Source organism: Rheinheimera sp. KL1, assembly GCF_001275035.1.
GTDB classification, from domain to species: domain Bacteria; phylum Pseudomonadota; class Gammaproteobacteria; order Enterobacterales; family Alteromonadaceae; genus Pararheinheimera; species Pararheinheimera tangshanensis.
The window spans coordinates 1-172,962 of record NZ_LAMX01000027.1; the positions used below are offsets into that span (position 1 = coordinate 1).

145 protein-coding genes and 3 pseudogenes are annotated in these 172,962 nt (G+C 46.4%); 94 read left to right on the forward strand and 54 right to left on the reverse strand.

Translation table 11 applies throughout. The features are described from left to right. The first annotated feature begins 327 nt into the window (after positions 1-327). On the forward strand, positions 328-945 hold the full coding sequence (locus tag WH43_RS15895; RefSeq protein WP_053425580.1) for a restriction endonuclease: 618 nt from the start codon (positions 328-330) through the stop codon (positions 943-945). A gap of 414 nt (positions 946-1,359) precedes the next feature. On the opposite strand, the gene WH43_RS15900 is transcribed toward WH43_RS15895, so the two are convergent. From WH43_RS15900 to hutC, 4 genes are all read right to left on the reverse strand, one after another. Further along, positions 1,360-3,387, reverse strand: coding sequence for a methyl-accepting chemotaxis protein (locus WH43_RS15900; RefSeq protein WP_053425581.1), 2,028 nt, complete (start codon positions 3,385-3,387; stop codon positions 1,360-1,362). A gap of 186 nt (positions 3,388-3,573) precedes the next feature. Beyond that, positions 3,574-5,109 (reverse strand): histidine ammonia-lyase, encoded by a 1,536-nt coding sequence (hutH, locus tag WH43_RS15905; RefSeq protein ID WP_053425582.1) that lies wholly within the window; start codon positions 5,107-5,109, stop codon positions 3,574-3,576. Between the two features lie 16 nt (positions 5,110-5,125). Further along, positions 5,126-6,802, reverse strand: coding sequence for a urocanate hydratase (hutU, locus tag WH43_RS15910; RefSeq protein WP_053425583.1), 1,677 nt, complete (start codon positions 6,800-6,802; stop codon positions 5,126-5,128). Positions 6,803-6,814: 12 nt separating this feature from the next. Further along, a complete protein-coding gene (gene hutC, locus WH43_RS15915) occupies positions 6,815-7,540 on the reverse strand; it encodes a histidine utilization transcriptional repressor HutC (protein ID WP_053425584.1) in 726 nt (241 codons plus the stop codon). A 126-nt stretch (positions 7,541-7,666) separates the two neighbouring features. Between hutC and hutI the strand changes: the two genes are divergently transcribed. Further along, the gene (gene hutI, locus WH43_RS15920) at positions 7,667-8,902 is read left to right on the forward strand and encodes an imidazolonepropionase (protein ID WP_053425585.1); all 1,236 of its coding nucleotides are present in this window, start codon (positions 7,667-7,669) and stop codon (positions 8,900-8,902) included. Between the two features lie 60 nt (positions 8,903-8,962). Further along, a complete protein-coding gene (locus WH43_RS15925) occupies positions 8,963-10,510 on the forward strand; it encodes a putative bifunctional diguanylate cyclase/phosphodiesterase (RefSeq protein WP_053425687.1) in 1,548 nt (515 codons plus the stop codon). Here WH43_RS15925 and WH43_RS15930 read toward each other — a convergent pair. Continuing rightward, positions 10,507-11,541: a formimidoylglutamase gene (locus WH43_RS15930; RefSeq protein ID WP_053425586.1), complete on the reverse strand. Its 1,035-nt coding sequence runs from the start codon at positions 11,539-11,541 to the stop codon at positions 10,507-10,509. The two genes, WH43_RS15925 and WH43_RS15930, sit on opposite strands and share 4 nt — an antisense overlap. Positions 11,542-11,544: 3 nt before the next feature. Beyond that, a complete protein-coding gene (gene rraA / locus WH43_RS15935; RefSeq protein WP_053425688.1) occupies positions 11,545-12,030 on the reverse strand; it encodes a ribonuclease E activity regulator RraA in 486 nt (161 codons plus the stop codon). Between the two features lie 222 nt (positions 12,031-12,252). On the opposite strand from rraA, the gene WH43_RS15940 reads away from it, so the two are divergent. The 3 genes from WH43_RS15940 (at position 12,253) to WH43_RS15950 (ending at position 16,876) form a co-directional block, all read left to right on the forward strand. Further along, entirely contained in the window at positions 12,253-14,253 is a 2,001-nt protein-coding gene (locus WH43_RS15940) for a putative bifunctional diguanylate cyclase/phosphodiesterase (RefSeq protein ID WP_053425587.1), read from the forward strand. A gap of 77 nt (positions 14,254-14,330) precedes the next feature. After that, entirely contained in the window at positions 14,331-14,855 is a 525-nt protein-coding gene (locus WH43_RS15945) for a phosphatase PAP2 family protein (RefSeq protein ID WP_053425588.1), read from the forward strand. 140 nt (positions 14,856-14,995) lie between these two features. Then, positions 14,996-16,876, forward strand: coding sequence for a methyl-accepting chemotaxis protein (locus WH43_RS15950; RefSeq protein ID WP_053425589.1), 1,881 nt, complete (start codon positions 14,996-14,998; stop codon positions 16,874-16,876). 46 nt (positions 16,877-16,922) lie between these two features. Here the strand turns inward: WH43_RS15950 and WH43_RS15955 are convergent, their stop codons facing one another. The 5 genes from WH43_RS15955 to priA all read right to left on the reverse strand — a co-directional run bounded on the left by WH43_RS15955 (position 16,923) and on the right by priA (position 22,090). Beyond that, positions 16,923-17,300 carry a gamma-butyrobetaine hydroxylase family protein gene (locus tag WH43_RS15955; RefSeq protein ID WP_286049891.1) on the reverse strand — a complete coding sequence of 126 codons (378 nt, stop codon included), beginning with the start codon at positions 17,298-17,300 and terminating at the stop codon, positions 16,923-16,925. A gap of 44 nt (positions 17,301-17,344) precedes the next feature. After that, complete coding sequence (gene hslU / locus WH43_RS15960; protein ID WP_053425591.1) at positions 17,345-18,676, reverse strand: ATP-dependent protease ATPase subunit HslU; 1,332 nt, start codon at positions 18,674-18,676, stop codon at positions 17,345-17,347. Between the two features lie 11 nt (positions 18,677-18,687). Beyond that, positions 18,688-19,206, reverse strand: a complete 519-nt coding sequence (hslV, locus tag WH43_RS15965; protein WP_008899176.1) for an ATP-dependent protease subunit HslV — start codon at positions 19,204-19,206, stop codon at positions 18,688-18,690. A gap of 124 nt (positions 19,207-19,330) precedes the next feature. Further along, the gene (locus tag WH43_RS15970; protein ID WP_229670300.1) at positions 19,331-19,867 is read right to left on the reverse strand and encodes an SPOR domain-containing protein; all 537 of its coding nucleotides are present in this window, start codon (positions 19,865-19,867) and stop codon (positions 19,331-19,333) included. Positions 19,868-19,927: 60 nt separating this feature from the next. Then, on the reverse strand, positions 19,928-22,090 hold the full coding sequence (gene priA / locus WH43_RS15975; RefSeq protein ID WP_053425593.1) for a primosomal protein N': 2,163 nt from the start codon (positions 22,088-22,090) through the stop codon (positions 19,928-19,930). A 196-nt stretch (positions 22,091-22,286) separates the two neighbouring features. Between priA and rpmE the strand changes: the two genes are divergently transcribed. The 8 genes from rpmE (at position 22,287) to WH43_RS16010 (ending at position 30,091) form a co-directional block, all read left to right on the forward strand. Then, positions 22,287-22,499, forward strand: a complete 213-nt coding sequence (rpmE, locus tag WH43_RS19905) for a 50S ribosomal protein L31 (RefSeq protein WP_082335827.1) — start codon at positions 22,287-22,289, stop codon at positions 22,497-22,499. A 335-nt stretch (positions 22,500-22,834) separates the two neighbouring features. Continuing rightward, a complete protein-coding gene (locus WH43_RS15980; RefSeq protein ID WP_152342882.1) occupies positions 22,835-26,116 on the forward strand; it encodes an nSTAND1 domain-containing NTPase in 3,282 nt (1,093 codons plus the stop codon). A gap of 33 nt (positions 26,117-26,149) precedes the next feature. Continuing rightward, entirely contained in the window at positions 26,150-26,536 is a 387-nt protein-coding gene (locus WH43_RS15985; protein ID WP_053425595.1) for a DP-EP family protein, read from the forward strand. 225 nt (positions 26,537-26,761) lie between these two features. Next, on the forward strand, positions 26,762-26,974 hold the full coding sequence (locus WH43_RS15990; RefSeq protein ID WP_053425596.1) for a hypothetical protein: 213 nt from the start codon (positions 26,762-26,764) through the stop codon (positions 26,972-26,974). 135 nt (positions 26,975-27,109) lie between these two features. Then, the gene (locus WH43_RS15995; protein ID WP_053425597.1) at positions 27,110-27,526 is read left to right on the forward strand and encodes a DP-EP family protein; all 417 of its coding nucleotides are present in this window, start codon (positions 27,110-27,112) and stop codon (positions 27,524-27,526) included. A gap of 319 nt (positions 27,527-27,845) precedes the next feature. Further along, positions 27,846-28,883 (forward strand): sensor domain-containing diguanylate cyclase, encoded by a 1,038-nt coding sequence (locus tag WH43_RS16000; RefSeq protein WP_053425598.1) that lies wholly within the window; start codon positions 27,846-27,848, stop codon positions 28,881-28,883. A 197-nt stretch (positions 28,884-29,080) separates the two neighbouring features. After that, on the forward strand, positions 29,081-29,683 hold the full coding sequence (locus WH43_RS16005) for a HutD/Ves family protein (RefSeq protein ID WP_053425599.1): 603 nt from the start codon (positions 29,081-29,083) through the stop codon (positions 29,681-29,683). A 33-nt stretch (positions 29,684-29,716) separates the two neighbouring features. Continuing rightward, a complete protein-coding gene (locus WH43_RS16010; protein WP_053425600.1) occupies positions 29,717-30,091 on the forward strand; it encodes a rhodanese-like domain-containing protein in 375 nt (124 codons plus the stop codon). Between the two features lie 71 nt (positions 30,092-30,162). On the opposite strand, the gene suhB is transcribed toward WH43_RS16010, so the two are convergent. The 3 genes from suhB to WH43_RS16025 form a co-directional block, all read right to left on the reverse strand. Further along, entirely contained in the window at positions 30,163-30,966 is an 804-nt protein-coding gene (gene suhB, locus WH43_RS16015) for an inositol-1-monophosphatase (RefSeq protein ID WP_053425601.1), read from the reverse strand. A 79-nt stretch (positions 30,967-31,045) separates the two neighbouring features. Further along, positions 31,046-31,561 carry a response regulator transcription factor gene (locus WH43_RS16020; protein WP_053425602.1) on the reverse strand — a complete coding sequence of 172 codons (516 nt, stop codon included), beginning with the start codon at positions 31,559-31,561 and terminating at the stop codon, positions 31,046-31,048. Beyond that, positions 31,558-32,835: an ATP-binding protein gene (locus tag WH43_RS16025; RefSeq protein ID WP_053425603.1), complete on the reverse strand. Its 1,278-nt coding sequence runs from the start codon at positions 32,833-32,835 to the stop codon at positions 31,558-31,560. The genes WH43_RS16020 and WH43_RS16025 overlap by 4 nt, the downstream gene beginning before the upstream one ends. Positions 32,836-33,117: 282 nt before the next feature. Here WH43_RS16025 and sixA point away from each other — a divergent pair, with 282 nt between their 5' ends. From sixA to WH43_RS16055, 7 genes are all read left to right on the forward strand, one after another. Beyond that, positions 33,118-33,603 carry a phosphohistidine phosphatase SixA gene (sixA, locus tag WH43_RS16030; RefSeq protein WP_053425604.1) on the forward strand — a complete coding sequence of 162 codons (486 nt, stop codon included), beginning with the start codon at positions 33,118-33,120 and terminating at the stop codon, positions 33,601-33,603. 108 nt (positions 33,604-33,711) lie between these two features. Further along, on the forward strand, positions 33,712-33,969 hold the full coding sequence (locus WH43_RS20100) for a hypothetical protein (protein ID WP_152342883.1): 258 nt from the start codon (positions 33,712-33,714) through the stop codon (positions 33,967-33,969). Continuing rightward, positions 33,903-34,661, forward strand: coding sequence for a Kelch repeat-containing protein (locus WH43_RS16035; protein ID WP_053425605.1), 759 nt, complete (start codon positions 33,903-33,905; stop codon positions 34,659-34,661). Before WH43_RS20100 ends, WH43_RS16035 begins: the two co-directional genes overlap by 67 nt. A 163-nt stretch (positions 34,662-34,824) precedes the next feature. Next, positions 34,825-36,978 (forward strand): TonB-dependent siderophore receptor, encoded by a 2,154-nt coding sequence (locus WH43_RS16040; RefSeq protein ID WP_082335830.1) that lies wholly within the window; start codon positions 34,825-34,827, stop codon positions 36,976-36,978. Positions 36,979-36,985: 7 nt separating this feature from the next. Continuing rightward, positions 36,986-38,191, forward strand: coding sequence for a PepSY-associated TM helix domain-containing protein (locus tag WH43_RS16045; protein ID WP_053425606.1), 1,206 nt, complete (start codon positions 36,986-36,988; stop codon positions 38,189-38,191). A 460-nt stretch (positions 38,192-38,651) separates the two neighbouring features. Then, complete coding sequence (locus tag WH43_RS16050) at positions 38,652-39,464, forward strand: hypothetical protein (protein ID WP_053425607.1); 813 nt, start codon at positions 38,652-38,654, stop codon at positions 39,462-39,464. A 10-nt stretch (positions 39,465-39,474) separates the two neighbouring features. Continuing rightward, positions 39,475-39,693 (forward strand): hypothetical protein, encoded by a 219-nt coding sequence (locus WH43_RS16055; protein WP_053425608.1) that lies wholly within the window; start codon positions 39,475-39,477, stop codon positions 39,691-39,693. An 89-nt stretch (positions 39,694-39,782) separates the two neighbouring features. On the opposite strand, the gene purH is transcribed toward WH43_RS16055, so the two are convergent. From purH to dusB, 3 genes are all read right to left on the reverse strand, one after another. After that, positions 39,783-41,384 carry a bifunctional phosphoribosylaminoimidazolecarboxamide formyltransferase/IMP cyclohydrolase gene (purH, locus tag WH43_RS16060; protein ID WP_053425690.1) on the reverse strand — a complete coding sequence of 534 codons (1,602 nt, stop codon included), beginning with the start codon at positions 41,382-41,384 and terminating at the stop codon, positions 39,783-39,785. Between the two features lie 342 nt (positions 41,385-41,726). Beyond that, the gene (fis, locus tag WH43_RS16065; RefSeq protein WP_008897208.1) at positions 41,727-42,017 is read right to left on the reverse strand and encodes a DNA-binding transcriptional regulator Fis; all 291 of its coding nucleotides are present in this window, start codon (positions 42,015-42,017) and stop codon (positions 41,727-41,729) included. An 18-nt stretch (positions 42,018-42,035) separates the two neighbouring features. Beyond that, a complete protein-coding gene (gene dusB / locus WH43_RS16070) occupies positions 42,036-43,022 on the reverse strand; it encodes a tRNA dihydrouridine synthase DusB (RefSeq protein ID WP_502694049.1) in 987 nt (328 codons plus the stop codon). Positions 43,023-43,338: 316 nt separating this feature from the next. Here dusB and WH43_RS16075 point away from each other — a divergent pair, with 316 nt between their 5' ends. The 4 genes from WH43_RS16075 (at position 43,339) to WH43_RS16090 (ending at position 47,761) form a co-directional block, all read left to right on the forward strand. Continuing rightward, positions 43,339-43,764 carry a copper chaperone PCu(A)C gene (locus WH43_RS16075; RefSeq protein ID WP_053425610.1) on the forward strand — a complete coding sequence of 142 codons (426 nt, stop codon included), beginning with the start codon at positions 43,339-43,341 and terminating at the stop codon, positions 43,762-43,764. A 9-nt stretch (positions 43,765-43,773) separates the two neighbouring features. Beyond that, a complete protein-coding gene (locus WH43_RS16080) occupies positions 43,774-44,751 on the forward strand; it encodes a DUF2333 family protein (RefSeq protein WP_053425611.1) in 978 nt (325 codons plus the stop codon). 3 nt (positions 44,752-44,754) lie between these two features. Then, a complete protein-coding gene (locus WH43_RS16085) occupies positions 44,755-45,504 on the forward strand; it encodes a TIGR04219 family outer membrane beta-barrel protein (RefSeq protein ID WP_053425612.1) in 750 nt (249 codons plus the stop codon). A gap of 94 nt (positions 45,505-45,598) precedes the next feature. Continuing rightward, the gene (locus WH43_RS16090; protein WP_053425613.1) at positions 45,599-47,761 is read left to right on the forward strand and encodes a response regulator; all 2,163 of its coding nucleotides are present in this window, start codon (positions 45,599-45,601) and stop codon (positions 47,759-47,761) included. Here the strand turns inward: WH43_RS16090 and WH43_RS16095 are convergent. Then, the gene (locus WH43_RS16095) at positions 47,733-48,647 is read right to left on the reverse strand and encodes a TIGR03899 family protein (protein WP_053425614.1); all 915 of its coding nucleotides are present in this window, start codon (positions 48,645-48,647) and stop codon (positions 47,733-47,735) included. The two genes, WH43_RS16090 and WH43_RS16095, sit on opposite strands and share 29 nt — an antisense overlap. Positions 48,648-48,956: 309 nt before the next feature. On the opposite strand from WH43_RS16095, the gene WH43_RS16100 reads away from it, so the two are divergent. Beyond that, positions 48,957-51,173: a two-component system response regulator gene (locus WH43_RS16100; protein WP_053425615.1), complete on the forward strand. Its 2,217-nt coding sequence runs from the start codon at positions 48,957-48,959 to the stop codon at positions 51,171-51,173. 61 nt (positions 51,174-51,234) lie between these two features. On the opposite strand, the gene WH43_RS16105 is transcribed toward WH43_RS16100, so the two are convergent. The 3 genes from WH43_RS16105 to WH43_RS16115 all read right to left on the reverse strand — a co-directional run bounded on the left by WH43_RS16105 (position 51,235) and on the right by WH43_RS16115 (position 54,370). Beyond that, positions 51,235-52,335: a methyl-accepting chemotaxis protein gene (locus tag WH43_RS16105; protein WP_286049850.1), complete on the reverse strand. Its 1,101-nt coding sequence runs from the start codon at positions 52,333-52,335 to the stop codon at positions 51,235-51,237. 311 nt (positions 52,336-52,646) lie between these two features. Next, a complete protein-coding gene (ppa, locus tag WH43_RS16110) occupies positions 52,647-53,177 on the reverse strand; it encodes an inorganic diphosphatase (protein WP_053425617.1) in 531 nt (176 codons plus the stop codon). 221 nt (positions 53,178-53,398) lie between these two features. Then, the gene (locus WH43_RS16115; RefSeq protein ID WP_053425618.1) at positions 53,399-54,370 is read right to left on the reverse strand and encodes a class 1 fructose-bisphosphatase; all 972 of its coding nucleotides are present in this window, start codon (positions 54,368-54,370) and stop codon (positions 53,399-53,401) included. 201 nt (positions 54,371-54,571) lie between these two features. Between WH43_RS16115 and mpl the strand changes: the two genes are divergently transcribed. Genes mpl through WH43_RS16135 form a run of 4 tightly spaced genes read left to right on the forward strand, consistent with a single transcriptional unit; the run spans position 54,572 to position 58,270 of the window. Beyond that, positions 54,572-55,921: a UDP-N-acetylmuramate:L-alanyl-gamma-D-glutamyl-meso-diaminopimelate ligase gene (gene mpl, locus WH43_RS16120; protein ID WP_053425619.1), complete on the forward strand. Its 1,350-nt coding sequence runs from the start codon at positions 54,572-54,574 to the stop codon at positions 55,919-55,921. A gap of 44 nt (positions 55,922-55,965) precedes the next feature. Further along, positions 55,966-56,580 (forward strand): flavin prenyltransferase UbiX, encoded by a 615-nt coding sequence (locus WH43_RS16125; protein ID WP_053425620.1) that lies wholly within the window; start codon positions 55,966-55,968, stop codon positions 56,578-56,580. Next, the gene (locus tag WH43_RS16130) at positions 56,577-57,503 is read left to right on the forward strand and encodes an ABC transporter ATP-binding protein (protein ID WP_053425621.1); all 927 of its coding nucleotides are present in this window, start codon (positions 56,577-56,579) and stop codon (positions 57,501-57,503) included. The genes WH43_RS16125 and WH43_RS16130 overlap by 4 nt, the downstream gene beginning before the upstream one ends. After that, on the forward strand, positions 57,500-58,270 hold the full coding sequence (locus WH43_RS16135; RefSeq protein WP_053425622.1) for an ABC transporter permease: 771 nt from the start codon (positions 57,500-57,502) through the stop codon (positions 58,268-58,270). Before WH43_RS16130 ends, WH43_RS16135 begins: the two co-directional genes overlap by 4 nt. A gap of 50 nt (positions 58,271-58,320) precedes the next feature. On the opposite strand, the gene WH43_RS16140 is transcribed toward WH43_RS16135, so the two are convergent. After that, positions 58,321-60,171 carry an EAL domain-containing protein gene (locus tag WH43_RS16140; protein WP_286049852.1) on the reverse strand — a complete coding sequence of 617 codons (1,851 nt, stop codon included), beginning with the start codon at positions 60,169-60,171 and terminating at the stop codon, positions 58,321-58,323. Positions 60,172-60,521: 350 nt separating this feature from the next. Here WH43_RS16140 and WH43_RS20835 point away from each other — a divergent pair, with 350 nt between their 5' ends. From WH43_RS20835 to WH43_RS20845, 3 genes are read left to right on the forward strand one after another with little or no spacing between them, the layout of a single operon-like run. Beyond that, the gene (locus WH43_RS20835) at positions 60,522-60,827 is read left to right on the forward strand and encodes a hypothetical protein (RefSeq protein ID WP_286049853.1); all 306 of its coding nucleotides are present in this window, start codon (positions 60,522-60,524) and stop codon (positions 60,825-60,827) included. A 37-nt stretch (positions 60,828-60,864) separates the two neighbouring features. Continuing rightward, on the forward strand, positions 60,865-61,713 hold the full coding sequence (locus WH43_RS20840; protein WP_286049855.1) for an aminotransferase class V-fold PLP-dependent enzyme: 849 nt from the start codon (positions 60,865-60,867) through the stop codon (positions 61,711-61,713). Further along, positions 61,680-62,165, forward strand: a complete 486-nt coding sequence (locus WH43_RS20845; RefSeq protein ID WP_286049856.1) for a pyridoxal-dependent decarboxylase — start codon at positions 61,680-61,682, stop codon at positions 62,163-62,165. Before WH43_RS20840 ends, WH43_RS20845 begins: the two co-directional genes overlap by 34 nt. Positions 62,166-62,168: 3 nt before the next feature. Here the strand turns inward: WH43_RS20845 and WH43_RS16150 are convergent, their stop codons facing one another. Next, complete coding sequence (locus tag WH43_RS16150) at positions 62,169-62,885, reverse strand: sulfite exporter TauE/SafE family protein (protein WP_053425624.1); 717 nt, start codon at positions 62,883-62,885, stop codon at positions 62,169-62,171. A 121-nt stretch (positions 62,886-63,006) separates the two neighbouring features. Here WH43_RS16150 and WH43_RS16155 point away from each other — a divergent pair, with 121 nt between their 5' ends. Then, positions 63,007-63,204, forward strand: a complete 198-nt coding sequence (locus WH43_RS16155) for a PspC domain-containing protein (RefSeq protein ID WP_053425625.1) — start codon at positions 63,007-63,009, stop codon at positions 63,202-63,204. A gap of 29 nt (positions 63,205-63,233) precedes the next feature. Continuing rightward, complete coding sequence (locus WH43_RS16160; RefSeq protein ID WP_053425626.1) at positions 63,234-63,641, forward strand: GFA family protein; 408 nt, start codon at positions 63,234-63,236, stop codon at positions 63,639-63,641. A gap of 1 nt (position 63,642) precedes the next feature. Here the strand turns inward: WH43_RS16160 and WH43_RS20850 are convergent, their stop codons facing one another. The 9 genes from WH43_RS20850 to dksA form a co-directional block, all read right to left on the reverse strand. Continuing rightward, positions 63,643-67,788, reverse strand: coding sequence for a GH36-type glycosyl hydrolase domain-containing protein (locus tag WH43_RS20850; RefSeq protein WP_286049857.1), 4,146 nt, complete (start codon positions 67,786-67,788; stop codon positions 63,643-63,645). Further along, the gene (locus WH43_RS20855) at positions 67,785-68,996 is read right to left on the reverse strand and encodes a glucoamylase family protein (RefSeq protein WP_286049858.1); all 1,212 of its coding nucleotides are present in this window, start codon (positions 68,994-68,996) and stop codon (positions 67,785-67,787) included. The genes WH43_RS20850 and WH43_RS20855 overlap by 4 nt, the downstream gene beginning before the upstream one ends. After that, positions 68,950-72,333, reverse strand: coding sequence for a hypothetical protein (locus tag WH43_RS20860; protein WP_286049859.1), 3,384 nt, complete (start codon positions 72,331-72,333; stop codon positions 68,950-68,952). Before WH43_RS20860 ends, WH43_RS20855 begins: the two co-directional genes overlap by 47 nt. 120 nt (positions 72,334-72,453) lie before the next feature. After that, positions 72,454-73,296, reverse strand: a complete 843-nt coding sequence (gene panC, locus WH43_RS16170; RefSeq protein ID WP_053425627.1) for a pantoate--beta-alanine ligase — start codon at positions 73,294-73,296, stop codon at positions 72,454-72,456. 12 nt (positions 73,297-73,308) lie between these two features. Continuing rightward, a complete protein-coding gene (panB, locus tag WH43_RS16175) occupies positions 73,309-74,100 on the reverse strand; it encodes a 3-methyl-2-oxobutanoate hydroxymethyltransferase (RefSeq protein WP_053425628.1) in 792 nt (263 codons plus the stop codon). A 206-nt stretch (positions 74,101-74,306) separates the two neighbouring features. Then, positions 74,307-74,792 (reverse strand): 2-amino-4-hydroxy-6-hydroxymethyldihydropteridine diphosphokinase, encoded by a 486-nt coding sequence (folK, locus tag WH43_RS16180; RefSeq protein ID WP_053425629.1) that lies wholly within the window; start codon positions 74,790-74,792, stop codon positions 74,307-74,309. Continuing rightward, positions 74,785-76,227, reverse strand: coding sequence for a polynucleotide adenylyltransferase PcnB (gene pcnB / locus WH43_RS16185; RefSeq protein WP_053425630.1), 1,443 nt, complete (start codon positions 76,225-76,227; stop codon positions 74,785-74,787). The genes folK and pcnB overlap by 8 nt, the downstream gene beginning before the upstream one ends. A 76-nt stretch (positions 76,228-76,303) precedes the next feature. Further along, the gene (gene gluQRS, locus WH43_RS16190; RefSeq protein WP_053425631.1) at positions 76,304-77,200 is read right to left on the reverse strand and encodes a tRNA glutamyl-Q(34) synthetase GluQRS; all 897 of its coding nucleotides are present in this window, start codon (positions 77,198-77,200) and stop codon (positions 76,304-76,306) included. Beyond that, positions 77,200-77,649, reverse strand: coding sequence for an RNA polymerase-binding protein DksA (gene dksA, locus WH43_RS16195; RefSeq protein WP_046518342.1), 450 nt, complete (start codon positions 77,647-77,649; stop codon positions 77,200-77,202). The genes gluQRS and dksA overlap by 1 nt, the downstream gene beginning before the upstream one ends. Positions 77,650-77,950: 301 nt before the next feature. Between dksA and WH43_RS16200 the strand changes: the two genes are divergently transcribed. The 9 genes from WH43_RS16200 to WH43_RS16235 all read left to right on the forward strand — a co-directional run bounded on the left by WH43_RS16200 (position 77,951) and on the right by WH43_RS16235 (position 89,550). After that, complete coding sequence (locus tag WH43_RS16200) at positions 77,951-78,760, forward strand: sulfite exporter TauE/SafE family protein (protein ID WP_053425632.1); 810 nt, start codon at positions 77,951-77,953, stop codon at positions 78,758-78,760. Between the two features lie 55 nt (positions 78,761-78,815). Then, a complete protein-coding gene (locus tag WH43_RS20865; RefSeq protein WP_286049860.1) occupies positions 78,816-79,073 on the forward strand; it encodes a hypothetical protein in 258 nt (85 codons plus the stop codon). Beyond that, a complete protein-coding gene (gene pepB, locus WH43_RS16205) occupies positions 79,025-80,104 on the forward strand; it encodes an aminopeptidase PepB (RefSeq protein ID WP_286049862.1) in 1,080 nt (359 codons plus the stop codon). The genes WH43_RS20865 and pepB overlap by 49 nt, the downstream gene beginning before the upstream one ends. A gap of 96 nt (positions 80,105-80,200) precedes the next feature. Then, complete coding sequence (gene hrpB / locus WH43_RS16210) at positions 80,201-82,660, forward strand: ATP-dependent helicase HrpB (protein ID WP_286049863.1); 2,460 nt, start codon at positions 80,201-80,203, stop codon at positions 82,658-82,660. Continuing rightward, positions 82,657-84,918, forward strand: coding sequence for a penicillin-binding protein 1B (gene mrcB / locus WH43_RS16215; RefSeq protein WP_053425633.1), 2,262 nt, complete (start codon positions 82,657-82,659; stop codon positions 84,916-84,918). Before hrpB ends, mrcB begins: the two co-directional genes overlap by 4 nt. A gap of 17 nt (positions 84,919-84,935) precedes the next feature. Then, a complete protein-coding gene (locus WH43_RS16220; RefSeq protein ID WP_053425634.1) occupies positions 84,936-85,175 on the forward strand; it encodes a winged helix-turn-helix domain-containing protein in 240 nt (79 codons plus the stop codon). Positions 85,176-85,183: 8 nt separating this feature from the next. Next, positions 85,184-87,088 carry a PD40 domain-containing protein gene (locus WH43_RS16225; protein ID WP_053425635.1) on the forward strand — a complete coding sequence of 635 codons (1,905 nt, stop codon included), beginning with the start codon at positions 85,184-85,186 and terminating at the stop codon, positions 87,086-87,088. 92 nt (positions 87,089-87,180) lie between these two features. Then, positions 87,181-87,387: a hypothetical protein gene (locus WH43_RS16230; RefSeq protein WP_053425636.1), complete on the forward strand. Its 207-nt coding sequence runs from the start codon at positions 87,181-87,183 to the stop codon at positions 87,385-87,387. 66 nt (positions 87,388-87,453) lie between these two features. Next, a complete protein-coding gene (locus WH43_RS16235; RefSeq protein WP_053425637.1) occupies positions 87,454-89,550 on the forward strand; it encodes a winged helix-turn-helix domain-containing protein in 2,097 nt (698 codons plus the stop codon). A gap of 3 nt (positions 89,551-89,553) precedes the next feature. Here WH43_RS16235 and hemL read toward each other — a convergent pair whose 3' ends face one another. The 4 genes from hemL to WH43_RS16255 form a co-directional block, all read right to left on the reverse strand. Next, complete coding sequence (hemL, locus tag WH43_RS16240) at positions 89,554-90,840, reverse strand: glutamate-1-semialdehyde 2,1-aminomutase (RefSeq protein ID WP_053425638.1); 1,287 nt, start codon at positions 90,838-90,840, stop codon at positions 89,554-89,556. Between the two features lie 74 nt (positions 90,841-90,914). Further along, entirely contained in the window at positions 90,915-91,919 is a 1,005-nt protein-coding gene (locus tag WH43_RS16245) for an aspartate carbamoyltransferase (protein WP_053425639.1), read from the reverse strand. Between the two features lie 90 nt (positions 91,920-92,009). Continuing rightward, complete coding sequence (locus WH43_RS16250) at positions 92,010-92,441, reverse strand: CopD family protein (RefSeq protein ID WP_053425640.1); 432 nt, start codon at positions 92,439-92,441, stop codon at positions 92,010-92,012. Beyond that, the gene (locus tag WH43_RS16255; protein WP_053425641.1) at positions 92,441-94,144 is read right to left on the reverse strand and encodes a chloride channel protein; all 1,704 of its coding nucleotides are present in this window, start codon (positions 94,142-94,144) and stop codon (positions 92,441-92,443) included. The genes WH43_RS16250 and WH43_RS16255 overlap by 1 nt, the downstream gene beginning before the upstream one ends. 145 nt (positions 94,145-94,289) lie before the next feature. Here WH43_RS16255 and WH43_RS16260 point away from each other — a divergent pair, with 145 nt between their 5' ends. The 3 genes from WH43_RS16260 to WH43_RS16270 all read left to right on the forward strand — a co-directional run bounded on the left by WH43_RS16260 (position 94,290) and on the right by WH43_RS16270 (position 95,975). Continuing rightward, positions 94,290-94,973 carry a DUF6776 family protein gene (locus WH43_RS16260; protein WP_152342885.1) on the forward strand — a complete coding sequence of 228 codons (684 nt, stop codon included), beginning with the start codon at positions 94,290-94,292 and terminating at the stop codon, positions 94,971-94,973. A 47-nt stretch (positions 94,974-95,020) separates the two neighbouring features. Beyond that, positions 95,021-95,362, forward strand: coding sequence for an iron-sulfur cluster insertion protein ErpA (erpA, locus tag WH43_RS16265; RefSeq protein WP_046518331.1), 342 nt, complete (start codon positions 95,021-95,023; stop codon positions 95,360-95,362). Between the two features lie 367 nt (positions 95,363-95,729). Then, positions 95,730-95,975, forward strand: a complete 246-nt coding sequence (locus tag WH43_RS16270; protein WP_008897260.1) for a helix-turn-helix domain-containing protein — start codon at positions 95,730-95,732, stop codon at positions 95,973-95,975. A gap of 27 nt (positions 95,976-96,002) precedes the next feature. Here WH43_RS16270 and WH43_RS16275 read toward each other — a convergent pair whose 3' ends face one another. From WH43_RS16275 to WH43_RS16295, 5 genes are all read right to left on the reverse strand, one after another. After that, positions 96,003-97,349, reverse strand: coding sequence for an AmpG family muropeptide MFS transporter (locus tag WH43_RS16275; protein ID WP_286049866.1), 1,347 nt, complete (start codon positions 97,347-97,349; stop codon positions 96,003-96,005). A gap of 30 nt (positions 97,350-97,379) precedes the next feature. Continuing rightward, complete coding sequence (locus tag WH43_RS16280) at positions 97,380-97,700, reverse strand: hypothetical protein (protein ID WP_053425643.1); 321 nt, start codon at positions 97,698-97,700, stop codon at positions 97,380-97,382. A 67-nt stretch (positions 97,701-97,767) separates the two neighbouring features. Next, positions 97,768-98,373, reverse strand: a complete 606-nt coding sequence (locus tag WH43_RS16285) for a peptidylprolyl isomerase (RefSeq protein WP_053425644.1) — start codon at positions 98,371-98,373, stop codon at positions 97,768-97,770. Positions 98,374-98,376: 3 nt separating this feature from the next. Then, entirely contained in the window at positions 98,377-98,943 is a 567-nt protein-coding gene (locus tag WH43_RS16290; protein WP_229670242.1) for a YajG family lipoprotein, read from the reverse strand. A 2-nt stretch (positions 98,944-98,945) separates the two neighbouring features. Then, positions 98,946-100,085 (reverse strand): methyltransferase, encoded by a 1,140-nt coding sequence (locus tag WH43_RS16295; RefSeq protein WP_053425645.1) that lies wholly within the window; start codon positions 100,083-100,085, stop codon positions 98,946-98,948. 32 nt (positions 100,086-100,117) lie between these two features. Between WH43_RS16295 and WH43_RS16300 the strand changes: the two genes are divergently transcribed. The 16 genes from WH43_RS16300 (at position 100,118) to WH43_RS16375 (ending at position 117,202) form a co-directional block, all read left to right on the forward strand. Then, positions 100,118-100,741 carry an alpha-ketoglutarate-dependent dioxygenase AlkB family protein gene (locus tag WH43_RS16300; RefSeq protein WP_053425646.1) on the forward strand — a complete coding sequence of 208 codons (624 nt, stop codon included), beginning with the start codon at positions 100,118-100,120 and terminating at the stop codon, positions 100,739-100,741. Positions 100,742-100,864: 123 nt separating this feature from the next. After that, positions 100,865-101,206, forward strand: a complete 342-nt coding sequence (locus WH43_RS16305; protein ID WP_053425694.1) for a BolA family protein — start codon at positions 100,865-100,867, stop codon at positions 101,204-101,206. Between the two features lie 184 nt (positions 101,207-101,390). Continuing rightward, positions 101,391-102,584, forward strand: coding sequence for an enoyl-ACP reductase FabV (gene fabV, locus WH43_RS16310; protein ID WP_053425647.1), 1,194 nt, complete (start codon positions 101,391-101,393; stop codon positions 102,582-102,584). 321 nt (positions 102,585-102,905) lie between these two features. Further along, positions 102,906-104,240, forward strand: a complete 1,335-nt coding sequence (locus WH43_RS16315; RefSeq protein ID WP_053425648.1) for a Na(+)-translocating NADH-quinone reductase subunit A — start codon at positions 102,906-102,908, stop codon at positions 104,238-104,240. Between the two features lie 2 nt (positions 104,241-104,242). Further along, positions 104,243-105,466 (forward strand): NADH:ubiquinone reductase (Na(+)-transporting) subunit B, encoded by a 1,224-nt coding sequence (locus WH43_RS16320; RefSeq protein ID WP_053425649.1) that lies wholly within the window; start codon positions 104,243-104,245, stop codon positions 105,464-105,466. Further along, a complete protein-coding gene (locus WH43_RS16325) occupies positions 105,459-106,247 on the forward strand; it encodes a Na(+)-translocating NADH-quinone reductase subunit C (RefSeq protein ID WP_053425650.1) in 789 nt (262 codons plus the stop codon). Before WH43_RS16320 ends, WH43_RS16325 begins: the two co-directional genes overlap by 8 nt. Next, positions 106,240-106,866 carry an NADH:ubiquinone reductase (Na(+)-transporting) subunit D gene (locus WH43_RS16330; RefSeq protein WP_053425651.1) on the forward strand — a complete coding sequence of 209 codons (627 nt, stop codon included), beginning with the start codon at positions 106,240-106,242 and terminating at the stop codon, positions 106,864-106,866. Before WH43_RS16325 ends, WH43_RS16330 begins: the two co-directional genes overlap by 8 nt. Before the next feature lie 11 nt (positions 106,867-106,877). After that, positions 106,878-107,486, forward strand: coding sequence for an NADH:ubiquinone reductase (Na(+)-transporting) subunit E (gene nqrE, locus WH43_RS16335; protein WP_053425652.1), 609 nt, complete (start codon positions 106,878-106,880; stop codon positions 107,484-107,486). 24 nt (positions 107,487-107,510) lie between these two features. Beyond that, entirely contained in the window at positions 107,511-108,737 is a 1,227-nt protein-coding gene (gene nqrF, locus WH43_RS16340) for an NADH:ubiquinone reductase (Na(+)-transporting) subunit F (RefSeq protein WP_053425653.1), read from the forward strand. A 235-nt stretch (positions 108,738-108,972) separates the two neighbouring features. Further along, positions 108,973-109,185: a (Na+)-NQR maturation NqrM gene (nqrM, locus tag WH43_RS16345; RefSeq protein ID WP_053425695.1), complete on the forward strand. Its 213-nt coding sequence runs from the start codon at positions 108,973-108,975 to the stop codon at positions 109,183-109,185. 157 nt (positions 109,186-109,342) lie between these two features. Then, complete coding sequence (locus WH43_RS16350; RefSeq protein ID WP_053425654.1) at positions 109,343-110,881, forward strand: M17 family metallopeptidase; 1,539 nt, start codon at positions 109,343-109,345, stop codon at positions 110,879-110,881. Between the two features lie 84 nt (positions 110,882-110,965). Then, positions 110,966-112,261, forward strand: coding sequence for an NCS2 family permease (locus WH43_RS16355; protein ID WP_053425655.1), 1,296 nt, complete (start codon positions 110,966-110,968; stop codon positions 112,259-112,261). Between the two features lie 8 nt (positions 112,262-112,269). After that, the gene (locus tag WH43_RS16360; protein ID WP_152342886.1) at positions 112,270-113,106 is read left to right on the forward strand and encodes an MBL fold metallo-hydrolase; all 837 of its coding nucleotides are present in this window, start codon (positions 112,270-112,272) and stop codon (positions 113,104-113,106) included. 75 nt (positions 113,107-113,181) lie between these two features. Continuing rightward, a complete protein-coding gene (locus WH43_RS16365) occupies positions 113,182-115,848 on the forward strand; it encodes an ATP-binding protein (protein WP_053425657.1) in 2,667 nt (888 codons plus the stop codon). After that, positions 115,838-116,257 (forward strand): HIT domain-containing protein, encoded by a 420-nt coding sequence (locus WH43_RS16370; RefSeq protein WP_053425658.1) that lies wholly within the window; start codon positions 115,838-115,840, stop codon positions 116,255-116,257. The genes WH43_RS16365 and WH43_RS16370 overlap by 11 nt, the downstream gene beginning before the upstream one ends. Positions 116,258-116,362: 105 nt before the next feature. After that, positions 116,363-117,202, forward strand: a complete 840-nt coding sequence (locus WH43_RS16375; protein WP_053425659.1) for an HDOD domain-containing protein — start codon at positions 116,363-116,365, stop codon at positions 117,200-117,202. Between the two features lie 62 nt (positions 117,203-117,264). Here the strand turns inward: WH43_RS16375 and rdgC are convergent, their stop codons facing one another. The 3 genes from rdgC to WH43_RS20870 all read right to left on the reverse strand — a co-directional run bounded on the left by rdgC (position 117,265) and on the right by WH43_RS20870 (position 120,026). Next, the gene (rdgC, locus tag WH43_RS16380; protein ID WP_053425660.1) at positions 117,265-118,161 is read right to left on the reverse strand and encodes a recombination-associated protein RdgC; all 897 of its coding nucleotides are present in this window, start codon (positions 118,159-118,161) and stop codon (positions 117,265-117,267) included. Between the two features lie 117 nt (positions 118,162-118,278). After that, positions 118,279-119,586 carry a sensor histidine kinase gene (locus WH43_RS16385; RefSeq protein ID WP_286049868.1) on the reverse strand — a complete coding sequence of 436 codons (1,308 nt, stop codon included), beginning with the start codon at positions 119,584-119,586 and terminating at the stop codon, positions 118,279-118,281. Positions 119,587-119,597: 11 nt separating this feature from the next. Further along, the gene (locus WH43_RS20870) at positions 119,598-120,026 is read right to left on the reverse strand and encodes a hypothetical protein (protein WP_286049869.1); all 429 of its coding nucleotides are present in this window, start codon (positions 120,024-120,026) and stop codon (positions 119,598-119,600) included. A gap of 280 nt (positions 120,027-120,306) precedes the next feature. On the opposite strand from WH43_RS20870, the gene WH43_RS16390 reads away from it, so the two are divergent. The 7 genes from WH43_RS16390 to ung all read left to right on the forward strand — a co-directional run bounded on the left by WH43_RS16390 (position 120,307) and on the right by ung (position 127,821). Further along, entirely contained in the window at positions 120,307-120,672 is a 366-nt protein-coding gene (locus WH43_RS16390) for a response regulator (protein ID WP_053425661.1), read from the forward strand. After that, entirely contained in the window at positions 120,669-121,280 is a 612-nt protein-coding gene (locus tag WH43_RS16395; protein ID WP_053425662.1) for a hypothetical protein, read from the forward strand. Before WH43_RS16390 ends, WH43_RS16395 begins: the two co-directional genes overlap by 4 nt. After that, the gene (locus WH43_RS16400; RefSeq protein WP_053425663.1) at positions 121,280-122,248 is read left to right on the forward strand and encodes a sensor domain-containing diguanylate cyclase; all 969 of its coding nucleotides are present in this window, start codon (positions 121,280-121,282) and stop codon (positions 122,246-122,248) included. Before WH43_RS16395 ends, WH43_RS16400 begins: the two co-directional genes overlap by 1 nt. A gap of 214 nt (positions 122,249-122,462) precedes the next feature. Continuing rightward, positions 122,463-124,922, forward strand: a complete 2,460-nt coding sequence (thrA, locus tag WH43_RS16405) for a bifunctional aspartate kinase/homoserine dehydrogenase I (protein WP_053425664.1) — start codon at positions 122,463-122,465, stop codon at positions 124,920-124,922. A 1-nt stretch (position 124,923) separates the two neighbouring features. Continuing rightward, positions 124,924-125,856, forward strand: coding sequence for a homoserine kinase (gene thrB, locus WH43_RS16410; protein WP_053425665.1), 933 nt, complete (start codon positions 124,924-124,926; stop codon positions 125,854-125,856). 9 nt (positions 125,857-125,865) lie between these two features. Next, complete coding sequence (gene thrC, locus WH43_RS16415; RefSeq protein ID WP_053425666.1) at positions 125,866-127,155, forward strand: threonine synthase; 1,290 nt, start codon at positions 125,866-125,868, stop codon at positions 127,153-127,155. Positions 127,156-127,158: 3 nt separating this feature from the next. Next, positions 127,159-127,821: a uracil-DNA glycosylase gene (ung, locus tag WH43_RS16420; RefSeq protein ID WP_082335832.1), complete on the forward strand. Its 663-nt coding sequence runs from the start codon at positions 127,159-127,161 to the stop codon at positions 127,819-127,821. A gap of 102 nt (positions 127,822-127,923) precedes the next feature. On the opposite strand, the gene WH43_RS19910 is transcribed toward ung, so the two are convergent. The 3 genes from WH43_RS19910 to tal form a co-directional block, all read right to left on the reverse strand. After that, a complete protein-coding gene (locus WH43_RS19910; RefSeq protein ID WP_082335833.1) occupies positions 127,924-128,100 on the reverse strand; it encodes a DUF3545 family protein in 177 nt (58 codons plus the stop codon). A 120-nt stretch (positions 128,101-128,220) separates the two neighbouring features. Then, entirely contained in the window at positions 128,221-129,849 is a 1,629-nt protein-coding gene (gene pgi / locus WH43_RS16425) for a glucose-6-phosphate isomerase (RefSeq protein WP_286049872.1), read from the reverse strand. A 46-nt stretch (positions 129,850-129,895) separates the two neighbouring features. Continuing rightward, a complete protein-coding gene (gene tal / locus WH43_RS16430; RefSeq protein ID WP_053425667.1) occupies positions 129,896-130,852 on the reverse strand; it encodes a transaldolase in 957 nt (318 codons plus the stop codon). A 420-nt stretch (positions 130,853-131,272) separates the two neighbouring features. Here tal and yaaA point away from each other — a divergent pair, with 420 nt between their 5' ends. From yaaA to WH43_RS16450, 4 genes are all read left to right on the forward strand, one after another. Further along, the gene (yaaA, locus tag WH43_RS16435; RefSeq protein WP_053425668.1) at positions 131,273-132,052 is read left to right on the forward strand and encodes a peroxide stress protein YaaA; all 780 of its coding nucleotides are present in this window, start codon (positions 131,273-131,275) and stop codon (positions 132,050-132,052) included. A 120-nt stretch (positions 132,053-132,172) separates the two neighbouring features. After that, positions 132,173-133,471, forward strand: coding sequence for an inosine/guanosine kinase (locus WH43_RS16440; protein ID WP_053425669.1), 1,299 nt, complete (start codon positions 132,173-132,175; stop codon positions 133,469-133,471). Positions 133,472-133,580: 109 nt separating this feature from the next. Beyond that, positions 133,581-135,833, forward strand: coding sequence for a carbohydrate binding family 9 domain-containing protein (locus tag WH43_RS16445; protein WP_053425670.1), 2,253 nt, complete (start codon positions 133,581-133,583; stop codon positions 135,831-135,833). Positions 135,834-136,023: 190 nt separating this feature from the next. Beyond that, positions 136,024-136,794 carry a hypothetical protein gene (locus WH43_RS16450; protein WP_053425671.1) on the forward strand — a complete coding sequence of 257 codons (771 nt, stop codon included), beginning with the start codon at positions 136,024-136,026 and terminating at the stop codon, positions 136,792-136,794. Between the two features lie 95 nt (positions 136,795-136,889). Here WH43_RS16450 and srmB read toward each other — a convergent pair whose 3' ends face one another. Further along, on the reverse strand, positions 136,890-138,122 hold the full coding sequence (gene srmB / locus WH43_RS16455; protein ID WP_286049874.1) for an ATP-dependent RNA helicase SrmB: 1,233 nt from the start codon (positions 138,120-138,122) through the stop codon (positions 136,890-136,892). A gap of 113 nt (positions 138,123-138,235) precedes the next feature. Here srmB and WH43_RS16460 point away from each other — a divergent pair, with 113 nt between their 5' ends. After that, the gene (locus WH43_RS16460; RefSeq protein ID WP_286049875.1) at positions 138,236-138,964 is read left to right on the forward strand and encodes a tRNA1(Val) (adenine(37)-N6)-methyltransferase; all 729 of its coding nucleotides are present in this window, start codon (positions 138,236-138,238) and stop codon (positions 138,962-138,964) included. Between the two features lie 3 nt (positions 138,965-138,967). Beyond that, positions 138,968-140,156 (forward strand): annotated as a pseudogene (locus WH43_RS21120) (winged helix-turn-helix domain-containing protein). Between the two features lie 7 nt (positions 140,157-140,163). Here WH43_RS21120 and WH43_RS20885 read toward each other — a convergent pair. The 4 genes and pseudogenes from WH43_RS20885 to WH43_RS16480 form a co-directional block, all read right to left on the reverse strand. Beyond that, positions 140,164-141,858, reverse strand: coding sequence for a pectinesterase family protein (locus WH43_RS20885; RefSeq protein WP_286049880.1), 1,695 nt, complete (start codon positions 141,856-141,858; stop codon positions 140,164-140,166). Between the two features lie 4 nt (positions 141,859-141,862). Further along, the gene (locus WH43_RS20890; RefSeq protein WP_286049881.1) at positions 141,863-142,801 is read right to left on the reverse strand and encodes a glycoside hydrolase family 88/105 protein; all 939 of its coding nucleotides are present in this window, start codon (positions 142,799-142,801) and stop codon (positions 141,863-141,865) included. Positions 142,802-143,124: 323 nt separating this feature from the next. Beyond that, positions 143,125-144,324: pseudogene (locus WH43_RS20895) on the reverse strand (DUF4861 domain-containing protein); the annotation flags it as partial. A gap of 114 nt (positions 144,325-144,438) precedes the next feature. Beyond that, entirely contained in the window at positions 144,439-147,216 is a 2,778-nt protein-coding gene (locus tag WH43_RS16480; protein ID WP_053425673.1) for a TonB-dependent receptor, read from the reverse strand. Positions 147,217-147,719: 503 nt separating this feature from the next. Here WH43_RS16480 and WH43_RS16485 point away from each other — a divergent pair. The 16 genes and pseudogenes from WH43_RS16485 to WH43_RS16555 all read left to right on the forward strand — a co-directional run bounded on the left by WH43_RS16485 (position 147,720) and on the right by WH43_RS16555 (position 166,632). Continuing rightward, positions 147,720-148,373 carry an SDR family oxidoreductase gene (locus tag WH43_RS16485; RefSeq protein WP_286049884.1) on the forward strand — a complete coding sequence of 218 codons (654 nt, stop codon included), beginning with the start codon at positions 147,720-147,722 and terminating at the stop codon, positions 148,371-148,373. A gap of 34 nt (positions 148,374-148,407) precedes the next feature. Next, a complete protein-coding gene (kduI, locus tag WH43_RS16490; protein WP_053425674.1) occupies positions 148,408-149,250 on the forward strand; it encodes a 5-dehydro-4-deoxy-D-glucuronate isomerase in 843 nt (280 codons plus the stop codon). 240 nt (positions 149,251-149,490) lie between these two features. Next, entirely contained in the window at positions 149,491-150,507 is a 1,017-nt protein-coding gene (locus WH43_RS16495) for a TRAP transporter substrate-binding protein (RefSeq protein WP_053425675.1), read from the forward strand. Continuing rightward, positions 150,500-150,850: a TRAP transporter small permease gene (locus WH43_RS16500; RefSeq protein ID WP_286049886.1), complete on the forward strand. Its 351-nt coding sequence runs from the start codon at positions 150,500-150,502 to the stop codon at positions 150,848-150,850. Before WH43_RS16495 ends, WH43_RS16500 begins: the two co-directional genes overlap by 8 nt. A gap of 5 nt (positions 150,851-150,855) precedes the next feature. After that, positions 150,856-150,999: a hypothetical protein gene (locus tag WH43_RS20900; RefSeq protein WP_286049888.1), complete on the forward strand. Its 144-nt coding sequence runs from the start codon at positions 150,856-150,858 to the stop codon at positions 150,997-150,999. After that, the gene (locus WH43_RS16505; RefSeq protein ID WP_053425676.1) at positions 150,999-152,294 is read left to right on the forward strand and encodes a TRAP transporter large permease; all 1,296 of its coding nucleotides are present in this window, start codon (positions 150,999-151,001) and stop codon (positions 152,292-152,294) included. The genes WH43_RS20900 and WH43_RS16505 overlap by 1 nt, the downstream gene beginning before the upstream one ends. 8 nt (positions 152,295-152,302) lie before the next feature. After that, on the forward strand, positions 152,303-153,079 hold the full coding sequence (locus tag WH43_RS16510) for an IclR family transcriptional regulator (RefSeq protein WP_053425677.1): 777 nt from the start codon (positions 152,303-152,305) through the stop codon (positions 153,077-153,079). Between the two features lie 12 nt (positions 153,080-153,091). Next, positions 153,092-154,132: a LacI family DNA-binding transcriptional regulator gene (locus WH43_RS16515; RefSeq protein ID WP_082335834.1), complete on the forward strand. Its 1,041-nt coding sequence runs from the start codon at positions 153,092-153,094 to the stop codon at positions 154,130-154,132. Positions 154,133-154,234: 102 nt separating this feature from the next. Further along, on the forward strand, positions 154,235-157,201 hold the full coding sequence (locus WH43_RS16520; protein ID WP_286049889.1) for a ligand-binding sensor domain-containing diguanylate cyclase: 2,967 nt from the start codon (positions 154,235-154,237) through the stop codon (positions 157,199-157,201). Between the two features lie 195 nt (positions 157,202-157,396). Continuing rightward, complete coding sequence (locus WH43_RS16525; protein ID WP_286049890.1) at positions 157,397-158,821, forward strand: glycoside hydrolase family 28 protein; 1,425 nt, start codon at positions 157,397-157,399, stop codon at positions 158,819-158,821. A gap of 67 nt (positions 158,822-158,888) precedes the next feature. Beyond that, positions 158,889-160,436, forward strand: a complete 1,548-nt coding sequence (locus WH43_RS16530) for a UxaA family hydrolase (protein WP_053425700.1) — start codon at positions 158,889-158,891, stop codon at positions 160,434-160,436. Positions 160,437-160,445: 9 nt separating this feature from the next. Next, positions 160,446-161,870 carry a glucuronate isomerase gene (gene uxaC, locus WH43_RS16535; protein WP_053425679.1) on the forward strand — a complete coding sequence of 475 codons (1,425 nt, stop codon included), beginning with the start codon at positions 160,446-160,448 and terminating at the stop codon, positions 161,868-161,870. A 10-nt stretch (positions 161,871-161,880) separates the two neighbouring features. Next, positions 161,881-163,380 carry a mannitol dehydrogenase family protein gene (locus WH43_RS16540; RefSeq protein ID WP_053425680.1) on the forward strand — a complete coding sequence of 500 codons (1,500 nt, stop codon included), beginning with the start codon at positions 161,881-161,883 and terminating at the stop codon, positions 163,378-163,380. Then, positions 163,377-164,033 carry a bifunctional 4-hydroxy-2-oxoglutarate aldolase/2-dehydro-3-deoxy-phosphogluconate aldolase gene (gene eda / locus WH43_RS16545; RefSeq protein WP_053425681.1) on the forward strand — a complete coding sequence of 219 codons (657 nt, stop codon included), beginning with the start codon at positions 163,377-163,379 and terminating at the stop codon, positions 164,031-164,033. Before WH43_RS16540 ends, eda begins: the two co-directional genes overlap by 4 nt. 43 nt (positions 164,034-164,076) lie before the next feature. Continuing rightward, positions 164,077-164,996 (forward strand): annotated as a pseudogene (locus tag WH43_RS16550) (sugar kinase). 13 nt (positions 164,997-165,009) lie between these two features. Next, a complete protein-coding gene (locus tag WH43_RS16555; protein WP_053425682.1) occupies positions 165,010-166,632 on the forward strand; it encodes an NADP-dependent glyceraldehyde-3-phosphate dehydrogenase in 1,623 nt (540 codons plus the stop codon). A 167-nt stretch (positions 166,633-166,799) separates the two neighbouring features. Here the strand turns inward: WH43_RS16555 and WH43_RS16560 are convergent, their stop codons facing one another. Beyond that, positions 166,800-168,428, reverse strand: a complete 1,629-nt coding sequence (locus tag WH43_RS16560; RefSeq protein WP_053425683.1) for a methyl-accepting chemotaxis protein — start codon at positions 168,426-168,428, stop codon at positions 166,800-166,802. Between the two features lie 601 nt (positions 168,429-169,029). On the opposite strand from WH43_RS16560, the gene WH43_RS16565 reads away from it, so the two are divergent. Then, positions 169,030-169,983, forward strand: coding sequence for a porin (locus tag WH43_RS16565; RefSeq protein WP_053425684.1), 954 nt, complete (start codon positions 169,030-169,032; stop codon positions 169,981-169,983). Between the two features lie 72 nt (positions 169,984-170,055). Here WH43_RS16565 and WH43_RS16570 read toward each other — a convergent pair whose 3' ends face one another. After that, positions 170,056-170,565 (reverse strand): TIGR00645 family protein, encoded by a 510-nt coding sequence (locus WH43_RS16570; protein WP_053425685.1) that lies wholly within the window; start codon positions 170,563-170,565, stop codon positions 170,056-170,058. Between the two features lie 180 nt (positions 170,566-170,745). On the opposite strand from WH43_RS16570, the gene WH43_RS16575 reads away from it, so the two are divergent. Further along, complete coding sequence (locus WH43_RS16575; protein WP_053425686.1) at positions 170,746-172,908, forward strand: S46 family peptidase; 2,163 nt, start codon at positions 170,746-170,748, stop codon at positions 172,906-172,908. Positions 172,909-172,962 lie beyond the last annotated feature (54 nt).

Consider the following 172,962-nt stretch of genomic DNA (forward strand, 5'->3'; position numbering starts at 1 on the left):
CTATACCAGTGTGAGAAAATCTGTTGATAGTTCAGGGGAGTCCATATAAGGGGCGACCGTTATGGTCGCCCGTCTCAAATTCCAATTCAATGCTGAGCGAAAACACCAAGCTAACAAAGCAGCAGCTTTAACTACACAAGTCTCAGATTTAACCAAAGTAGTTGAAGTTGCGGCGAGGCGGCAAGTGGTCGAGAACATGAAGCCAACAAAGCAGCAGCTTTAACTACGCAGGTTAAACAGATATAAAGCAAATATCAGGGTTATTTCAGGTAAAAAGCTCTGACAAATTTGATACTACAACTATCAAATCTGTCAGGAGAGTCTGTGATGAATAACAAATGGTTGATCAGCTCATGTATTGCGACAGCCGCAGGAATAGTTGCAGGGGCAACCTACCTGTTGTTTTCTGAATATTCAGTTTTATCTGGCGGTCAAAGTTGGGTGTTAAGTGCCACTTGGTCCAGTGTCATGTTGTGGCTCTTTGTCTCCATGTTTCTGCTGGCGTTGTTGTTTAATATTCTGGCCTTTCTGGAACTGGAACGTCAGGAAGAAGTGCTGAACCCTATGTGGTGGCCACAAGGCACTAAGCTTGGGCGACAACAGCAACAGTTCAAAGAAAATACTCAGCATTTATTGCAGTTTTTTGGCCGTGAAATGGAATCGGTAGAAGACTGTGATTCTCACTTCTTAGTTCGCCGTCAGCAGCAGGCTTTGTTGCTTTATATCCAACCTGAATTGGATCAGGCTTTAACTGTGGCCCAGGTTCGTTCTGTATTTCAGCAAATGTTATCGCTCAATTGTCAGCGTGGCTTAATTGTCTGCTATCAGAAAATTAATAGCCAGGTGCGTCTGTTTGCAGCTGAGGCGGGGATCGAACTTTTTGACCAACAGCGACTGAAAAAATACATCAATGCTGAAAATTTCAGTCAATTAGCGCTGATATAAGGCTGATGTAAAGCTATATAAAGCTTTCGTCATGTTTTTATCGCCAAATTTGTCATGATGATCAAGCGTTTACGAATGTTAGACATGGAACGAACAAAGATAACGGATTACACACTTCCTGCCTGGCCAGACACTGTCTGGCCATTTTTTTAACCTCCACACTGAGCTGTCCTGAGTTTTATTCTGCATCCCTGAGAGAGTTTAAATACAGCTGCAAAGAGCTACTTTTACTAAGGGCTTCGCTTTATACACCTACTGGGTTTGGTGCCGCGTTACTCAAGTCTGTATTACAAAAGAAGCTGCTAAAACCCCTGCGGATTAAAAGGGAGCTGATTGTGCCTGATGGACGAGATAACTTGTGATAAAAAAGCCAAGGCAATAGCTCTGGCTGATGGCTGTGCTAAGAGGCGCGACTTAATGCAACTTGAAGCTACGCACTGCGTTTTCCAGTGTGCCTGCAGCTGTCGCGACCTGAGCGCTTTGTTCTAAAGTCGAGGTAGCGCGTTCAGTACTTTGTTCTGCTAACTCCACCATACTGTGCATACTCTGTTCTATCGCAGTACCAAGTTGCAATTGACTGGATGTTGTAGTGGCTATGTTATCGCTGATCTGATGCATGGCTTCAATAGCATGATTAATTTCAGCTAAGGCTGTCATCAACTGACCGTTTTGTGCCACACAGTTATTCGCATCCATCTGGCCTTTTTCGATAGATTTTACCGCATGTATACTTTGTTGTTGCAAACTGCCGATCATAGTGCGGATTTCATCTGTGGCTTGCTGACTGCGCACCGCTAAAGAACGGACTTCGTCTGCAACAACCGCAAAACCGCGACCTTGCTCACCTGCTCTGGCAGCTTCTATCGCTGCATTTAATGCCAGCAGGTTGGTCTGTTCGGCGATGCCACGAATGGTGGTCAGAATGCCACCTATGTTGTTTGATTCAGTATTTACCGCCTGCATGGTCGTGCTGGTATCATTCAGCTGTTGCGCCAACTCCTGGATCAGGCTGTTATTGGCTGCTGAGACCTGATCAATTTGCTGGCTTTGCGTCAGAGCTTGCTGCATTTGTTGCTGCGCCATATCTGCCTGTTCAGCAATCTGATGGGTATTGGTTGCCAATTGATGGGTAATACCGTTTACCTCTGCCACCTGATGATGTTGGGTACTTAAAGCCTGGTGAATAGCGCTGACTTCCTGACTGGATAAACGCGCACTTTGATTCAGTTCCAATACGCCTTGCTGGATTTGCTCAATCAGTTGTCGCAGGGCTTTGATCAGTGTGTTGACATTGGCGGATAATTCACCAAACTCGTCGTCTGAATTAATGCTCAGCTCTCGGCTTAAATCGCCTTTTGCGATTTGATCCAGCACTCTGTTGATACCGGCTAAAGGCGTGATCATGGCTTTAATCGTCAGATAAGCAGCACCTATGGCCAGACCTACCAACACAATCAGCATGATGACCGCTCTTATGGTGCCTGAGTTTAAGGCTGAGGATAAATTCTGCTGTAGAGAGTTAAACTGACTATCCGCCTGGCCAATCATTTGATCCAATGCAGCCACAGCCTGAGTCACTTGTTGTTCAGACAAATCCAGTTGCTGCCTTGCTGTTTGCAGCTGGCTGACCTGTAGCAACTTAATGCTGACCAGACTATTTTCACTTTCAATCCTGCTCTTTGCCTGAGCGAGCTGTGCCAGGAAATCCTGCCACAAATCATCAGCTCCCACTTGCTTCACTATATTAGCAATGTAATCCAGGTTGCTTTGCATATCACTAAAAGCAAACTCCAGATTCTCCTGGCTGCTGGCAAGTTGCGCCGGATCGGTCATGGCTGCGATTTCGCGCACAGTTTTCATCAAACCTAACAACTGACCATCCACCCGGCCTGCAGCACCTTCCAATAAAGCCATTTGTGCACTTTTGCCGGGAGCTTCTAAAAATGAAATATCAACCAGTGTGGCGCCAGCAGCATCGATCAGATTTTCTAACTCTTTCAGTTCTGCCGCCGCTTTATCTGCCAAAGCTATAGCTTCTAAACGCGATGTAAATAGCTGTTCTACAGCTTGTTGATAGGCTAAAGAGGTTTGTTGAGCTTCAGCTAAAGGTTTTTGCAGACCAGGCTCTTTTGCAACTAAAGGGGTCAGACTGGTCATTTTGCTACGGTAAACGTCTGACGTCTGGATAAATTCGTTTTGGTATGCGGTAATTTTGGTCGCATCTTCGGCGGTATAACCCAGAGCAGATAACTTCGCTAGTTTAAGGAGCTGAATTTGCGCCATATTGCTTTGTTGTTGCACCGGCACTGCGGTTTCATTCATCTGGCTGCTGGTGCTATTCACTACAGCGAAACTCCAGAGTGACGATAAACTGGCGACTAATAGCAGCAAGGCAATAAAGCCAAAGCCCAGATAAATTTTATGTGCGACACGAAGTTTCATAGACAAATTCCAACTGCTGTTATGGTTTTAGTATTGGTTAGAAAAAAGGCAAAAGATAATGGAAGGCTGAAACTAACAAAGTTTTTTTAACTGGTCTAGCCAGATTGGTGCAAATTTAGTTTTTTCTTATAAAAAAAGAGCACCGTTTTGGTGCTCTTTGTTAAAAGGCGTAATTAAACTAATGGTTTAAAAACTGCTTAATAAATTAGCCGGTAATAAAGAATTTAAACGGCCATGACGTAACAGTTCAGCTGCTTTTTCGATATCAGGTGCAAAGTAGCGGTCGACATCATAAAAGCTGACTTCTTTACGTAGCAGAGCCTTTGCCTGTTCCACGGCTGCAGCACCTTTAAGTGGCGCACGGAAGTCCATACCCTGAGCTGCTGCCAGATATTCAACGGCCAATACGCCTAAGGTATTTTCTGCCATATCTGCTAAACGACGGGCAGCAAAAGTGGCCATAGACACATGGTCTTCCTGATTAGCTGAGGTAGGTAAGCTGTCGACAGACGCCGGATGCGCCAGAGATTTATTCTCTGAAGCTAAAGCTGCAGCTGTGACCTGAGCAATCATAAAGCCGCTGTTTACGCCGCCGTTATTGACTAAAAAAGCCGGTAACTTGCTTAAATGTGAGTCGATTAACAGTGCCATACGGCGCTCTGAAATAGAACCAATTTCAGCAATAGCCAAAGCCAGATTATCGGCTGCCATAGCCACAGGTTCAGCGTGGAAGTTACCACCAGAGATAATGTCATCTTCTGCAGCAAACACCAGTGGGTTGTCAGTCACACCATTGGCTTCTACCAATAACACAGAAGCTGCAAAACGGATTTGCGCTAAACAGGCACCCATCACCTGAGGCTGACAACGCAAACTGTAAGGGTCTTGTACTTTTTCACAGTTGATGTGTGAGTCGGCAATTTCTGAGCTTTCACCTAATAAATGGCGGTAAATCAGAGCGGCATCAATCTGGCCTTGCTGACCACGCACAGCATGAATACGGGCATCAAAAGGCGAGCGGCTGCCCATAGCGGCTTCCACACTCATTGCGCCAATCACAGAACCTGCTGCATATAAGTCTTCTGCACGGAATAAACCTTCCAGAGCAAAAGCAGTGGACGCCTGAGTACCGTTTAATAAAGCCAAACCTTCTTTAGCCGCTAACGTAATAGGCTCTAAACCCGCTATAGCTAAACCTTCTTTGGCCGAGTAAATCTGACCAGCGATACAGACTTCGCCTTCACCAATTAAAGGCAACACCATATGAGATAAAGGTGCTAAGTCGCCTGAGGCGCCGACTGAACCTTTTTTCGGAATACAAGGGTAGACACCAGCATTGACCAGTTGGATCAGCGCGTTAATCACCAGCGGACGCACACCTGAATAACCACGGGCCAAAGAGTTAATTTTCAGCACCATCATTAAACGTACTGTGCTGTCGTCCATCAGATCGCCAAAACCAGCAGCGTGCGATAAAACGATAGAACGTTGCAGCGTTTCCAGTTTGTCTTTTTCAATTTTGGTATTGGCCAATAAACCAAAACCAGTATTGATGCCGTAGACAGTGCGGTTTTCTGCGACAATTTTTGCCACAGTAGCAGCGGATGCTTCAATAGCTGGTAAAGCGGCCGGGTCTAACGTCAGAGTCACAGCATGTTGTTGTACCTGACGCAGTTGCGCCAGAGTCAGTTCACCAGGGGTGATGGTTAAAGCGTAAGTCATGTTGTTATCCTTCAAATTAGTTCTGGTTAACCATTGGCAGATCAAGGCCTTGTTCGCGGGCGCAATTTTTCGCTATGTCATAACCTGCATCGGCATGACGCATCACGCCAGTGCCTGGGTCATTCCACAATACGCGGCCTAAACGACGTGCTGCGGCCTCTGTACCATCGGCTAAAATCACCACACCAGAATGCTGGCTGTAGCCCATACCTACGCCACCGCCGTGGTGCAAAGACACCCAGGTCGCGCCGCCTGCTGTGTTAAGCAGAGCATTTAATAATGGCCAGTCAGATACAGCGTCTGAGCCATCCAGCATGGCTTCGGTTTCGCGGTTTGGACTGGCGACAGAGCCTGAATCCAAATGGTCACGACCAATGATAATAGGGGCTTTTAATTCGCCGTTTTTCACCATTTCGTTAAATGCTAACGCAATGCGGGCGCGGTCTTTTAAACCAATCCAGCAAATACGGGCTGGTAAACCCTGGAATTTAATGCGCTCCCGCGCCATGTCCAGCCAGCGGTGTAAATGTGGATTGTCAGGGATCAGCTCTTTGACTTTTGCGTCAGTTTTGTAGATATCTTCCGGATCGCCAGATAACGCCACCCAGCGGAATGGACCTATGCCTTCACAAAACAGTGGACGAATATAAGCGGGCACAAAACCCGGATAATCAAAAGCGTTCGCTACACCCATATCAAGCGCCATCTGGCGGATATTGTTGCCGTAATCCACAGCCACAGCGCCTTTGCTTTGCATATCCAAAGTAGCCTGAACCTGAATGGCCATAGAAGCTTTAGCGGCTTGCACTACTGCAGTTTCGCTTTCAAGGCGGCGTTCTGCTGCTTGCTGCATAGTCCAGCCTTGTGGCAGGTAACCGTTTAACGGGTCGTGCGCAGAAGTTTGGTCAGTCACTACATCAGGAATGATATTGCGCTTCACCAGTTCAGCGAAGATATCAGCAGCATTGCCTAATAAGCCGATAGAAGTGGGTTTACCTGATGCTTTGGCAGCTTCAAGCTGAGCTAAAGCTTCATCCAGGTTGTAGGCTTTTTGGTCAACATACCCAGTGCGCAGACGGAAATCGATACGGGATTCGTCGACTTCACAGGCAATCATATGAAAACCAGCCATAGTGGCCGCCAATGGCTGAGCGCCACCCATGCCACCTAAACCACCGGTCAGAACCCATTTACCCTGTGGCTCACCGGCAAAATGTTGTTTCGCTATGGCGACAAAAGTCTCGTAGGTGCCCTGAACTATGCCCTGAGTACCAATGTAGATCCAGGAACCTGCTGTCATTTGGCCGTACATCATCAGGCCTTGTTTATCCAGCTCGTTAAAATGTTCCCAGTTGGCCCAGTTAGGTACCAGATTAGAGTTAGCCAGCAACACACGAGGCGCGTCCGGGTGAGTCGGGAATACACCGACGGGTTTACCGCTTTGGATCAATAAGGTCTGGTCGTCATTTAATCTGTCCAGTACTTCGATAATTTTGTCGTAACAAGCCCAATCACGGGCAGCACGGCCTATGCCGCCGTACACCACTAAAGAGGTTGGATGCTCGGCGACTTCAGGGTCGAGGTTATTCATCAACATACGTTTGGCGGCTTCGGTCTGCCAGCTTTTGGCGGTAATTTCACTGCCGCGGGCGGCACGGATCACACGGCTTGGGTCTAAACGTGGATTGCTCATAGGGTTATCTCTTTAAGTCTTAGGGTGGATAGTCAGGTGCCCGCCTAAACGATAGCGGCTGCCTGCAGAGGTCAGATAGGCAAAACTGACAGCACCACCCCGACTGAAGGTGCGGCGTGTCAGGCGTAAACAAGGTTCAGAAGCTGGTATTTTTAAATGCTGACGGGTCAGTTCATCCGGCAATACGGCTTCGACTATATGCTCGGCGTCTGTCAGTGGCGCCACAGCACTTAAGTATTCATGCGGTGTTTGCAAAACAAAGTCCTGAGCTAAATAGTCCGGCACTTGCTCTGGATTGACATAACGGGCTTCCAGCTGCAGTGGCTGCTGGTTTTCGTAGTGCACAATGAGTGAAAAAAACACCGGCGCATTGCGACTTAAACCTAATGCTGTGGCAACCACACCAGGGCAAGGTAAGCTGGTCAGTTGCACTAATTCTGCTTTATGAAAATGACCACGGCGCTGAATTTCATCGGCAATATTACGGATTTCCAGCAAAGAGGATTGCGACTTAGGTGAGGCGACAAAACTACCAACCCCCTGAGTGCGATACAACACGCCTTGTTCGGTCAGTTCCTGCAAAGCACGACGTGCAGTCATGCGGCTGACTGCAAACTGAGTCGCAAGCTCGTTTTCTGATGGAATACGGCTATGCTCAGGCCAGGCCGCAGTTTCGACCTGACTCAAAATGTAATCTTTGATCGTGGCAAACTTCTTTTGCCCGGCACTGTTGTCCATGGTTGTTTTGACACCTCAAGTGGAATGCAGAGAAAAATAGCTGAATTTGGTTGTATATACAAGTTGATCGGGTAGAATTAATTTCAGGCCGATAAGAGCAAACCACAAGCCGTGCAGGGGAATAAAATGCAAGTCTTTGATGCAATTTGGATTAATGTCAATTTAGCTACTATGACTGATAACGGTCAGCCTTATGGAGCTATTAGTAATGGCGCCCTGGCGGTGAAAGATGGCCGTATCGCCTGGTTGGGTCCTAAAGCAGAATTGCCAGAAACTGACTTGTTATCAACTCCTTTGTATGATGGCAAAGGCCAGTGGTTATTGCCGGGTTTTATCGACTGCCACACCCATCTGGTGTATGCCGGCAGCCGCGCTAACGAATTTGAAATGCGCTTAAATGGCGCTACTTATCAGCAAATCGCAGAAGCGGGTGGTGGTATTAAATCCACTGTGGCGGCCACCCGTGCCGCCAGCCACGAAGAGTTATTTGTGCTGGGTAAGCAGCGCTTAAATGCGCTGTTGAGTCAGGGCGTGACCACTGTTGAAATCAAATCTGGTTATGGCCTGGATTTGGAAACGGAGCAAAAAATACTCGAAGTCGCAGCAGAGCTTGATCGCACTCATCCAGTTGATATTCAGAAGACCTTTTTAGGCGCTCATGCCTTGCCGGTGGAGTATGCCGGTCGGCCAGATGAGTATATGCAGTTGGTTGTGGATGAAATGCTACCTGCGCTGCATCAGCAAGGTTTAGTGGATGCCGTCGACGTGTTTTGTGAAGGCATAGGTTTTTCGGTTGCGCAAAGCCGCTTGTTATTTGAAAAAGCCAAGGCCTTAGGTTTGCCAGTCAAGGCGCATGCTGAGCAGTTATCGCATTTAGGTGGTGCGAGTTTAGTGGCTGAATTCAGTGGTTTATCTGCCGATCATATTGAATACCTGCAAGAACAAGACGTGCTGGCGATGAAAGCTGCCGGCACTGTGGCAGTAGTTTTGCCGGGTGCTTTTTACTTTTTACGTGAAACCAAGCTGCCGCCTTTTGAGCTATTGCGCCAGCATCAGGTGCCTATGGCGATATCTACCGACTTAAACCCTGGTACTTCGCCTTTCTGTAATGTGCCTTTAATGCTGAATATGGCCTGTACTTTATTCCGTTTTACGCCACAAGAAGCTATAGCAGGAGTGACCCGACACGCTGCCGCAGCTTTAGGCATGGCCGACAGAGGCAGCTTGGCTGTAAGCCAACTGGCTGATTTTGGTCTGTATCAAATCAGTCAGCCAGCAGAGTTGTGTTATCAGTTTGGTGTGAATAGCTTAACTCAACTGGTCAAGGGCGGGCGCGAAGTCAATTTGCGTGGACTGGGCTAACTTTACAAGGCAGGAAAACAGAGTAATCTTAAGATCTTATTGATCTTTTGAGTGCTGGCTGTGCTGTTATCTTCCCGGTCTTTGTTGTCTGCTTTATTGCTTACCAGCTCTGCCCCAGCTTTGGCTCAGGGTTTGGTAAGCCAGCCTTCGTTTTATCTGCTTGTTTTGTTAACTTTGCTGGTGCTGCTACTCGCACTTTGGGTTGTGCTGCTAAAAAAACAGTTGGTAGCGCAAAAGGCTGTTCAGCAAGACGCTAAACCCAAAGATTTGTCCTTTTTATCTTTGCGCGATGACACCAGTGGTTTACCGAATAAACTGCAGTTACAGCAGCAGTTTGAACTTTGGTGTCGTAGTCACCCCAATCAAAAAGCGTCCTTGCTGCTAGTGAAAATTCAGAACTTTGAGCGGGTAAATCAGGCGCTTGGCCACCAGAATGCCAATCTGGTGTTAGTGCAGATAGCACAACGTATCAACGCAGCAGTGCAGCAGGATCAGGAATTACTGGTGCTGGAACAGCAAGACAAACACACCAGTAAAGTGGCGCATATAGGTGGAGTCGATTTCGTACTTTGGGTCGATGCCAGTATCCGCCAGCATGCAGCAGAGCAAATAGCCCGCCGATTGGAGCACACTGTACCTGAAGCTTTGCTTATTCATGGTTGTGCTGTGGAATATCAACTACAAAGTGGTATTGCGCATTATCCGCAGCATGGCGAGTTGTTATCTGATTTGATAGACCGTGCCTATCTTGCGATGCAAAACCGGCAATGGATGCACAGCAGCTCTGGGGTTTTTCATCCGGATCTAATCAGTTACAACAACGATAAACTAGGGTTAATGGCTGAATTGCGTCATGCTATTGGTCAGCAGCAATTGAAACTACATATTCAGCCGCAAATTGCCTTAAGTTCCCGTCAGGTATTAGCAGGTGAAGTCTTAGTGCGCTGGCATCATCCCCGCCGTGGTTTGCTGGGACCCACTGAGTTTTTAGAGCTGGCTGAACAAATGGGGGTGATTTACCCGCTGACGCAATGGGTGCTGGAAAAAGCCGTGATGACGTTGGCAGAGCTTGCAGCGCAAGAGATCCATTGCAAGATAGCTGTGAATATTTCCAGCAAAGATTTACTGCAGGATGAACTGGTCGATAGCATTGAGCTGCTATTGAAACGTCACAGAGTGCAAGCTTCGCAACTGGTACTGGAACTGAAAGAGAGCGCGTTGGTGGCCGAACCCGACAAAGCTATGCGGATGCTAAAACACCTGGCGCAGCTTGGCGTAGAACTGGCGCTGGATGATTTTGGTACTGGATTTTCCTCGCTGGCTTATTTGCGTGAACTGCCGATCAGCCAGGTCAAAGTAGATTGCTCCTTTATCTTTGACTTACACCGCTCTGATACTCATACCGCTATAACGGGAGCCATTATTGATATGGCAAAAAATATGAATTTTATCGTGGTGGCCGAGGGGATTGAACAGCCTGAAGTGGAGCAAAAACTAATAGCTATGGGCTGTGCCAGAGGGCAGGGCTTTTTATATGCCAAGCCCTTTGCACTGGATGCCTTTCCTGAGTGGGTCAAGCAGTGGAGCTATAGCAAGGCGACCTATTAAAGCTGCTCCTTACCAAACAAAAAGGCGCAGACCAAAGCTGTTAAGATTTGCCCTGCGTCATTCATTCCTGCGGCTAAGCCCGCAGGGTGCTGGGCTGGCGCAGCTTCTGCCAGATGCAGATAACGGCTTTGAGTCTGACTTGCAAGCAAATAGACGAAATGCTCAGCTTGTTGCACTGATACTCCGCAACTGTTGTAGGCGCTGACCGGCATACCAGTAATAGCGTCTGTATCCAGTTCTATACCAAACACCTGCTGTGGATCACGTTGGCTTAACCAGAGTTTAAGTAGTTCTGGCCAAGGGGCCTGTTCCCGCACAAAAAGTTGCTGATAACTGAATACATCCACACCAGCGGTTTTAATTTGTGCTAACGAGCTGGCCGAGTTTTTCAGTTCATGCAAGCCCATCACCAGATACTTATCTAAATGGCCCTGAGCTTTGGCATAACTAAAACCATTACCGCTGTGACGGCCTTCCAGTAAACGAAAATCTGCATGAGGGTCGAGGTTGATACAATTGACCGCCTGCTGCTGGTTTTTCGCTAAAGCGCTTAACAACGGCAAACTGTTGTTATGACCACCACCTATCACTATAGGAGTTAAACCCGCCTCGAAAATAGCCAATAACACAGGCTCTAAACGTAAATCAATCTCTGCACAGAGGCTGCGTAAAGTAGCGACATCGGCATTTTGACTTTGCTGTTGCAGGTCGGCGCAGTTCAGTTCACCCAATAACAGTATCTGTGATCCGTCTAAAAATTCGTTTTGCTGCAAGTTAATAAATTTATGGATAAAAGCCTGCCAGCCCAGATCGGAACCACCCTGACCCAAATTGGCGCGTGGGCCTATATCTTCAGGCACGCCGAGCAACACAAAAGCACAGCCTTGTTGTTTAGCTGCAGTTAAAGCTTCTGCCAGAGGTAAAACAGGATCGGTATAACATAGTACTTGACCCAGGCGGGTTTCACCGTCCCGGACCTGTTGAAAGGCCGCCAAAGAGGCGGCCTGATAACGGATTAGCGCGTCACTCATCTGCTATTCCAGATCTAAAGGCTCAGGAGATAAAATAATGCCAGTATTGTCGGCATACAAATGATCGCCAGGTAAAAAGGTCACACCACCAAAGTTGACCGGGACTTCGTGTTCGCCAAAACCACGGTCATCGGCACCTACAGGAATAGCATTAACCGCCTGAATACCTATATCAAAGTCTTCCAGAGTGTCGACATCACGCACACTACCGTAACAAACAATACCTTCCCAGCCATTGGCCGCAGCGATAGAAGCCAATTCACCATCAATCAAAGCGCGGCGCGAAGAACCACCACCGTCAATCAATAATACTTTACCTACGCCAGGTTCAGCTAAAGCCTGACGAACTAAACCGTTGTCTTCAAAACATTTAATGGTCTGGATTACGCCGCCAAAAGAACGGCGACCACCGTAGTTGGCGAAAATGGGTTCAACCACATCGATCATGTCTGCGTAAAGGTCACATAATTCCGAAGTGTTATATTCCATGTTGTGCTCCAAACTTAAGTCTTTGATCAAAAACACAGTATACCCGTCTCACCTGAAGCTGCAAGGTCGTTGACAGCGCTCAATCTGCTCCATGCTGATTTCTCAGCAGTTATTCATACCTAAGTTTTCACTATTCTGCTGTCGCTTGATTGTGACTCTGCATTGCCAGTGTTAAGGTGATTTTGCTAATTTAATTTAAGTTGTTTAATCAGGACTTTGCCTTTGAACTCAGAGCTGTTAGCCCGTACCTTGTTGCACCTGACACAGATAGGGTTTGCCGTTACCCTTACTGCTTTGCTTTGGTATTTTTTTAAAGTCTATCAACGTAGTTATCTGAAATCATGGGCTATTGCTTTCAGCTGTTTTACCGCTTATGCCACCTTTATTTTGGTTGAAATATTTTGGCAGCCAGTGTTTGCTGCCGAATTTCTTGGTTTAGGCGTCAAGTTTTTATACATCAGCTTCTGTTACGGTTTTGCGGTTTGGATTTTAGTTGGGGTGTATGAGGCGGTTAAACAGCAGCGACTGGCAACCCGAACTGTCAATCAATTGCTATTGCTGGTGACAAGCATAGCTTTGCTGTCTGTGACTCTGTTTTTACTGCTGCCGCAGTGGCAGGAGATGACCTTATATTTGCAGTTTTATATGCGTCTGGTGCTGATAGGCTTTGCCTTGTGTGTGGCCGGATTCTGGCTTTGGAGTTTAACCAAACGAATTTTTGCAACTAAAGTAGTCGCCAGTGCTATGTTGGCTTGGGGAAGCTTATTTTTGGCCAGTGCTGGCTCTATGCTGCTGCATGATGTTCAGGAAGAATCTATCCAGATCATACTGTATTTTAAACATTTGGAGCTGCTGGTTCAGGTCATTCTGGGGTTAGGTCTGATCATTTGGTTGCAAGAAGACGAACGTAGCACCAACCAGCAATTAACCGCCAAAACTCAATATCTGGACAGCCACGACCCCTTAACCGGCGCATTAAACCGCGATGCTTTGTTGCGGCAATTATCCTTGGTTTTACAGGCGGATAAACCCATCATTTTGCTGATGATAGGTTTAGATAGTTTTAAAGTAGTGAATGAATCTGTTGGCTTAAAACAGGGCGACCGTATTTTACGTGAAGTGAATCGTCGCTTTGAATCCTCTATTGTCAAACCTTGCTTAATAGCCCGTACCGGTGGCGATATCTTTGCTTTAGTGTTGGAGGATTGCACAACAGATCGGCAAAAGTTATTTGCGCTGCAGCATCTGGAACAGTTAATTGAAAAGCCTTTTACTACAGACAGTGGCCTGATCAAACTGACCGCCAGCATAGGTCTGGCTTGCGCGCCCCAGCACGCTGTGGAAGCAGATATGCTGTTGCAAAAAGCCAATATTGCGTTTCACCACTGTAAACGTTTGCAGCAACGCTGTACTTTTTACCAGCCGGGTATGGAAGAAGAGTCGGCTCGCTTACTCAGTTTGGAAAAAGATTTGTTGTTGGCGTTGGAGCATGATCAGTTTGTATTTTATTTTCAGCCGCAATGGGATCTGCGTGAACAAAGAATTGAGGCTTTTGAAGCCTTAGTGCGTTGGGAACATCCACAAAAAGGCTTGTTGATGCCTTGTCAGTTTTTACCGCTTGTAGAGCAGGTTGGATTGAGTAAAGAGCTGGATTTACTGCTACTGGAAAAAGCAGTCTGCACTTTAGCTGAGTGGAAAAAACAAGGTATTCAGGTGCCACTGGCCGTGAATATGTCACCTGTGCATTTTCAGGTTGATGGTTTAAAAAGCCGTATTCAACAGTTGCTGCTCAAGTATCAGGTATCACCCGCTGTATTGGAGTTGGAGATCACAGAAAATACTGCTATGGGCGATATGGAAAAAGGCTCGAACTACATTAACGAGCTGCAACAAATGGGGATCAGGGTTTCTATTGACGACTTTGGTACCGGCTATTCCTCTTTAGGTTATTTGCGCAAAATGCCGATCGACAAAATTAAAATAGACCGTAGTTTTGTTACTGAGATGGCCGCCAACGATTCCGATATGATGATAGTCAAGACTATGATCACGCTGGCGCATGGTTTGGGCAAACGCATTCTGGCAGAAGGGGTAGAAACTGAAACTCAGTTGCTGCTGCTGCGTACTTTAGCCTGTGATGCGATTCAGGGCTATTTATTGGCCAAACCTTTACCTGAAGCAGAAGCTTTAGCGTTGCTAAATGGTTGCGCTTTATCGCGCTAATTGATTATTTTTTGTCATGTGTTTGTCACTAAGCCACTTTAAGCTGAACCTAGTCAAAGCAAAACGGCGGCTTGCTTATGTGGTTACAACGACTTGGAGTATGGGATCAGCGTTGTTTTCTTATGCTGTTTAGTAAAAGTGAACGCAAGCGCATCCATCAACTCAGTTTCTGGTGCTCCAAAACCGGTGACGGCCCTTTGTATCTGGTTTTAGTGGCGCTATTGTTTGCCTTCGAACTGACTCACGCCAGCGCTTTTACTGAACTGCTGCTGCTGAGTTTTGCTATTGAATTGCCTCTGTATCTGGTGTTAAAAAACTCTATTCGTCGTCAGCGCCCTTACCAGTTGATGGCAGGCATGATGCAGGCTCATATCGAAGCCTCAGATAAATTCAGTTTGCCATCGGGCCATACAGCTGCCGCTTTTGTGGTGGCTAGCACCTTGTTATCTTTTTATCCGGACTGGGCCTGGTTGGCCTTTAGTTGGGCCGGTTTAATAGGCTTATCCCGTATTCTGCTAGGCGTACATTTTCCGCTGGATATTCTGGCTGGCTCGTCTTTAGGTCTGTCTAGTTGTCTGGTGGCGCAACAAATCCTGCATTGATTCTGCAACTTTTATTAAATATTTCACAGTGAGCCTGGTAAAAGTCTGCTTGCTTTGTATTCCCTCTCTATAATTACTGGTAGTTTCTATATCCTTAGCTGATTCAACTGCTTGCGCAGTATTTTTTGGAGTTACCTTCTATGACTTTTTTACGTCAGTTTTCTATACGTCAGCGTTTATTGCTCAATGCAATTACTGTGGCTGTGTCGATGTTAATCATGTTGGGGTTGCTGCTGTTTCAAAGCAGTGAGCTGACTAAACTGGCGGAGCTCCGTCTTGAAGTGGAGCGGCTTAATCTGAACGTGTTGCAACTTAGACGCAGTGAAAAAGATTTCCTGCTGCGCTCCGATTTAGAGTATCAGCAGAAATTTAATCAAACCGCTACTGAGCTGAATCAAAAGGCTGCTTTATTGGCCGAAGGTCTGGTAGCGCACAGTATAGACGTTGCACCTTTAAACTCTTTTATTGGTTTCACCAAAAGTTATCAGGAGTTATTTAATCAACTGGTGCAATTGTCGGGGCAGGTTGGTTTAGATCCTCAATCGGGTTTGTATGGCGAGTTAAGAGCCAAAGCCCATGAACTGGAGCAAGCCTTTAAAGACACTAACGATTTGATGCTGACGACTCAGTTACTGCAGTTACGCCGGGCTGAAAAAGATTTTATGCTGAGGCTGGATTTAAAGTATCTGGAAAGTTTTAACACAGGTTTCACCACATTCCGGTCCCAAATTCAAAGCAATATCTCAGACACAACACAAGCGCTACAGATGCAGCAATTGGCTGATGCTTACAGTGTAGCTTTTGTGCGTTTGGTCGAAGGTGAGCAAAAAATTGGTTTAACTCATGATCAAGGCCTGATGGGACAAATGCGTGACGCTATTCACCAGACTGAAGAAAGCCTGGCTCTGATGTCGGAGCGGACTGAAGCCGCCGTCAATCAGGCCAGCTCAGCCAGTCAGACCTTAGCCATCAGTTTATTTGTCCTGGTGTTGGTAGTGGTGATAGCACTGGTGCTGATGACCAGTAAAAGCATCTTAGTGCCTATCCAAAAAGTGTGCGCCACTATAGGTTTAGTCCGTCAAGACAACGACTTTCGCTTGCGCGTGGCTGAAGATGGTCAGGATGAAATGACCCAATTAGCCAGAGATTTTAATCATATGCTGTCGGATGTGCAGGAATTGGTAGGTAACGTCAATCAGGCTTTGGTTATGCTGGATACTGCGACCAATGAGTTGGCTAAATCAACGGCCGAAACCAGCAAAGGTATGGCGCAACAGCAACTGGAAAGCGACATGGTGGCGACCGCTGTAACCGAAATGGGCGCTACAGTGGACGAAATAGCAGTGAATACCGAAAACACTGCTACCAAAGCACAAAATACCAATACCAATGCGTTGTCAGGTTTGAAAGAAGTGGAGCAAACAGTAAGCAAGATCAACGCTTTATCACAGGAGTTACAACAGGCTTCTGTTGTGTTGGCTGAGCTGGAGCAGGACAGTGCCACTATAGGTTCGGTGTTGGATGTGATCCGGGCTATCGCTGAACAAACCAATTTGCTGGCGCTAAATGCCGCAATTGAAGCAGCAAGGGCGGGCGAACAAGGACGAGGCTTTGCCGTGGTAGCGGATGAAGTCCGTACTTTGGCGCAGCGCACTCAGGAGTCTACAGGTCAGATTGAGAAAATTATTTCTGGCTTGCAACAACGCACCAAAAATATTGTGGCTGTGATGCAAAACTGTCAGACTCAAGGTAAAGAGAGCGCCAGTCAGGCAGGCTCTACGATAGAGTTGTTACGGCAAATTACCAGCGATGTGGGACTGATTATGGATATGACCACTCAAATTGCGACAGCGGTGGAGGAGCAAAGTTTAGTCGCTGCTGATGTGAATAAAAATGTGGTGCGTATTCGTGATATCTCAGAAGACTCGCTGAGTATTTCCAAACACAATGCGCAAATCAGTGAAGAAGTCGCCAGTCAGGCCAGCATGTTGCATCAGACTGTGGATAAGTTTAAAGCTTAATAAATTGGGTCAGATCACCTGGTTAAAATGTGATCTGACCCGGTTTTCATAGTTGCTTGATGGTCAGCTGTATCTCGCGGTTGCTGTTGGCTTGTTTTAAACGCTGCAAATAATCTGCCCAGAGTTCATTCTGCTCTGTGCCCAGTTTGGCCAGATAAGCCCAACTGTACAAACCCGTCTGATGACCATCATCAAATACCAGTTTCACCGCATATTGGCCTACTGGCACTATCTGGCTGATGGCGACAGCTTTTTTATGGCTGACCAATTGCGGCTTGCCATGACCACGCACTTCCGCCGAAGGCGAAAACACCCGCAAAAATTCAGCGCTCAACTGAAAGAGCTGGCCGTCAGCAAATCTGACGTCCAGCATTTTGCTTAAGCGATGATAATGCAGCACAGAGACTTGTGGCGTAGGGCTCACATTTGTTTGGATCTGCGCTGTCATAGAAGCTCCTGCAGCTATTTTTATAAAATAAAACGGCTTAAATCTTCGTCCTGCACTAAAGCGTCCAGATGTGAGTCGACGTAAGCGGCGTCGATCAGAATGTGCTGACCGCTGTGATCGGCAGCATCAAAAGACAACTCTTCGAGCAAACGTTCCATCACTGTATATAAACGACGGGCACCGATGTTTTCAGTACGTTCGTTTACTTGCCAGGCCGCATTGGCGATACGTTTAATGCCGTCATCGGCAAAACGCACCTGCACGCCTTCGGTCGCCAGCATAGCGACACTTTGTTCGGTCAAAGAGGCTTTAGGTTCCGTCAGAATGCGCTCAAAATCATTGGCTGATAAGGCGTCCAGTTCAACACGAATAGGTAAGCGACCTTGTAACTCTGGTACTAAATCTGATGGTTTGGCCATCTGAAAAGCGCCTGAAGCAATAAACAAAATATGATCGGTTTTGACCATACCGTGTTTGGTGTTGACTGTGCAGCCTTCGATCAGCGGCAGTAAATCCCGTTGCACCCCTTCACGCGATACATCAGGGCCACTGGTTTCGCCACGCTTACAAATTTTGTCTATTTCATCGATAAAGACAATACCTGTTTGCTCCACAGCATCTAAAGCTTTCAATTTCAGCTCTTCCGGATTCACCAGGCGGGCGGCTTCTTCTTCCACCAGCTGTTTAAAGGCGTCTTTAATTTTCAGCTTACGGCTTTTTTTCTTGTCAGCCCCTAAGTTCTGAAACATAGACTGCAGCTGGGAGGTCATTTCTTCCATACCAGGAGGCGCCATAATTTCCACCCCCATCACTGGTGCTGCCAAATCGATTTCAATTTCTTTGTCGTCGAGTTGGCCTTCTCGCAACTTCTTACGGAAAATCTGACGAGTGCTGCTGTCGGATTCGCTTTGTTCAGCTTTGCCCCAGGCATCACGGGCCGGTGGCAACAAGGCATCGAGAATACGTTCTTCTGCAGCTTCTTCAGCGCGGAATTTGTTTTTCGCTACTTCCTGCTCACGGAACATTTTTACGGCGCTGTCGGTTAAATCGCGGATAATACTTTCCACTTCTTTACCTACATAACCTACTTCAGTGAATTTAGTCGCTTCGACTTTAATAAAAGGCGCGTTTGCTAATTTGGCCAGACGACGGGCGATTTCAGTTTTACCTACACCTGTTGGGCCTATCATCAGAATATTTTTTGGTGTCACTTCCTGACGCAAGGCCGGATCCAGTTGCATACGACGCCATCTGTTACGCAGTGCAATGGCGACTGCTCTTTTGGCATTCGCCTGACCAATAATGTGGCGGTCCAGTTCGTGGACTATCTCTCTTGGGGTCATATCAGACATGCAATTTACCCTTACAATTCTTCAATGGTCTGGTGATGATTGGTATAGACACAAATATCACCAGCTATGGTTAAACTTTTTTCCGCAATTTCGCGGGCGCTCAAATCAGTGTTAGCCAAAAGTGCTGTTGCAGCGGCCTGAGCAAAAGGCCCACCGCTGCCTATGGCGATTAAGTCATGTTCTGGCTGGATCACATCACCGTTGCCTGTGATGATTAAGGAGCAATTGGCGTCAGCTACAGCAAGCAAGGCTTCGAGCTTTCGCAGCATGCGGTCGGTGCGCCAGTCTTTAGCCAGCTCCACAGCAGCGCGCATTAAATGGCCCTGATGCATCTCGAGTTTGGCTTCAAAACGTTCAAATAAAGTAAAAGCGTCCGCTGTACCGCCGGCAAAACCTGCGAGCACTTTGCCGTGATACAAACGGCGGACTTTGCGGGCATTGCCCTTCATCACGGTATTACCCAGCGAAACCTGACCGTCACCGGCAATAGCAACATGGCCGTTTCGGCGCACAGAAACAATAGTGGTCATCAGAAGCCCTTTTTGGCTGAAGAAAACAGATTAGCAAGGAGATAAGGGTGGGAATGCAGATTTTCAATACCCTAAGCGCTGAAAGCTTTGGCTTACAAGGCTTAGGGTATGGATATGAAGATGTTTAAGTGGCGTTCGCTATGCGGCAATCAGCCACTTTTTGCCGCAGTAAGCGGCTTTTATCACTTTCAGCCTGACGTTTACTGGTATAAGGCCCTAAAGTGACGCGGAAAAATACGCCATTTTTTCCTTCGATACGTCGCACTTCCGAAGGGTAACCAGCAAAAGCGACTTTGGCTTTCATTTGCTGTGCGGTTTCGATAGCACGGTAAGTACCACAAAACATTAAGAATGGTCCTTTGGCTTCCAGCTCTTCTACCTGTACCTGAATCTCTTTGTTTTCCAGCTCTTTAATATACTGGTAAGGCTCGGCAGCAGGCTTGGGGGGTAACTCGTCTTTTTTCGCGGTGATAGCAGGTGTGACTGCATCCTCAACCGGAGTTTTTTGTGACAAATGGTATAAAAACCATACGAAACCAATAACTAAAGCAACGACCGTTATCACTAACGGCCAGGGGAAAGGTTTGGCTGTTTTGGTATTTTTTCTGGGTCTGGGGGTTGCCCGACCGGCTTTGACATAATCTTTTGGTGGCATCTTCACAACTAACAACAACTGGCCTGATGTCCCGCATTCTACTGCAGTTTTGTTAAAAAGAAATGATTAATTCAGGTCCTGCGGGTCCACATCCAGCTGCCATTTCACTTTGCGGCTTAACGACCAACGGCTGATTTCTGCCAGTACAGAGTCCAGACTTTGGTGCAATTGTTTCCTGTCTTTGGCAAACAATTGAATTTGCCAGCGGTACTTACCTGCTTTACGTTCCAGCGGACAAGCCAGCGGGCCAAGCAACTGGACTTGCGGCCAGTTTTTGTAATGTTCCGCTACTTGTTGCAGCCATTCTTTGCAGAGCTCCAACTGGTGTGCTTCCACTCTGAATAAGGCGAGGAACATAAAAGGCGGCAAAAAAGTCTGTTGTCGCTCTTTTAATGCGCTGCGGGCAAAGGAGGCGTAACCATTCTGGATCACGTCCTGAAGCAGGGCATGGCCCGGATAATGGGTTTGCAGCAAAACTTTACCCGGCTGAGAGCCTCGTCCGGCGCGACCCGACACTTGAGTTAACAACTGAGCTAACTGTTCCGGTGCTCTGAAATCATTGCTGTATAAAGCCGAGTCGACATCAATAATCACCACTAATCCGACATTCGGGAAATGATGGCCTTTGGCCAGCATTTGAGTGCCTAATATCAACTGAGGCTTGCCTTGTAAAATCTGATCCAAAGCCTGCTGTAAACTGCCTTTACGTCTGATGCTGTCTCTGTCCAGCCGGGTGACAGTAAATGCAGGAAACAGCTGTTGCAGCTGCTCTTCCAATTGTTCGGTGCCCTGACCCACAGGAGCCAGCTGAGTACTGCCACAGCCGCCGCATTGATGTGGGACGCCTTTAGTTGCACCGCAGTGGTGACACACCAACTGACGGCTTTGTTTATGAAAGGTAGTAAAAGCGCTGCATCTGTGGCATTCGGTCATCCAGCCACATTCATGGCAAATTAAAGCCGGCGCAAAACCACGGCGATTTAAAAACAGCAGTACCTGCTGACCCAGTTTTAAATGCTGCTCGATGCGCTGACGGGTTAATCCCGCCATGCCATGGATCATTTGCTGTTGTTTTAAATCGACCAGCTCAACAGTTGGCATTAACTGACCCGCGGCGCGGTCGGGTAATTCCAGATGCGCAAAACGGCCTTGCTGCACATTGGCAAGGCTCTCTAAGCTGGGTGTTGCTGAGCCTAATAAAATAGGGCAGCCCTGAATAGAGGCGCGTTTAATAGCTAAATCGCGGGCGTGATAGCGAAAACCGTCTTGCTGCTTAAAAGAGTTGTCGTGTTCTTCATCAATGATCAGCAAATCAAGTTTCAGGAAAGGTAAAAACAAGGCGGAGCGGGTACCTATTACGATAGCTAAATCTCCGGTTTGGCAGCGTTGCCAGACGGTAAAACGTTCAAGGTCCGTCATATTGGAATGCCAGACGCCAACAGGCACACCAAAACGTTGTTCAAAACGAGCTAAGGTTTGTGGTGTTAAACCAATTTCAGGCACTAACACCAACACCTGCCCCCCTTGTTTTACCACTGGGCTGATGGCCTGCAAATAGACTTCAGTTTTACCTGACCCTGTTACCCCTTCCAGTAAAAAGCAGCTAAAACTACCTAAGGCTTGTTGCACGGCTGTCACAGCCAAAGCCTGCGCCGGATTCAATGGCAAAGATTTTTGCTGTTCAGCTGTGGTTTGATAAGGGCCATAAAAAACTGGTGTGACTTGAGCCCAGCCCTGCTCAACAAAATACTGCAGCTCTTTGCGTTGAAAATGCTGCAGTAACTGGCTTTCGGTTTGAGGTTGCTGTAGCTGTTGCCATAACGCCAGCCGTTTTTTGGCCGCTTTAAACTGCTCTGCGGTTAAATGCTGGCCAGCTTCTGTCAGGCTATAACTATGACCTTTCAGCGGATCCGCATTTTTACCATCCCTTAATAAAGCGGGCAGGGCACTGGTCAACACATCGCCTAACGGATGATGATAGTAATCTGCGGCAAAACTCAGAAGCTGACGAATGGGGGCTGCTAATACCGGAATTTGATCCAATACTTCGGTCACAGCTTTGAGTTGAGCTGCGTCGTAGCTGTCAGTCGGGTTCAGTTGCCAGACAATACCTATCAGCTCGCGTTTGCCAAAAGGCACTAAAACACGACAACCCGGGCTTACCTCTTTGTCACAAAGGTAATCAAAATGCAGCCGAAGAGGTATGGGCAAGGCTACCCGAATCACCATCACAGTCAAAATCCACCTGTTTTATCAAGCAATTAGTGTAAAGCCCGTTACAGAACAAAGCCATTAAAAATAAATCAGCCAATTTGTTGAAACTTTAAGCCTTAGCCATTAAACTACGCGCCCTAATTTAACTGAAATTGCGTATGGTGTCTGACAACAGTTGATCAGATAGCGATACGGCCTAACGAGGTAACCCATGAAACCAAGTATCCACCCGGATTACAAAGAAATCACTGCAACTTGTACTTGCGGTAACTCTTTCAAAACTCACTCTACACTGTGCAAAGACATCCACTTGGACGTTTGCTCAGCTTGCCACCCATTCTACACTGGTAAGCAGAAAGTGTTAGACGTAGGCGGCCGTGTTGACCGCTTCAAAAAACGTTTCGCAGTACTGGGCGCCAAGTAATTTCAGGCATCAGTCAAAAAAGGCACCTCGGGTGCCTTTTTTACATTTTGCTGTCCTGCAAAATGCCCTTCGGGCCAGCTAAAGCTGTTAAAAATCGTTCCAGACGATTTTTTATGCCTGTAATTCAACAATGAGCGGGATTTACCCTAAGTAATTGGAGTTGTGGCAAGGCGGCAAGCCAGTGAGACCCTGGGAGCATAGTTGCCTATGTGACAGGGGCGAACGCGCGAAGCCAACGCCGCTACAGCTTCAAGAACGACGGGTAAAAAATCAATGCTTTTATAATGCAGCCCATAACTATATATTAAACATATAGTTAAATGGCGGCTGTGGTTATGAACGGTACTTTCTTTTTTGGCGAGTGGCAGGTGGACCCCAGCGCCAATACGCTGAGGCTTGGCAAACAGCTGATCCAGCTTGAACCTAAAGCTATGGACGTGTTGGTTTTACTGTGCCAAAAGGCCGGAGAAGTACTCAGCAGCGACGAGATTGTCAGTGCCTGCTGGCCTCAGGCTGAAGTGGGCGATAACCCACTGCATAAAATCATCACCCAAATTCGTAAGGCGCTTGGCGACAGTGCTACTTCTTCTACTTACATTGAAACCATACGTAAACGTGGTTACCGCACTTTAGCTCAGGTCACTTTTCCGCTTGGGCAGGAAGAAAGCGCGACCCCCCAAAGCTGGCAGGGCGGTTCACCTTTTCCGGGGTTGCAGGCCTACGACGCCCGTTATGCTAAGGTGTTTTTTGGCCGTGGCAGCCAAATTGAAACCTTATTGGAACGTATAGCGCAGCAAGTGCACTACGGCAGAGCCTTTTGTTTGGTGTTAGGCCCTAGTGGCTGCGGTAAATCCTCGTTAATCAATGCTGGCGTGATGCCAAATCTGATGCAAAACAGCGGCTATAACGGCGTCAAGGTAGAGTCGTATAGCAGCCTTGATTTAGCTGACCTGACCCCAGGCCAATTGCTGATGCAGCTGGCCAGTGCCTTGCTCGACTGGGATCTGGCAGACCAGCCGGTATTTGATGGCTGTAGCGCAGAGCAGTTGGCAGACAAAGTACAACATCAAATGGACTGGGTGCTGCAAAGCTGTAAAAAAGCCCTACTCAGTCAAAGTAAAAGTCAACACCAACAGGAAAGCAAAGTCCGTTTTGCCATTTTTATCGACCGGCTTGAAGTGCTGTTGTCTTCGCCACTGTTTAGTGACGAGGAACGGCTGCTGTTTATCGACCGGATGGAACAACTGGCCACTTCAGGTTTTGTTTTAGTATTAAGTGCCTGTCGTAACGAGTTTTACCCTTTACTGGTCAACCATGCCAGTTTAATGGCAGGCAAAGCCCGTGGTGCGCATTTTGACTTAGCTCCACCGGGCCGGGCAGAACTTTTACAAATGATCCGCTTACCCGCCATAGCCGCCAATTTAAGCTGGGACATAGACCCCAACACAGCAATTCCACTGGATGAGCTGTTATGCAGCGAAGCCGCCAGCAACCCCGACGCTTTGCCTATGCTGCAATACACCTTGCAGGAATTGTATTTACAGCGCAGCGACAGCAATCAGTTGCTGTTTTCTGTCTATAAAAACTTAGGAGGCATTGAAGGCGCTATAGGGAAGAATGCCGAGCAGGCCATAGCCATGTTAAGCACAGCAGAAAAAGACAGCTTACCTCGCGTGCTCTCTTTACTGGTGACGTTACGTGAAGATGAACAGTCCATCACCAGCCGCACCGCACTCTGGCAACAATTACAAAATGACGCTGAGCGCGCTTTGGTTAACGCCATGGTGGAACATCGTTTATTTGTCTCTCACCTGCAAAATGAGTTGCCTTGTTTTAGTATTGCGCACGAAGCTTTATTAAGGCGCTGGCCACGCGCCACCAACTGGATAGCCGAACATCATCAAAGTTTAAGTGTAAAAAGCCGCTTGCAGCATTTAACCAAACGTTGGCTGGCCGAAGATAAACACAGTGCCTATTTATTGGCCGACGGCAAACCTTTAGCCGAAGCTCAGCAGCTGGCGCACAATGGCTTTTTTACTTTAGATACCAACGAACAAGCTTTTATTTTGGCCTCAGGCAAAAGGTCCAAGCTACTGCGTACCAGCAGGCGATTAACCTTTGCTTTACTCTGTGTGCTGACTTTTACCGCGGTATTAATGAGCTTCCGAAGTTTTGAAGCCGAAAAACAAGCACAGCAAAAACGCTTAGCCGCCGAAAGTTTATTAGGTTTTATGGTGGGTGATTTTGCCGACAAATTACGCAGCATAGGCCGGATGGATTTACTCGACGGTATCAGCAATAAAGCACTGGAGTATTTCAGCGACTTTTCTGATGCCAACAACGATCAGTACCTAAGTACTCAAGCTCGCTTGCAACATGGCCAAACGCTGGAAGCTATGGGCGAAGTAGCCTATTCGCGTGACAAAATTGATGAAGCTAAAACCGCTTTATTAGCAGCCAGAGAAAAGCTGGCACCAGTACTTAACGAGCAACCGGATAATTTAGAACTGCTAAAAACCTTAGGCGCGAATGCCTTTTGGTTAGGGCAAATTCAGTACGATGCCAATAACTGGCCGGGCGTTAAACCAGAATTTGAGCTGTATTACAGTTATAGTCAGGCTATGTACAAAATAGCGCCAGACAGTGTCGATGCCTTAATGGAGTTATCCTACGCTACTAATTCGTTAGGCTCTTTGGCGATGAATTTGCAGCAGTTTGAACAAGCCACTGCTTTTTTTGATGAGTCGCTCAATCTTAAATTATTAGCAAAAGTCAAAGACCCGGCCAATACAGCCTTAATTGCAGATATAGCGGATACCCGTTCCTGGTTGGCCAGTGCAGCTTTAGCTAAAGGGGATATTCATAAAGCTATAGCTGTGCATTTGCAAATTCAGGCTGAATTTGAGCGGATGAATAATGATATTAAAACAGATGCTTATCTGTTAGATAAAGTGTTTAACAGTTACTCAAATCTGGCTGAAATCTATGATTATCAGGGAGCAACCAAACAGGCTTTTGAGCTGCTGTATAAGGCTCACATTACTTTGGAGCGGGCTGTTAAACAGGATCCCAGTAACAAAGATTGGCAAAGTAGTCTGTTTCATCGCAAAGTTCTTTTAATGAGATTGAACGCAAAGCTGCTTGATCCACGGGTAGTTTATACGCCTGAACTGTTGAAACTGGAGCTTGATAAAATGAAAGTGGAATTTGATAGTGAGCCAGCCTACCTGAGAGTACTTAGTAACCTACAGTTTGAATCAGCCCGTTATTATCAGATGAAAGGGCAATCCACAAAAAGTGAAGATTTAACATTGCAGGCATTAGCCTTTTATCGAGAATTGTTTGCTGTTGAGTCTGATAATTTACGCTTGGCAGCTACTTTAGCAGAATTAGAGTTATTACAAGCAATTCACTACAAATCGCGACTTCAGCATGATAAAAATCAGCAATCGTGTTCTAGGGCTAAAAGCTTGTTGGTGCCTTTGCAGCTAAATAATAAAAAGCCTCAATATATTCAACCTTATGCCAGAGCTTTAAGTTGTCTAAATGAACTTGAGCAACACCCTGAACTGCAACAACTTTTACAGAAATCGGCTATCGTGCTTACTACTTTTTAATTCTCGTTATTTAACTCAAACCAAGGAAAAGTTATGAACGCAACAAACTTAATTCAGGGCCCTGTTATTGAAGTCATGATCACACTGGATGCGAATCAGGAACCTAAAGTGACTTATCTGCAGGATGGTGAAGTTTGCACTGGTAATGTAGTGGTGACTTGTGGTGAAGATATTACCTACCGACTGGTTAATTCTGCTGGTTATGCTTTTATGGGCGCAGGTTTTTTAACCCCTTATGACAATATTATTGAGGCAGTACAGGTATCTGAAGATGGTCAGGAACTGGTGCTGGTGGATGAAGACAATGTGGCTGGTACAACAAAATTCCAGTTAATTTTTACTAATACTACCAATAGCCTGTTGCTGCTAAGTCCTGATCCACAAGTAGTTAATAAAGATGTAAAACCACCTAAGTATTAAGACTGCCTCTAGTTCTTTTCTTCTAAAGACTGAGCTTAATTCGGTACTTATCATCTATAACAGTCAGTAACTCTTAGTCTAAAGCCCCAGTAGGGGCTTTTTTTTCCAGTTTTAAAAAGCCACTCTCAAGTTGTCCCCGATTTTCTCTTGTTTATTCGCTGTCCCTCTATTAGTGTGGAGTCAGATTTGTCCCCATCTTAACCCTTTCAATTAAAAGGAATTAGCGTGAAAAAAACGACCTTACTTTTTACTGCCTTATTGGCAGCAGCGCCTTTTTTAAGCCAGGCCGCTACTCAGCAAGAAATTGATTTGGCGCTTGCTCCTGTAAAAACCAATGCCGACCTGCAGCTGGTGCTGAATTCAGCCTCAGCTTTAGATGCGCTTGCAGAACATTTACCTGAGTTTTTGCAGAGCATCACCTATGTGCAGCAGGGCTAGGGCGTAAGTTTTGACAAAGAGCTGCTGGAAACAAACTTATCCGCTACGGAGATTTATAAAATTCTAGCCTTATTCGGCCAGCAAAGCAGTATAGGCCAGTATCAGGGCGCTGCTATTGTCACAGACACAGACAGATTGTTATTAACTGGCTCAACCTTGCCATTTTGCGACGCCGCCAGCCCTATCGAGCTAAGAGTGACTTTAGATGCAACTAAACAAGCGCACTTTAGCTATGCACAAAGTGGCACCTTCTGTGATGGCAATGTGGAGCTGACAGAAAATACCACTATTACCTATCAGCTGGTGCATGAAGCCAATTCCCCTAAAGGGCTGCGTTTAACAGGCGCAGGTTTTACCAATGCGTTTGATGGTCATATTGAAGTGGTTACTGTAAGTAGCGATGGTCAAAGCATTAGCTTACAAAACAATATTGAAAATTTGGGGGTTAGCAAATATCAGTTTATTTTCGCCTCGGATGAAAATAATTTGTTGCTGGTTAGCCCGGATCCTCAAATCGTTAATAAAGACAATCCGCGAGGTTTAGTACTTTAGCGACAGTACATGATTCGGCCAGCACTAGCTGGCTCATGCAACTGATTTATGTAGCTACAGCATACTGCTGGCACAATGTAGTCTGAATGCTGTTATAACACTCCTAAAAAGACCCTGCCGGGTCTTTTTTTCTTGAGATTTGAATTTTTTTAACAGGCTCCGTGTGCAGTTTATGTGCCGAATGAAAATGTTTATTTCTTTAAATACAATAACATAAATCAGAAGGTTGCCGGAAGGTTTGTTTTTTCCATAAGTTCTAAAGTCATGCTCAGTAAACGCATCAATTGCGTCGGTACAAGGGCTTATGGAGCACAGACCTATGACACGTTCAGCACAACCTAAAAGATTATATTTAACCTCTGCACCTGTAAGTGAAGCGAATGGCAGCCCAGCTGAGTTGAACCCTTCGCTTTATAACCGCAACGATGTAAGCCGGATCGATTTTTCCGGTGCTGGTGGTTATGCGGTGCCGCATCTTGAGTCTTTACCTGCTTTGATTGAGTATTTGTCTGAAGCTGTATTAGTGGTCAATTCCAGCGGCAGTATTGTGTGCATCAACAGCAAAGCAGCGCAGTTTTTAGGCCATACCCAAGGCGCATTGCGTGGCCATTGCTGGCCAGACTTTTTAGTCAAACGTTATCAGCCGCATTACCACAATCTGGTCGATATGGGCCGTCGTGGTGTGTTGTCGCAGCAACAAAAGCCGACTGAAATGGCTATTATTTGCGTCAATGGGGATATAAAAGATATTGAGCTGACCCTGAGCTACTTGCCTTCAGATGACCCGTTGCTGGTGATTGTGATGCGTGACCTGACTTCTCATAAAGCTGAATGTTATAAATTGCATACGCTGGCCTGCACCGATCCTTTAACTGCGCTTGCCAATAGACGCCATTTTGATCAGATGTTGCAGAACTATTGGGATGAATGCAATAAAACACAAAGCCCAGTTAGTGTGCTGATTGTTGACGTCGATCATTTCAAACAGTTTAACGACCAATATGGCCATATTCAGGGCGACGAATGTTTACGCCGTATAGCCGCTGCTATTTCATTGGCCGTTCCTCGTGGTCAGGGTTTAGCGGCCCGTTATGGTGGTGAAGAGTTTGCGCTTATTCTGCCGTACCACGACGAAGCTATGGCTAAAGCTGTGGCGGTTAAAGTGCAGCATTATGTCAGTCAGCTGAAGTTCTCAGAACAAGGTTTGTCAGACGATATCTCTGTGGCTGTCAGCCAGGGGTTTGCCAGTGAAATCAACGGTCAGTTCCGCACACCCTTTGCGATGTTATGTGCTGCTGATACAGCTTTATACCGTGCTAAGGCTGAGGGAAGGAATTGTATTAGCAGTAGTTGCTGATTGCCCGTCGTACTTGAAGCCGCAGCTTCGTTGACTTCGTATTCTCGCCCCAAAACACAGCTGGTTTTGCTGCAACAACATCTGCTGATTGTTTTACGCCTCGCTGCAAAGGGGCGTTTTTTTATTTGTGCTGCTCTTTTGTCATAGCAGTTCAGCGCCTAAGATAAGTCACCTTAAACCGCTTTTAAGTTCTTGTTATGGCGCTCCAACTTATATCCCCCAACCAATGGCAAACTCAGGCCTGGAAAAATGGCGGTGGCATTACGCATCAGCTTGCCCGTTCTGACGACAATGCCGGTATGCGCTGGCGTGTTTCCATCGCTGAAGTCGCCAGTGACGGTGCTTTTTCCCGTTTTGAACAAACCGACCGCATTATTATGCTGCTGCAAGGCAATGGTTTTTGTCTGCATGGCGCTGAAGATCAGCCCGTGGTGTTGGATAAGGCCTTAGTACCTTTTGCTTTTACCGGTGAAACCGCTATTAACTGCACTTTAATGGACGGCCCGGTACGGGATTTTAACCTGATGACCAGACGCGCTGATATAAAAGCCAGTTTGCAGGTTGTGTCTGTGACAAATCCTTTGTCTTTGGTGCTGGCACAAGAATCAATCTTGTATCTGGCTTCTGGCCAGCTTCAGGTCAGTTTCGCCGGGCAGAGTGATCAGCTCGAAGCAGGGCAAAGCTTGTTATGCACTGACGAGGTGGGGGAGTTGCAGATTAGCGCTGGTACAGAGCCATGTCAGTTGGTGTGGATCTGTATTCACCAACAGCCTCCTTTACAAGCCAGCCAAGGCGCGTAACATAAAGGTACTGATGTTAGAAAGGATTTACTAATGAGCAAACAACATTCCCCAGGCTTTTTGGCTGTAGTAGAAGATGCCAAAAGCAGAGTAAAAGAGCTAACCATTGCTGATTTGCAGCAGTTTCCAACCCCTTATGTGCTGGTCGATGTGCGGGAAGATTTAGAGTGGCTGGCCGGGCATTTGCCTGCTGCTATTCATTTGGGTAAAGGCGTGATTGAGCGCGATGTGGAAAACGCAGTGCAGGATAAACAGCAAACGCTGATTTTGTATTGTGGTGGTGGTTTTCGTTCGGCTTTAGCGGCCGATATGCTGCAGAAAATGGGCTATCAGGATGTCTGGAGTCTGGCGGGTGGTTATACAGCCTGGGTCAATGCAGGTTTGCCTTTGACTAAGCCGCAAGTTTGATTTGAACATTGAGACGAACATAAAGGGTCAGAGCACTTTTGCTGCGCAAATGTGATCTGACCCTAAGCGATTTATTTCAGTAACGATTCAGTCAAATGCGGGCGCATGCCTTTTAACATGGCACCTAATACTTTTGGACTTGCGGCTACTATGTTGCCGCTGCGCAGGTAGTTGTTACCACCAGCGAAGTCACTGATTAAGCCACCGGCTTCACGTAAAATCAGCTCGCCTGCAGCAAAATCCCATGGCTTTAAACCAATTTCCCAGAAACCATCAAAACGGCCTGCTGCGACATAACATAAATCCAGCGCTGCCGAACCAGTACGACGCACGTCTGCGGCCTGAACCATCAGAGTTTTAAAGGTTTCAGTGTACGCGTCTAAATGGTGTTTGTGTTTAAAAGGGAAACCAGTCGCCAGAATAGCGCCGCCTAAATCAGGTAAATTAGTAGTACGGATACGACGGCCATTGAGCTGAGCGCCTGCACCACGGGATGCGGTGAACACTTCGCCACGTAATGGGTCAAATACCACGGCTTGATCCAGTTTGCCCTGATGACGCAGAGCTATGGATACAGCAAAGTGAGGAATGCCTTTGATAAAGTTGGTGGTGCCATCAAGCGGGTCGATGATCCACTGGTAATCGCTATTGTTGTTGCCATATTCGCCGTTCTCTTCACCGATAATATCGTGATCCGGGAATGACTTACGTAAAACATGCACTATGGCCTGTTCTGCTTCTTTATCGATGTTGGTCACAAAGTCATTAGTGCCTTTCTGAGTCGTCTGAACTAAGTCCATCTGACCACAAGCTTTAGCGATGACATTACCTGCGCTGCGGGCAGCACGAATTGCGATGTTTAACATCGGATGCATAACGATTACCTTATTGTATAAAGAACAGTCAAAAGAGCGGCGCGTATTGTAGCCGCTAACAGGAAAAAGTAAAGCGAATTCAGGGCCTGTGTTTTTGTAGTTTACGCTGCAAGGTACGTCTGTGCATGGCCAGTGCTTTGGCGGTCTGGGATATATTGCCCTGATGCTGTTCCAGAACCCGTTGAATATGCTCCCATTCCAGCTGATCTGTCGATAACACTTCGGGTTCAGTGGTTGGAGTTGCTGTGCTGATTTGACCACTTAAGGCCTGAGTTAAAGTCGCAAAATCGACAGGTTTGGTCAGGTAATCGTCTGCTCCTGCTTTTACCGCTTGCACTGCTGTGGTGATGCTGGCGTAGCCTGTTAATAACACAATGCGGCATGTCGGCAACTGCTGGCGCAGTGGTGCAATATAATCCAGACCTGAGGCCACACCAAAACGTAAATCCAGCAGGTAGCAATCCGCTTGTTCTGCCACCAGTAAGTCAGGGCTGACCACCTCGTTATAGCTTTTCACCTGATGCCCCAATGCTTCCAGCCGACGGCATAAAGTGCGGGTTAACGTGACATCATCGTCCAGTAGTACCAGTTTCATTCTGTTTTATCACCAAAATAAATACGGGTTAATACGCCATTATCCGCACAGTTTTGCCGTTCCACTTTGCCACCTAAACTATCAATAGACACATTGGCCAGAAACTGGCCTAAGCCTAAACCTTGTTCACTGGGGCTGGGTTTTTTACCCAATTGCGCCAGATCGCTTTCTGGTAAACCCGGGCCATAGTCGCGGATTTGTAACTCTAACTGGCTGTTATGTTGCTGCATGGTCAGACTTAACCGAGGTTCTTTGTTGGCTAAGCTGGCATCAGCGGCGTTATCCAAAATATTAAATAAAGCGGCGGCCAGACTGATGCTGTCGCTGACTGTTAAAGGCGACTGATCGCTGCTGAAGTGTTGCTCCATGCTGATTTCAGGCCTGCTGACCAGCCAGAGCTGAATGCTGTGTTCTATAGCGTTATACAAAGGCTGGGATTGGAAGTCACCTTTACGCAGTTGCTGGGCATTACTGCGAAGTTTTTGCACTATTTGCTGGCAAAGCAGTAATTGCTGCCGTAAATCTGCAGCTAATTCAGGGGCTTGTTGTTCAGTCAGCTCGTCGGTCAGCAGTACCAGATTTTGTAGTGGGGTGGCCAAATCATGTGCCGCATTGGCAGCGTAGGTGGCCACAGCCAGTATTTGTTCATGCTGCAGCTGCTTTTGTTGCAGCTTGTTTAATTGAGCTGAAGTGCTGCGGATACGCTGGGTTTGGGCGCTGATAAACCAGCTGACGATAAAAGCACTAAAACTAAAAGCCCACCACATCTGGCTGATATGTTGGCTAAAAGGTTCTGTGCCTGCATAGGGATCACTATGATGCTGGTGCATGGCATGCACATCTGTAGTCAATGGAACTTGCAGCAGCAGGCTGTAACAGCCAATAGCCAGTATCGCTATCAGGTAGCTGGGGAGTGCGGAAAATAACACAGCAGTAACGGCCACAGGCAGCAGTAAAATAGCGACAAAACCATTGCTGGCGCCTCCTGTCATGGCCAGCAGCGCTGTGATCATAAAAAGATCAATCAGAATACTGATGGCGATAAAACGTTGTTCATAGCCTTTGTTGCCTCGCCAGAGTTTCAGACTGATATTGGTGAATACATGCACAGCAATCACAAAACACAGCAGGCTCCAGCTATGGATAGGGTACTCCAGCAAGTAACCCGTCAGGCTGGCCAGTAGTTCCAATCCAATTAAGATCCAGCGAAAACGTTGCAGTTGCTGAATTGGCTGTTCTGTATGAAGTGTGTTGCGGGAAAAAATGGCGTTCATAGCATCTCAAAAAAAGCGGCTGCTAAGCAGCCGTTGCAAAAAACTGACAGCTCAGATTATAGGAGTGGGAACACCTTGTCATCTGATGGAAGTCGGAGTCATTCTGGTCTGGTTTTGGGCGCTTCGCAATGTGGCAAAAGGTCGCAGCTGGTTTTGTAGGTGCGACTGGGGCGAGAGAGCGCAGTCAACAAAGCAGCAGCGTCAATGACAAAAGGGAAAGTCATACAACTGTAACCCGAGGCCTATAGTCTGCCAGCATTTTCTGCAATGAAGGTAATATGGATGAAAGCTGTACTTTATCTGATGCGTCATGCCACGGCTGATGTACGAAACTCCATGGTGGATGAGGCCGATCGTTGCCTGAATGAAAAAGGCAGATTACAAGCGCGCCGTGTTGCGACTTTTATGCAAAAACATGGTTTGTTACCGGATCGGATTTTCTGCAGTCCACACACTAAAGCCGTGCAAACTGCCGCTTTAGTACGTAAAGATTCAGGGGTAAAAGTCGCAGTGGAAGAATGGCCTTGTTTATTGCCTGCTGTACCGGCAGTTGAAGCAAAAACACATTTATTCAGCCAGTTGCAAGACAATGAAGCTGTGCTGTTGGTGGGGCATGAACCTGAGCTGGCATTGCTGGTGAATGAATTATTAGGGTTGGATAAAACGTTTCTTGAACTGAAAAAAGCCTCTTTAACTTGTCTGGAACTAGACGCTGAAGCCACAGTGCCAGTGCGACTGGCCTGGTCTATACCAGCTAAGTTTATGTAAGCCTCCGAGGTTTTTACCTGAATGTCCCGGAACTAATAACGACTTGAATTGTGTTGCCTAAATAGATATAAAACAGCTTGTATATTTTTTGTAAACTAAGGGACTAGTGTGAATAAGGATTATTGCAATAAAATCGGTCAGTGGTTGTGGGTTGGCCTGCTGTTACTTTTTGTCACTGCCTGTAGCCACAATACTGTTGTTCCCGTTGCTGAGCATACCATGCTCAAGGCCAGATTTGGTCATGCCGCAGTGAGGATGGAAAAAGGATCTTTATTCTCGCTGGTTCTGATAAATCAGGATTGCTGTCTGATGTTGAAGTTTATGATCCAGCCACTGGGCAAATTGAACACTGGAAAAAAAAGTTGATCCCACGCCGTTATTTTTCAGCTGTATGGGATGGCAATGAATCTGTCTATATTTTGGGGGGGATCTCAGTTTCAGCATGGGGTTCTGCTATAGAACCCAGAGTAGAAGTGTTAAATACCAGAACAGGTGATGTGACTTTTGCTCCAAATTTACCAGCGCCTACCCTGAACAATACCGCAGTTTTTTCTGATGGCCGGATAGTTGTGTTTGGTGGCTCTCGTCTTGAGCGTGACACCATAATGTCTACCTCTGTTGTAGCGATTTATGACCTGGCAGAAAGACAGTGGTTTAGAGCAAAGGATATGCCAACACCAAAAGATACCAAGGCTGTGCTGAAAGACGAATGGATTTATTTGGTTGGGGGTTATAACAGGCAAAGTGCGTTAAATTCCTTTGAACGTTTTAATCCGACAACCCGTGAGTGGCAGGTTCTACCGCCTTTACCTGTAAAGCTTAGCGCCCATTCTGTTGTTGTACTGCAAAACAAATTGCTGGCATTTGGGGACTACGAAAATATGACGACCACCTACAGCTACGATTTTGATAAAGCACAGTGGCAGAAACTGGAGTTGGGTTACAAAGCCAGTAGGCATAATGCAGCTGTCACTTTTGATGATGACGTTTATGTGTTTGGTGGAACTATCGGCGGGAATGGACCTTTCCTTGACTATATTCAAAAATTCAGTTTTTAATTCAAATCAGGGCAAACCTTCAGGCATTAGGCATTGCCCTGCTTATCCCCTTCAACTGCAAACCCGCAGCTAATACAAAGTCACAAATACTGCTATAAATAATATTGAATTGCGAATCGTTCTCGTTTAGTCTGTGCGCCTTTGTTGTTGCTTTGAGGCTGTTATGTTGTCCTTACCATCTCCTTCGTTACTGGCTGTTGCTGTTATTGCTGCTTTACATTCAATTCCGTCTTATGCCCAGCTGTCAGATCAAGAAGGTTCTGATACACAGCAAGCGGATAAAGAACTGGAAGTGATAGAGGTCAAAGGCCGCGCTCAGACTTTATACCGTGCTTCTCAAAGCAGTGTAGGCACAAGAACAGATACAGATTTAGAGCTGGTACCACAAAATATTCAGGTATTACCGGAAGCGTTGATCCGTGATCAGGCCGCCCGTCAGGTCACTGATCTGTACCGTAGCATGAGTGGCGTCAGTGCTTTTAGTTACTCAGGTGTGACCTTTCGTGGTTTCCGTCAGGACGAAATTTTATATGATGGCGTAAGAGGCGATCCATTTAATGGGTTTGCTGTACCTCAGTTGTTTAACGTGCAGGAAGTACAGTTACTTAAAGGCAGCAGCGGCGCTTTGTACGGCAGCAGCGCTCCTGGTGGCCTAATTAACTATGTGACTAAAAAACCACAACGTACCGCGAAAAATCAGCTGGAATTAGGTTTAGGCAATGATGATTACTGGCAGGGTTCACTGGAGTTGAGTGGTCCACTGAACGAGCAGCAAGCCTATCGTTTTGGTTATTACCGCGACTCTGAGCAGCCGTTTCGCTGGAATACCAAAGTTGAAAACGAAATTCTGGATCTTGGGTATCTGATTGATCTGACCGATAGCACTAGCTTGACGCTACAATACAACACTCTGACGCAGGATTATCAGGGGGCCCGTTTACGCGGTGTGCCTACAGATGATCAGGGTAATTTCCTTGGCGACAGAGCCTGGAACCATAACGAAGCGACAGATTTCCAGTCGTTAGAGGCTGACGTTTGGCAGGTGCGGGCTGACCATGAATTTAACAGCAACTGGCGCACCGATTTAACCTGGCGTCATTACGATAATACCGAACTGCAGAACTACCATGAACCTTTCTGTAGCTTCGACACAGATGGTGATGGTGTGGTGGATTATTGCCGCCGTCAGTTCAGGGACCAGCGCCGCGAAAATACCGCAGACAGCGTGACCTGGAACAACATAGTAGAGTTCAGCACTGCGGGTTTGAATCACCAGTTGTTAATTGGTGCTGATACCATGACGCAGGACTCGTACTTTTTAGGCCGCAACGTAGCGCCAATCGAGCAGGGCGGTAAGGCCTTAGGTATTAGTTTAATCAACCCTGTGTATGGCCTGACCTCAGCTGCGGATTATGATATCGACAGCATCAAATCTACGCCGACCGATACCACTGCTGTGCGGCAGGGTTTTTATCTGCAGGATCAGTTAGATTTAACCTCAAGCTGGAATCTGTTGCTGGGTGTGCGCTGGGATAGTTTTGAAGATAAAAACAATATGGCCTCGTCCAAAGTGGATGGTAACGACAGCTCCTGGCGTGTCGGTTCTACTTATCAGTTGACTGATTGGGTGCGTTTGTATGCACTGAAAGGCACAGGCTTCAGCCCGCAGGCAAGTGCGTCTCAGGTGCCTGAAGTGGGTGGTCCTTTTGAAGCTGAGCAATCCAGTATTATCGAAGCGGGCGCGCGTTTTTCTTTGCTTAATGATGCAATCCGCCTGAATGTGGCTACTTATGAAATGATCAGAAATAACATACTGCAGGCGGACCCTCGTGGTGATGTCGGTGGGGATGGTCGTGACGATCAAATCGCTTTGGGCGAAGTCAAAAGTAAAGGCGTGGAAGTGGATCTGCTGGGTGACTTAACCGACTCCTGGGTGCTGAATGTTAACTACGCCTATAACGATACCCGTATTGTTGAAAGTACCAGCGCCATTACCAATGCGGTGGGAGACAAGTTTGCCAATGCGCCACAACATCAGGTCGGGATATGGAGTCGTTACGAGCTGGACAGCATCAACTCAGCTATAGCAGCAGGTATGGATTATGTCAGCGATCAGTTAAGTATTGATGGTCAGCATGTGGAATCCTACACCGTCTTCGATATGAGCTGGCAAACCCGCTGGCAGCAGTGGATGTTTCAGGCCAATGTGAAAAATCTGTTTGATAAAACTTATGCCACTGCTGGTTTTATTGAGCGTACCGGCCATTTTCCAGGTGAGCCACGCCGCTTAATAGTCACAGCAAGTTATCAGTTCTAAGCTGGCTATGAACGGCAGAAGTTGGTTTAAGTTACATTCCTTTGCAGGTTTTGCTTTTGGCCTGCTGATGTTGCTGGTCTGTCTGACCGGCACTTTGGCCGTGGTCAGTCATGAAATTCAGTATCTGTCGCATCAAAAATACAGGGCCTTGTCTGAACGACAGGGACCTGTGCCCTGGCAGGTGCTGGAGCAGAATTTAGCCAAAGCTTATCCCGACTATCAGATCAGCAATCTCAACGTGCCGGAACAATGGTATTTGGCGGGCGCCGTAAGTTTAAATGCAGGCTCGGAATTTAAATTTGTTTATTTTGATCCCGCTTCCGGAGCTTTAACAGGCGAAGGTCAGTGGGGCACCGTATCGCGGTTTTTACGTAATATTCATATGTACCTGTCGCTGGGTTCTACCGGCAAAATCATAGTCACCAGTTTAAGTTTTTTGCTGCTGATTATTTTAATCAGCAGTTTTTATGTGTACCGGCAGTGGTGGCGTAAAGGTTTTCAGCTGCCTTCCGGTGCTAAAGCCTCCAGCCGTACTTTTTGGTCAGACTGGCATAAATGGACAGGCGTCTGGTGCTGGGGTTTTATTCTGCTGATGTTTCTGACAGGGCTTTGGTACTTTACCGAACACTTTTTACTGAAGTTTAAAGTGGATCATTACCCAAAAGCGCCGAAGCTGGAGCAGGCCATCACACATAAAGCTTTGTCTGTAACCGAATTAATGCAAGCTGCGCAAAAGGCCAGACCTGAACTGGATATCAGAGCGCTGAATTATCCGCTGTCTGACAAAGCGCCTGTGGTGGTGACTGGGCAGGATGATACGCTGCTGGTGCGCGACAGAGCCAACCGCATTTACCTGCATCCGGTGACGGCGCAAGTGCTGAAGATCCAAAAAGGCGGCGATTTAAAACCTGTGGCTTATATCTCAGATATGGCTGACCCGCTGCATTTTGGTAACTTTGCCGGGCTTGGCGTTAAGCTGCTGTATTTTGTGTTTGGGCTGGGGTTTACCTTTTTAGTGGCTGGTGGGCTTTGGATGCACTGGCTGCGCACCAAAAGGCAACAACCCCAATTAATTCGCTGGTTAGGCTGGACTGGTGCTGTTTCGTCTGTGTTAGTGGTCACAGCCTTAGTGGTGACTTCAGTGCAGTTTTCACAACGTGAAGTCGAAAACTTACCTTTATCACCATTGCTGGGCTCTCTGGCACATAATTGAAAACGACAGCACGCAAAATTAAAACGGCAGCTTAGGCTGCCGTTTTTAGTGCTTTTCAATACTGATTTGATTCTATTTTAATGACGGAAATGACGCACACCTGTAAAGATCATCGTCATGCCATGCTCGTCTGCAGCAGCTATCACTTCTGCATCTCGCATAGAGCCACTAGGCTGGATCACGGCTTTGATACCTGCAGCAGCGGTTGAGCTGCAGTCATTAGCTGATATTAAGAGATATTGATGGTTCAGACTAATAACTGAGCTTGTGGAATATACTTGTAAGTGGCTATTTTGTTTTTTATTTAATCAAATTGTTTCTTTTGTATTCATGTGTTGGTTTTGATGTAAGAAATTTATTGTTTTACCTTAGATGTCTATAGTATCTTTTTTAGGGGCAAATTGATTTGCCTTGTTAACTTTGTTAATTTTATTGATATTCTATTTGGAAGTAGATTTGAATGAAAAACATACTAATTACTTTGTCGCTCACTTTCTGTTATTTTTCCCCAAATGTGTTAGCTAATGATTTGTATGAAACTTGTAACAGTTGTACTGCTCCACTTCAGTATTACCAAAAAATGCAGGACGCAGCCGCACAGCAAGTGACTACAGATGGTTATAAAGGTAAAGTTGTCGTTGCTAATTTTAAGCAAGGCATTGCTTATGCTTGGGATGTAAACGCATATTATAAGTGGTCATCTCAAACTGTTGATCCCTCTATAGAGTTTCGAGCGTCAGTTTCACTAGTACCTACAGATATTCAAAATTTGGTGACTGAGATATCTCAGCATCAAATTATGCGAATGGCATCCAGCGTAGTGCATGTCGATGTTAATTCTGGTTTTACCAGTGCATGGGAAATCGCCCGCAATCCTAGCAGCAGGGATAAGTTAGAACAATGGTTCCATGATGCTTATCCTATTAGATACTGGGTAACAAACCTGGGATCGAGCGCTGGCGGAATTCGTTATGACTTTCTTAGTGGCACAGAATACATTTTTAAGTTTGCGGATGGCAGTAAAATAACAATGACTGCGCCGTCTGCACAATCTGCTAGTTTGAAATTTAGCTACAAAGCAGGTAGTGCACAAGATCTTTGGGGCAACACTATCTTTGATGCTGGATACGTTATTAATGGTACATATCATTTTCCAAATAACTATGAACTTCAGAATTTCCTGGATAAAGCTGCTCAATATGGTATCGGAATCAGAGTCGGTGGAGCTATCCCTCGTATTCACATCACTGAAATTCCGACTTCACCGAAATAAGGAGTGACATATGTTAGAAGCTCTTCGGAATGGAGATATTCATCCAGCCCATTTTTTTGGGGGATTATATTTTGTTTTTATCTTTGTATCCTGCCTGGTGATTAATCTTGTGATGGCAAAGACAAAAGGCTACAGCTGGAAAATGGCAGTTATTCTTGCCTTTGTTCCATTTTTCGATATAGTTTTTTCGTTAATCTATTTAGGTTTGCCGAAAAAAGAGAAAGAGTAACTAGTTATCTGACTGTAATGTCAGCAGGATCTTTGAAGTAGAGAAAAGGCGGGAACCAGTCCCGCCTTCATTATTTTCAGGGCTTTTGTTTAGTGACGGAAATGACGCACGCCAGTAAAGATCATCGTCATGCCATGCTCGTCTGCAGCAGCTATCACTTCTGCATCTCGCATAGAGCCACCAGGCTGGATCACGGCTTTGATACCTGCAGCAGCGGCGGCATCAATACCATCGCGGAACGGGAAAAATGCATCGGATGCCATGACGGAGCCTTTGACTTCGAGGTTCTCATCAGCCGCTTTAATACCGGCGATCTTCGCACTATAAACGCGGCTCATTTGGCCTGCACCGACGCCAATAGTCATGCTGTCTTTGGCATAAACAATAGCGTTGGATTTCACATATTTGGCCACTTTCCAGCAGAACAATAAGTCGCGTAATTCATCTGCGGTAGGCTGACGTTTGGAGACGACTTTTAAATCATCCAGACCAACCATTTTCTGGTCACGGTCTTGTACTAACACGCCACCGTTAACCCGTTTGATATCAAAACCAGTGGTTTTGCTGTCCCACTCGCCACAGACTAATAAACGCACATTGGGTTTGCCTGATACCACAGCAGCAGCCTGAGCTGTAGCGCTTGGCGCAATAATGACTTCAACAAACTGACGGCTGACAATAGCTTCAGCAGTTTTAGCATCTAATTCGCGGTTAAAGGCGATAATGCCACCAAAAGCAGAAGTAGGGTCTGTTTTGTATGCGCGCTCATAAGCGGCCAGAATGTCGTCGCCTATAGCTACACCACAAGGGTTAGCGTGTTTAACGATAACACAGGCTGGCTCGTCGAATTCTTTCACACACTCTAAAGCGGCGTCAGTGTCGGCGATATTGTTGTACGACAGCTCTTTGCCTTGCAACTGAGTGGCGCTGGCAACTGAAGCTTCCTGAATGCTGTTTTCGACATAAAAAGCTGCGCTCTGGTGACTGTTTTCACCGTAACGTAAGTCTTGTTTTTTTACAAACTGAGCATTAAAAGTGCGTGGGAATTTGCTTGGTTTAGCGTCTTCGTCACCGTCAGCGGCAAGCCCATAAGCAGGTAACATGGTTCCGAAGTAGTTGGCAATCATACCGTCGTACTGAGCTGTATGCTCAAAAGCGCTGATGGCTAAACTAAAACGGGTGGCATGAGTAGTGGAACCAGCGTTGGCAGCCATCTCCGCTAATACTTTGTTGTAATCTGCTGCGTTGACCACAATAGTCACATCGTTATGGTTTTTCGCCGCAGCGCGCACCATAGTTGGGCCGCCGATATCGATATTTTCGATGGCGTCTTCTAAAGTACAACCTGCTTTGGCCACCGTATTAGCGAACGGATACAGATTCACCACCACTAAGTCGATAGGATTAATATTGTTGGCAGCCATTACAGCTTCATCCAGGCCACGGCGGGCCAGAATGCCACCATGTACTTTGGGATGCAGCGTTTTGACACGGCCGTCCATAATTTCCGGGTGACCTGTGTAATCAGACACTTCAGTCACTGCTATACCCTGGTCTGCCAATAACTTGGCTGTGCCACCTGTGGATAAAAGTTCCACTCCCTGGGCGGCTAAAGCACGGGCAAATTCAACTATACCGGTTTTATCAGACACGCTTAACAAGGCGCGACGGATTGGACGAGCTGCGTTCATTGGATCATTCTCCGCTGTAATGGTTAATTCGGACCAGCACTGCTGTGGTTCACAGCCTTCTGATAACACAAAGCTAGGACATAAGCATAGAGAAAAAAGGCTTTGTTGTATCGCCGGGATCAGCTGGTGAAATCCCTGATTTACTTAACCCGCTACTGCAGGCTTTCGCTAAGTATTTGGCGTTGCAGTGAGGCGGCAAGTGCGGAAGACCCCAGAAGCATAGTCCACTATGCGACTGGGGCGAGCGCACGCAGCCAACGAAGCTGCAGCGTCAAAGACGACGCGAAAAAACAAAAAAGCACCCGAAGGTGCTTTTGCTGCGGGACTCCTCCCGCGGGGGCATTAACTCATGCCGTATTGTTTCAGCTTCTTACGCAGAGTACCGCGGTTGATGCCCATCAGGTTGGCAGCGCGGGTCTGGTTGCCGCGAGTGTATTTCATCACTTCTTCTAATAACGGCTTTTCTAATTCGGACAACACTAATTCGTACAGGTCGTTGACGTCCTGACCATTTAGTTGTTGTAAGTAGTTCGCCACCGCTTTTTGTACCGCGTTGCTTAAAGGCTGCGGTTTTTCTTGCGTTTGAACATGGGCGTTGGTGATAAATGGCGAAGTCACGTTTTGATTAAACATTGCCTAGTCTCTTTTACGTTAGGTTGCTGCTAGTAATTGCTCGAAATACACACTCAAGGTATCCAACTGCTGTTGAGCTTGTTCGATACCATTAAATTCACTGCGAAACATGCCTTCGCTGTCATGCTCTGCCAGGTACCAACCCACATGTTTGCGGGCAATACGTGGGCCAAGCACTTCACCATATAACTGGTGTAAGCCACGGACATGCTCCAGCAAAATATCCCTCACCTCGCTTGTTGAAGGCGAAGCCAGATGTTCACCAGTTTGCAGATAGTGCACCACTTCACGGAAAATCCAGGGTCTGCCCTGAGCGGCCCGGCCAATCATGACCGCGTCTGCTCCGGTATAGTCCAATACAAATCTGGCTTTTTCCGGCGTGGTGATATCGCCATTGGCAATCACCGGGATAGACACATTTTGTTTAATAGCGCGGATAGTGTCGTACTCCGCCTCTCCTTTATACATACAAGCTTTGGTTCGGCCATGAACCGCTAAAGCCACAATGCCGTTGTCCTGCGCTATTTGCGCTATCTGTACGCCATTTTTATGTTCGATGTCCCAGCCAGTACGGATTTTTAAGGTCACAGGTACTGATACTGCCTGAACGACGGCCTGAATAATCTGCTGCACTAAATCCGGATACTGTAACAGTGCCGAACCCGCCAGCTTTTTATTCACCTTTTTTGCCGGACATCCCATATTGATGTCGATGATTTGGGCGCCATGTTCAACATTAAACACAGCAGCTTCAGCCATCTGATCTGGATCTGAACCGGCAATTTGCACCGATCGAAGACCAGATTCATTTTGGTGAGTCATACGATTTAGCGATTTTTCACTTTGCCAGACCAAAGGATTGCTCGACATCATTTCTGATACAGCTAAACCTGCACCAAAACGACGGCAAAGCTCACGAAAAGTGTAATCCGTCACTCCAGCCATAGGAGCGCAAATTACGTTGTTCGTTAATTGATATGGACCTATGCGCACCGCTAAAACCAAGGCTCTACCCTAAAGGGGCGCTAAGTTTACGGATTTTTACCAACAATGCAAAGGTTATTATTTAAACAAAAGTATAAATTTATAGGGGGTTGTTGGGTTGACAATCGCTAAACGTCTGAAAACTAGACTTTCTGAAATGCAAAACCCAATAAAATCGGGGGAAGGACTTATAGATAATTGTACAGCTGCTGTTTTTATCACCAAAACAGGACAAAAAGCAGCTTATAAAAGAAGTCAATGCTTTTCGTCGGCTAAGTTTGTTGGCCCATCCTCTGTCGTGTAAGATAAAGATCTGATCTTTAAAGGAGAACCTTGAATGAAAAAATGGATACTTACCTTATGCTTAGGTGCAATCAGTAGTTTGGCTCTGGCTGAAGTTATAGTCACAGATGCGACAGTTCGGGAAATACTGCCTGGCCGTAACATGACTGCAGGTTATTTTAGTATCAGTAACAAAAATAACGTAGCGGCAGAACTTACTGGGGCTAGTAGCCCTCTGTTTGGTTCTATTGAGCTGCATCGTACCAGCTTTAAAGACGGAATGATGAGTATGCAGCAGGTCGAATCTGTTGTGATAAAAGCGGGTGATCAAATACATTTTCTGCCGGGCGGTTTGCATCTGATGATGTTTGATGTCAAAGGTAGTATTAAACGAGGTCAACAGATCCCGTTACGTTTCACTTTTAAAGATGGTCAATCCATCGAGGTTCAGGCTTCGGTCAGCGCAATTGCAAGCCATTAGGAGTTATAAATGAACAGATTCAGGATTATAAGTTTAGCCGTGCTGTTCGTTTTTATTTTGGGTTATGGCACCGCCTGGTGGGCCAGTAGTGAACCTGAATTGTTTGATGTAAAAGATTTATCGGCCGAACTTAGCCCGGAACATAAGCAAACCGTGGGCTACACCACTACCAGTGCGCTGATCAAAGTGCTGGACACTCTGCTAACGAAAAATGCTGGCTTTATCAGTAACGACGTGGCGCCACCTTTCTCCTTGTTGGACAATATGCCGGCCTGGGAGTTGGGGGCTTTGGAGATGTCCCGTGATTTAGCTCTGGCGCTTCGCAAAGATTTAAGTCGCTCTCAGTCGCAGTCTATTGAAAATCAATACTTAAAACTGGCCCAGCCTATGCTCAATATTGATCATCGCAGCTGGGCTGTACCTGCCGCTGAATCTGAGTATCAGCAGGCTATCACGCAATTAGCTTTGTACCGGGCCGCACTATTAGATCCTGCCAAAACCGATAGTCAGTTTTACACCAGAGCAGATAATCTGCGTGATTGGCTCAAAAACGTGGAAAAACGGCTTGGTAGTTATAGTCAGCGTTTGAGTGTCAGCGTAGGGCAGGACAGGTTAAACACAGATTTGGCGGGTGATAAAAATGCCAGACAGTCGACACTGACTGCTGAATCCAACAGAATTAAAACCAGTTGGTGGAGCATAGATGATGAGTTTTATGAAGCACGTGGTGCGTGCTGGGCTTTGTTACATCTATTAAAAGCGATAGAATTGGATTTCGCCGACGTGTTAACCAACAAAAACGCGATGATTAGCTTACGCCAGATTGTTCGTGAACTGGAAGCTACCCAACAGCCCGTCTGGAGTCCTATGATCCTGAACGGTCGGGGTTTTGGTTTTATGGCAAACCACAGTCTGGTGATGGCGAATTATATCTCCAGAGCCAATGCAGCTCTGTTGGATTTAACTGAATTATTAGCGCAAGGATAAAGCATGAAAAAGTCTGTATTAAGTATGGTAGCTCTGGCTGTGTTGGCTGGTCCTGCAGCTATGGCTGATACCATTGGTGGTGTGTATCTTGGTGCTGATCTGCATTTTGCCGATGCCAAAGGTAGTTTTGGTCAGACAGGCAACCAGCAAAACTTTGAATTCGATGATAAAAATTTAAGCAGCTTTTATATCAAGCTTGAACATCCGGTTCCTTTGCTACCGAATATTAAACTGCAGCGTAATAGCTTAACGTCTGATGGCACAACCACTTTAAATCGTACTTTTGAGTTTGATAATCAGGTTTTTGCTGTGGGCACCGATGTGGCTCAGGATCTGGATTTATCCAATATTGACGCTACTTTTTATTACGAAATTTTGGACAATGATCTGGTCAGCCTGGATCTCGGTGTGACAGCTAAGTATATCGACGGTGATATCACTGTCGCCAGTCAGGGACAAAGCGCGACTCAGGATTTGTCTGCGGTGATCCCTATGGGCTATCTGTATGGTAGTTTTGGTTTATTAGGTACTGGCACAAAGGTGTTTGCTGAAGTGAATTACGTCAGCTACGACGGCAGTACCTTGTCTGATATGCAGTTTGGTGTTGCTTATGAATTGATCGATTCATTGGCTGTTGATCTGGCGTTAAAAGCTGGAGTCAAAAAGACCAAACTGGAACTGGACGATATAGATAACCTGGATGCAGATTTAACCTTCGATGGTGCGTTCATTTCCGCGGAACTGCATTTCTAAACCACAGCCAATCCCGCCCCCAGCGCAGAATTTTGTTGTTCTGCTTTGAGGGGCAGCTTATAGTGCAGTTCAGGGATTTCAGGGTTCAATTGACATGACGTTAAAAGCTAAACTGGGTTTGGTATTTGGCTCTCTGGCCCTGATCGTTATCTGTCTTTATACCTCTGCAAAGCTGCAATTACGTCATGAAACTATGGTCAGAGTTCAGGCTGAACAGCAATTGCTGATGAGTTTGTCTTTGATGGTTGAACCCTTTTTAGCACAGAACAAAATAGAGCAAGTCAAAGGCCATCTGCTGGCCACCAGCTTTTCCAGTACTTTACCTATCAAAGCTATTTTAGTGTATCAGGCTGATGGCAACTTGTTTGCCGCGACCCAATTTCCGCGTGAGCTGTTTAATTTTAGTCCAACCCGTGATTTAACCGGACAAAAAGCCTTACAAGATGGTTCTACTCTGTTGTGGTCCACTGTGATGGTGACTCCTGCCAGTATGAGTTATTTCGACAGCGATAAAGTCGCAGCTGAGGGCAGTACCTTGGGCTATGTCGCTATCCAGATCTCGCCCTTGCGTTTATCTCAGCTATGGTGGTGGCAAAGCTTTTTGTGGGGCACAGTGTTAGTCATCATTCTTGCTTTAGCTGTGTTATTGCAGCGCCGTATTTTTTACCATCAGCATTTACGTTGGCAGGCATTTTTGAGACAAATCCGGACTTTAGTTTCTTCTCAGGAGCTTAACGATAAAAAGCTTACAGAGTTTGACTCTGCCGAACTGACATTGTTGTTTCGCTCACTGTATACGCAGCAACAGCAGCTCCAACAGCAATTGCAATTACAACATCAGCTTGAACAAAAGCAAGAACAAAACAAACAAATGGAATGTGAGCAACGGGAGCTGAACTATCAACAACAGTTAATGACTCTTGCCAATGAATTAAACAGCAGCCAATGCCAATTACAACAATGGCAACAACTTTGTGTTTTAGGTCATGCCGGGAAAACGGAGCAGCAGGCTCAACTGCTGAAGTGGCTGCAGACTCAGGATATGCTGGATAAGCTTGAATTGCAGCAGGAAACTGTCTGGTTTCCTGCATGGCTGGCTACGCAGGTGGCAGTATGGCAGCAAGAACTGCAACTTGATAAATTGAATTTTGTTCTGGTGGAGGACCCTGCACTGAGTGTATCTGAAGTGCAGTTTTATACCCGACACACTGCTGAGTTATTGAAACAAATCCTGAGCCTTGTGTTACAGGATGTGCAACAAAACGAATTGAGTCTGCATATCAACCTGCAGACATTTTCCGACAATAAACTGTTGCTGCAGTTTGATCACTCAGGCCAGAGCAAAGCGATTCGACAGGTGATTTCAACAACAGAATCTGCTGCAGTAGTGCAGCAACTCTGCCACAGATCACTGACACGGCTTGGCGCTAAATTGTCCGTATCTGCTTTGGAAGACTTAGGTTGTTCAGTACGCCTTGAATTGTCCTTAATTGCAGTAAAAAGTACAGAGCTTCCTATGTATCAAACTGCAGTCTATCTGGACACTAACCCTCTGCGGGCTGCCGTTTTAAAACAAAGTGTTTATTCAGTTGCGGAACAAGTCATTTATATCCAACAATGGTCACAACTTCAGCCTGAGTTACAACATCGACTCGTTGATTTAGTGCTGGTGCAACTGCCTTCTCCTGATACTGCAGACTCGCTTCGAAGTGAATTACATGCCCTTGCAGCTCGTACTCCGTTATTGGCATTTTGTGACTTTGCCCAGTTGAATGACTGGAAACAGATCTTAAATTGTCCTGTAATGGCCAACCCTATGTTGTCAGCAGATATCCGGCAGCATATTGCCCGCAAGCCTGTAGAACCGCAGTTGAGACTACTGGTGGTGGATGATAACAAAACTAATCTGGCTTTTGTCAAAGCCATCCTGAGTCAGCAACAGTTAGAAGTTGATACCGCAGAGACTGGAGCTGATGCGGTCCGGCTTGCTAAAAGTGGCCGATATCAGTTGATCCTGATGGATATTCAGTTACCGGATATGTCAGGCATTTTGGCGACTCACCTGATCAGGCAATTACCACAACATCAGAATACGGTGATCATGGCATTTACCGCCCATGCTTTACCGGAGGAAATTCAGCAGTTTCATCAGGCTGGAATGAATGATGTGGTAATCAAGCCTTTAGATGCTCACAAAGTGGCAGACTTGATCCGACGCTGTCAGCAACTCAGCCCTCAAAATCCAATACCGGGTTAAACAGTTGCTTTACCGCTTGCAGATAAGCCGGATTAGCCTGGCTGTTCAGCAAAGGTAAGAGCTCTGCTCCTACAGGAGTAAATTTGTAGTATTGCAGTACCACTCCTGAATGCCTGGCTTTGCAGGTCAGCTGGTGCTGATGATATTGCAACTGCAAAGGTTGAGCCGGGATCAATTCACCGCTTTCAATTTCAATCTGATGCAACAGATTGAGGTCAATCAAGCTTAGGATCTGAGGATAAGTCAGCCCGAACTGGCTCAGGTTCAGCACAGCTCTGCTACGACCTGTCAGCACTTGCCAGATAGAAGGTTTGCGGACATAACCAAAATAAATATGACCACTGTCCTGTAGTCTGACTCTACAGGTCAGACTTGCTGCTTTTTGTAAGGCTAAGGCTTCTTTGTAACTCATACGTTGTAATAAAAATAAGGTTTTTAGCGAAAAGCTGCCGGGTTGACCAATTTCTCCAGCCAGTATCTTGGCCCATAGCTGTTGCATGGTTTGGTTAGAAATATTCAGCACGAGGTCACAGTATTGCTGAAACCAATCCGGGTCGACCTCCATCTCTGCGACGTAGTCCGGACAAAAATCCAAAGCCAAGGCCATGATCTTCTCTAAATTGGACTGCTGTCGTTCTTTATTCATGCGCTCACGTCGTTCAGCACGTTGTGATAGAGTCGGGCCTTTAAAGCCAGTCTCGATAGAGACAGGAGCTCCGGATCGCTGTGACAGACTCTGATGACGTTGATTAAAGTCGCCTGCCTGAACCTGACTGACCGTCTCTGTATCTGCCGCGCTGCTTTTTGCTGCGAATTCCTGACCTAACTGGCTGCGAGCTAATTGCAATAAACGTTGATGACCACGACCAGCAGAGATTTTCTGCATCAGTACACCTCAGATGAAGACAGTTTCTAGTGTTTATTTTTCACAATAGCGCAAAAACCAGGTGACGACTTCAAAAGAAGTTTGTGAATGTGTTAAATCAATGATTTATAATGGTTTTAATAAAATGAATTGCTTTTTCTGCCTGAGAGTATAGTGTAGAACAACTGGATTAAAAGCTTACCAAGGATTGTTGTGGGATTGGGTTCTGATTGTTAGAGCTAATACAGGGTTTAGACTTGTATTTATGCAATAGAACCTTGATATGTTTTTAAAAAAGTCCCTTACAGCTGATGTAAAAAAGGTCGGAACATGGTGTCAAAAGCAGCAGATGATGATTTTCTGTTCCTCGCAGAAGACGAAATAAATTCGGAAGCAGAAACCCAATCCAGCGGTGAGTGGCACCTGTTGATTGTGGATGATGACGAAGAAATTCATACAGTCACTAAGCTGGCTTTATCTGACTTATTGGTTTTGGACCGTAAGTTGGTGTTTCATCATGCGTTTTCCGGTAAAGAAGCACTGAAGTTTCTGGCACAACATCCTTACATCGCCGTTATTTTACTTGATGTCGTGATGGAGTCTGACGACGCAGGTCTCAAGGTTGTGCAGCAAATCCGCGATGAATTAAAGATGGACGAGGTACGGATAGTTCTGCGTACCGGCCAGCCAGGTTATGCCCCGGAAGAGAGTGTCATCAAAGAATATGACATCAACGACTATAAAACCAAAACTGAGCTGACCCGCAATAAGCTGGTTACCGCTATTATTTCGTCCATTCGCAGCTATCAGCAAATCCGTACTATTAATCAAAACCGTATCGGCTTACAGAAAATTATCAATGCCGGCGCTAATTTGCTTGAACAGCATTCTTTGCATGAATTCTCTGAAGGAGTGGTAACTCAGATTTCTTCATTAATAGGTTTGCATGCAGAAGGGGTGCTCTGTGCGCAGATTGAGGATGACGGCAGTAGCAGTGATAATATTTACGTGTTGGGTGCGGCAGGGCACTATGCGCCCTACATCAAATGCAAACTGGAACGACTGAACAACCACAGAATTATTCAGCAAATTACCACCTGCCTTGAAGAAAGACGCCACATTTTTACCGAAAAAGATACCGTATTGTATTTAGGCAATACGGAACATGCGGCTGCTGTTTATATCGAAACCAACAGGCCGGTGGAAGATTTTGATCGCCAGTTGATCGAAGTGTTTTTGAGTAATATCTCCATTGGCTATGAAAACGTCACGTTGTTTCAGCAATTAAAACACGCTGCTTATATTGATCCTTTAACTAAAACACCAAACCGTAACGAGTTCACCGCTTTGTTGCAGGAAACCCGTCGTCTGGATCCTGATCGTAATGTTGCAGTACTGATTGATATTGATCATTTTTCTGATGTGAACGATGGTTTAGGCCAGGAAACGGGCAATGAGCTGCTGATCGCTATCACACACCGACTGGTTGCTCAATTTGGCGAAATCGCCCAGATAGGCCGTATTGGTGCAGATGTATTTGGCTTAATAGGGCCTGAGCAGGCGCTGACTCCAGAGTCGTTGTCTGGTATTTTTGAAATGCCATTTCAGTGTTCCGAACATTCGCTACAGGTCAATGCCAGCTTCGGATTTTGCCGGTTACGTGACAGCGCCATGCATGGCCTGACTATTCTGAAACATGTGTATATAGCGCTGAACAGAGCAAAAAAGCATCTGGCACAAAACTATGAATATTTTAGTGCCAAGATGGAAGAACAGATGGTCGACCGGCTGGTCATGCTCAGAAGCCTGAGATCGGATTTCCAGAGAGACAAACTTCAGTTGTGGTATCAGCCACAAATTTGTTTAAAAACTGGCCATGTGTTGGGGATGGAGGCGTTATTACGCTGGCCTCATTCCGAAGGATGTTTTGTCTCACCTTCTGTTTTTATTCCATTGGCAGAGTACTCTGGCCTTATCATTGAAATAGGTGACTGGGTGCTGCAGCAAGCCTGTAAACAATTGCAAAGTTTAAAAGCGCAAGGCTTTCCCAAGTTACGTATAGCAGTGAATGTGTCTATGCCACAGTTCCGTAATCATCGATTTGTGCAGTCTGTTATTGATTGTGTTGAGCGTTATCAGGTGGACCCGGCGTTGCTGGAGCTGGAAATTACCGAGTCTGTGGTGATGGATGATCCACAAATTGTGATTGCAGCTTTAAACAAGCTAAAAACATTTGGTATTAAAGTCGCGATTGATGATTTTGGTATAGGCTTTTCATCCCTGAGTTATTTACAGCAGTTGCCTTTAGACAGGATTAAAATTGATCGTGCTTTTATTCAGGATTTTGCCCGGCCCAACGGTACTTTAATTGCGGAAACTATCGTGGATCTTGGACAAAAGCTTGGCTTAGCTACTATAGCTGAAGGCATAGAAACTCAGGCGCAGGAAGATGCAGTGCGTGCTATGGGCTGTCAGGAAGTACAGGGCTTTATGTATGCTAAACCTATGACTGCTGCAGATTTAGTGAAGTTTTTATCTAAAAGTTGAAAATTAAGGGCAGAGTAAAATTAAACAACAAAGCTTAATTTTACTCTGCCCTTAATTCGTTTTAGCGACTGGCAATCAAAGCTAGCTGTTCGCCCATCTGATGCAAGTCTTTGCTGTTTTGTTGGCTTTGAGTGGTGTGTGTGGCGATATCCCGCATGTATGTCACCATAGTTTTAGTTAAATGCTGCTGCTCATCTGTCGCCGAGGCTATTTCCTGATTCATTGCACAAATTTGCGCTATGCTGCCGGTGATTTCCTGCAAAGACAATCCCGCCTGATTGGCAGACTGCACACTTAAATCCGCTTGTTCACTGCTTAACTTCATTTTTTGCACGGCGTCACGGGCAGCGCTTTGCAACTGCTCGATGGTGCGCTGAATTTGTTCAGTGGATTTTTGCGTACGGGATGCCAGAGTACGTACTTCATCTGCCACAACCGCAAAACCACGGCCTTGTTCACCAGCTCTTGCTGCTTCAATAGCGGCGTTCAGCGCCAGTAAATTAGTTTGTTCCGCTATACCTTTAATCACTTCAAGCACGGCGCCAACCTGATTACTGTCTTGTTCCAACTGAGCAATAGTGGCTGATGCCTGCTGTAAATTTTGTGCCAGTTGCTCGATATTCTGCACTGTGCTGAATACAGTTTGCTGACCTTGTTTCGTAATATGATTGGAGTGGTTCGCTGCATCAGCCGCCATATTGGCGCTTTGCACTTCATCTAATACACTTTGGTTCATCGACTCCACCATAGTCAGAGTCTCACCCACAATCTGTTGCTGTTGTCCCAGATGCTTTTGTTCGTTTTTAGCCATATGGCGTATAGCTATGACCAGTTGCTGCAATTGCTCAGTCTGAGTTGAAGTGTCGTGTTGTTGCTGTTGTAGCGTGCCAAGCCACTGGTTAAATTGTTCACGAGCTCGAGTCAGCTCCGAAGCACCAGTAGCGCTTAACCGTAAGCTTAAGTCTTTTTCCTGCACACAGCGCTTGATTAGCGTCTGTTGTTCCGTCACGTAGTTTTGGTAATTGTTGACAGCAGACTGAAGCAATACCCAGTTCAGTAGCAGCACTGCAGTGATGAGGAACACAGACCATAACCAGTGCTGTCCTGCGAACAAGGTAGCCAATAACACCATAGTTGTGAGCGTGATTACACTTGACAGCATAATTTGGGTTCGCGCAGACCCGAATTCAAACAAAACCATAACCTTACCCCTGACTCACTTCAATCTTTCTGCTGAAGTAGAATTTATTATTGTAATAATGAAAATTGGCCGATAAAACTAAACCAAATCTGCTGCTGAAAATAACAGATATTTACCGAAGTTTTTATCAGATTTTGCGTTTTTTTGAGAAAAAAGTACTGGGTGTAAACAAAGATACTGGCAGGGCGGATATTACTGAATAAAGTGCTGGATTGAAGGGATTCAGTGGATAAAAAAACGGCACTTTACAGTGCCGTTTTCAGTCGCAGATGTTACTTCTGCTGAGCGCGTTCAAAAGAGCTGACGATTTCAGCCCTGGCTTCAGCTTTGTCGCCCCAACCAATGACTTTGACCCATTTACCTGGCTCTAACTCTTTGTAACGTTCAAAGAAATGCTGGATTTGGTTTTTCAGCAGTTCTGGCACGTCGTTCAGATCCTGAATGTTGTCATAAATTTTAGTCAGTTTGCTGATAGGCACAGCTAAAACTTTAGCGTCTTCACCAGCTTCGTCTGCCATTTTTAATACAGCAACTGGACGGCATTTGATCACTGCACCTGGTACCAGTGGGTATGGTGTTGGTACTAATACGTCAACCGGGTCACCGTCTAATGACAGAGTGTGGTTCACAAAACCATAGTTGCACGGGTAAAACATTGGTGTTGACATAAAACGGTCAACCCAGACTGTACCTGTGTCTTTGTCTACTTCGTATTTGATTGGATCGGCATTCGCCGGAATTTCAATGATGACATTAATTTCATCTGGCAGATTTTTACCTGCGGCAACCTGACTTAAGCTCATAATGCTTCCTTTATGCTGAATTTTGGTGCTGTATTATAACAGCGGCCGTAAATATGGCTATAGCCGTTGTACTTGAAGCTGCAGCTTTGTTGCCTGCGCGCTTTCGCCCCAATCACATAGTGGCCTATGTTCATGGGGTCTCACTCTCTTGCCATCGCGCTGCAACTGCAATTACTTAGGCTAACAAGCCGTTGTACTTGAAGCTGCAGCTTTTACCAGGCCTATGCCTGATGATACTGCAGGCAGCTTTCCACTTCGTGCTTTGAGCCTAAAATTACAGGGACACGCTGGTGAATGTCTACGGGCTGGATTTCCATAATACGTTCATAGCCTGTGGTACTGGTGCCGCCTGCCTGTTCGACCAGAAAGCTCATTGGATTGGCTTCGTACATCAGGCGCAGTTTGTCTGGTTTGCTTGGATCTTTCAGATCCCGTGGATAAGCAAAAATACCACCACGGCATAATATTCTGTGGACGTCACCGACCATAGCTGCTATCCAACGCATATTAAAATTCTTACCGCGGGGGCCTTCTTTGCCTTTGAGCAGGTCGGCAATGTAGCTCTGCATAGCAGGCTGCCAGTAGCGTTGGTTCGACATATTAATAGCAAATTCAGCGGTGACACCGGGAATAGTGACCTGCTCTGTGGTGAGCAGGAAACCGCCATAGGTTTTATCCAACGTATACATTTTGGTGCCTTTACCTGTGGTCAAAGCCATCAGGGTTGAAGGGCCATACAAAATGTAACCCGCTGCAATCTGGGCAGTACCAGGTTGCAGGAAAATAGCAGGATCAGCAGGGTCTGCGCCTTTAGGGGCCGGCAGAATTGAAAAAATAGTGCCAATTAAGCTATTGATATCTGTGTTGGACGAACCATCCAGTGGGTCGAAGGTGACCAGATATCTGCCTTCAGGGTTACCTGCCACAGTACTTTCTTCTTCTTCAGAAGAAATGGCCATCACAGAACCTGTTTCAAGGATCAGATCTTTCAGCAGCTCATTGGAGATAACATCGAGTTTCTTCTGAGTTTCGCCCTGAACATTTTCATTCAAAGTGGAACCCAATACATCGGAGAGTTCACCCTGACCGACCCGAAATGAAATTTCTTTGCAGGCAGCTACGATACTTTTAATCAGATCTATCAGTTCTGCATCTGCGCCATCTAGACGCAGGGCCGGAGCCAATCGACGCATAACACCATCCTTTTTTTGTGTAGGTAGAGGAAGCTCTGGCCGCAGTATGAATTTTGATTAGAGGCTGTCGGCCACAGCAGCTGCCATTTTAATCAAGTTCGGGCTAAATTGCAGGTTTCTCACTGTTTTATTTCAGCTGTTCTTCAGAGTCCTTTGCTAGAATGGCTTCAAAATCCAAAATGGACCGGCTAAGGATCGAGTATGCATATTCATATTTTAGGTATTTGTGGCACTTTTATGGGCGGTATTGCCGCTATTGCAAAAAGTCTTGGGCATAAAGTGACAGGCTCTGATGCCAATGTGTACCCACCTATGAGCACTCAGCTGGAACAATTGGGTATAGAACTGACTCAGGGTTATGATCCTAAGCAACTGCAACCTGCCCCTGATCTGGTGATTATTGGTAATGCCATGTCGCGTGGTAATCCTGCAGTGGAGTACACACTGGATCAGAATATTCCCTATAATTCTGGCCCGCAGTGGTTGGCGGAGCAGGTTCTGCATCAGCGCTGGGTGCTTGCTGTATCTGGTACTCATGGTAAAACCACGACCAGCAGCATGTTGGCTTGGGTGCTGGAGTATGCAGGTCTAAAACCTGGCTTTTTGATTGGTGGTATTCCGCAGAACTTTGACAGCTCAGCCCGTTTAGGCGACTCGCCGTTTTTTGTGATTGAAGCGGATGAATACGACACAGCCTTTTTTGATAAACGTTCTAAGTTTGTGCATTACAGACCCCGGACTTTGGTCATCAATAACCTAGAATATGATCACGCTGATATTTTCCCGGATTTAGCTGCTATTCAGCGTCAGTTCCATCATTTGCTGCGTATGGTGCCGTCGACTGGTCTGGTGTTAAGCCCGGCCAAGGTTGAAGCTGTGGATCAAACCCTCGCTATGGGCTGCTGGAGCGAACAACAGCGTTATGGCACAGACTGGACTGTGGAGTTAAAACAGCCGGATGGCAGCGTATTTGAGCTATTTTATCAAAGTGTTTCGCAAGGCACCTTAGGTTGGGATTTATGTGGTAACCATAATGTCGAAAACGCTGTGATGGCGATAGCGGCTGCCCGTCATGTCGGAGTGCCTGTGGCAGTCTCTATTGAAGCTTTAACGCAGTTTGTGGCGCCAAAACGCCGGATGGAACTTAAAGGTACAGTCAACGATATTGCTGTGTATGACGATTTCGCCCATCACCCAACCGCTATTGAAACCACTTTGGCGGGTTTAAGAGCTCGTGTCGGGGGTGCAAAAATCTGGGCAGTGCTGGAGCCGAGATCCAATACCATGCGAATGGGCGTACACAAATCTGCTATCGCTGATTCGCTGCATGATGCCAATGAAGTGCTGCTGTTTGAACCTGCAAATTCTGGCTGGTCCCTGGCTGCTGTGGCAGAACAGATGCCGGGCAGAGCACAAGTGTTTCAATCAGTTGAATTAATAGTGGCGGCTTTGGTTGAAAAAGCGTCCGCAGGGGATCATATAGTCATTATGAGCAATGGCGGTTTTGGTGGTATACATCAAAAATTACTCGACGCCCTTACAGCACATTAAGTCTGCAGATTGAATAGCTGCCACCACTTTAAAAAGAGAACTCCATGACCCAAGAAGTCACCTTAGCTTTTACCGGCGCTTCAGGCGCTGGTTATGGCTGGCGTTTGCTGGAAAACTTACTGGCACAACAAGTTAAAGTGCATCTGTTAATTTCCAGTGCGGCCCGCGTGGTATTCGCTACCGAATATGATTTAAAACTTCCGGGCGGGCCTGAAGCCTGTCGTGATTTTATTCTGGAAAAAACCGGTGCCAGCAAAGAGCTGCTCGCAGTGTATGGCAAAGACGACTGGTTTTCGCCTTGTGCTTCAGGTTCTGCTGCACCGAAGCAGATGGTGATTTGCCCATGCTCTACTGGCACTGCTGCCGCTATTGCCCATGGCATGAGTGACAATCTGATTGAACGTGCTGCGGATGTAGTGCTGAAAGAGCGAGGTCAGCTGATTATTGTGCCCCGCGAAACTCCATTAAGTACTATTCATCTGGAGAACTTACTTGCCTTGTCCAAAGCTGGCGCAGTGGTGATGCCGGCAGCGCCTGGTTTTTATCATCAGCCTCAATCTGTCGATGACTTAATCGACTTTATGGTGGCACGAATTCTTGACCATTTAGGTTTAAAGCAACAGTTAGTCAGCCGTTGGGGCTATGGAGATCCACAGTGACCTTAGCGTTAGATATTCAACAGTTACACAAGGTGTATAAAAGCGGCACTGTCGCTTTAAAAGGTATTGATCTGCAAGTGCAGCAAGGCGACTTTTTTGCTCTATTAGGCCCGAATGGCGCAGGCAAAAGTACCAGCATTGGCATTATCAGTTCACTGGTCAATAAAAGCAGCGGTACAGTCAAAGTTTTTGATTATGACTTAGATACTCAACTGGAAGATGCCAAAAGCCAGCTGGGTTTAGTACCACAGGAATTTAACTTCAACCAGTTTGAAACTGTGCTGCAAATTGTATTGAATCAGGCTGGTTATTATGGTGTGCCACGTTCTGTCGCCATAGTGCGGGCTGAAAAATACTTAGGTCAGCTTGGTTTATGGGATAAACGCCATGCCCGCTCGCGTGAGTTGTCTGGTGGTATGAAACGCCGTCTGATGATAGCCCGAGCTTTAATGCATGAACCTAAGTTACTGATTCTAGATGAACCTACAGCGGGAGTGGATATTGAACTACGCCGCTCTATGTGGGAGTTCTTAAAAGAGATTAACCAGCAGGGGGTGACTATTATTCTGACCACTCACTATCTGGAAGAAGCAGAGTCGTTGTGCCGTAATATCGCCATTATCGACAAAGGCCAGATTGTCGAAAATACCAGCATGAAAAACCTGCTGAGTAAGCTCAATAAGGAAACCTTTTTACTGGATATAGCGCCGACAGATGCTGTGATCACATTGGAAGGTTATACCTTCCGTCAGACTGACGGCCATAGTCTGGAAGTCGATGTGGAAAAAGCTCAGGGCTTAAATGGCGTATTCAGCGCTTTAACAGCGCAAGGCATTCAGGTGCTCTCAATGCGTAACAAAGCCAACCGTCTGGAAGAGTTGTTTGTCAGTCTGGTCGAAAACGGACGCGGAGCCAAAGTATGAGTTCTCGTAATTTAATAGCGCTACAAAGTATTCTCTATAAAGAAACCAACAGATTTATGCGCATTTGGGTGCAAACCCTGGTGCCTCCAGCCATTACCATGACCTTGTATTTTGTCATTTTTGGTGCTTTGGTGGGCTCGCGTATTGGTGATATGGGGGGCTTCAGTTATATGGAGTTTATTGTGCCTGGCCTGATTATGATGTCGGTCATCACCAACTCCTACTCGAATGTGGCCTCATCTTTTTTCAGTGCCAAGTTTCAACGTAATGTCGAAGAGCTATTGGTCGCACCTGTACCTAACTACATCATAGTGCTGGGTTATGTCGGTGGTGGCGTGGCGCGCGGCATTCTGGTTGGATTGATAGTCTCTTTGTTATCACTGTTTTTTGTCGATATCAAAGTGCATCATTTGTTTATTCTGATGTCGACAGTGGTATTGACTGCCACTTTGTTTTCGCTGGCCGGTTTAATTAACGCTATTTACGCCAAAACTTTTGATGACATCAGTATCATTCCAACTTTTGTACTGACGCCTTTAACTTACCTGGGCGGCGTGTTTTATTCACTGAGTTTGCTGCCGGAGTTTTGGCAGTATGTCTCGAAGGTGAACCCCATTGTGTATATGGTCAACGCCTTCCGTTATGGCTTTTTAGGTGTCAGTGATGTCAATCTGGTGTTTGCGTTCAGTGTGATTGTTGGCTTTATTGTTGTGTTTTTTAGCTTTGCTATGTATCTGATTAATAAGGGCACTGGCCTTAGAAGCTAAGCCGCTTCACCTTCACATCAAAAAAGAGGCGTTTATACAGCGCCTCTTTTTTATACAGTTCCTCTTTCATAGTAGCGAAGTGGCACTGGCGCTGCGGGGCCAAAATAGTAACCTTGGGCGTAGCTGATGCCACAACGTTCCAGTGCATCCAACGACTGTTTGCTTTCGACCATTTCTGCGATGATCAGTAAGTTGGTTTGTTTGGCAAAAGAGCTGATATGTTCAATAAAAAGCTGAGCGTCCGGATCTGAGCTTATCAGTTCAATTAAGCTGCCATGAATTTTTAATCCATCCACCCGTAACTGCAGTAAATCGGCTATGCCTATACCGCTTGCTATACCAAAATCATCCAGCAGTACTTTGGCTCCGGTTTTCTGTAGGGCCACTATAGCCTCACGACAGCGCTCAAACTGAGGTAAAACTCCGGCTTCAGCCAGTTCAAAATAGACCCGTTGTGGTTTGGGGTAATGCTGCAGGTAGTCGAGGAAAAACTGTTGCAAATCATCATCCAGTAAGTCCCGACAAGTGATGTTAATAGACCAGCTGACTTCAGAGTTAGCGAACTGACTGGCACTTTTAATAAACATCATTTTGGTCAGCTCAGTATCCAGATGATTACGATTGATGATGCTTAAAAACTGACCCGGCGTCAGTATGCTGCCGTCACTGCGTAAAATCCGCGCCAGACATTCGTATTGGAGAATCTCACCTGTACTGATGTGTACCACAGGCTGGAAGTACGGCACTATTTGTTCATGACCTATGGCCTCACGTACTTCTTTGGCCATTTTGATATTGGTATGCAAATGCTGTTTCAGCGCCAGTAAGTTATCCGAATACACCACTAATGATTGCTGCTGCAAACGTGCTGTATTGACCGCCAACATGGCATTTTCCAGCACTACAGCGGCAGGAGATAACGCCACGCCTAAAGTCACAGTAAAGAGCAGGTAAGGGTCATTCAGCACTGGCTGACTGAAATCAAAACTTTTGAGTTTGTCATGCAATTCGTGATCAGAGCTTGCAGCAACGCGGCGAATAGCAAGTTTTTCAAAAGACAAACGGTATAATCGGAATGAAGGTCCCAGATGCTGTTGTAACTGGTGAATAAAGTGCTTCACCGCTTGTTCGGCAATCTGGGTGCCGTACAAGTGACTGATTTCCTCAAGATTGTTGACTTGTAAAATAGCCAGTTGGCTGAGGTTTGCTGACTCACGTCGCAGATGGGCTTCCAAAGCTAAGGCATTGCGCTGCCCAGAGCTGCGGTCTGTGGTCAGGTTATGTCGTAATACCACGGCGTAACTTAACGCCAACAGCAGAGCTAAACCAAAAAATATTGAACCACTTAAAATAGAGTGCTGCATACTGGCCATCAGCCACTGATCCAGATCGGTAATGGCAATATCAGCGCCCGCTAAATACACAGTGCCATCGGCGCTTTGATACGGAACCAAGACAGAACGGAAATGACCAAATTGGTCAACAGACTCTTCAAATACCGGCGCTATGGAGGAAAAAGCAGCTTTGTTGGCTTCCGTCGCTTCAGGATAATAATCGTAAAAGTAGCTTAACTGGCCACGAAGTAAGTCATCTTCTGTGTAGCTGGATGAGGTGAAATGTACTTTGCCATCGACCTGGATCATGCTGTAGACATATTGTAATTTTACATCTTTGGCGTACAGGCTGAGTTTTTTAGCCAGCTCCAGATACTCAGCGCGAGAGATATGTTGGGGGCCACTGATGTTATTGTGGTAGTTTTCGCCAAGTAAATAGGGCACTGCTTTTACTGCACTGATCAGTTGCTGGTCAATCTGTGCCAGTTTAGTCTGATAGGTTTGCTGGTACTGGTAATAGACAAAAAAAACGATGGCGAACAAATACACCACGAGACTGGCAATCATAAAATGCGCTGAACGGATCCGTACCATGCAATGACTCGTAAAAAGGAACCTGAAAACAATACGTTAATAGCTTAGCTGATTTCACTCAGGCTGACAGCTAATACTTTAATCTGATGAGGCAGGACGTCCTCTACAGATTTGTTGTAATCAGGTAGCGACATTCGGCAAAAATAGCCTGTTTGTTCGATTATTGCGGCATCTTTGCACAGAGATGATCAACAGATGAATTTTTTTAAAGACATTTAAAGGGGCATTTAGTACAGTGACTGCCTTTTTTGACTTACTGATTTTACGGCCTGAAAACACAAAATAAGAAGCCGACTTAGAGACAACGGTGAGACAGGATACGAATGACAGAATTAAATAAACGTCAGGCTACCGCTTCTGAAGAAGCTTTGTGGCGCATATTTACTGTGCCAGAGGCACCGGACTCGACTTTAAGTATCATTGAGCAGAATATTTCACAGAACCTGGCTGGCTTTTTACGCGAAAGTATTGTCGCTGTAGAGAAGCCTCTCTGGCAAATTGAACGCGATTTTCAGGCTCATCAGATCCCATCAGAACCTAAATTTGTCTCGGATTATGCTGAGCAGATGATGGAAAAACTGGTGGCGCATTCAGTCCATACCGCAGCTCCAAGTTTATTGGTCATATGACCTCGCTTTGCCTTATTTTGTGTTGCCGTTGTCAAAAATGATGGTGGGTTTAAACCAGAATCTGGTAAAAATCGAAACCTCTAAAGCTTTTACTCCGCTAGAGCGTCAGGTCATCGGCATGATGCATCATCTGGTGTATGGCGAGGGCGACAGCTTCTATAAAAAATGGATGCACAGTGCTAACCATTCTTTAGGTGCTTTTTGCTCTGGCGGTACTATTGCCAATATCACTGCGCTTTGGATTGCCCGGAACCGTCTGCTAAAAGCCGAAGGTGACTTTAAAGGCGTCGCCAAAGAAGGCCTGTTCCGTGCGATGAAGTATTATGGCTATGAAGGGTTAGCCATTTTAGTCTCAGAGCGTGGGCATTATTCTTTAGGCAAAGCCGCTGATATTTTAGGTATTGGCCGTGAGTTCTTAGTGCCTGTGAAAACTGATGCGAACAACAAAGTTCAAAGCGCTGAAATGCGTCGCATCAGTCGTGAACTGAATGATAAAAATATCAAAGTGATGGCTATAGTAGGTGTTGCAGGCACCACTGAAACAGGCAATGTCGACCCGCTGAATGATTTAGCGGATTTAGCCGCTGAACTGGGCTGCCATTTCCACGTAGATGCGGCCTGGGGAGGGGCGACTTTATTGTCGGATAAATACCGCCATCTGCTAAAGGGTATAGAAAGAGCTGATTCAGTCACTATTGACGCCCATAAGCAAATGTATGTGCCTATGGGGGCTGGTATGGTGGTGTTTAAACATCCATCTTCGGCCCATGCCATAGAACATCATGCGGAATATATTCTGCGGAAAGGCTCTAAAGACTTAGGCAGCCAGACGCTGGAAGGCTCTCGCCTGGTATGGCAATGCTGGTGCATGCTTGCTTGCAGGTGATTGGTCGTCAGGGTTATGAAATTCTGATTAATCGCAGTTTAGATAAAGCCCGCTATTTTGCGCAGCTCATTAAAGAGCACGCGCAATTTGAGCTTATCACTGAGCCAGAGCTTTGTTTACTGACATATCGTTTTGTGCCTGCTCAAGTGCAACAGGCCATGGCTACTGCTTCAGCGGAAAAACTGCAGAAGTTTAATGAGCTGCTGAATGGCCTGACGAAGTTTATTCAGAAAACCCAGCGTGAAGAAGGCCGCTCTTTTGTCTCCCGTACCAGGATTAAACCGGAACGCTATCAGCGCCAGGACACAGTGGTCTTTCGCGTAGTGCTGGCGAACCCTCTGACCACAGATCAGATTTTATTGGATGTATTGGAAGAGCAGCAGCAAGTGGCTGCTTTGGATAAAGAGTTTCTGCCAAGATTGTTGCAAATGGCCAAAGATAGCACAGCTTAATCTTCAGATAACAGCTGCAATCATCATCTGCAGCGCCAGTGCCGATAATCCTAGTTTTATCCAGTGGATATAGCGGGGTTTCGGTTCTGGTGGCCTGATTTTAGCACCCAGGTAAGAGCCAGCTACAGCACCCACTATCAGCGCCGCTAAAGGCCACAGATAATCAAGATAGGCAAAACCTATCCAGCCAAATACAAGTACTTTGAGCAAATGGCTGATGGACATCATCAAGGCCGCTGTCACTATCACTTTGTTTTGATCAGCGCTTTGTTTCAGCAATAAGCTGGTGGCAAGAGGCCCGGTCGCACCAACAAATAAACTTAAACCACTTTGTAAAAAGCCAATCCAGATAAAGTTTTCATAGCGGCTGAGCAGTTTTTGGAATCCCGTATGCCACAAGCTCAGTAAGATGTAGAGCCCGATAAACAACGGGAGCAGTTGTACAGGCAGCTGAGTCCATAGCCAGCCAGCTGCAGCCACACCCAACACTGAGCCTGCTAAAAAGCCCGGAATCAAAGACCACAATACATCTTGAAGTGAGAACAGGGCTCTGGAGCTATTACTGGCTAATTGCGTTAAACCGTGCACAGGCACTATGGCTGCGGCAGGCAGAAACAAGGGCAGGATGGCTATCAACAACATACCTCCGCCAAAACCTATTAAAGCGGCCAATAAGGATGTCAGGCAGGAGAGAATAAATAACAGGAGTAGCAAAGTCATGGCCTTTTCAGTGTGTATCTGCCTAAGCATGCGGCAGAACATAGTTTCTTACAACAGAGGCATTGCATCCGTAGTGACAGATCGCTACTTTAAGAACGGCATGACATAGGAGGAACGCAGAATGTCGGATAAAACCTTAGCTTTATCAAATGATAAAATGATCGCAGGGGTCTGTGGTGGTATAGCTGACTATTTTGGCTGGTCCAGTGGTGGTGTGCGTCTGGCATATGTGTTGCTCTCCGTGTTATCCGCTGCATTCCCTGGCTTGTTGATCTATATTGTGTTGTGGCTGTTAATGCCAAAAAAAGACACTATTTAAACTCTTGAACTCAAAAGAACGGACTTCGTATGTATTCGGGCCAATGCCTTTGTGGTGAAGTAAAAGTAGAAATTCATGGTGGTATTACTGACATTATCCATTGCCATTGTTCTTTGTGTCGTAAATCCAGTGGTACGGCTTACGCCACTAATGGTTTTGTATTGAGTTCGGAGTTTCGTGTGGTGCTGGGCAAAGAATTGCTGAGCGCATTTTCTTTAAAACAGGGCAGGGTAAGGCATTTTTGTTCTCAGTGCGGCAGTCCTGTATACAGCTCCAGCGCTGCAGATCCAACTCGGATCCGCATTCGCTTGGGCATACTGGACTCAGACATCACAGAGCGTCCCACCAGCCATAACTTTGTCTCGTCAAAAGCCAGCTGGGACAATCTGGATGCAGAGTTGCCCCGTTATGATAGCCACGAGCCTGGCCGAAGCTGAATCACTGCGGCTCTGATGCTAAACACCAGACCAATTGATGGGGTTTGCCATCCAATGGCAGCTGCAAAATACCCTCGTTGTAATAGGCTGGGTCTGCAGCTATATCCTGACCATCCAAAGTGACGGAAGCCGCAGGCTGATGTTGCAATAGCTCCAGTTGATAGTCTGTGCCAGCCACAGACAGCTTGATACTAAATCCCGGCCATGCAGCTGGAATACAAGGTGCAAACTGCAGCCATTGGCCTTTGCGGCTTAACCCTAGAATAGCTTCAATACCAGAGCGGTACATCCATGCCGCAGCCCCGGTGTACCAACTCCAGCCACCGCGGCCGTTATGCGGCGCTACCGAATAAATATCAGCAGACACCACGTAAGGCTCAGTTTGATAACGGGCCACAGCGTCTGCGGTCAGCGCATGCTGAATGGGGTTGAGCATGCTAAACAGCGCTGTGGCTTTTTCTGCCTGATCAAGCTTTGCAAAAGCAAAAATAGCCCACATAGCGGCGTGGCTGTATTGGCCGCCATTTTCACGCAGTCCTGCCGGGTACCCTTTGATATAACCTGGATTTGGTTCTATGTGTTCAAAAGGCGGGCTAAATAACAAGGCTAAACCTTGCTCTGGTTTAATCAAATGCTGGCTGACGGACGCCATAGCTGCTTTGGCTCTGTCTGGGCGCGCTGCTTCAGAGAGCACAGCCCAGGACTGGGCGATAGAATCAATTTTGCATTCGGGCGATAACTTGCTGCCAAGCCAGCTGCCCTGGTCAAAAGTGGCTCTTTTATACCAGGCCCCATCCCATGCATACTGCTCCAATGCTTGCGTTAATTTTTTGGCATACTGCTGCCAGCACCTGGCTCTGTCCTGCTCTTCCTTGGGTACAAAAGGCAAAAACAGTTGAATACTGGCAAGTACCAGCCAGCCTAACCAGACACTTTGACCTTTGCCTTGTGCTCCGACTAAGTCCATACCATCATTCCAATCGCCTGATCCCATCAGGGGCAAACCCAGTTCTCCTGTTTGGGCAATACAAAGATCCAATCCTCTGGCGCAATGCTCGAATAACGAAGCGCTATGATCGGATGGCATAGGTTGATAAAAAGCATCATGCTGATCGGCTGTCAAAGCCGGGCCTTGCAGAAACGGCAGTTGCTCTTGCAGTACAGCCAAATCACCAGAGCTTTGTATATAGCTGGCGCACGCAAAAACTAACCAGACTTTATCGTCCGAAATCCGGCTGCGTACACCAGCGCCTGAATGCGGCAACCACCAATGTTGCACATCTCCTTCAATAAACTGCCGTGCTGCCGCTTTGAGTAGATGCTGGCGGGCAAAAGAGGGATCAGCAAAACTCAGCGCCATGCTGTCTTGTAACTGATCACGAAAACCATAAGCGCCGCTGGCCTGATAAAAGGCGGCTCTGGCATAAAGCCGGCACACTATGGTTTGGTACAACAACCAGCCGTTCAGCATAATATTCATCGCCGCGTCAGGCGTTTGCACCTGTACTGCGGTCAGCTTTTGCTGCCAGAAATCTTTCACCTGCTGCAATACTTCATCTAAATCGGCTTGCTGATACTGTTGTACTAAAGCTGTTGCTTTGCTGCTGTCTGAAGTTTGCCCCAGTAAAAACACTAGCTCACAGCTCAGGCCAGGAGCCAGAGTCAGTTTGAGCTGCATGGCACTACAAGGGTCTAAACCTGCGCCACTGCGTTTGGATAAAGGCTGTGTAACTGTTAAAGCCAAAGGAGAAGCCAGATTGCCATTTCGACCAATAAAGCCGGTACGGTCCGCAGTCCAGCCCGTTAAAGCGCAAACAGAGTTTTGTTCTATGTGGTTGTGGCTTAGGGCTGCAAAAGCGATACGACCGGCAAAAGCTGTATTCCATGGATTAGACACCAACATGGCCTGACTATCCTGATCCAGTCTGGTTTGTAAAAAAGCGCTGCTGGCACTGCGATCCCGCCCCAGCACCCATTCAGCATAAGCTGTGACTGTGAAGTGCCTTGTTGTAGCCGAATGATTGGTCAGGGTCAGACGTGATATTTTCACTGGATCGGTCACAGGCACATACTGTAGCAACTGCATGCCAAGATCAGCTGCCTGATGATCAAAACGGCTATAACCAAAACCATGGCAGGCTTTGTAATGGCCGCCATCATTAATGGGTTGTGCTGTAGGGCTGAATAACTCTGAGCTACCTTGCTCCTGTACATAAAAGACTTCAGCAGAAGGGTCGGTTACAGGATCGTTTGACCAGGGAGTTAATTGATTTTCTCTGCTATTTTCTGCCCAGCTAAAACCACTGCCTAAGGTCGACACCTGAAAGCCAAAGTTTGGATTGGCGATGACATTGATCCACGGCATTGGAGGGCGCTGATGCTGTTGCATATAGGTATGGTATTCACGACCATCTGCACTAAAACCACCTAAACCATTAAAAAATTGCAGGTCAGCTTCTGCCGTCTGGTCCAGTTCAGGCAGTCTGACTGCTTTAGCCAGGTTGGATTTCAAAGGCTCTGCCATAGGGACAGGCATCCGGCTTAACTGAGTGGCCAGACTGCCGCGGTTGGCATAAAGCACGACGCGAGCTACTGCGGCTAATAAAGCACGGGATTCAACCGACATTAAATCAGCCCTCAGACAAAACACGCCGCCCCCTGCTAAGCGTAAGCCAAGGTTGGGTTTGCTTTGACTGCTGCGAACCTGTACTTCAATAGCAGACTGTAAATCCTGCACATAAGAAGCTGCTCTCTCATTGATAATCACTAAATCGACGGTCAGCTGTTTCATACGCCAGTATTCGTGAGCTCGCAGCAGTTGCTGGACGACGGACAGGTCTTCTATATCGTCAATATGCAGCAGGACTATAGGCGCATCACCGGAAATGGCATGTTGCCATAAGCCGGATTGAGCGGCAGCTCCACGGCTGATGGCTGCTGCTGTCGCTCTGAAACGCAGGTCGTTGTATAGAAGCGGACCAGTCAGACGCTGAAAATCAGTGGCTTCAGCCACACTAATAGCCAGATGACGCAATTGCACCTGGGCCTGAGTCCAGGCCAAAGTGCAGGCTCTGTCATAGGCACTGCGTTCATTATGCTGATCAACCAGGTCCAGCAGTTCTTGCCGTGATGAGGCCACCAAAGTCCAGAATGCGACACGGCACACCTGACCTGGTGCAATACGTACTGACTGACGTAAAGAAAATATCGCATCCAGTACAGTACCACTGCTGTTGGTCAGCATTTTGTTTTGCATAGCAGCTGAGTTACTCAACCGATGGCCCTGACCAAAAAATAAAGCCCTGTTGGTTTCGTACTGTAAGGGGGCATAAATTTCACCTTCCACTACAGTAAAATGGGCGACAAATACAGGTACCTCAGTGGCTGATCGCAAACGACGGGTGGCAAACAAAGCGCCATACTCTGCAACAAATTCGGTCTGAACAAATAATTTGGCAAAAGCAGGGTGAGCATTGTCTGTACTGACCTGAGCTAACACCAACTCAGCATAAGAAGTAAGTTCGATTTCGCGACTTAAGCTACTGTGATTAATCAGCGAAACTCGTCTGACCTCCCCCTGATGCTCGGTGGATACCACCACTTCGACAGTGCAGGTTAAATCATTATGCTGGCGGCTGAATTCGGCATGATCTTCGCTGAATATAGCCACTGGTGCGGTATTTTTACTAAAGGTTAATTTATCAGTTCGGGTGGTTGCTGAGCGTTCTGGCAGTTCAGGCGTCAGGGTGCTTGACCAGATCTGATCACTTTGTTTATCCCGCAGCAATACGAAAGCACCCCAGGGATCTTTGCTGCTGTCTTCGCGCCAGCGGGTAATAGCAATAGTGCCCCATCGACTGTATCCAGCTCCTGCTGCTGTGAGCATCACTGCATAACCACTATTGGACAGCAGATGGCTGCATGGTGGGCCTGAGGCTGCGGCATCCAGCCTGCGTTCTGTCAGTGTTTGTGCAGCACCAGAGTTGGCGGCAATACTGACTTCTTCTGCTTTCGGATGTGCTATAGCGACATAACGGGGCAGTCGTTCCTGAAGCAACAACTCACAGGCCTGGATCATAGGCTCGTGGTGAAAGCGGTTGCGCATCACGCCTTGTTGCAGGGTATTGGCGATGGCGACTATGGTCATGCCTGATGGTGTGCCATAAAACTTTGCACCAGTGCCAGACTGGTGTCATCCGGTAAGCGGGTTCGGGTATAATCAATGGCTTCAAAAAAGCCGTAGTCGGCTAAAGCACCGCAGGCCTTTAAGCGTTCAAAGTTGGCACAGGCCGCTACCGGATTGACCATAGTGGCCAGTGCTGTCGCGTAAGGTGCTATGACTTTGTTTTCTGCTAAACCACGTTTTAAGCCCAGCCCCGGCACACCGAAGTTAGAATACTGATAGGTAAACTCCAGATCTCTGGCATTGTACGCGGATTCAGAAATGCCCCATGGGATCCCAAGTTGACGGCCGTAGCCAATTTGCCGCTCAACAATCAGCCTGTTGCTTTGCTCCAGTAAACTGCCCGCTGCTGCTCTCATGACTAAAGAGGGCATCAGGTACTCAAACATTGAACCTGACCAGGACAATAAAGCCGAACCATAACCTAAAGGGGTGGCGCTGCGGCCTAAACGAAACCAGTGTTTACTGTCGGCGTCGCCTTTGGCTATAGCAAACAAACTGGCGAGCCTGGCTTCAGAGGCTAACAGATCGTAGCAACTGGTATCTAAACGATTTTCCTCTACCGCATAACCAATGGACAATAAATTGCGTTCAGGGTCGATAAAAAAGGCAAAATTCATCGCCATGGCAAACTGGCGGCATTGGGTTGCCAATAGCTGTAATTGTAAGTGTTGATGCTGTTGTTCGGCGGCGCCTGAATTCAGCTGCAGATACTGCTCTGCCAGAGTGGTCTGTAATGCCTGTAGATAAAACAGCAGGCTTTGTTGTGCGGACAGCTGCTGCTCTGTGTGGCGTGTAAAGGTTGTATTTTGGCGTGCACTGGCAATCTGCACACCTTGCTCGCAAAGCTCTGTCAGTTGACTGTGCTGGTGCTGCAGGCCTTGGTTTTGTTGGAGTAACTGATCCAACTGGCTCAGAATAGCCTGTAGTTGCAAACCACTTTGGCTTTGTAGCAACAGAGTAGGGGCTTGCTGCAGACTCAGTTGGGCCAAAGCCAGGTTATCGCATAAACCTTGCTGAGCCTGAGGGCTATAGAGCTGGTTTTGCCATTCATCACAGGTATTGGCCAGTGCAATTAAATGACCCGCCAGATTTCCACTGTCGACGGATGAGACATAAACAGGTTCAAGCGGGCGTAAATCGCGGGTATCGTACCAGTAAAAAATGGCCATGGCAGGTGCGTAGTTGCCGCAAGGTTGCAAAAGTAGCATGCAGTCTTTGTATGGCTGCGTTTGTCGATAACCAGCCAAAATCGCGGGCTACAGCGACCGACAATAAATACATACCAATATTAGTCGGTGAGGTCCGGTGCGCTATCGCAGGCTGAGGTTGTTGCTGGAAATTGTCCGGTGGCAGCATATGATCTTCAGCTGTGACAAAACGTTCGAAGTAGCGCCAGGTGCGTCTGGCTATTAGCCTCAGCTCAGTCGCCTGCAGCTCAGACAACTGCAACTCAGGTTGTATGCGAAAAGGCTTACTTAATGCCAAAGCCATAGCAGGAGCTGCGTACCAGAGTAGTAATAAAGGTAACACTAAGGGCCAGTTGCCTGGGTTAAACCATAAGGCGACACCAAAGACAGTAGATGCCAGCAGTAAAGCCGGGCTCATCAGACTGTAATAACGGTACAAAGTTAAGCTTGAATCCCGCTGATTTTGTGCTGCAGTAGTCCATTGCAGCAGATGGGTTTTACTCAGCAGCAGACGATACAAGGTCAGGCCAATAGCATGCAGCATACGCCAGCTATGGTCTGCCAGAAAAACCAGCTGCAGCGCACCTGTGCTCAGAGCCAGCTTGAAATCTGCCAGCAGGTTATTCAGATGGGTATGCCATTGTATACCTTTACGGTGCGGCAACAGATTCAGGCTACAAGGCAATAAAGCGGGCAACATCAGGCTGCTGCCAATCAATATAAAAATACCAATGGCGACAGGGAAGGGCAGCAAAACGGATAGCAGTAGTAAGGCAAAGCAGGCGGGCTGTACTAGGGATCTGCGTAAATTATCGATCATTTTCCAGCGCCCAAGCAGAGGTAGTTTTTGCGGTGCTTGTAACGAGTCTGGCGTTGTTTTGATGCGGGTAAATAACCAGGGCAAGAGCTGCCAGTCGCCGCGGGTCCAACGATGTTGCCGTTTGACGGCCACATCGTAACGGGCGGGGAAGTCTTCGACCACTTCAACATCTGAGACTAACGCAGCGCGGGCCACTATGCCTTCAAATAAATCGTGGCTAAGCATACTGTTGTCGGCGATCCGACCAGCCATAGCTGCGCTAAAGGCATCGACATCATAAATGCCTTTGCCGGTAAATGAGCCTTCAGCAAATAAGTCCTGATACAAATCCGATACAGCAGCAGCGTAAGGGTCTAGACCAGCCGGACCTGAATACAGTTGCTGGTAGGCTGAACCTTGTTGGCCACAGGCCAGAGCCGGAGTGACACGAGGTTGTAAGATGCCATAACCACGGGTCACCCGTTGCTCTGTCTGACAAAACTGCGCTCGATTCAGCGGATGTGCTAGTTTACCTATCAGCCTTATCGCTGCATCTCTGGGTAACTGAGTGTCTGCATCCAGCGTAATCACGTAACGAACATTGGCTGGAACCTGGCTTGACAGTAGCGGCAGCTCTGCAGATGCATGGATAAAACTGGTGTCCTTGCAGCCACGCAGCAATTGATTCAGCTCAACCAGTTTGCCTCTTTTACGCTCCCAGCCCATCCATAATTGTTCTTTGTCATTCCATAAACGGCGGCGATGCAGGAGTAAAAAGGGGGCACCTGCAGGGCCTTGCGGATAGCGTTGGTTGAGCTGGCTGATCAGGGTGCTTGCCAGCAACAATAAAGGCTGATCCGTTGACAGTTCCTGTTCTGTTGCATCCACGCCGTCAGTTAACAGCGCAAAGGTTAAATCGCCACTGCCACAACAGAGGTAATGCACCTCCAGCCGTGACACTAATTCCTCGACTTCAGCTTCATGGCTTAGCATACAAGGCACAACAACCAGCGTGCGAAATTCAGCCGGAACCCCTGCTGTTAAATCCAGCGCAGGCAACAAGGAGGCGCCCTGAGATCGGGTGATAAAACACTGCAGTAAAGCGCTGGCGAGCTCACTGGCTGGCAATACTGCCAATAGTAATAACATCAGACCCATGGCATAACTGGGTTGTTGTGGTAGCAAAACAGCAGCTATCCCTGTAAAAGCCAGAGTAAGCATAGCCAGTGCTGACAAATAACCAGCTAGCCCAGTTCTTGCCAGTGTTCTGTGTAGCCTTAAGCGCCAACCCGGAATAAAGCCAATGTGCTGCTCAAATGCCAATCGACCCTCACCAATCAGGTAAAAACCTGTATCGGCTTCTGCTGATGTTTGTAGTGATCTGGATAAGCTATGGTCCGCTTTTAATGCAGTTTCTGTAGCAGCGCGGGCTATATCACATTCCGGTAATTCAGCGCCCCGTGCTAATTGTTCTATCGCACTGCGATACATATTTCTGCTGGAAAAATCCATAGTGGCAAAAGCACTGTGCTTACATAAGAGTTTATCAACCGGGCTTATTTGCTCGAATAATTCAGTCCAGTCTATGGCCGAGATACGTCTCATACTGGTCATGACATTACGCACGCTGACATTGGACGCGCCCAGCCGCTGCTGCGCATACAGCACCACCAGCTCAATACTGCTGTGTTGTTGTAGCAGACGTTGTTCCAGCCATTGCAGCGCAGGAGTGGTATTAGGGTCTTGCCCACGTAAACGTTTGGCCAGTTGGGCTGCAAAAGTATGGCTTAGAGGGTTATCTGCCAGATGGTTGGTATAGGTCTGCAGCGCCTGCTGGCTGGCGCCTGGTTGCAGCAACTGATCAGCCAACTTATCTGCTGCAGCCCTGTCGGTGAGTCCCAGGCTGATTTGGTCGGTTAAGCGGCGTAAGTTTTCAATCAATACTATGCGTAAGGTAATGGCGACAGCCCATAACTCACCAATGGTCAGTACATCCACTTGCTGGTAGGCATTTAAAAACCGCTGCAGTATAACGGGATCAAAATGACTATCGGTATGGGCGATAAAAGCCCAGGCTATGGCAAAGACTCTGGGATAACCGACAAAAGGACCTTGCTGTAACTTGGGCAATTGGCGATAAAAACCTAAAGGCAGATCGTCATAAATTTCACGAATTTGTTGATCAACCAGATGGTAGTTGTCCAGTAACCACTCGGCAGCAGGTACTATGCTATGGCCAGCGGTAAGTTCTGCTGCACTGGCTCTGTAGGCTGCAAGCAGTACTGTGGCATTGCTGTCGAGCCTGGTATGCAGCGGGCTTTGCCAGTCACGCCAGCCGGACGAATTTTGTGTTTTTCCCGGAATTTTCTGCTCTGTGGCCAAGCTGAGTGCATGTTGTTCCAGGCGTTCAACACTAAAAAGCTCAGCGCGAACCGGGTTTTTGTCCTGCCAGACCAGCGCATTTTTGGCTGGCCAAAAAAGTTGGGCGTAACCTGAGGCTGTGTGCAGAAATGAATTCATAAAGCGAAAGCCTGCTTGAGGAGAAGGCTAACAGGCTAGAAGATCAGTTGGTTTTTCTCAGTTCGGTGTCGTACAGACTTGCGGATCGGAAAGGCGGAGTGAAGCTCCGCCTTATGGAGCTTAAACTTCGATATTATCAATCAGGCGGGTAGTGCCCAGATAAGCTGCAGCCAGTATCACTAAAGGCTGTGAGCTGTCTGTGGCAGGTACTAGCGTCTGACGATTAGATATATTCATGTAATCCGCTTTGAAACCTGCAGCATTGAGCTTGTCTTTCGCTTGTTGCTCTAAAGCCCTGAAGTCAGAGAAGCCTTGATGTAACAGTTGTTTCATCCACTGTAAAACGCTGTACAAATCAGGCGCTATGGCGCGTTGTTCTGCAGTCAAATACCCATTGCGTGAACTTAAGGCTAAGCCATCCTCAGCACGGATAGTGGGGACACCTATGATTTCAATCGGCATAGATAAATCGGCCACCATCTGGCGGATAATAGCCAGTTGCTGATAGTCTTTCTGGCCAAAACAGGCAATGTCAGGCTGGACCAGATTAAACAGCTTGGTCACTATGGTCGACACCCCACGGAAATGACCAGCGCGGCTAGCGCCGCAGTGGTGATCACCCAGTAAAGGCACCTCGACATAAGTCTGCACATCCAGGCCCCTGGGATAAATAATGGCAGGTGTAGGGGTAAATACCGCATCAGCGCCGTGTTCGGTCAAGCCTTTACAGTCCTGCTCCAGAGTGCGGGGGTATTTATCTAAATCTTCATTGGCACCAAACTGCATCGGATTGACAAAAATACTGACAATGACTCTGTCGGCTCTTTGTTTAGCGGTATCGACTAACTGCAAATGGCCCTGATGCAGATTACCCATGGTTGGCACAAATGCAATCCGTTCACCAGCATTGCGCCATTGCCGGATTAACGCTCGTAGTTGAACTATATCCTGAATCATTAACATAAAAAGCCGACCTTAAAAGCTATGTTCAGGGCCAGGGAACTGGCCTTGTTTAACATCCTGGATGTATTTGCCGATGGCTTGTTTAATCTCACCGGTTTCCTGCAGGAAGTTTTTCGAGAATTTTGGAATATAACCCGAGCTGATGCCTAACAAGTCGTGCATCACTAAAATCTGACCATCAGTATCTTTGCCTGCACCTATGCCAATCACCGGGATCACCAGTGCTTTGGAGATACGCTCAGCCAACGTAGACGGAATACATTCAACTACTAAAAGTTGAGCACCAGCGTCCTGTAAAGCTATAGCCTGTTGCACCATAGCCTCTGCGGCCTGTTCATCGCGACCTTGCACTTTAAAGCCACCAAACACATGCACAGACTGAGGAGTTAAGCCTAAATGGCCACAGACCGGAATACCCCGTTCAGTCAAAGCTTTGATGGTCGGTAATAAGAAATCGCCACCCTCAAGCTTGACCATATTGGCGCCAGCTTGCATCAGCGGAGTAGCGTTTTGCATCGCCTGTTCTACTGTGGCGTAACTCATAAAAGGCATATCGGCGATGACAAAAGCCAGCGGTGCGCCAGCGCGGACGCAGCGGGTGTGGTAGGCGATTTCAGCTGTTGTCACGGGTAATGTGTCACTGTGGCCTTGTAATACCATGCCCAGCGAATCACCAATTAAAATAACCTCAACACCGGCATCGGCAAACAATTTAGCGAAACTGGCGTCATAAGCCGTTAAGGCGGTAATTTTTTCGCCTTTTTGTTTCATCTTCAGCAATTGAGCGGTGGTAATTTTTGCCATTTTTCTCTCATCCGACCACAAGGGAATAATTCGGGGCGCACCTTGGCATAAAAAAACGCCAACGGCAAGTTATCCATCTTCTATATAACCAAGCAACCAGGAGTTGCAGGGAGGCGACAATCCAGTAAGACCCCAGGAGCATAGTTAAGCTATGTCACTGGGGCGAGATGGCGCAGTCAACAAAGCTACAGCTTCAAGTACGACGGTTATAGACGAGTTAGGCCGTTTAAAGGCACAGTCGTCAGTAACTCGGTCAGTCTGGTACCATCAGGTAATACCAAGTCTGAGTTTAGTTCTGCCAAAGGGTAAAGCACAAACTCACGTTGCTTCATGCCGTAATGTGGCACTGTTAAACGTTCGGTCTGAATGGTTTCATGACCAAACAACAGAATATCTAAATCCAGAGTTCGAGGGCCCCAACGTTCGTCTTTACGCTGTCGGCCTTGTTCCAGTTCTATCTTTTGTAATTCTGTCAGCAAATTTTCTGCCGCTAAGCGGGTATGAAGTGCTGCTACAGCGTTGACATAGTCTGGCTGATCCTGCGGCCCCATAGGTTTGGAGCCATAGAAAGCAGACACCTTTACAAACGTTGTATCTTTGATGTTCTGTAAGGCTGCAACTGCTTGTTCTAACTGCTGCAGAGGCTGGGCTAAATTAGCGCCCAGCCCGACGTAAACCAGCGTATCAGCCATTGGTGGTTGAACCCGGAGGGCGACGTTTGGTGGGTGGGCGACGGCGGCGTGGCCGACGTTCAATACCTTCTTTACCGAGGTTTTGCACTAAAATTTCACGGCCAGCTTCGTCATCGGCCTGGAAACGTTGCCACCAGTTGGCCAGTTCCAATAATTCGCCACCTTCGGCCTGGGCCCGCAGTTGCAAGAAGTCGTAAGCACCACGGAATTTGGTTTGCTCCAGCAATTTAAAAGCCCGGCGGCCCGCACGCTTACTTAACCGGCCTTGCAGGAACCAAATGTCTTTAATGGTCAGGCTAAAACGTTTTGGAATAGCGATAGAACGCTGCACTTCATCCAGTATTTCCATCATGGCGATATTCAGTGCATCCACTTCGTTTAAACCACTTTCTACCAACAGTTTCTGTGCACGTTGTTCGACCGGGTACCAGAGCAAAGCTGCAAAGGTAAAAGCCGGAGTGACAGGCTTATCCACGGCAACACGCTGATCGGTGTCTTGCATGGCTTTAGTGATCATCGTAAACACTTTGCCGCTACTATCCTGCTTCAACACTTTAGCCAATTGCGGCAACAGCTGTTTGAGAATGCCTAAGTCATTTAGCATCACAAAGTTATCAAAAGCCTTACCTGCCATAAATAGCTTAAGGAATTCTTCAAACAAACGGGCTGCCGGAATATTTTTTAAAAGTACCGCCAGCTCCTTAATCGGCTCTAGTGACGCTGGAGCTATCTCCATATTCAGCTTGGTGGCAAAACGCACGGCGCGCAGCATCCGCACCGGATCTTCACGATAACGGGTTTCAGGGTCGCCAATCAGTTCAATTTTGCGTTGTGCTATGGCTTCAATGCCGTTGGCAAAGTCGTAAATGGCAAAGTCAGCCACTGAGTAGTAAAGGGCATTGATACTAAAGTCCCGACGCTCAGCGTCTTCTTCAATAGTGCCGTAGACGTTGTCACGTAAAATCTGGCCGGCATCACTTTGGCTGGCTTTAGGGCTGGTTTCATCGTCACCTGTGTGATGACCACGGAAGGTTGCCACTTCAATCACTTCACGGCCAAACACCACATGAGCCAAGCGGAAACGGCGGCCGATCAGACGGCAGTTTTTAAATACCTGACGTACTTGTTCAGGATGCGCATTGGTCACTACATCAAAATCTTTCGGCTTTAAACCCAGCAAAATATCGCGGATACAACCACCGACCAGATAGGCCTCGTAACCCGCATCTTTTAGGCGGTATAACACTTTAAGTGCGTTAGGGCTGATGTCTTTACGCGACACAGAATGGGCGTCACGGGAGATTTTTTTCAGCTCAGGCAGAATGGATTGACGGCTTTTTTTGGGTTGAGCTACGCTCTCAACGCTTTTGCTGCCAAGGGTTCGGCGGCAAAAATCCAGGACTCGCGAAATAATGGCAGTACTCCTTGTGAGCATCTAAAAATGAACTCGATGAAAAAAGCGGCTAATGATACCGCAGCAGCCATAAAAATAGAATGTTCGGCCTTGTGCTTTATAAAAAATCTGTAGCTTTTTGTTCGTTTTGACTGGGGATTTGTCTGATTTGCCAGTGTGTACTGGCCCAGTTTAATAATTCACTGGCACAAGCTCCTGTCAGCTCAGTTGGCGGAGGATGACCTAAAAAACGTAAAACAGCAGTTAGAGTCTCGCTGACAGGCCAATGATCTACCGCCGGAGCATGGTTTTGTTTACTCAGTTTAAAACCGGGCTCGGCTACCGCCAAAGGCAAATGCAAGTAGGCGGGTGCAACTTTGCCAAGTAGTTGAAACAGTGCCTGTTGTCGGGTGGTCAGTTCGATTAAGTCTGCACCGCGCACTACTTCGGTAATGCCCTGATCCAAATCGTCCACGACCACCACGAGCTGGTAAGCAAATAAGCCATCACGGCGCTTTAAAATATAATCTTCAGCGGCTAATGCTGCGGGGACCTGCACTTCGCCTGCCAGCAGATCGGTAAAACTTGTGGCCGTGGCCGGTGCTTTTAGGCGCCATGCCAGCGAGTCTCCGGTCAGGTGTTGATCCCGGCAAAACCCATCATACCCCTGAGGCAAGCTTTGAATACGGGCACGGCTGCAGTTGCAGGCATAGGTAAGTTGCTGTTGTTTTAACAGATCCAACACCTGTTGGTAGCGTTCTAGTCTCTGACTTTGTACCCAGACATCGCCATCCCAGAACAGTTGATAACGTTCTAAGGTGCGCAAAATAGCATCAGCAGCACCGGTTTGCATCCGCGGGGTATCAATATCTTCTATCCGAACCAGCCATTGGCCTTGTTGGGATTTGGCTTGCAGATAGCTGCCCACAGCAGCGATGAGGGATCCAAAATGCAAAGGGCCGGATGGCGATGGCGCAAACCGGCCCCTGTAGGCAGGAGGGACAACAGGCATCATTAACCGCCCAGTTGTTTTTCCTTGATTTCAGCCAGTGTTTTGCAGTCGATACACAGATCGGCCGTAGGACGGGCTTCTAAACGTTTGATACCAATTTCGATACCACAGGTATCGCAGTAACCAAAGTCTTCGTCTTCGATTTTCTGCAGAGTTTTTTCAATCTTTTTCAGTAATTTACGTTCGCGATCACGAGCACGTAATTCCAGACTGAACTCTTCTTCCTGAGCAGCACGATCCACTGGATCCGGGAAGTTTGCAGCTTCATCGGCCATATGGTTTTTGGTGCGATCCACTTCTTCACGTAACTGTTGACGCCATGCGTCCAGAATGCGGCGGAAATGGTCCAGCTGTTTTGGGTTCATGTACTCTTCGCCCTGCGCGGCCTGATAAGGCTCTACGCCAGCAAGGGCTAACAGTCCCAAAGTTTTTACGGTTTTGCCTTCTGGCATGATCATCTCCTGTAAAACAGTGCCAAGCAAAAAGTTGGCGGCTAGTGATAGCAGAAAAATATGACAGCTGCAATCACTATTAAAAAAGCCGCGGAAGTATACAGAGCAGAAGTGCCTGCGTCACCTTTTTTCCGACAGGTCAAAAATTTAGCTGATTTCATCAGACCACACTCTAAACTGCAAAAACACAGCTTGGGAAGTATTGTTCTTTACTGCATCTGTTAACTTATTCAAAACAGGAGATATTTATTGCTTTAGTTTGTTAAAGTAATGCTCTTTTACTTAGGGGCGGGCACTGAGTATGGCCATCGAATGGGTTATTGCGTATTTGTTGTTGGGCGGCGCTGTGGGGTTTTTTGCCGGATTACTGGGAGTTGGCGGTGGCGGCATTATGGTGCCTGTGCTGACTGCTTTATTTTTAGCACAGCAATTTCCGGCTGAATTGTCTGTGCATATGGCATTAGCAACCTCTATGGCCGCTATTATCGTCACTTCCTTTTCCAGTATGCGTAGTCATCAGCGCCATGGTGCTATTTTATGGCCTGTGGTCTGGAAATTAACGCCAGCCATACTCATAGGCACTGTAGCAGCTGCTTATCTGGCTGCTGCTTTATCTTCGTTGGCTTTGGCTATCTTCTTCTGCTGTTTTATGACTTATGTCGCAATACAGATGCTGTTGAATATAAAACCTAAAGCTAGCCGTCAATTGCCTGGGGTTATAGGTTTTAGTGGCGTCGGTTTGGTTATTGGAGCGGTATCAGCCTTAGTGGCTATAGGCGGTGGGTCGCTGACTGTGCCTTTTCTCACCTGGTGTAATGTCAAAATTCAACAGGCCATAGCCACTTCTGCTGCTGTGGGTTTACCTATAGCCATCAGCGGTACGCTAGGCTATTTTCTGGCTGGGGCTTCCACAGACACGGTATTACCACAATACAGTCTGGGTTATGTCTACTTACCCGCTATGCTGCTTATCGCTTCTGTCAGTTACTTTACTGCACCGCTTGGCGCCTCGCTGGCCCATCGTTTGCCTGTAGCTACTTTAAAGAAAGTGTTTGCCGCATTGCTTATCGCATTAAGCGCGAAAATGTTACACAGCGTCTTAAGCAGTTAAGTGGCTGTGATACACTCGGCCTTATACTTTATCCACGTAATAAGAGATAAAACCTATGTCTGACCTGATTCAAATTCGTTTAAGCAGCGCTGCTGCGGATGCCAAATGGGGCAAAAATGTAGCGCTGACACCAGACGCTACTGGCTATCAGTTGCATGTTAAAGCTGCTGATTTACGTGCAGTGCAAAAAGCCGGCCGTCAGCTCGATACCTTAGGTATTCAACAATTCCAGCTGGCAGGTGATGGTTGGACTGTCGATAGCCAGTGGGCCTTGTATCAGGCTTTTGTACTGCCAAAAAACTGGGTGCTATAGGCTGGACAGGCACAGACGCTGAACAACAGCAATTACAGCAGTTACATCAAACCTTCAGTTGGGCTAAAGCCATTATCAACCAGACGCCAGAAGATTTATCCCCTGTCACCTTGGCGGAGCAGGCTGCTGCTTTTATTTGTTCTGTAGCGCCAGAAGGTACTGTATCCACTGAAATTATTGCCGGTTCTGCGTTATTGGAGCAGGGCTGGGTAGGCATTCATGCGGTAGGGCGTGGCAGCGATCGCGCCCCGGCCATGTTAGTACTGGATTACAACCCAACAGGCAAAGCCGATGCGCCTGTGTTTGCCGCTTTAGTGGGTAAAGGCATTACTTTTGATTCTGGTGGTTATTCGATTAAAGCCAGCGAAGGCATGGTGACCATGAAGTGCGATATGGGTGGTGCAGCCACTGTTACTGCTGCATTAGCTTTGGCGATTTTGCAGGGCTTAAACAAAAGAGTACAGCTGATTTTATGCTGTGCAGAAAACCTGATCTCAGGTGGCGCCTTTAAATTGGGCGATATCCTGACCTATAAAAATGGCGTCACTGTCGAAATCGTCAATACCGATGCTGAAGGCCGATTGGTATTGGCGGATGGTTTACAAAAAGCCGCAGAAGCAACGCCAGAACTTATTATTGATGCTGCGACTTTAACAGGTGCAGCGGTGAACGCCTTAGGCACCGAATACAATGCAGTTTTTGCCTTGGATAAGGCCCTGGCACAACGGGTGTTAAGTTATGCCGAACAAGTGCAGGAAGCTGCCTGGCAATTACCGCTGGAAAAATGGCATCAGGGTCAGTGTCCTTCCCCTTATGCCGATACAGCCAACAGCCGTCCTGTCAAAGGTGGCGGTGCCGGTGGAGCCAGCAATGCGGCAGGTTTTTTAAGTCGTTTTGTGCCGAACGACGGCAAAGGTTGGGTGCATTTAGATTTAGCGGCTGCTTTTCATAATTCAGCCAATGGCTTTTGGGCCGCAGGTGCAACAGGTATGGGTATTCGTTTAGTGGCTCAAACCCTGGCACAGGAATAATTATTGGCTAATTGCTGTTTAAGGCAGCAATTGGCAGAAACATTGATGTTTCTGACTTCGGTTCAATGGAAAAAGCAGCTAAGATAAGGCTGCTTTTTGTTTTTAGCGAGACTTGATTTGTTACCTGTTGCACAGATTTGCCCACAGCTGGTTCAGAGTCTGAAACAGCATAACAAAGTGATTTTATCTGCGCCGCCCGGTGCAGGTAAATCAACCTACCTGCCGCTGTTTTTACTGAACCATGCCGATTTTGCTGGAAAAACTATTCTGCTGTTAGAACCCAGGCGACTTGCTGCTAAAAGCATTGCCAGTTATCTGGCCAGTCAGTTAAACGAAGCTGTGGGGCAGCAGGTTGGGTATCAAATTCGCCATGAAAAAAGTTACAGTAAAAATACCCGCTTATTAATAGTCACAGAAGGTGTGTTGATCCGAAAGATTCAGCAGGATCCTGAGCTTACAGGCATAGACCTGATTATCTTTGATGAATTTCATGAGCGTTCCGTACAAGCCGATTTAGCTTTGGCGTTGGCGCTGGAAGTGCAGCAACTGAATAGCGATTTGCAATTGCTGATCATGTCGGCGACTTTAGATCAGCACAAACTAGCACTAGCCTTAGACGCACCTGTGCTGAGCAGCGAAGGCCGAAGTTATCCGGTGGAGATTCTTTATCAAGCGCTTACAGCCGAACCAATCTGGTTACAAAGTGCCAGATTAAGCCTGCAAGCCAGCCTTAAACATCAGGGTAGTATCCTTACTTTTTTACCAGGCCAACGTGAGATTAATCAGGCCAGAGATTGGTTGCTGGAACACAACAAAGACAGTCGGTTAGATATTTATGCATTATCTGGTGCTTTAACTTTGGCCGAGCAGCAACAGGCTATAGCACCGAGCCCACAAGGGCGGCGCAAACTGGTACTGACCACCAATATTGCTGAAACCAGCTTGACCATCGAAGGTATTGAAGTGGTGGTGGATTCAGGTTTGTGTCGTCAGGCGGTGTATCACCCCAAACATGGCTTAACCCGTCTTGAAACTGTAGCCATCAGTCAGGCCGCAGCGGTGCAAAGAGCAGGTCGGGCAGGGCGTTTATCTGCTGGTATTTGTTATCGGCTTGACGGCGCTGAGCTGTGGCAACGCCGTGCCGCTTTTACCCCTGCGGCTGTATTGCAATCCGATTTAACCGCATTACTTTTGGACATTTCAGCCTGGGGCTGCTCAGCAGATCAATTATTCTGGCTGGATCAACCGCCTCAAGCCAATCTAAAGTCAGCCGCCTGGGTGTTGTTGCAACTTAAAGCCATCAATGACAAAGGCCAGATCACTGAATTTGGCCGACAGCTGTTAGCTACAGGTACTGAGCCACGACTAGCCGCTTTAGTGCTGCATGGCAAAGAGCTGGAGCAACAAGGTGAGCAAGGCGCTGCCTGGCTGGCAGTGGTGCTGGCCACTCTGCTGGAAAACCCAAACCGCAGCCGTGAACAGGATATAGACCAGGTGTTGCAGCAGCCTTTGTATGGCGCTCTCTTGCTGCAGGCAAAACAACTGGCACAACAGAATCAGATCCAGGTGAGCAACTATTTACCTCAGCATCTAACGGCTGCTTTATTAAGCCGTGCTTTTCCTGACCGTATTGCGTTGCAAAGAGGCAAGGGTTATCTGCTGACCAACAGCGCAGGTGCATTATTATTTCCTAATAGTCCCTTAGTTGGAGCTGAAGTGCTGGTGATCTGTGATTTGTATTTTGGTCAAAGTACACAAGTCAGTCTGGCCGCTCGCTGGACTATGGCGGAGCTGATGCAAGAGTGGCGGGCTGATTTACAGCAGCAGTCCTATGTAGGCTTTGACGCGCAGCAAGGCCGTTTTATTGCAGAGCAGCGTTTAATGCTGGGCTGTTGTGTGCTGGAACGTAAACCGCTGAATACAAAACTGACAGAGACAGAGCAGCAGCAAGCCTGGTTAGATTGGTTAAAGCAGCAAGGCTTGCAGGCGTTGCCATGGACTGAACAGGCATTGCAATTAAGGCACAGGCTGCAATTGATGCAGCGACTGATGCCGGAACATCAGTTAGCCAAAGTCGATGACGAAGCCTTGTGGGCAGATGCAGAGGTCTGGTTAGCTCCGGCCTTAGGCAGGTTTACAAAACTGAATGATTTGAATAAGTTAGACCTTTACACTTTATTGTGGCAACGTCTTAGTTACAAAGAGCAGCAACTGCTTACCAGCTGTATGCCAGACAGTTGGCGTTCAGCTGTAGGATCTATGATCCCTGTTCACTACAGCGATGAGGGAGAAGCTATTTTGTCTGTTCGAATTCAGGAAATGTTTGGTCAGCTTGAGACTCCTGCTGTGGCAAACGGGCGTTTAGCCATGAAAATTCATTTATTGTCGCCAGCGCGTCGCCCTTTACAGGTAACTCAGGATTTGGCCAGTTTCTGGGCCACTAGTTATGCTGAAGTGAAAAAGGAAATGAAGGGCCGTTACCCAAAACATTATTGGCCCGACAACCCAGCACAGGCTATGCCGACCAATAAAACTAAAAAAGCTATGCAAAAATGACACAAAAACAAAGCCGTACATCAAGAAAAAAACCATCAGCCAAAAATGCCAAACGCCCGCAATTTGCCAGACAAATGTTGTGGCTGGCGCTGAAAATTGGCCTGGTATTGCTGCTGACCTTATTTATTTATCTGATTTATCTGGATAGTAAAATTACCACCTTGTTCTCCAGTCATAAATGGCAATTTCCGGCTCAGGTTTATGCCCGCAGTCTGGAATTAATACCAGGTAAAAGTCTGACGCAAAAACAACTGATCAGCGAGCTGGAACTGCTGCAATACAGAGCTGTGGATAAAATTAATGGTCCTGGTCAATACAGTCAGAGTGGGACTAAAGTGACTGTGTTTCGCCGCGCCTTTCAGTTTGCCGATGGTTATGATCAGGAAGAAGTCTTTACTGTGTCCTTTGCCGGTCAAAGGGTGCACAATATTTATGATCATCAGCTGAAAAAGTCGGTACAAAAATCCCGGATTGAACCTCAGCTGGTGCAACATTTAGTCTCTTCAGAACAGGAAGACAGGGAAATGGTGACTCTGGCAGATATGCCGGAGCATATTAAACAGGCTTTGCTGACCATTGAAGATCGGGATTTCTATCAGCATCACGGTGTTTCTGTCTGGTCTGTTGTTCGTGCATTTTGGGCCAATTTAATGGCTGGACGTACAGTACAGGGCGGCTCAACCTTAACCCAGCAGTTAGCAAAAAACATGTATCTAACGGCGGATAAAACCATGATCCGCAAGGTGAACGAAGCACTGATCGCGTTAATTCTGGATTATCGTTACAGCAAGGATCAGATCCTTGAAGCTTATTTGAACGAAATTTTTATCGGCCAGTTCCACAGCAATGCTGTTCACGGTTTTGCGCTCGGTAGTAAGTTCTATTTCGGTAAACCTCTGGATGAGTTGTTGCCTGAAGAATATGCGTTGCTGGTGGCGATAGTCAAAGGTCCTTCTTATTACGACCCACGGCGTTTTGGCGCACGAGCTAAAGATCGCCGTGACCTGGTGCTGAAAATGCTTCACGCTGAAGAGTTGTTATCTGATGCTGATTATCAGCGCGCTGTTAGCAAACCGCTTGCTGTGATCCCTTTGGGGCATCATTTGAAAGGCCGTTCACCTTCTTATTTGGACGCTGTTAAACGTGAGCTGAAAAATTTAGTCACAGATCCAGCAGTGATTGAAGAAGGGATGAAGATATTTACCTACATGGATCCACAGGCTCAATTGGCGGCCGAGCAGGTTGTGAAACAACGTCTTTCAGAATTAGATAGCCAACTGGAAGCTGCTATGGTGGTGACGGATTATCAGGCGGGGTCGTACAAAGCTATAGTAGGAGGCAAGGCCGTGCATTTTGCCGGATATAACAGAGCCTTAGATGCCCGTCGTCAGATTGGCAGTATAGTAAAACCTGTGTTGTATCTGCAGGCTCTGAGCAGGCCGGAGCAATTTAGTCTGGCGACTATGCTCGATGACAGCCCTATTCATCTGAAGGGCAGCCAGGGCGGCTGGAGTCCACAGAACTTTGATAAAAAATTCCGTGGTCAGGTCACTTTAATCCAGGCCTTATCCGAATCACTCAATGTGCCAACAGTGCGTTTAGGTCTAAAACTGGGTTTACCTGCTTTGCGGGATGGTTTCAGCAAACTAGGGCTTGAACGTGAACTAAAAATGCAGCCTTCGGCATTTTTGGGGGCTGTAGAACTGACTCCTGCTGAAGTTGCTCAGCTTTATCAGGTGATTGCCAATAAAGGCCGTTATATAAAATTGGCGAGCATAGAGTCTATAACTAAAACAGATGGAACTATGCTGTATCAGCGCAGAAACATTGTGCAACAAAGAGTTACAGAAGAAGCTGATTATCTGTTGCAATATGCGATGCAACAAAGCACACGCAGTGGCACATCAAAAATACTAGCGAATCAGTTTGCTGGTATCCGTTTTGCCGGAAAAACCGGAACCTCCAGCGATCACAAAGACAGCTGGTTTACCGGTTTTGAGCATGAATCGTCCGTCACGGTCTGGTTAGGCCGGGATGACAATAAATCTATAGGTTTAACCGGGGGATCAGGTGCTTTAACTTTGTTCAGTCAGTATTTCAGAACTGTACCACCGAACTCTTTGTTCAGAGCTATACCACCTGATGTTACCTTAGGACGTTTTTCAGTAACAACGGGCAGGCCCGTGGCAGATGATTGTGACGGAACCATGTTGTTACCTAAAGTTGTCAGTGCGACACTCATTACAGAGTGCGAATAAACGGGAATTATTGACTTATGTCGTTCAGGCCAGAGAAACAGTTAAAAGTTGAAGAGTGGTGGTATTTGCCGCAGCTGGATAAGCTGGCAAAACTCAACAACAGGATGGAGGTCAGTGAGTTAGCTGATCTCGATCACCTGTGTCAAAGCGTACTCAATTTTTTCCTGATGAACCCAGGTCGCCTGATCAGCAAAGAAGAACTGTTAAAAGAAGTCTGGCAAATGACCTCAGTCACTGATGGTCGTGTTGCCGGGTAATCAGTATTTTGCGTGATGTGTTAGGGGATGATGTTAAATCACCTCGTTATATCGAAACTATTCCAAAGCGTGGTTATCGTTTTATTGCCAAAGTGATAGAGCAGGAACAACTGATAACCCCGGCTTCTGACGGTCAGGAAGAGCCTGCCAGTGCGGCGGAGCGGAAAATAAACCGTATCTGGTGGTCGAGCCTGACTGCCGCCACTGTATTACTCGCTGTGTTAGCCAGTTGGCTCTTTTGGCCTGGCGACCCTGACATTGAAAAACAAGCGCCTTTTGTGAACTGGAGTCCGGTGTCTTCGTTAGATGGTTTTGAGTATTATCCGGCTATATCGCCAGATAAGAACTTTATGGTTTATAGCTATAAAAAAAGCAAAGGCTATCCAAATGTTTTGATGTTACAGAACCTTAAAAATCATCAGGTGCGGCAGCTAACACAGGATGAATTTGATGATTTTGGAGCGAGCTGGCGACCAGATGGTAAGGCTATTGCTTATCAGCAATTGAAATATAGAGAGTTGTGTGAAATTCGTTTATTAACCTTTACTGGAGAGCCAGGGCAGTCTGCGACTAAAGATGAGCTACTAGCTACTTGTGGAAAAAACAGCGCTTCTTCGAGATTATCCTGGGCTCCTGATGGCAAATCGATACTTTTTAGTAGTGACGAAAATAATGCGCAGCGAATGGCAATCTTTTCATTGGATATTGCATCACTCAGTAAAACACAATTAGCGCTTCCCAGTAACTCCGGTATGGGCGATTTTGTTGCACGCTATTCTCACAATGGCGATAAAGTCGCCTTTTTACGTGATGTGGCTGGAAACTCTGTGCAGATTTGGTTGTTAGATTTATACAGTAGAGAAACATCGCTCTTGCTGCATATTAAACATAGTTATCCGGGCGATATTGCCTGGAGTCATAACGATGAACAGATTTATTATCCTGCCCGTAAGTGGAATATTGAAAGTGTGAATGTCAAAACTACTGAACAACGGACGGTCGCGTTAACTAATAATCAAGCCTCAGAGATTCTTTTAGGGGCTCCAGGTGAGCTATATGGAACTGTTGGTCGATATGGTAATTATTATATTAAGAAATTTAACAATCCTGTAATGAACCCACTTCCAACCGAAGAAATTGTTTTTAAATCCAACCGCAGTGAGCGTTTGGTCGAAGCTAACCCTACTTTAGATGGACCTACTGCTGCCGTATCTATGCGTACCGGCTTGCCCCAGGTTTGGTTATTTTACCCGGATGGTAAACAACAGATGATTAGCCAGTTTGAAAGTCCTGTGGTGATTTCGGATATGGAGTTTTCGGGTGATGGCAAGCAGTTGCTGGTGTTGATTGACCAGGAAGTCTGGTTATTTGATTTAACAGGTCAGGCCAAACGAATCAGTACAAAAGGGGATGTGGTAAAAAACCTAAGCTGGGGTCAGCAAACTAATACTGTATTTTATACGATTAACAACAAAGGTAATTGGCAGGTGATGTCTTACCAGTTAGATTCGGAAAACCCACCTGTAGCTTATCTGGATGGCGTTGATTTATTTGTCCAAAGCAAAGGCAGTAACCATCAGTTAAAACGCAGTACATTAACGGGTAAATACAGTATTTTGACAGAGCAGGGAGAAGAGTTATTAAGTGATGAAGTTCAGAGGTTGGTCTTTGCTGAGTCTTCTACGTTTTTGCTACAGGAAAACGGCCTGTATTTTTCTGCGATTAATGATCAGCAGCAAAGCCAGTTATATTTTTATTCTTACAAAGATAAAGCTCTGACCCCCCTCGCTTTGGTATCTGATTTGTATTCATCCCGTTTTTCTTTAAGTCATGATGGTCAATATATTTATATGGTGATAGGAGAGACTCAGGATTTAGATATAGCTAAATTAGAGCTAAAAACCATAAATTAATCATTAATTTATAATGATTTCATCAGTTTATGTATTTATCGATACCCGATACTGCAGTGGTCGAATTCAACCACTCTGATTGGAACCTAAATATGAAACTGATTAAATTTATCGCTGCCGCCACTGTAGTCGCTTCCACTTCCTTAGTTTCAGGCGGGAATGCAGCACCTGTTGGTGTGACCCAAGATGTGGCTATTATCTGTCCTGTCTGGCCACATTGCCGTGATGTAGAAATTGCAGAACAGACCATAGACGCAAATGAATTTATGAAGATACAAGCTATTCGCAAGGCCGTATAACTCTACCCTCTACTTTTCGTCTGAATTGGTTATAATCCGCCTACTTATTTATGTAGGCGGACCCTTATGCAACATACGGCAGACTACCTGACCTTTGGTCAATGGCGGTATCTGCGTACCATCGGACAATTACAACCTCTATCAGCTAGCGCTGATCCGGAGGTGTTGACATTGGAACCCCGGTTGCACAAATTATTAAACTTTTTCCTGGATCATAAAGATCTGGTGGTGAGTCGCGAACAAATTTTGTCAGGGGTTTGGGGCGAAGGTTTAGGCTCGGATGAATCCTTAACCCGTGCTATAGCCGCTCTGCGCCGAGCTCTGCAAGACAGCAGAGTGGAGCCGACTTATATCGCAACTTTGTCAAAAAAAGGCTACTGCTGGCTGGCTCCCGTAACAGAAATTGATGTGCCACCTGAGATTGAATCGCCACAGAACGCGGCAAACCCAACTCCAGCGGATCTGCTGAGCACCCAAAAAGCTATAGAGAACTGGCATCACACCAAGCAAAATAAATTAAAACGTATTCGCTATATCTGGTTCAGCACTTTAATACTGTTACTATTTAGCCTGAGTTTTGCATTATTGCTCAGTAAAATGAACGAAAAGGCTACTTTACCCCGTTATTTACAGGTCACACCTTTAAGTGCGCTTGATGGCAAAGAACAAAGCCCTTTATTGTCGAATGATCACTCTTTATTACTATTCCAGCACCAATTTCCTAACGATGTCAGTTGGCGTTGGGTTGCACAGCAACTTCCTTCGATGCAATCCCAACATAATGAACAAAGTTATCAGTTGCTCTCTCAGCCTCATTGGTTGAATACAGAACACATTATTTTTCGGGCGCAACAACAGCAAAAGTGCGCCTTTTGGCGTCAAAAAGTAAAGCATGGTTTTTCAGCTGCGGTGCCACTGTTTTCTTGTCATCAGTTTAGTGCGTCCGGACAAGCTGTCACTGCGGATGGTTTGTACTGGTTGGATTTAGATCCTGCCACAGGACAAACTCAGCTTTGGTTATGGCAAGAAGATTCGTCGCAACGTTTGTTGATGCAGTTTCCCGCGCAGTGGCGTGGCGTCAGTCATCTTATTGTCAGAGATAAAAAAGCTTATGCGCTGGCGCAAACAGGTTACAGCTATTCTTCATTGCTGGAATTGGATTTAACGGATTTAGACTGGCGGGTGATTACTGAGTTTGATTTTGCTGCCAATCAACTTGCATGGTGGGGCGAACATGACTTATTGGTAAATAAGTCCGCCCAGCAACTTCAGGTGTGGTCGCTGCGAACCGGAAATAGCAGAGTATTTGGCGAAATGACCTTTAATCTGGCAGAGAGCTCAGTCTGGAAAGAATCGTTATTAGCGGTTTATCCAGCTCAGGCTGTTACAGACATAGGTCAATTACAATGGCAAGAGCATAATAGTCAATTTGTTACTTTACCTTTTGCCGAGAGTAACAGATCAGAGTTTTTACTGCAGGCACATCACGGTCAGTACTATTTCATCTCTGATCGCTCAGGACTGCCGCAAATCTGGCGCTCGCAAGGACAAAATACCCAGCAAATCAGTCAGTTTAAAACCCAACTCAGTATTCAGCAGTTGTTATGGCTTAATGATAAATTGTTGTTGCTGGTCGACAGGCAGTTATTTGAATTTTCAGAAACATCGTCAGAGCTAATACCTTTCAAAGAGAAGCTGGCTGGAAGTGAGCGTTTTGTGGTCTGTGACAACACTTTGTATTGGACATCTAAGGACCAAAAAGGTTGGGCTTTAAATCGTCTTGAACAAGGAAAAAACAAAGAGTTACTCAGAGACGTTGTCAATGTCGGCTGTGGACCAGGACAAAGTCTGGTGTTACAGCAACAGGATTCGCTTTATGTCAGGCAGTGGCTGCAAGGTCAAACCATCACTTTGCCTATACAAATTAATTGGCGCAACACGGATGCATCTGCTTGGGCAAGCACAGATACAGGGTTGTACTGGTTATCAGCAAACGGAACCGTGTTGAATTATTATGGCTGGGTGAATCGACAACAGCAGCAATGGCCGCTTCCTGAACATGCACAGGCTTTGGTTTCAGGACTTGATGGAACTTTGTTTGTGCAGCAATTCAGGGCTCAGGATACAGATATTGTCTGGTTGCATCCTGAGCCTGTTGAATAACTCTTATGCTTTTAGCTGGATAAAGGCTTTTTTAGCTGCGGCTATAGTATACGCAAGGTCGTCGTCACTATGAGCTATCGACAAGAAACCTGCTTCATAAGCTGAAGGTGCCAGATAAACCCCTTGATCTAACATCAGATGAAAGAAACGTTTAAAGGCTGCGATATCACACTGAGTGGCTTGCTGGTAGTTAGTGATTTGTGCTTCCTTGCTAAAAAATACACCAAACATACCGCCGACCTGGGTGGTCGCTAATGGAATACCTACTTCTTTAGCAACTGCTGCTAAACCTTCAATCAGCTGTGTGGTTTTGGCTGTTAAAACATCATACACACCAGGTTTACGGATTTCTGTCAGTGCTGCTAAACCAGCGGCCATAGCAATGGGATTACCGGATAAGGTACCTGCCTGATAGACGCCACCTAAAGGCGCTATATGCTGCATAATATCGCGACGACCACCAAAAGCGCCCACTGGCATACCGCCACCGATAATTTTGCCTAAGGTCGTCAGGTCAGGTTTGATGTTGTAATAAGCCTGAGCTCCGCCTAAAGCCACCCGGAACCCCGTCATTACTTCATCAAAAATCAGCACTGCACCGTATTGATCACACAGAGCTCGCAGACCTTCTAAAAAGCCCGGAGCTGGGGGGATGCAGTTCATATTGCCAGCCACAGGTTCGACAATAATACAGGCCAGATCAGCACCTTGTTCGGCAAAAATCTGTTTCACTTGCTCTAAGTTATTAAACTCTGCGGTCAGGGTATATTTGGCAAAATCAGCAGGGACGCCAGGAGAATTGGGCACACCCAGAGTTAAAGCACCTGAGCCGGCTTTAACCAATAAAGAGTCAGCATGGCCGTGGTAACAGCCTTCAAATTTTAAAATACTGTCACGGCCGGTAAAACCTCGGGCCAAACGAATAGCGCTCATGGTCGCTTCTGTGCCTGAGCTGACCATACGGACCATTTCCATGCTGGGCACTAATTCACAGATGGTTTCAGCCATAGTGATTTCAGCAGGGCAAGGCGCACCAAAACTTAAACCTTTTTCTGCAGCTTTGACTACAGCTTCACGGATCGCTGGGTGATTATGCCCTAGCAACATTGGGCCCCAGGACCCTATATAGTCGATATACTTTTTGCCATCGACATCGTACAAATAAGCCCCGTTGGCGCTATCAATAAAAACAGGTGTACCGCCAACGCTTTTAAAAGCGCGAACTGGTGAATTCACGCCACCTGGAATGGTGTTCTGCGCTTGTTGAAATAATTGTTCTGACTTGGACATAAAAGATCCTTAAAACCAAAGCTCTAAAACAAAGCCGGGCCTAAAGCCCGACTTAAAGATAACTGTATTGTGCATTATTTATTGCTGTACCAAGGTACTTCGCGTTCGTATTTAGTCACCAACTGTTCTACACCTAAAGTTAAAGCAAACAACGCCATACGAACCAAAACGCCATTGTCAGCCTGGCGGAAAATGGCCAGATTCGGGTTCAGGTTTAAGTCGTTATCCAATTCATTGGCTTCGATACGGGAATCCCGTGGTAGCGGATGCATAATGACGGTATTGGATTTACAGTGTTTGGTGTAAATATCCTGATTTAAGCGGAATTTTCCGCGGTATTTATTGGCTTCTTCCTGTGAGGGGAAACGCTCTTCCTGAATACGGGTTTGATAGACAATATCTGCATTCAGATGACCAGCTAATTGATCAGTCACTGTCACTCTGTGGCCTGCGTTTTCAATCAGGGAAACAATATCATCCGGCATAGCCAGCTCATTGGGTGCTATCAGCGTGAACTGGATGTTTTTATACAGTGCCAGTAACTTGGATAACGAATGCACAGTGCGGCCAAACTTTAAATCGCCAATCATGGCGATATGCATACCATCTATAGGTTGTTGTGAGGCGGCCAGCTCTTTTTCTATAGTAAATAAATCCAATAAAGCTTGGGTGGGATGCTCATTCGCACCGTCACCACCGTTTAACACCGGCACGCGACTGCCTTCAGCAAATTCAGCCACTGAACCTGCTTGCGGATGACGCATGGCGATTACATCGCTGTAACTGCTGATCACCCGTGCTGTATCAAACAAGGATTCGCCTTTAGATAAAGCCGAGGATTGCATACCTGTGGTTTCGCGAACTTCACCGCCCAACAGGTTGAACGCGCAACCAAAGCTGACACGAGTTCTGGTGCTGGGTTCGAAAAACAGATTGCCTAAAATAGCTCCTTCAAGCACAGTCGTGCGCTTCTGCCGTTTGGCATAAGGTTCCATGCTTCGGGCGATATCAAAAACTTGCTGAATTTTGTCGCGGTCAAACTGTTTGACGGAGAGGATGTGTTCGCCTTTAAAGCTCATACTGGGTGCTCATCTGCTAGAGGTTGCGGGGGCGCCGAAACTGGCTGAAAGTCGACGCCTATAATAGCAAATAAGGTGCTTTAAATCAGCCTAGAGTGGCTTTAAAATCGCCAGAAAAATGATGCCAAACAATAACAGCACGGGAAACTCATTAAAGAAGCGGTAAAATTTGCTGCTTTTGCTGTTTTTGCCCAGCTTAAAGTCGCTTAACAGCTTAAAGCAATACCCGTGATAGATATAAAGTAAGGTGACCAACACTAACTTGTAATGCAGCCAGCTGCTCGCAGCAAACCAGGCTGAACCATACAGATGAATCAGCCAGAGGCCAAATACCAGCGTTAGCACCGCAAAAGGTGTGACAAAATAAAGTAATCGCCTCTCCATCACTTTAAACTGAGTATCGACTGCCGGGTTTTTGTTGTCAGCGTGATACACAAACAAGCGCGGCAGGTAAAAAATGCCTGCAAACCAGGCCACCATAAAACTGACATGTAATGCTTTAATAATGAGTAATGTATTCATCAGATTAAATTGTTCTGTTTAGTTAAAAGAGCTCGAACCTGTTCCCAGCGGATCAGGCCCAACAATTGTTCAGGCATTTGTGGATCGTAAATGTAAACAACGCCGCCTTTTTGTTCGTCCAGTAGCGTATGTACTTCTGCCATAGTAGCCTGATGGCTTAAACCCTGCAGGGGCTGATGCACTAAGGTCGCTTGCCCTGTCATCGAAGCGTCCAAATCATAATCAATCAACAAGAAAGGCTGTTCCGGATTGTTGGTCTTTTGCAGTAGCAATTGGTGGGCAGGTTTGTTGGCCAGAATAGTTTCAATTTGACTGTCTTCAGACGCTGATAGCACCAAATACTCTTTATCCAACATCGCCAGAACCCCGACCTTTTGCAGCACGTCATCCGCAGGCGCCAGTTTATAGGGCAGTTGTTGCAGTTCTAATTGCAATACAAAAATCGATTTGTTTTTAAATAACTGCACTGTAGTGACATAAGCGCAGGTAATGACCAGCATGGCTGGTACTATGATATCCGGGTTGTAGGACAGCTCCATCACGGCCACCAAAGCGGCCAGAGGAGCGTGTAAAGTGGCAGCCATAAAACCTGCCATACCCAAAGTGGCATAAGTACCGGATAAACTGGCGTCTCCTGACACAAATACCGGTAAAAACGCCAATAAAGTACCAGCTAAAATTCCTATACCAAAGATTGGGCCCACCACCCCTCCAGGCACCGCCAGACCTACAGCTACTATGGTTAGCACAAACTTAGCCAGCAATATAGTCAGTAATAACCAGAATTCAGTCGAGGCGGTCACAGCATAAAATATGGCACCTGTTTCTGCCCCCATCGCCTGAGGAACCAGATGACCTATGGCAGCGGTAATACTGGCGGCTAACAACAGCTTCAGCGCTAAATGCCAGTTCTGGAACCACTTTAAAATGCGCCAGATACTTTGGTTAAAGACATAAGCACCAGCGCCTATGGCGATACCACAAAGTACCAGATAAGGCAGATGCCAGCCACTGATTGAGATAATTTTCAGTGCCGCCAAATCATTGCCCATACCAAAGACGCCTCGGGTTAATAAAGCTCCAACCACTGAAGCCAGCATCACGGGCACAAAGACATGAATACGATATTCCCTTAGTACCACTTCCATCACAAAAATGACCGCGGCCAAAGGCGTATTAAAGGATGCTGAAATAGCGGCCGCTATGCCACAACCAGCCAGAATACGGATGCTGTTGTATGGTAAGTGCAAATATTGACCAAGCAAGCCAGCGCCAAAAGCGCCCAAATGTACTGAAGGGCCTTCACGACCTACAGAAAAACCACTGGTCAGCGCTATGATGCCGCCAAAAAACTGATTAAAAGTATTCCAGAACGGAATGACCCCGTAGCGGGTTTTAATACGATGGATCACATAGGAAATGCCCATACGATAATGCGACAGTCCAACTAACATCGCCATGATGCTGATAAGTCCGGCTGCGATAAAAGGCAAAGTCCAACGGTAGCCTTCGGCTATGCCGGAAAAGTCGTCAGTACGCTCCAAAAAGAAACTTTGGATGCCGATAATAGTCAGACGAAACAGCAGAATGATCAGAGCAGCTAACAAACCTGCCACTATGGCTAACAGGCATAATTGTACCGAAGTAAGAGGGAAAGCTAATCGAAGTCTTAATTTTGCTTGCCAGTCCGCTGGTAGTAACATGCTATAGTGTCTGAGTCTGAGATAGACAAAGTGTAACATATACCCACACGAATTGAAGTTCTGGCATTTCGGGTATAACTAATTGAGTAGATTGATGAATCGTATGCAGTTTTTGCTTTGGCTTAAAAGTAGCTGGAGACAGGTTTTGGTCACAGTTGGTCTGATGGGACTTGCTGCTTTGGCTGGGCAGATATTTGGTAATTATTATTATGTGCAGCAGGTAAACCTGCTGTCGTCCAAACTGGAAGAAAGTCAGAAAAAAACCAACAGCCTGACCGCGAGTCTGAATGAGCAGCTAAAACAGAATGACTATCTGACTGCTGAGTTAGCCGTAGAAAAAAGTGCAGGACAGCTGATCCAACAAGAACTGAAAGCGGAGCAGCAAAAGCTGTTTGATACCCGCAAAGACCTGGCATTTTACCAGCGTATTATTTCTCCTGAATTACAAGCAGACAGCTTGATTATCGACAGTTTCAGCATCAGTCCTGGCACTTCGGCTAATAGCTACAGATTTAATCTGGTGCTTATTCAGCAAGATAAACAACGTAATTTTGCTAAGGGCACAGTGGATTTGAAACTGCATGGTTTTGCGGGGGATAAAAGGGATACGCTGGATCTATTGCAATTAGCAGGTTTCAAGAAAAGTGATAAGGCCTTCAGCTTTAAGTATTTTCAGATTATTGAAGGCGAGTTTTCGCTGCCCGAAGGCTTTAAACCTGAAAAAGTAGACGTTGCGTTGAAGGTTGCAGCTGCGCGCTCAGCCAAGTCAGCCAAAGTGGACAAGAACTTTTTTTGGCCTACCGAACAGCCTGCCGAAATACTTGAATAAATTAGTCAGGTATTAGATAATCCGCGCCCAGTTATACCGGAGGACACATGTCAGAGTTACAGCTTCCTATTCAGTTCACAGACGCCGCCGCCAATAAAGTATTGGCCCTGGTCACCGAAGAGGAAAACCCTGAGTTAAAACTGCGGGTTTACATCACAGGTGGCGGCTGTTCAGGCTTCCAGTACGGTTTTACTTTTGATGAAAAAGTAAATGAAGGTGATTTGGTTGTCGAAAAAAATGGCGTGGTCATGGTGGTTGATCCGATGAGCTTGCAGTATCTGGTCGGTGGTGTGGTCGATTACACTGACGGCTTGCAAGGCAGCCGTTTTGTCGTGCAAAACCCAAATGCAACAACAACCTGTGGTTGTGGTTCAAGCTTTTCCGTTTAGTACCTCTGCAATTCATCCACTGATAAAAAGGCTTCTGCAGTGCAGAGGCCTTTTTAGTTTTTGTTCCCTGATCATCTTGTTCAGCCAGCAGTCAGACCTGTTGTGGAAACATGATTGCAACAGACTTGCATCCATTGCTGTACTGTAATCAAAACTGTTCGTTCCTGTAATTGCTGCAGTTCGATTATTCGACAAAACCGGACGATAAGTGACTATTTTTTCAGCCCCGCAACTATACGCTCTGAACAAGCTATGGTTTAATGAAATGCTTTTTTTGCTTATTGGGACATTCCCTAAGCTTTTGGATTTTTTTGGCAGGAAGTTTAAGTCGTAAACATAAGGCGTTCGCACGCCGGGAGAACAACAAATGAAAGGTACTAAAAGCGTTATTTCAGACGAAAATAAAAGATTGTGTGTATGGCTGAAGCGTCAGCGTCAGGAAAAAGGCCATACGATGCGTAGTTTGTCAGAAATTTTAGGCACACCGCATTCTTTTATTGGTAAGGTTGAAAATCAGGAACGTCGTCTTGATGTTGTTGAATATGTTCGTTATTGCCAGGCTTTAGCTATCGATCCTATGGATGGATTAAAGCAAGTTCTGATTGAAGCTTAATCTGCTTTCATCTAAAAAAACGTCGCATTACTGCGGCGTTTTTTTTATCAACATTAAACAAAGCAAAATAGCAGGCAAGCCCATCAGTGCTGTCATCACAAAAAAAGCTTGATAGTCCATGACTTCAACCCAGCCCCCGGAAAATCCACCAAGGAATTTAGGTAATAACAACATCAGGGAACTAAAGAGTGCGTATTGAGTGGCAGTAAAAGCCAAATTCACTAATGACGACAGATAAGCAATAAAAGCGCTAGTTGCTATGCCTGCACTTAAATTATCAGCAGAGATCACTGCGACTAGCAATGGAATGTTGTGACCCTGGGTACTCAGGTAACAATAAAGCAAATTGGTACATGCACTAAGTAAGGAGCCCAGCAACAATATTCGCAAGGTACCAAAGCTGTTAATCAGTAAACCACCTAAAGCTGCACCAAGCAAAGTCATCAGTACACCGAATATTTTAGATACACTCGCAACTTCTTCTTTAGTAAAGCCCATGTCCACATAAAACACATTGGCCATCACTCCCATCACTACATCTGAGACGCGATAACAAGCGATTAAACTCAAGATCAGCAAGGCATTCAGACCATGACGGGCAAAAAAATCGACAAAAGGGCCTATCACAGCCACCTTAAGCCAGTTCAGCAGTTTTTGGCCGATAGAGCTTTCGGCTGTACTGACTCTGATTTGAGATTCAACAACAGGTTCGGGTGAGAGTAGGGTGGTTAGCAAGCCTAAAGTCATACAAGCGGCCATCACCAGATAAGTGGACTGCCATGCCTGAAGATCGTAATCCGTATTCTCGCTGCTGAATATAGCTGCTATCCATAAGGTACCAGCTGATGAGAAAATCATCGCTAGTCGATAACCGGCCAGATAGGCGGCAGCAAGCACAGCCTGCAAGCGCTCTGGCGCTGCTTCAATACGATAGGCATCTATAGTGATATCCTGAGTGGCTGACGCTATGGCGAGCAATACAGCACACAAAGCCATCCATTTCAGTTCTGTCTGTGGATCCATACTGGCCATTAAAACTACCGCCAGAATGATCAGGCATTGCGATAACATCAGCCAGCTACGCCTTCTGCCAAGCCAGTGTTTCAGACCTGGCAGACTTAAATGGTCAATCAGGGGGGACCAGATAAATTTAATGGCATAAACCATAACCACCCAGCTGAAATAGCCTATTTGTTCACGCGAGACACCAGCTTCTCTGAGCCAGAATGATAAAACTCCAAACACCAGCATTAACGGCAAACCACCGGAAAAACCTAGAATAAAAATGGTTAACACTCTGCGCTGAAAGTAAACTTTTAAGGAGGAGACAAAAGCAGCAATAGCAGACAAGACAGCAGCCCGTGAAAAAAACATGAAACCAGCTTACAGCTTCAATAAATTAGATCAAGGCCTTACACCCACACAATGACAAGGCAGCTGGCCGTAACCATGCAAAAAACTCAGGCAATAACGTAATTCCCGGCGTATTTGAGTATTTTGTTTGAGTTCAGGTTCTGACCAGTATTCAATCTGGTACAACAGATGCCAGAACACTTGTTCGCGCAAGGTTTCAGGACGCCAGCTTCCGATCCGTAGCTGCGACCATTCCTCTAATGTATCCCAGACGAATAAATGCAGTTCCCTGTGAGGTAAATGGCCACGCAGGAAGCGGGAAAGGTAAAAAATCAACTGTCGTGATTTTTGTTCAATAAAGGGCTCTAACATAGGTCTGATCCCTGTCAGAGCTGGCACCGCGCCAGCTCTGTGCGCTCAGAGCAAGTATAGTCAGACTTTATTGTTCTGGCTGTAAAATCACTTGTTTTAAAATGATGGGTTGCTTGGGCACATTTTGCCAGCCAGTTTTTTCGTCGGTATGAGTTTCCAGCAGTTTTATTTTTTCCAGAACTTCAAAGCCATCCTGAATTTGGCCAAAGACTGTGTACCCCCAGTTTTTGCCAGGATCCAGACTTGGGTTGTCGTTCAGATTAAAAAAGAACTGGCTGGTTGCGCTGTGAGGATCGTTGTTTCTGGCCATAGCTATACTGCCAAACTGATTTTTGGCGCCATTGCCTGATTCATTAAACACAGCGGGAAACTCAGCTACCGGCGCCATATCAGGCTTATAGCCGCCCCCTTGTACTACAAACTCAGGTTCCAGCCGGTGAAATACTGTGTTGTCATAAGCTTTGATATTGACGTAACTTAGAAAATTATTCACCGCTAAAGGCGCTTTAGTTCTGTCCAGTTCGACCAGGATGTCACCTACTGAGGTCACCAGTTTTACTTTGGGAAACAGGTTGTTTTGCTGGACATATTTGCCTGTTGGCTTTTTCATATCAACAGCAGCCAATGCTGAGACAGAAAACAGGGCAACTAAAGCTAATGTAATGAAACGCATAACTTATCCCTTTACGTAAGAGTGCCAGCTACTGTCATTCAGCAACTCAGCCAACACTTGCTCGGTTAATACCCGCAATTTCACTTCAGCCGCAGCGTTATCTAATTTAAATGGACCAGAGAAGCTGCTTTTTCCTGCATAGACTTTATCAAAAGTACCATGCTGATTTTCGATGGCGATACGTAATTCGACATCATTTTTCACTACGTGCTCTACGGTACGTTGATCGGCATCGGCAGATAATTTCAGGATTTGCACCGTCATGGTCGTGACGCTACTGGACGTTAACTTTGCACCTTGAGCCGTCATCGCATCTGTTAAAGTAGATTCCAGTTGCTGTGCCAGGTTATTGCTGGTGGGCAGGCTGCTGACAGAGGTACCTTTGCGCAAAAATAAGGTTTGGTCAGAGGGACGTTGATCCACTACGGTCAATACAAACTCTGCACCTGCTAAGGTTTTGCTTTGGTTCCAGAACACTTGTGGTGTCACTAAAAAGGATGATGAGGTACTGCTACAGGCGGCAAGAACCAGACTAAAAGCCACCAGAGCCGGACGTATAAAAAGGCGCATATTTATTTCCTTTTGGTTGATTCGAGGATCACAAATTTATTGTTGCTGGCAATATGGCGGCAGCCACCCAGCAGAACTGTCATTTTTTCGTAATAAGGTAAATGCCTATTGGCGACAATACGTAACTTCCCGCCTGCTTTTAAACAACGTTTCGCATCATTAAACATCTGCCACGCAATATGTTCTGTCACTGCCTGCTGTTGATGGAAAGGCGGATTACAAATCACATAATCCAGACTCTGATCCGCCTGACTGGCCAGACAATCATCTGTTCTGAACTCGGCTTGAGTCATAAGTTCAGGGATATTCAGCTCTACCGACGCTCGTGCTGAAGCGACCGCCATATAAGAGTCGTCGGTAAAAATTACTTTAGCTGCAGGTTGTTGTTTCAGTAATGCAAGCCCAAGTACCCCATTACCACAACCTAAATCAGCAACTACCGCACCTTCTTCCACTACTGGTAAGTGTTCTAACAGAAAACGTGCACCTATATCCAGTTGCTCTTTGGCAAATACATTGGCGTGATTCACCAAGGTGAACTGCTGTTCTGGTAACGGCCATTGAATAGGGTAAGTAAAGGCGCGCGCGTCACCGCGCGGTGTACAGTGAATAGTCCGACATTTTTTCTGAGCCAGCGATGCCTGAGTAGGGCCTAACTCTTGTTCAAAAATAGCCAGTAAGTTTTTATGAATATCTTTGGCTTTAGCAGCGGCGATAATCATAGTGTCAGGCCGAACCACCTGACTTAACTGCTGTAGCATATAACGCAGATAACCATGATTATTTGGGACTTTTAACAGCACAAGATCCAAATTGGCAGGTAAAGCCGTAACACTGTCCAGAAAGCTGACGCTATCTGCAGACAATCCATTTTGTTGTCTGTTGTACACAGTGGCTTGTTGGCTTAATACCGAGTCGTTTTGCTGGCTATGTGGGTTATTACCCAAAGCACAAGACAAGGCGCCAAATAAGTCGTGCATTACCACTACTTTTAAATCTGGGCGTTGAGCTAGTAAAGGCAAAGCCTGTTGTAACAGTAACTCGTCGGCCGCATCCCAGGCTTGTAAGCTGCGATTGCTTTGCCCCAGTGGTAATCTGTCCAGCTGCAGTTGCTTGTCAGCGATGGTAAAAATAGTATTCATGCCATTCAACTAAAAGAAGAGAAGGTTGTATTTTGACACGAGCACACCAGAGCGACAACCATGGATCGCTGCAACACTTTGTATTACCTGATACAGAACTGTTGTTTTGGCCAGGCTGGCTGTCACCAGAGCAGGCAGAACGTTGTTATCAGCAATTATCACAGCAATTAAACTGGCAGCAACCTGCGATAAAAATTTTTGGCAAAGCAGTGAAGATCCCGCGTCAACAGGTGTGGATGGGAGACCCACACTGTAGTTATAAATATTCAGGAGTATTATTTGAACCCGAACCCTGGCATCCGCTGGTCAAACAATTAACAGAGAGCGTGAATAAGCTGTGTCAAAGCCGTTTTAATTCTGTGCTGCTGAATTGGTATGCTGATGGTGGGCAGCATATGGGGTGGCATAGTGACGATGAATCTGAGCTCGGTGAGAGCCCAAAAATAGCATCATTAAGTTTAGGTCAACCACGTTTTTTTGATTTAAAACACAAACACTTAGGTACGCAGCTTAAATTAGAGTTGGGACATGGTTCTTTACTATTAATGGCTGGCCAATGCCAGGAGTTTTGGCAACACCGAGTGCCCAAAATGGCCTCTGCTACACGAGGACGCATAAACCTTACTTTCCGTGAAATCAAGCAAAAAACAACTTAATTATATTTTCTCTATGGCAGCAATCGCTTAGCTGGTTTTCCTTCACTTTTGCTAAAAAGCGGGCTGACAAGGCGCATTGCCTTAACTAGAGTAGAAGAGAGGGAGCAACAAAAGGGTTTCGCTATGTTGGTTCATACCGCAATAGAACAGAAGTTATTGAGCGCATTTGATCCTGTGTTCCTTGACGTGGTCAATGAAAGCCATATGCACAGTGTGGCACCGGGTTCGCAATCACATTTTAAAGTGGTCATTGTGACTAACGCCTTTGATGGCATGAGATTGTTAAATCGCCACAGAGCAGTCAATGCAATACTGGCCGAGGAGTTAGCCGAAAAGATCCACGCTTTAGCTCTACATACTTACACACCTGGTGAGTGGTACGAGTATTACGCTGAGAAACCTCCAGCCTCGCCTAAATGTTTTGGCGGCAGTAAGAGAGAGAAAACTGCATTACCTGAGTCCTGAACTCAGCTGAATTAAAAATATACCAAGCGCCGTAAGGCGCTTTTATTTTTGACACTATCCTCTTTCAATATCACTAAGTGCTTGTTTTTGAATCAGCATTACTGATATTTTTGCTGATCAGACCTGTTTTTTAAGCTAACGGCTTAAACTAGCTGACAATTTTCAACCAACAATAGGTTTTGTTATGGTTATCCAACCTAAAATTCGTGGTTTTATCTGCACTAACGCACATCCGGTCGGTTGTGCTGCTCATGTGCAAGAACAAATTGATTATGTCAAAGCCAAAGGCCCTGTAGCCGCTGGTCCAAAAAATGTGTTAGTCATCGGCGCTTCAACAGGTTACGGCCTGGCTTCCCGTATTACTTCTGCTTTTGCTTCTGGCGCAAAAACCTTAGGTATCTTTTTTGAAAAAGAGCCAACAGAGGGTAAAACAGCTTCGGCTGGTTGGTACAACACGGTCGCGTTCGAGCAAGCTGCTGCCGCTGAAGGTTTATGGAATAAACATCTGAACGGTGACGCTTTTACTGATGAGTTAAAAGCTCAGGCTATTGATTTAATTCGTCGTGAGATGGGCAAAATTGATTTAGTCGTTTACAGCCTGGCGGCGCCACGTCGTAAAGATCCGGTGACTGGCGAAGTGTATAGCTCAGTGTTAAAACCAATAGCCCAGGCTTACACGGCAAAAACTCTGAATACCAGCAAACGCGAAATTGAAAGTGTTTCTGTTGAACCTGCATCCGATGAAGAAATCTTCAACACGGTAAAAGTCATGGGTGGGGAAGACTGGGAACGTTGGCTTGATCAGTTGCATGCTGCCGGTGTATTGGCTGAAGGTTGCCAGACTGTCGCTTACACTTATATTGGTAAAGAGCTGACCTGGCCAATTTATGGCAAAGCAACTATCGGCAAAGCCAAAGAAGATTTAGATCGTGCTGCTGCAGCCATCACGCAAAAACTGGATGCAGTCAAAGGCCAGGCTTATGTAGCGTCATTGAAAGCTCTGGTGACGCAAGCCAGTTCAGCTATTCCTATCATGCCGCTCTATATCTCTTTGTTATACCGTGTGATGAAAGAGGAAGGCAGCCACGAAGGTTGTATCGAACAGATTTATGGTTTATTTCAGCAAGCGCTTTATAACAATAGTCGGACTTTAGATGAGGCCGGTCGTTTGCGTATGGATGGCAAAGAATTGTCTGATCACATTCAGTCTGCCGTAAAAGAGCTCTGGGGTCAGGTGACCACAGAAAACATTGATGAGCTGACCGACTATAAGGGTTATCACAATGAATTCCTGCGCTTGTTCGGTTTTGGTTACAGTCATGTCGATTACGACGCCGATGTGCCGGCTTTATTGCCGCTGAAGAATTTGGTGCAGTAACGTTGAAAAGTCGCTTAATGCGACTTTTTCATTTAATCGCACCTGGTTTTATTCAGATCCAGCAGAATTTACTCGCTCACAAGCCCAACTCAAAGGCAAAGTTAAAAATCTTGTCTACACTGAGCTTCAGTCGGCTGAAATGCCGGATAATTTTGTTGATTAACATAGATAGCACTTATGTTTAGTGCTAGAATCCGCAACTTTGGTACGTGTATCCGCCACCTGCAACAGAGGTTAGGCTGTTGAGGTCCCGGATGCTACGCGCGGCGAGCAGCCGATAAACCAGGCCCTGTTTCTTCCCGTTAAAAAGTGCAAGTACGTATGATAAAAATCAAAAAAGGATTGGACATTCCCCTCGCGGGCAGTCCCAAACAAGACATACATGATGGTCCGTCCATCAAACACGTTGCTGTACTTGGCGAAGAGTACGTCGGTATGCGTCCTACAATGCTGGTAGAGGTTGGGGACCGTGTGAAAAAGGGTCAGGCTCTTTTTGAAGACAAAAAGAACCCTGGCGTATTTTTCACGGCGTCTGTTGCCGGTACAGTGAAAGAAATCAACCGCGGTGCTAAGCGTGTGTTGCAGTCTGTTGTAATTGAAGCTGAAGGTGATGAGTCTGTCACTTTTGATTCATTCTCAGCTGCAGAACTTGCTTCATTAACTGCTGAACAAGTGAAAAAGAACTTAACAAGTTCGGGTTTGTGGACTGCATTACGCACCAGACCATTCAGCACTTCGCCAGCCGTTGATAGCACACCAAGAGCTATTTTCGTTACGGCTATGGATACCAATCCGCTGGCTGCAGATCCGACGGTAGTGATAGCGCAGCGTAGCGCAGATTTCAGCAATGGTTTAACAGTGTTATCTCGTTTGTCTGACAAAGTCTATCTGTGTAAAAAAGCGGGCGCCTCAATTCCTTCAGTTCCTGCAGTGCAGGTTGAAGAGTTTGACGGTCCACACCCGGCTGGTTTACCAGGCACTCATATCCATTTCCTCGACCCTGTCAGCATCAATAAAGTGGTGTGGCATATCAACTATCAGGACGTGATTGCGATCGGCGCACTCTTCACTTCAGGTCAACTGAATGCAGAACGCGTGATCTCTTTAGCCGGTCCTGTAGTGAAAAATCCACGTTTAGTGAAGACAGTCTTGGGCGCCTCTATTGCTGAACTGACCGCAGGTGAGCTGCAAGATGGTCAGAACCGTATTATTTCTGGTTCTGTATTATCAGGCGCTGCTGCAGGTGGTGTGCATGGCTATCTGGGACGTTTCCACAACCAGATTTCTGTGCTGGCAGAAGGGTATGACAAAGAGTTTTTAGGCTGGGCTATGCCTGGTTCAGATAAATTCTCTGTGACCCGTGCTTACTTATCTCATTTAAATCCTAAACGCCTGTTCAATATGACCACCAGCACCAATGGTTCGTCACGTGCCATGGTACCTATTGGTAACTATGAACGTGTGATGCCGCTGGACATTCTGCCAACTCTGTTATTACGTGACCTGTTGGTTGGTGATACAGATGGCGCGGTCTCTTTAGGTTGTTTAGAGCTGGATGAAGAAGACTTGGCATTATCTACCTTTGTATGCCCTGGTAAATATGACTATGGCGTAGCACTGCGTGATTGCCTGGCGACTATCCAGAAGGAAGGCTAAAAATGGGTTTAAAGCATTTTTTAGAAAGTATTGAGCCGCAGTTCGAAAAAGGCGGTAAATACGAAAAGTGGTATGCTTTATATGAAGCTGCTGCAACAATTTTCTATACCCCTGGTCTGGTGACTAAAGCGGGTACTCATGTGCGTGACAGTATCGATCTGAAACGTATCATGATTTTTGTCTGGTTAATGTTATTCCCTGCGTTGTTTTTTGGTATGTTCAATATCGGTCATCAGGCAGTTATCGCGCTGCAGGCTGGTTTTGGTATGCCTGACACCTGGCAGGTGGGCTTGTTCCAGTTACTTGGCGGTGAATTAACTGCTGAATCGGGCTGGGGCAGCAAAATGTGGTACGGTGCCGTTTGGTTCCTGCCTATTTATGCCACAGTCTTTGTAGTCGGTGGTTTCTGGGAAGTGTTGTTTGCTTCTGTGCGCAAGCATGAAATCAACGAAGGCTTCTTTGTAACCTCTATTCTGTTCGCCTTAATTCTTCCTGCTTCTATCCCTCTGTGGCAAGCCGCTTTAGGCATTACCTTTGGTGTAGTTGTAGCGAAAGAAGTCTTTGGCGGTACGGGCCGTAACTTCTTAAACCCTGCGTTAGCTGGCCGTGCTTTCCTGTTCTTTGCTTACCCTGCACAGATTTCAGGCGACAAAGTATGGACAGTGGCTGATGGTTACTCAGGTGCAACCTGGTTATCCAACGCTGCAAGTGGTTTAGCTGCGAACGGTGAAAAAGCTGTAGATTGGTCTATCAACCAGCAATGGTGGGATGCGTTTTATGGTTTTATCCCTGGTTCAGTCGGTGAAACCTCGTTCTTAGCTCTGATGATTGGTGGTTTAGCCTTAATTTACTTCCGTATTGCCTCATGGCGCATTGTAGCCGGTGTGATGGTAGGTACAGCAGTGTTTGCCACTATGTTCAACATGATCGGCTCTGAAACAAATGCTATGTTTGCTATGCCTTGGTACTGGCACATTGTGTTAGGTGGCTTTGCTATCGGTATGTTCTTTATGGCTACAGACCCGGTATCTGCTTCCTTCACAAATCAAGGTAAATGGGCATACGGTATCCTGATTGGTTTTATGGTGGTGATGATCCGTGTGGTTAACCCTGCTTACCCTGAAGGTATGATGTTAGCTATTTTGTTCGCTAACTTATTTGCACCATTGTTTGACTATATGGTGGCTCAGGCGAACATCAATCGGAGGCTTGCCCGTAATGTTTAGTAACAACGATAGTATCGGCAAAACCTTTTTTGTGGTTATTGCTTTATGTTTGGTCTGCGCCGTGTTCGTGGCTACTTCAGCTGTTCAACTGCGACCAAAACAGACTGAAAACAAACTGTTGGATGCCCAGAAAAACATTCTGGTTGCGACTGGCTTGTTATCAGGTGACAACGTTAAAGAGCTGTTTACTAAACATATTCAGGAACGTCTGGTTGATATGAATACCGGCGAATTTGTGGATATGGACCCGGCTAAATACGATTACCGTAAAGCGATGAAAGCACCTGAAACCAGTATCAGACTGGAAGGTGCTGACGATAAGGCTTCAATTAAATCTCGCGCTAACGTTGCGCCGGTTTATTTTGCGTATAACGACGGTATCGAGTCTGGCAAGTTGTCCGCTATTGTTCTGCCAATTCATGGTTATGGCTTATGGTCCACCATGCATGCGTTTTTAGCTTTGGACAAAGATGGCAATACCATCAAAGGTCTGAACTACTACGAGCATGCAGAGACTCCTGGTCTGGGTGGCGAAATCCAGAATCCAAAATGGGTTGCTCAGTTTGTGGGTAAGAAGTTATTTGATGAAGCCGGTAACCCTGCTATCAAAATTCTGAAACCTGGTAATGCTGTTGCGACTTCAGAGCATGATGTAGATGGTTTATCTGGCGCTACCTTAACCAGTAATGGCGTACAACATACGTTTGAGTTCTGGACTGGTGCCAAAGGCTTTGCGCCTTTCCTGACTAAGGTTCGTGATGGAGCATTAAACAATGGCTAGTGCAAAAGAAATTAAAAGCCTTGTCTTCGGACCGGTCTTTGCAAATAACCCTATCGCATTACAAGTATTAGGTATTTGTTCTGCGTTGGCTGTAACCACTAAGCTGGATAAAGCTTTGGTTATGGGTATAGCCCTGACTTTGGTTACTGCGTTTTCGAGCATGTTTATCTCGATGATCCGTAACCATATTCCATCAAGCGTACGTATCATAGTTCAGATGACTATCATTGCGTCCCTGGTAATAGTGGTGGATCAGGTGTTGAAGGCTTTTGCTTACAACGTAGCCAAAGAGCTGTCGGTATTTGTTGGTTTGATTATCACCAACTGTATCGTTATGGGTCGTGCTGAAGCTTATGCGATGAAAAGCCCACCATTAATGAGCTTTTTAGACGGTATAGGTAATGGTTTGGGCTACACAGTGTTGCTGCTGATCGTTGCATTTATCCGTGAGTTGTTTGGTTCAGGTACTGTGTTTGGTGTAGAAATTCTGCCTCTGATCAGTGCCGGCGGTTGGTATCAGCCTATGGGCCTGTTACTTATGCCTCCAAGCGCTTTCTTTATCATCGGCTTGTTCATCTGGGTTCTGCGGACTTTCCGCCCAGAACAAGTTGAGAAGTAAGGGGACAGAAGATGGAACATTATTTAAGTTTATTTGTTCGTGCGGTATTTATTGATAACCTGGCTTTATCGTTTTTCCTTGGGATGTGTACTTTTATCGCCATCTCTAAACAAGTAAAAACAGCCTTCAGTTTAGGTATTGCCGTCACAGTAGTATTGGGTTTATCAGTACCGCTGAACAACATTGTATTTAAGCAATTTTTGGCACCAGGTGCTTTAGACTGGGCTGGTTTTCCAGATACAGATTTAAGCTTCCTTGGCTTTATCGCTTACATCGGCGTAATCGCAGGTTTAGTGCAGGTTCTGGAAATGTTCCTAGATAAGTACGTGCCTTCGTTATACAACGCTTTAGGTATTTTCCTGCCGTTAATCACAGTGAACTGCGCCATTTTTGGTGGTGTAGCTTTCATGGTTGAACGTGATTACAACTTAGCGGAAAGTGCGGTATTTGGTTTAGGCGGCGGTTTAGGTTGGACTCTGGCCATCACATTAATGGCAGCTGTGAGCGAAAAACTGAAGTATGCGGATATCCCTGCGGGTCTGCGTGGTTTAGGTTCTCGTTTTATCATGGTTGGTTTAATGGGGTTAGGCTTTATGTCTTTCTCTGGCGTGTCATTGTAAAAATTGCTGTAAAAGGAAAACACAATGCAAGAGATTTATCTTGGCGTTGGGATGTTCACCCTGCTGGTTGTAGCTTTAGTGATAATGATTTTAGTCGCCAAAGCAAAACTGGTATCTTCTGGTGACATCACCATTGGCGTTAATGGCGACCCTTCGTTAGCCATTCAAACAAAAGCCGGCGGCAAATTACTTGGCGCTTTAGCTGATAAAGGCATTTTCCTGTCATCAGCTTGTGGTGGCGGCGGCTCATGTGGTCAGTGCCGTGTCCATGTTCATGCGGGTGGCGGAGACGTTTTACCTGTGGAAATGGGGCACTTAACTAAAGGTGAACGTCGTGAAGGTTGTCGTTTAGCTTGTCAGGTCAGTGTCAAAACTGACATGGAAATCGAAGTTGAACCAGAAATCTTTGGTATCAAAAAATGGGAATGTACTGTTATCTCTAACGATAACAAAGCTACCTTTATCAAAGAATTAAAGCTGGCTATTCCAGATGGTGAATCAGTACCTTTCCGTGCTGGTGGTTATATTCAGATTGAAGCTCCAGCTCACCATGTGAAGTATGCTGACTTCGACATCCCTGAAGAATACCGCGGTGACTGGGAACGCTTTAAGTTCTTCACTCTGGAGTCCAAAGTAGACGAAGAAACTATTCGTGCTTACTCTATGGCGAACTACCCGGAAGAAGAAGGCATTATCATGTTAAACGTGCGGATCGCGTCTCCGCCGCCAAATAACCTGAGCTTACCTTGCGGTAAAATGTCTTCGTACATCTGGAGCTTGAAAGCTGGCGATAAAGTGACGATTTCTGGTCCATTTGGTGAATTCTTCGCTAAAGATACTGATGCTGAAATGGTATTCGTGGGTGGTGGTGCTGGTATGGCGCCAATGCGTTCACACATTTTTGACCAGTTACGTCGTCTGAAATCCAAACGTAAGATGAGCTTCTGGTACGGTGCCCGTTCTAAGCGTGAAATGTTCTATGTTGAAGATTTCGACATGCTGCAAGCTGAAAACGAAAACTTTAAGTGGCACGTGGCCTTATCTGATCCGCAGCCGGAAGATAACTGGACTGGTTACACAGGTTTTATTCATAACGTGTTGTATGAAAACTATCTGAAAAATCATAAAGCTCCGGAAGACTGTGAGTTCTATATGTGTGGTCCACCGATGATGAATAAAGCGGTGATCAATATGCTGAAAGATTTAGGCGTACAAGACGACAACATTCTGTTGGATGACTTCGGCGGTTAAGCCAAAGCAAATTAAAAGTGGGGTCCTTGGGACCCCATTTTTATTTGCAGCCATCCCTGGCGCTCACCCTTTGGGCCAATGCTTCGCATTGTTAAAAATTGATCCTGACAATTTTTTATTTGTCTGAAAAACGTTTTTACGTAGGGAGAGTGGCTGAAACTTGCTACAATATCGGCCTGTAACGGGCGAGCAGGCAGACTGTTTGTTCAAAGCTTCTAAGTTTGATGAGGTTGCTATGGAAGTTTTTATTTTTACTTTTATCATCCTGATAGTTGTAGTTGCTGCTATGGCTATAGGCTACATGGTGCAACGTAAGACCATAGCTGGTAGTTGTGGTGGCTTAGGCGCTTTAGGCATTGAAAAGGCCTGTGACTGCGATACCCCTTGTGAGAAACGTCAGCAACGTATGAAAAAAGAGCAGGAATGGCAGCAGAATAAAATTATCTGATACTGTACATTTTTGTTTTATCAACGCCCGTCAAGCCAGCTTTAGCTGGCTTGTCAGTTTTTAGCTACAGGCTCTGTCTCTGACATCCTTTTGCTCTATTGCCTCAAAGTGCTCTGTACTTAATAATGCAGTTCATTATTCTTTTGAGGCCATCTTCATGTCTTATCCGCTTGCTATCGCTGTGTCTTCTGTTCATGCTGCACTGAATGACTCCCAATGGGATGCTTTGATTATTGTTGCGTCTGATTTTACTGCTGTGCCTGAATTACAGTCTGAAATTAATGCTGCCGCCGCTATTGATAGCCGTATTGGTAAAGAAACTGTGTTGCTGTTATCTGCAAAAGCGCCGGGTCAACGTCTGGTGCTTTCACCTACAGGCCCGCTTGACAGAGATTATGATGATGTCCGCAGTTTTTATGATGCCGCCAAGCAAGGTATTACTCAGGCCAAAGCCGCTGGCGCTAAATCTCCGGCTTTGTTTGTCATAGCACCTGACTCAGATGCGTATCAATATGCAGCAGAAGTAGCTTATTTAGGTGCGTGTCAGGCCTTATGGCAACCGCTCGAAGGTCGTGAAACCCGGGGGGAGGCAACGATAGAACCTGTGACCCAGATTGGCGTCATTGGTGTCTCAGAACATCAGTCTCATTACATGGAGGCTGTTGAAGCCGGTAAACGTGTGGCTCGTGATTTATGTGGCACTGAACCTGAACGTATGGCGCCACGTCGCTTCGCCGATTATTGTGTAGAAACATTTGCCGGTACTGATGTGCAGGTGTCGGTAGAAACTAAAGTCGATACATTGCAAAAAGACTACCCACTCCTGATGGCCGTCGCCCGCTGCTCATTGCAGGTTGATCGCCATAAGCCAGCCGTGATCCGTCTTGAATATCAGGGCGAAGGCGAAATCGAACAAACGCTGCTATTTGCCGGTAAAGGACTGGTGTATGACACAGGTGGCGCGGACTTAAAAACCGGTGGCGCTATGGCTGGTATGAGTCGCGATAAAGGTGGAGCAGCCGCTGTGGCTGGTTTTATCAAAACTGTGGCTTTGTTAAAAACTAAAGGTATACGCATCATTGCCGAAATTGGTGCTGTGCGAAACAGCATAGGTTCAGATGCTTTTGTACCGGATGAAATTATTACCAGTCATGCAGGTGTAAGGGTACGTATTGGGAATACGGATGCTGAGGGGCGCTTAGTACTGGCGGACTTGTTATCGCATTTACGTGAGGATGCCAAAACTGCGGTCAATCCTACTTTGTATTCTATCGCTACTTTAACTGGGCATGCGGCCCGAGCCGTAGGTCCATACAGTGCTCTGGTGGAAAATGGTGCTGCTCGTCGAGTTGGTTTGTCTGCTGACTTAGCTCTGGTGGGCGATTTATGGGCTGACCCAAGCGAAATCTCCCGCAGTCGTCGCGAAGATTTCAGCTTTATCAAAGGCCGCAGTTCTGCTGATGATTTATTAAGCTGTAATAATGCGCCTTCGTCAGTCACGCCCCGAGGCCATCAATTCCCTATGGCCTTCTTAGTTGCCGCGGCAGGATTAGATCAACACGGATTAAACACTGAACAGCCATTGCCTTATTGTCATATTGACATAGCTGGCAGCGGTGTTGATGGTGGCGATTGGCAACATGGCAAGCCATCAGCAGCGCCAGTGGCAGCCTTAGCCGCTTACTATTGTTTATAAACCAGAATTCACTTGGCTATTGAATAACCCGAGGCTATGCTTCGGGTTTTTGCATTTATGCATCTGAGTAATGGATCGGACCTGATGAAATTTTTAGATCGTTATTTTGAGCTGACGGCACGCCAGACCAACATTAAAAAAGAGCTGATCGCAGGCCTTACGACTTTTATGGCGATGAGTTATATCCTGTTTGTAAATCCCACTATGCTGGCTCAAACCGGCATGGATCAGGGCGCAGTTTTTGTGGCCACTTGTCTGGCCGCAGCTTTTGGTTCTATCGCTATGGGAATGTTGGCAAACTTACCTGTGGCTCTGGCTCCTGGTATGGGGCTTAATGCTTTTTTTACTTATGTGATAGTGCTTGAGCAAGGTCACAGCTGGCAGACGGCTTTAGCTGCAGTGTTCTGCTCTGGTGTGCTGTTTTTGCTGCTAAGTATTTTCAAAATTCGTGAGTGGATTATTCAGAGTATTCCCTTTGCATTGAAGATGGGTATCGCTGCTGGTATAGGGATGTTTCTGGCACTGATTGCATTAAAAACTGCCAATATCATAGTGGCCAGCCCTGCCACGCTGGTGACGCTGGGCGATTTGCATGACCCTAAAGTCTTGCTTGCCATAGTTGGTTTTTTTCTGATTTTCGCCTTGGCGCATCGTAAACAACATGCGGCAGTCTTTATTAGTATTTTAGTGATCACAGCTATCGCCTGGTGGCGTGGGGACACCACTTTTAACGGTGTTGTGTCTATGCCTCCCTCCTTGGCGCCGACTTTCTTACAGCTGGATTTTGCCTCTGCGCTGCAATGGGCTATGGTGCCAGTTATTTTAAGCTTATTGTTTTTAGATTTGTTTGATACCAGTGGTACTTTAGTGGCTGTGAGTCAAAGAGCCGGATTATTAAAAGCCAATGGTGAGATCCCCCATTTAAAAGGCGCATTATTAGCAGACAGTTCGGCAACTATTGCTGGTGCTTTAGTAGGCACGTCCACAACCACCAGTTATGTCGAAAGCACTGCAGGTGTTGCTGCTGGTGGTCGCAGTGGTTTAACTGCTGTTGTAGTAGGTCTGGCTTTTTTAGCTGCGCTTTGGTTATCGCCACTGGCGGCTATGGTGCCAGCGTACGCCACAGCGGGCGCTTTACTTTATGTTGCCACCTTAATGCTCAGCAGTTTGCAGCATGTAGAGTGGAACGATCTGATCGAATCCGTGCCCGTTGTCGTAGTTTTGGTGATGATGCCGCTGACCTTCTCTATCGCCGATGGCATAGGTATGGGTTTTATTACTTATGCGGTGCTTTGTTTAGTAACGGGTCGTTTGTCAAAAACTACCCTTAGCGTGTGGATATTAACCGCAGTTTTTGCTGCTAAATTCTTCTTTGCATAAGGATGGATATGAAAAAATTTACAGTTTTACTGGCACTGATGTTATGTGGTGTTGCTAATGCTCAGGACAAAGTGCAGGTCAGCAGTCTGGAGCTGGCAAAGCATTTGTATATGATCAAAGGGGCAGGCGGTAATATTGCCGCTGTCGTTGGTCCTGAAGGTGCGCTAGTGGTGGACTCTCAATACGAGCATATGGCTCCACAGATCAAAGCTGAGCTTGAAAGCAAACAAGCAGGAGTACAAATCAAAACTCTGGTGAACACTCATTTCCATGGTGACCACGTTAATGGCAATGCGGCTTTAGCTTCAGGTGCTCAGATTATTGCTCATACTAATGTACTGACCCGATTAAAAGCTGATGCCAAGTTTCCTGTTGCTGGCTTACCTACAGAAACTTTTGTTGGTGAAAAACCGCTGAGACTTAACGGCGTCGACTTGCATCTTGTCACTATGCCTGTCAGTCATACAGATGGCGATTTGGTGGTCTGGTTTAAAGAGGCCAACGTGCTGCATATGGGCGATTTGTTTTTCGCAGACCGTTTCCCTTTTATCGATCTGAAAAGTGGCGGTTCAGTTGCTGGCTATATCAGTAACGTCAAACTACTTCTCAGTCAAATCGATGATAAAACCAGGTTAATTCCAGGCCACGGTGATTTAATGGATAAAGCAGGCTTGCAGCGCTTTTTAACTATGATGGAACAGACGCTCTCTGAAGTGAATGCACTGAAAGCTCAGGGAAAAACAGAAGATCAAATAGTAGCTCAGGGTTTATCTGCCCAGTGGAAAAGCTGGAGCTGGAACTTTATAACGGAAGAGCGTTGGATCCGTACGCTATTTCAAGCTTAGTCTTGTAGTTCGGAAGCGCTCTGGTTATGCTTTGGCAACGAACAGGGCGCTTTTAGGGTATAAATCAGGATCTTCATGAGGTTACGTGAAACTTTAGTAGTCTACATGCTGCCTATCCTGGTCTTGCCTTTGTTATGTCTGGGTTATTTATCCTATCACTTCAGTGTACGCTATTACGAACAACAACTGTTTCAGCAAATTAAAAATGAGTTGGTGCAGGTACAGCAGGACATTCGTCTTCAATTATCATCGTACCAGCAAGCTTTACTGCTGCTGTCTTCCCAAAGTCTGGTCGAACGTTTTATTGCCAAAGAGCAGCAACCGGAAGCCGCGCTGATTCAGGGATTCGAACACTATCGTAGAGAGCATCCGGAAATATCGTCGATTAAATTTATTCGTTTAAACGGCGATTATCTGCTGACTATTCCGCAGCAAGACAAGGCGAAAGCACTCAGCAGGTTTCGAAATCAGTATTTTTCAGCGTTACAATCCATGATGGACGACAATGGTTTTTTCCTGTCCAGTGAGCAAGGTTCAAGTCAGCTGAATTTGTATGTGGCCCAAAAAATTTATATGTCTGGACAATCGCCCGGCGATATTAAACGGCTTTGGGGTTATGTTGTCTTTGTGATTGATCCCGAATTATTTCACCAAAGTATCAGGCAGTTAGGAGGAGATCTGCGTGCTCCTTTGATTGTGAGTCAGGCTGCAACTATTGCCTTTTCCGAAAATTCTTTGCTGATGGGTAGCGCTTTTTCTCCGGTCAGTTTTACGGAAATTCAGGCTAGTGTCGACCAAGATGAATTTGTTCCTACTCTGCTACTTGGACAGTCTATGTTAGTAACAGGTGTCTCTTTAGCTGGCCCTTATCAGCTGATTATGGGGATACGGCCGGCACTGTTAAACCAAAGCATGGCTTACAAACCTATGTTAATAGCCTTGTTTTGTATCCTGTTTTGCATAGGATTACCTATGTTAATTTATTGGGTTCTTGCCCGCTTTGTATTAACACCTATACGGGAGCTTACCCTGGCCAAAACTGCAGTAGGGCGAGGTGATTTATCCACAGTTCTCACTGTCAGAAAGCAGGATGAATTAGGCGATATGTTCGCTGCTTTTAACGTGATGGTGCGTCAGTTACGTGTTTACAGAGAGCGGGAGAGAGCCTATCAGTTGCAACTGGAGGATAAAGTAGCGGCCAGAACTCAGGATTTAGCCGATGCGAATCAGCAACTGGAAGATGCCAATCAGCAATTGATTTTAGCCCGTGAGGTGGCAGAACAGGCCAACCGATTAAAAAGTGTATTTCTGGCCAATATGAGTCATGAAATCCGCACACCGTTGACAGCCATTATTGGTTTCAGTGAGCAAGCTATTCATGAGAATGATCCCCACAGACAACTGGACTATTTGAGTCGTGTGCTGCGCAGCGGCGATCATTTGCTGGCTCTGATTAACGATATTCTTGATCTGTCAAAAATTGAAGCTGATAAACTGGAATTGTTAACAGAGCAGATCAGTTTGCTGGCCATGCTGGACGATGTGTACCAATTAACCAAGCAACAGGCAGAACAAAAAGGTTTGCAATGCTTGCTGGAACTGAACTATCCATTACCACAATTTATCTACACCGACACCTTACGTTTCCGTCAAGTTCTGCTCAACCTAACCTCCAATGCAGTGAAGTTCACTCAGAAAGGCAAAGTGGTGATCGATGTGTCCTATCAAACGCCTGAGGAAGTGCTGAGGATTAAAATTAAGGATACCGGTATAGGCATTACCACAGTGGAGCTTAGTAAACTCTTTCAGCCTTTTGTGCAGGCTGACGCTGCCGTAACCCGTAATTTTGGCGGTTCTGGTCTTGGTCTTTGTATTTCAAAAAAACTGATGGAGCAGATGCAAGGCGATATTCTGGTGGACAGCGTCAAGGGAATTGGCAGCTGTTTTGAGATTGTAATGTCGTGTGAGCATCAACATATCAGTCTGGTCGATAGTTATCAAAAACCTACCCAAGAGCCTTTGGTGGTTGAAACTTCTACCGATTATCAAAAGTTGAAGCTACTGGTGGCCGAAGACAATACTGATAACCAGTTACTGATCCAGGTGTTGTTACAAAAGTTGGGTATTCATGCTGTGATTGTTGAAAACGGCCACAAAGCAGTAGAAAGGGTACTATTGGAGCATTTTGATCTAGTGTTGATGGATATGCAGATGCCGGAAATGGGGGGGGAAGAAGCGACGGCCTTAATTCGTCATGCGGGTATGGACTTACCTATTATTGCCTTAACAGCCAACGTGATGAGCGAAGACCAAAGCCGATATTTAAAGGCGGGGTGCCAGGCCGTCTTATCTAAACCTATAGTGCAAAAAGATTTTATAGCTGTGATACAAAAATTCTGTCAAAGCCGCACCAGTCTGGATGAACAACTAGAAGCACAACTCGCTTCGGATCCCGTTATTGTACAGCTGAAACTGGAGTTTAAGCGGTCCTTGCCTTCGTTGCTTCAGGAATTTCAGCTTTGGCTTAGTGCGGCAAACTGGAGCCGGATACAGTTTGAAGCTCACAGTGTAAAAGGTAGTGCCGGCAGCATGGGATATCCAGAGTTGACCGAGTTGATGTCGAATTTAGAATATGCAGTACGACAGGCAGATGTTGCGTTGATCACAGAGCTAATTCATGATTTTGCAGTGTTCGTCAGTACAGAGCAAATTACAGAACAGGAGATCATCAGTGCATCATAAAGAATTTGAACTTGCGGCAGAATTTGAACGGGATAGCCTCTATCTCGCGGATTGGCCGCTTTGTCAGTTGCGACTGCAAAACGATGCGAACTACCCTTGGTTTATCCTGATCCCACGTCGCGTCGGTATGGTGGAAATTATTGATCTGACACAAACCGAGCAAAACCAACTTTGGCGCGAAAGTGCTCATTTATCTGTTTTTCTCAAAGCACAGTTTCAGGCTAAAAAACTGAATATCGCAGCTCTTGGTAATATGGTACCGCAGTTGCACTTGCATCATATAGTGCGCTACGACAGTGATTTTGCCTGGCCTGCGCCTGTCTGGGGCAAGGTGCCTGCTCTGGCTTACACTAAAGAGGCTTTAGAGCTCTTAAGACAAAAAATGGCATTATTGGCTGTACCTACATGACGAGTTTGCTTCCTGAAGGGTAGAATGTGCTGTTTTCTGAGACCCAGTCTGTGCTTGCAGTATACTTCGGCTGCCTAAACTTTTTTCGTGCTAAGGAACCTTGTTATGTCGGCTGAAAATGCTCTGTTAACTATTTTGGTTGAGAAGATCCGCACTGATATGCTGGTTTTACCAACTTTGCCTGAAATGGCGATTCAGGTTCGAAAAACAGCGGACGATCCTGATAGTAATTTATTGATGATGACAGAAGTGATTGCCCAGGATCCAGCCTTAGCCGCTCGTATGATCAAAGTGGCCAACAGTGCCTTTATGGGACGTTCCATTAAGGTCAACTCATTAAATCAGGCTATTACCCGCATTGGTCTGAGTCAGGTGAAAAATATTGCCACTGCTATGGCGATGGAGCAGCTGTTTGTATCACAACATGAGCAAATCAAAGAGAGAATGGCTTCTGTTTGGCGAGACAGTGTCAATGTGACGAGCATAGCGCTAGCCTGCTTAAAGTTATATATCGCTGAACATAAGCACTGTAATCTGAATTTAGATGTGATGACCTTGGCAGGTTTGATGCATTTGATCGGTGCTTTGCCTATTTTGACTGAAGCTGAACGCTATCAGACCGTATTTGGCGAGACTCAATTTTTAGATCACGCACTTAGTACTTTGTCTGGCCAAATAGGAGCCAGCATTATGCGAGCCTGGGATTTCGCTGATACTTATGTGGAGATTGTGCTGAACTGGAATAATGCTAACGTTCAGACTGAACAGGTTGGTTATATCGACTTTATCCGACTGGGTGCTTTGGTGCAAAGCCCATTGGCAGGCACTGCAAGGTTGCAGGCGTTGCAACCCTATATTGACCGCAACATAATACCCGATGCTCACTTTATGGATATCGCAGAAATTCGTTTAATTTCTCAGGAAATCAAAGCTCTGTTAAGCTGATAGTCTGTCTTAGTACGAAAAGGCCCTCTTATTCGCGGGCCTTGTTGTATACACTATCCGTTTTACTGACTGCTGATATTGGCTTTTAGTGGTGTCAAGGCATGACGCAAAGCGTCTGTCATCAGTAATAAGTCGGCGTCCAGACGACCTATGACATCATCCCAGCCCATTTCTTCGTTTGCACCTGATAACAGGTCATGGAATTTTAAGCGCTTAATACTGCCGTCATCACAGATCAAAAAGGTCACTTTTTCGTCCTGCTCTAAAGCCAGTTTTGTCACCAGTTTATCCTGTAAATGGCTTTGCACTTCATCTGCACTTAGCAAGTGATTGATAAAGCGTACTTTAGCGCCTTCTTCATCCGGTGCTTTGAGTTCGGCTTCAGCCCCTAACTGAAAACCTTCTGGTAATTCTTTGCCTTGTAACCAAAAATGCAGTTGCTGATTCAACTGGTGATTGTCCAGCAGCGGCATGGCAGGTAAAGAGCCAAAAGCCTTGCGTAGCAACGCCAGTAGTTCTTCCGCTCTGCTGGCGCTGCTGGTATCTACCAGTAACCAACCTTGTTGTTTATCGTACAAGGCAGTAGTGACGCTGGATTTGCTGAACGCCCGTGGTAACAGGGTTTGGATCAGTTCTTCTTTTAACGCCTGTTTTTCTTTGCGGCTTAAAGGGCGGCCTTTTTCCTGTTCCATCGCATCAATTTTTGGTGCCAGCTCTTCATTCACCACTGAACCCGGCAGCACTTTCTCCTGGCGTTTGACCGCAAATAACATCACGTCATTGGTCTGGTGGCAGTATTGCTTCAGGCTTGGATGCAAAGGACTGGTGAAGCCCATTTTAATGGCTTCCTGTGAAGTACAAGGTGTGAATTTGAATGCAGCTAAGGCCTGCTCTAATTGATCCTGATCGGTGTTCAGGTTTTCGGTGACCTGATATAAACGTAAATTTTTAAACCACATAGTTAATTACTCTGTCTATAAGAATTGCGGCTTAGTATACAGAGTTCAATCATCAGATTTTGAGTTTTTCAGCGGAAAAAACCAAAGTGCAGTACGCTGCACTTTGGTTGTTTAGGTTCAGGAATTACGTTTTAAGTTTTTCGGAAAACGAATATGATAACTCAAGCCATGGCCAGGTTCGCTGCTGACCTGAATCGAACCGCCCAGTGTTTGACGTACCAGGTTATAAGTAATATGCGTGCCTAAACCACTACCGCCCTGGTCACGTTTTGTGGTGAAAAACGGATGGAAGAGTTTTTCCAGTTGCTCTTGAGTCAGGCCGCGGCCATTATCTGAATACGTGATGTCTACCATCTGACCTTCATCCAGCACAGTAATGCGGATATAACCTTCTTCCAGTTCTTCAAAGCCATGAATTAACGAATTCATTAAAAGGTTAGTGAAAATTTGTGAGATAGCACCGGCAGGGCAGCTGAGCATCAGGCTTTCCGGGCAATTCACATCAATATGATGGCGGGTCTTTTTGAAGTTTGGCTGCAAGGAGCGGATCACTTCGTGCAGGTATTCGGCCAGATTGATAGTGCGAATCGCATCACTGGTTTGGTCGACGGCAATTTGTTTAAAGCTGGCAATCAGCTCGGAAGCGCGGGTCAGGTTGGATTGCAGCAAAGAGGTACTTTGTTTGGCTTCCTCAATAAAATGCTCCAGCACTTTAGGCGACAAAGTCTTTTCTTTATAAGCGACCTCCAGAGCCGTCAGCTTCTCAGCCAGAAAACTGGTGGCGGTGACGCCAATACCGACAGGGGTATTTACTTCATGGGTAATACCTGCCACAAAACCACCCAAAGCCGCCATTTTCTCCGACTGCACTAACCTGTCTTGTGCCTGCTTTAAATCATCCACAGTTTTTTCCAGCTCACTTTGTTTACCACGTAAAGCTTCTTCACTATGACGACGACGTTCTATTTCTTCACGTAACGCTTGCTGTTTAACTTCAAGTTCTTGTTTTTGCTGTTGTAAATCCATCATGGCCTGACTTAGGCCTGAGGTTTTACGCGCCACTTCCTGCTCCAGTAGCAAGTTGTGCTGATCGAGTTTTTCGTTGGAGTGCAGCAGTTGTTTTTGGGTGCTTTCCAACTGCACTTTGTAATCCTGCACACGAGCAATCAACCGGTTAAAGGCATCTGCCATCACGCTGAGTTCATTGGCTTCATCGTGGCGTACTTCCACTTTGGTGCCTTCCAGGTGGTCCAGCTCCAGATCTTCAATTTGTTGTGTCAGTTCACTCAGCGGTAAGGTCAGCTGACTGCGAAACGCCAATAAAAAAAGAATAATTAAGAAGGTCGTTTTTAAAACCGCATTACCAACCAAAAAATAAATGCCAATTTTGATCCGGTCCAGCACTACAGCCCGGCTGGAGAACAAAGTAACGTCACCTACCTGAGTGGCGCGCCTGAGAATTCAAAAATGAGAGGAAAGGTATAACCAAATAAGCCGGAGTTTTGTTCTGTGAGTCGAATGCCTTCCTGCACCAACTGATTACTGTAGCGCTCGCTGATATCTATATATCTACCCAATTGAGTAATGACAGCGCCACTATCATCCCGAACTATAATGCCTTCAATCGCAGGAATAGCCAGTAAACCATCAGCAATAATCAAGGCTTGTTGGGTATTGAGTTCCCAAATAGCCCTGGTCAGACTGCCGGAAAAGGTTTGCTGCAAAGTCGCCAGTTCACCATTGATATGGTCTTTGGTGTTGAAATACTCGGCAACAATCTGGCCTAAAGTCACCACAAAGGTCAGGATAAAATACACTGACAAGACTTTGGTCAGCAGCTTACGCGATAAACTTTTTTGCTGCATGAAACAACCTTGTTTGGTTCGGCTTAATAGTAGTTAGCATTGAAACTCTAAGTTATAGAAGATCTGTTTAAATGAAAATACTATATGTAATAAATAACTTAGAGACTAGGCAACAAGAGCAGCTTTAGCAATATTGCGGCTATAAATTGTCAGAAGGCTGCAAAAGCAGCATTTAATGGTGTTCAATTGCGGTAGCTTTGAGTATGGTAGCGGTGTCGAATAATTGAGCTGTGCACATTAAATTGAAAACAAATAAAGCAATAATAAAGAGGCTGTTTTAATGGCGTTACCTGTATTAATTTGTGACGACTCCTTACTGGCGCGAAAACAAGTCCGTAAATCTCTACCTGAGTCTTTTGATGCTGATATTTTGACAGCAGCTAATGGTGTCGAAGCCCTGACTATTTTACGTAGTCAGGAGATAGGTTTGGTCTTTTTAGATCTAACCATGCCGGAGTTGGATGGAATAGGTGTGCTTGAGGCGATAAAACAGGATGGATTGGATTGTTTTGTCATTGTCATTTCAGCTGATATCCAGCCGGAAATGCAAAAGCGGGTCACAGAGCTTGGGGCTTTAGCTTTTATTCACAAGCCTGTGAATCCGGAAAAGCTGGTTGTTATTTTAAAACACTATGGATTGATATGAGTACAGTATTCTCTGAAGAACAAAGGGATTGTTTACAGGAGCTGATCAATGTCGCTATGGGCCTGGCCAGTGATAAACTTGCCCGTTTTTTAAATACCTTTGTGCATATACAGGTGCCTGCTATAGAGCTGGTGAACTCTGCACAAATTCCGGCGCAATTTGAAGCTCAATACAGTAGTACCGAAGCCGCTTTAGTCAGTCAGGGATTTTTGGGCAATGATGGGCTTCGGGGTGAGGCTATAGTGTTGTATCAGTTGGAGAATGCCCATCGCATTGCTGCTTTATTAGGGTATGACACGGATAACGCGTCCGAGCTGGAGATGCTGACGGATATTAGCTCTATTTTGACCACCACCTTTTTGAATGGTCTGGCGGAGCAAATTGACAATAGTTTGTCCTATAGCGCGCCCAGAGTTTTATCATCGCGGCAGAATAATATGACTGAAGCCTTAATTGAAACGGCTTGTCACTGGGAACTGGCACTTAGAGTCGATATTAGTTACCAGTTAATTCATCATTCTTTTAACTGCGATATGTTGTTGCTGATCCCAGGAGAAGCTGTGTTAAATATCCAGCATATTTTGGATCGGATAGTGGAAGAGTATTAATGTCAGACGACTGGTTAACGGGCCCCATATTAGAGCAGCTTAGTAGTGGTGTGCTGGTGGTGGATGAGGAATTTCAACTGGTCTATCTTAATACCTTTTTGCAGCGCCACAGCTCAGTTCAACTGACTGAAGCAAAAGGGAAAAGTCTGTTTAAAGTTTTTGCTGATTTACCAGAAGCATGGCTTAGGCGTAAGTTTGCCTCTGTGCTGGAGTTGCAAAGTCCCTCATTTAGCAGCTGGGAGCAGCGGCAGTATGTGATCAAGTTACCCCATTTACGTCCTGTGACCAGTTCGAGCCAGTATATGGCGCAGAACTGCACTATGTTGCCGTTGAATGATCCGTCGGGTCGTCGTCATGTCTGTATGCTGATTGAGGACGCCACTGATGCTTTTGTTTATCAACAGCATCTGCAAACGACTTTACAAAAACTGGAGCAAAGCAATCGTGTGGATGGTTTAACCCAGGCATTAAACCGCCGTTACTGGGAAGAACAGTTAAAGCTTGAAGTCCAACGAGCGCAGCGTTATCAGCAACCTCTGTCGTTGTTATTGTTTGATCTGGATAAATTTAAGCAGCTCAATGATCAGTATGGTCATTTAGGCGGAGATTCAGTGCTGATTGAGTTAACAGCCAGAGTTCGGGGTTTATTGCGTGACACCGACTGGTTTGGCCGATACGGTGGTGAGGAGTTTGGCATAGTACTGACCAATACAGCCCTGGCCGGGGCAATGGAAGTGGCCGAACGTATTTGTCTGGCCGTCAGTAGTAAAGCTGTCACATTTAATGAGCACTCTATACAAAGTTCAATCAGTGTTGGTGTAGCGCAGCTTGACGCTGCTGGCGAAAGAGCCCACGAGGTACTGATAGGTCAGGCTGATATGGCGCTTTATAACGCGAAGAGAGAGGGGCGTAACAGGGTGGTCTCCTACAGTGCCGGTGAAACAGAGTTTCAGTTGAAAACCAATTAACGCCCCATTAAATTTAGAATAATCTAAACATTTAGATTGACAGACGTCTAAAACTTTGAGCATATAGACAGTATGAAAAAGACACAAATCCGCAATACACTCACCATTATTATTACCACCAACCCTGCGGGGTAGGAGGTCGGCGGCGTATTGTTTTCAAAAAGGCCCGTGACCTCCCCGTCACGGGCCTTTTTCGTTTAGCAAGGAGTAAAACATGAGGGTGCTTAAGTTTGGTGGTTCGTCTCTGGCGTCGGTAACCCGCTTTCTCGAGGTGGCGGATATAGTACAACAACAAATTGGCAATCAAAGCGTCGGCTTAGTCTTGTCAGCGCCTCAGGGCGTCACCAACTTACTGGTGGAACTGACGGATCTGGCCTTTTTAGGCTCAGATTATCAGCCGCTGTTGCTGCAGTGGAAAAATCGTCTAGCGCAGCTTATTGCTGAAGCTTCACTTCGGGTCAATGCGCAGCAGCTGAAGGCTGTGCAACAACTGGCTGACGAGCAGGAACAAAAGCTAACTGAACGTTTGCAAGGCATCAGCTTATTGAGTTATTGCCCTGATCATATCAAGGCACAAATTTTAGGTATGGGTGAGCAGTTCAGTGTTTGCCTGATGACGGCGCTGTTTAAGTCCCGTCAGGTCGATGTGGTGTTACTGGACTCTGTGGCTTTAGTGAAAAGTCAGGGTGATTATTTAAATGCAGTGGCTGATATTCCTGCTTCGGAGCAAAGCTTTGCAACTGCTTTAGCGAAGCAATCGGCTCAGGTTTATGTGATGGCAGGTTTTGTCTCGAGCAATGCGCAGGGCGAGCTGTGTTTATTAGGCCGCAATGGTTCTGACTACTCTGCTGCAATAGTTGCTGCCGCGGTCAAAGCTTCAGTCTGTGAAATCTGGACTGATGTCGATGGTGTCTACAGCGCTGACCCACGTCAGGTGAAACAAGCCAAACTGATTGACCATTTATCTTATGACGAAGCCATGGAATTGTCGTATTTTGGTGCCAAAGTACTGCATCCAAAAACTATTGGTCCACTGGCTCGTTTTCAAATTCCTTGTTATATCAAAAACACCTTAAATCCCGCAGCACCAGGCACCTGTATTGATGCCGATAACAACGGTGACTCGCTGGTCAAAGGCATTTCCAGTCTGGAGCATCTGGCTCTGATCACAGTCTCTGGCCCTGGCTTAAAAGGCGTAGTCGGTATGGCCTCGCGGGTGTTTGCCACTATGGCGCGTGAGCAGGTATCGGTGAGTTTAATTACTCAATCCTCTTCTGAATTTAGTATCAGCTTCTGTGTGGCTCAACTGGATTTAGCTGCTGCGAAAAAAGCGCTTGAAGCAGAGTTTGAACTGGAGTTACAAGGCAAGTTGTTGCGTCCGCTGCAAATCTTATCTGATATGGCGATAGTCAGCCTGGTCGGCGATGGTATGCGTCAGCACCGTGGTGTGGCGGCTAAGTTTTTTGCGTCCTTGGCGCAGGCTCGGGTCAATGTGGTAGCTATAGCGCAGGACAGCAGTGAACGTTCTATCTCTGCTGTCGTTGAGCAAAAAGCTTGTCAGAACGCAGTGAAGGTGTGCCATGAAAACTTCTTTAGCCATGTCCCAAGTATCGATGTGTTTCTGGTCGGTTGTGGTGTGGTTGGCAGCGAATTACTGGCGCAGTTCCAGCGTCAGCAAGAGTTTTTACAGCAACGTAACGTCAAGCTGAAAGTCTATGGTATAGCTAATTCCAAAGCCTTATTGCTGGATGAAAAAGGCATTGACCTCAGTCAGTGGCAACAGCAGATGCAGCAGGCCAAAGCTCAGTTTTCTGTGGCAGATTTAAGTCGCTTTGCTCAGGAGCAGCATTTAACTAATCCGGTATTGATCGACTGCAGCAGTGCAGAACCAGTGGCTGATTTGTATGTCGATTTCCTCAAAGCTGGCTTCCATGTGGTCACCCCAAATAAAAAAGCCAATACAGGCTCATTGGATTACTACCATCAACTGCGTCAGGTGGCACAGCAACATCGCCGACGTTTCCTGTATGAAACGACTGTAGGCGCAGGCCTACCGGTGATCGACACCTTACAGGGCTTGTTTAATGCAGGTGACGAGCTGGTGGCTTTTGAGGGGATTTTATCCGGATCTTTATCCTATATTTTTGGTTTATTGGAGCAGGGCCAGTCTTTATCTGAAGTGACTACTAAAGCCCGGGAATTGGGTTTTACTGAGCCTGACCCTCGTGATGATTTATCCGGTATGGATGTGGCGCGTAAGTTACTGATTATGGCGCGTGAATCTGGTTTGATGCTGAATTTAGCCGATGTCGAAGTGGAAGGTGTATTACCTGCTGATTTTGCGCCAAACACTGACGTACCGACTTTTATGCAAAAGTTACCACAGCTCGACAAAGCTTTTTCCGAACGTATTGCACAGGCCAAAGCTAAAGGTCAGGTGCTGCGTTACATAGGTGAAATCAGCGAAGGTCGTTGCAAAGTCGCTATCAAAGCTTTGGATCTGGATCACCCACTGGCCAAAGTGAAAGACGGTGAAAATGCGCTGGCTATTCATACCCGTTATTACCAGCCTATTCCTTTTGTCCTGCGTGGTTATGGTGCTGGTGCTGCGGTCACAGCAGCCGGTGTGTTCAGTGATGTGATGCGGACTTTGTCCTGGCAGCAGGAGATGTAATATGAAGTCGTATTTTGCGCCTGCGTCCACAGGGAATTTTTCTGTTGGATTTGATTTATTAGGCGCTGCGTTTGAACCTGTCGATGGTTCTTTATTTGGCGATGAACTGCGTATTCACTCTGAGCAGGCTGAACTGAGTTTGCAACTAACCGGTCGTTATGTGCATCAGTTGCCAAAAGACACAGACGATAACTTAGTGCTGAAGTGTTTTTATGCCTTTGAAAAGGCGATAGGCCGGACTTTGCCACGGCTGCAACTGGAGCTGGTGAAAAATCTGCCGGTTGGCAGTGGTTTGGGGTCCAGCGCTTGTTCTATTGTCGTGGCCTGTTATGCCTTTAATGACTATTTCGGCAAACCTTTAGCTGACTATCAGTTGTTGCAACTGATGGCGCAGTTGGAGGGCGGCGTTAGTGGTTCTGTGCATTACGATAACGTGGCGCCGTCCTTTTATGGCGGCTTATTGTTGATGTTGCCGGATAGCCCCTTGTTATGCCGTGCTTTGCCCTGGTTTAAACATTGGCAAGTAGTGCTTTGTTATCCAGGCACTGTGCTGTCTACCAAAGAAGCCCGTGCCGTCTTGCCACAACAATTAACGCTGAAACACAGCATAGCTTTTGCCGGTATGTTAAGCCGTTTTATCAGTGCTTTGTATGCCTGGGATGAAACAGAAGCTTTTGCTGCTTTACAGGACTTGGTGGCGGAGCCTGCCCGTCAGCACCTGATGCCTGAACTGTTGCCTATTCGTGAAGCGTTATCCGCCGAAGGGATCGGTCATGTTGGTATCTCAGGCGCTGGCCCTACGATTTTTGCGGTCTGCCAAAACGATACTCAGGCCCAATTTGCCGCTGATTATTTACAACAGCATTACGCTAAAAACTCAGATGCCATCACGACCATTTGTCGCCTGGCGAGACAAGGCGCACGTGCGCTGTAGGATGTAACTATGCAATTAACAAATACCAAAGTCGCTTCGCAACAAGTTAGTTTTTTAGATGCAGTTCGTATTGGTTTGGGTGAGCAGCAAGGGCTGTTTTTTCCAACCCAGTGGCCAAGCCTGGATATAGAAGCGTTATTAGAGCTACCTTTTGTCGAGCGCAGCGCCAAAGTTCTTCAGGCTTTAATAGGCGATGAACTTAGTGCTGAACAAATCCATCAGATGGTAAGCAACGCTTTTCAGTTTCCTGCACCTTTAGCTCAGGTGACGGATGATGTCGCCTGTTTAGAGTTATTCCATGGCCCCACTTTAGCTTTTAAAGACTTTGGTGGTCGCTTTATGGCGCAGGCGTTAATTCAGGCGCAAAAGCAACAGAATGTCAGTAAAACCACGATAGTCACAGCCACTTCAGGCGATACAGGTGCTGCAGTGGCTCACGCTTTTTATCAGCAAGCCGGTGTCGATGTGGTGATTTTATTTCCAAAAGGAAAAATCAGCCCATTACAAGAAAAGCTGTTTACTACTTTAGGTCACAACATCCATACACTGGCAGTAGAGGCCGATTTTGACCAGTGCCAGGCGCTGGTGAAAGAGGTATTTAACGACCGTGATTTAGTCAAACAGCTGAATATCAACTCAGCCAACTCTATTAATATCAGTCGTTTGTTTGCCCAGATTTGTTATTACTTTGAAGCTGTGGCTCAGGTGCCAAAAGATAAACGCGATCAAATTGTTATTGCCGTGCCTAGTGGTAACTTTGGCAATCTGACCGCTGGTTTGATTGCCAAGGTGTTAGGCTTACCTATCAAACGTATGATAGCGGCCACCAACTTAAACGACACTGTGCCTCGTTACTGGAAGGATGGCCAGTGGGCACCGAACAAGACTGTGGCCACCTTATCCAATGCGATGGACGTCAGCGCACCAAATAACTGGCCACGGGTTGAGGCTTTATTGGCGCAAGGTAAAATTTGCCGCGACGATTTAGAAGCAGTAATGGTGGACGAAGAAGATACCCAGGTGTCGATGCGTCAGCTGGCGCATTTGGGGTATGTCAGCGAACCTCACGCTGCTATTGCCTACAAAGCGCTAAAGCGTAGTTTGCAGGACGGCGAGTTCGGTATTTTCTTAGGCACTGCGCATCCGGCTAAATTTAAAGAGCAGGTTGAGAATATCCTCGGCAGCCCTATAGCTCTGCCGCCTGAGTTAGCAGCAGTTGCATCAGAGGCAAGTTTAAGTGCAGATATGGCGCCGGATTTTGTACAATTACGCCAATTCTTACTGACTCTGGATAAATAAACTGTGTCTTTAAACTGGCAAGACGTGATTGGGGCTGAAAAAAATCAGCCCTATTTTCTGCAAACTATGGATTATTTAAAGCAACAACGTGCTGCTGGTCAGGTGATTTATCCACCTGAAGCGCTGGTGTTTAATGCCTTTAAGTTAACGCCTTTTGCACAGATGAAAGTGGTAGTGATAGGGCAGGACCCTTACCATGGCCCGAATCAGGCGCATGGCTTAAGTTTTTCTGTGCCAGCAGGTGTTGCTATTCCACCTTCTTTACGAAATATCTATAAAGAGCTGGCACTGGAATATAGTGATTTCCAAACCCCAAAGCATGGCTGTCTGGAAAGCTGGGCAGAGCAGGGGGTGTTGTTACTCAACACGGCTTTAACCGTAGTGGCGAACGAAGCCAATTCGCACCGTCATTTAGGCTGGGAGCAGTTTACCGATCAGGTGATACGAGCTATCAGTGCCAATGCAGAAGGTATAGTGTTTTTATTATGGGGCAGCCATGCGATTAAAAAATCTGCGCTTATCGATAAAACGAAACACCATATTTTGACCGCACCTCATCCATCGCCTTTGTCAGCGCACCGCGGCTTTTTAGGCTGTGGGCACTTTGCCAAGGCAAATGAGTTATTACAACAACAGGGTAAGAGCCCCATTTGTTGGCAGGTATAAAGAACTACAGAGCGGTCAGGGATAAACCCAACCGCTACTGCGTATTCAGAGCCTGAATGACAGCCAAATAAAAAGCCCCGACATTACTGCCGGGGCTTAAATTTAACTTAATTCGATGTTCACTAATTCAGGTTCTATGGTCCAGTCTATGTCTTCTAGTTCTCGTTTTAAGCGCTGGCGTTCTTTGACTGCTTCAATTTCTCGCCACTTGCGTTTGACTGCACGGCTCTTCGTCGCAGGACGCTCCAACATATTCAGTAAGTCTTCGAAGCTTTCCATGGTTGCCCCTCTGAGTTGTTGTTATTTTCAACAAATTAGTACCACACTTTGTCTAAAAATAAAATAACTCTTTGACACAAATATGAACGAAAAATGAATGTTTTTCGTTCATTCAATGGCTTAGTTCGAGGCTAACTGCTTAAATTTTGCGATAAGACCTTCAGTTGACGCATCAAAGTTATTGCTCTTTTGTCCAGACAACACCTGATAAATAGGCGTCGATAGCTGTTTACCCAGCTCAACACCCCACTGATCAAACGAATTGATATTCCACAAAACACCCTGACAAAACACCTTCTGCTCATAAAGCGCAATTAAGGCGCCTAAGTAATAAGGTGATAACTCTGGCAGTAATAAGGTATTGCTTGGCTTATTACCAGGCGAGACTTTATGTGGTGCCAAAGCAATAGCTTCTGCTTCTGATGCGCCGCTTGCCAGCACTTCAGCTTTGGCTTCATCAAAGGTTTTGCCTTGCATCAATGCCTGAGTTTGAGCAAAACAGTGCGCCGCTAATCTGTGGTGATGATCGTTGAGTTCGTGACTGACTTTAGCAGGCAGAATAAAGTCTGACGGCACAGCCAATACGCTTTGGTGCAATAACTGATGATAGGCATGCTGACCATTGGTGCCTGCGTCGCCCCAAATCACCGGAGCTGTAGCATTTGTTAATGGCTTGCCATCCAGATCCACACCTTTACCATTACTTTCCATATCCAGTTGCTGCACGTAAGAGGGCAAGAAACGTAAGTAATGGCTGTACGGTAATAAAGCCTGAGCCTGACAACCTTTAGCATTAATATACCAGACGCCAAGCAGAGCCAAAATCACCGGCATATTTTGCTCAAGAGGGGCGTTGATAAAATGCTGGTCCATATCGCGTGCGCCCTTGAGCAGTTGTTGAAACTGTTCCATGCCCAACTGCAATGCCACAGGGAAGCCGATGGCAGACCATAACGAATAGCGACCACCCACCCAGTCCCACATCGGCAGAATATGTTCCGCCACTATGCCAAACTCCGCTGCAGCTTTGATATTGGACGAAGTAGCCCAGAAATGCTGAGCTATAGCGGCTTTGTCTGCACCTTTGTCAGTGAACCACTGACGTACAGCCAACGCATTTTGTTTGGTTTCTTCAGTGCCAAAAGACTTAGAGGCGACAAACACCAGGGTAGTGGCAGGGTTTAACCCTTTGACTACATCGGACACTACAGCGCCATCTATATTGCCGGCAAAGTGAATACGTACCGGGCTTTTATTAAAAGGCGCTAAAGCTTCACAGGCCATTTGTGGGCCTAATAACGAGCCGCCAATACCAATCCAAATCAGATCGGTAATGGCATCGCCCTGATAACCTTTGTAGCTACCCTGATGCAACTGGCCAATCAGCTCTGCCATTTGCGCATGACAGGCCTGAATTTCTGGCTGTAAATCAATACCATCTAACACTAAGGGAGTGTTCGTATCGGCACGTAATGCCATATGCCAGACGGCACGTTGCTCGGTGTTGTTAATTTTGTCGCCATGGAGCATCTGCTGAGTTTTGTTTTGGATTTGGCTTTGTTTTGCCAGTTCCAGCAGCTTTTGCCAAATGCCATCTGTGATCAGGTTTTTGGCAAAATCCAGGTGAATACCACAGGCATTGACCTGGAATTTCTCAGCCCGCTTTGGGTCGGCGGCAAACTGCTGACGCAAGGATAAAGGCTGCTGTGCCAGCTGTTTTAATTCAGCCCAAAGTGCAGACGACATCATATAAACTCCTGTAGTGATCCGATGGTGATAAAAATTAAGCCTTTGCTTAGGCTTGTAATTGGGCCTGAATTAAAGTTTCCAGCTTACGTTGGTCAACGGCAAATTTACGGATACCTTCCGATAGTTTTTCGGTCGCCATCGCATCTTCATTCAGTGCCCAGCGGAATTCTGCTTCAGTTAAAGCGGCCGTTTCTTTGGCGGTAGCGCCTGTATCTTGCAGATGAACTGTTAAGCTGCCTTGCTGCTGGCTTAATTCTTCCAGTAATCCTGGGCTGATGGTTAAGCGGTCACAGCCTGCTAAAGCTAATACTTCGCCGATATTACGGAAGCTTGCACCCATCACCACAGTTTTATGGCCATAGGTTTTGAAGTAACGATAAATTTCACGCACTGAAACCACGCCAGGGTCTGTTTCTGCTGTGTAGTCTTGTTTGGTGTTGGCTTTGTACCAATCCAGAATACGCCCTACAAAAGGAGAAATTAAAAATATACCAGCTTCAGCACAGGCACGGGCTTGCGCCATATGGAACAGCAGCGTCAGGTTGCACTGAATACCTTGTTGCTCGAGGTGGCGGGCGGCCTGAATACCTTCCCAGGTAGAGGCTATTTTGATCAAAATCCGATCTTTACTGATACCGTTTTCTTCATACAAAGCAACCAGTTGCAGCGCTTTGTTGATGCTGGCCTGAGTATCAAAAGATAAACGCGCATCCACTTCAGTAGAAACACGGCCTGGCACTAACTTGCTGATCTGAGTGCCGATATCGACCGCAAATTTATCACTGGCTATGCTGATCTGAGTGGCCAGATCTGAGCTTTTGCTTTTAGCATAAGCCACGGCCTGAGCCAATAACGGCTTGGAAAACTCCAGCTGGCTGGCGTTTAGTAATAAAGATGGGTTTGTCGTTGCGTCTACAGGGCGGAATTGTTCAATGGCGCCTAAATCACCACTGTCGACCACTACTGTAGTCACTGCTTTTAGCTGTTCTAGTAAAGTGCTCATATTGTTTTATTACCGTTTTTCTGATCACAAGTCAGTGATGTGGGGCTTAATACTAAATAAATGTAGGAAAATTACAACACAAAAGCAGGCTTTTGCGGCAAGTTTCTCTCATTCGGAATTCTGTTTAGTTTACTGGCTGCAGCCTTATTTTATAAGCTCTGCAGCCGGATCAAAGCTTACCATGAAAAAAACTAAAAACCATGTCAAAGCCGCGTCCGTATTGAGTTTTGTTGTCGAGTCAAGGCAATTTTCCCAAAGTAATTGATGTTGCGGCGCGGCGACAGGTGAATGAGACCCCGGGAACATAGTTTCCTATGTGACTGGGGCGAGAAAACCCTGTCAACAAAGCAGCATCTTCAAGTGCGAAGGGAAATAATTTGTTATAGTCGCTTTATCTTGCTGTAGAGGAAACCAAAACCCATGTTGATGGTGATATCACCCGCCAAAGATTTAGATTATCAAAGCCCATTACCTGTCACTGCTTTTACTCAACCCGCGTTGCTGGATCAAAGCCTGGAGTTGATGCCTTATTGCCGCACACTGACTCCTGCTCAGTTATCCAGCCTGATGCATATTAGTGATAAGCTGGCAGGTCTGAATGCGGCGCGGTTTGCACAGTGGTCCACACCTTTTACACCGGATAATGCCCGTCAGGCTCTGTTTGCTTTTAATGGGGATGTCTATCAGGGCTTGCAAGCGTCCAGCCTGAAACAAAAAGATCTGGATTATGCCCAGCAGCATTTACGCATTTTAAGTGGTTTGTATGGGGTATTACGGCCCTTGGATCTGATGCAGCCATATCGATTGGAGATGGGAACTTCTCTGGCAACTGGCCGTGGCAGCAATTTGTATCAGTTCTGGGGCGACCGTATCAGTACTGAACTGAATCAACAGCTGGAGCAGTTAAATTCAGCAATGCTGCTGAATTTAGCTTCGCAGGAATACTTTAAAGCCGTCGATAAAAAAGCGCTGAAAGCCAAAGTATTGAATGTTGAATTTAAAGATTTCAAAAATGGCCAGTATAAAATTATCAGCTTTTTCGCTAAAAAAGCCCGTGGTTTGATGGCGCGTTATGTCATTGAGCAGCAGATTGATCAGGTCGAAGGCCTTAAGCAATTTAACAGCGCTGGCTATCAGTTTAGCAGTACCGAGTCCAAAGCCGACACACTAGTGTTTACACGAATGCAACAAGAATCCTGATATTGCAGTATTCTGCTGCAAAATAGGCAGAAAAAGCTGCAGAAAACTGCGGCTTTTTCCTGCGCTTTTTTAATTGGCTTTTGCTAAAATGCGCGGCTCTATTGATCCGAGTGTTGCCCTATGAAATTCCCTGGTCGTCGTAAACTCAAACATTATTTTCCCGTGTCTCAGCCTAAGCTGGCTTTACCCAGCTACGAAGTGCGGCCTGAACTGGACACTTATATTGTGGGTTTGGACCAAACTATAGTGGATGTGATTGCCAACGTCAGCGACGAGTTCCTTGAAAAATACGGCATAGGTAAAGGTTTATCTAATCTGGTTGAACATGGCAAAGCCGATCTGATCTATCAGGAACTGGTGGGTTCCAATGCGATTTCTGATCACTTTGCCGGCGGCACCATAGGCAATACAGTGCATAACTACTCAGTACTGGCGGACGACAAGTCGGTATTGCTGGGCGTGATGTCGTCTAATATTCAGCTGGGTTCTCCGGCTTATCACTATTTATGCCATACCAGCAGTAAAGTCGACATGAACCACTTACAGGGAGTGCCTGGTGATATTGGTCGTGGTATTACTATGATCACCCCGGATGGCGAGCGCACTTTTGTTATCGATCCGGGCGATATGGATGAATTAACACCTGCTTATATTCCAACAGATATTATTGCCAAAGCCGCTGCTATAGTGGTCAGTGCTTATCCGCTGCGCGCTACTGACCAGCCTATTCAACAGGCTATGGTGAAAATGTTGTCCGATGCAAAAGTTGCAGATGTGCCTGTGGTGATGAGTTTAGGCACTAAACATTTAGTGGAAGAGCACAGGGAGCTGATTCAGCAAACTCTGGCGCAGTACGTTAATGTGCTGGCGATGAATGAGCTGGAAGCCGAAGCCTTGACTGGTTTTGCTGATCCTTTGCTTGCGGCAGAAGCAGCGCTGGATTATGTCGATATGGTGCTGCTAACTGCAGGTCCGGAGGGCTTGTATTTGTGTGGTTATACTGACGCTTCTGTTAAGCGCGAGACCACCAATCCTATCAAATCCGGTGCTTTGGCAGACTACAACGAATTTGAGTTCAGCCGTCCTATGCAGAAAAAAGACTGCCAGCAGCCGGTCAAAGTCTATTCGCATATCGACCCTTATTTGGGTGGACCTGAGCGGATTAAAAACACCAACGGCGCAGGCGATGGCGCTTTAGCGGCGATTTTGCATGATATAGCTGCCAATCATTTTCACCGTCAAACCTTGCCTCTGTCCAGTAAACATGAACAACCTTATCTGGCCTATTCGTCTTTTGCCCAGATCTGTAAATATGCTAACAGGGTCAGTTACGCCATTCTGGTGCAAAATGCGCCACGCTTGTCTAAAGGTTTGCCGGAAAAAGAAGACTCGCTGGAAGAAAGTTACTGGGACAGATAACAGCCCGTTACAAATTCAGCGCAGAAGGCCGGTGTTCCCGGCCTTCATATTTTCTATTTCTTTCTATATAGTGCCGGTGACTTTTTTCCTGCTGTACAAGGATAGCTAAATGCTGCGTTGGTTTTTTTTGTTGGCGGTATTGTTTTCTGCATGTGCTGCGGCCGATATTCATATTCCTAAAACCACCGCCGCTATCAGCATTGATGGTGATTTATCTGATGCTGGTTGGGCGCAAGCCAATAAAGTACAGATAGAAATTAACAGCTGGCCATCGGAAAATACCCCAGCTCCGGTCGAAACCGAAGCTTTGCTGCTGGAAAACGGCGAGTATTTTTATCTGGCCTTTAAAGCCAAAGATCCCAACCCTTCGCAAATCCGTGCTTTTTTAAAAGACAGAGATGGTGTCTGGGAGGATGACTTAGTCGGCATCAAAATTGACAGCTACAACGATCAAAAATTGGCCTATCAGTTTTTCAGTAACCCGTTGGGTGTGCAGGCAGATGCGATAGAGAATGAGGTTACTGGCGATGAAAGTGATGCCTGGGATGGGATTTGGCACAGCGTAGGTCAACTGACCCCTGATGGCTATCAGGTAGAAATTGCTATCCCGCTGCGTATTTTAAACTTTAATGACAGACTGGCTTTGCAGCAATGGCGTATTGAGCTGGTACGGTTTTATCCACGGGATCTGAAACACCGTTTATCCAGCAATAAAATAGAGCGGGTAAATCCGTGCTGGATTTGTCAGATGCGTGTCGCTACGGGTTTTTCCGGTGCCAAACAAGGCAGTCATTTTAGTGTGGTGCCCTCTTTAGTCACAGGTGCAAGTCAGCAACGTGATGTAACAGCTGACGCGAAAACAGACTGGCAGACAGAACCCAATACCGAGGTCAGTCTGGATTTAAAATGGGGCATCACACCGGACATTAACCTCAATGCCACACTCAATCCTGATTTTTCTCAGGTCGAAGCTGATGTGGCACAAGTGTCAATGAACGATACCTTCTCGTTATTTTTTGACGAAAAACGTGCATTTTTCCTTGATAACCAGGATTACTTCAGCTCACCGCTGGATTTGGTGTACACCCGCAATATTGGGGCTCCTGATATAGGCGCTAAGCTGACGGGTAAACAACAGCAGCATTCCTTTGCTTTTTTTGCCGCGAATGATGAAAAAACTACCTTTATCGTACCGGGCAACCTGGGTTCTGATGTTGCAATCCTGGATGAAGAAAGCAGCAATGCTGTATTGCGATACCGCTACGATTTAAGTGCTGACTTGTCTTTGGGCTGGATCAGCAGCTTGCGGCAAAGCGACAGCTATCACAACAACTTAGCTGGTCTGGATCTGAAGTATAAACTCACCGATCAGGACCAATTGGTGTTGCAGTATTTATATGCCGACTCCGCCTATTCAGCAGCCTTACGCCAGAGCTTTGCAGATTCAGAGGCGGGTTTACGCCTGGCAGATGATTTATCCGATCCGGCTTACTTTTTGATGTATGAGCACGATGACGGGGCTTGGTTCTGGAATACCGAGTACCTGGCGCTGGAACAAGACTTTCGCGCTGATATGGGCTATATGCCACAAACCGACTTTCATAAATTTGTGCAGGGTTTGGGCTATCAGTGGTTTTCTGACAACAACTGGTGGAACAGGGCGATTTTGAGCGGCGACTGGGATATCAGCCATAATGCCAATAATGAACTCTTGGAAAAAGAAGCAGAGCTATTTTTGGAGTTATGGGGTCCACAACAAAGCTTTTTCTCTGTGAGTCTTGCCGACAGAGATAAAACAGGTCCTCGCCTGACTAACAACTCGCTGGCTATTGATGGCAATACACTGATGTTTAACGAACAAAGACTGACCACTTTTGCCGAATTCAGGCCTTTACCTGCGCTTTATGCCAATGCCGAAGTAGAGCTGGGAGATGCCATAGATTACCGCAACAACAGGCTGGGCGAGCTGGTGCAGTTCGCACCGGAAATAAGCTGGAACGCCACTACACATTTGCAAGTTGAAGCCCGCCATACCTACAGATATTTAGAGGCTGATGGTGCTGAGGTCTTTACCGCCAACCTGACTGACTTGCGCTTTAGCTATCAGTTTTCAGTGCGTAGTCTGTTGCGCCTGACTTTAATTTACAGCGATATTGTGCAGAACCCGCTGAATAATCCGGGTCTTACCCAGCAATTGGAACGTAGCTTGGGTAGTCAGTTGTTATATTCTTACAAACTGAATCCACAGACCTTATTTTTCGCCGGATACAGCGATAATGCCTATCAGGATGATGAATTAACCAGTTTGGAGCGGGATCAGCGTTCTGTGTTTATGAAGTTCAGTTACGCCTGGTTGCTTTAACAAATCGTGACATAGTTCTGGCAGAAAAAGCTTTACAGCCTAAAGACTTCACTTTTATGCTGACTTTACAGAGCATGGAGTTGGGTAGTCAGAAGTGATGCGTTGGAAGCTTGTTTGTACCATTGGAATAATGCTTTGTTGTAGCCACCAGTTGCAGGCTAAATCACAGGACGTATATTTCCAGAGTAAAATGTCACCGGACTGGTTAAGCACCACACCAACTACAATCGAAAGTCTTGAGCTGAAGTTAATGCGGTTGATTTTGGCGCAAAGCTCTGATTTAACTCCGCATTTCCGTCAGGTTAATCACACTAAAGCTACGGAGTTGACTCGTACCCAGTCTTCCAGTTGTATGGCCAGTATCTTAAAAAATCCACAACGAGCTGCCGAGTTTATTTTCAGCCAACCGCTTTTAGCGACGGAAGGATTAAGACTTTATCTGCCTATTGAAAGTCCGTTACATACCAAACTACAATCCCGGTTAAAGCTCTGGGGTGGCAAAGTGCAGCTGCGGGATTTGCTGTTGACTGAATCAGGTTTTGTGTTAGGACTGGATCAGGAACGCTCCTATGGTGCAGGGTTGGATGTGCTATTAAAAGAAAAAGTGCTTCGGCGTAGTTTGTACTTTAAACAAAGTGGCGCTCAGATTGCGCAGCTTTGGCCCATGTTGCAGCAGGGCCGAGTGTCAGCTGTACTGGAATATCCTTTTATGTTGGCAACGACAGATGCCAGTATGCTACATAGTTATGAAGTCGCTGAAGCCGAACCTTTGCAACTGGGTTATTTTGCTTGTAATAAAAGTGAAACTGGTCAGGCTATTATCAATAGTCTGGATAAAAGCATCCAGGCTTTGGTAGGTACCCAGGCTTATCTGGATTTGCATTTAACGACAGTACCGACAGAGCGGCGGCAGGCGTTTATACAAAATTACAATCAGCTAATGCTGGGTAAGCTAAATTAAGTGAGTACCAGCCAACCCGATGTAGTTCGCCTTTTGATGCAGCTGACTATATCGGGTCAGGGCAAAGAATTAACCTTTGGCCTTAGCGGCTTTTTTCAGCGCTTTTTTCTTCGCTGCTGTTTTAGGTTTTTTCTGTTTAGTCGGCGCTTTGGCTTCTTTGTGTTTAGGGCGTAAGCTTCAATAAAGCGGCGTTTGAGTGGCTGCTCTGTATAACGCTCTACTTTCCCTACCACACCAATATCGTGAGCTTCCACTAACGAAATAGCCGTACCTTTTTTACCAGCACGGCCAGTACGGCCAATACGGTGCACATAGACATCTGCAGTGCGTGGCATATCGTAGTTAATCACATGAGTGATATCGTCAATATCCAGACCACGAGCCGCTATATCGGTCGCCACCAGAATACGCACCTGATTGTTACTAAAACGTGCCAAAGCAGTCTGACGTTTGTCCTGTGCCATTTCACCCTGTAACCAGCAACATTTTAAACCTGCGGCTTCAAGCTGACCTGTTAAGGTGGCTAAACGTTCACGGGTTTTGACAAAGACGATGACTTTGCTGACATCTTCTTGCTTCAGAATATGGATAAGCAGCGCCAGTTTATGTTCGGCATCGTCAGCAGCGTGCATCCACTGCTGAATCTTGGCTTTTTCGCGACGTGGTGGCGCGGCTTCAATCAGCACGGGCTCACGTAAAGCGCGCTCAGAAAACTTATTGACGCCATTGCCTTCCAAAGTGGCAGAAAATAACATGGTCTGACGACGGCGTTTGGCTTCGAGAATAATGCGGTTCATCTCACCAACAAAACCCATATCCAGCATACGGTCGGCTTCGTCGAGGATCAGCACTTCTACTTCGTCGGCATGGAAACTTTCGTTATCCAGATATTCAATTAAACGGCCCGGTGTAGCCACCAGAATATCGTTGTTTTTTTCTAAGGTTTCTTTGTGACTGCCGTAGTTGATACCGCCAGTGATCACCCCAGCGTGCAGGTCGGTCAGCATAATCAGCTGTTGCACCTGTTCAAAAATCTGATAGGCCAGTTCACGGGTTGGCGTCATGATGAGTACACGGGCAAAACCCGGATCGCGGCGCGGAAAATCCAGCAGGTACTGAATTGCCGGCAATAAAAACGCCAGCGTTTTGCCTGTGCCTGTGGGCGCACTGGCCAGTATGTCGCGGCCTTCCAAAGCCACAGGAATAGCCAGTTTCTGAATGCTGGTCGCTTCTTTAAAACCCGCTTTACTCAGGGTTTTCTCTAAGCTGTCATCCAGTTGAAACTCAGCAAAGGTCATTTTTTCCTGTGCAGTGTTGATTTCGCTCACGCTGTTCTTACCTTCTGTTTAGATCTCGTTTAATAAGATGATGTTCTGTACTGACATACAAAACAGCTTCTTATACACTGCCACTCTTTTGGCCTTAGTAAGTAAGGGCAGTAGTGAGCGGCTTTTGGTGTAAAGAATTTTTTGTTGGCCACGACCGCTGTGCGATGAAAGTCGGCACGGACGCCTTGCTGTTGGGCGCCTGGGCCACTTTACCCAAGGCTGGCACAGCGCTGGATATAGGGGCAGGTAGTGGCATTTTGTCTCTGATGCTGGCGCAGCGATTGCAAAAATCTGGGCTGAACCCATTGGTTTATGCTGTCGAATTGGACCAGGATGCGGCCTTACAGGCGCAGGAAAATGTGGCGGCCAGTCGCTGGGCGGCACAAATCCATGTCATTCAGGCCGATATTCTAACCTATGCGGCGACGGATAACCAACCAGAGCATGGATTTGAACTGATTATCAGCAATCCGCCTTATTTTCAGCAGAGTTTAGCCGCTTCAGATCCGAAGCGTCATCAGGCCCGCCATACCGATAGCTTGTCTTTTACTGACTTAGCTTTAGTTGCCAAAAAGCTCGCCGCGCCGGATGCACATTTTTGTTTAGTCTTGCCCGTGGACGCAGATTTTAGAGCGGTAGCAGAGCAGGCCGGTTGGACTTTGCAACGACGTTGCCTGGTTAAAACTGCTGCGCATAAAGCCGCTAAATTGCAGCTGTTGGATTTTAGTGCCAGTGCCGTAACCAGCCAGGTTGAACAGACAGAACTCTTGATACAACAAAGCCCAGGCCAGTACAGTGATGACTATCGAACCCTTCTGGCCGATTTTTATTTAAGGTTTTAACTGATGACTGCCTCTTGCCCCTTTAGCCCCAAAGCGTTACGCCAACTGATACTGCAGCATCAGGGCTTACTTCAACCAGCATCCGGCAAAGCAGCTGTGGCACAAGTGCTACAACAAATCAGTTATGTGCAGTTGGATTCTATTTATGTGGTGGAGCGGGCGCATCACCATGTGCTGTATAACAGAGTAAAAAACTACCAGCCAAAGCTGTTAGATAAAGCACTGCAGCAAAAACAAAGTTTTGAATACTGGTCGCATGCAGCGTCCTTTTTGCCCGCTGAAGATTATCGTTTTAGTCTGCAGCGCAAGCTGTTACTGCAAAACGGTAATAACCACTGGTTTAAGCCTGAACAGCAACTGATGAATGAAGTGTTGGCTCGCGTTAAGGCCGAAGGCCCACTAAAGGCCAGTGATTTTGCCGATAATAATGGCAATGCGGGTAAGAAAAACGGCGCCTGGTGGGACTGGCAACCTGCCAAACAAGCGCTGGAACAGCTATTTATGCAAGGCAAGCTGATGGTGGCGCGGCGGGATAAATTCCAGAAGGTTTTATGATCTGGCTGAGCGAGTCTGGCCTGCTCATGCAGCGCAGGTGCCACCTACAGAGGCAGAGTTTGCCGATTATTTAATAGAGCGTTGCCTGCAAAGTCAGGCTTTGGCCACAGTGCAGCACATAGGTTATCTGCGTAAAAATATGCAGTTGGCACTGAAGCAACAGCTAAAACAACAGCTGGAGCAGGGCAGGCTGCAGACTTTTTTGCTGGATGGAAAGATCTATTACTATAGGCCCCAGTTAGCGCTCACTAACAAACTACCTAATAAAGTGCCCAATAAAGTCTGGCTGTTGTCGCCTTTTGATAACTTAGTGATCCAGCGCGACCGGCTAAAGCAGCTGTTTAATTTTGATTATCAGATTGAAGTGTATGTGCCCGCCGCCAAACGGCAGATTGGTTATTACAGCCTGCCCATTTTGTATAAAGACCAGTTTATCGGTCAGGTGGATGTGAAAGCAGACAGAGCCAGCAACACCTTATTGCTGCAGCATTTAGTGCTGGATGAACAGGTCAGACTGACGGATGCCTTAAAAGTGGCTTTAACCAAAGCAGTGGTGGACTATGCCTGTTTTAATGGCTGCGAAAGTTGGCAATTGATTAAAGCCAGTGCAAAGGCCCGAGACTGGCTTGTTAGTTAAAGCTTAATTAAAGTTTGGTTCGGTAGACGTACTTAGCCAGAGGATGTTGTTGTTTTTGTAAGTCTTGTACAAACAGCTGAGCCACTTTCGAAGCGCCTTGCACTGATAAATGGGTGTTGTCGGTTTTGCCATCCGGAAACTTCTGATACAAACCCGCCGGCACCTGAATAAAATACGGCTGACTGTCCGTAGGGCCCAACTCTTGCCATAAATCACAGCTTTGCTGCTGCAAATCAAAAAAGTCGATCTGCGCCAATTCAGCCTGTTGTTTGGCTTGGGCTGCGTACGCTGCTAAATCCCGCTCTAAAGTTTTGTCTTTAAAATTACGCCTGCAAATCGAGCTTGCCAGCATCGGAATAGCGGCTTTGGCTTTGACCTCACGGATAAACTGCTGCAGCAACTCTGGGTAACGCGTATTCACCTCTGCATAACGCTTCGGGTCGTCCTGTTTTTGATCGTTATGGCCAAACTGGATCAACACATAATCACCAGCTTGCAGCTCATCCAGCAGCATTTGCCAGCGACCTTCGTTTAAGAATCTTAAGGTGCTGCGGCCATTGGCGGCTAAATTGACGACTTGCAACTGCGGCAGCATAAAGTCAGACAATAACTGGCCCCAGCCGCGCTCCGGATAAGCCAGGTTAGTTTTATCTGACATAGTGGAATCACCGACCAGATAGAGTTTGGCAGGCGGAGTGTTGGCCTTAGTGGTTAACCAGCTGCGGATGGTTTTTAGCAACTGCTCAGGCTGCCACTGGCCCTGATAAACCCAATCTTCGGTGATCTGAGATACTGCTTTAGGCCAGTTGCTTTGTAGCCAGCCGTAACTGGCACCCGTGGAGCCACTAAAATAACTACGCTCACCCCATAAGTTGGCTCTGTCGCGGCTGGGTTCGTCCGGATAAGTTTTACGGAATATAGATTTATCTGCCATCAAAGGTGAATACTGATTATTCTGCAGATAAAACTGGGCGTCATAATGGCGGCGGCCCAGTAAAAAGCCCTGAATACCGGACAGCTTCGAGTCTGTGACCACTAACTTCGCGTTTTTATCCAGCTCGCCATCGTGCCAAAGTGAGGCCTCTGTGGCCTGACTATAAAATTGGCTCTGTTTTATCCAGGCAGTGCCACGTGGACAGACATAATCAACATGGCCTTCAAAGTAACAGTTGCTGTGGTAATACAGCCCTTGTTTATTCCACAAACTTAAGCTGTCGGCACCTCCCGCTATCACTCTGCATTGGTCTGTAATGATGCGGCTGGCTTGCTCAAAACCACGAATGGCAAACTGATGGTCGTGATCGCCATATACAGCACCATAGCTATTAAATACGGTTAAATCTAACAGCACTATGTCCGAGGCTTTGATATTCACCACGGCAGAACCCCAGTCATCAGGCTGTTGTTTTAAATGGTTTTTACGAAGTTCCGGGAATTCAATGGTGGTGCTGGTTTTACCGCTGCCGGCCAACACCACTTTATCGCGGGTCAGGTAAAGTTTTTCTTTATAAATGCCGGGGCCAATTTCAATCAAAGCCCATTGCTTGGTTGCAGGTAAAGAATCCAGCGCCTGCTGTACAGAGCGAAAAGGCGCGGAGCCATCCAAAGCAACCTGTAAGCGAAGTGGTTGCTCACTGGCGTGCAGGCTCAGGCAAAATAGGCTGAATGCCAGTGCACCCAGCCAGACAGTAAGAAACTTCATCAGCTTAGTCTTTTAACAGCTGTGCCATTTGCACGCCAGCCATAATAAAAGGCCCTGTGCCTTTGCTATCGTTGCGGTAGATTGGCTCACTCATGTAATAGTGATAGCTACCATCGCGACCAGCACCTAAACCCGCCACTTGTACCATGTTAGTCAGGCTGATGCTGCCATCCGGATGTACCAGTACAAATTCATTGAGCAGGCCTTGCCAGGCTTTTTTACTAATATCCAGATACTGCTCTTTGGGTAAATAGCCTTTATTGATAGCTTTGGCGTAAAAATACACAAACATGCTGCTGCCACTCGATTCCAGATAGTTACCCCGTTCACCAGCTTTATCCATAATATGGTACCAAACGCCTGTTTCAGCATCCTGAAACCTGGCTAAATCAGCGGCCAGTTCAGTCACCATATTCAGCAGTGGCTGGCGTAATTCAGTGTTATCCGCTGGGATATAATCCAAAACATCCACCAGTGCCATAGCTAACCAGCCAAGAGCACGGCCCCAAAAATAAGCTGAGCGACCTGTTTCCTTATCGGCCCAATCCATTTGTTTGGATTCATCCCAGGCATGGAAATACAAACCGGTTTTATCATCACGTAACTGTTCGCGGGTGACTTCAAACTCATGTACGACTTGCTGCAAACTGGCGCCTTGTTCAAACAGGCTGCTGTAATAGGCTAAAAACGGCATGCCCATATAAACGCCATCTAACCAGAGTTGATGTGGGTAAACCTGTTTGTGCCAGAACGCGCCGTTTGAGGTTTTTGGATGATGCTTTAATTGTTCGCGTAACGCTTGGACTGCCAGTTGATATTTAGGCTCTTTGCTTTGTTCAAATACACGCAGTAGTACGTTTCCACTATTAATACTATCGATATTAAACTTGCTGGCGTTATAGCTATGAATGCTGCCGTCGTCTGTGACAAAGGTATCGGCCATTTTACTGACAACGGCTGATAAGCCGGGTTCGGAGCGTATTTATTTAAATCATCAAAAGCCTGTACCAGTAAGCCTGTGGTGTATTCAAAAGCGACAGGTCTGTCGCGCTCCGTATCCCAGCCGCCCCAATAATACTGGCCTGCCTGGCGGTTTAGATCTGAGTTAGCTAATTGCTGGGTCCAGTACAAAGCACGTTCGCTGGTCAGAGGCTGACTGGTTTGCGCTTTGGTTAATTCTGTTTTTAACCTTAAGCGGGGTTGCAGGGTTAAGCGTTCCACTTCTTGCTGCAGATACTCCACAAACTGCTGTTCATTGGTAATGCCATTCAGTTCATGTTGCCAGGCACCTAACAGGTAATACTCCAGATGCTGACCTGATACATCCATCACAGCCACATGGTTATGCTCGTCTGTCGTCAACTGCTCCAGCTTGCCGCGTTTAAATAAAATCGCCATGCCAAGGTTGGAACCATCCAGACTTTGTTTGCCGTAAGTCGCTAGGTACGTATAAGTATGGCCACTGCTTTCCAGTGTGCCGGTCAGGAGCTTGGTATCAGGGAGTTTTACTATACCCAGCGCCAGATTATCCAGTGGCTGACTTAAGGTTAGGCGGTTATGCAGTAAACGGCTGCCTGCTGTCATCGATAAATGGGCTTTCACATCCAGAGTTTTACCGGCGATTTGCCAGTTTTTGTAGTCTATGGTCAGGGCTGAATACAAATGGCCATTTTCAATAATAGTGGCAGTATGACCGTCCAATTTGGACACTCGTTCTACTTTGCTGCCATCCCAGTAACCAAAACCACCAACCCCTACTGCTTTGCCAACTTTCAGTACATCTGTGCCCCAGGGCAACATATCATGGTAGGAGCTGTAGCCATCCTGACCTATTTGGTCCAGTATTGGCTTACCTGTTTTATTACCAAAAATATCAAAGCCATTACGCCAGTCGAGATAAATACGGTACGCCACTTTATCGGACTCAATACCAGGGCCTTCGTAACGGATAAATTCACTGTGATCTGTGTATTGGGGTGGCGGAGTCAGACTACTGACATTTTCAAAATGACCGCCGATATACTTTTTATCTTGCCACTGACCACCGGCTTTTTGCGAAATTTCGGCCTGAGTTTGTTTCGGCTGTTCTGTTGCTGTGCCTGCGGTGATTTGCAGATCGAGAGTTTCACCAGCACTCAGAGTGGGGCTGATAAGTAAGGTATCTTTTTCGCCATCAGCGTTGCGGTCAATCCACTGTGAGGGCAGTTGGCCTTTGCTGTCGGTTGCAATAAAGCCGGAATTCTGGACTTCAGTTTCTGCCAGTCCTAAGTCGGCGGCAGCAAGATAAATAGGCTCTTGTGAGCGTAAAAAATCAGAAGGGTTATGAATGCTTAACCTGGCAACTGCTTTGGCCGGAGCGGACTGAACGCTTTGTGATTCTGTGGGTTCTGGTGCCGGAGCAGGTTTACCACAGGCGGCTAAAAAACTTAAGCTGAGGCTGGAGATCAGTAATGGGCTTTTAAACATCGAAGTCACGGCTATTACCTGTTGTAAAAGGATAAACAAAATCGTGACTTACAGCACCAGACTGTAAGTCACGCCAAAGCCGCCATCCATGGCTAAGCAATGTAGCTATTTAGATCAAAATTTATACTGCGCGCCGACGTAATACTGACGACCAGTTTCATGGTAATAGGTCAGGCGGTTACCGGCTGAATCTACCCACTGATCATCCACTTCGTCGGTCAGATTCAGTGCTTCAAAACTGATTTTCCAGTTGTCGTTTAACGCGTAGGATACTGAGGCGTCGACGTTAGTGGTGGCATTGGTACCTTCCATATCGTTGTTATCACGGCCTATGGCTGTGGTCAGGTATTTACCACGTTTTGCCATGGATACACGGGCGTTTAAGGCTTCATGCTCGTAATAAATAGTGGCAGCAGAGGTGTTTTTTGACAGGCCGTTTAAATCTCGAGTGGCCTGCACTACGCCAGCTGCACTGATGTAGTCCATCTGAGCGTCAACATAAGTGTAATTGCCGATAAAACCAAATCTGTTCCAGAACTCAGGCAGGAAAGTGAAAGGCAATTGATAGCTTACTTCCATTCCTTTTAAATCACCGCCAGGGCCATTGAGGGGGGTAGTTACCTGCCAATCGACGTTTTCATTACAGTCCGCATTGTAACCAGGACCTGCGGTACAGGCATCAATAGCTGCCTGGATCGGTAATCCCGTTGCAGTAAAGGCTTTGGTTTCACGTAAAGTCTGGACATGGCTGTCAATATCTTTGAAGAAGAACGCCACACCTAGCATGGATTCGTCAGAGAAATAGAATTCGAAACCCAAGTCGTATGTCTGAGCTTTGGTCGGCTCCAGTTGTGGGTTACCCCCTGAAACTGCGCGACTGCCGCCAGAAACAGATACTGAGACGTCAGGACGAATAGATCCTAAACCTGCACGAGCCATTACTTCTGCAGCACCAAAACGTACAATCACATCATCCCATGGTTCTAACGCCAGGTTTAACGAAGGCAATAACTCATTGTAATCATGTTCAGCTGTGATTTGAGTCGGAGTCGTGGCAAAAGTAGCCCATGCAGTGGAGCTTTGGTCTGTTTTCACCTGACGTAAGCCAATGTTACCGCGCAGTGGCATATCGGCAATATCTGTATCAAAACCTAATTGCAGATACGCACCTAAAGTTTCTTCTTCGGCTGAGTAGTTATCAGGGCGACGGAAGTCTGCGCTGACTACAAAAGCACCTGTATTACTGTAGATATCATACTGAGCATCAATAGCTGCAAAATCAGGTACTAACCAAACAGGTTGGCTACCTAAGCCTGAGTTGTATTCTTTTAACAGATCCGGCGTGTAGACGATTCCTGCACCATTTTCAGTTTGGCGACGGGCTTCATAGGTTTCAAAACTAAAGTCTTTATAATGCAAGCCTGCTTTTAGTGTGATGTTGTCGGTTAACAAGTAGGTAAAGTTCAGCTCAGCGGTGTCAAAGCTGTTTTCAGCCCCCAATGGACGCAAACGCACGCTGTTTGAGGTCCAGCCTGTTGGATCAAATACTCCAGCACCATAAGTCAGCGCAGGGCTTTCTCTGTTGCCACCACGGTAATCATAGGCAAACTCCACACCACGTTTTTCTGCTACCAAGGTCGTTTGGACCGGATTATCAAACTCTGATTTGGCGGTACCAATCATCGCATCCATGCTCAAATCATCAGTCAGATGCTGTTTTAACGACAGGTTGTATTGCAGGAATTCTGTGCTGAGTTCGTCAAAGCGGTTTTCGGCACGAATAGTGGCATTTTCAAAACTGCCGTAGGTCATGGTATTGGTGTCATCGATAAAATAATCAACTACGTTCATGACTCCGGTATTTCCTGAGGCCGCAGTTGCTGAAGTAGAACGATTAGCTCCAGCGTTCAGAATGCCCTGCAGAAACACTTCATTACGGGTTGCATCCGTTTTTGCATACAACACATCTAAATCAATCTTGGTGTCTTCATTAGGTCTGAACTGGAAAGAAGAGCTTAAACCTAAGCGATCCATATCATGAGTGTAAGAGTCATAACGGGGTAAACGTGGGCGGAATGCATTATTAATTTCGTCCAGTTCAGGTGCAGCGTTATCACCCTGATAAGAGCCAAAGTCGTTGACGTTGTTCCAGCGTACTGTACTTGCACCTTGATCTTTGAGCTGACGTTCTGAATAAGAGGCAGAAAATAATGCACCGACTTTGCCGTCAGCAAAAATATTACTGACTAAAAACGAGGTTTTCGGATCTGACTTTTCAGACAAATCGTTGTAACCCATCTGACCTGAGGCGGCGAAAGTAAAGCCATCGTAATCAAAAGGTTGTGCCGCTCTTAAGTCGACAGTGGCACCTAAAGAGCCCTCTTCGACATCTGCTGATGCGGTTTTACGCACTGTCAATGAGCTGAATAAATCTGAGGAGAAAGTATTAAAGTCAAAACCACGGCCACGGTTTGCGCCACCTATCTGATCAGTACCACCGCTGGTGGACACTGCTTCCATGCCGTTAATACGGACGCGGGTAAATTCAGGGCCCAGGCCTCGTACAGAAATCTGACGGCCTTCGCCTGCTGCACGTGAAATAGCAATACCTGGAATACGCTGCAGGGATTCAGCCAGGTTTAAATCCGGAAAGTCGGCGATATCTTCCGCCAGAATGGCATCGATGGCGCCATCAGACTGGCGTTTTTGATTTAATGCATTGGATAAAGAATCGCGGAAACTGCCTTTCACTTCGATCACTTCAATTCTTTCTTCGGCTTGCTTCGTTTCAGCCGTCTCTTGTGCAGAAACAGAAACTACTGAAGTACAACCTGCGATAGCTAAAGCTAACGCAATTTTATTCGGGTGAAATGGCGTGTTGGATTTTGCCATGATATCTACCTCGTCCTGTCTGGTTCAAAGCGTTCAGCCAGTTCATGCCAGCTGTATTTTTAATAATGGAAGACGCTTTGTGCGACTCCCTGTTGATTTTGTCTACCGGTGGCAAAAAGTGCTTGCAATTTTGTGCCACCGATGGCAAAAAGCTAACACCAAGCTTAGATTACTGTCAAACGTCGCACAAAAAAAAATCAGTCATGTTGTAAGGTTTTATTTGATGTTGATAGTTAACTTATTGTTTTGTATTGATAATGTTGCACATTTAATCACCGGATAAAATAGGTTTTGTTCCAGATGTGAAATTAATTCAGCTTAGACCGAACTTCACGGCCAGTTTGAACATTAAATATGCAGTAATAACAAGCTGTGGATCAGATAAAAAGGAATCAAAGAATGTCGGCTTTATTTTCGTTAAAAGGACAAAGAGCATTGGTCACTGGTGCCAGCCGTGGTTTAGGTAAGGCCATTGCACATGCTTGGCACAAGCTGGAGCTTCGGTGATTTGTTGCAGCTCGCAGTCAGATGGCGCCCGAAAAACTGCAGCTGAGATTGAGGCACAAGGTGCTCAGGCGTTTTCATTGGCCGCTGATTTATCGGATTTAGAGCAGGTGCGTTCTTTAGCGCAAAATGCTTTAGCATTGGGCGACGTGCATATTCTGGTCAATTGCGGTGGTACCATTTTCCGTGCTCCAGCTGTCGATTATCCACTGCAAGAGTGGCAAAACGTCATGCGGGTGAATCTGGATTCTGCGTTTTTGTTAAGCCAGTTGCTGGGTGCTGAAATGCTGAAACGAGGTCAGGGCAAAATCATCAATATTGCCTCTATGTTGTCCTACAGCGGTGGTATTACGGTGCCAGCTTACACCGCCAGTAAACATGCGATTACAGGGTTAACCAAAGCTTTGGCCAATGAATGGGCTGCCTCAGGTTTAAATATTAATGCGATAGCTCCGGGGTATTTCCGTACTGACAATACCTTTGCTTTGCAGCAGGACGAAGTTCGTAATCAGGCTATTCTGGCAAGGATCCCGTCTGGTCGTTGGGGAGAGCCCGAAGATTTAGCAGGTGCTGCGGTATTTTTGGCAAGCAGCGCCAGTAATTATGTCAACGGCCATGTATTGGCCGTTGATGGAGGCTGGCTGGCTCGTTAAGGCCAATTCATGCCCATTTTTTCAGGAGAATAAAATGAATGTAATTTTTGAAAACCGTTTTGCCACAGCTCCCTTGGATGTCAAACACTACGACACCGAAAAGCTGCGGCAGAATTTTTTGATCGACAACCTGATGCAGGCTGATCAACTGGTGTTGTGTTACACCCACTATGAACGTTTGATTGTTGGCAGCGCTGTGCCGGTCAAAGCCCCTGTTGCATTGCAAACAGTAGATGCACTCAAAGCTGAGTTTTTTCTACAGCGCCGTGAACTGGGAGTGATCAACGTCGGCGGCACTGGCTATGTAGAAGTTGACGGTAATCAATACGAGCTTGCCAATAAAGAAGCTTTGTATGTAGGGATGGGCTGTAAAAACGTTAGCTTTCATAGCTTAAACGCTCAGGAGCCGGCGAAGTTTTACTTAAATTCTACTCCTGCCCATCACGCTTATCCGGTGCAGCATGTACGGATGAATGATTGTAAGAAGCTGGAAATGGGCGCTTTAGCGACCAGTAATGAGCGCATTATTTATCAGTTAATGATTAAAGAAGTCGTACAGACCTGTCAGCTGCAAATGGGCTTAACAGTGCTGAGTCAGGGCAGCGTCTGGAATACTATGCCGGCGCATCAGCATGACAGACGAATGGAAGCCTACTTCTATTTTGATCTGACGCCAGGTCAGGCCGTCTGTCACTTTATGGGGGAACCCAAAGAGACCCGTCATTTATGGCTGGGTAATGAGCAGGCAGTGGTCTCTCCGCCATGGTCTATTCACAGTGGCGTTGGTACCGGCAGTTATGCCTTTATCTGGGGGATGGCTGGTGAGAATCTGGACTATCACGATATGGATAAATTTGGCCCTGATCAATTGAGATAAGGGGGACGGAGCTCTGGGGAGAGCTTCGTTTAGTCTTGTGTGCGAAGCCTGGGAAACTTGATGTAGTAGTTAAAAAAGCGGCTTCAGGTTCGAGGTGTATACAGGGCAGCAATCACTGCAACAGACAGTGTGCCCTTCGACAGCGCCAGCAGTACGAGCGCTGACTTATAAAAAAGACATACCTCGTCAATAAAGCTGCGGCTTTAATCAGGACGGGGAAAGCAACAGGTAGGTTAGACGATGAAATTCTTTTCACTGCGCAGCATAATGCTGTGCTGCGGTTTGGCGACTTTGCTATCCATCACAGGCTGTCAGCGCCAGCAAGATCACATTACCTTGCGTATGGGCCATTCGTTAGATCAGGAACATGTGGTGCACAAAGCTATGGTCTATATGGCAGAGCGACTGGAGCATTACTCCAAAGGTCAGATGCATATTCAGATCTATAGCGGTGGTCAGCTCGGTTCAGAGCGTGAATTGATTGAACTGCTGCAAATTGGCAGCCTGGCCCTAACTAAAGTGTCAGCCAGCCCGCTCGAAGGTTTTGTGCCCAGAATGCAAGTATTCAGTGTGCCTTATGTGTTCAGAGACAGCGCGCATTTATGGGCTGTATTAAACGGCTCTATAGGCCAGGAGCTGCTCAATTCAATGCATAGTGCCCGTTTGCATGGCTTAGGTTATTACGATGCCGGCAGCCGCAGTTTTTACACCACGAACAAGGCCATACGTCAGCCTGCTGATTTAAAAGGTTTAAAGTTCCGGGTTCCGAATAGTCAGACCTCAGTGCAGATGGTGCAAACCTTAGGGGGGGCGGCCACGCCAGTCGATTGGGGCGAACTCTACACAGCTCTGCAGCAGGGGGTGGTGGATGGAGCTGAAAACAACCCGCCCAGTTTCTTTTTATCCCGCCATTACGAATTATCTAAATACTACAGTCTGGATGAGCATACCTCAGTGCCGGACGTCATTTTAATGAGTTTACCTGTCTGGAAAAGCCTGACGACTGAGCAACAAGGCTGGCTGGAGCTGGCGATGAAAGACTCAGTGCGTTATCAGCGTGATTTATGGCAGCAGGCCAGCGACGATGCCCTTGCCAAAGTAAAGGCTGCAGGCGTTGAAGTGATTTATCCGGATAAAGCCGCTTTTGCTGCAGCTGTGCAGCCACTGCATCAATCTTTGCTGGGCACCGAAGTAGGGAACCTGATGGCTGAAATTGCGTTGGTTCAGGGCGAAACTGTGGAGGTGTCCAATGACTAAATTAGTGCTGTTAGTGGATTGGCTGTTAAAGCGCAGTTTAATGCTGTTGATGGCTGCCATAGTACTGGTGGTCTGCTGGCAGGTGTTATCTCGTTTTGTGCTGACTAATCCCAGTTCCATGACTGAAGAAATCGCCCGTTGTTTATTGCTGTGGATTGCCATGTTAGGGGCGGCTTATGCCTATCGCACTGGTCAGCATTTGGGCTTGGATATAGTCACCAGCCGGATGACGCCGTTGTGGCAACACCGTATTGCTTTTGTGCTGACGGCCGCTGTGGTGGTTTTTTCGTCTATTGTGATGGTCTGGGGGGCGGCGAATTGGTATGGCTTACCTTTGAGCTAAACCAGATGTCAGCTGCTTTAGGTATTCGTATGGGCTGGATTTATATGGTGCTGCCTTTGGCTGGTGTGTTAATTGCGTTTTATGGAGTTTGTCAGCTGCGCTGTCTGGCGGCAAAAATTCAACTGGTCCCGGCAGAGGAGTCTGAATAATGGAATGGTCCGCACTTATTTTAATTAGCGTATTTTTTGTTTTGTTGTTACTGAACGTTCCTATTTCTTTTTGTATAGGTTTAGCCACGTTATGCACTATGTTGTTGTCGATGGATTTATTACCAGCTGTGACTACGTTGGCGCAACGTATGGCGGGTGGCTTAAATAGTTTTGCCTTGCTGGCCATTCCGTTTTTTGTGCTCTCAGGTTTGTTGATGGGGCGGGGAGGTATAGCCAAACGTTTAATTGAAGCTGCTATGGCATTGGTAGGCAGTTTGCCCGGTGGTCTGGCCCTGGTCAATGTGCTGTCTTGTATGTTATTTGGCGCTATTTCGGGCTCTGCAGTTGCAGCCACTTCTGCCATCGGCAGTTTTATGGTGCCTGAAATGAAAAAACAAGGCTATGACGTCAATTACAGTGCTGCGGTCACAGCAGCGGCAGCCACTACTGGTATGCTCATTCCTCCGAGCAATATTATGATTGTGTACGCTATTGCCAGCGGAGGAGTATCTATTGCTGCTTTGTTTGTCGCAGGGTATTTGCCTGGTATTTTATTAGGGACGGGGTTAATGGTGGTATGTGCTGGTTACGCCAAACTAAAAGGCTATCCACTGGCTGCCCGTTTACCTTTGTCTTTAACTTTCAAAAAAATGGCTGCAGCTATTCCAAGTTTGCTGATGATTATTTTGGTGATAGGCGGCATTATCAGTGGTGCTTTTACTGCAACGGAAGCAGGCGCTATCGCTGTGGTCTATTCCTTTGTTCTGGCGGTTTGTGTCTACCGTGAAGTAAAAATAAAGGAGTTGCCGGCAATACTGCTGAAATCGGCAGAAACAACCGCCATAGTGATGGCGTTGATTGCCACTTCTGCGGCTATGTCCTGGATTTTGTCCTATGAAAATATTCCTCAGACTGTCAGCCAGGGCTTATTAACCTTAAGTGAAAACCCGCTACTGATTTTGTTATTGATCAACATTATTTTGCTGGTGGTAGGCGCCTTTATGGATATGACGCCTGCAGTGCTGATTTTTACTCCTATCTTTCTACCTGTTGCCGTGGAGCTGGGAATGAGTCCGCTACACTTTGGTATTATGATGATTTTGAACCTGTCTATTGGTTTGGTCTCACCTCCTGTCGGTAGTGTACTTTTTGTTGCTTGTGCTGTGGCCAAAACCAAACTGGAGTCTTTGATCAAGCCGTTGTTGCCTATGTATGCCGCCATGTTTGTGGTGCTGATGATGGTGACATACATCCCTGCGATCAGTGAATTTTTGCCTGCTTTGTTTGGGCTTTAGGAGCTGTTATGACCAGTTATTTGATCCCTAATCTTGCCAATGCCTGCCGCATGATGGAGTTAGTGGCGGCATCAGGTTCAGGTTTAACTTTATCCCAGCTTGAACAGCAACTGCAGGTGCCCAGAACCAGCGCTTTTCGTATTTTACAAACCCTGTGTCAGCAACAAATGCTATACAAAGAGGGGAAAAAGTATCGGGTAGGCAGTAGTTTGTACAAAATGGGGCTGGACTTATTGCAGCACCATCATTTACATCAACTGGCGGTACCAGTGCTGCATAAACTGACTATCAGCACAGGCCTCACCAGCCATCTCGCCTTACCACGGCCTGATGGCGCTTTAATAGCTGAAGTCTGTGACAGTCCGAATCCCAGTCATCTGGCAGCCCGTCCCGGCTTTTTGGCGGATTTACACTGTTCTGCTGGTGGCAAGGTGTTTTTAGCCTTTAACTACTTTGATCAATTGGCTACTTTGCCTGGTTTGCAGCACATGCCAGCAAGGACAGCACAAAGCATTACCGATCTGGCCTGCTTGCGGGTAGAATTACAAAGCGTTTTAGGCCGGGGTTATGCAATAGACGATCAGGAATATCAGGCTAATGTGCGCTGTATCGCAGTGCCGATACGTAATGCGCAGGGCGCTGTTGTGGCTTCTGTTGGCGTCACCGGATTAACCAGTATTTTATGTAAACAACGTTTACCTGAATTTGTTGCAGCGGTGAAACAAGCGGCGATTGAAATCAGTCTGGCGTGCTATAGGCCTGCTTTGCTGGCTAACGATAAATAATAGGAAAAGCGGATGATACAAAAAAGTTCGACCATTAATGATGTCGCCCGTCTGGCTGGAGTGTCTAAACGCACAGTATCACGGGTGATCAATGGCTCATTAAGTGTTGGTGATAGCACCAGAGTCCGGGTCGAAAAAATTATCGCTGAATTAAATTATTCGCCAAATACGCAAGCCCGGGGTTTAGCCTCTAGCCGTTCCTATTTATTGGGTTTAATTTACGACAACCCGGATGCGTTGTATTTAGATGATGTTCAACGGGGGGTCCTGGAAATTTGCTCAACTCTTGGCTACGAGTTGGTGGTGCATCCTTGCCGTTATCGCAGTGAAACCCTAGTGCAGGATTGCCTGAATTTTATCAACAGATCCAAATTGGATGGGGTGATCGTATTGCCCCCGGTGTCGGAATTAGAATCTTTGGCACTTGCACTTAAAAATGCAGGCCGTCCTTATGTGCGTTTAACCTCAGTCAGCATCGATGAGCCGCAGCACATAGTCGTGTCGGATGACAGAGCAGCTGCAGCAGAGATGGCTCGTTATTTTGCTCAGTTAGGTCATCAGGATATTGCTTTTATCAGTGGTCCACAGCGTTATAAATCGTCAACAGAACGGATGGAAGGATTCAAATTAGGGTTATCGGCTTACGGTATTACCCTCCAAACTGAGCGTATTATTGAGGGCAATAATACTTATGAAACAGGGATTGAGTGCGCTCGTAATCTGCTGAGTCAAACGCCTTTACCTACTGCTATTTTCGCTAATAACGATCAGATGGCAGCTGGCGTGCTGAAAGTAGCGCATCAAATGGGTATAGCTATTCCAGACCAGCTTTCCGTAGCAGGTTTTGATGATAACTTGCTGGCTTCCAGAGTCATCCCGGCTTTAACCACTATTCGTCGTCCAGTGCGACAAATGGCACAATTGGCTACGACGAAAATGATTATGGTTATTGAACAAAATGATAAAGCTGCACAACAAGTTGCTGCCAAAGTGGCTCCCACTCTGGTTGTGCGCGAGTCTACGGCTCAGGCCGCTGTAGCAGTGTCATCATAACGACATCTGCTTTTATACTTTTTTAGTTTTCCCGGTCATGAAAATAGAGTAAGGTAGGTTTATTAGAAAAAATGAAACCATCTGCTGACTGGGATGGCGCTGATGTTATTTTGTATCAAATTTACTAAATCAAAGCTTGGAAAAAGCAGTAGTTTTTATATTACTGCATTTTTGCTATCGCTGTTTTTTGCTCTTCCTTTACCAGCTATAGCGGCCACTGCCACTCTTGCAGATTATTTCCGTGAGAGCTGGAGTACTCGTCAGGGCTTGCCTCATAATACTATTAACAGCATTAGTCAGACTCCGGATGGCTATCTTTGGTTTGCAACCTGGGAAGGGGTAGCCCGCTACAACGGCCGTGAATTTAAAGTCTTTGGTCGTGAGCAACAAACCGGATTACCAGACTCTGGGATCCGTGCTTTGCACTTAGATCCGAAAGGCCGCTTATTGTTAGGTGGCTCCCGCGGCGGTTTGGCGCTTGTTCAGGAGCAGCAATGGCGACCTGTAGATGCGGTATCGTCCCTAGTGAATGAAGTGAGGGGAGATGCGCAAGGTCAGCTATGGGTTGGTACCGAGGGGGGCGGTTTATTCTGTCTGCAGGCTAATGGCTCCCGCCAACAGTGGACTCGTAATGAAGGCTTACCCAGTAATACAATTTATAGTCTGCTGCATGATCAACAAGGTGGGCTTTGGATAGGAACCGCCGAGGGATTAGTCTACCTGCATGATGGCAAGTTAACTCAGGTCGCCAATAGCCCAAAATCACCTGTTTTCGCTCTGGCTTTTTATAATAATCAGTTACACGTAGCGACTGAACGCGGTTTGTATCGGCAAGAGACTGAACACTTTGTTGTGGCGCAGCAAGAATTACAGCAGACGGCTATTTCCAAATTATTGGTGGATCACCATGGTGATTTATGGATAGGCACTGTAGAAGAAGGTATTTTTCGTTTAAGTAATTATGGTCTGGAACAGCTTACCGCTAAACATGGTATGCCAAATAATAGAGTCTTGGCTATCTACGAAGACAATGAGCACAGTATCTGGTTAGGGACCAACGGCGGTTTATTCCGTTTGCGTGACGCGCCTTTTTCCACTTTAAGTTCCGAACAAGGATTGCCAGATAATTTTGTCCGTACTGTGTTGCAACATTCGGACGGCGGCATCTGGATTGGTACCGCACGAGGCGTAGCGCGTTATCTTCATGATAAACTACTGACAGAACATAACCTCTTGCCTGAGCAATCCATACTAAGTCTGGCGGAAACAGACACAGGCGATGTGTTGATCGGAACTTACTCCTCTGGTGTTTTTCTATTCAGCAGCGGCAAGCTGACCAAGCTATTGGACCGTGATTCTGGTTTATTATCCAATGAAGTCAGAGCTATTTTGCCTTTGTCTGATGGTTCTATCTGGCTGGGCACGGCACAAGGGCTGAACTATTATCATCCTGAACAACAGATGCAAAGTTACACCACCAGGGATGGCTTAACGGCTGATTTTGTCGTGGCTCTGCATAAAATAGACGATGTACTCTGGGTGGGGACAGGTACTGGTGTCACTCGTTTGGTCAAAGGGGCCTTTGAGCCTCTGCAGCTGTCGCATTTAGATCAAACTGAATATGCTTTTGATTTTTATGAGCAAACTGAGCAAAAACTACTCTGGTTGGCCACAGACCGGGGCTTAGTGCGTTATCGTCTGGACACTGCGGAGTTGTCCCTGATTGGCCGCAAGGCTGGACTTCCTTTTGATAAAATTTTCCAGGTGCAGGCCGATCTGCACGGTAATTTTTGGCTGAGCAGCAATAGAGGGATTTTACGCATTAGTCAGCAGGACGCGAACGCAGTGGCTGAAGGTAAAGTCGCTTTTCTTGACTACGATTTGTATGGTGAAAGTGATGGCATGCTCAGTGCTCAGGCGAACGGTGGTTCAAATCCCGCAGCTATTCTGGCTCAGGATGGGGCTTTGTGGTTCGCCACAGCGTCAGGAGTAAGCCGGGTTCAACCGAAACGTTTAGCTGCTTTTGCTGAAGCTACCCCACCTGTGGTCCTCGAAGCCTTACTGGTGAATGGGGTCGCCCAAAAAATTGATGACAGTATTGAGTTACAGCCCGACAGTGACAGGGTGGAGTTACATTTCGCTGGTTTAGGTTTTGTGATGCCTGGCCGGATCCGCTATCGTAGTCAACTGATCGGCTTTGATGCCAACTGGCTGGACAGAGGCCAACAGAACTTTGCCGAATATACTAATCTGGCTCCGGGTCGTTATGAGTTTCAGGTGCAAGCTGCCAATCCTGGTGGGCAATGGAGTAAAGCCGCCCGTATAGAATTGATCAAGCATCCGTACTGGTGGCAAACCCGCAACTTTCAGTGGTTAAGTGCTTTCTCTTCGATAGCGCTGATCGTCCTGTTAGTGTATTGGCGGATTTCCAGTCTGCGTCATTCTGAGCAACGTTTAAAACGACAAGTTGCAGAGAAAACTGCGGAACTGCAGCAAAAAGCCAACAGTCTGCTTGCTGCAGATACCGAGAAGTCTCTGTTGCTTGAGCAGTTGCATCAACAAACCTTGGCTTTGGCATTGCAGGCCAGACAGGATGGTTTAACCGGTCTCGCTAACCGCCGTGCTTTTGATGAGGTATTAAGTAAAGAATTCAGCCGCTCACAGCGACTGAAACAACCTCTGGTGTTCGCTTTTATTGACATAGACCACTTTAAGAAAATCAATGATACCTGGTCACACAATGCCGGAGATCTGGCGTTAGTGGCGATAGCGGAAAAAATCCGCCAGCATTCCCGTTCAGTGGATTGTGCTGCTCGTTGGGGTGGTGAAGAGTTTGCACTTTTGATGCCATCTACCAGTATGGAGCAGGCTCAGTTAGTTTGTGAACGTTTAAGGCAAGAGATTATGGCTCTGGATTGGCAGGATATAGCGCCTGACATTAGTATTACGGTCAGTATTGGTCTTGCTATCAGTGATGAGTTAACGGATGCCAAACAGCTGCTCTTTTTAGCGGATCAGGCCTTGTATCAAGCCAAACAGCAAGGTCGCAACAGGGTTTGTGCCGCCTGAACCCTTGGAATGATTCGAACCTCGTTTATTTCAATAATGGAATCTTCTTTGTAAACTTCTCTGACCAGTTGCCATCGGTGGCAAAAATTGCTGTCAATCTATTGCTACCGGTGGCAAATGCGTTATTATGCTGTTTAAACAGGCATAAAGCTGTGCTCAAAGCAGAGCCTTTATGCAGGCAACATGGATAAACACATGCTAATACCTGATCTGAAAAAACGTTTTTTACTCAAAGCTGGTATCGCCTCTACGGCGCTGGCGCCTTTGCTTAGTTTTTCAGCCAAGGCAGCAGCTGCAAAGGCGATCGATCCCGTTTGGGCTGGTGCAGAGCAAATACTGCGGGATTTAAAACAAACCTCTTTTCCAAATCATGATTTTGTTATTACAGCCTTTGGTGCTCAGCAAAATCAACGTTGTGATGAAGCTATCGCCAAAGCTATCACTGCTTGTCATCAAGCGGGTGGTGGTCGTGTGGTTGTGCCTGAGGGAGTCTGGTCGACTGGTCCGGTGCATTTACAATCTAACGTCAATTTACACCTGCAGAAAAACGCCGTTTTATCTTTTGTCACGGATCCACAAGCTTATTTACCGCTGGTTTTTACTCGCTGGGAAGGGGTGGAACTGATGGGGTTTTCACCTTTAATTTATGCCTACCAGCAGCAAAATATTGCAGTAACAGGGGAAGGTATTCTCGAAGGTAACGCCAGTGGTGACAACTGGTGGCCATGGAAAGGGGTATGGAAACATACCCCATGGAAACTTGACCCTGCGACTGATCAAAAACCAGGTCGTGATCAGCTATTTGCTATGGCGGAAGCTGGTGTACCGGTTGAAAAACGTATTCTGGACAACAACAGGTTAAGACCACCTTTTATCCAGCCTTACCAGTGTCAAAGAGTATTGATTGAAGGTGTTACTATCCGCAACTCGCCCTTTTGGCTGATTAACCCAGTGTTGTGTAAGGACGTTGTGATCCGTGGAGTGAATTGCATCAGCCATGGTCCGAACTCTGATGGTTGCGATCCAGAGTCCTGTCAACGAGTGTTGATTGAAAATTGTCTGTTTGATACGGGTGATGACTGCATCGCGTTAAAGTCAGGCCGCAATGCCGATGGTCGTCGTTTAGCAACCCCGATACAACAAGTGCTGATCCAGGACTGTCTGATGAAATCAGGTCACGGTGGAGTAGTAATTGGCAGTGAAATCTCAGGGGGCGCTAAACAAATTTTTGCCCGCCGTTGTCGTATGAGCAGTCCGGATTTAGAACGGGGTTTACGTATTAAAACTAACTCAGTGCGTGGCGGTTTAATTGAGCAAGTTGCAGTAGCTGATATTGATATTGGTGAGGTCAAAGACGCTATCGTCATCAATTTCTACTATGAAGAAGGGGATGCAGGTCAGTTTTTACCTCAAGTCAAAGATTTAGATATCCGTAACTTCAGAGTGAAAAAAGCTCAACGTGCTTTTGAGATTCGAGGTTTACCCCGTTCTGGTATCAGCGGTATTCGTATGACGGATGTTAGCTTTGAACAAGCCAGTTTGGGTGTCTTAGAAAACGCCAGTGATTTTAAACTGAGTCATGTCAGCATGAATGGAAAACCCTGGACAGGACCTAAGTAAAACAGCTGAAGCGTATTTTTTTTACTCTATTTTGCCACCGATAGACAAGCTATATAGCAGGTTGAAAATGACAGAACTAACAAAAGGTTGTAGCCCACATATTGCCGATCCGGCCGCTATTCAGTTGAGCCTGTTACAGGTGCATCCACGCGACAATGTGCTGGTGGTATTACAGCCTTTAGCTTCAGGTCAGGCTTTGATTGACCCCTGGCAAGAAGTGCAGGCCAAAGACGATATTCAACCAGGCCATAAAGTGGCTCTGCAGCTAATTAAAAAAGGTGAGGCGGTGATCAAATATGGTTACCCCATAGGTGTTGCCCAACAAGATATTCCGGCTGGTAGCTGGGTGCATTCGCATAACCTGAAAACCTTATTATCTGATCAGATTGAGTATCAGTATCAGGGTTGTGAGGCTGAGAATTTCACTTTCCCAACCGAATTACCAACCCATTTTATGGGCTATCGCCGCGCCAATGGCCGGGTCGGTACCCGCAACGAGTTATGGATCGTAAATACCGTAGGGTGTGTCAATCGTGCGGCAATGAAAATAGCCGAAAAAGCCAATCAGCAATTTGCCGGTTTAACAGATGGGGTGTTTGCGTATACCCATCCATTTGGTTGTTCTCAGTTAGGTGACGATTTAAATCATACCCGCGCTGTATTAGCTGGCCTGATGCAAAACCCCAATGCTGGTGCTGTGCTGGTACTGGGCTTAGGCTGTGAAAACAATCAACTGGGGGCTTTACTCAAAGCCTGCCCCGAATTGGATCAAAGCCGGTTGCGCTCTTTTAATGCCCAGCAGGTTGAAGACGAGTTAGAGCAGGGCCTGGAGGCTGTTGCGGAGCTGGTGCAACTGATGCAGCAGGATAAGCGCACAGAATGCCCAGTGTCCGATTTAGTGGTCGGCATGAAATGTGGTGGCTCAGATGGGTTAAGTGGTTTAACTGCCAATCCGCTGGTCGGCCGTATTGCCGATTTAGTCTGCGCTGCAGGGGGTAAAGTAGTCTTGACTGAAACGCCGGAGATGTTTGGTGCTGAACAAGTGCTGATGAGCCGTGCTGTCAACAAAACTGTGTTTTCCGACATAGTCAGCTTGGTCAACGACTTTAAACAGTACTTTATCGACAACAAACAACCCGTGTATGAAAACCCAAGCCCAGGCAATAAAGCCGGTGGTTTAACGACCCTGGAAGAGAAATCCTTAGGTGCTATTCAAAAAGGTGGCTCCGCCAAAGTGACCCAAGTGATCCCTTATGGCGCTTTGGTGCAGCAACAAGGTTTAACTTTATTGCAGGGCCCTGGCAATGATGCGGTATCGTCCACGGCTTTAGCGGCCAGTGGCGCCACCCTGCTGCTCTTTACCACAGGCCGTGGCACCCCGCTGGGTTTTCCTGTACCTACAGTAAAAATCTCTTCCAGCAGTGATTTAGCCAAACGTAAACCGCAGTGGATAGATTTTGACGCCGGTGCTCTGTTGCAACAAGGCCAGAATGCGCAGGACTTTTCCTACCAGTTTTTCCGCGAGCTTATTGATATCGCCTCAGGTAAAAACACCAAAAACGAATTATCAGACAACAAAGAAATTGCCATTTGGAAAAATGGCGTGACCCTGTAAGGACTTTATATGGCCAACTTTAAACCTTTAGTACTTGATGACGACAGATTATTTCCGGCCGATCCAACAGTTCGCGCCATAGCCAGACGTTTGTATGCTGGCATTAAAGATTTACCAATTGTTAGCCCCCATGGCCATACCGACCCAAGCTGGTTTGCTAGTAATGCTAATTTTGACAATGCCACCAGCTTACTATTGCTGCCGGATCACTATGTATTCCGTATGTTGTACAGTCAGGGGATTTCGCTGGAGTCTTTAGGTATTCGCACTAAAGACGGCACACCGGTTGAAACGGATTACCGCAAAATTTTCCACACTTTTGCTAAAAATTATCACTTGTTCCGTGGCACACCATCCCGCATTTGGCTCGACAGCGTATTTCATGATGTCTTTGGTTTGGAACATGCATTAAACAGCGATACCGCAGATTTGTATTACGACAGCATCAATGAACAGTTAGTGAAGCCTGAATTTAAGCCCCGTGCTTTGCTGGATAAATTTAATATCGAACTGATTGCCACCACAGAAGGCGCGGTGAATTCGCTGAAACACCATGCGGCGTTAAAAGGCTCGGGTTATGAAAAACGGGTGATCACCACCTTCAGACCTGACGATGTAATAGACGCCGACCGGGCTGATTTTCTGAGCAATATCAAAAAACTGGCAGAGCAAACTGGTCAGGATACTCATAGCTGGCAAGGCTATTTACAGGCTTTGCGTATTCGTCGGCAGTTTTTCCGCGACCATGGCGCGACCGCTACCGATCACGGGCATCCAACCGCCAAAACTGCTAATTTGTCTGAAACTGAAGCAAGCAGCCTGTTTCAGCTCTGTTTATCTGGTAACGCCAGTAAAGAGCAAACTGAGTTATTCCGTGGCCAGATGCTGACAGAAATGGCAGGAATGAGTAGTGAAGATGGCATGACAATGCAAATTCACCCTGGTGCTTTCCGTAACCATAACCCGGCTATTTTCCAGCGTTTTGGTGCTGATAAAGGCGCTGATATTCCAAGTCCGACTGAGTTTGTCAGCAACTTGAAACCGCTGCTGGATAAATACGGCAACAATGCCGCTTTGAAAATAATCCTGTTTACCCTGGATGAAACTACTTATGCCCGTGAACTGGCGCCTTTAGCTGGTCATTATCCGGCCTTAAAACTGGGTCCAGCCTGGTGGTTCCATGACAGCCCTGAAGGTATGTTGCGATTCCGTCATCAGGTCACTGAAACCGCAGGCTTTTACAACACAGTCGGCTTTAACGACGATACCAGAGCTTTCCTGTCTATTCCTGCCCGCCATGATGTAGCGCGTCGTATTGATTGCCGCTTTTTAGCAGGTTTAGTGGCTGAACATCGCCTCAACGAAGACGAAGCCCATGAACTGGCGCAGCAACTGACCTATCAGTTGGTAAAACAAGCCTATCAGTTGGACTAAGGGATTAAGCATGAGCATTGATATTCCTCGTTTACAGCCAGCGTTACTGGAACAGCTGCAAGGCAAACTGAAATTGCCAGCCTATAACCCTTCCGCGACAGGCATAGGCATAGTGCATATTGGCCCTGGTGCTTTTTTTCGGGCGCATCAGGCCTGGTACACAGATCTCGCGCTGAAATATGGCGGTGACTGGGGTATTTCAGTGGTGTCGATGCGATCGAACGATTTGGCCAAAGCTTTAACACCGCAACAGGGTTTATACAGTCTGGTATTGCTGGATAAAACCACTGAATATCAGGTGGTCGGTTCTATTCGTGAGTTGTTAGTGGCAGCAGAACAGTACGAGCAGGTGCTGCAGCGTTTAGCGGCACCCAGTAGTTTTTATGTGACTTTAACCATCACCGAAAAAGGCTACTGCTTAAATGCCCTAGGTGAGCTGGATTTAACTCATGCTGATATCCAACACGATTTACAAAGTAACGTTAAAGCCCGATCTGCTATAGGTTTGCTGGTGCAGGCGTTATCTCTGCGTTTTGCAGCCAATGTGCCACCTTTTGTCCTGCTGAGCTGCGATAACCTGACAGACAATGGGCATAAACTCCGTAATGCAGTACTTACTTTTGCACGGCAAAAGCAACCCGCTTTAGCCAACTGGCTGGAACAGCAGCTGTTATGTCCCTGCACTATGGTCGACAGCATCACCCCCGCCACCGATGAAGAATTGCCTAGACAACTAGCCTCAGAGCTGGGTTATCAGGACAACTGGCCTATTAAACGCGAAAAGTTCTGTCAGTGGGTGATTGAAGATATTCTGCCAGCCCACAGACCAGCCTGGCATCAGGTTGGAGTGACTTACACTCAGGATGTGAAAGCCTTTGAGAAAGCCAAATTGCGGTTACTGAACGCACCGCATTCAGCTTTGGCCTATCTAGGCTCTTTGTGTGGTTTAGAAACAGTGTTTGATGCTATGCAGCAACCAGCGCTGCGCCAGTTTGTGCAGCAACTGGCGCAGGACGAAATTATCGGCTCTTTCCATGCGCCTGCAGAATTAAACCCGACAGAGTATAGCGTCGATATTTTCCAGCGTTTCGATAACCCAGCTATCCGGCACTTATTGGCGCAAATTGCCTGGGACGGTTCACAAAAACTACCAATGCGGGTTTTTCCTATCATTCTGGATAACTTAGTCGCGGGCCGCTCTATTCGTTTATTAAGTCGGGTTGTTGCCGGCTGGCTGTTGTTTATCCGGCTGCGTTATCAACAACAACCCAATACGGCCTTGGTCGACCCCTTAGCGAAAACCTTATTGGATTGCGCAGCGGCTTGCTCTGGTGATGCAGCTAAGGACACGGCGTTGTTTGTAGCTTTAGAGCAGGTGTTTCCGCCATCCTTGCAGCAGTCAAATATTTTTAAAGCTGAACTGGCGTCCGCTTACCAGCAGCTTTGCCCATTACTTTTATCAGCTCAAGGCACTGAAGTTGCCACTTTTTTACAGGATCTTGTGAAATGACCTCGTTATCTTCCTTACTCAAAGGTGGCTTGTTGTTACCTATTATTCAGGCCGAACAACCAGAGCAGGCTGTGGCTATTGCTAAGGCGATGCAACAAGGTGGGGTCACTGCAGTGGAAGTTGTACTGCGTACAGCGGCGGCTTTAGATTGTATCAGCGCTATTCGTGCTGAAGTGCCACAACTGTTAACTGGGGCCGGTACTATTTTGTCAGCCAAAGATGCTAACAATGCTAAAGCTGCTGGTGCGCAGTTTCTGGTTAGCCCTGCCAGTACACCTGAGTTATTAAAGGCCATGATCAACACTGAACTGGCTTTAGCTCCAGGTGTAGCCACTCCCTCTGAAATGGCGATGGCATTGGAGCTTGGTTTAACAGAGCTGAAGTTTTTTCCTGCCCATTTAGCTGGTGGCATTGAGATGCTGAAAGCTTTATCAGGTATTTTTCAGCAGGTTCAGTTTTGTCCGACCGGTGGAGTGCACTTAACTAATCTGGCTGATTTTTTAGCTTTACCCAATGTGTTTGTGGTTGGAGGCTCCTGGTTGTCTCCTAAAGAGTGGGTGCAACAACAAAACTGGAATGCTATCACCGAATTAACCCGCCAGTCTGTCGTAGTGGCTGAACAAAGCCGGGTAAGGCATAACCGAGTTGCCTGATAAGGATTGATCCATGAAACAAGTGATAATTTTTGGTGAATGCATGGTGGAGTTATTCCAGCTCGTGGATAACGTTTACCATCAGGCCTTTGCCGGGGATGTATATAACACGGCGGTGTATTGCAAACGCAGTGCTGCAGCACAGCTGAATCTGAAGTTTTTATCTGCAGTAGGCACGGATTTAGTCAGTGACAAACTGATTGCCCAGCTGGAACAAGAGAAACTTGACAGCTCGCTGGTGCTGCGCACTAAACAGCCCGGCCTGGTTTGTATATGATCAACACCGACTGCTTTGGTGAGCGTAGTTTTGTCTATTGGCGTGACAGCTCAGCTGCCAAACAAAGTCTGGCTTTGTTTAGACAACACCACACTGTCGAGCGGTTATTACCAGCAGATGTATTTTATTTCTCCGGTATCAGTCTGGCCATTTTGTCACTGGAGGATCGCACCTATCTGTTTACGCTGATTAAAGAGTTAAAAGCTCAGGGCGTGCAGATTGTATTTGACCCTAACTACAGGCCTGCGCTCTGGCCTGACGCTGAGATTTGTCGTACTAATTTCGATCAGGCTTATGCGTTGTCCGATATCGCCTTACCCGGTTTAGACGATCATAAAGTCTTGTATGGTTGCAGCAGTGCTGGCGATGTGTTGGCTCAATTACAGACGTTAGGTGTCAAAGAGATTATTGTGAAAAATGGCTCGTCTGGAGTGCTTGGTTACAGTGAAGGAGAAAGCTTTCAATGTCCTGCAGTTCCTGTAAAAAAAGTGATAGATACCACAGCAGCAGGAGATTCTTTTAATGGGGGGTATCTGGCGGGGCGGCTTAATGGCTTATCGCCTTTAGCTGCTTGTCAGTATGCTGCGACTCTTGCCAGTTTTGTTGTGGAGCACACAGGCGCCATTGTCACTAAAGAGCAATTCCGTGGTTTTTCCAGCCGTTTTAATTTGAGTACATTTAGCTAAAAGGAAATGAGTGATGTCTGCTGATCTGTCTTTGTATTTTCCAACCCAGGCTGATATTCCGACCCAGTGGCGACTCACAGCTCCGATAGAACAGCGTGACTATTTACTCAATGGTGAGCTCTGTCAGTGGCAGGGCGATTTAGCTCCTGTGTATAGTCCGGTAGCGCTTAGAAATAGTGCAGGTGAACTGACGCCTACTTTATTAGGTGCTACACCTTTAATGGACGAAACTGCCGCCAAAGCTGCGTTGGATGCAGCCTTAAAAGCTTATGATTTGGGCCGTGGTGTCTGGCCCTCTATGGCGGTGATGGAGCGAGTGGCGGCTGTAGAGAAATTCCTTGCTGCTATGCTGCTGCAACGTGAAGCGGTAATCCGTTTATTGATGTGGGAAATTGGCAAACCTTTACCGGATGCCGCCAAAGAGTTTGACCGCACCTGCGACTATATCCGCGATACGGTACAAGCTTTAAAGCAACAGGACCGCAGCGCCAGCCACTTTGTGATAGAGCAGGGCACTTTAGGCAAAATACGTCGGGTTGCAGTGGGCGTCGCACTTTGTATGGGGCCTTTTAACTACCCGCTGAATGAAACCTTTACCACTTTGATCCCGGCTTTGATCATGGGTAATACTGTTATTTTTAAACCTGCTAAGTACGGTGTGTTATTAATTCAGCCCTTGCTTAAGGCGTTTGCAGATTCTTTTCCACCAGGTGTGATCAACGTGATTTACGGTCGTGGCCGTGAAACTGTCGGTGCTTTAATGGAAAGCGGCAGCGTGGATTTATTTGCTTTTATCGGCACCAACAAAGGCGCCAGTGACTTAAAGAAACTGCATCCAAGGCCACACCGTTTGCGAGCTGTGCTTGGTCTTGACGCGAAGAACCCAGCCATAGTGCTAAGAGATGCTGACTTAGAATTAACAGTTAAAGAGGCTGTGGCCGGTGCGTTATCTTTTAACGGTCAACGCTGTACGGCGTTAAAGATCTTATTTGTTGAACGTTCAGTTGCCGATGCTTTTGTACAAAAACTGTCAGAGGCCATTAGTGCTTTGCAACTGGGTTTACCCTGGAGTGACAAAGTGCAAATCACTCCTTTACCTGAGCCTGGCAAAGTCGATTTTTTAAAGAGCTTAATAACTGACGCTCTGGAGCATGGGGCCAGGGTAATCAACCCTGAAGGTGGTCAAAGCTCAGGCTCGCTGATGCGTCCTGCTTTGGTGTATCCGGTGAACAGTCAGATGAGATTGTATCAGGAAGAGCAGTTTGGCCCTCTGGTGCCGGTAGTGCCTTATGATGATATCAGTGAAGTCATTCATTATGTGATTCACTCCGACTTTGGTCAGCAACTGAGTATTTTTGGTCAGGACGCACGGCAAATAGGTGAGTTGGTGGACATGTTCGCCAATCAGGTCGGGCGTATTAACATCAACAGCCAATGTCAGCGTAGTCCGGATAGTTTCCCTTTTACTGGCCGGAAAAACTCAGCGGAAGGCACCTTGTCGGTGGAGGATGCTTTGCTGCAGTTTTCTATCCCCACTCTGGTGGCCTGTAAATACAACCCTGAACAAATTGCGCTGATGAAAGAAATGATTAAACAAGGTTCATCCCAGTTTTTAGCCACAGATTTTTTATTTTAAGCAGAGGAAAAACATGACTTCGGCAATTGGCCTTGCTGAACACAATGCCCGGTGACACTTGTCTGTATCAGGCTAAAACCCAGACTTGTTTTCTGAGGCTTAGACAGATAAAAAGCTGTATAAAAACGAAGTCCCCCACCTCTGGAAAGGCTGGGGGCAATGGTTGATTAGACTTTAAAACGTTTCACCATATCCATTAAACGAGAGGCCATACCCGCCAACTCCTGGCTTGCGGCGTTGGTCTGATTCGCTCCGGCAGAGGTTTGAACTGCTAAATCTTTAATAGCGACCAAACTTCTGTCGACATCACGGGCGACATGAGCTTGTTCTTCTGACGCTGTAGCAATAAGTAAGTTACGTTCATTGATATGGCTGACCGATGTACAGATTTGTTCAAAAGCCTGCCCGGCTTTGTTGGCCATATCGACCGTATTATCGGCAAGCCCTGTACTTGCTTCTATCGATTGTACCGCTTTGACTGTACCCTGACGGATATGAGTGATGAGTTGCTCAATTTCTTTGGTTGAGTTTTGAGTTCTGTGCGCCAAAGCCCTGACTTCATCTGCAACTACCGCAAACCCCCGGCCTGCATCGCCAGCACGTGCTGCTTCTATAGCCGCGTTTAACGCCAGTAAATTAGTTTGCTCTGCCACGGCTCTGATCACGTCCAGCACCTGACCTATATTGTTGGCTTGAGTCGCCAGTTCCTGCACCAGTTCAGCGGAGGTTTTCATCTCAGTCGCCATTTTGCGGGTTTGGGCTATGGTGAGCCTCATTTCCTCAAGACTACGGCTGGCCAGTTCATTGGATTCTTTTGATGCATCAGAGGTCGATAAAGCATTTTGTGCCACATCCTCTACTGCAACTGTCATCTCGTTCACCGCAGTAGCGGCTTGTTGCAATTCAGCATTTTGCAGATCAAGGCCTTCAGTACTTTGTGAGGTGACAATACTTAATTCCTCGGCCGCTGATGCTAACTGAGTGGCGGTGTTATTAATTTGGCTGATGGTATCTTTTTGACTTTGTTGTAAATGCTGCAAGCCAGAAAACAGCGCTCCAATTTCATTTTTACTTTCAACCCGGATATGGCTGCTTAAATCGCCTTGCGCCATGCGCTGAAAGTGCTCGCCAGCCAGCTCCAGAGGCTGGATCAGCATTTTTTTGATCAAATACCAGCTCATCACTAAAGCGGCCAGCGCAATAACCAGAAAGATAGCGCAAAGAATAGCTGTCGCTGTATAGCGATCAGAAGCTTCCTTCATAAAATTACTGTTTTTGATGCTGGCTTCTTCAACAAATTTCGCCACCATTTCCTGGGCTTTCGCATTAGTGTCACGAGCTTCCAGATTGGCTGCAACATAACTTTCGCTGGTTCCGGTCTGCAGCTCTTTTGCAGTTTTATCGATAGCTGCAAAGTACAAAGTAAACACTTTTTGCATTTCTTGTACCAGCTCCTTATGGTCGCCTTTGAGACCCACTTCAGCGAAGGCGTTAAATTTCTCTATGGCTTCTTTTAGAAACTTTTCAGCTCGCTGGGCGCTGACTTGGGCTTTATCGTTTTGGCCGCCTTCTTTTTCGATAAAACCGCCAGCTAAGGCGAGCCTGCTGCGTAACAGCATGCCATAAACATCTGAGATAGGATTTACTTGTAAGACGGATAATTGGTACAGATCAGCCATACCTTCTTCACTGGCTTTGGCGCTGTTCCAAGAGTAAAAGCTCAATATAGCCATACCGGCACTGAACATCAGAAGAATGGATAAAATTATATTTTTCAAATACATATCTTTGAACATGGTTACTCCTTGTCTAGGATCTTTAGTCTGGCGGCTGAGCACTCTTTCTGGATACAGCACACTTCGTAACAGGTTTAATTACCTATTGTTTTTCTTGCATAAAATCGGATTCATCGCTACTCCTGATACTATAGAACATAATAGCCAACATAGAGATCCAACATTGTTATTCTTTGTTTCAGTTTGGATTTTGACAGATGCCGTTTTATCCGCTAAAACCCTATAAAGCGTCGCTTAATAAGAAATACTGAAGCAATAAACGTATCAAGTTTTAAATTAGTGTGCTTATGCTGCTGGTGGGCTCTCGGTGCCATAGAATAGTGTAAGCAATACAGATGATGCTTTGACATTTAATCTTTTATTTTAGTTACCTGTTTAATTTATTGGTTATTATGGTCGCTTTGTTATTGTTTATTTTTCTGCCTGTCGATCAATGGTTTTATCGGGCTTGTATCAAGTCATATTTTCCATTGGATGGTTAAATAATTTGGTTATTAAACGATGGTCAGTAAATAAATGCATTGAAATTGACATTTTTCTTTGACTTTTGGCAAAAATGATCTGACTGCCAGCAGTAAAAATAGTAAATAAGGGGACGAATTTGAACAATAAATATTGTGCTGCCGTTGGCTCGCTGATGCTGCTGAGTTCTGGAGCCCAGGCTTTGGAGTGGGATGTCTACGGTAAACTTGATCTGCAAGGCTTGTATGTAGATAAAGGCTTATACCGCTATGCCGACCAAGGTTGGCAAATTGAAGCGCCATTTACCAGGCTGGGGTTTAAAGCTCGCCAAGAGCTGGTGGATAATCTTGACCTGATCGTGGTTTATGAGTGGCAGGTTAATGGTTTAGATGAGGCCAATAAGGATGACAGATTAGGCAGTCGTAACACCTACATAGGTTTTGCCGGAAATTGGGGCGAACTGGTTTTTGGTAAAAATGACACCCGCTTCAAAAAGTCTGAAGGTAAAATAGATTTATTCAACGAAACCCTCAATGACATAGCACAGTTAAGTGCGGGGCAGGACAGGCTAGAGAATATTATTGGCTATCAGAGCCCCGTGATTGAAGGTTTTCAGTTGCAAGCTACGTACCAGACTGGCGCCAGCGATGAGGTCGCTGGTGGCTATGATTGGACCTTAAGTTATGGTGACTCAGGTTTTAAAGCTTACCCTTACTATTTTGCTTACAGTCAGGCGCGTGAGCTGAATAATATCGATGCTGAACGTATTCTGGCTCACTTTAAGCTGATGGAATTGTCTGGAGGTCAGTTATCGGCGGGTTTGATGTTGCAGCACAGTGAACATATAAGACGTAACGTTGAAGGCGATGCAGTGATGGCACAGCTTGCATATAAGCTTGAAGCTCTGACTTACAAACTGCAATGGCAGCAGGATGACAGTAAAATCCGTCATCCGGAAACTGGTACTTTGTGGAGTGTAGGTGCAGACTACGCCCTGAACAGTGAGATGGTGATTTATACCATGTTCTCTGCTCTGGATTTTGATACAGAGCAGGACGAATCTGCAGCTTTGGGTTTTAAATATAATTTTTAATCTGGTGTAGTGCTTGAAACGAAAACCCCGGTAAGCCGGGGTTTTTCTGTTTAAAAGAATGCAATGCTCTGGTCAGAAGTTGTCTTTTTTGCCAGCGTCTTTGGTAATTTTATCCAGATAGCCCATAGCAAAAGCTGAGACGACAAAGGTCATATGGATAAGCAGATACCACATAATTTTGTCATTGGGGATATTCTGGGTATCCATAAAAACTTTAAGCAAATGAATAGAGGATATAGCCACTATGGATGCAGCAACTTTGTTCTTTAACGAATTGGAGTCGAGTTTACCTAACCATCCGAGCTTTTCACTGTCACCATCAATATCCATGCGGGACACGAAGTTCTCATAACCAGAAAACATCACCATCACCAGCAAGCCACCAACCAGCGAAATATCAATTAAAGACAGTACGACTAAAATCAGATCGACTTCCTTCATGCTGAAAATAACAGGAATGATGGAGAATACTTCCTGAAAAAACTTCACACCAAGAGCCAGTAAAGCCAGACTCAGACCAAGATAAATAGGCGCCATTAACCAGCGGGTGGCGTACATCACCTTTTCAATTAGTTGTTCCATTGCAGCTCCTGTATTTTTAACGACTTCACTTTATGGGGGAAATAGTACGGAAATTCAAGTCTCTGGCCGTTTTACTTTACTGTAAAATATCGCACAATGAGCCCCGTTACCCGCAACAGTATCAGCACAGTGCACTGATGCTGTTAGTTTGTCTGGGCCTTTATGCCAAGGAATTTCTGAATGAAAAAAACACTGCTTACACTGGCGTTGTCCATCGCCACTTTTGCTCATGCCGACGAAGGCATGTGGCAGCCTCATCAATTACCTGAACTAGAACAACTCCTCAAAGAAAAAGGTCTGGAAATTGATGCCAAAAGTATTGCTCAGCTTACAGCCTTTCCAATGAACGCTGTGATTAGTTTAGGTGGTTGTACTGCCTCTTTTGTTTCTAATCAGGGGTTAGTCGTGACGAACCATCATTGTGCTTATGGCAGTATTCAGCACAACAGCACAGCGGCTAATAATTTGCTGGCTAAAGGTTTTTTAGCGAAAGAGTTAGACGAAGAATTACCGGCAGCTCCAGGGTCTAAAATTTTTGTGACTCAGCAAGTGACTAATATCACAGCGCAAATCAACCAGGAATTATCGCCTTCGCTCAAGGGCAAAGAACGTTTTGATAAAATTGACGAGCTGCGTAAAGAGCAAGTTGCTGCTTGCGAAACTCCGGGTTACCGCTGTGAGGTGTATAGTTTTCACGGTGGTTTAGAGTATTACCTGATCAAACAAATGGAAATTCGTGATGTACGTTTAGTGCATGCGCCAGCTTCAGGTATAGGTAAATTTGGTGGTGATATCGACAACTGGATGTGGCCGCGTCACACAGGTGACTACTCATTTTATCGTGCCTATGTCGGCAAAGATGGTCAGCCTGCTGATTTTAGCGCAGAAAATGTGCCTTTTACTCCACCTTCCTATTTAAAAGTATCTGCTAAGCCGCTGAAAGAAAATGACTTTGTAATGGTTATCGGTTATCCGGGCCGTACCAACAGATACAACACTGCAGCTGAAGTTGAAAACCAGTTCACCCAGGTGTTGCCCTTATCCAAAGCCTATCGTGAAGAAGCGATAGAGGTGATTAAACAATACTCAGCTGACGGCTCAGAAGCTCGGATAAAATATGAAAGTATTCTGGCGTCACTGGCTAATTATGCGAAAAACTTTGAAGGGATGATCGGCAGTTACCAGAAAGGTGATACTCAGCAACGTAAAGATCAGTTTGATAAGGCTCTGAATCTATGGATTAAATCCAGCCCGGCCCGTCAAGCGAAGTATGCAGCTGCGGTGCGTAATCTGCAGCAGTTGTTGCAAGAGGAACAGCAATATCAGCAGCGTGATCTCATTTTAGGTTATCTGAGTTATGGCCAATTATTTAACACTGCCAAACGTTTATATCGTTTAGCTCATGAGCAGCAAAAACCAGACGCAGAGCGTGAAATAGGCTACCAGGAACGTGATTTGGAGCGTTTTTCTGCCAGCATGAAGCGTTTGTCTCGCAGTTTTGATGCCAAAGTAGAACAAGAGTTGATGCTGCATTTCCTGCAACATTACGCCAAATTACCGGCTGGTCAGCGCTTAAAAGCTTTGGATGGTTATTTTGGTATAGGTTCTGCTGAGCTGGATGTCGCAGCGCTTCGCACCAAACTGGAAGGTCTGTATCAGGCGACTAAGTTGTCGGATGAAGTCGAGCGTTTAGCCTGGATGGGCAAATCAGTAGACGACTTTAAAGAGAGTGCCGATCCTCTGATCCAATACGCTGTTGCTATGTACGAGACCGATATCGCCTTAGAAAATGCAGAAAAAGAACACAAAGGTAAGCTAGCCGTGGTGCGTCCGCAAGTGATGGAAGCCATCATTGCGTTTAACAAAGCCAATGGCAAAGCAGTGTATGCCGATGCCAACAGCACCTTGCGTGTCACTTATGGTGCTATCAAAGGTTACCAGCCAAAAGATGCGGTGTCTTATCAGCCATTTACCACAGCTGCTGGTATTTTGCAGAAGCAAACGGGTATAGAGCCATTTGACGCACCGCAGGCTCAGATCGAAGCGTTAAAACAAGGCGATTTTGGCATCTACAAAGATGCGGTCTATAACCACCTGCCGGTCAACTTCTTAAGCACAGTGGATACCACTGGTGGGAACTCAGGTTCACCTACGCTGAACGGTAAAGCTGAATTAGTAGGTTTGTTATTTGATGGCGTGATTGAAGGCATCATTGGCAACTGGGACTATGACCCTGCCACCAACCGCTCTATCCATGTCGACAGCCGTTATATGCTCTGGCAAATGGAGAAGGTAGATGGCGCGACTAACCTGATTAAAGAAATGGAAATTGTGAAGGAATAATTGTAGATGTATGGACTCCCCTCCCTGCGAGGGATTATGGTGAAGTTGTCACAC

What these genes read in the sequence shown, in the direction of transcription:
- WH43_RS15895 (WP_053425580.1), top strand. Translation starts at nt 328, where the DNA reads ATGAATAACAAATGGTTGATCAGCTCATGTATTGCGACAGCCGCAGGA.
- WH43_RS15900 (WP_053425581.1), bottom strand. Translation starts at nt 3,387, where the DNA reads ATGAAACTTCGTGTCGCACATAAAATTTATCTGGGCTTTGGCTTTATT.
- hutH (WP_053425582.1), bottom strand. Translation starts at nt 5,109, where the DNA reads ATGACTTACGCTTTAACCATCACCCCTGGTGAACTGACTCTGGCGCAA.
- hutU (WP_053425583.1), bottom strand. Translation starts at nt 6,802, where the DNA reads ATGAGCAATCCACGTTTAGACCCAAGCCGTGTGATCCGTGCCGCCCGC.
- hutC (WP_053425584.1), bottom strand. Translation starts at nt 7,540, where the DNA reads ATGGACAACAGTGCCGGGCAAAAGAAGTTTGCCACGATCAAAGATTAC.
- hutI (WP_053425585.1), top strand. Translation starts at nt 7,667, where the DNA reads ATGCAAGTCTTTGATGCAATTTGGATTAATGTCAATTTAGCTACTATG.
- WH43_RS15930 (WP_053425586.1), bottom strand. Translation starts at nt 11,541, where the DNA reads ATGAGTGACGCGCTAATCCGTTATCAGGCCGCCTCTTTGGCGGCCTTT.
- rraA (WP_053425688.1), bottom strand. Translation starts at nt 12,030, where the DNA reads ATGGAATATAACACTTCGGAATTATGTGACCTTTACGCAGACATGATC.
- WH43_RS15945 (WP_053425588.1), top strand. Translation starts at nt 14,331, where the DNA reads ATGTGGTTACAACGACTTGGAGTATGGGATCAGCGTTGTTTTCTTATG.
- WH43_RS15950 (WP_053425589.1), top strand. Translation starts at nt 14,996, where the DNA reads ATGACTTTTTTACGTCAGTTTTCTATACGTCAGCGTTTATTGCTCAAT.
- hslU (WP_053425591.1), bottom strand. Translation starts at nt 18,676, where the DNA reads ATGTCTGATATGACCCCAAGAGAGATAGTCCACGAACTGGACCGCCAC.
- hslV (WP_008899176.1), bottom strand. Translation starts at nt 19,206, where the DNA reads ATGACCACTATTGTTTCTGTGCGCCGAAACGGCCATGTTGCTATTGCC.
- priA (WP_053425593.1), bottom strand. Translation starts at nt 22,090, where the DNA reads ATGGTGATTCGGGTAGCCTTGCCCATACCTCTTCGGCTGCATTTTGAT.
- rpmE (WP_082335827.1), top strand. Translation starts at nt 22,287, where the DNA reads ATGAAACCAAGTATCCACCCGGATTACAAAGAAATCACTGCAACTTGT.
- WH43_RS15980 (WP_152342882.1), top strand. Translation starts at nt 22,835, where the DNA reads ATGAACGGTACTTTCTTTTTTGGCGAGTGGCAGGTGGACCCCAGCGCC.
- WH43_RS15985 (WP_053425595.1), top strand. Translation starts at nt 26,150, where the DNA reads ATGAACGCAACAAACTTAATTCAGGGCCCTGTTATTGAAGTCATGATC.
- WH43_RS16000 (WP_053425598.1), top strand. Translation starts at nt 27,846, where the DNA reads ATGACACGTTCAGCACAACCTAAAAGATTATATTTAACCTCTGCACCT.
- WH43_RS16005 (WP_053425599.1), top strand. Translation starts at nt 29,081, where the DNA reads ATGGCGCTCCAACTTATATCCCCCAACCAATGGCAAACTCAGGCCTGG.
- WH43_RS16010 (WP_053425600.1), top strand. Translation starts at nt 29,717, where the DNA reads ATGAGCAAACAACATTCCCCAGGCTTTTTGGCTGTAGTAGAAGATGCC.
- suhB (WP_053425601.1), bottom strand. Translation starts at nt 30,966, where the DNA reads ATGCATCCGATGTTAAACATCGCAATTCGTGCTGCCCGCAGCGCAGGT.
- WH43_RS16020 (WP_053425602.1), bottom strand. Translation starts at nt 31,561, where the DNA reads ATGAAACTGGTACTACTGGACGATGATGTCACGTTAACCCGCACTTTA.
- WH43_RS16025 (WP_053425603.1), bottom strand. Translation starts at nt 32,835, where the DNA reads ATGAACGCCATTTTTTCCCGCAACACACTTCATACAGAACAGCCAATT.
- sixA (WP_053425604.1), top strand. Translation starts at nt 33,118, where the DNA reads ATGAAAGCTGTACTTTATCTGATGCGTCATGCCACGGCTGATGTACGA.
- WH43_RS16040 (WP_082335830.1), top strand. Translation starts at nt 34,825, where the DNA reads ATGTTGTCCTTACCATCTCCTTCGTTACTGGCTGTTGCTGTTATTGCT.
- WH43_RS16045 (WP_053425606.1), top strand. Translation starts at nt 36,986, where the DNA reads ATGAACGGCAGAAGTTGGTTTAAGTTACATTCCTTTGCAGGTTTTGCT.
- WH43_RS16050 (WP_053425607.1), top strand. Translation starts at nt 38,652, where the DNA reads ATGAAAAACATACTAATTACTTTGTCGCTCACTTTCTGTTATTTTTCC.
- WH43_RS16055 (WP_053425608.1), top strand. Translation starts at nt 39,475, where the DNA reads ATGTTAGAAGCTCTTCGGAATGGAGATATTCATCCAGCCCATTTTTTT.
- purH (WP_053425690.1), bottom strand. Translation starts at nt 41,384, where the DNA reads ATGAACGCAGCTCGTCCAATCCGTCGCGCCTTGTTAAGCGTGTCTGAT.
- fis (WP_008897208.1), bottom strand. Translation starts at nt 42,017, where the DNA reads ATGTTTAATCAAAACGTGACTTCGCCATTTATCACCAACGCCCATGTT.
- WH43_RS16075 (WP_053425610.1), top strand. Translation starts at nt 43,339, where the DNA reads ATGAAAAAATGGATACTTACCTTATGCTTAGGTGCAATCAGTAGTTTG.
- WH43_RS16080 (WP_053425611.1), top strand. Translation starts at nt 43,774, where the DNA reads ATGAACAGATTCAGGATTATAAGTTTAGCCGTGCTGTTCGTTTTTATT.
- WH43_RS16085 (WP_053425612.1), top strand. Translation starts at nt 44,755, where the DNA reads ATGAAAAAGTCTGTATTAAGTATGGTAGCTCTGGCTGTGTTGGCTGGT.
- WH43_RS16090 (WP_053425613.1), top strand. Translation starts at nt 45,599, where the DNA reads ATGACGTTAAAAGCTAAACTGGGTTTGGTATTTGGCTCTCTGGCCCTG.
- WH43_RS16095 (WP_053425614.1), bottom strand. Translation starts at nt 48,647, where the DNA reads ATGCAGAAAATCTCTGCTGGTCGTGGTCATCAACGTTTATTGCAATTA.
- WH43_RS16100 (WP_053425615.1), top strand. Translation starts at nt 48,957, where the DNA reads ATGGTGTCAAAAGCAGCAGATGATGATTTTCTGTTCCTCGCAGAAGAC.
- WH43_RS16105 (WP_286049850.1), bottom strand. Translation starts at nt 52,335, where the DNA reads ATGCTGTCAAGTGTAATCACGCTCACAACTATGGTGTTATTGGCTACC.
- ppa (WP_053425617.1), bottom strand. Translation starts at nt 53,177, where the DNA reads ATGAGCTTAAGTCAGGTTGCCGCAGGTAAAAATCTGCCAGATGAAATT.
- WH43_RS16115 (WP_053425618.1), bottom strand. Translation starts at nt 54,370, where the DNA reads ATGCGTCGATTGGCTCCGGCCCTGCGTCTAGATGGCGCAGATGCAGAA.
- mpl (WP_053425619.1), top strand. Translation starts at nt 54,572, where the DNA reads ATGCATATTCATATTTTAGGTATTTGTGGCACTTTTATGGGCGGTATT.
- WH43_RS16125 (WP_053425620.1), top strand. Translation starts at nt 55,966, where the DNA reads ATGACCCAAGAAGTCACCTTAGCTTTTACCGGCGCTTCAGGCGCTGGT.
- WH43_RS16135 (WP_053425622.1), top strand. Translation starts at nt 57,500, where the DNA reads ATGAGTTCTCGTAATTTAATAGCGCTACAAAGTATTCTCTATAAAGAA.
- WH43_RS16140 (WP_286049852.1), bottom strand. Translation starts at nt 60,171, where the DNA reads ATGATTGCCAGTCTCGTGGTGTATTTGTTCGCCATCGTTTTTTTTGTC.
- WH43_RS20835 (WP_286049853.1), top strand. Translation starts at nt 60,522, where the DNA reads ATGACAGAATTAAATAAACGTCAGGCTACCGCTTCTGAAGAAGCTTTG.
- WH43_RS20840 (WP_286049855.1), top strand. Translation starts at nt 60,865, where the DNA reads ATGATGGTGGGTTTAAACCAGAATCTGGTAAAAATCGAAACCTCTAAA.
- WH43_RS20845 (WP_286049856.1), top strand. Translation starts at nt 61,680, where the DNA reads ATGGCAATGCTGGTGCATGCTTGCTTGCAGGTGATTGGTCGTCAGGGT.
- WH43_RS16150 (WP_053425624.1), bottom strand. Translation starts at nt 62,885, where the DNA reads ATGACTTTGCTACTCCTGTTATTTATTCTCTCCTGCCTGACATCCTTA.
- WH43_RS16155 (WP_053425625.1), top strand. Translation starts at nt 63,007, where the DNA reads ATGTCGGATAAAACCTTAGCTTTATCAAATGATAAAATGATCGCAGGG.
- WH43_RS16160 (WP_053425626.1), top strand. Translation starts at nt 63,234, where the DNA reads ATGTATTCGGGCCAATGCCTTTGTGGTGAAGTAAAAGTAGAAATTCAT.
- WH43_RS20850 (WP_286049857.1), bottom strand. Translation starts at nt 67,788, where the DNA reads ATGACCATAGTCGCCATCGCCAATACCCTGCAACAAGGCGTGATGCGC.
- WH43_RS20855 (WP_286049858.1), bottom strand. Translation starts at nt 68,996, where the DNA reads ATGGCCATTTTTTACTGGTACGATACCCGCGATTTACGCCCGCTTGAA.
- WH43_RS20860 (WP_286049859.1), bottom strand. Translation starts at nt 72,333, where the DNA reads ATGAATTCATTTCTGCACACAGCCTCAGGTTACGCCCAACTTTTTTGG.
- panC (WP_053425627.1), bottom strand. Translation starts at nt 73,296, where the DNA reads ATGTTAATGATTCAGGATATAGTTCAACTACGAGCGTTAATCCGGCAA.
- panB (WP_053425628.1), bottom strand. Translation starts at nt 74,100, where the DNA reads ATGGCAAAAATTACCACCGCTCAATTGCTGAAGATGAAACAAAAAGGC.
- folK (WP_053425629.1), bottom strand. Translation starts at nt 74,792, where the DNA reads ATGGCTGATACGCTGGTTTACGTCGGGCTGGGCGCTAATTTAGCCCAG.
- pcnB (WP_053425630.1), bottom strand. Translation starts at nt 76,227, where the DNA reads ATGCTCACAAGGAGTACTGCCATTATTTCGCGAGTCCTGGATTTTTGC.
- gluQRS (WP_053425631.1), bottom strand. Translation starts at nt 77,200, where the DNA reads ATGATGCCTGTTGTCCCTCCTGCCTACAGGGGCCGGTTTGCGCCATCG.
- dksA (WP_046518342.1), bottom strand. Translation starts at nt 77,649, where the DNA reads ATGCCAGAAGGCAAAACCGTAAAAACTTTGGGACTGTTAGCCCTTGCT.
- WH43_RS16200 (WP_053425632.1), top strand. Translation starts at nt 77,951, where the DNA reads ATGGCCATCGAATGGGTTATTGCGTATTTGTTGTTGGGCGGCGCTGTG.
- WH43_RS20865 (WP_286049860.1), top strand. Translation starts at nt 78,816, where the DNA reads ATGTCTGACCTGATTCAAATTCGTTTAAGCAGCGCTGCTGCGGATGCC.
- mrcB (WP_053425633.1), top strand. Translation starts at nt 82,657, where the DNA reads ATGACACAAAAACAAAGCCGTACATCAAGAAAAAAACCATCAGCCAAA.
- WH43_RS16220 (WP_053425634.1), top strand. Translation starts at nt 84,936, where the DNA reads ATGTCGTTCAGGCCAGAGAAACAGTTAAAAGTTGAAGAGTGGTGGTAT.
- WH43_RS16230 (WP_053425636.1), top strand. Translation starts at nt 87,181, where the DNA reads ATGAAACTGATTAAATTTATCGCTGCCGCCACTGTAGTCGCTTCCACT.
- WH43_RS16235 (WP_053425637.1), top strand. Translation starts at nt 87,454, where the DNA reads ATGCAACATACGGCAGACTACCTGACCTTTGGTCAATGGCGGTATCTG.
- hemL (WP_053425638.1), bottom strand. Translation starts at nt 90,840, where the DNA reads ATGTCCAAGTCAGAACAATTATTTCAACAAGCGCAGAACACCATTCCA.
- WH43_RS16245 (WP_053425639.1), bottom strand. Translation starts at nt 91,919, where the DNA reads ATGAGCTTTAAAGGCGAACACATCCTCTCCGTCAAACAGTTTGACCGC.
- WH43_RS16250 (WP_053425640.1), bottom strand. Translation starts at nt 92,441, where the DNA reads ATGAATACATTACTCATTATTAAAGCATTACATGTCAGTTTTATGGTG.
- WH43_RS16255 (WP_053425641.1), bottom strand. Translation starts at nt 94,144, where the DNA reads ATGTTACTACCAGCGGACTGGCAAGCAAAATTAAGACTTCGATTAGCT.
- erpA (WP_046518331.1), top strand. Translation starts at nt 95,021, where the DNA reads ATGTCAGAGTTACAGCTTCCTATTCAGTTCACAGACGCCGCCGCCAAT.
- WH43_RS16270 (WP_008897260.1), top strand. Translation starts at nt 95,730, where the DNA reads ATGAAAGGTACTAAAAGCGTTATTTCAGACGAAAATAAAAGATTGTGT.
- WH43_RS16275 (WP_286049866.1), bottom strand. Translation starts at nt 97,349, where the DNA reads ATGTTTTTTTCACGGGCTGCTGTCTTGTCTGCTATTGCTGCTTTTGTC.
- WH43_RS16280 (WP_053425643.1), bottom strand. Translation starts at nt 97,700, where the DNA reads ATGTTAGAGCCCTTTATTGAACAAAAATCACGACAGTTGATTTTTTAC.
- WH43_RS16285 (WP_053425644.1), bottom strand. Translation starts at nt 98,373, where the DNA reads ATGCGTTTCATTACATTAGCTTTAGTTGCCCTGTTTTCTGTCTCAGCA.
- WH43_RS16290 (WP_229670242.1), bottom strand. Translation starts at nt 98,943, where the DNA reads ATGCGCCTTTTTATACGTCCGGCTCTGGTGGCTTTTAGTCTGGTTCTT.
- WH43_RS16295 (WP_053425645.1), bottom strand. Translation starts at nt 100,085, where the DNA reads ATGAATACTATTTTTACCATCGCTGACAAGCAACTGCAGCTGGACAGA.
- WH43_RS16305 (WP_053425694.1), top strand. Translation starts at nt 100,865, where the DNA reads ATGTTGGTTCATACCGCAATAGAACAGAAGTTATTGAGCGCATTTGAT.
- fabV (WP_053425647.1), top strand. Translation starts at nt 101,391, where the DNA reads ATGGTTATCCAACCTAAAATTCGTGGTTTTATCTGCACTAACGCACAT.
- WH43_RS16315 (WP_053425648.1), top strand. Translation starts at nt 102,906, where the DNA reads ATGATAAAAATCAAAAAAGGATTGGACATTCCCCTCGCGGGCAGTCCC.
- WH43_RS16320 (WP_053425649.1), top strand. Translation starts at nt 104,243, where the DNA reads ATGGGTTTAAAGCATTTTTTAGAAAGTATTGAGCCGCAGTTCGAAAAA.
- WH43_RS16325 (WP_053425650.1), top strand. Translation starts at nt 105,459, where the DNA reads ATGTTTAGTAACAACGATAGTATCGGCAAAACCTTTTTTGTGGTTATT.
- WH43_RS16330 (WP_053425651.1), top strand. Translation starts at nt 106,240, where the DNA reads ATGGCTAGTGCAAAAGAAATTAAAAGCCTTGTCTTCGGACCGGTCTTT.
- nqrE (WP_053425652.1), top strand. Translation starts at nt 106,878, where the DNA reads ATGGAACATTATTTAAGTTTATTTGTTCGTGCGGTATTTATTGATAAC.
- nqrF (WP_053425653.1), top strand. Translation starts at nt 107,511, where the DNA reads ATGCAAGAGATTTATCTTGGCGTTGGGATGTTCACCCTGCTGGTTGTA.
- nqrM (WP_053425695.1), top strand. Translation starts at nt 108,973, where the DNA reads ATGGAAGTTTTTATTTTTACTTTTATCATCCTGATAGTTGTAGTTGCT.
- WH43_RS16350 (WP_053425654.1), top strand. Translation starts at nt 109,343, where the DNA reads ATGTCTTATCCGCTTGCTATCGCTGTGTCTTCTGTTCATGCTGCACTG.
- WH43_RS16355 (WP_053425655.1), top strand. Translation starts at nt 110,966, where the DNA reads ATGAAATTTTTAGATCGTTATTTTGAGCTGACGGCACGCCAGACCAAC.
- WH43_RS16360 (WP_152342886.1), top strand. Translation starts at nt 112,270, where the DNA reads ATGAAAAAATTTACAGTTTTACTGGCACTGATGTTATGTGGTGTTGCT.
- WH43_RS16365 (WP_053425657.1), top strand. Translation starts at nt 113,182, where the DNA reads ATGAGGTTACGTGAAACTTTAGTAGTCTACATGCTGCCTATCCTGGTC.
- WH43_RS16375 (WP_053425659.1), top strand. Translation starts at nt 116,363, where the DNA reads ATGTCGGCTGAAAATGCTCTGTTAACTATTTTGGTTGAGAAGATCCGC.
- rdgC (WP_053425660.1), bottom strand. Translation starts at nt 118,161, where the DNA reads ATGTGGTTTAAAAATTTACGTTTATATCAGGTCACCGAAAACCTGAAC.
- WH43_RS20870 (WP_286049869.1), bottom strand. Translation starts at nt 120,026, where the DNA reads ATGCAGCAAAAAAGTTTATCGCGTAAGCTGCTGACCAAAGTCTTGTCA.
- WH43_RS16390 (WP_053425661.1), top strand. Translation starts at nt 120,307, where the DNA reads ATGGCGTTACCTGTATTAATTTGTGACGACTCCTTACTGGCGCGAAAA.
- WH43_RS16395 (WP_053425662.1), top strand. Translation starts at nt 120,669, where the DNA reads ATGAGTACAGTATTCTCTGAAGAACAAAGGGATTGTTTACAGGAGCTG.
- WH43_RS16400 (WP_053425663.1), top strand. Translation starts at nt 121,280, where the DNA reads ATGTCAGACGACTGGTTAACGGGCCCCATATTAGAGCAGCTTAGTAGT.
- thrA (WP_053425664.1), top strand. Translation starts at nt 122,463, where the DNA reads ATGAGGGTGCTTAAGTTTGGTGGTTCGTCTCTGGCGTCGGTAACCCGC.
- thrB (WP_053425665.1), top strand. Translation starts at nt 124,924, where the DNA reads ATGAAGTCGTATTTTGCGCCTGCGTCCACAGGGAATTTTTCTGTTGGA.
- thrC (WP_053425666.1), top strand. Translation starts at nt 125,866, where the DNA reads ATGCAATTAACAAATACCAAAGTCGCTTCGCAACAAGTTAGTTTTTTA.
- WH43_RS19910 (WP_082335833.1), bottom strand. Translation starts at nt 128,100, where the DNA reads ATGGAAAGCTTCGAAGACTTACTGAATATGTTGGAGCGTCCTGCGACG.
- pgi (WP_286049872.1), bottom strand. Translation starts at nt 129,849, where the DNA reads ATGATGTCGTCTGCACTTTGGGCTGAATTAAAACAGCTGGCACAGCAG.
- tal (WP_053425667.1), bottom strand. Translation starts at nt 130,852, where the DNA reads ATGAGCACTTTACTAGAACAGCTAAAAGCAGTGACTACAGTAGTGGTC.
- yaaA (WP_053425668.1), top strand. Translation starts at nt 131,273, where the DNA reads ATGTTGATGGTGATATCACCCGCCAAAGATTTAGATTATCAAAGCCCA.
- WH43_RS16440 (WP_053425669.1), top strand. Translation starts at nt 132,173, where the DNA reads ATGAAATTCCCTGGTCGTCGTAAACTCAAACATTATTTTCCCGTGTCT.
- WH43_RS16445 (WP_053425670.1), top strand. Translation starts at nt 133,581, where the DNA reads ATGCTGCGTTGGTTTTTTTTGTTGGCGGTATTGTTTTCTGCATGTGCT.
- WH43_RS16450 (WP_053425671.1), top strand. Translation starts at nt 136,024, where the DNA reads ATGTCACCGGACTGGTTAAGCACCACACCAACTACAATCGAAAGTCTT.
- WH43_RS20885 (WP_286049880.1), bottom strand. Translation starts at nt 141,858, where the DNA reads ATGAAGTTTCTTACTGTCTGGCTGGGTGCACTGGCATTCAGCCTATTT.
- WH43_RS20890 (WP_286049881.1), bottom strand. Translation starts at nt 142,801, where the DNA reads ATGGCCGATACCTTTGTCACAGACGACGGCAGCATTCATAGCTATAAC.
- WH43_RS16480 (WP_053425673.1), bottom strand. Translation starts at nt 147,216, where the DNA reads ATGGCAAAATCCAACACGCCATTTCACCCGAATAAAATTGCGTTAGCT.
- kduI (WP_053425674.1), top strand. Translation starts at nt 148,408, where the DNA reads ATGAATGTAATTTTTGAAAACCGTTTTGCCACAGCTCCCTTGGATGTC.
- WH43_RS16495 (WP_053425675.1), top strand. Translation starts at nt 149,491, where the DNA reads ATGAAATTCTTTTCACTGCGCAGCATAATGCTGTGCTGCGGTTTGGCG.
- WH43_RS16500 (WP_286049886.1), top strand. Translation starts at nt 150,500, where the DNA reads ATGACTAAATTAGTGCTGTTAGTGGATTGGCTGTTAAAGCGCAGTTTA.
- WH43_RS20900 (WP_286049888.1), top strand. Translation starts at nt 150,856, where the DNA reads ATGTCAGCTGCTTTAGGTATTCGTATGGGCTGGATTTATATGGTGCTG.
- WH43_RS16505 (WP_053425676.1), top strand. Translation starts at nt 150,999, where the DNA reads ATGGAATGGTCCGCACTTATTTTAATTAGCGTATTTTTTGTTTTGTTG.
- WH43_RS16510 (WP_053425677.1), top strand. Translation starts at nt 152,303, where the DNA reads ATGACCAGTTATTTGATCCCTAATCTTGCCAATGCCTGCCGCATGATG.
- WH43_RS16515 (WP_082335834.1), top strand. Translation starts at nt 153,092, where the DNA reads ATGATACAAAAAAGTTCGACCATTAATGATGTCGCCCGTCTGGCTGGA.
- WH43_RS16520 (WP_286049889.1), top strand. Translation starts at nt 154,235, where the DNA reads ATGTTATTTTGTATCAAATTTACTAAATCAAAGCTTGGAAAAAGCAGT.
- WH43_RS16525 (WP_286049890.1), top strand. Translation starts at nt 157,397, where the DNA reads ATGCTAATACCTGATCTGAAAAAACGTTTTTTACTCAAAGCTGGTATC.
- WH43_RS16530 (WP_053425700.1), top strand. Translation starts at nt 158,889, where the DNA reads ATGACAGAACTAACAAAAGGTTGTAGCCCACATATTGCCGATCCGGCC.
- uxaC (WP_053425679.1), top strand. Translation starts at nt 160,446, where the DNA reads ATGGCCAACTTTAAACCTTTAGTACTTGATGACGACAGATTATTTCCG.
- WH43_RS16540 (WP_053425680.1), top strand. Translation starts at nt 161,881, where the DNA reads ATGAGCATTGATATTCCTCGTTTACAGCCAGCGTTACTGGAACAGCTG.
- eda (WP_053425681.1), top strand. Translation starts at nt 163,377, where the DNA reads ATGACCTCGTTATCTTCCTTACTCAAAGGTGGCTTGTTGTTACCTATT.
- WH43_RS16555 (WP_053425682.1), top strand. Translation starts at nt 165,010, where the DNA reads ATGTCTGCTGATCTGTCTTTGTATTTTCCAACCCAGGCTGATATTCCG.
- WH43_RS16560 (WP_053425683.1), bottom strand. Translation starts at nt 168,428, where the DNA reads ATGTTCAAAGATATGTATTTGAAAAATATAATTTTATCCATTCTTCTG.
- WH43_RS16570 (WP_053425685.1), bottom strand. Translation starts at nt 170,565, where the DNA reads ATGGAACAACTAATTGAAAAGGTGATGTACGCCACCCGCTGGTTAATG.
- WH43_RS16575 (WP_053425686.1), top strand. Translation starts at nt 170,746, where the DNA reads ATGAAAAAAACACTGCTTACACTGGCGTTGTCCATCGCCACTTTTGCT.